This window comes from Enterobacter sp. T2 (genome assembly GCF_010692925.1).
In the GTDB taxonomy this organism is placed as follows: Bacteria; Pseudomonadota; Gammaproteobacteria; order Enterobacterales; family Enterobacteriaceae; genus Enterobacter; species Enterobacter kobei.
In genome coordinates, this window is sequence record NZ_CP048736.1 from 1,781,221 (window position 1) to 2,009,310 (window position 228,090).

General features: G+C 55.1%; 228 protein-coding genes, 2 tRNA genes, 1 other RNA gene and 1 other annotated feature (1 of these 232 only partly in view). Of the genes, 115 read left to right on the forward strand and 116 right to left on the reverse strand.

Annotated features, from left to right (window positions below):
* Positions 1–87: 87 nt before the first annotated feature.
* Positions 88–2,277 carry a ferric-rhodotorulic acid/ferric-coprogen receptor FhuE gene (gene fhuE / locus G0034_RS08440; protein WP_179120712.1) on the reverse strand — a complete coding sequence of 730 codons (2,190 nt, stop codon included), beginning with the start codon at positions 2,275–2,277 and terminating at the stop codon, positions 88–90.
* Positions 2,278–2,627: 350 nt separating this feature from the next.
* On the opposite strand from fhuE, the gene hinT reads away from it, so the two are divergent.
* The 8 genes from hinT to G0034_RS08480 all read left to right on the forward strand — a co-directional run bounded on the left by hinT (position 2,628) and on the right by G0034_RS08480 (position 8,715).
* Complete coding sequence (gene hinT / locus G0034_RS08445; RefSeq protein ID WP_008500786.1) at positions 2,628–2,987, forward strand: purine nucleoside phosphoramidase; 360 nt, start codon at positions 2,628–2,630, stop codon at positions 2,985–2,987.
* 1 nt (position 2,988) lies between these two features.
* Positions 2,989–3,363, forward strand: a complete 375-nt coding sequence (locus G0034_RS08450) for a YcfL family putative periplasmic lipoprotein (protein WP_023332707.1) — start codon at positions 2,989–2,991, stop codon at positions 3,361–3,363.
* Positions 3,364–3,373: 10 nt separating this feature from the next.
* A complete protein-coding gene (gene lpoB, locus G0034_RS08455) occupies positions 3,374–4,021 on the forward strand; it encodes a penicillin-binding protein activator LpoB (protein ID WP_014883395.1) in 648 nt (215 codons plus the stop codon).
* The gene (gene thiK, locus G0034_RS08460) at positions 4,002–4,826 is read left to right on the forward strand and encodes a thiamine kinase (protein ID WP_179120713.1); all 825 of its coding nucleotides are present in this window, start codon (positions 4,002–4,004) and stop codon (positions 4,824–4,826) included. Before lpoB ends, thiK begins: the two co-directional genes overlap by 20 nt.
* Before the next feature lie 11 nt (positions 4,827–4,837).
* On the forward strand, positions 4,838–5,863 hold the full coding sequence (gene nagZ / locus G0034_RS08465; protein ID WP_179121316.1) for a beta-N-acetylhexosaminidase: 1,026 nt from the start codon (positions 4,838–4,840) through the stop codon (positions 5,861–5,863).
* A 34-nt stretch (positions 5,864–5,897) separates the two neighbouring features.
* The gene (ycfP, locus tag G0034_RS08470; RefSeq protein WP_014883398.1) at positions 5,898–6,440 is read left to right on the forward strand and encodes an alpha/beta hydrolase YcfP; all 543 of its coding nucleotides are present in this window, start codon (positions 5,898–5,900) and stop codon (positions 6,438–6,440) included.
* A 237-nt stretch (positions 6,441–6,677) separates the two neighbouring features.
* The gene (locus tag G0034_RS08475) at positions 6,678–7,982 is read left to right on the forward strand and encodes an NAD(P)/FAD-dependent oxidoreductase (protein WP_014883399.1); all 1,305 of its coding nucleotides are present in this window, start codon (positions 6,678–6,680) and stop codon (positions 7,980–7,982) included.
* Between the two features lie 193 nt (positions 7,983–8,175).
* A complete protein-coding gene (locus tag G0034_RS08480) occupies positions 8,176–8,715 on the forward strand; it encodes a glycine zipper 2TM domain-containing protein (RefSeq protein WP_179120714.1) in 540 nt (179 codons plus the stop codon).
* A gap of 59 nt (positions 8,716–8,774) precedes the next feature.
* Here G0034_RS08480 and comR read toward each other — a convergent pair whose 3' ends face one another.
* Positions 8,775–9,410 (reverse strand): TetR family copper-responsive transcriptional repressor ComR, encoded by a 636-nt coding sequence (gene comR / locus G0034_RS08485; protein ID WP_014883400.1) that lies wholly within the window; start codon positions 9,408–9,410, stop codon positions 8,775–8,777.
* 244 nt (positions 9,411–9,654) lie between these two features.
* On the opposite strand from comR, the gene bhsA reads away from it, so the two are divergent.
* Positions 9,655–9,912: a multiple stress resistance protein BhsA gene (gene bhsA, locus G0034_RS08490; RefSeq protein ID WP_014883401.1), complete on the forward strand. Its 258-nt coding sequence runs from the start codon at positions 9,655–9,657 to the stop codon at positions 9,910–9,912.
* 75 nt (positions 9,913–9,987) lie between these two features.
* Here the strand turns inward: bhsA and ldtC are convergent, their stop codons facing one another.
* From ldtC to G0034_RS08505, 3 genes are all read right to left on the reverse strand, one after another.
* Complete coding sequence (gene ldtC, locus G0034_RS08495; protein WP_063434343.1) at positions 9,988–10,953, reverse strand: L,D-transpeptidase LdtC; 966 nt, start codon at positions 10,951–10,953, stop codon at positions 9,988–9,990.
* A 147-nt stretch (positions 10,954–11,100) separates the two neighbouring features.
* A complete protein-coding gene (gene mfd / locus G0034_RS08500; protein ID WP_032636982.1) occupies positions 11,101–14,547 on the reverse strand; it encodes a transcription-repair coupling factor in 3,447 nt (1,148 codons plus the stop codon).
* 149 nt (positions 14,548–14,696) lie between these two features.
* A complete protein-coding gene (locus tag G0034_RS08505; RefSeq protein ID WP_032636981.1) occupies positions 14,697–15,770 on the reverse strand; it encodes an acyltransferase family protein in 1,074 nt (357 codons plus the stop codon).
* Between the two features lie 258 nt (positions 15,771–16,028).
* Between G0034_RS08505 and lolC the strand changes: the two genes are divergently transcribed.
* The 5 genes from lolC to cobB are packed head-to-tail and all read left to right on the forward strand — an operon-like array spanning position 16,029 to position 20,968.
* Positions 16,029–17,228, forward strand: a complete 1,200-nt coding sequence (lolC, locus tag G0034_RS08510; RefSeq protein WP_014883405.1) for a lipoprotein-releasing ABC transporter permease subunit LolC — start codon at positions 16,029–16,031, stop codon at positions 17,226–17,228.
* On the forward strand, positions 17,221–17,922 hold the full coding sequence (gene lolD, locus G0034_RS08515; RefSeq protein ID WP_023332716.1) for a lipoprotein-releasing ABC transporter ATP-binding protein LolD: 702 nt from the start codon (positions 17,221–17,223) through the stop codon (positions 17,920–17,922). Before lolC ends, lolD begins: the two co-directional genes overlap by 8 nt.
* The gene (gene lolE / locus G0034_RS08520; RefSeq protein ID WP_014883407.1) at positions 17,922–19,166 is read left to right on the forward strand and encodes a lipoprotein-releasing ABC transporter permease subunit LolE; all 1,245 of its coding nucleotides are present in this window, start codon (positions 17,922–17,924) and stop codon (positions 19,164–19,166) included. The genes lolD and lolE overlap by 1 nt, the downstream gene beginning before the upstream one ends.
* 54 nt (positions 19,167–19,220) lie before the next feature.
* Positions 19,221–20,132, forward strand: coding sequence for an N-acetylglucosamine kinase (gene nagK, locus G0034_RS08525; protein WP_023332717.1), 912 nt, complete (start codon positions 19,221–19,223; stop codon positions 20,130–20,132).
* A gap of 14 nt (positions 20,133–20,146) precedes the next feature.
* Complete coding sequence (gene cobB, locus G0034_RS08530; RefSeq protein WP_014883409.1) at positions 20,147–20,968, forward strand: Sir2 family NAD+-dependent deacetylase; 822 nt, start codon at positions 20,147–20,149, stop codon at positions 20,966–20,968.
* Between the two features lie 45 nt (positions 20,969–21,013).
* Here cobB and G0034_RS08535 read toward each other — a convergent pair whose 3' ends face one another.
* Positions 21,014–22,945, reverse strand: a complete 1,932-nt coding sequence (locus tag G0034_RS08535; RefSeq protein ID WP_023332718.1) for a methyl-accepting chemotaxis protein — start codon at positions 22,943–22,945, stop codon at positions 21,014–21,016.
* Positions 22,946–23,182: 237 nt separating this feature from the next.
* Between G0034_RS08535 and G0034_RS08540 the strand changes: the two genes are divergently transcribed.
* Positions 23,183–24,412, forward strand: coding sequence for an EAL and HDOD domain-containing protein (locus tag G0034_RS08540; RefSeq protein ID WP_014883411.1), 1,230 nt, complete (start codon positions 23,183–23,185; stop codon positions 24,410–24,412).
* A 47-nt stretch (positions 24,413–24,459) separates the two neighbouring features.
* On the opposite strand, the gene potD is transcribed toward G0034_RS08540, so the two are convergent.
* The 4 genes from potD to potA are packed head-to-tail and all read right to left on the reverse strand — an operon-like array spanning position 24,460 to position 28,268.
* On the reverse strand, positions 24,460–25,494 hold the full coding sequence (gene potD, locus G0034_RS08545) for a spermidine/putrescine ABC transporter substrate-binding protein PotD (protein WP_059372002.1): 1,035 nt from the start codon (positions 25,492–25,494) through the stop codon (positions 24,460–24,462).
* Positions 25,491–26,282 (reverse strand): spermidine/putrescine ABC transporter permease PotC, encoded by a 792-nt coding sequence (potC, locus tag G0034_RS08550; protein ID WP_014883413.1) that lies wholly within the window; start codon positions 26,280–26,282, stop codon positions 25,491–25,493. Before potC ends, potD begins: the two co-directional genes overlap by 4 nt.
* Entirely contained in the window at positions 26,279–27,136 is an 858-nt protein-coding gene (gene potB, locus G0034_RS08555; protein WP_047027471.1) for a spermidine/putrescine ABC transporter permease PotB, read from the reverse strand. The genes potC and potB overlap by 4 nt, the downstream gene beginning before the upstream one ends.
* Positions 27,120–28,268, reverse strand: a complete 1,149-nt coding sequence (gene potA / locus G0034_RS08560; RefSeq protein WP_198923270.1) for a spermidine/putrescine ABC transporter ATP-binding protein PotA — start codon at positions 28,266–28,268, stop codon at positions 27,120–27,122. Before potA ends, potB begins: the two co-directional genes overlap by 17 nt.
* A gap of 237 nt (positions 28,269–28,505) precedes the next feature.
* On the opposite strand from potA, the gene pepT reads away from it, so the two are divergent.
* Positions 28,506–29,729: a peptidase T gene (pepT, locus tag G0034_RS08565; protein ID WP_014883416.1), complete on the forward strand. Its 1,224-nt coding sequence runs from the start codon at positions 28,506–28,508 to the stop codon at positions 29,727–29,729.
* Positions 29,730–29,825: 96 nt separating this feature from the next.
* Entirely contained in the window at positions 29,826–30,317 is a 492-nt protein-coding gene (locus G0034_RS08570; RefSeq protein WP_047344176.1) for an REP-associated tyrosine transposase, read from the forward strand.
* An 87-nt stretch (positions 30,318–30,404) separates the two neighbouring features.
* On the opposite strand, the gene G0034_RS08575 is transcribed toward G0034_RS08570, so the two are convergent.
* From G0034_RS08575 to rluE, 8 genes are all read right to left on the reverse strand, one after another.
* Positions 30,405–31,526, reverse strand: a complete 1,122-nt coding sequence (locus G0034_RS08575; protein ID WP_014883418.1) for a ribosomal protein uL16 3-hydroxylase — start codon at positions 31,524–31,526, stop codon at positions 30,405–30,407.
* Between the two features lie 91 nt (positions 31,527–31,617).
* On the reverse strand, positions 31,618–33,081 hold the full coding sequence (gene phoQ, locus G0034_RS08580; protein ID WP_014883419.1) for a two-component system sensor histidine kinase PhoQ: 1,464 nt from the start codon (positions 33,079–33,081) through the stop codon (positions 31,618–31,620).
* The gene (gene phoP / locus G0034_RS08585) at positions 33,082–33,753 is read right to left on the reverse strand and encodes a two-component system response regulator PhoP (RefSeq protein WP_014883420.1); all 672 of its coding nucleotides are present in this window, start codon (positions 33,751–33,753) and stop codon (positions 33,082–33,084) included.
* A 123-nt stretch (positions 33,754–33,876) separates the two neighbouring features.
* Positions 33,877–35,247 (reverse strand): adenylosuccinate lyase, encoded by a 1,371-nt coding sequence (gene purB / locus G0034_RS08590; RefSeq protein WP_014883421.1) that lies wholly within the window; start codon positions 35,245–35,247, stop codon positions 33,877–33,879.
* A 19-nt stretch (positions 35,248–35,266) separates the two neighbouring features.
* Entirely contained in the window at positions 35,267–35,896 is a 630-nt protein-coding gene (gene hflD, locus G0034_RS08595; protein ID WP_014883422.1) for a high frequency lysogenization protein HflD, read from the reverse strand.
* 26 nt (positions 35,897–35,922) lie between these two features.
* Positions 35,923–37,035: a tRNA 2-thiouridine(34) synthase MnmA gene (gene mnmA / locus G0034_RS08600; RefSeq protein ID WP_014883423.1), complete on the reverse strand. Its 1,113-nt coding sequence runs from the start codon at positions 37,033–37,035 to the stop codon at positions 35,923–35,925.
* A gap of 40 nt (positions 37,036–37,075) precedes the next feature.
* Complete coding sequence (locus G0034_RS08605; RefSeq protein WP_014883424.1) at positions 37,076–37,549, reverse strand: NUDIX hydrolase; 474 nt, start codon at positions 37,547–37,549, stop codon at positions 37,076–37,078.
* Positions 37,550–37,558: 9 nt separating this feature from the next.
* Positions 37,559–38,212, reverse strand: a complete 654-nt coding sequence (gene rluE, locus G0034_RS08610) for a 23S rRNA pseudouridine(2457) synthase RluE (RefSeq protein ID WP_087529560.1) — start codon at positions 38,210–38,212, stop codon at positions 37,559–37,561.
* Positions 38,213–38,329: 117 nt separating this feature from the next.
* On the opposite strand from rluE, the gene icd reads away from it, so the two are divergent.
* From icd to G0034_RS08625, 3 genes are all read left to right on the forward strand, one after another.
* Positions 38,330–39,580, forward strand: a complete 1,251-nt coding sequence (gene icd / locus G0034_RS08615; protein ID WP_014883426.1) for an NADP-dependent isocitrate dehydrogenase — start codon at positions 38,330–38,332, stop codon at positions 39,578–39,580.
* Between the two features lie 77 nt (positions 39,581–39,657).
* A complete protein-coding gene (locus G0034_RS08620) occupies positions 39,658–40,005 on the forward strand; it encodes a DUF1304 domain-containing protein (RefSeq protein ID WP_179120715.1) in 348 nt (115 codons plus the stop codon).
* Between the two features lie 69 nt (positions 40,006–40,074).
* Positions 40,075–40,320 carry a DUF2543 family protein gene (locus G0034_RS08625; RefSeq protein ID WP_014883428.1) on the forward strand — a complete coding sequence of 82 codons (246 nt, stop codon included), beginning with the start codon at positions 40,075–40,077 and terminating at the stop codon, positions 40,318–40,320.
* A gap of 1 nt (position 40,321) precedes the next feature.
* Here the strand turns inward: G0034_RS08625 and G0034_RS08630 are convergent, their stop codons facing one another.
* Positions 40,322–41,821, reverse strand: a complete 1,500-nt coding sequence (locus G0034_RS08630) for an EAL domain-containing protein (protein ID WP_179120716.1) — start codon at positions 41,819–41,821, stop codon at positions 40,322–40,324.
* 192 nt (positions 41,822–42,013) lie between these two features.
* Here G0034_RS08630 and G0034_RS08635 point away from each other — a divergent pair, with 192 nt between their 5' ends.
* Positions 42,014–43,498 (forward strand): sensor domain-containing diguanylate cyclase, encoded by a 1,485-nt coding sequence (locus G0034_RS08635; protein WP_230939108.1) that lies wholly within the window; start codon positions 42,014–42,016, stop codon positions 43,496–43,498.
* Positions 43,499–43,778: 280 nt separating this feature from the next.
* Positions 43,779–44,027 (forward strand): GlsB/YeaQ/YmgE family stress response membrane protein, encoded by a 249-nt coding sequence (locus tag G0034_RS08640; RefSeq protein WP_008500746.1) that lies wholly within the window; start codon positions 43,779–43,781, stop codon positions 44,025–44,027.
* A 127-nt stretch (positions 44,028–44,154) separates the two neighbouring features.
* Here G0034_RS08640 and G0034_RS08645 read toward each other — a convergent pair whose 3' ends face one another.
* Both G0034_RS08645 and G0034_RS08650 read right to left on the reverse strand, forming a co-directional pair.
* On the reverse strand, positions 44,155–44,253 hold the full coding sequence (locus G0034_RS08645; RefSeq protein WP_014883431.1) for a YoaK family small membrane protein: 99 nt from the start codon (positions 44,251–44,253) through the stop codon (positions 44,155–44,157).
* A gap of 43 nt (positions 44,254–44,296) precedes the next feature.
* Positions 44,297–45,316, reverse strand: coding sequence for a sensor domain-containing diguanylate cyclase (locus G0034_RS08650; protein ID WP_179121317.1), 1,020 nt, complete (start codon positions 45,314–45,316; stop codon positions 44,297–44,299).
* Positions 45,317–45,479: 163 nt separating this feature from the next.
* On the opposite strand from G0034_RS08650, the gene G0034_RS08655 reads away from it, so the two are divergent.
* Complete coding sequence (locus G0034_RS08655; protein ID WP_023332730.1) at positions 45,480–45,734, forward strand: putative hemolysin; 255 nt, start codon at positions 45,480–45,482, stop codon at positions 45,732–45,734.
* An 80-nt stretch (positions 45,735–45,814) separates the two neighbouring features.
* Positions 45,815–46,120, forward strand: a complete 306-nt coding sequence (locus tag G0034_RS08660) for a nuclear transport factor 2 family protein (protein ID WP_045269430.1) — start codon at positions 45,815–45,817, stop codon at positions 46,118–46,120.
* On the opposite strand, the gene G0034_RS08665 is transcribed toward G0034_RS08660, so the two are convergent.
* The gene (locus tag G0034_RS08665; protein ID WP_179120717.1) at positions 46,121–46,465 is read right to left on the reverse strand and encodes a DUF488 domain-containing protein; all 345 of its coding nucleotides are present in this window, start codon (positions 46,463–46,465) and stop codon (positions 46,121–46,123) included.
* A gap of 101 nt (positions 46,466–46,566) precedes the next feature.
* Here G0034_RS08665 and G0034_RS08670 point away from each other — a divergent pair, with 101 nt between their 5' ends.
* Complete coding sequence (locus G0034_RS08670; protein ID WP_179120718.1) at positions 46,567–47,274, forward strand: CTP synthase C-terminal region-related (seleno)protein; 708 nt, start codon at positions 46,567–46,569, stop codon at positions 47,272–47,274.
* A 32-nt stretch (positions 47,275–47,306) separates the two neighbouring features.
* Here G0034_RS08670 and G0034_RS08675 read toward each other — a convergent pair whose 3' ends face one another.
* Positions 47,307–48,494, reverse strand: a complete 1,188-nt coding sequence (locus G0034_RS08675; protein WP_179120719.1) for a CynX/NimT family MFS transporter — start codon at positions 48,492–48,494, stop codon at positions 47,307–47,309.
* A gap of 99 nt (positions 48,495–48,593) precedes the next feature.
* On the opposite strand from G0034_RS08675, the gene G0034_RS08680 reads away from it, so the two are divergent.
* Positions 48,594–49,385, forward strand: a complete 792-nt coding sequence (locus tag G0034_RS08680) for an AraC family transcriptional regulator (protein WP_023332735.1) — start codon at positions 48,594–48,596, stop codon at positions 49,383–49,385.
* On the opposite strand, the gene G0034_RS08685 is transcribed toward G0034_RS08680, so the two are convergent.
* Positions 49,369–49,815 (reverse strand): DUF441 domain-containing protein, encoded by a 447-nt coding sequence (locus G0034_RS08685; protein ID WP_023332736.1) that lies wholly within the window; start codon positions 49,813–49,815, stop codon positions 49,369–49,371. The two genes, G0034_RS08680 and G0034_RS08685, sit on opposite strands and share 17 nt — an antisense overlap.
* 144 nt (positions 49,816–49,959) lie before the next feature.
* Between G0034_RS08685 and yoaI the strand changes: the two genes are divergently transcribed.
* Positions 49,960–50,064 (forward strand): small membrane protein YoaI, encoded by a 105-nt coding sequence (yoaI, locus tag G0034_RS08690; protein ID WP_023332737.1) that lies wholly within the window; start codon positions 49,960–49,962, stop codon positions 50,062–50,064.
* Between the two features lie 16 nt (positions 50,065–50,080).
* Here the strand turns inward: yoaI and G0034_RS08695 are convergent, their stop codons facing one another.
* The 3 genes from G0034_RS08695 to yeaG all read right to left on the reverse strand — a co-directional run bounded on the left by G0034_RS08695 (position 50,081) and on the right by yeaG (position 53,973).
* Positions 50,081–50,581, reverse strand: a complete 501-nt coding sequence (locus tag G0034_RS08695; protein ID WP_023332738.1) for a YbaK/prolyl-tRNA synthetase associated domain-containing protein — start codon at positions 50,579–50,581, stop codon at positions 50,081–50,083.
* A 99-nt stretch (positions 50,582–50,680) separates the two neighbouring features.
* Entirely contained in the window at positions 50,681–51,964 is a 1,284-nt protein-coding gene (locus G0034_RS08700) for a YeaH/YhbH family protein (RefSeq protein WP_014883442.1), read from the reverse strand.
* A 74-nt stretch (positions 51,965–52,038) separates the two neighbouring features.
* A complete protein-coding gene (gene yeaG, locus G0034_RS08705) occupies positions 52,039–53,973 on the reverse strand; it encodes a protein kinase YeaG (protein WP_014883443.1) in 1,935 nt (644 codons plus the stop codon).
* A gap of 431 nt (positions 53,974–54,404) precedes the next feature.
* Here yeaG and G0034_RS08710 point away from each other — a divergent pair, with 431 nt between their 5' ends.
* Positions 54,405–55,151: a MipA/OmpV family protein gene (locus tag G0034_RS08710; RefSeq protein WP_121527755.1), complete on the forward strand. Its 747-nt coding sequence runs from the start codon at positions 54,405–54,407 to the stop codon at positions 55,149–55,151.
* Positions 55,152–55,229: 78 nt separating this feature from the next.
* Here the strand turns inward: G0034_RS08710 and G0034_RS08715 are convergent, their stop codons facing one another.
* Positions 55,230–56,114, reverse strand: coding sequence for a D-hexose-6-phosphate mutarotase (locus G0034_RS08715; protein WP_179120720.1), 885 nt, complete (start codon positions 56,112–56,114; stop codon positions 55,230–55,232).
* 75 nt (positions 56,115–56,189) lie between these two features.
* Positions 56,190–57,185 (reverse strand): glyceraldehyde-3-phosphate dehydrogenase, encoded by a 996-nt coding sequence (gapA, locus tag G0034_RS08720; protein WP_014831506.1) that lies wholly within the window; start codon positions 57,183–57,185, stop codon positions 56,190–56,192.
* 341 nt (positions 57,186–57,526) lie between these two features.
* Here gapA and msrB point away from each other — a divergent pair, with 341 nt between their 5' ends.
* Entirely contained in the window at positions 57,527–57,940 is a 414-nt protein-coding gene (msrB, locus tag G0034_RS08725; protein ID WP_023332742.1) for a peptide-methionine (R)-S-oxide reductase MsrB, read from the forward strand.
* A 41-nt stretch (positions 57,941–57,981) separates the two neighbouring features.
* On the forward strand, positions 57,982–58,260 hold the full coding sequence (locus G0034_RS08730; protein WP_045135041.1) for a YeaC family protein: 279 nt from the start codon (positions 57,982–57,984) through the stop codon (positions 58,258–58,260).
* A gap of 60 nt (positions 58,261–58,320) precedes the next feature.
* Here G0034_RS08730 and chiD read toward each other — a convergent pair whose 3' ends face one another.
* The 4 genes from chiD to sppA form a co-directional block, all read right to left on the reverse strand.
* Entirely contained in the window at positions 58,321–59,577 is a 1,257-nt protein-coding gene (gene chiD, locus G0034_RS08735) for a chitinase ChiD (protein ID WP_059371996.1), read from the reverse strand.
* Between the two features lie 202 nt (positions 59,578–59,779).
* Positions 59,780–60,421 (reverse strand): bifunctional nicotinamidase/pyrazinamidase, encoded by a 642-nt coding sequence (gene pncA / locus G0034_RS08740; RefSeq protein WP_014883449.1) that lies wholly within the window; start codon positions 60,419–60,421, stop codon positions 59,780–59,782.
* 9 nt (positions 60,422–60,430) lie between these two features.
* On the reverse strand, positions 60,431–61,447 hold the full coding sequence (ansA, locus tag G0034_RS08745) for an asparaginase (protein WP_179120721.1): 1,017 nt from the start codon (positions 61,445–61,447) through the stop codon (positions 60,431–60,433).
* Positions 61,448–61,510: 63 nt separating this feature from the next.
* The gene (gene sppA, locus G0034_RS08750) at positions 61,511–63,367 is read right to left on the reverse strand and encodes a signal peptide peptidase SppA (protein ID WP_023332746.1); all 1,857 of its coding nucleotides are present in this window, start codon (positions 63,365–63,367) and stop codon (positions 61,511–61,513) included.
* Between the two features lie 167 nt (positions 63,368–63,534).
* Here sppA and G0034_RS08755 point away from each other — a divergent pair, with 167 nt between their 5' ends.
* From G0034_RS08755 to G0034_RS08765, 3 genes are all read left to right on the forward strand, one after another.
* Entirely contained in the window at positions 63,535–64,086 is a 552-nt protein-coding gene (locus G0034_RS08755) for an NAD(P)H nitroreductase (RefSeq protein ID WP_014883452.1), read from the forward strand.
* Positions 64,087–64,202: 116 nt separating this feature from the next.
* On the forward strand, positions 64,203–65,246 hold the full coding sequence (gene selD / locus G0034_RS08760) for a selenide, water dikinase SelD (RefSeq protein WP_014883453.1): 1,044 nt from the start codon (positions 64,203–64,205) through the stop codon (positions 65,244–65,246).
* 4 nt (positions 65,247–65,250) lie between these two features.
* Entirely contained in the window at positions 65,251–67,164 is a 1,914-nt protein-coding gene (locus G0034_RS08765; RefSeq protein ID WP_014883454.1) for a DNA topoisomerase III, read from the forward strand.
* Positions 67,165–67,281: 117 nt separating this feature from the next.
* Here G0034_RS08765 and gdhA read toward each other — a convergent pair whose 3' ends face one another.
* Positions 67,282–68,625, reverse strand: coding sequence for an NADP-specific glutamate dehydrogenase (gdhA, locus tag G0034_RS08770; protein ID WP_014883455.1), 1,344 nt, complete (start codon positions 68,623–68,625; stop codon positions 67,282–67,284).
* 227 nt (positions 68,626–68,852) lie between these two features.
* Here gdhA and G0034_RS08775 point away from each other — a divergent pair, with 227 nt between their 5' ends.
* On the forward strand, positions 68,853–69,125 hold the full coding sequence (locus tag G0034_RS08775; RefSeq protein ID WP_014883456.1) for a YnjH family protein: 273 nt from the start codon (positions 68,853–68,855) through the stop codon (positions 69,123–69,125).
* On the opposite strand, the gene G0034_RS08780 is transcribed toward G0034_RS08775, so the two are convergent.
* A complete protein-coding gene (locus G0034_RS08780) occupies positions 69,085–69,501 on the reverse strand; it encodes a pyrimidine (deoxy)nucleoside triphosphate diphosphatase (RefSeq protein ID WP_179120722.1) in 417 nt (138 codons plus the stop codon). The two genes, G0034_RS08775 and G0034_RS08780, sit on opposite strands and share 41 nt — an antisense overlap.
* A 75-nt stretch (positions 69,502–69,576) precedes the next feature.
* On the opposite strand from G0034_RS08780, the gene G0034_RS08785 reads away from it, so the two are divergent.
* Both G0034_RS08785 and G0034_RS08790 read left to right on the forward strand, forming a co-directional pair.
* Positions 69,577–70,146 carry a carboxymuconolactone decarboxylase family protein gene (locus G0034_RS08785; protein WP_179120723.1) on the forward strand — a complete coding sequence of 190 codons (570 nt, stop codon included), beginning with the start codon at positions 69,577–69,579 and terminating at the stop codon, positions 70,144–70,146.
* Entirely contained in the window at positions 70,139–70,756 is a 618-nt protein-coding gene (locus tag G0034_RS08790; protein WP_014883459.1) for a CDP-alcohol phosphatidyltransferase family protein, read from the forward strand. Before G0034_RS08785 ends, G0034_RS08790 begins: the two co-directional genes overlap by 8 nt.
* Here G0034_RS08790 and G0034_RS08795 read toward each other — a convergent pair.
* The 6 genes from G0034_RS08795 to xthA all read right to left on the reverse strand — a co-directional run bounded on the left by G0034_RS08795 (position 70,753) and on the right by xthA (position 76,927).
* On the reverse strand, positions 70,753–72,060 hold the full coding sequence (locus tag G0034_RS08795) for a sulfurtransferase (RefSeq protein WP_179120724.1): 1,308 nt from the start codon (positions 72,058–72,060) through the stop codon (positions 70,753–70,755). The genes G0034_RS08790 and G0034_RS08795 overlap by 4 nt on opposite strands.
* A 72-nt stretch (positions 72,061–72,132) precedes the next feature.
* Complete coding sequence (locus G0034_RS08800) at positions 72,133–72,753, reverse strand: ATP-binding cassette domain-containing protein (protein WP_179120725.1); 621 nt, start codon at positions 72,751–72,753, stop codon at positions 72,133–72,135.
* Positions 72,753–74,282 carry an ABC transporter permease family protein gene (locus G0034_RS08805; RefSeq protein WP_179120726.1) on the reverse strand — a complete coding sequence of 510 codons (1,530 nt, stop codon included), beginning with the start codon at positions 74,280–74,282 and terminating at the stop codon, positions 72,753–72,755. Before G0034_RS08805 ends, G0034_RS08800 begins: the two co-directional genes overlap by 1 nt.
* Positions 74,255–75,415, reverse strand: coding sequence for an ABC transporter substrate-binding protein (locus G0034_RS08810; RefSeq protein WP_502706670.1), 1,161 nt, complete (start codon positions 75,413–75,415; stop codon positions 74,255–74,257). The genes G0034_RS08805 and G0034_RS08810 overlap by 28 nt, the downstream gene beginning before the upstream one ends.
* A 15-nt stretch (positions 75,416–75,430) precedes the next feature.
* On the reverse strand, positions 75,431–76,114 hold the full coding sequence (locus G0034_RS08815; RefSeq protein ID WP_032645241.1) for a TVP38/TMEM64 family protein: 684 nt from the start codon (positions 76,112–76,114) through the stop codon (positions 75,431–75,433).
* 6 nt (positions 76,115–76,120) lie between these two features.
* Entirely contained in the window at positions 76,121–76,927 is an 807-nt protein-coding gene (xthA, locus tag G0034_RS08820) for an exodeoxyribonuclease III (RefSeq protein ID WP_023337150.1), read from the reverse strand.
* A 433-nt stretch (positions 76,928–77,360) separates the two neighbouring features.
* Here xthA and astC point away from each other — a divergent pair, with 433 nt between their 5' ends.
* The 7 genes from astC (at position 77,361) to ves (ending at position 85,068) form a co-directional block, all read left to right on the forward strand.
* Positions 77,361–78,581 carry a succinylornithine/acetylornithine transaminase gene (astC, locus tag G0034_RS08825; protein ID WP_023332757.1) on the forward strand — a complete coding sequence of 407 codons (1,221 nt, stop codon included), beginning with the start codon at positions 77,361–77,363 and terminating at the stop codon, positions 78,579–78,581.
* A complete protein-coding gene (gene astA, locus G0034_RS08830; RefSeq protein WP_023332758.1) occupies positions 78,578–79,612 on the forward strand; it encodes an arginine N-succinyltransferase in 1,035 nt (344 codons plus the stop codon). The genes astC and astA overlap by 4 nt, the downstream gene beginning before the upstream one ends.
* Complete coding sequence (gene astD, locus G0034_RS08835) at positions 79,609–81,096, forward strand: succinylglutamate-semialdehyde dehydrogenase (protein WP_179120728.1); 1,488 nt, start codon at positions 79,609–79,611, stop codon at positions 81,094–81,096. Before astA ends, astD begins: the two co-directional genes overlap by 4 nt.
* Positions 81,083–82,408, forward strand: a complete 1,326-nt coding sequence (astB, locus tag G0034_RS08840) for an N-succinylarginine dihydrolase (protein ID WP_023332760.1) — start codon at positions 81,083–81,085, stop codon at positions 82,406–82,408. The genes astD and astB overlap by 14 nt, the downstream gene beginning before the upstream one ends.
* A gap of 10 nt (positions 82,409–82,418) precedes the next feature.
* Positions 82,419–83,384: a succinylglutamate desuccinylase gene (gene astE / locus G0034_RS08845; protein ID WP_179120729.1), complete on the forward strand. Its 966-nt coding sequence runs from the start codon at positions 82,419–82,421 to the stop codon at positions 83,382–83,384.
* A 337-nt stretch (positions 83,385–83,721) separates the two neighbouring features.
* Positions 83,722–84,213 carry an ATP-independent periplasmic protein-refolding chaperone Spy gene (gene spy / locus G0034_RS08850; protein WP_047027189.1) on the forward strand — a complete coding sequence of 164 codons (492 nt, stop codon included), beginning with the start codon at positions 83,722–83,724 and terminating at the stop codon, positions 84,211–84,213.
* Positions 84,214–84,510: 297 nt separating this feature from the next.
* Complete coding sequence (gene ves, locus G0034_RS08855) at positions 84,511–85,068, forward strand: environmental stress-induced protein Ves (RefSeq protein ID WP_014883471.1); 558 nt, start codon at positions 84,511–84,513, stop codon at positions 85,066–85,068.
* On the opposite strand, the gene cho is transcribed toward ves, so the two are convergent.
* Both cho and nadE read right to left on the reverse strand, forming a co-directional pair.
* Positions 85,046–85,924, reverse strand: coding sequence for an excinuclease Cho (gene cho / locus G0034_RS08860; RefSeq protein WP_179120730.1), 879 nt, complete (start codon positions 85,922–85,924; stop codon positions 85,046–85,048). The two genes, ves and cho, sit on opposite strands and share 23 nt — an antisense overlap.
* A gap of 179 nt (positions 85,925–86,103) precedes the next feature.
* A complete protein-coding gene (gene nadE, locus G0034_RS08865; protein ID WP_023332763.1) occupies positions 86,104–86,928 on the reverse strand; it encodes an NAD(+) synthase in 825 nt (274 codons plus the stop codon).
* A gap of 232 nt (positions 86,929–87,160) precedes the next feature.
* Here nadE and osmE point away from each other — a divergent pair, with 232 nt between their 5' ends.
* The 7 genes from osmE (at position 87,161) to chbG (ending at position 93,012) form a co-directional block, all read left to right on the forward strand.
* A complete protein-coding gene (gene osmE, locus G0034_RS08870) occupies positions 87,161–87,505 on the forward strand; it encodes an osmotically-inducible lipoprotein OsmE (protein WP_010430142.1) in 345 nt (114 codons plus the stop codon).
* A gap of 281 nt (positions 87,506–87,786) precedes the next feature.
* Complete coding sequence (gene chbB / locus G0034_RS08875) at positions 87,787–88,104, forward strand: PTS N,N'-diacetylchitobiose transporter subunit IIB (RefSeq protein WP_014883474.1); 318 nt, start codon at positions 87,787–87,789, stop codon at positions 88,102–88,104.
* Between the two features lie 79 nt (positions 88,105–88,183).
* Complete coding sequence (chbC, locus tag G0034_RS08880; RefSeq protein ID WP_014883475.1) at positions 88,184–89,542, forward strand: PTS N,N'-diacetylchitobiose transporter subunit IIC; 1,359 nt, start codon at positions 88,184–88,186, stop codon at positions 89,540–89,542.
* A 47-nt stretch (positions 89,543–89,589) separates the two neighbouring features.
* Positions 89,590–89,937 (forward strand): PTS N,N'-diacetylchitobiose transporter subunit IIA, encoded by a 348-nt coding sequence (gene chbA, locus G0034_RS08885; RefSeq protein ID WP_014883476.1) that lies wholly within the window; start codon positions 89,590–89,592, stop codon positions 89,935–89,937.
* Positions 89,938–89,942: 5 nt separating this feature from the next.
* A complete protein-coding gene (chbR, locus tag G0034_RS08890) occupies positions 89,943–90,785 on the forward strand; it encodes a transcriptional regulator ChbR (protein ID WP_071819744.1) in 843 nt (280 codons plus the stop codon).
* 110 nt (positions 90,786–90,895) lie between these two features.
* Positions 90,896–92,251 (forward strand): 6-phospho-beta-glucosidase, encoded by a 1,356-nt coding sequence (locus G0034_RS08895; protein WP_179120731.1) that lies wholly within the window; start codon positions 90,896–90,898, stop codon positions 92,249–92,251.
* Between the two features lie 11 nt (positions 92,252–92,262).
* Entirely contained in the window at positions 92,263–93,012 is a 750-nt protein-coding gene (chbG, locus tag G0034_RS08900; protein ID WP_023332766.1) for a chitin disaccharide deacetylase, read from the forward strand.
* A gap of 92 nt (positions 93,013–93,104) precedes the next feature.
* Here chbG and katE read toward each other — a convergent pair whose 3' ends face one another.
* Positions 93,105–95,354, reverse strand: coding sequence for a catalase HPII (katE, locus tag G0034_RS08905; RefSeq protein WP_179120732.1), 2,250 nt, complete (start codon positions 95,352–95,354; stop codon positions 93,105–93,107).
* Positions 95,355–95,521: 167 nt separating this feature from the next.
* Here katE and cedA point away from each other — a divergent pair, with 167 nt between their 5' ends.
* Entirely contained in the window at positions 95,522–95,797 is a 276-nt protein-coding gene (gene cedA, locus G0034_RS08910) for a cell division activator CedA (protein WP_226862265.1), read from the forward strand.
* 47 nt (positions 95,798–95,844) lie between these two features.
* Here cedA and G0034_RS08915 read toward each other — a convergent pair whose 3' ends face one another.
* The 3 genes from G0034_RS08915 to hxpB all read right to left on the reverse strand — a co-directional run bounded on the left by G0034_RS08915 (position 95,845) and on the right by hxpB (position 98,726).
* Complete coding sequence (locus G0034_RS08915) at positions 95,845–97,236, reverse strand: L-cystine transporter (protein WP_179120733.1); 1,392 nt, start codon at positions 97,234–97,236, stop codon at positions 95,845–95,847.
* Between the two features lie 127 nt (positions 97,237–97,363).
* A complete protein-coding gene (locus tag G0034_RS08920) occupies positions 97,364–97,954 on the reverse strand; it encodes a metal-dependent hydrolase (RefSeq protein WP_014883483.1) in 591 nt (196 codons plus the stop codon).
* Between the two features lie 100 nt (positions 97,955–98,054).
* A complete protein-coding gene (gene hxpB / locus G0034_RS08925; RefSeq protein ID WP_179120734.1) occupies positions 98,055–98,726 on the reverse strand; it encodes a hexitol phosphatase HxpB in 672 nt (223 codons plus the stop codon).
* Between the two features lie 148 nt (positions 98,727–98,874).
* On the opposite strand from hxpB, the gene G0034_RS08930 reads away from it, so the two are divergent.
* A complete protein-coding gene (locus G0034_RS08930; RefSeq protein WP_023332771.1) occupies positions 98,875–99,411 on the forward strand; it encodes a YniB family protein in 537 nt (178 codons plus the stop codon).
* A gap of 36 nt (positions 99,412–99,447) precedes the next feature.
* On the opposite strand, the gene G0034_RS08935 is transcribed toward G0034_RS08930, so the two are convergent.
* The 3 genes from G0034_RS08935 to pfkB form a co-directional block, all read right to left on the reverse strand.
* On the reverse strand, positions 99,448–100,308 hold the full coding sequence (locus G0034_RS08935) for a fructosamine kinase family protein (RefSeq protein ID WP_014883486.1): 861 nt from the start codon (positions 100,306–100,308) through the stop codon (positions 99,448–99,450).
* 105 nt (positions 100,309–100,413) lie between these two features.
* Positions 100,414–100,704: a type V toxin-antitoxin system endoribonuclease antitoxin GhoS gene (gene ghoS, locus G0034_RS08940; RefSeq protein ID WP_045135059.1), complete on the reverse strand. Its 291-nt coding sequence runs from the start codon at positions 100,702–100,704 to the stop codon at positions 100,414–100,416.
* A 103-nt stretch (positions 100,705–100,807) separates the two neighbouring features.
* Positions 100,808–101,740, reverse strand: a complete 933-nt coding sequence (gene pfkB / locus G0034_RS08945) for a 6-phosphofructokinase II (protein WP_045135060.1) — start codon at positions 101,738–101,740, stop codon at positions 100,808–100,810.
* A gap of 296 nt (positions 101,741–102,036) precedes the next feature.
* Between pfkB and G0034_RS08950 the strand changes: the two genes are divergently transcribed.
* Complete coding sequence (locus G0034_RS08950) at positions 102,037–102,795, forward strand: DUF481 domain-containing protein (RefSeq protein ID WP_014883489.1); 759 nt, start codon at positions 102,037–102,039, stop codon at positions 102,793–102,795.
* A 61-nt stretch (positions 102,796–102,856) separates the two neighbouring features.
* Here the strand turns inward: G0034_RS08950 and yniD are convergent, their stop codons facing one another.
* Positions 102,857–102,964 carry a small membrane protein YniD gene (yniD, locus tag G0034_RS08955; RefSeq protein WP_008500658.1) on the reverse strand — a complete coding sequence of 36 codons (108 nt, stop codon included), beginning with the start codon at positions 102,962–102,964 and terminating at the stop codon, positions 102,857–102,859.
* Positions 102,965–103,062: 98 nt separating this feature from the next.
* Positions 103,063–103,155: a stress response membrane protein YncL gene (gene yncL, locus G0034_RS08960; RefSeq protein ID WP_071819746.1), complete on the reverse strand. Its 93-nt coding sequence runs from the start codon at positions 103,153–103,155 to the stop codon at positions 103,063–103,065.
* Between the two features lie 321 nt (positions 103,156–103,476).
* On the opposite strand from yncL, the gene thrS reads away from it, so the two are divergent.
* The 14 genes from thrS (at position 103,477) to selO (ending at position 116,124) form a co-directional block, all read left to right on the forward strand.
* Positions 103,477–105,405 carry a threonine--tRNA ligase gene (gene thrS / locus G0034_RS08965; protein WP_014883490.1) on the forward strand — a complete coding sequence of 643 codons (1,929 nt, stop codon included), beginning with the start codon at positions 103,477–103,479 and terminating at the stop codon, positions 105,403–105,405.
* 3 nt (positions 105,406–105,408) lie between these two features.
* On the forward strand, positions 105,409–105,951 hold the full coding sequence (gene infC / locus G0034_RS08970) for a translation initiation factor IF-3 (protein WP_059287945.1): 543 nt from the start codon (positions 105,409–105,411) through the stop codon (positions 105,949–105,951).
* Between the two features lie 97 nt (positions 105,952–106,048).
* Positions 106,049–106,246 (forward strand): 50S ribosomal protein L35, encoded by a 198-nt coding sequence (gene rpmI, locus G0034_RS08975; RefSeq protein WP_001124225.1) that lies wholly within the window; start codon positions 106,049–106,051, stop codon positions 106,244–106,246.
* Positions 106,247–106,296: 50 nt separating this feature from the next.
* The gene (gene rplT / locus G0034_RS08980) at positions 106,297–106,653 is read left to right on the forward strand and encodes a 50S ribosomal protein L20 (RefSeq protein ID WP_000124850.1); all 357 of its coding nucleotides are present in this window, start codon (positions 106,297–106,299) and stop codon (positions 106,651–106,653) included.
* 117 nt (positions 106,654–106,770) lie between these two features.
* Positions 106,771–106,895 (forward strand) — a sequence feature (Phe leader region).
* The gene (gene pheM, locus G0034_RS08985) at positions 106,776–106,820 is read left to right on the forward strand and encodes a pheST operon leader peptide PheM (protein WP_001386830.1); all 45 of its coding nucleotides are present in this window, start codon (positions 106,776–106,778) and stop codon (positions 106,818–106,820) included. It overlaps the preceding feature by 45 nt.
* Before the next feature lie 62 nt (positions 106,896–106,957).
* Positions 106,958–107,941, forward strand: coding sequence for a phenylalanine--tRNA ligase subunit alpha (pheS, locus tag G0034_RS08990; protein WP_010426091.1), 984 nt, complete (start codon positions 106,958–106,960; stop codon positions 107,939–107,941).
* A 15-nt stretch (positions 107,942–107,956) separates the two neighbouring features.
* Complete coding sequence (gene pheT, locus G0034_RS08995; RefSeq protein WP_032636888.1) at positions 107,957–110,344, forward strand: phenylalanine--tRNA ligase subunit beta; 2,388 nt, start codon at positions 107,957–107,959, stop codon at positions 110,342–110,344.
* A 4-nt stretch (positions 110,345–110,348) separates the two neighbouring features.
* Complete coding sequence (ihfA, locus tag G0034_RS09000; protein ID WP_003857805.1) at positions 110,349–110,648, forward strand: integration host factor subunit alpha; 300 nt, start codon at positions 110,349–110,351, stop codon at positions 110,646–110,648.
* Positions 110,649–110,751: 103 nt separating this feature from the next.
* On the forward strand, positions 110,752–111,732 hold the full coding sequence (btuC, locus tag G0034_RS09005; protein WP_179120735.1) for a vitamin B12 ABC transporter permease BtuC: 981 nt from the start codon (positions 110,752–110,754) through the stop codon (positions 111,730–111,732).
* 33 nt (positions 111,733–111,765) lie between these two features.
* On the forward strand, positions 111,766–112,317 hold the full coding sequence (locus G0034_RS09010) for a glutathione peroxidase (RefSeq protein WP_014883493.1): 552 nt from the start codon (positions 111,766–111,768) through the stop codon (positions 112,315–112,317).
* Positions 112,317–113,072, forward strand: a complete 756-nt coding sequence (gene btuD / locus G0034_RS09015; RefSeq protein ID WP_023332773.1) for a vitamin B12 ABC transporter ATP-binding protein BtuD — start codon at positions 112,317–112,319, stop codon at positions 113,070–113,072. Before G0034_RS09010 ends, btuD begins: the two co-directional genes overlap by 1 nt.
* A gap of 74 nt (positions 113,073–113,146) precedes the next feature.
* Positions 113,147–113,611, forward strand: a complete 465-nt coding sequence (locus tag G0034_RS09020; protein WP_014883495.1) for a C40 family peptidase — start codon at positions 113,147–113,149, stop codon at positions 113,609–113,611.
* A gap of 292 nt (positions 113,612–113,903) precedes the next feature.
* Positions 113,904–114,614, forward strand: a complete 711-nt coding sequence (locus G0034_RS09025; protein WP_014883496.1) for an EAL domain-containing protein — start codon at positions 113,904–113,906, stop codon at positions 114,612–114,614.
* 67 nt (positions 114,615–114,681) lie between these two features.
* The gene (gene selO, locus G0034_RS09030) at positions 114,682–116,124 is read left to right on the forward strand and encodes a protein adenylyltransferase SelO (RefSeq protein WP_023338257.1); all 1,443 of its coding nucleotides are present in this window, start codon (positions 114,682–114,684) and stop codon (positions 116,122–116,124) included.
* A 44-nt stretch (positions 116,125–116,168) separates the two neighbouring features.
* On the opposite strand, the gene G0034_RS09035 is transcribed toward selO, so the two are convergent.
* From G0034_RS09035 to G0034_RS09055, 5 genes are read right to left on the reverse strand one after another with little or no spacing between them, the layout of a single operon-like run.
* Positions 116,169–116,939, reverse strand: a complete 771-nt coding sequence (locus G0034_RS09035; protein ID WP_045269453.1) for a 3-hydroxybutyrate dehydrogenase — start codon at positions 116,937–116,939, stop codon at positions 116,169–116,171.
* A 10-nt stretch (positions 116,940–116,949) separates the two neighbouring features.
* A complete protein-coding gene (locus G0034_RS09040) occupies positions 116,950–118,341 on the reverse strand; it encodes a GntP family permease (RefSeq protein ID WP_045135064.1) in 1,392 nt (463 codons plus the stop codon).
* Between the two features lie 44 nt (positions 118,342–118,385).
* Entirely contained in the window at positions 118,386–119,567 is a 1,182-nt protein-coding gene (locus tag G0034_RS09045) for an acetyl-CoA C-acetyltransferase (protein WP_179120736.1), read from the reverse strand.
* A 9-nt stretch (positions 119,568–119,576) separates the two neighbouring features.
* Positions 119,577–120,233: a 3-oxoacid CoA-transferase subunit B gene (locus G0034_RS09050; RefSeq protein ID WP_014883500.1), complete on the reverse strand. Its 657-nt coding sequence runs from the start codon at positions 120,231–120,233 to the stop codon at positions 119,577–119,579.
* Between the two features lie 2 nt (positions 120,234–120,235).
* Positions 120,236–120,943 (reverse strand): CoA transferase subunit A, encoded by a 708-nt coding sequence (locus tag G0034_RS09055; RefSeq protein WP_014883501.1) that lies wholly within the window; start codon positions 120,941–120,943, stop codon positions 120,236–120,238.
* Positions 120,944–121,083: 140 nt separating this feature from the next.
* Between G0034_RS09055 and G0034_RS09060 the strand changes: the two genes are divergently transcribed.
* Entirely contained in the window at positions 121,084–122,007 is a 924-nt protein-coding gene (locus tag G0034_RS09060) for a LysR family transcriptional regulator (protein WP_179120737.1), read from the forward strand.
* On the opposite strand, the gene G0034_RS09065 is transcribed toward G0034_RS09060, so the two are convergent.
* The 8 genes from G0034_RS09065 to ppsR form a co-directional block, all read right to left on the reverse strand.
* Positions 121,974–122,753 carry a heme ABC transporter ATP-binding protein gene (locus G0034_RS09065; protein WP_179120738.1) on the reverse strand — a complete coding sequence of 260 codons (780 nt, stop codon included), beginning with the start codon at positions 122,751–122,753 and terminating at the stop codon, positions 121,974–121,976. The genes G0034_RS09060 and G0034_RS09065 overlap by 34 nt on opposite strands.
* Positions 122,746–123,738: a FecCD family ABC transporter permease gene (locus tag G0034_RS09070; RefSeq protein ID WP_023332781.1), complete on the reverse strand. Its 993-nt coding sequence runs from the start codon at positions 123,736–123,738 to the stop codon at positions 122,746–122,748. The genes G0034_RS09065 and G0034_RS09070 overlap by 8 nt, the downstream gene beginning before the upstream one ends.
* Positions 123,738–124,559: a heme/hemin ABC transporter substrate-binding protein gene (locus G0034_RS09075; protein ID WP_032636867.1), complete on the reverse strand. Its 822-nt coding sequence runs from the start codon at positions 124,557–124,559 to the stop codon at positions 123,738–123,740. The genes G0034_RS09070 and G0034_RS09075 overlap by 1 nt, the downstream gene beginning before the upstream one ends.
* A complete protein-coding gene (locus G0034_RS09080; protein WP_023332783.1) occupies positions 124,556–125,584 on the reverse strand; it encodes a hemin-degrading factor in 1,029 nt (342 codons plus the stop codon). Before G0034_RS09080 ends, G0034_RS09075 begins: the two co-directional genes overlap by 4 nt.
* A gap of 35 nt (positions 125,585–125,619) precedes the next feature.
* On the reverse strand, positions 125,620–127,602 hold the full coding sequence (locus G0034_RS09085; RefSeq protein ID WP_047027208.1) for a TonB-dependent hemoglobin/transferrin/lactoferrin family receptor: 1,983 nt from the start codon (positions 127,600–127,602) through the stop codon (positions 125,620–125,622).
* A gap of 72 nt (positions 127,603–127,674) precedes the next feature.
* Complete coding sequence (hemP, locus tag G0034_RS09090) at positions 127,675–127,863, reverse strand: hemin uptake protein HemP (RefSeq protein WP_014883508.1); 189 nt, start codon at positions 127,861–127,863, stop codon at positions 127,675–127,677.
* Positions 127,864–128,071: 208 nt separating this feature from the next.
* Positions 128,072–129,118, reverse strand: coding sequence for a 3-deoxy-7-phosphoheptulonate synthase AroH (aroH, locus tag G0034_RS09095; RefSeq protein WP_179120739.1), 1,047 nt, complete (start codon positions 129,116–129,118; stop codon positions 128,072–128,074).
* Positions 129,119–129,270: 152 nt separating this feature from the next.
* Complete coding sequence (gene ppsR / locus G0034_RS09100) at positions 129,271–130,104, reverse strand: posphoenolpyruvate synthetase regulatory kinase/phosphorylase PpsR (protein ID WP_014883510.1); 834 nt, start codon at positions 130,102–130,104, stop codon at positions 129,271–129,273.
* A gap of 335 nt (positions 130,105–130,439) precedes the next feature.
* Here ppsR and ppsA point away from each other — a divergent pair, with 335 nt between their 5' ends.
* The 3 genes from ppsA (at position 130,440) to G0034_RS09115 (ending at position 136,831) form a co-directional block, all read left to right on the forward strand.
* Positions 130,440–132,818: a phosphoenolpyruvate synthase gene (ppsA, locus tag G0034_RS09105; RefSeq protein WP_014883511.1), complete on the forward strand. Its 2,379-nt coding sequence runs from the start codon at positions 130,440–130,442 to the stop codon at positions 132,816–132,818.
* Between the two features lie 233 nt (positions 132,819–133,051).
* Positions 133,052–134,452, forward strand: a complete 1,401-nt coding sequence (locus G0034_RS09110; protein WP_014883512.1) for an MFS transporter — start codon at positions 133,052–133,054, stop codon at positions 134,450–134,452.
* A 3-nt stretch (positions 134,453–134,455) separates the two neighbouring features.
* A complete protein-coding gene (locus tag G0034_RS09115) occupies positions 134,456–136,831 on the forward strand; it encodes a glycoside hydrolase family 3 N-terminal domain-containing protein (protein ID WP_179120740.1) in 2,376 nt (791 codons plus the stop codon).
* Between the two features lie 5 nt (positions 136,832–136,836).
* On the opposite strand, the gene rprA is transcribed toward G0034_RS09115, so the two are convergent.
* An RNA gene (rprA, locus tag G0034_RS09120) (antisense sRNA RprA) lies at positions 136,837–136,944 on the reverse strand.
* A 209-nt stretch (positions 136,945–137,153) separates the two neighbouring features.
* On the reverse strand, positions 137,154–138,269 hold the full coding sequence (ydiK, locus tag G0034_RS09125) for an AI-2E family transporter YdiK (protein ID WP_014883514.1): 1,116 nt from the start codon (positions 138,267–138,269) through the stop codon (positions 137,154–137,156).
* Positions 138,270–138,469: 200 nt separating this feature from the next.
* On the opposite strand from ydiK, the gene ydiJ reads away from it, so the two are divergent.
* The 3 genes from ydiJ to G0034_RS09140 all read left to right on the forward strand — a co-directional run bounded on the left by ydiJ (position 138,470) and on the right by G0034_RS09140 (position 142,213).
* The gene (ydiJ, locus tag G0034_RS09130; protein WP_179120741.1) at positions 138,470–141,526 is read left to right on the forward strand and encodes a D-2-hydroxyglutarate dehydrogenase YdiJ; all 3,057 of its coding nucleotides are present in this window, start codon (positions 138,470–138,472) and stop codon (positions 141,524–141,526) included.
* Complete coding sequence (menI, locus tag G0034_RS09135) at positions 141,523–141,933, forward strand: 1,4-dihydroxy-2-naphthoyl-CoA hydrolase (protein ID WP_014883516.1); 411 nt, start codon at positions 141,523–141,525, stop codon at positions 141,931–141,933. Before ydiJ ends, menI begins: the two co-directional genes overlap by 4 nt.
* Before the next feature lie 85 nt (positions 141,934–142,018).
* Positions 142,019–142,213 carry a YdiH family protein gene (locus G0034_RS09140; protein WP_003857766.1) on the forward strand — a complete coding sequence of 65 codons (195 nt, stop codon included), beginning with the start codon at positions 142,019–142,021 and terminating at the stop codon, positions 142,211–142,213.
* Between the two features lie 50 nt (positions 142,214–142,263).
* On the opposite strand, the gene G0034_RS09145 is transcribed toward G0034_RS09140, so the two are convergent.
* Positions 142,264–142,893 carry a helix-turn-helix domain-containing protein gene (locus G0034_RS09145; protein WP_179120742.1) on the reverse strand — a complete coding sequence of 210 codons (630 nt, stop codon included), beginning with the start codon at positions 142,891–142,893 and terminating at the stop codon, positions 142,264–142,266.
* A gap of 69 nt (positions 142,894–142,962) precedes the next feature.
* Positions 142,963–143,622, reverse strand: coding sequence for a helix-turn-helix domain-containing protein (locus tag G0034_RS09150; protein ID WP_179120743.1), 660 nt, complete (start codon positions 143,620–143,622; stop codon positions 142,963–142,965).
* Between the two features lie 418 nt (positions 143,623–144,040).
* Here G0034_RS09150 and G0034_RS09155 point away from each other — a divergent pair, with 418 nt between their 5' ends.
* From G0034_RS09155 to G0034_RS09180, 6 genes are all read left to right on the forward strand, one after another.
* Entirely contained in the window at positions 144,041–144,571 is a 531-nt protein-coding gene (locus G0034_RS09155) for a fimbrial protein (protein ID WP_032645360.1), read from the forward strand.
* 78 nt (positions 144,572–144,649) lie between these two features.
* Positions 144,650–145,327, forward strand: coding sequence for a fimbrial biogenesis chaperone (locus tag G0034_RS09160; RefSeq protein ID WP_047626051.1), 678 nt, complete (start codon positions 144,650–144,652; stop codon positions 145,325–145,327).
* Between the two features lie 45 nt (positions 145,328–145,372).
* Positions 145,373–147,901 (forward strand): fimbria/pilus outer membrane usher protein, encoded by a 2,529-nt coding sequence (locus G0034_RS09165; RefSeq protein WP_179121318.1) that lies wholly within the window; start codon positions 145,373–145,375, stop codon positions 147,899–147,901.
* Positions 147,902–147,912: 11 nt separating this feature from the next.
* A complete protein-coding gene (locus tag G0034_RS09170) occupies positions 147,913–148,860 on the forward strand; it encodes a fimbrial protein (RefSeq protein WP_023332795.1) in 948 nt (315 codons plus the stop codon).
* Between the two features lie 11 nt (positions 148,861–148,871).
* On the forward strand, positions 148,872–149,384 hold the full coding sequence (locus G0034_RS09175; RefSeq protein ID WP_023332796.1) for a fimbrial protein: 513 nt from the start codon (positions 148,872–148,874) through the stop codon (positions 149,382–149,384).
* A 1-nt stretch (position 149,385) separates the two neighbouring features.
* Positions 149,386–150,027 (forward strand): helix-turn-helix transcriptional regulator, encoded by a 642-nt coding sequence (locus G0034_RS09180; protein WP_069601958.1) that lies wholly within the window; start codon positions 149,386–149,388, stop codon positions 150,025–150,027.
* Positions 150,028–150,121: 94 nt separating this feature from the next.
* Here G0034_RS09180 and fdhF read toward each other — a convergent pair whose 3' ends face one another.
* The 4 genes from fdhF to ycgZ form a co-directional block, all read right to left on the reverse strand.
* The gene (gene fdhF / locus G0034_RS09185) at positions 150,122–152,272 is read right to left on the reverse strand and encodes a formate dehydrogenase subunit alpha (protein ID WP_179120744.1); all 2,151 of its coding nucleotides are present in this window, start codon (positions 152,270–152,272) and stop codon (positions 150,122–150,124) included.
* A gap of 181 nt (positions 152,273–152,453) precedes the next feature.
* Positions 152,454–152,732: a biofilm/acid-resistance regulator YmgB/AriR gene (locus G0034_RS09190; RefSeq protein ID WP_014883526.1), complete on the reverse strand. Its 279-nt coding sequence runs from the start codon at positions 152,730–152,732 to the stop codon at positions 152,454–152,456.
* 29 nt (positions 152,733–152,761) lie between these two features.
* Positions 152,762–153,082 carry a hypothetical protein gene (locus G0034_RS09195; protein ID WP_032628871.1) on the reverse strand — a complete coding sequence of 107 codons (321 nt, stop codon included), beginning with the start codon at positions 153,080–153,082 and terminating at the stop codon, positions 152,762–152,764.
* A 4-nt stretch (positions 153,083–153,086) separates the two neighbouring features.
* Positions 153,087–153,326: a regulatory protein YcgZ gene (gene ycgZ / locus G0034_RS09200; protein WP_008500634.1), complete on the reverse strand. Its 240-nt coding sequence runs from the start codon at positions 153,324–153,326 to the stop codon at positions 153,087–153,089.
* A 341-nt stretch (positions 153,327–153,667) separates the two neighbouring features.
* Between ycgZ and G0034_RS09205 the strand changes: the two genes are divergently transcribed.
* The 9 genes from G0034_RS09205 to ldtE all read left to right on the forward strand — a co-directional run bounded on the left by G0034_RS09205 (position 153,668) and on the right by ldtE (position 162,746).
* A complete protein-coding gene (locus G0034_RS09205) occupies positions 153,668–154,888 on the forward strand; it encodes a diguanylate phosphodiesterase (protein WP_014883528.1) in 1,221 nt (406 codons plus the stop codon).
* 188 nt (positions 154,889–155,076) lie between these two features.
* Positions 155,077–155,805, forward strand: a complete 729-nt coding sequence (locus tag G0034_RS09210; protein WP_014883529.1) for a MerR family transcriptional regulator — start codon at positions 155,077–155,079, stop codon at positions 155,803–155,805.
* Positions 155,806–156,119: 314 nt separating this feature from the next.
* The gene (gene sufA / locus G0034_RS09215) at positions 156,120–156,488 is read left to right on the forward strand and encodes a Fe-S cluster assembly scaffold SufA (RefSeq protein WP_008500631.1); all 369 of its coding nucleotides are present in this window, start codon (positions 156,120–156,122) and stop codon (positions 156,486–156,488) included.
* 8 nt (positions 156,489–156,496) lie between these two features.
* Positions 156,497–157,987, forward strand: coding sequence for a Fe-S cluster assembly protein SufB (sufB, locus tag G0034_RS09220; RefSeq protein ID WP_014883530.1), 1,491 nt, complete (start codon positions 156,497–156,499; stop codon positions 157,985–157,987).
* Between the two features lie 10 nt (positions 157,988–157,997).
* The gene (sufC, locus tag G0034_RS09225; protein ID WP_014883531.1) at positions 157,998–158,744 is read left to right on the forward strand and encodes a Fe-S cluster assembly ATPase SufC; all 747 of its coding nucleotides are present in this window, start codon (positions 157,998–158,000) and stop codon (positions 158,742–158,744) included.
* The gene (gene sufD / locus G0034_RS09230; RefSeq protein WP_014883532.1) at positions 158,719–159,987 is read left to right on the forward strand and encodes a Fe-S cluster assembly protein SufD; all 1,269 of its coding nucleotides are present in this window, start codon (positions 158,719–158,721) and stop codon (positions 159,985–159,987) included. Before sufC ends, sufD begins: the two co-directional genes overlap by 26 nt.
* The gene (gene sufS / locus G0034_RS09235; protein WP_014883533.1) at positions 159,984–161,204 is read left to right on the forward strand and encodes a cysteine desulfurase SufS; all 1,221 of its coding nucleotides are present in this window, start codon (positions 159,984–159,986) and stop codon (positions 161,202–161,204) included. The genes sufD and sufS overlap by 4 nt, the downstream gene beginning before the upstream one ends.
* Before the next feature lie 14 nt (positions 161,205–161,218).
* Positions 161,219–161,635, forward strand: a complete 417-nt coding sequence (gene sufE / locus G0034_RS09240; protein WP_050861843.1) for a cysteine desulfuration protein SufE — start codon at positions 161,219–161,221, stop codon at positions 161,633–161,635.
* Between the two features lie 97 nt (positions 161,636–161,732).
* Positions 161,733–162,746 carry a L,D-transpeptidase LdtE gene (gene ldtE / locus G0034_RS09245; RefSeq protein WP_063434455.1) on the forward strand — a complete coding sequence of 338 codons (1,014 nt, stop codon included), beginning with the start codon at positions 161,733–161,735 and terminating at the stop codon, positions 162,744–162,746.
* A gap of 62 nt (positions 162,747–162,808) precedes the next feature.
* Here the strand turns inward: ldtE and lpp are convergent, their stop codons facing one another.
* The 5 genes from lpp to G0034_RS09265 all read right to left on the reverse strand — a co-directional run bounded on the left by lpp (position 162,809) and on the right by G0034_RS09265 (position 167,671).
* Complete coding sequence (gene lpp / locus G0034_RS09250; RefSeq protein WP_001082307.1) at positions 162,809–163,045, reverse strand: murein lipoprotein Lpp; 237 nt, start codon at positions 163,043–163,045, stop codon at positions 162,809–162,811.
* A gap of 309 nt (positions 163,046–163,354) precedes the next feature.
* Entirely contained in the window at positions 163,355–164,767 is a 1,413-nt protein-coding gene (pykF, locus tag G0034_RS09255; protein ID WP_014883536.1) for a pyruvate kinase PykF, read from the reverse strand.
* A 7-nt stretch (positions 164,768–164,774) separates the two neighbouring features.
* The gene (gene ynhH / locus G0034_RS23605) at positions 164,775–164,969 is read right to left on the reverse strand and encodes a protein YnhH (RefSeq protein ID WP_418251742.1); all 195 of its coding nucleotides are present in this window, start codon (positions 164,967–164,969) and stop codon (positions 164,775–164,777) included.
* Positions 164,970–165,144: 175 nt separating this feature from the next.
* Positions 165,145–166,290: a trans-sulfuration enzyme family protein gene (locus G0034_RS09260; protein WP_179121319.1), complete on the reverse strand. Its 1,146-nt coding sequence runs from the start codon at positions 166,288–166,290 to the stop codon at positions 165,145–165,147.
* A 10-nt stretch (positions 166,291–166,300) separates the two neighbouring features.
* On the reverse strand, positions 166,301–167,671 hold the full coding sequence (locus tag G0034_RS09265) for a pyridoxal-phosphate dependent enzyme (protein WP_179120745.1): 1,371 nt from the start codon (positions 167,669–167,671) through the stop codon (positions 166,301–166,303).
* A gap of 400 nt (positions 167,672–168,071) precedes the next feature.
* On the opposite strand from G0034_RS09265, the gene G0034_RS09270 reads away from it, so the two are divergent.
* From G0034_RS09270 to G0034_RS09290, 6 genes are all read left to right on the forward strand, one after another.
* Complete coding sequence (locus tag G0034_RS09270; RefSeq protein WP_014883539.1) at positions 168,072–169,094, forward strand: methionine ABC transporter ATP-binding protein; 1,023 nt, start codon at positions 168,072–168,074, stop codon at positions 169,092–169,094.
* Positions 169,087–169,755 carry a methionine ABC transporter permease gene (locus G0034_RS09275; protein ID WP_045282011.1) on the forward strand — a complete coding sequence of 223 codons (669 nt, stop codon included), beginning with the start codon at positions 169,087–169,089 and terminating at the stop codon, positions 169,753–169,755. Before G0034_RS09270 ends, G0034_RS09275 begins: the two co-directional genes overlap by 8 nt.
* Positions 169,756–169,778: 23 nt before the next feature.
* Positions 169,779–170,591, forward strand: coding sequence for a MetQ/NlpA family ABC transporter substrate-binding protein (locus G0034_RS09280; RefSeq protein ID WP_179120746.1), 813 nt, complete (start codon positions 169,779–169,781; stop codon positions 170,589–170,591).
* Between the two features lie 110 nt (positions 170,592–170,701).
* A complete protein-coding gene (gene fumD, locus G0034_RS09285; protein ID WP_014883541.1) occupies positions 170,702–170,911 on the forward strand; it encodes a fumarate hydratase FumD in 210 nt (69 codons plus the stop codon).
* Positions 170,912–171,019: 108 nt separating this feature from the next.
* The gene (locus G0034_RS23310) at positions 171,020–171,187 is read left to right on the forward strand and encodes a hypothetical protein (RefSeq protein WP_014883542.1); all 168 of its coding nucleotides are present in this window, start codon (positions 171,020–171,022) and stop codon (positions 171,185–171,187) included.
* 145 nt (positions 171,188–171,332) lie between these two features.
* Positions 171,333–172,739 (forward strand): DUF1996 domain-containing protein, encoded by a 1,407-nt coding sequence (locus G0034_RS09290; protein ID WP_179121320.1) that lies wholly within the window; start codon positions 171,333–171,335, stop codon positions 172,737–172,739.
* 47 nt (positions 172,740–172,786) lie between these two features.
* Here the strand turns inward: G0034_RS09290 and G0034_RS09295 are convergent, their stop codons facing one another.
* Positions 172,787–172,927: a hypothetical protein gene (locus G0034_RS09295; RefSeq protein ID WP_063613973.1), complete on the reverse strand. Its 141-nt coding sequence runs from the start codon at positions 172,925–172,927 to the stop codon at positions 172,787–172,789.
* Between the two features lie 125 nt (positions 172,928–173,052).
* Between G0034_RS09295 and G0034_RS09300 the strand changes: the two genes are divergently transcribed.
* Both G0034_RS09300 and G0034_RS09305 read left to right on the forward strand, forming a co-directional pair.
* Positions 173,053–173,835, forward strand: a complete 783-nt coding sequence (locus G0034_RS09300; RefSeq protein WP_048996052.1) for an MBL fold metallo-hydrolase — start codon at positions 173,053–173,055, stop codon at positions 173,833–173,835.
* Positions 173,836–173,907: 72 nt separating this feature from the next.
* Entirely contained in the window at positions 173,908–174,543 is a 636-nt protein-coding gene (locus tag G0034_RS09305; protein WP_014883545.1) for a carbonic anhydrase, read from the forward strand.
* Positions 174,544–174,571: 28 nt separating this feature from the next.
* Here G0034_RS09305 and G0034_RS09310 read toward each other — a convergent pair whose 3' ends face one another.
* The 4 genes from G0034_RS09310 to mdtK form a co-directional block, all read right to left on the reverse strand.
* Positions 174,572–176,167, reverse strand: coding sequence for an FAD-NAD(P)-binding protein (locus G0034_RS09310; RefSeq protein ID WP_179120747.1), 1,596 nt, complete (start codon positions 176,165–176,167; stop codon positions 174,572–174,574).
* 118 nt (positions 176,168–176,285) lie between these two features.
* A tRNA-Val gene (locus tag G0034_RS09315) sits at positions 176,286–176,362 on the reverse strand.
* A 4-nt stretch (positions 176,363–176,366) separates the two neighbouring features.
* A tRNA-Val gene (locus tag G0034_RS09320) sits at positions 176,367–176,443 on the reverse strand.
* 153 nt (positions 176,444–176,596) lie between these two features.
* The gene (gene mdtK, locus G0034_RS09325) at positions 176,597–177,970 is read right to left on the reverse strand and encodes an MdtK family multidrug efflux MATE transporter (RefSeq protein WP_014883547.1); all 1,374 of its coding nucleotides are present in this window, start codon (positions 177,968–177,970) and stop codon (positions 176,597–176,599) included.
* Between the two features lie 224 nt (positions 177,971–178,194).
* On the opposite strand from mdtK, the gene G0034_RS09330 reads away from it, so the two are divergent.
* Positions 178,195–178,836, forward strand: coding sequence for a riboflavin synthase (locus tag G0034_RS09330; protein ID WP_014883548.1), 642 nt, complete (start codon positions 178,195–178,197; stop codon positions 178,834–178,836).
* A gap of 32 nt (positions 178,837–178,868) precedes the next feature.
* On the opposite strand, the gene cfa is transcribed toward G0034_RS09330, so the two are convergent.
* Both cfa and punC read right to left on the reverse strand, forming a co-directional pair.
* Complete coding sequence (cfa, locus tag G0034_RS09335; protein WP_014883549.1) at positions 178,869–180,017, reverse strand: cyclopropane fatty acyl phospholipid synthase; 1,149 nt, start codon at positions 180,015–180,017, stop codon at positions 178,869–178,871.
* Between the two features lie 298 nt (positions 180,018–180,315).
* Positions 180,316–181,515 (reverse strand): purine nucleoside transporter PunC, encoded by a 1,200-nt coding sequence (gene punC, locus G0034_RS09340; protein WP_032636819.1) that lies wholly within the window; start codon positions 181,513–181,515, stop codon positions 180,316–180,318.
* A 114-nt stretch (positions 181,516–181,629) separates the two neighbouring features.
* On the opposite strand from punC, the gene punR reads away from it, so the two are divergent.
* Positions 181,630–182,541: a DNA-binding transcriptional activator PunR gene (gene punR / locus G0034_RS09345; RefSeq protein WP_179120748.1), complete on the forward strand. Its 912-nt coding sequence runs from the start codon at positions 181,630–181,632 to the stop codon at positions 182,539–182,541.
* A gap of 17 nt (positions 182,542–182,558) precedes the next feature.
* Here the strand turns inward: punR and purR are convergent, their stop codons facing one another.
* A complete protein-coding gene (purR, locus tag G0034_RS09350) occupies positions 182,559–183,584 on the reverse strand; it encodes an HTH-type transcriptional repressor PurR (RefSeq protein WP_014883552.1) in 1,026 nt (341 codons plus the stop codon).
* Positions 183,585–183,881: 297 nt separating this feature from the next.
* Between purR and cydH the strand changes: the two genes are divergently transcribed.
* Together cydH and G0034_RS09360 are read left to right on the forward strand one after the other, a co-directional pair.
* Positions 183,882–183,971 (forward strand): cytochrome bd-I oxidase subunit CydH, encoded by a 90-nt coding sequence (gene cydH / locus G0034_RS09355; protein ID WP_179120749.1) that lies wholly within the window; start codon positions 183,882–183,884, stop codon positions 183,969–183,971.
* Between the two features lie 163 nt (positions 183,972–184,134).
* Complete coding sequence (locus G0034_RS09360; RefSeq protein ID WP_014883554.1) at positions 184,135–185,301, forward strand: MFS transporter; 1,167 nt, start codon at positions 184,135–184,137, stop codon at positions 185,299–185,301.
* A 39-nt stretch (positions 185,302–185,340) separates the two neighbouring features.
* Here G0034_RS09360 and sodB read toward each other — a convergent pair whose 3' ends face one another.
* Together sodB and G0034_RS09370 are read right to left on the reverse strand one after the other, a co-directional pair.
* Positions 185,341–185,922, reverse strand: coding sequence for a superoxide dismutase [Fe] (gene sodB / locus G0034_RS09365; protein WP_032636815.1), 582 nt, complete (start codon positions 185,920–185,922; stop codon positions 185,341–185,343).
* 122 nt (positions 185,923–186,044) lie between these two features.
* On the reverse strand, positions 186,045–186,818 hold the full coding sequence (locus G0034_RS09370) for a C40 family peptidase (protein ID WP_014883556.1): 774 nt from the start codon (positions 186,816–186,818) through the stop codon (positions 186,045–186,047).
* Positions 186,819–187,156: 338 nt separating this feature from the next.
* Between G0034_RS09370 and grxD the strand changes: the two genes are divergently transcribed.
* Positions 187,157–187,504 carry a monothiol glutaredoxin 4 gene (gene grxD, locus G0034_RS09375; protein ID WP_003832760.1) on the forward strand — a complete coding sequence of 116 codons (348 nt, stop codon included), beginning with the start codon at positions 187,157–187,159 and terminating at the stop codon, positions 187,502–187,504.
* Positions 187,505–187,548: 44 nt separating this feature from the next.
* Here the strand turns inward: grxD and rnt are convergent, their stop codons facing one another.
* From rnt to eptA, 5 genes are all read right to left on the reverse strand, one after another.
* Positions 187,549–188,199, reverse strand: coding sequence for a ribonuclease T (gene rnt, locus G0034_RS09380; RefSeq protein ID WP_023332811.1), 651 nt, complete (start codon positions 188,197–188,199; stop codon positions 187,549–187,551).
* Positions 188,200–188,294: 95 nt separating this feature from the next.
* The gene (gene gloA / locus G0034_RS09385; protein WP_179120750.1) at positions 188,295–188,702 is read right to left on the reverse strand and encodes a lactoylglutathione lyase; all 408 of its coding nucleotides are present in this window, start codon (positions 188,700–188,702) and stop codon (positions 188,295–188,297) included.
* A gap of 100 nt (positions 188,703–188,802) precedes the next feature.
* Entirely contained in the window at positions 188,803–189,900 is a 1,098-nt protein-coding gene (locus G0034_RS09390) for an alkene reductase (RefSeq protein WP_014883559.1), read from the reverse strand.
* Positions 189,901–189,953: 53 nt separating this feature from the next.
* Positions 189,954–190,553: a TetR/AcrR family transcriptional regulator gene (locus tag G0034_RS09395; RefSeq protein ID WP_014883560.1), complete on the reverse strand. Its 600-nt coding sequence runs from the start codon at positions 190,551–190,553 to the stop codon at positions 189,954–189,956.
* 41 nt (positions 190,554–190,594) lie between these two features.
* A complete protein-coding gene (eptA, locus tag G0034_RS09400; RefSeq protein WP_014883561.1) occupies positions 190,595–192,220 on the reverse strand; it encodes a phosphoethanolamine transferase EptA in 1,626 nt (541 codons plus the stop codon).
* A gap of 149 nt (positions 192,221–192,369) precedes the next feature.
* Between eptA and G0034_RS09405 the strand changes: the two genes are divergently transcribed.
* The 3 genes from G0034_RS09405 (at position 192,370) to sodC (ending at position 194,153) form a co-directional block, all read left to right on the forward strand.
* The gene (locus tag G0034_RS09405; protein ID WP_014883562.1) at positions 192,370–192,609 is read left to right on the forward strand and encodes a DUF1289 domain-containing protein; all 240 of its coding nucleotides are present in this window, start codon (positions 192,370–192,372) and stop codon (positions 192,607–192,609) included.
* Between the two features lie 48 nt (positions 192,610–192,657).
* Positions 192,658–193,554, forward strand: a complete 897-nt coding sequence (locus tag G0034_RS09410; RefSeq protein ID WP_014883563.1) for an aldo/keto reductase — start codon at positions 192,658–192,660, stop codon at positions 193,552–193,554.
* 80 nt (positions 193,555–193,634) lie between these two features.
* Positions 193,635–194,153 (forward strand): superoxide dismutase [Cu-Zn] SodC, encoded by a 519-nt coding sequence (sodC, locus tag G0034_RS09415; RefSeq protein WP_045282018.1) that lies wholly within the window; start codon positions 193,635–193,637, stop codon positions 194,151–194,153.
* On the opposite strand, the gene G0034_RS09420 is transcribed toward sodC, so the two are convergent.
* The 3 genes from G0034_RS09420 to G0034_RS09430 are packed head-to-tail and all read right to left on the reverse strand — an operon-like array spanning position 194,132 to position 197,264.
* Complete coding sequence (locus G0034_RS09420) at positions 194,132–196,165, reverse strand: FUSC family protein (protein ID WP_048996067.1); 2,034 nt, start codon at positions 196,163–196,165, stop codon at positions 194,132–194,134. The genes sodC and G0034_RS09420 overlap by 22 nt on opposite strands.
* Complete coding sequence (locus tag G0034_RS09425; RefSeq protein ID WP_014883566.1) at positions 196,165–197,025, reverse strand: efflux RND transporter periplasmic adaptor subunit; 861 nt, start codon at positions 197,023–197,025, stop codon at positions 196,165–196,167. Before G0034_RS09425 ends, G0034_RS09420 begins: the two co-directional genes overlap by 1 nt.
* A 2-nt stretch (positions 197,026–197,027) precedes the next feature.
* The gene (locus G0034_RS09430; RefSeq protein ID WP_014883567.1) at positions 197,028–197,264 is read right to left on the reverse strand and encodes a DUF1656 domain-containing protein; all 237 of its coding nucleotides are present in this window, start codon (positions 197,262–197,264) and stop codon (positions 197,028–197,030) included.
* Positions 197,265–197,450: 186 nt separating this feature from the next.
* Between G0034_RS09430 and slyA the strand changes: the two genes are divergently transcribed.
* A complete protein-coding gene (gene slyA / locus G0034_RS09435; RefSeq protein ID WP_032628878.1) occupies positions 197,451–197,891 on the forward strand; it encodes a transcriptional regulator SlyA in 441 nt (146 codons plus the stop codon).
* A 37-nt stretch (positions 197,892–197,928) separates the two neighbouring features.
* Here slyA and G0034_RS09440 read toward each other — a convergent pair whose 3' ends face one another.
* Positions 197,929–199,290: a sensor domain-containing diguanylate cyclase gene (locus G0034_RS09440; RefSeq protein ID WP_023332815.1), complete on the reverse strand. Its 1,362-nt coding sequence runs from the start codon at positions 199,288–199,290 to the stop codon at positions 197,929–197,931.
* 201 nt (positions 199,291–199,491) lie between these two features.
* Complete coding sequence (slyB, locus tag G0034_RS09445; protein WP_014883569.1) at positions 199,492–199,959, reverse strand: outer membrane lipoprotein SlyB; 468 nt, start codon at positions 199,957–199,959, stop codon at positions 199,492–199,494.
* A gap of 255 nt (positions 199,960–200,214) precedes the next feature.
* On the opposite strand from slyB, the gene anmK reads away from it, so the two are divergent.
* From anmK to pdxY, 5 genes are all read left to right on the forward strand, one after another.
* The gene (anmK, locus tag G0034_RS09450; RefSeq protein ID WP_014883570.1) at positions 200,215–201,339 is read left to right on the forward strand and encodes an anhydro-N-acetylmuramic acid kinase; all 1,125 of its coding nucleotides are present in this window, start codon (positions 200,215–200,217) and stop codon (positions 201,337–201,339) included.
* 93 nt (positions 201,340–201,432) lie between these two features.
* The gene (gene mliC, locus G0034_RS09455; protein ID WP_014883571.1) at positions 201,433–201,756 is read left to right on the forward strand and encodes a C-type lysozyme inhibitor; all 324 of its coding nucleotides are present in this window, start codon (positions 201,433–201,435) and stop codon (positions 201,754–201,756) included.
* A 57-nt stretch (positions 201,757–201,813) separates the two neighbouring features.
* A complete protein-coding gene (pdxH, locus tag G0034_RS09460; RefSeq protein ID WP_008500575.1) occupies positions 201,814–202,470 on the forward strand; it encodes a pyridoxamine 5'-phosphate oxidase in 657 nt (218 codons plus the stop codon).
* A 125-nt stretch (positions 202,471–202,595) separates the two neighbouring features.
* The gene (tyrS, locus tag G0034_RS09465; protein ID WP_014883572.1) at positions 202,596–203,870 is read left to right on the forward strand and encodes a tyrosine--tRNA ligase; all 1,275 of its coding nucleotides are present in this window, start codon (positions 202,596–202,598) and stop codon (positions 203,868–203,870) included.
* 66 nt (positions 203,871–203,936) lie between these two features.
* The gene (gene pdxY, locus G0034_RS09470; RefSeq protein ID WP_045134970.1) at positions 203,937–204,797 is read left to right on the forward strand and encodes a pyridoxal kinase PdxY; all 861 of its coding nucleotides are present in this window, start codon (positions 203,937–203,939) and stop codon (positions 204,795–204,797) included.
* Between the two features lie 77 nt (positions 204,798–204,874).
* Here the strand turns inward: pdxY and gstA are convergent, their stop codons facing one another.
* The 12 genes from gstA to blr form a co-directional block, all read right to left on the reverse strand.
* The gene (gstA, locus tag G0034_RS09475; protein WP_179120751.1) at positions 204,875–205,480 is read right to left on the reverse strand and encodes a glutathione transferase GstA; all 606 of its coding nucleotides are present in this window, start codon (positions 205,478–205,480) and stop codon (positions 204,875–204,877) included.
* Between the two features lie 96 nt (positions 205,481–205,576).
* Positions 205,577–207,094 carry a dipeptide/tripeptide permease DtpA gene (gene dtpA, locus G0034_RS09480; RefSeq protein WP_179120752.1) on the reverse strand — a complete coding sequence of 506 codons (1,518 nt, stop codon included), beginning with the start codon at positions 207,092–207,094 and terminating at the stop codon, positions 205,577–205,579.
* Positions 207,095–207,699: 605 nt separating this feature from the next.
* A complete protein-coding gene (nth, locus tag G0034_RS09485) occupies positions 207,700–208,335 on the reverse strand; it encodes an endonuclease III (RefSeq protein ID WP_023338272.1) in 636 nt (211 codons plus the stop codon).
* On the reverse strand, positions 208,332–209,018 hold the full coding sequence (locus tag G0034_RS09490; protein WP_023337188.1) for an electron transport complex subunit E: 687 nt from the start codon (positions 209,016–209,018) through the stop codon (positions 208,332–208,334). The genes nth and G0034_RS09490 overlap by 4 nt, the downstream gene beginning before the upstream one ends.
* Before the next feature lie 2 nt (positions 209,019–209,020).
* Complete coding sequence (rsxG, locus tag G0034_RS09495; protein WP_048996073.1) at positions 209,021–209,641, reverse strand: electron transport complex subunit RsxG; 621 nt, start codon at positions 209,639–209,641, stop codon at positions 209,021–209,023.
* Between the two features lie 10 nt (positions 209,642–209,651).
* The gene (gene rsxD, locus G0034_RS09500; protein WP_014883578.1) at positions 209,652–210,704 is read right to left on the reverse strand and encodes an electron transport complex subunit RsxD; all 1,053 of its coding nucleotides are present in this window, start codon (positions 210,702–210,704) and stop codon (positions 209,652–209,654) included.
* A complete protein-coding gene (gene rsxC, locus G0034_RS09505; protein WP_179120753.1) occupies positions 210,705–212,825 on the reverse strand; it encodes an electron transport complex subunit RsxC in 2,121 nt (706 codons plus the stop codon).
* Positions 212,818–213,396 carry an electron transport complex subunit RsxB gene (gene rsxB / locus G0034_RS09510; protein ID WP_023337191.1) on the reverse strand — a complete coding sequence of 193 codons (579 nt, stop codon included), beginning with the start codon at positions 213,394–213,396 and terminating at the stop codon, positions 212,818–212,820. Before rsxB ends, rsxC begins: the two co-directional genes overlap by 8 nt.
* Positions 213,396–213,977 carry an electron transport complex subunit RsxA gene (gene rsxA / locus G0034_RS09515; RefSeq protein WP_014883581.1) on the reverse strand — a complete coding sequence of 194 codons (582 nt, stop codon included), beginning with the start codon at positions 213,975–213,977 and terminating at the stop codon, positions 213,396–213,398. The genes rsxB and rsxA overlap by 1 nt, the downstream gene beginning before the upstream one ends.
* A 76-nt stretch (positions 213,978–214,053) precedes the next feature.
* Positions 214,054–214,494 (reverse strand): DUF2569 domain-containing protein, encoded by a 441-nt coding sequence (locus G0034_RS09520; protein ID WP_179120754.1) that lies wholly within the window; start codon positions 214,492–214,494, stop codon positions 214,054–214,056.
* 86 nt (positions 214,495–214,580) lie between these two features.
* Entirely contained in the window at positions 214,581–214,796 is a 216-nt protein-coding gene (gene ydgT, locus G0034_RS09525) for a transcription modulator YdgT (RefSeq protein ID WP_013096896.1), read from the reverse strand.
* A 231-nt stretch (positions 214,797–215,027) separates the two neighbouring features.
* Positions 215,028–215,153: a division septum protein Blr gene (blr, locus tag G0034_RS09530; RefSeq protein WP_168112406.1), complete on the reverse strand. Its 126-nt coding sequence runs from the start codon at positions 215,151–215,153 to the stop codon at positions 215,028–215,030.
* A 243-nt stretch (positions 215,154–215,396) separates the two neighbouring features.
* Here blr and G0034_RS09535 point away from each other — a divergent pair, with 243 nt between their 5' ends.
* Positions 215,397–216,437: an oxidoreductase gene (locus G0034_RS09535; protein WP_023337193.1), complete on the forward strand. Its 1,041-nt coding sequence runs from the start codon at positions 215,397–215,399 to the stop codon at positions 216,435–216,437.
* 52 nt (positions 216,438–216,489) lie between these two features.
* Here the strand turns inward: G0034_RS09535 and add are convergent, their stop codons facing one another.
* From add to malX, 3 genes are all read right to left on the reverse strand, one after another.
* Positions 216,490–217,491 (reverse strand): adenosine deaminase, encoded by a 1,002-nt coding sequence (gene add / locus G0034_RS09540; protein ID WP_023332825.1) that lies wholly within the window; start codon positions 217,489–217,491, stop codon positions 216,490–216,492.
* A gap of 96 nt (positions 217,492–217,587) precedes the next feature.
* Positions 217,588–218,760: a MalY/PatB family protein gene (locus G0034_RS09545; protein WP_179120755.1), complete on the reverse strand. Its 1,173-nt coding sequence runs from the start codon at positions 218,758–218,760 to the stop codon at positions 217,588–217,590.
* 48 nt (positions 218,761–218,808) lie between these two features.
* Positions 218,809–220,401, reverse strand: a complete 1,593-nt coding sequence (malX, locus tag G0034_RS09550) for a maltose/glucose-specific PTS transporter subunit IIBC (protein ID WP_023337196.1) — start codon at positions 220,399–220,401, stop codon at positions 218,809–218,811.
* A gap of 177 nt (positions 220,402–220,578) precedes the next feature.
* Between malX and G0034_RS09555 the strand changes: the two genes are divergently transcribed.
* Positions 220,579–221,607: a Mal regulon transcriptional regulator MalI gene (locus G0034_RS09555; protein WP_014883587.1), complete on the forward strand. Its 1,029-nt coding sequence runs from the start codon at positions 220,579–220,581 to the stop codon at positions 221,605–221,607.
* Positions 221,608–221,711: 104 nt separating this feature from the next.
* Here the strand turns inward: G0034_RS09555 and G0034_RS09560 are convergent, their stop codons facing one another.
* Together G0034_RS09560 and manA are read right to left on the reverse strand one after the other, a co-directional pair.
* Complete coding sequence (locus G0034_RS09560) at positions 221,712–223,244, reverse strand: YdgA family protein (protein WP_023337197.1); 1,533 nt, start codon at positions 223,242–223,244, stop codon at positions 221,712–221,714.
* A 99-nt stretch (positions 223,245–223,343) separates the two neighbouring features.
* The gene (gene manA, locus G0034_RS09565) at positions 223,344–224,519 is read right to left on the reverse strand and encodes a mannose-6-phosphate isomerase (protein WP_014883589.1); all 1,176 of its coding nucleotides are present in this window, start codon (positions 224,517–224,519) and stop codon (positions 223,344–223,346) included.
* Positions 224,520–224,718: 199 nt separating this feature from the next.
* Between manA and fumA the strand changes: the two genes are divergently transcribed.
* Together fumA and fumC are read left to right on the forward strand one after the other, a co-directional pair.
* Positions 224,719–226,365: a class I fumarate hydratase FumA gene (gene fumA, locus G0034_RS09570; RefSeq protein WP_045269491.1), complete on the forward strand. Its 1,647-nt coding sequence runs from the start codon at positions 224,719–224,721 to the stop codon at positions 226,363–226,365.
* Between the two features lie 183 nt (positions 226,366–226,548).
* The gene (fumC, locus tag G0034_RS09575) at positions 226,549–227,943 is read left to right on the forward strand and encodes a class II fumarate hydratase (RefSeq protein ID WP_045269492.1); all 1,395 of its coding nucleotides are present in this window, start codon (positions 226,549–226,551) and stop codon (positions 227,941–227,943) included.
* Here fumC and tus read toward each other — a convergent pair whose 3' ends face one another.
* On the reverse strand, positions 227,944–228,090 hold the 3' end of the coding sequence (gene tus, locus G0034_RS09580) for a DNA replication terminus site-binding protein (RefSeq protein WP_023330261.1). 783 nt of this gene lie beyond the right edge of the window; only the last 147 of its 930 coding nucleotides appear in the window; its start codon lies off the right edge, out of view; its stop codon occupies positions 227,944–227,946.

Below are 228,090 nucleotides of genomic sequence, written 5' to 3' on the forward strand. Positions count from 1 at the left end.
GGGAGACTAAGGCAGCCGAATGGCTGCCTTTTTTATTGCTGCGGTTTGTTGTGCCGGGTAAGGCGCAGCCGCCACCCGGCTAAACAATCAGAAGTCGTAGCTCGCGCTCACCGAGACGTTCAACGGTGCGCCATAAACCACATAAGAGCCGACGTAATCGTAATACTCTTTGTCAAACAGGTTGTTGACGTTAGCCTGGACGGTAAACTCTTTGGTGACCTGATAACGGCTGAACAGGTTAACCAGCCCGTAACTGCCTTGCTCTGCACGTGATTGTCCCGCCGGGCCGCCGTCTACATCCGTCCACACCTTATTCTGCCAGTTTACGCCACCGCCCACGGTCAGTTCTGGCAGCATTGGCAGTTGATAACGGGTAAACAGCTTCATGGTTGTGCGCGGCTGATCGGAGCTGACTGCGTTGCCGTTTTTATCTTCAGCAATGTAGCGGGTTGCGCCGAACGTTAGCTGCCAGTTATCCGTCAGCGCGCCGTTAAGCTCGAACTCAATCCCTTTACTCACCACACCGTCCAGCGATTCATAAATGGATTCACCGCTCGGCATGTAGGTATAAGTGTTGCTCGCCACGTTATCCTGTTCAATGCGGAAAATTGCCAGCGAGGTGGTCAGGCGGGTATTGAACCAGTCCGCTTTCACACCGGCTTCATAGCTTTTACCCGTGGTTGGGTCGAGGTAACGACCACTGGCATTACGCTTGTCCTGAGGCTGGAAGATTGAGGTATAGCTGACGTAAGTCGACCAGTCTTCATTAATGTCGTAGACCAGGCCCGCGTAAGGCGTGACGTCATCTTTGGTACTTTCCAGACGGGTGTCCGGAGAGCCCGCCGGGTTATAGCGAATGTTATAGTTGGTATAGCGCGCCCCGAGGATCAGGTGCAGCGGATCGGCCAGCGAGAAGCGGGCGGAAGTATAGGCCGATGACTGACGGATGTCGTCCTGGCTATAGAGCTTCCATGTCGTCCACTGAGGATCGGCAATATCCCCGTTCCAGTTTTTGAAATTACCCACGTCGACCATGCCGTATAACGCATCCGGCATCCTATTGTCATAATGGTTGCGCTGGCGGCTGAAGCTGCCGCCAAACATCATTTCGTGCTGACGGCCAAAGAGATCGAATCCGCCGCGCAGGAAGGCATCAACCGCATCCTGTTTGCGCTCGCCTTTGTTCCAGCCACCATAGCCCACCATGCCTGCACCGGTCGCTTGATCGGGATAGCCGGACATATACATCAGTTTGCTGTCGAAATTCGTATCAGCATGCATGCCGTTGATGTGGGCTTCCCAGCCGTTGTCAAAGCGCTGAGTCAGGTTGGCGAAAATGCGGGTGTTGTCTTTATCCGAATATGCCCACTTTGGCGCTACGGTCTGGCTACGATCGTAATGGGTTTTACTCCCGTCGCTGTTCCAGGTTGGCAATCCGCCCCAGGTCGGATCCTCGGTGTTGCTTTCCTGGTATTCATAGCCGACAGAAAGGGTCGTGCTGTCGGTCACATCCGCATCCACCACGCCGTAGAGGAATTTTTTACGGTAGTGGTAGTTATCAACAAAGCTGTCGTTATCCTGATAGCCCGTAATCAGGCGGCCGCGTATCTTGCCGGACTCCACCAGCGGCGCCTGCAGATCCAGCACGTAGCGCTGTTTATCCCAGCTGCCGTAGCTGGCACTGACATTACCTTTGAATTCATTGCTGTCTGCATGTTTGCGCACCATATTGACATAGGCCGCCGGGTTTCCCGTCCCGGACATCAGGCCGGTTGCGCCGCGTACCACTTCGATACGGTCATAAATCGCGGTATCGGCGGCAGTATCGCCGAAGTTCCACACTTCGCTGATGGAGGTCGGCAGGTCATCGTACGCATAGTTACTCACGAAGAATCCGCGTGAGTAAAATACGGTACGGTCGCTGTCCTGAACCTGCGCCGTCACGCCAGTGGTATTGGTTAACACCTGGCCGATAGACTGCAGGTTTTGATCCGCCATGCGCTGCTGGCTGATGACGCTGACGGACTGCGGAATATCGCGAGGCACGAGGAGCAGTTTGGTCCCGGTGGTGGTGGTCTTGACGCTGTAGTCCCGATCCTGCCCGTCGGACAAGGCAGGCGCGTTATCGAAACTGCCATCAACCACAACGGTATCTTCGTCTGTGGAGGCGGCAAAACTCACGGCTGGCATCAATGCCATAGCAATACAGGCTGCCAGCAACGAAGGCGTTGCGACAGGCTGACGTTGCCCATCCCTGGTATGATGATTGAAAGACATGATCAAACCCTTAAGAACGGTGAAGGTTGGTAGCATCAGTCCCGCGATCGCGGTCTGACGTCGTTTTCTATGTTAAAAATGCGCATGAAAATGCAAATGCGAAATATACGCATTGCCATTAATGCTGTAAACAGATGTGTCGAGCGGAACTGAAATAATGTTTCAGCCAGTGAATACGCCTGAGCGGTCACTCTTCATTCAGCTGATGAAGATTCAGGAAAGAATTCGGGGGAGAAGGTTGAAAGGACAGGAGAAACTCGCTCATACTCTTGGATTGTGTCACACAGTCTTCCCGAGAGTGTGTTATCAGCGGACGCACCACGCCAGATTTAACAAAAAAGGAAAAGGTCATGGCTGAAGAAACGATTTTCAGTAAAATTATCCGTCGCGAAATCCCCTCGGATATCGTCTATCAGGATGAACTGGTGACGGCTTTCCGGGACATTTCCCCCCAGGCACCGACACACGTCCTTATCATTCCCAATATTCTGATTCCGACCGTAAATGACGTAAAAACCGAGCACGAAGTGGCGTTAGGTCGTATGCTGACGGTGGCGGCGAAAATTGCCGAGCAGGAAGGCATAGCGGAAGACGGTTACCGTCTGATCATGAACTGTAATCGTCATGGCGGCCAGGAAGTTTATCATATTCACATGCATCTGCTGGGTGGACGTCCTCTGGGGCCGATGCTGGCACACAAAGGTCTTTGACATGTTTAAAGGGCGTATTGCAGCGCTGGTAATGACGATGATGATTGTGGGATGCAGCACGCGCCCGGCGATCCCCGTGAGCGATGAACAGACGCTGGTGATGGAGTCCTCCGTGCTGGCGGCGGGTATTACGGCGCAACAGCCCGCGTTAACCGTCAGTGAAATTAAGTCTTCAGCCTCCTCTGCGCTCTTTAACGAACGAAATGAACCCGTGACGGTCCACTACCGTTTTTTCTGGTATGACGTAAGAGGTCTTGAAATGCATCCGCTGGAGGCGCCGCGCAGCGTCACCCTTCCGGCGAGGTCGTCGGTAACGATCTATGACAGCGCCAGCTATTTGGGTGCACATAAGGTAAGACTTTATCTTTATCTGTAAGGGGGGAACTTTGATTAAAAATTTGAGCCGTTATGCGCTCGTGACCGCTTTCGCTCTGTTTCTGGCAGGGTGTGTGACCCGTACTGAACAGCCTGCACCTGTAGAAGAGGCTAAACCGGGTACTGAGCAGCCGACAACGCCAACGGAGCCACAGCCAACCGTGCCGTCTGTACCGTCTATTCCGTCCCAGCCCGGTCCAATTGAGCACCCGGACCAGACGTCACAGCCTACGCCGCGCGTGCGCCATTATGACTGGAACGGTGCAATGCAACCGATGGTCGGTAAAATGCTGCAGGCACAGGGCGTGACGGCAGGCGGCGTGCTGCTGGTCGACAGCGTTAACAACCGTACTAACGGTTCGCTGAACGCGGGCGAAGCGACGGAAACCCTGCGCAATGCCCTGGCGAACAACGGCAAGTTTACGCTGGTCTCTGCTCAGCAGCTCGCGGTGGCCAAACAGCAACTCGGCCTGTCGCCGCAGGATAGCCTCGGCACCCGCAGCAAGGCGATTGGGATTGCCCGCAACGTTGGCGCCCAGTATGTGCTGTACTCTAATGCGACCGGCAACGTGAATACCCCAGCCCTGCAGATGCAGCTGATGCTGGTTCAGACAGGCGAAATTATCTGGTCAGGTAAAGGTGCGGTTACGCAACAATGACAGCACGCGTGATGCGATCCTGACGCGCTATTTTCCGCAGTACCGCCTTATCGCGCCGCAGGCCCACTCCGGGCTTGGCGGCGCGAGTTGTATTCTGGAGCAGGGCGCGCACCGTCTGGTCTTACGACATAATCACGCTCCCTTCGCGCCCGCTTTCCATTTTCGTCGTCAGTTTCGTGCCCTCAGACGTCTTCCGTCGGATCTCGTGCCGGAACCCCGTTTTTTCCGACAGGGCTGGATGGCCGTCGACTATCTTGAGGGCGAGGTGAAAAGCGCGCTGCCGGACACCCCGGAGCTCGCGGCGATGCTGTATCATCTGCACCAGCAACAGCGTCTGGGGTGGCGAATCGCGTTACTTCCGCTGCTTGAGCACTATTGGCAGCAAGCCTCCCCGAAAAGACGTACCTCTGTCTGGCTTGCGCATCTCAAACGGCTGCGTAAAGCGGGCGAGCCGCAACCGATTCGGCTCTCACCGTTACATATGGATGTGCACGCCGGGAACATTGTGCATACGTCAGGAGGAGCCAGACTTATTGACTGGGAATATGCCGGAGACGGCGATGTGGCGCTGGAGCTGGCCGCGGTCTGGACGGAAAGTGACGCCGCGCGGCTGACGCTCATCAGAGAGTATGCCAGAGTAGCGCATATTGACGCCGACGCGCTGGCTCGTCAGGTGAGACGCTGGCGACCCTGGGTCATTATGCTGATGGCGGGCTGGTTTGAAATGCGCCTTCAGCAGTCCAGAGATAAACAATTTATTGCGCTGGCAGACGATGCCTGGCGTCAGTTACAAATGAAAGGATAAGAGAGGTGAGTGTGGGTCCAGTCATGTTGAATGTTGAAGGGTTTGAGCTGGATGCGGAGGAGCGTGAAATTCTGGCGCATCCGCTGGTGGGCGGCCTGATCCTGTTTACCCGCAACTATCACGATCCGGCGCAGTTGCGTGAACTGGTGCGTCAGATCCGCGCGGCATCGCGCAATCATCTGGTGGTGGCCGTCGATCAGGAAGGTGGACGCGTGCAGCGTTTTCGCGACGGTTTTACCCGTTTGCCGGCTGCCCAGTCTTTTGCCGCGCTGCTCGGTACGGAAGAGGGGGGCAAACTGGCGCAGGAAGCGGGCTGGCTGATGGCCTGCGAGATGATAGCCATGGATATCGATATCAGTTTTGCCCCGGTACTTGATGTGGGCCATATCAGCGCCGCTATTGGCGAGCGCTCATACCATGAAGATCCGCGTATTGCGCTGGCAATGGCGACCCGATTTATCGACGGGATGCACGATGCAGGTATGAAAACCACCGGCAAACACTTCCCGGGCCACGGGGCCGTGACGGCGGATTCCCATAAAGAGACCCCGCGCGATCCGCGCCCGGAAGCGGAAATTCGTGCCAAAGATATGTCAGTGTTCCGTTCACTTATCACCGATAACAAACTTGACGCTATCATGCCTGCCCACGTGATTTACAGCGACGTCGACCCGCGGCCGGCCAGTGGCTCTCCGCACTGGCTGAAAACCGTATTGCGCCAGGAGCTGGGTTTCAATGGCGTGATTTTCTCCGACGATTTGTCGATGGAAGGGGCGGCAGTTATGGGCAGCTATGCAGAACGCGGTCAGGCGTCGCTTGACGCAGGTTGCGATATGATCCTGGTCTGCAATAATCGTAAAGGGGCTGTTAGCGTGCTGGATAACCTGTCGCCGATCAATGCAGAGCGTGTTACACAATTGTATCATAAAGGTTCATTTAGCCGTCAGGAGCTGATGGATTCGGCGCGCTGGAAGACGGTCAACGCCCGGCTTGAAGACCTGAATGAGCGCTGGCAGGCGCACAAAGCCAGCCTGTAATCCCTCCCGGAAGGCGTAGCATGGTGAGAAGACAATGATCATCTATTTACACGGTTTTGACTCAAACAGTCCTGGTAATCATGAGAAGGTGTTGCAGCTGCAGTTTATCGATCCCGATGTCCGGTTGATCAGCTACAGCACGCGCCATCCGAAGCATGATATGCAGCATCTGCTCAAAGAAGTGGACAAGATGCTTCAGCTTAATATCGACGATCGCCCGCTGATTTGCGGCGTGGGCCTGGGTGGCTACTGGGCAGAGCGGATTGGTTTTCTGTGCGACATACGCCAGGTTGTATTTAATCCTAACCTTTTCCCGAATGAGAACATGGAAGGCAAAATTGACCGCCCGGAAGAGTACGTCGATATTGCCACCAAGTGCGTCAGTAATTTTCGCGATAAAAACCGCGACCGGTGTCTGGTGATCCTTTCGCGTAATGATGAGGCGCTCAACAGCCACCGGGCTGCGGAGCTTCTGCATCATTACTATGAGATTGTCTGGGATGAAGAACAGACCCATAAGTTCAAGAACATCTCCCCACATCTGCAGCGCATAAAAGCCTTTAAAACGCTGGGCTAAGCCACAGTCAGTCACCTCCGGAACCCGGTCGCTAATGCGTACCGGGTTTCTTTTTGTCCAGAATTGTCTACTTTTAAGCCATCAAAACTTGATGCATATCAATTTTGGTATGACCAATGCGCCTGACGTGGTATTCTCAATTCACCTGAATGGTTTCAGTGCTGTAACCTGTTGTTAATTAAGGGTTATTTTTATAACTTTTAATTAACAATTGGTTAATAATTTGAGGGGGTCACGTTGACTACGCCATTGAAAAAGATAGTGATTGTAGGCGGTGGTGCTGGCGGGCTGGAGCTGGCCACACAGTTGGGTAAGAAGCTGGGTCGCGGTAAAAAAGCCAAAATCACGCTGGTGGATCGTAACCACAGTCACCTGTGGAAACCGTTGCTGCACGAAGTGGCGACCGGATCGCTGGATGAGGGCGTGGATGCGCTGAGCTATCTGGCGCACGCACGCAATCACCATTTCCAGTTCCAGCTGGGTTCCGTGGTGGATATCAACCGTGAAAGCAAAACCATCACCCTGGCAGAGCTGCGTGATGAAAAAGGCGAGCTGCTGGTTCCTGAACGCAAACTGGCGTATGACACGCTGGTAATGGCGCTGGGCAGTACCTCTAACGATTTCAACACGCCGGGCGTGAAAGAGCACTGTATCTTCCTTGATAACCCGCACCAGGCACGTCGTTTCCATCAGGAGATGCTGAACCTGTTCCTGAAGTACACCAATAACATGGGTGCGAATGGCAAGGTTAACATTGCAATTGTCGGCGGCGGGGCAACGGGGGTAGAGCTCTCTGCTGAGCTGCACAATGCGGTGAAACAGCTGCACAGCTACGGCTATAAAGGGTTAACAAACGACGCGCTGAACGTCACGCTGGTCGAAGCCGGTGAACGCATCCTCCCGGCGCTGCCTCCGCGTATCTCCGGTGCGGCGCACAATGAACTCACCAAACTGGGTGTGCGGGTGCTGACACAGACGATGGTGACCAGCGCCGACGAAGGCGGTCTGCACACCAAAGACGGAGAGTACATCAAAGCGGATCTGATGGTCTGGGCGGCAGGTATCAAAGCGCCTGATTTTATGAAAGATATCGGTGGTCTGGAAACGAACCGCATTAACCAGCTGGTGACGGAGCCAACGCTGCAAACCACGCGCGACCCGGAAATCTTTGCGATTGGCGACTGTGCTTCCTGCGCGCGCCCTGAAGGTGGCTTCGTGCCGCCGCGTGCTCAGGCTGCGCACCAGATGGCAAGCCTGGTGCTGCATAACATTCTGGCGCAGTACAAAGGCAAACCGATGAAGGCGTATGTCTATAAAGACCACGGCTCTCTGGTATCGCTGTCCAACTTCTCTACCGTCGGTAGCCTGATGGGTAACCTGATGCGTGGCTCGATGATGGTAGAAGGGCGCATAGCACGCTTTGTCTATATTTCACTGTACCGTATGCACCAGATCGCACTGCACGGCTACTTCAAAACGGGTCTGATGATGCTGGTGGGCAGAATCAACCGCGTCATCCGTCCGCGTCTTAAACTCCACTAATCTTTCACTCCCTCCGGGCCCTCCGGAGGGAGTTTTTAGCATATCATGCTGCCCGTCATGGATTAGGTGCTTAAGAGTTCTCCTAAACATGATATATCCCTCTCCAGTGTCCACTTTTTGATCCTTTGTCTTATTGGCGAAGCCGTGGCTTCATTGCAAAATTGTTACCAATAGCAACAAAGGAGGAAGTCCCGTGAATAAATCTATGTTGGCGGGTATAGGGATTGGTGTCGCAGCGGCGTTAGGTGTGGCTGCTGTTGCCAGTCTCAACGTATTAGATCGCGGCCCGCAGTATGCGCAGGTGGTTTCTGCTACTCCCATTAAAGAAACCGTAAAAACCCCTCGTCAGGAGTGCCGTAACGTCTCCGTGACCCACCGTCGTCCGGTACAGGATGAAAACCGTATTGCCGGCTCTGTTCTGGGTGCAGTAGCGGGTGGGGTAATTGGACACCAGTTTGGCGGTGGCCGGGGTAAAGATGTCGCGACCGTCGTTGGTGCGCTGGGTGGCGGCTATGCCGGCAACCAGGTGCAGGGTGCGATGCAGGATAACTATACTTACACCACGACTCAGCAGCGTTGTAAAACCGTCTATGACAAGTCGGAAAAAATGCTGGGTTATGACGTCACCTACAAAATTGGCGATCAGCAGGGCAAAATCCGTATGGATAAAGACCCAGGAACGCAAATCCCACTGGATGGAAATGGCCAGCTGGTACTGAATAACAAAGTGTAAAAAAGATGTTCTCTGAACTTAGCTCCTCAAGCGCTCAGGCTGAGGAGCTTTTTTTTACCTCAAATTTTGAGGAGTTCAGGCCACAAGCGTAGTGTGGTTTCGGTTATATTCTGCAGTTTTTCCAGCGTCGCGCCTTCACGCGCGCTGATCGACATACCCTGCAAAATACAGCTCAGGTACTGCGCCAGCATCTGCGGCTGACAGTGCGCGGGAATTTCACCGCGCTGCTGGCGTTGAGCCAGAAATGCGCTGAGCGTCTCTTCCTGCATGGCATGACGCGATTTCACCGTATTGGCGATCTCTTTCGACGCTGCCGCCAGGGTGGCGGAGGTGTTAATCATAAAGCAGCCCGCGGGCGTATCTTTACTGGTGAAGCAGGTGGCAACGGCGGTGAAGTAATCCCGTAGCGCCTGTTCAACGCTTTTCTCTTCACAAAACAGCTGGGCTTCGTGTTTCGCTGCAAAGCGCGAAATGTATCTGTCCAGCACTGCCCTGAACAGCCCCTCTTTGTTGGTAAATTCAGCATAGAGCGTCGGTGCTTTGGCGCCGGTGGCTTCTACCAGATCGGAAAGCGAGGTCGCTTCATACCCATGTTGCCAGAAGAGAGTCATGGCCTTATCAAGCGCTGCATCCCTGTCAAACACTTTTGGTCGGCCACGGCTTTTCTTCGCACAACTCGTGACGTCGGTTGTCATTTGCCGTTGGTCCTCTGTTGATTTGTTGAATAACCATTATAAAAATAAACGCAACCCACCACCAGTGCAGAATGCTTAAAAATAAATTAATCATATATGTATGAAAATTAACGACTTTAAAAATTAATTAATGCTCGTTATAAAATTGTGTTGACGCGTGAGCTGGATCACATTTATGATTTACCTATCGATCGTTAACTAAATCGCTAACGACCTCCAAATTCATCTGCCAAAGGTAAACATCATGAAAAACGTAAAAACCCTCATCGCTGCAGCCGTACTGAGTTCACTTTCTTTCGCAAGCGTTGCTGCTGTACAAGTTCAGTCAACGCCAGCCGATCAGCATAAAGTCGGGACGATCTCTGCGTCTGCCGGGACTAACCTGGGTTCACTGGAAGATCAGCTGGCACAAAAAGCGGAAGCAATGGGTGCAAAATCCTACCGCATCACCTCTGTGACCGGTCCTAACACGCTGCACGGCACTGCTGTTATTTACAAATAAGCCGGGCATAAACACCCTCATTTATGCCACTGCAATAAAAAACGCCCTGCTAAGCAGGGCGTTTTACGTTCTGTTTTACATCGACTGCTGAACGATATCGTGATGCCGGGTGACATCGGTCGGCATGCCTGACCGGGCCTCCATCGCACGTTCCATCACCTGGCTCTCGGTATTCGCATTCGTTTTAAAGCTCACCATCGCAGCATTCAGGTTAATGGGTAACGTCTGCGGATCGTCGTCGATATTTTTTGAGAGCGGCTGGTGAATTTCGACCAGCCGTACGCCGCCCGGCTCCTCAGAGACTTTAATCGGCGTGTTGATAATATTCACTTTAGTCCCTGGCGTAACGACATTGAACAGCGTTTTGATATCGTCATCGCGCAGACGAATACAGCCGGAGCTGACGCGCATGCCGATGCCAAAGTCGGCATTCGTTCCGTGCAGCAGGTAAACCCCACCGTATGCCGCCAGGCGGATCGCGTGGTGCCCCATAGGGTTATCCGGGCCAGCCGGAACAACCGCGGGAAGATCGATGCCCTGGGCTTTATAACGGGCACGAATGTTGGCCGTTGGCGTCCAGGTTGGATTCGCCCGTTTATCCGAGACGGTCGTCACCATCGTCGGTGTCAGGGTGTCGCCGCCCAGTTGACCGATACCGATAGGGTAGACGGTCACTTCATTTTTACCCGGCGGATAATAATAAAGACGTAACTCAGCCAGGTTTATGACGATCCCCTCGCGCGGGGCATCCGGCAGGAGAGTTTGTAACGGGATCGTCAGTACGCTGCCCGCTCGCGGGACATACGGATCGACGCCGGGGTTCGCCTGCAGCAGAGCCAGAAAACCGACGTTATATTTTTTGGCAATCGCTTCCAGTGAACCGCCATTATTTTCAACCACATGAAAGCGGTTTTCCCCGACCAGCTTGCTGCCAGGCGGTGGAAGAGGCCAGGTGTTTGCGCGAGCGGGAAGCGCAACCGCGACGGCGGCAGCCAGCGCAAACAGGGTTATCCAGCGGGTAAAACGCGAAGAGGTCATCATCACCATAATCCATATAAATGATAAGGTTATTGTTTGATAAGGTGTTAATGATAATTATGGCGAAAGGGTGTGTCGGGAAGATCGGGTGAAGTGCAAAGAGTTTGTAAATTGTCCCCCCGTCAGCACTGGCTAAAGGGGGAGGGCAGATTACGCGACCGCGTTCTCTTCGAGCTGCCGCATAAAGTTACGCACCCAGTCCATACGGGTTTTGCGATCCGCCAGCTCCTGGGTAAATTTCAGACGGGTTGGCCCATCCAGGCGGAAATACTGCGGCTGTTTTTGCAGCAGGCCAATCAGCCACATCGGGTTGACGTGGTTCTTCTCGGCGAATTCAATGACGCCGCCTTTTTCATTACCTTCAAGTTTGCGGATCCCCAGCTTCTGCGCCTGCTGGCGCAGCCGCGCGATATCCAGCAGATTTCTCGCCGCATCGGGCAGCAGGCCAAAGCGGTCAATCAGTTCCACTTTGATCTCTTCCAGCTCATTTTCATTCTTCGCGCTGGCAATGCGTTTGTAGAATGACAGGCGGGTATTCACATCAGGAATGAAATCATCCGGCAGCAGGGACGGCATACGCAACTCGACCTCGGTCTGCTGGCTGGTGAGATCTTCCAGCGACGGCTCGCGTCCGGCCTTCAGGGCATCAACCGCGTTTTCCAGCAGCTCCATATATAGCGAGAAGCCGATGGTTTCCATGGAGCCGCTCTGATCCTCGCCCAGCAGTTCGCCGGCACCACGGATCTCAAGATCGTGCGTGGCCAGCGCAAAGCCTGCACCGAGGTCTTCCAGCGAGGCGATGGCTTCCAGACGCTTTTGCGCGTCGGTTGTCATCGCTTTCGGATGCGGGGTCAACAGCCAGGCGTAAGCCTGATGATGCGAACGGCCGACGCGACCGCGCAGCTGATGAAGCTGCGCCAGACCAAAGTGATCCGCACGCTCAATAATGATGGTATTCGCCGTCGGGATATCAATGCCGGTCTCAATGATGGTGGTACACACCAGTACGTTAAAGCGCTGGTGGTGGAAGTCGTTCATCACCCGCTCCAGCTCCCGCTCGCGCATCTGCCCGTGGCCGATGGCAATACGCGCTTCCGGTACCAGTTCGGCCAGCCTGTCCGCGGCTTTCTGGATATTTTCAACGTCGTTATAAAGATAATAAACCTGGCCCCCGCGCAGTACCTCACGCAGGATCGCCTCGCGTACCACCAGATTATCGTACTCGCGGACAAAGGTTTTCACCGCCAGACGACGCGCCGGTGGTGTGGCGATAATCGACAGATCGCGCATGCCGCTCATCGCCATGTTCAGCGTACGCGGAATTGGCGTTGCGGTCAGGGTCAGAATATCGACGTCGGCGCGCATCGCTTTGATGCGTTCTTTATGGCGCACCCCGAAGCGGTGCTCTTCATCGACGATCAGCAGCCCCAGATCTTTCCACTTCACGTCGCTTTGCAGCAGCTTGTGCGTACCTATCAGAATATCGATTTTGCCTTCGCTTGCCTGTTCGAGGATCTGCGTCTGCTCTTTGGCGCTGCGAAAACGTGACAGCATCTCAATGCGCACCGGCCAGTTGGCGAAACGGTCGCGGAAGTTGTCGAAGTGCTGCTGGGCGAGCAGGGTGGTCGGCACCAGCACCGCCACCTGCTTGTTGTTTTCAACCGCCAGGAAGGCGGCGCGCATCGCCACTTCGGTTTTGCCGAAGCCGACGTCGCCGCAGACTAAGCGGTCCATCGCCAGCGGCTGGCACATGTCGCTCAGTACGGCGTTGATGGCCTGTGCCTGGTCCGGCGTGGTTTCAAACGGGAAGCTGTCGCAGAACAGCTGGTACTGCTCTTTATCATGCTTAAAGGCGAAGCCCTCTTTGGCCGCGCGCTGGGCGTAGATATCCAGCAGCTCGGCCGCCACGTCGCGTACTTTCTCCGCCGCTTTCTGGCGCGCGCGAGCCCAGGCATCGCCGCCCAGTTTGTGCAGCGGGGCGTTATCCTCCGCGCCACCCGCGTATCGGCTGATCAGATGCAGGGACGACACCGGAACATACAGTTTGGCGTCGTTGGCGTAGGTCAGCATCAGATATTCACCTTTGATGCCGCCGGCTTCCAGCGTGGTCATTCCCTGATAGCGCCCAACGCCATGTTCCAGGTGAACAATGGGCTGGCCCGGATGCAGTTCGGCCAGGTTACGGATCAGCGTGTCCGGGTTAATGGTTCGACGGCTGTCCTGACGGCGCCGCGCGACGCGCTCACCCAGCAGATCGCTTTCGCAAATCAGCGCCAGGTTGTTGAGCGTATCAATAAACCCGTGTTCGGCGGCACCAATCATCAGATAACGGCCGTTTCCGGCCGCGTCGCTCAGGCGCTGAATGCGTTTCGGCGCAACTTTTATTCGCCCCAGCAGCTCGCCGAGTGCTTCGCGGCGGCCTTCACTCTCAACGGAGAACACCACCGGGCCGGTAAAGGACTCAAGGAACTTGCGCAGATTATCCAGCGGCGATTTCTGCTGCGCCTGTACGGCCAGGTCCGGCAGCGTCCGGAAGGCGAGGTTGGTGTTGGCGGCCTTATCGGCAAGCGAATCGGTTTTGAGCTGGATCCTCGGCCAGTGCTTCAGCTCCGCATTGAGTTCGTCGGTACGCAGCCACAGCGCTTCTGGCGGCAGCAGCGGACGCATCGGGTCAACGCCCCGGTTTTCGAAGCGGGCGCGGGTTTCGCTTTCGAAACGGCTGGCGCTGGCGTCGATATCGCCGGTGTTCACAATCAGCGTATTTGCCGGGAAGTAGCTGAACAGAGCAGGCAGCGGCTCGTTAAAGAACAACGGCTGCCAGTATTCGATCCCGGCCGGGAGCGTGCCTTTGCTGACCTGCTGATAGATGTGCTCGGCATCACGCTTCACGTCGAACTTATCGCGCCACTGGCTGCGGAACAGTTCGATGGCAGTTTTGTCCGTCGGGAATTCATGCGCGGGCAGTAAGTTAATGGACTCTACTTCCTCCAGCGTGCGCTGGGTGTCGGCGTCGAACACGCGCAGGCTGTCGATTTCATCATCGAAGAAATCGAGACGATACGGCTGGTCGCTGCCCATAGGATACAGGTCAAGCAGTGCGCCACGGGTTGCGTATTCCCCGTGCTCCATCACCTGATCGACATGGCGATAGCCGGCACCGTCAAGCTGCTCGCGGAGGGCATCACGGGACAGGCGCTGGCCTTTTTTCATCACCAGCGCATGACCATGCAGATAGCTGTGCGGACAGACGCGCTGCATAAGGGTATTTACCGGCACAATCAGCACACCGCGCTGCATGGTCGGCAACTGGTAGAGCGTCGACAGGCGCGAGGAGATGATCTCCTGATGCGGAGAGAAGCTGTCATACGGCAGCGTTTCCCAGTCGGCCAGGCTGAACACCAGGCTATCGGTGAACTGGCGGATTTCGTCGTGCAGGCGCAGGGCATTTTGCATATCCGGGGCAACAAGCACCACCGGGCCGGGGTGTCGCTCAGCAATTTCTGCCACCAGCGTGGCGCACGCCGCGCCCGTAAGTTCACCCAACTGGCGCTGGTCGCCCGCTTTGACAGGCAAGGAATAACGATAGTGTTCAGGCATGGCTATGTCAGAGTCTCTTATGGATATACCAACAGTATTGGGGCATATCACTGATACGCAATGTCTTTATTATCCTCGATCGTTTTACATAAGCAAATTGTAACCGCACGGGGTGACTTTCCGCCCCCAAAACGGGGGCGGAGAGGGCATTAGCGGGGGGACGGTGACAGGGAGAGCGTTGACGGAGGAGAGAAGAAAAGATCGCCAAACAGCGCGGTGGAGAGTTTGCGCACCCCGAGCCCGGCAAGGGTGCAGATAAGCAGGCTGGCAAACGGATAGACCAGAATTAAGCACAGCTCTGCCCAGACCGGCCAGTATGCGGCATTCATCTCGCCAATCAGGAACAGGCTGAAGGCCTCAATGAGGATGCGGTGGGTGGTATAGATCGCAATGGTGTTTGAGCCAATCACATTCAGCAGATTGTTGGGATGCACGGCGTAACGCTGCTCAATACTGTAGAAAAGTTTCATGATCAACACAATCGACAGCAGGGAAAGCAGGAGAGGAACGTTAGCAAACCACAGCACCACGGAGACGGCGGCGAACGCGCCTGTCGCCAGCCACGTGCGGCGCAGGTTAAAACTTTTCATCCACGCCATCAGCTCTGCGCCATACCACGCTCCGAGGCTGTAGTAGATCATGTTGCGAACAACGCTGTTCATTCCCCACCACGGCAACGGCAGGAAGTTGATCGCGACGCTCGCCAGTGCCAGCAGCCCGAGAACCGGTAGCTTCCAGCGGCTCAGCAGTTTACACAGCGTGAAGTAGACGACCAGAGCATACAGATACCACAGGCTGGTGCTGGCGGTGAGCATACCGCGTACAAATCCTGAGAGGGAATCGGCGTAGGCCGCGTTCGAGGAGGTGGCAAGCTCACGGTCGGGCGCCAGCCAGGCATTCAGGTGGGTCAATGCCTGCCATTGCAGAATCCCCCACAGGACCAGAACCCAGACAATGCTCCAGATCCGTTTGTCGAGACTGGTTCGCCAGTTCACCTCATCGATATAACGACGGATCAGATAGCCGGAGATAAAGAAGAATACCGGCATGCGGAATGGGGCGAGGTAGAGATTAAAATAGACCCAACATTTCGCGAGAAGGCCGGATAGCGGGTGTTGCAGCCCGCTCAGGTGCGGATAAAAGGTGATGACCGAATGATAGATAACCACCAGGCAGATACACAGCCCTTTTATCTGGTTAATCCATAATGCTTTTTGCTTCATTGTTCGCGACTACCTTAAATTGCCATAAACGAACGAGCAATTGTTGTGAAATGAAACCGGGATGTAACGGGTAACAGTCTGTATCAGGAGGTTTTTCGGAAAAGGTGGAGGTTGCGAGGCGACAATTCAGACAATAGCACGCTGATTTATCTGAATTTTTCAGAAAAATGATTACCAAAGCTTACGGTTTCAGTCATTTACGCTTAACGGATTCGCTTATATACTCGTGGGTCTGCTATCAGCAAACAGACGGATTTCATGTATCAACCTGTCGCACTCTTCATAGGCTTACGTTACATGCGTGGGCGCGCCGCGGACCGCTTCGGTCGCTTTGTCTCCTGGCTTTCGACTATTGGCATTACGCTCGGCGTGATGGCACTGGTGACGGTCCTTTCCGTCATGAATGGCTTCGAGCGCGAGCTGCAAAACAACATCCTGGGGCTGATGCCGCAGGCCGTTCTCTCCTCCACCAACGGTTCGCTGAACCCGCAACAGCTGCCGGAAAGTGCGGCGAAGTTACAGGGTGTCACGCGCGTTGCGCCGTTAACAACCGGCGACGTGGTGCTGCAAAGCGCCCGCAGCGTGGCGGTCGGCGTCATGCTGGGTATTGACCCTGCACAAAACGATCCGCTGACCCCGTACCTGGTTAACGTGAAGCAGACCGATCTGGCCGCCGGAAAATACAACGTTATTCTGGGTGAGCAGCTTGCCGGCCAGCTTGGCGTCAACCGTGGCGACCAGCTGCGTGTGATGGTGCCCTCTGCCAGTCAGTTTACGCCGATGGGGCGCCTGCCAAGCCAGCGCCTGTTTAACGTAATTGGTACCTTTGCCGCCAACAGCGAAGTCGATGGTTATCAGATGCTGGTTAACATTCAGGATGCTTCGCGCCTGATGCGTTACCCGGCAGGGAACATCACGGGCTGGCGCCTGTGGCTCGACGCGCCGCTGAAGGTTGATACCCTCAGCCAGCAAAAACTGCCGGACGGCACCAAATGGCAGGACTGGCGCGAACGTAAAGGCGAACTGTTCCAGGCCGTGCGTATGGAAAAAAACATGATGGGGCTGCTGTTGAGCCTGATCGTGGCCGTGGCCGCTTTTAACATCATCACTTCGCTGGGTCTGATGGTGATGGAAAAGCAGGGCGAGGTCGCCATCCTGCAAACCCAGGGGCTCACGCCGCGCCAGATCATGGCGGTCTTTATGGTGCAGGGTGCCAGCGCCGGGATTATCGGCGCGCTGCTGGGGGCAGGGCTCGGCGCATTGCTTGCCAGCCAGCTTAATAATTTAATGCCGATCATCGGCGCGCTGCTTGATGGCGCGGCGCTGCCGGTGGCTATCGAGCCGCTGCAGGTTATCGGTATTGCGCTGGCCGCGATGGCCATTGCGCTGCTTTCGACGCTTTATCCTTCCTGGCGCGCTGCCGCCACTCAACCCGCTGAGGCTTTACGTTATGAATAAGATCCTGTTGCAATGCGACAACCTGTCCAAACGCTATCAGGAAGGCGCTGTGCAGACCGACGTGCTGCACAATGTGAGCTTTAGCGTGGGCGAAGGCGAGATGATGGCGATTGTCGGCAGCTCCGGCTCGGGCAAAAGTACGCTGCTGCACCTGCTGGGCGGGCTGGATACCCCAACCAGCGGCGACGTGATTTTTTCCGGCCAGCCGATGAGCAAAATGTCCTCAGCGGCGAAGGCCGAGCTGCGTAATCGCGAGCTGGGCTTTATCTACCAGTTCCACCACCTGCTGCCGGATTTCACGGCGCTGGAAAACGTGGCGATGCCGTTGCTGATTGGCAAAAAGAAACCGGCAGAAATTAACGCCCGCGCCAGCGACATGCTGAACGCAGTAGGGCTGGGTCACCGTGGCAATCACCGTCCGTCGGAGCTTTCCGGCGGCGAACGTCAGCGCGTGGCCATTGCCCGTGCGTTGGTCAACAACCCGCGTCTGGTACTGGCGGATGAACCGACCGGTAACCTGGATGCGCGTAATGCGGACAGTATTTTCCAGCTTTTGGGTGAACTTAACGCCTCGCAGGGCACCGCGTTTCTGGTGGTCACCCACGATCTGCAGCTGGCAAAACGCATGGGGCGCCAGCTTGAAATGCGCGACGGTCATCTGAATGCAGAACTGACCCTGATGGGAGCGGAGTAATGGCTTCACCGTTATCGTTACTCATCGGGTTACGCTTTAGCCGCGGTCGCCGTCGCGGCGGCATGGTGTCGCTCATCTCCGTCATCTCGACCATCGGAATTGCGCTGGGCGTGGCGGTGTTGATTGTCGGCCTGAGCGCCATGAACGGCTTCGAGCGCGAACTGAATAACCGCATTCTGGCGGTGGTACCGCACGGGGAAATCGAGCCGGTTAACCAGCCCTGGACCCACTGGAGCGATGCGCTCAACAAAGTAGAGAAAGTCCCGGGCATCGCTGCTGCCGCGCCCTATATCAACTTTACCGGGCTGGTGGAGAGCGGGGTAAACCTGCGTGCCATCCAGGTGAAAGGGGTGAACCCCGCCCAGGAAGAACGCCTGAGCGCGTTGCCGAAATATGTGCAGAACGGCGCGTGGGCAAACTTTAAGGCCGGCGAGCAGCAGATCATCATGGGCAAAGGCGTTGCAGATGCCCTGAAGGTGAAGCAGGGCGACTGGGTGTCGATCATGATCCCGAACGCCAGCGCCGATCACAAATTGCAGCAGCCGAAACGCGTGCGCCTGCACGTCACCGGTATTCTTCAGCTGAGCGGTCAGCTTGACCATAGCTTTGCGATGGTGCCGATGGAAGATGCGCGGCAGTATCTCGACATGGGCGACAGTGTGACGGGCATTGCCATTAAGGTGAACGACGTCTTTAATGCCAACAAACTGGTACGCGACGCGGGCAGCGTGACCAATAACTATGTTTACATCAAAAGCTGGATCGGCACTTACGGGTATATGTACCGTGATATCCAGATGATCCGCGCGATTATGTATCTGGCGATGGTGCTGGTGATTGGCGTCGCGTGCTTTAATATCGTCTCGACGCTGGTGATGGCAGTCAAGGACAAGAGCGGTGACATTGCCGTGCTGAGAACGCTTGGGGCGAAAGACGGTCTTATTCGCGCCATCTTCGTCTGGTACGGTTTGCTGGCAGGATTGTTCGGCAGCCTGTGTGGCGTGGTGATTGGCGTGGTGGTTTCCCTGCAGTTGACGCCAATTATCAACGGCATTGAAAAGCTTATTGGTCACCAGTTCCTGTCGGGTGATATCTATTTTATTGACTTCCTGCCGTCTGAATTGCACTGGCTGGACGTTTTTTATGTGCTGGTTACAGCACTTTTACTGAGTCTGCTGGCAAGCTGGTATCCGGCGCGTCGCGCAAGCCGAATTGATCCGGCGAGGGTATTAAGTGGCCAGTAATTACGTCATGATCTAGCGGCTTTTGGGCCGCCAGGTCAAAAAGAGGAATGCACTATGTATTATGGATTTGATATTGGCGGCACTAAGATTGCGCTCGGCGTATTTGATAAAGACCTCAGGCTGCAGTGGGAAACGCGCGTTCCCACGCCGCGCGAGAGCTACGACGAATTTTTAACCGCCATTGCCGCGCTGGTGGCGCAAGCAGATGAACGCTTTGGCGTCAAAGGCAGCGTCGGCATTGGTATTCCGGGCATGCCCGAAACCGACGACGGCACGCTGTATGCCGCCAACGTACCTGCTGCCAGCGGCAAAGCGCTGCGCGCCGATCTCTCTGCCCGCCTTGAACGCGACGTGCGTTTAGATAACGATGCCAACTGTTTTGCGCTCTCTGAAGCCTGGGATGATGAATTCCGTCAGTATCCATTGGTCATGGGACTGATCCTCGGCACGGGCGTCGGCGGAGGGATAGTGATCAACGGTAAGCCCATCACCGGGCGTAGCTATATCACCGGTGAGTTCGGCCATATCCGCTTGCCGGTGGATGCCCTGGACGTTGTCGGGCGTGAGTTTCCGCTGACCCGCTGCGGCTGCGGCCAGCACGGCTGTATTGAGAACTACCTCTCCGGCCGCGGGTTTGCATGGCTTTACGAACACTTCTATCATCAGAAACTTGAGGCCCCTCAAATCATTACCTTGTGGGAGCAAGGGGATGCGCAGGCGCGAGAGCACGTTGAGCGCTATCTGGATCTGCTGGCGGTATGTCTGGGAAATATTCTCACTATCGTCGACCCGGATCTGCTGGTGATTGGGGGAGGGTTGTCAAACTTCACTGCGATTACGGAACAGTTGTCCGGGCGTTTGCCCCGACATTTATTGCCGGTTGCACGCGTGCCGCGTATTGAACGTGCGCGACACGGGGACGCAGGAGGCATGCGCGGAGCCGCATTCCTTCATCTCACCGATTAGTTTACGAGGTTTCTATGCTGTCGCGTCGCCAGGGTCGACTCAGCCGTTTTCGCAAAAACAAACGCCGCTTACGTGAGCGCTTGCGTCAGCGGATCTTTTTCAGAGACAGAATGATGCCAGAAGCGATGGATAAACCCAGAGTGGTGGTGCTGACCGGGGCGGGGATCTCCGCTGAGTCAGGAATTCGAACCTTCCGCGCGGCGGACGGACTGTGGGAAGAACACCGCGTGGAGGATGTCGCCACGCCGGAAGGTTTTGCCCGCGATCCGGATCTCGTGCAGGCGTTTTACAACGCCCGCCGTCGCCAGCTGCAGCAGCCTGAGATTGCGCCCAATCCGGCGCATCTGGCGCTGGCGAAGCTGGAAGAGGCGCTGGGGGATCGTTTCCTGCTGGTGACGCAGAATATCGACAACCTGCATGAGCGAGCCGGTAACAAAAACATCATCCACATGCACGGTGAGTTGCTCAAAGTTCGCTGTGCCTGGAGCGGCCAGGTGCTGGACTGGAAAGAGGACGTGCTGCCAGAAGACAAATGTCACTGCTGTCAGTTCCCCGCACGCCTGCGCCCGCACGTGGTGTGGTTCGGCGAGATGCCCCTGGGGATGGATGATATCTACAGCGCGCTGGCGATGGCGGACGTGTTTATCGCCATTGGTACATCCGGCCATGTTTACCCGGCGGCGGGGTTTGTTCACGAAGCGCGACTGCACGGCGCCCATACGGTTGAGCTCAATCTGGAGCCAAGCCAGGTGGGCAGCGAGTTTGAAGAGAAACACTACGGTCTGGCAAGCGCGGTCGTCCCGGAATTTGTCGACAAGCTGCTGAAAGGGCTGTAGCGGCAATGGTGTAAAAAGGCACCCGTCCTGCGGGTGCCTGACGATTTACGAATGAAAGAACGCCAGCGTCTTCTCCAGCGATTTAGCCTGCTCGTCCAGTGAGAGCGCCGCGGCTGAGATCTGCTGCACCAGAGAGGCGTTCTGCTGGGTTGTGCTGTCCATCTGATTCACGGCGGTGCTGACCTGGCTAATCCCCCGATTTTGCTCGTCCAGCGCCTGAACGATATCGTTGATCACCAGATGCACATGCGACACTGCCTCGATAACCTGTTTCATCATCACGCCGGTTTCATTGACCAGCTCAACGCCTTTGTTGACGCGGCCAGACGATTCGGCAATGAGCTGAGAAATCTCTTTTGCTGCGTTAGCGCTCCGCTGGGCCAGGTTACGGACTTCACCGGCCACCACCGCAAAACCGCGTCCCTGCTCACCCGCCCGTGCGGCTTCTACGGCAGCGTTTAGCGCCAGGATATTGGTCTGGAAGGCAATGCCATCGACAATGCTGTTGATCTCACCGATCTTACGCGCGCTGTCATCAATCTCGCCGATCACCGTGACAACGTCGTTCACCAGCGTTTCGCCATGTCCGGCGAGGCTGGCGGCGCGGTCGGTCAGCGTGGTCGCTTTGTGCGCATTGTCGGCATTATTCTTCACCGTGGCCGAAATCTCTTCCATGCTGGCCGCGGTTTCCACAATCGCTGCTGCCTGCTCCTCGGTTCGCGAGGCAAGGTCAAGGTTACCTGCCGAAATCTCGCTGGTGCCACCCCGCACGGAATGGCTGGCATCGCTGATGTTGTCGACGATGCGTTTGAGCTGCATCTGCATGGTGTGCAGGGCGTAAAAAATACTGCGAGTATCTCCCGCGCGCACCGGAATTGTATTGTTCAGCTCCCCGCGGGCGACGGCCAGGGCAATTCCGGCGGCGTCAGAAGGTTCGCCACCCACCGGTCGGTCAACTTTACGCGTAAAGATTTGCGCCATGACCAGGCTCACCACTACGATACTGAGCACCATAAGGACAATGGCTTTCAGCAAAAATGCACGCGCCTCGGCCATCACCTCACTGACCGGAGTGACGATGGCCAGCTTCCACGGCGTCTGGCTGTTACCAATTGCAATATCCTGCCAGATAATAAATGCCTCCTCCTTCAGCAGTGGATCGTTTTCCCGGATGACATCATGGCCCGTTATCTTTCCCGCGTAAGGTTTTCCGGTGGCCAGTTTGTCCGGGCTGAATACCACTTTATTTTCCGCTGAGAGGAGCAGGGCATAGCCAGTCCCGTTCCACGGCTTTATTGCCCCAGTCATGGCTTGCAGCGTGGCGAGTGAAAAGTCAGAGGTGACCGATCCCAGAAACTTACCGTCAGCCATAATGGGGGCGGCAATGGAGGTAAGCATGACGTCTACGCCATTGTAGGGGTAGATATAGGGTTCGATGATCACCTCTTTTTGCCGTTGCTTCGGCAGCAGGTAATAATCGCCGCTGCCGGGTGTTTCCAGGTCCGTCAGCAGGTGCAGTGCGGGTTTGCCAGAGGCATCGCGGTCGACATAGCGGGCATAGCGTCCGGCAGGATCCTCTCCGCTCTGTCCGGCAAAGGCGGCATCCTGATGGTCAAACGCGTTGGGCTCAAAAGCCATCGACATGGAGAGAAACTGCGGGTGGGCCGCAAGATAATGGATCAGCAGTTGGTTGAGACTTTGGCGATCGGAGATGCCCGCATCCCGCAGCGCCAGGGCACTGTTGCCCATATCCCTGGCGGCAGCCAGCGCGGAATCCATCTCCTTACTGACCTGCAAAGACTGCACCTCAGCAATCTGGCGGATATGTTTTTTGGCCAGACTGTCCTGCTGCGCCATCCACTGCCACATCATAAAACCAATCGTGGCGGTAAAGCCTACCGTCACGGTGAGAAAAATGGACAATAGCATTAACGTTTTGACGCTCATTTTTGATCTTCGGACCTTGGCGTTTTGCATTCTTATCTCCCGTAATCGTGTGCGTGTCGGTCAGGCACATATTACTTATCGGATATATCACTCTCTTTCTGTAGAGTACCGGGAGTATTTAATTTAAATTCTGAGAATATAAACCCTGTTAATTAGTGTGGATGCTTTTATTTTGTGCATTCAATCAAAATAGTGCTCGATAATGCTCGTTATCGTCGTGTAGAAAGAGGATGCTAATAAATATTAAGTGGTAGAGGAGGATGGGATATGTACGGATTTATCGCCAGACAACCCATTTTTAACCCGGAGATGAAGACGGTCGCCTATGAACTGCTCTTCAGAGAGGGAATGACAAACCGTTTTCCGGATGTCTCGGCGGAATATGCGACATCCAGAATGATATCAGATCAGTTTTTATGTGTACCCGCGCAACGGATCGCCGGGGAGCACACGTCGTTTATTAATTTTCCCTCCCGGATGGTCATCGACCGGAGCGGAGAAGCGCTCGATAAAGAGAGCGTGGTCATTGAGATACTGGAAGATGCGGTTCCGGGGGCTGAGCTGTTGCAGGCCGTTAGAGAGATGAATGCGCACGGCTACCACTTCGCGCTCGATGATTTCACCCTCGCTCCGGAATGGGATGCGTTTTTACCTTATATTTCGGTTCTGAAATTCGATATCAGAAATTATACCTTAGCGCAAATTAAACAGTATCTGGCATCGCGTAAGAACGAGACCGCACATATAAAATATCTCGCTGAAAAAATTGAGACTAAAGAGGAATTTATTCGATTCAGAGATGAAGGATTTTCTCTGTTTCAGGGTTATTTTTTCTGCCGTCCGGAGATGATTAAATATAAACGTTTATCGCAAAATCAGCTTGCGATTTTCCGCCTGCAAATGGAAATCGGACGTAATAAACCTGATTATCGCATTATCGAATCGCTGATAAAAAGTGATCTCACCCTCTCCTGGAAAATTATGCGCTACATGAAGCACACGGCATTTAAACATGTTGGTGCCTGTAATTTCAGCAAGTTAACCCTGAGTGAGGTACTCCGCTATCTTGGGGAGAATCAGCTGAGACGGTTCGTTGCCGTCGTGGTCCTGGCGAGTGCGGACAATGACACCGTCAGCGAGCTTTATCCGTTGAGCATGATGCGTGGGAAATTCTGCGAATTGATCGCAGAGGCGATAAACGAACCGACGCTGGCTGAAAATGCTTTTCTGTGCGGCCTGTTCTCGCTGCTGGATACTCTCCTTGAACTGCCGATGACCGAGTTGATGAAGCAGATTGCGGTGCCGCAGAGCGTGAGCAACGCACTGTGCCATCAGGAGGGGCAGCTAGCTGATATGATCGCACTCTGTCGTTACTACGAGCAGCAGCAGTGGGAGGAGGCGACAAGACTGAGTCACGCACTGGGGCTGTCGGATGATGATGTGGTCGAGGCGATGAGAAGGGCTACGATTTGGGCTGGCGAGAATGCGGCCAGTTAATGCTTCCTCACGCCGTTCGCACGGCGTGAGGAATAGCGCGATGCCGTTTATCGGCCCGCTTTAAGTTTCTGGTAATACTCTTCGTAGAGGCGGCTGGCGTCACCAACGTCGTTCTGCCATTCCCCTTTACTGATGGTGTCGGCCTCCGGATAGAGTGACTTATCGTTAGCCACTTCAGGCTTCAGCAGCTTGCGTGCCGCGAGGTTCGGTGTCGGGTAGCCAATCGTTTCGGCAACCTGCTTCGCCACGTCCGGGCGCAGCAGGAAGTTAATCAGCTTCAGCGCACCCTCCACGTTTTTGGCATTGGCAGGGATCGCGAGGCTATCCATCCAGAAGATCCCGCCTTCTTTTGGCCACACTACCTCCAGCGGCGTACCGGCCTGACGGGCAACATATGCGGAGCCGTTCCACACCATGCCCAGATTAACTTCGCCTTCCATATACGGGTTTGCCGGGTTATCAGAGTTAAATGCCGCCACGTTAGGCATCAACTTTTTCAGCTCGTTATAGGCCGCTTCAATCTCTTTTGGGTCCGTTGTATTGCCGGAGTAGCCGAGCTTACGCAGCGCTACCTGGAACACTTCGCGCGCGTCGTCGGTTAACAGCAGGCTGCCTTTGTATTCCGGTTTCCACAGATCGGCCCAGCTTGTAACGGTTTTCGGATCGATAGCCTCGCTGTTGACACCAATTGCGGTTGCGCCCCAGATGTAAGGAATGGAGTAGTCGTTATTCGGGTCAAACGGCTTATTGAGCATCTCCGGATCGAGATTGTTGAAGTGAGTGAGCTTCGTTTTATCGATCTTCTGAATCATGCCCTCTTTGCGCATTTTGTCGACAAAGTAGGTAGACGGCACCACCAGATCATATGCGCCGTCCTTGTAGGTTTTGAGCTTGGCATACATGGTTTCATTCGACTCGTAGGTCGAGTAGATGACCTTGATGCCCGTCTCTTTCGTAAACTGTTCCAGCAGGCCCGGTGGCACATACTCGGTCCAGTTATAGAAGTAGAGCGTTTTACCGTCATCAGCGTGCGCGGCACCCATGCCAAGTACCAGTGCCGCAGCGGCGAGCATTTTTTTCATTTCATTGTCCCCTGAGATTTTGTTTTATCACGAGCAATAATCTGGCTGGCAATCACCAGAACCAGCGAAAACACCAACAGAATGGTCGCCAGCGCGTTCACTTCAGGTGAGACGCCGACTTTGACCATCGAATAGATCTTCAGTGGCAGGATTTCGTAACTCGGCCCGGTCACGAACGAAGAAACAACCACGTCATCCATCGACAGCGTAAAGCTGAGTAGCCATCCTGCGGCTACCGCGGGCATCGCCAGCGGCAGAATGATTTTGCGCAGGATGGTCATCTCGCTGGCCCCCAGATCTTTCGCCGCCTCAAGCATACGCACGTCAAACCCTTTCAGACGTGCAAAGACGGTAACCACCACAAACGGAAGGCAGAAGGTGATGTGGGAAAACAGCAGCGACCAGAAGCCAAGCTGAATGCCCAGCAGCATAAACAGCACCAGCAGCGAAATCGCCATCACGATATCCGGCGACATCATTACCACAAACAGCATGCCGCTGACGAACGGCTTACCGCGAAAGCGATAGCGGTACAATGCCACCGCGGTGAGGGAACCGATCAGCGTGGCGAAGGTGGCGGAGAAAATCGCCATCGTCAGCGAGTGCTGAGCGGCCTGCAACAGACTGTCATTATTCATAAGCAGGCTGTACCAGTTGGTGGTAAAGCCCTGCCAGTTGATGCCGAAGCGTGAACTGTTAAACGAATTCACGATCAAAATGATAATCGGAATATAAAGGTAAGCGTAAATGGCGGTCATAAAACCGCCGCGAAGCAGTCGACCGATCATTCGAGTTCCACCTTCTTATTCAGCAACCGTGAGGCGCGCCAGTAGACCAGCAGCATCAGCCCCATTACCACCGTCAGCGTAATGCTGGTCGCGGATCCGAACGGCCAGTCGCGGATGTTCAGGAACTGGCTCTTGATCACGTTACCAATCAGCAGGTTTTTTGCCCCGCCCATGAGATCTGAAACGTAGAACAGCCCCATTGCCGGGAGCATCACCAGCAGACAACCGGCGATAATGCCGGGCATGGTCAGTGGAATGATAATGCGGATAAAGGTTTGCAGCTTGTTAGCACCCAGATCTTTTGCCGCTTCCAGCAGCGGTTTATCGAGCTTCTCGATGCTGGAGTAGAGCGGCATCACCATAAACGGCAGCAGAATATAGACAAGGCCAATAACCACCGCACCCGGAGTAAACATGATGCGTACAGGGGTATCAATCACCCCCAGCCACAGCAGAAACGCGTTGAGGTAGCCTTTGGTGCTCAGGAAGATTTTTAACCCGTAGATGCGAATCAGCGAGTTGGTCCAGAACGGCACAATCAACAGAAACAGCAACAGCGGGCGCACCTTTTGTGGCAGTCCGGCCAGGAACCATGCGAAAGGATACCCCAGTAGCAGGCAGGCGACGGTAGCAATCAGCGCCATATTCAGCGAGTGCAGAAGCACGTCAAAATAGAGCGGGTCGAGCAGGCGCGCGTAGTTATCCAGCGTAAAGACCAGCTTAACGAAGTGGGCATCGTCGCGGGTCAGAAAGCTGGTGGCGATGATCATCAGGTTGGGTAAAAAGACAAATAACACAAGCCAACCGACGATAGTGGTAATCACCACCTTCTGGAATTTACTTGTGTTCTTCATCAGCCAGTACAACCTCCCAGCTTTCTACCCAGTTGATAACCATTTTCTGGTCGAGAGAGTGGTCGAAGTCAGGATCGTCCTCGTTAAAGAATTCGCTGACCATTACCATTTTGCCATTTTCCAGTTCGACGACGGACTCCAGCGTCATCCCTTTGTAATTGCGCTCGCGGATATAGCCGATAAGCCCTTCGGCTTCGGTATTACCGTGAATTTCATCGACACGCAGATCTTCAGGACGCAGCAGGACGTTGAGTTTTTGTCCCTTCTCGACGGCGAAGTTCACGGTGATATTGCATTCACGTCCTTCCACGTTCGCGCGCACGCGCCGATCGTCCAGACGTTCAATCACCGTGGCATTAAAGATATTGATTTCGCCAATGAAGCTGGCGACAAACAGGTTTTTCGGCTCTTCGTAAATTTCACGCGGCGTGCCGTCCTGCTCTATTTTGCCATCGCGCATCACCACAATACGGTCTGACATGGTCAGCGCCTCTTCCTGGTCGTGGGTGACGAAGACGAAGGTGATGCCAAGCTTGCGCTGTAGCGCCTTCAGCTCGTTCTGCATCTGCTTGCGCAGTTTGTAGTCCAGCGCGGAAAGCGACTCATCTAAAAGAAGCAGGCGCGGTTTATTGACCACGGCGCGGGCAATGGCCACGCGCTGCTGCTGACCGCCGGAGAGCTGGTGGGGTTTTCGCTGAGCAAACTCGTCCAGCTGCACCATCCGCAGGGCTTCCGTGACGCGCGGGGGGATCTCGCTGGCCGGCGTTTTTTGCATCCGCAGGCCAAACGCCACGTTCTCAAACACGGTCATGTGAGGGAACAGGGCATAGCTCTGAAAGACGGTATTGACGTGGCGATCTTCGGCAGGAACCTGGGTTATGTCCTGGTTCTCAAGATGGATGTGGCCATTATCGACGCTTTCCAGCCCGGCGATAAGGCGCAGTACGGTTGTCTTGCCGCAGCCGGAGGGGCCAAGCAGCGTAAGAAACTCGCCGTCATTGATGGTCAGATTGAGGTCGGAAATGACCTCTTTGCCATCAAAACTTTTACGAATTCGTTCAAGTTGCACCAGCGGTGAACGAGAACGGGGTTGTGTATTCAATTTTTGCACTGTCCCATATAGACGCCTCAGGCAGCAGGCCGAAGCGGGGTTTGTGTGTAACCACCTTGGTGACTCGTAATGAGGGCGGACATTCTACGGCAAACCTCGGGAATCGCCAATCCTTGTCACTGATTCATAAGCTACATTTACTAACGCAGAACGATATAAACGGAAAATATTCTCGTTTGCGGGATAAAAGTGACCTGACGCAATATTTGCGTTTTGATGCTTATTGATAATGTTGTCACAAAAAGTGAGGGTGACTGCATGGATAAATTACTTGAGCGTTTTTTACAGTACGTTTCGCTGGATACCCAATCTAAACCGGGTGTCCGCCAGGTGCCAAGCACCGAAGGCCAGTGGAAGTTATTAAACCTGCTTAAAGAGCAGCTCGACGCCATGGGGCTGGTTAACGTCACGTTAAGCGAAAAGGGCACTGTGATGGGCACGCTGCCGGCGAATGTCCCGGGTGATATCCCGGCGATTGGCTTTATCTCCCATGTCGACACCTCTCCGGATTTTAGCGGTAAACATGTGAACCCGCAGATTGTTGAAAACTACCGCGGCGGTGATATTGCGCTGGGCATTGGCGACGAAGTGCTCTCTCCCGTGATGTTCCCGGTCCTGCACCAGTTGCTCGGTCAGACGCTCATCACCACCGACGGGAAAACGCTGCTGGGCGCGGATGATAAGGCGGGGATCGCGGAGATCATGACGGCGCTGGCGGTGCTGAAAGGCAAAAACATTCCGCACGGGGATATCCGGGTTGCTTTCACGCCGGACGAAGAGGTGGGGAAAGGCGCGAAACATTTCGATGTGGAGGCTTTTAACGCGCAGTGGGCCTACACCGTCGATGGCGGTGGCGTGGGCGAGCTGGAGTATGAAAACTTTAACGCCGCTTCGGTGACCATTAAAATTGTCGGGAACAACGTTCACCCCGGCTCAGCCAAAGGGGTGATGGTGAATGCGCTGTCGCTGGCGTCGCGTATTCATGCTGAAGTCCCCGCGCAAGAGAGCCCGGAGATGACAGACGGGTATGAAGGTTTCTATCACCTGACCAGCATTAAGGGCACCGTGGATAGCGCCCAGATGCACTACATCGTGCGCGATTTTGACCGTAAAGCCTTTGAAGCGCGCAAGCGTAAGATGATGGAGATCGCCAAAAAGGTAGGCAAAGGGCTGCATCCTGACTGCTACATTGAACTCATCATCGAAGACAGCTATTACAATATGCGTGAGAAGGTGATGGCGCATCCGCACATAATTGATATCGCCCGGCAGGCAATGCGCGACTGCGATATTGAACCGATCTTAAAACCGATTCGTGGCGGTACCGACGGTTCGCAGCTGTCATTTATGGGATTGCCGTGCCCGAACCTGTTTACCGGTGGCTACAACTACCACGGCAAGCATGAGTTTGTGACGCTGGAAGGAATGGAAAAAGCGGTGAAGGTGATTGTGCGCATAGCGGAGTTAACCGCGAAGCGGTGAGACATTGCCGGGTGGCGCTGCGCTTACCGGGCCTACGATCGAAATGTAGGCCGGGTAAGGCGAAGCCGCCACCCGGCATTCAGGCAAGGAGCCCCCATGTCAAACTATCGTCGCCACTATATTCCCGGCGGCACCTGGTTTTTCACCGTTAACCTTCAAAACCGCCAGAGCGATTTGCTTACCCGCCATATCGACAGCTTACGTGCTGCAACCTTAACGGTTAAACGTGCGAAACCCTTCACCATTAACGCCTGGGTTATTCTCCCTGAACATATGCACTGTATCTGGACCTTACCGGAAGGAGACAGTGACTTTTCGGCACGCTGGCGTGATATCAAAAAAACGTTCAGTCGTAACATCGACATGCGTCATATCTGGCAGCCGCGTTTCTGGGAGCACACCATTCGAAACGAAGAGGATTACCGGCGGCATTTGGATTACATCTACATCAATCCGATGAAGCATGGGTATGTCAGAAAGGTTATCGACTGGCCGTTTTCAACGTTTCATCGCGATATTCACGAGGGATTATATCCTGCCGATTGGGCAGGTGAGATCGAGGAGTTTGCGGCGGGGGAGCGGAAGTGACATTGCCCGGTGGCGCTGCGCTTACCGGGTCTACGATCGGAATGTAGGCCGGGTAAGGCGAAGCCGCCACCCGGCACATCTCAAGACTCAATCCTCAAAAAACCAATACCCGCTGTTAACCAGCGCGGCCAGCATGGCGAGGAATGAGGGATCTTCCAGCGCATCGCCAAAGGTTTCAGCAGTCAGAACCATATGGCTGGCAATCGCTTCCAGTGCAGGACGGTGCGGGGAATCCAGCTTCTCGCCATTGACGAAGACCTCTTCACCGATGCGCAGCACGCGCAACCCGCCCAGACGAACCAGCTTGTCGCCCTGCTGAAGGGCATCATAAATCTCGTCAGCCTGATAAGGCGGCTCCGGAGGCGCCACGTCCAGCTCGTGGCGGGACTGGCTAATAAACTCGCCAAACCACTGTCTGAAATGTTCCGGCTCGTTGATCAGATCCAGCATCATACCGCGCAGCTTGTCCAGCTCTGCTGGCAGAATATCTGCCGGATGTTCGCGCGCAGGCACATCCGGATCGCTGTAGCGATAGCTGCCCAGCTCGCGCTGCAGAACATAGTCGGCAAAGCCGCTGATCATCTCGCGACCGCTTGGTGCGCGGAACCCAACCGAGTAGTTGAGCGAGTTTTCCAGGGAGTAACCCTCATGCGGGAACCCAGGCGGAATGTAGAGAATATCGCCTGGCTCCAGCTCTTCATCAATAATCCCTTCAAACGGATCCACCTGAAGCAGGTCCGGATGCGGACAGTGCTGTTTCATCGGTACTTTCTCGCCCACGCGCCAGCGGCGGCGACCCGTACCCTGAATAATAAACACGTCGTACTGGTCCAGGTGCGGACCCACGCCGCCACCCGGAACGGAGAAGGAGATCATCAGATCGTCCATCCGCCAGTCGGGCAGGGCGCGGAACGGGCGCATTAGCGCGGCAGTGGGTTCGTGCCAGTGGTTGACGGCCTGCACCAGCAGGGACCAGTTGTTTTCTCCGAGATGATCATAGCTTTCGAAAGGACCGTGACTGACCTGCCATTTCCCGTCCTGGTGACTGACCAGGCGGCTGTCGACTTCGTTTTCCATGGCCAGACCGGCCAGTTCGTCAGGCGAGATAGGGTCGACAAAGTTGCTGAACCCACGTTTCAGAACCACCGGGCGTTTTTGCCAGTAACGTTCAATAAACTCGGGCCAGTTAAGCGTTAAGTGATAATCCATATTTTTTTATTCCGCAGGTTCTTACTGACACGGATTATAACGGAAGCTCAGCCCCCCGGCTGCGAGATCCTCGCATTTTTCATATAACGGGTTAACTATCGTTCGATGTGGGCTGCTGGCGACCAAAAATCACTTCCATTCTGGCGCCGCCCAGCAAACTTTCGCTGGTTTCAATTTTTCCATCGTACTGGTCGACAATTTCACGTGCGACGGCTAACCCCACCCCCTGACCGGGGCGCAGCGTATCGGCGCGCTGGCCGCGATCGAACACCACATCACGTTTATTGCGCGGGATCCCCGGGCCATCATCTTCAACGATAATATGTAACTCGTTATCCGTCTGACGCGCAGACACTTCCACAAACTCCAGGCAGTATTTACAGGCGTTATCCAGCAGGTTGCCCATGACTTCCATGAAGTCATTCTTTTCGCCGACAAAGCTTATCTCAGGCGAGATATCGAGGCTGATGTTCACCCCTTTACGCTGGTACACCTTGTTGAGGGCGGACGTAAGATTATCGAGCAGCGGTGCCACCGGGTGCAGCTCGCGGCTCAGAAGCGCGCTGCCGGAACGCATACTGGCGCGGTGCAGGTAATAGCCAATCTGCTGTGAGATTCGACTGATCTGCTCCAGCATCACCGGCTCGGCATCATCAACGCTCAGCTTTGAACTGCGCATTGAACGCAGGGTACTTTGCATCACGGCCAGCGGTGTTTTCAGGCTGTGAGTGAGGTCAGTCAGGGTTGTACGGTACTTATCATAGCGTTCGCGTTCACTTTTCAGCAGGCGGTTGAGATTACGTACCAGACTTGTCAGCTCACGGGTGGTTTCCGGATTGAGTTTTTCGCGATGGTGTTCCTCAAGCTCGCGCACCTCTCGCGCCAGGGATTCAATGGGGCGCAAGCTCCACCACGCCGCCACCCAAAGCAGCGGGATTACCAGCAGCAGGTTAGCGGCCAGAACATAAACGAACCAGCTCCAGACCCTGTAGGAGCGCTTGAGCTCGACAGGAATGGTGTCGATCACCACAATAGTCAACTGCGGCATGTTCATCGTCGCCGGGTAGATATTAATCGCCACGGAGTGCGTCATCTCCGTTTCGGCATCATCCTCGCGGATTTCATTGAGTTTCTGCTGCATAGAGCGATCTTCGCGAATCAGCGAGCTGGTGGTGTTAAGATCGGCTTCTATCTCATGAAAACCATTGGTTTTAAGCCACTCCGGACGAATGCTTTTAACCAGCCACGGGATATCTCTTTGCGCCCACAGCAACTTCCCTTTTTCGTTGTAAATCAGGGCTAAAGTAGGGCTCTGTTGATTCAGGTTCTCGGGCATTTCAACGCTGATACGGTTGTTTTCCCATTTCGCCAGAGTGTAAAACAGATTACTTTCGCCACGTAACAGTCGAAAAGTCGTTTTATCGAAGCTGACGCTGTAACCCACCAGGGCGACCATACCGTAGGAGAGCGACAGCACCAGCACCACTGCGGCCGTTGCCAGCAAAAAACGAACCCGCAGTGAGAGGGGCAGAATATGGCGCAAAATCTGTCTCATTTAGCGTAATTCAAACAGGTAGCCCTGGCCGCGGACGGTTGTGATCACATCCTGCGGGTACTGCGCCTGAATTTTCTTACGCAAACGCCCCATCAGCACATCAATAGTATGGCTCTCGCGCAGCTCCGCGTCCGGGTAGAGCTGGAGCATTAAGGAGTCTTTGCTCACAACCTTGCCACTGTTACGGATCAGCGTTTCCATGATGGTGTATTCGAAAGCGGTCAGCTTGATCACTTCATTGTTAATCGAGAGCTCGCGTCGGGAGAGATCCACCTGGAAAGGCGGAATGGAGATAACCTGTGAAGCCAGCCCGCTGTTGCGGCGTAATAGCGCCTGCATGCGCGCGGCCACTTCTTCAATATGGAACGGCTTGGTGACGTAATCATCCGCACCGGCGCTGAGCACTTCAACTTTGTCCTGCCAGCCCTCGCGGGCGGTCAGAACCAGCACCGGGAGAGAAACATCATGGCTGCGCCAGCGACGAATTAACGACAGACCGTCTTCATCAGGCAAGCCTAAATCGACAATGGCGATATCCGGCAGATGTTCATTGAGATAATAATCGGCTTCTTTTGCATCTTCAGCATCGTCCACCTGATGTCCCATCTCCTGAAGCTGAACCTTCAGGTGGTGGCGTAGCAATGCGTTATCCTCAACAACCAGTACGCGCATCATCTTTTCTCCCAGAATATGTAGTACGAATAGTTTAACGCTGATTATGTTGCCGTGGGGATAAACATTCAGTAAACCGGGGAAAAGCAACCCCCTTTCCGGGCGGAAAGGGGGGAAGGGGTGTTACTTCAGCTCGTCGACCATGGTAATGGCGCGGCCAATGTAGTTCGCCGGCGTCATGGCTTTCAGGCGCGTTTTCTCTTCTTCTGGCAGTGCCAGACCGTCAATAAACTGTTTCATGCCTTCAGCATCTACACGCTTGCCGCGAGTCAGCTCTTTCAGTTTTTCATACGGCTTTTCGATGCCGTAGCGACGCATCACGGTCTGAATCGGCTCCGCCAGCACTTCCCAGTTGTGATCCAGTTCGTCCAGCAGACGATCGCGGTTCACTTCCAGTTTGCTCACGCCTTTCAGGGTGGACTGGTACGCGATCAGCGCGTAGCCAATACCCACGCCCAGGTTACGCAGTACGGTGGAATCGGTCAGGTCACGCTGCCAGCGGGATACCGGCAGTTTGCTCGCCATATGCTGCAGCACGGCATTCGCCAGGCCCAGGTTGCCTTCGGAGTTTTCGAAGTCAATTGGGTTCACTTTATGCGGCATGGTGGAAGAACCAATTTCACCGGCGATGGTTTTCTGCTTGAAGTGGTTCAGCGCAATGTAGCCCCACACGTCACGATCGAAGTCGATCAGAATGGTGTTGAAGCGCGCGATGCAGTCAAACAGCTCAGCGATATAGTCGTGCGGTTCAATCTGCGTGGTATACGGGTTCCACTGAATACCCAGGGAGGTGACAAACTCTTCGCTGAACTGGTGCCAGTCCACTTCCGGGTAAGCGGCGATGTGGGCATTGTAGTTACCGACTGCACCGTTGATTTTGCCAAGAATTTCAACCTGTTCCAGTTGGCGGTACTGGCGCTCCATGCGGTACGCCACGTTCGCCATCTCTTTACCCATGGTGGAAGGGGTGGCTGGCTGGCCGTGAGTACGGGAAAGCAGCGGAATGTCGCGGTATTCCACGGAGAGCGCTTTCACCGCGTCGATGATCTTACGCCAGTAAGGCAGCACAACCTCTTTACGCGCGGTAGAGAGCATCAGCGCGTGAGACAGGTTGTTGATATCTTCAGAGGTACAGGCGAAGTGAATGAACTCTGACACCGCGTGCAGGGCAGGGACGCTTTCCACTTTCTCTTTCAGGAAGTACTCAACCGCTTTCACGTCGTGGTTGGTGGTGCGTTCAATGGTCTTAATGCGCGCGGCATCTTCTTCGCTAAACTCAGCAACGATTTTATCAAGGTAATCGTTTGCCTTTTCGTCAAAAGCAGGAACTTCCTTGATTGCTGCCTGGGCGGCCAGCTTCTGCAGCCAGCGTACTTCAACCTGAACACGGAACTTCAGCAAACCATATTCGCTGAAGATCCCGCGCAGCGCGCTGACTTTATCGCCGTAGCGTCCATCGACAGGGGATACGGCGGTCAGTGAGGATAATTCCATAATTCGCAACTCCGGGAGGTTAACAATGAGCAAGAATTTGTTTTGCCTGAGTGGTCAGGCGATTACGAGAAAACATTAACTGCAGACGGCCACCGCCAACCTGATGCCACAGCACGGCGGCGCGGATCCCTGCCAGCAGGGACGCACGTACTTTTGCCTGCACCTGCGGGCTTTGCAGCACGGCAGGGGATCCGGTGACCTGAATACGTGGGCCCAGCGGGCTGATGACATCAACGTAAATACCGGCCATCGCGCTCAGCAGCGTTTCGGATTGCAGATCAAAATGGTCGAGTTGACGCTGGAGCCCGCCGATACGATCGCCCAGGGTATTGAGCGCGCCTTTCGCCGCGCTCAACTTACGCTCAAGTACCATCAGGCTTAAGGTGTAGCGGGTCAGTTCTGCGTTTAACCCTTGACGACTACTGGCGTTAAGTACGCCAAGCAGGGTTTCAAGACCGAGACGAAGATTGGTTTCACTCCCACCAAATACACCCAGAGTTGAACCGGGGTTAAGGTCGATAACGCTGTTGAGTGAAACGTGCAGGGCATCGGCATCGCAATGACCCTGATGCGCCAGCTGTTGCACCAGACGGGCAGACTGGCAAATTCCTGCCAGCGCCAGGGTGATGTCGTAGTAGTTCTTCGCCACATGGTCTCCTTTATGTGTGCACTCTGTTAAACAGCGGGCAGCGGCAGGCGCTGTTCAATGATCCCGCCGCCCAGGCAGATTTCGCCGCTGTAGAAGACAGCAGACTGACCTGGGGTGACGGCGGCAACCGGCTCGTCAAAACGCACGTCAATGCGATCGTCATCGAGCGCGGTAACGGTGCAAGGAATATCGGTCTGACGGTAGCGCGTTTTCACCGTGCAGCGCAGCGTGCCTTTCAGCGGCTCGCGATCGACCCAGTGCAGCTGTTGCGCGATAAGGCCAACGGACATCAGACGCGGATGGTCGTGCCCCTGGGCGACAACCAGAATATTGTTTTCGACATCTTTGTCGACCACATACCACGGATCTTCGCTGCCATCTTTGGTTCCACCGATACCCAGACCTTTGCGCTGGCCTAAAGTATGGTACATCAGCCCCTGGTGCTGGCCGATCTCATCGCCATCAACGGTGACAATTTTACCCGGCTGTGCAGGCAGGTAGCGGCCAAGGAAATCACGGAATTTGCGCTCACCGATGAAGCAGATGCCGGTAGAGTCCTTTTTCTTTGCGGTGATCAGGTCCAGCTCTTCCGCGATTTTACGTACCTGCGGCTTTTCCAGCTCGCCAACCGGGAACAGGCTCTGGGCGATCTGTTCGTGGCTCAGGGTATAAAGGAAGTAGCTCTGATCTTTGTTGCCGTCCAGGCCGCGCAGCAGCTGGCTTTTGCCATTCACATCTGCACGACGCACGTAGTGGCCGGTCGCAATGTAGTCTGCGCCCAGATCTTCCGCAGCGAATTCCAGGAAGGCTTTAAATTTGATCTCTTTGTTGCACAGAATATCCGGGTTCGGGGTGCGCCCCGCTTTGTACTCTTCCAGGAACAGTTCAAAGACGTTATCCCAGTATTCTGCAGCAAAGTTAACGGTGTGCAGTTCAATGCCGAGCTTATCGCACACGGCCTGCGCATCGGCGAGATCCGCAGCGGCAGTGCAGTATTCCTCGCCATCATCTTCCTCCCAGTTCTTCATGAACAGGCCCTCCACCTTATAGCCCTGTTGCTGTAACAGGTAGGCGGAAACGGAGGAATCGACACCGCCGGACATGCCGACGATCACTTTTTTCTGGCTGTTATCTGACATGGAATACTCACGACATTGAACTTCAAGGCGGCGTATTCTATCACGCCCCCCCACCATTGGCACCCTCTGTAAACGGCCAGTTAAATGCGCCGATGACTTCCAGCGGTAAGCGGCCAGCAGACTGCCAGCAGCGAATGCTTTCCGCAACCAGCGGCGAGCGCAGGTTTGGCGCGTTAAGGATCTCCTCGGCAGTCACCCACAGGCAGCGGTCGATATCGTCATCCTGCGGCTCTGTGGCGCACATTTCGCTAAGCTCGACGGCAAACAAGAAGCGCAGGAACGGGGTGCTATCGGGCGCAATCCACTGATGCAGTCGGATAAAGTGCTGGGGTTCAGCGTGTATGCCGGTCTCTTCCCACAGCTCGCGTTTTGCTGCCTGCAGTAAGGTCTCATTGGCTTCAAGGTGCCCGGCTGGCTGGTTCCACAGCGCTTTACCGTTAATGCTCTCTTCGACTACAAGGAATTTACCCTGGGCGTGGACCACGCAGGCGACCGTAACATGAGGTTTAAACATAGTGACTCCTTAAGCGGTAACGTCTCGCCATTCACCGTTTGCCAGCGTTTCCAGGGTGTAGCTGCCCATGGCGTAGCGAATCAGACGCAGAGTAGGGAAGCCGACGTGAGCGGTCATGCGCCGAACCTGACGGTTGCGGCCTTCATAAAGGGTGATTTTAAGCCAGCTTGTCGGAATAGATTTACGTTCGCGGATGGGCGGATTGCGCGGCCATAGCCACTTCGGCTCATCCACGCGTTCAATACCTGCAGGCAGGGTTGGGCCATCGTTCAGCGTTACGCCACGGCGTAATTTCTCCAGCGTTTCTTCATCCGGTTCGCCTTCGACCTGCACGAAGTAAATTTTGCCCGTGCGTTTTCCCGGCTGTGTGAGCTTTGCCTGCAGAGCGCCGTCGTTGGTTAAAACTAAAAGTCCTTCGCTGTCCCGGTCCAGACGCCCGGCGGCGTAAACGCCCTGAACGGGAATGTAATCCTTCAGCGTGCTGCGTCCGGCCTCATCGGTGAACTGCGGCAAAACATCGTAGGGTTTATTGAACAAAATAACCCGCTTCGGCTGGGTTTCTTGCGGTCTTCTGGCGGCTTGTCGCGAGCTGAATCGCTCAACCCGGTGTTTTGTAAAAGAAGTTTTCTTCATGGTATTTTCAGGCGTTATCAATTGCCGCATTATAGCCTAATAACGAAGACCTTTCATGGCGCAGGACATTCAGGTACTATCGAAGGGCTCATTACAATTTATTAACATAAGATCAGTAACAACCAGAAGCGCTCGAAGGAGAGGTTAATGGAAAGCAAAGTAGTTGTTCCGGCGGAAGGTAAAAAGATCACCCTGCAAAACGGCAAGATTAACGTTCCTCACAATCCGATTATCCCGTTCATTGAAGGTGACGGTATCGGTGTAGACGTTACCCCGGCAATGCTGAAAGTGGTTGATGCCGCTGTTGAGAAAGCCTACAAAGGCGAGCGTAAAATTTCCTGGATGGAAATTTACACCGGTGAGAAATCGACTCAAGTTTATGGCCAGGACGTCTGGCTGCCAGCAGAAACGCTGGACCTGATCCGCGACTACCGCGTTGCTATCAAAGGCCCATTGACCACCCCAGTCGGCGGCGGTATCCGCTCCCTGAACGTGGCACTGCGTCAGGAGCTGGACCTGTACGTCTGTCTGCGTCCGGTGCGTTACTATCAGGGCACCCCAAGCCCGGTTAAGCACCCTGAACTGACCGATATGGTTATCTTCCGCGAAAACTCAGAAGACATCTACGCGGGCATCGAGTGGAAAGCAGACTCTGCAGACGCAGAAAAAGTGATTAAATTCCTGCGCGAAGAGATGGGCGTGAAGAAAATTCGCTTCCCTGAACATTGTGGTATCGGCATCAAGCCATGCTCCGAAGAAGGGACTAAACGTCTGGTGCGCGCAGCTATCGAATACGCGATCACCAACGACCGTGACTCTGTGACTCTGGTTCACAAAGGCAACATCATGAAGTTCACCGAAGGTGCCTTCAAAGACTGGGGTTACCAGTTGGCGAAAGAAGAGTTCGGCGGTGAGCTGATCGACGGTGGCCCGTGGCAGAAGATTAAGAACCCGAACACCGGCAAAGAGATCATCGTTAAAGATGTGATCGCCGATGCGTTCCTGCAGCAGATCCTGCTGCGTCCTGCTGAATACGACGTGATTGCCTGTATGAACCTGAACGGTGACTACATCTCTGACGCCCTGGCAGCACAGGTTGGCGGTATCGGAATCGCCCCTGGTGCAAACATCGGTGACGAGTGCGCTCTGTTCGAGGCGACCCACGGTACTGCTCCTAAATATGCAGGTCAGGACAAAGTGAACCCAGGCTCTATCATCCTGTCCGCAGAGATGATGCTGCGTCATATGGAATGGTTCGAAGCCGCAGACCTGATCGTTAAAGGTATGGAAGGCGCGATCAACGCCAAAACCGTAACTTACGATTTCGAACGTCTGATGGAAGGCGCTAAACTGCTGAAATGTTCAGAGTTTGGCGACGCGATCATCGCGAACATGTAATCCAGACTCTGGGTTAAACAAGAGCGGGGGCCTGAGGGTTCCCGTTTTTTTTGCCTCTGCCTGCAGGAAATTACACGATGCTAGCCACTGTTCTTATCGCTGTCGTTGCATTTATCCATCTTTACATCCTTGTGCTGGAAATGTTCCTGTGGGACACCAGAACCGGGCATAAGGCGTTTAATCTCAGCCCGGAATTTGCGCGTGAAACCCGCGTGCTAGCCGCGAATCAGGGGCTATACAACGGTTTTCTTGCGGCGGGTTTGCTCTGGAGCCTCTGGCTCGGTGAAGAGGGTGTTCATGTGGCCATCTTCTTCCTGGCCTGCGTGCTGATTGCCGGTCTCTTTGGCGCAATGACCGCCAGCCGGAAGATTCTGTATGTTCAGGCTTTACCTGCGCTTGCCGCCCTGCTTGCGCTGCTTATCTGAAGCAACGCGTTGGTCAACCGTGCGTCGTCCGATATACTTGTGGCTTCATCCTGAGAGGTTTAGACAGTTATGAATAACGACATCCCATTGAAGTATTATGACATCGTCGAAGAATACGCGACGGAAGCCGCAAAGCCTGTCAGTGAGTCAGAGCAGGACCCACTGGCGCATTATTTCCAGCTGCTGCTCACGCGGTTATCAAATAATGAGGAGATTGATGAGGAAGCTCAGCAAGAGATGGCGCGTGAAGCCGGGGTTCATGCTGAACGTATTGATGATATTGCTAACTTCCTTAATCAGTGGGGAAATGAATAGCCTACCGCGCCAGGCCCAGGAGCCGCTTCGCAAGCTCACGGCGGGAAACAGATTTTGAAAAATACCATCCCTGAACCAGAGCCTCAGGATATCGTTCAGCAATAAAGCGGAATTGTATTTCGTTCTCAACGCCTTCGAAAACCAGCGTTTTATTCAGTTTTGCGAGGGCGTCGCTAAAGATCACAAAAATGTTCTGCTTATAATGCTCACTGATGCCATCGACCAGCGACTTGTCGATTTTGATCTCATCATATTCAAGAAGCGAAAGCCTGGCCAGGTTGGAGTTTTGCACACCGAAGTCATCAATGGATATTCTGACACCAAGGGATTTTAACTTCTGACAGAAGCCCTCCAGAATATTCGCGGTGGAAACGGCTTTTTCAGAGAGCTCGACTTTTACCAGAGACAGCGGAATGTTGTTGGCTAAACATTCACGGCGCAAAATGCTGATAAATTGTCCATCTTCAATTTCCGTTCGACCAACATTGAGCGAAACGACCAGCTGATGCTTAAGCACCAGCGGTGCGATGTCCTTAAGGGATTTCTCAAGAATATGGGTATAATATTTTTTATACAAACCAATTTTCTGGATTAATGGAATAAACAATTCCGGCGAGACGTCACCGTGTTTTGCGTCGCGCCATCTCGATAAAACCTCCACGCCCACTATTTTGCTATCCTGAATGCGAATTATGGGCTGGTAGTGAACGCCAATAGTGTTGGTTAAGACGGCTTTAACCAACGTCCGTTCCAGTGAAAAGCGGTCTTCATTGAGTCGAAAGAAAAATAACGTTATCGCAATCCAGATAAAACATAAAATAGCCACGAGAAAGGCAAACACCGCGGGAGATAACGAGGCCAGTCCTGCATGGTGATGCTTAACAATGACGCACAAATCCCAGGAAGTGCTGCACTGTGTGAGGGTGAGGGTAAATAACGTGGAATGTACCCCATCCTGTTCTTTTACTTCATGGGTTGCTGAAAAAAATATTCTGGCAAAGTCTTTGGTGGTTGCGCTGAGGGAGTAATTGTTGGTAACCGGGGTGAATTTATCGTAAGCGTAGCGGGAGGAGAAGATAATAAGATTATTGTAGATGGCCGCATTGCCCGTGAAAAAATCTTTTCTGGAAAATTGCGCGAGCAGGAATCCCCTGGGTGTTTTATGGAGCTCTGCTGGCAGGGGGACAGGGTTAGCGAGTTTTCCCCAAAAAGCGGTACAGATTATTTTTCCCTGCTCTATAAAACCGATGTCTGCAAAATAGAGGCTGTCGAGCTTAATCTGTCTGTAGCGATCAAGGCTGGCTTTGTCGCATCCCTGAGTGGTCAGGCCTTTGAGTGTCTGCGCCACGCTCTGAGACAGGCCTTCTGAATACTGTAAAAGGGTCTGGGAAATCTCACGCAGTTTGCTTTTCTGCTGGCCCATGATAACCGCATTGACCGTATAAAGAGACAGAAAGACCAGAAACGCTGAAACGATAGTAACGGCAACGATCTTTTTCATTTTCCAGATACCTTGTCCGCTCCCTGATTTTTCAAATCTTATCACAGGCTGGGCTTGCTACAACCCCGATAATATGGGTAGTCAGCCTAATCCAGGTGGATGAACTATGCTTAAGTGCAATTCATTTTCCTCTTAACCTGAGCTTTGTTACAGTGACAAGAGTTGTCAGCCAGGGATGTCAGGCGTGATAAGGTGGAAAAGCTCGTGCATGTCAAAAATACTTTTTACACAACAACCATTACCGTCATCATTGTCTCGTTGATCATTTCATTGTCGCTTGCCGTGCAGATTGCAACGTCCCGACAGCAGTCAATCCAGCAGATCAATACCAGCGTTGCCAACCTGAGCCATACCCTGAATGTCTATACAGAAGGGATCATACGCCAAAGTGAAATGTTGATTACCACCGTTTCCGACACCCTTGAAATTTATGGCATGACCCCGCAACAGGCGATCAATATTCAGCGAATGATAAGCAATCAGGATAACCTTCTTACCCAGATTAATAATGTGGTTGTCTATGATGCGCAGGGGGATATCTTCACCGCCTTGCACGAAACTTTTGCAGGTCCCCGTAAAGGCGCGGACCGGTCATTCTTTGTCTATCACAAGGAAAATAAAAGCCAGCAGATATTTATTGGCGAGCCAGTGATAAGCAGAACCAATGGTAAATGGGTTATTACCATAAGCCGACGCCTTGAGACTCACACGGGGGCATTTAACGGCGTCGTGGTGGTGACGCTGGGTATCGAAAACTTTCTGACCCTTTATGGACAGATCAATATCGGACACGCGGGCGTTATTGGCTTAACGACACAAACAGGCGTTTTACTGATTCGCTACCCCTTTAAGAATACCTATATCGGTACGATTTTTTCAGATTCTCCTCTCTTCAGGAAATACCTAAAAGTACAAAATACAGGGATAGCCAGCTCCGTTTCCCGGTTTGATAAAATCGAACGCATTTATGCCTATGAGAAAAACAGCCGCTACGGACTGGTCACGACGGTGGCGGTCAGCGCGGATGAAGCCCTTTCACCCTGGCGCAAGCAGGCGATTCAGCTTGCCTTACTTATTTTCGTTTTTACCGCGATACTCATCGTGGCGTCTTATTTCCTGTATTCCGACTTATCCAGAAAAACACGGGATAACAAAGCGCTAAAGATTATTGCCTCGGAGGATGCCCTGACCGGGCTTTATAACCGACGTATTTTTGATGAAAAAATTCTCTCCGACATCGCGATGTGTGCGGCAGAGGACGCGCCGATTTCGCTCCTCCTCGTGGATGTGGACTACTTCAAAAAGTACAACGATAACTATGGTCACCCGGAAGGGGACAGGTGTCTGGCATTACTGGGAAACTGCCTCAGGGAAAGCCTCACTCGCGACAACCAGCTTGTGGCGCGATATGGCGGGGAGGAGTTTGCATTGATATTGCCTGAATCGGATATCCAGGAGGCGCTCCGCCTTGCACAGGCGATTATTCGCAATGTCTTCTCACTCCACATTGAACACGCGTTCAGTCCTTTCGGGCGGGTCACGGTGAGTGTAGGCATTTCCACTGCGCGTGCTGTCGACATCGCGGGCAGTCAGCAGAATATTATTATTGCCGCGGACCAGGCGCTCTATCAGGCAAAACGCGGAGGCCGTAACCGGCACGCTTTTGTTGGGGTATAACCCAAAAAAAAGCCCACGAAAGCGTGGGCAAGAAATACTGGAAGCAATGTGAGCAATGTCGTACTGAATACCTGAGTATTTCTCTCAACCATTCAGTGTTGAGAAAGATAATCTTTCTCAACAAAAGATGCAACCCCACATTTCCTGGGGAAGGGCATTTTGATGGCAAAATGCGCATCTGGTCAGTGTGAGGCTTATCACAAATTTCCTTTCTCAAATCCTGTGCTATCCTTTTTTGTGTCGTTGATTTAATGACAAAAACCATACAGAGAGGAAAGTTATGGGAATTTTATCCTGGATTATCTTTGGGCTTATTGCGGGTATTCTGGCGAAGTGGATCATGCCGGGCAAAGATGGCGGTGGGTTTATCGTCACCGTAATACTGGGTATTGTCGGCGCGGTAGTCGGCGGCTGGATCAGTACGCTGTTCGGCTTCGGGAAAGTAGATGGCTTTAACTTCGGCAGCTTTGCGGTTGCGGTGATCGGCGCGCTGGTTGTGCTGTTTATCTACAGAAAGATCAAAAGCTAAAACTGAAGCGTTAAAAAAGGCTGCCGGATGGCGGCCTTTTTACATCACGGGTTCACCACCAGCCAAGCTGCGTGCCAGCAAAGGCCACAATGGCGATGATTAACATAATGAGCGTGGTTTTTCTCATTTATGCCCCCGGTGCAGCGTAACCACCGACAAAAAACCATGCCAGAAACACGACCGCCGTTATAAAAATAACGACAGGGAAGAGGATCCCTATTCTCATATCATCACCTTTTTCTTTTTATAACGCCGTAGAGTGTACGGGGTTAATCCATCGCGAGAAAGCGTGTTTTGCTTTTTCCTTTCTTATCCTGATACATCGCCACATCAGCAGCACGTAATGCGCTGTCCGGATCGGTTACGTCTGGGTCCACTTCGATGACGCCGAGGCTGGCTCCCGGATAAATAAGGTTAATGTTACCCAGCCAGTATTCCCCTGCAATGCGGGCGTTGAAGCGCGCTTTAAGCTGATTCATGTGCTCCTCATTGTCGACATGACTCAGAGAGGCCACCAGAAATTCATCGCCGCCCAGCCGACCAATGATATCGTCCTGCTGTTTTTCTGCGGTCAAACGCTTGCCCACTTCAATCAGGAACTGGTCGCCTGCTTCATGCCCATACCGATCGTTAATCAATTTAAAATCGTCCAGGTCGATAAACGCAATGATGGCGTTACGTTTCAGGTGTCGAGCCAGGGAAAACAGAGTAGTCAGATCCTCAAAGATGGCGCGACGGTTGGGCAGGCCGGTAAGGGCATCGGTATAAGAGTGTGCGATGAGCGCCGCGTTGGCTTCCCGAAGCTGATTCACCAGAGATTCTTTCTGAATGTACTGACCAATCAACCCGGCGAATAATTTTAATATCTGTTCACCGCGCTCGCTGAGCGGCTTTTTAGCCGTGCTGGTGGCGCAAAGCGTACCGTAAAGCGAGCCATCGGCGAGATGAACCGGAATGCTCATGTAAGTGGTAATACCGAGAGCTTTCGCCGCTTCGCACTCCGGCCAGCGCTCGGGGACATCGTTACTGAAGATGGTGTCGCTATCCAGCGCGCGCTTACACAGCGTCTCATCCCAGGGCACACTCAGCCCCTCCGGGATCGTCATCTGCTTACTGTTTCGGGCATAAAGGATATGCTGCAGCCGCGCCTGGATATCCACCTTCGTCAGGTAAGTCGACTCCATATCGGTGACGATTTCCAGCATCTCCAGCAGCTGACGAACGAGACTTTCAAGGGATTGCTCAGTAACGAGGGTTTCTGAAACACGGGCAAGGATAATATCCGACATGACGTAGAAAGACTCCCAGGCAGAAGACGTCTGCATCTGCATGTTATGCTGAATTCTTAGGCTTCAGGCATAGTAAAACATGAATGCAGAAAATTTTATATATGGAGAAAGCGGCGCTGAGCCGTTACCCTTAGGCAAAGATGATGTCAAAAGGATCGATGCGATGAGATTTCTGCTTCTGGCGCTGACGCTTCCCCTGGCCGCCTGTACCGCAAAAACAACCCCACCCGATGCGCCCAAACCGCCTCAGGCCGTAGGTATGGCGAACCCGGCTTCCGTTTACTGTCTGGAAAAGGGCGGGGAACAGATCCCGATTCAAAGCCCGCAGGGTGTTCGTACCGAGTGCAAGCTGCCGGGTGGTGAAGTGATCGACGAATGGACGCTCTATCGTCGCGATCATCCGCAACCCACCAGGTGACAGAGGGGCAGGTGCTGCGATACACTTCTCTTTAGGATTATTCTTAGCCAGTATCTGGCTACTGTTACCGCGAGAGAAGTATGTTTCAGCTTAAACCGGGCAGCATGGCGATGATCATCGGTGCCCGCACGGCGTCTGGCCGTCGCAATATTGGTAAATCTGTTGAGTTGTTTGGTCTTTGCCAGCCTGGCCTGCGTTTTGTAAACCCGGTTAACGGCGTGATGACGCAATTACCCGCAAGTGCGGATCGCGCGCTTTGGCTGGTCACCGGAGACGTCTACGCCTTTGACAATCAGCACGGCTTTGCGTTTGTTCGCGCCGAACATCTGATGCCGCTCACCCCTGATCAAGCCCCGCAAATGCGGGATGAGCTGACAATCAGCTGATCACAAATGGCGTAGCCAGTCGGCTAAAACCAGGGCGTGATTCTGTTCCGTGTTTTTCGCGCCATAGAGGAGGGTGAGAGTCTGCTTGTGTGCCAGCGCCGCAAGACGCCTTCCCTCGTCCTTATGCTGCGCCAGTTCCTCCTGATAGGCTTTACTGAAAGTCGAAAAATCAATAGCTTCGCTATGATACTCCTGACGTAATGCGTTCGATGGCGTGAGTGTTTTACACCATTCGTCATGGGCGAGGTCCGTTTTTTTAACCCCGCGCGGCCAGAGTCTGTCCACCAGCACCCGATAGCCATCGTCCGGGCTTGCCTGCTCATAGACGCGTTTGCACTGAATCATAATTCCACCCTCCCAATTTAAGGTATTGTGATAATTGCAGAAGATCGGTAGTCTGAGGTTCCTTATGTTATCTGATAATACTCTGGCATAAGGAACCTTTCATGGAACACCTCCCGGTTAAAACGACGCTCCGCATTGCGCTGGTTGGCGATTACAATCCTGATGTTATTGCACACAAGGCGATCCCGCTGGCCATTGACGATGCTGCGGCCGTTCTTGACCTCACCGCCGATTACGACTGGCTTGCTACCCCGGAATTAACCAGTTCTGAGGATCTGGTGGGCTACGATGCCATCTGGCTGGTTCCTGCGAGCCCCTATAAAAACACAGAGGCCGCCTTTATCGCCGCACGCTACGCCCGTGAAAACAGTATTCCGTTCCTGGGGACCTGCGGTGGGTTCCAGCATGCGCTGATTGAGTATGCCCGTAACGTGCTGGGCTGGCACGATGCGGCACATGCTGAGACGGATACCGAAGGCACTATGGTGATTGCGCCGCTGACCTGCTCGCTGGTGGAAATATCCAATGCCATTGAACTGCGCAGCAATACGCTGATCGCCAAAGCCTACGGCAAACCCGAAATTGAAGAGGGATATCACTGCAACTATGGTGTGTCGCCGGAATTTGCTCAGGCGCTGGAGAGCGGTGATATGCGCGTGACGGGCTGGGACGAACAGGGGGAAATCCGTGCGGCGGAGCTGATAACCCACCCGTTCTTTGTGATCACCTTGTTCCAGCACGAGCGTGCTGCGCTGGAAGGACGTCCGGTGGTTCTCGTACAGGCAATGCTTCGCGCGGCGCGGGGCTAAAACAGGGCAGACCCGATGGTCTGCCTTCGTGTTTAGCGGGGCGCGATTTCCCGGTCGCGCCCGGCAAGTATCCCGCAGACGGCCATGACGATCGCGGCCAGCGCACAGGCGAGAAGGGGGATGCGCCAGTCTCCTACCGAATCGTGGATTTTACCCATCAACGGCGGTCCGCAGGCAGCGAGCAGATAGCCGATAGACTGTGCCATACCGGACAATGCTGCCGCCTGATGCGCAGAGCTCGCGCGCAGACCGATGAACGTCAGGCCGAGGATCATCGTTGCCCCGGAGCCAAAGCCAAACACCAGCGTCCACATCACCGCCATATCCGGCATAAACCACAATCCCGCTGCGCTTACCGCGCACATCAGCGCCACTGCACCGGCGATTGTCCGCTGATCTTTCAGCCGATGGAGGAGCAGCGGAACGGCAAGTCCCGGCACGGCTGTCGCCAGCTGTAAAAGACCATGCACCGAACCTGCCTGTGCCTCGCTGTAGCCGTGGCTAAGCAGTATCGCCGGCAGCCAGCCGATGATGACGTAATAGATAAGAGAGTTAATCCCCAGAAAGAGCGTCACCTGCCAGGCGAGAGCAGAACGCCAGATTGCGCGGTTATGTAACGCGCCTGCGCCTGTTACCGTCGCAACATGTTTCTGACGCCACTGCGGCAGCCAGAGCAGCAAGGCGAGCAGCGGAAACACCATAAGCATCAGCAGCGCGCCCTGCCAGCCCGCATGACCCTGGGCCAGCGGCACGATTAGCGCCGAGCCTAACGCGGCGGCTGCCCCCATCGTCAGGGAATAGGCACCGGTGAGTTTCGCCACCTGGCCCGGAAAGTCACGTTTAATTAAACCTGGTAACAGCACGTTCCCAAGCGCGATCCCGCAGCCAATCACTGCCGTGCCGATGAAAAGCAGGGCAGCGGAAGGCAGGGAGCGAATGGCTATCCCGGCGCAAATCAGCAACAGGGCGATAAACAGGCTACGCTCCATGCCAATACGTCGGGCCAGACCTGCGGCGAGCGGGGAGATCAGGGCAAAAGCCAACAGGGGCAGGGTGGTCAGCAGACCGGTTTGCGCCGTGCTTAAGCCATAATCAAGGCGAAGGGTATCCAGCAGCGGGGCTGCGCCGGTAAAGGTGACGCGAAGCGTGGTGGCGATCATCAGGATGCCTGCAATCAACAGCGCGCCGTGTTTTCCTGAGGTGCGAATAGCAGTAGTCATTATGTTCTCATACGTTCAAGCGAGCGCACACAATACCGATTTTCCCGGCGGTTGAAATCAGGCTAAAATGACAGTTTATCGCTAAAATCGGACAACATGATGATTGGACTGGGACTGGACGGCTACGATCCTGATAGCCAGCATGATGCGGCCGTCGCCTTTCGCATCCGTGTGGTGGCGGAGGAACAATATATTCCCCTGCATCATCACCGCAAGGGACAGCTGATTCTGGCGCTTGGCGGCGCGATTACCTGTGAAGTGGAAAATGCCATGTTGATGGTACCGCCCCAGTACGCGGTCTGGATCCCCGGGCAGATGCCGCACAGTAACAGGGCCACGCCGGGGGCGCAGCTCTGCTTTTTGTTCATTGAGCCCGGCGCCGCCAGTCTGCCCGACCGCTGTTGTACGCTGAAAATGTCCCCTCTGGTGCGGGAGCTCATTTTATCTCTGGCAGAAAAATCGCAGGCACAGCTTCAGCTTGCGGCCACATCCCGACTGGTCGATGTCCTGTTTGATGAACTGCCGCTCCAGCGTCAGGAGCATTTACAGTTACCCGTCTCGCCCCATCCAAAAATCCGGCTGATGAGCGAGAAGATGGCTGAAGAGCCCGCGGCCTGGCAGACGCTGGCACAATGGGCAAGCCACTTCGCCATGAGCGAACGCAACCTGGCGCGACTGGTGGTAAAAGAGACCGGTTTAAGCTTTCGTCGCTGGCGTCACCAGCTGCAGCTTATTGTGGCGTTACAGCATTTGATCGGCGGGAAATCGGTACAGCAGGTGGCGCAGTCACTGGGTTATGACTCGACCACCGCGTTTATTACCATGTTTAAGAAGGGGCTGGGTCAAACGCCAGCGCGTTACATGGCCAGCCTGACTACGACTTCCCGATAAACAGGGAGACCAGCCCGGCTGCAATCAGCGGGCCCACCGGCACGCCGCGAAAGAGCGCTACGCCCAGCACAGTGCCCACCAGCAGACCCGCAACCAGCGAAGGCTGGCTGCTCATCAGCGTAACGCCGCGCCCCCCGAGCCATGAGACAAAAACACCTACCGCGATAGCCACCAGCGATTTCCAGTTGACAAACGAGTGCAGCAGCGTTGAGGCGGGAAGCGTACCGCTGGCGATGGGCGCCATCACCCCGATGGTTAAAATGATTATCCCGATGGTGAGGCCTTGCTTTTCTATCCACGGGAAAAAGGTATTTAACGGCGTGACGCGCACGATAATCAGCACCAGAATCGAGATGGCGACGGTGGTGTTATGACTGATAAAACCCAGCGCGGCGAGTGCCAGGAGAATGAGCAGAGTAGGGTCAAACATAGGGAATCCTTGCCAAAATAATCGTCCTGCTTACTGTACGCGGAAAAAGGGCGGAGAACAGTTTTAAAAAGATTTTACCGCTGTCATAACCTTGTCATTTACGCGGTTTAAAACGAAGGCAGATATCGCAAAGGGGTCGCTATCATGAACGATCACATGTTTGTTGAAACGCTGATTATCTCCTCATCGTTTTTCGCCATTGCCGCGATTCTCGTCGCTTCCGTATTGTTGCTGGAGAGAAAAGGCTGACAGTCAGCCTTCACGGTTAGACTTTATGGAAAGTCACAAGCTCAGGACGGGCGATGCGCAGGTAATCCTGGGTATCCATGATCACGGATTTTTCCAGCAGGCCGGCGTTAAACGCGATTTCGTCGAAACGCTCGAACAGCAGCGGGTCGGCGACCAGCGTCAGATCGGGGTGGAAACTAAAAGGCGGAATAGCGCCGAATACGCAGGCGGTAAGGGTACTTACCTCGGCCGGGCTGGCGAGGGAGGCTTTAAGCCCGCCGAAATGGCTGGCAAGCCGGCTCAGGTCTGCCTGCAGATCGGCGGCCAGGATCGCCAGAACATGCTTTTTAACACCGTTTCCCTTCACTTTGCAGACCAGGGCTTTTGCGCCCTGACGCAGATCGGTCCCGCGTATTTCACTTACCGCTTCACATTTCCCGACCGCCTCGTGCTCCATAACCCGAAAACGTGCGCCTTGCCCGGTGAGTAAGGTTATCAGTTGCTGGTGGGTTCCTGTCCCCATAACGTCGTCAGTCATCGCGATTTTCCCGGTGATAATCCAGTATGCAGATGGCTACATTAGCACGAGAAGAACGGCGTCGAAAGAAAACAGCCAGCGCGTTCGCTGGCTGTGAGATTATGCGTTGCTGTTAGCAGACTGCTTGTGGAAGAGCTCCCTGAACACCGGATAAATATCATCCTGGTCACGGATATGTTGCATGGCAAAATTATCAAACATCGATTGCAGATGTTCATATTCCCGCCACAGGGTCTGATGCGCGCGACGGGTAATTTCGATATAGCTGTAGTAACGCACCACCGGCAGAATTTTCTTCGCCAGGATGTCGTGACACAGCGGTGAGTCGTCGGCCCAGTTATCACCATCGGACGCCTGCGCGGCATAGATATTCCATTGCGCCGGGTCGTAACGCTCTTTCACGACTTCATCCATCAGCTTCAGCGCGCTGGAGACGATGGTGCCGCCGGTCTCCTGCGAGTAGAAGAACTCATGCTCGTCGACCTCTTTAGCCTGCGTATGGTGGCGAATATAGACCACTTCCACATTCTTATAGGTTCTGCTCAGGAACAGGTAGAGCAGGATATAAAAACGCTTCGCCATATCCTTGGTGGCCTGGTCCATGGAGCCGGAGACGTCCATCAGACAGAACATCACTGCCTGGCTTGAGGGCTCTGGGCGTTTTTCATAATTCTTGTAACGCAGGTCGAAGGTGTCGATAAACGGAACGCGATCGATCTTCGCTCTTAGCTCGGCAATCTCTTTGCGCAGGCGCTCCTCTTCCAGCAGTTGCGCCGGCTCCGTGTTTTCCACGACCTTCAGGCTACTTTCAAGTTCGCGCAGTTCACGACGTTTGCCTGCCGTCATGGCCGTGCGCCGCGCCAGCGAATTCTGCAACGAACGCACGACGCTGATGTTGGCGGGGACGCCGTTGGCGGTATAGCCCGCGCGATGGGTTTTGTACTCGTTAAGCTGACGATGCTGATTCTTTTTCAGATTCGGCAGCGCCAGGTCCTCAAACAGCAGGTCGAGGTATTCATCTTTTGAAATCTGGAAAACGAACTCATCCTGACCTTCACCGTCCTGGCTGGCCTGTCCCTGACCGCTTCCTGAACCACCGCCGCCGCCCTGAGGACGCTCAATTCTGTCGTTCTGAACGAAGTGGTCATTACCTGGGTGTACGCGATGGCGCAGACCGCCTCGCCCCTGATGAAACATCGGTTCGCTGATGTCATCGGTGGGGATGGAAACAGACTCGCCGCTGTCGACGTCGGTCACCGAGCGTTTGTTGATGGCCTCGGAGATCGACTGTTTAATTTGCGCTTTGTAACGGCGCAAGAAGCGCTGGCGGTTCACCGTGCTCTTGTTTTTGCCGTTAAGACGCCGGTCAATAAACCAGGTCATATACCCCCCGTACTGCATTTGCCAACTTGCGTTTTTGTTGGCCCGGCAGGCGCTAGCGCTGCCGGGCACTTGTTTTAGGACGATTTACGCACGCGCAGATACCATTCGCAGAGCAGGCGAACCTGTTTGCGGGTGTAGCCTTTTTCCATCATACGGTCGACAAAATCGTCGTGTTTCTTCTGCTCATCGGTTGAGGTTTTGGTGTTGAACGAGATAACCGGCAGCAGCTCTTCGGTATTGGAGAACATTTTCTTCTCAATCACGGTGCGCAGTTTCTCGTAGCTGGTCCAGTTCGGATTGCGTCCGTTGTTATGCGCTCTGGCGCGCAGGACGAAGTTCACAATCTCATTACGGAAGTCTTTCGGGTTGCTGATCCCGGCAGGCTTCTCGATTTTTTCCAGTTCCGCGTTCAGGGATTCACGGTCAAACAGCTGGCCGGTATCCGGGTCGCGGTACTCCTGATCCTGGATCCAGAAGTCAGCGTAGGTGACATAACGGTCGAAAATATTCTGTCCGTACTCTGAATAGGATTCCAGGTAGGCTGTCTGGATCTCTTTGCCAATGAACTCGGCGTATTTCGGAATCAGGTAGCCTTTCAGGAACTCAAGATAGCGTTCAGCCTGCTCCTGCGGGAACTGCTCGCGTTCAATCTGCTGCTCCAGCACGTAGAACAAGTGAACCGGGTTGGCCGCCACTTCCGCATGGTCGAAGTTAAAGACGCGGGAGAGGATCTTAAACGCGAAACGGGTGGACAGGCCGTTCATCCCTTCATCGACCCCGGCGTAATCACGATACTCCTGATAGGATTTCGCTTTCGGGTCGGTGTCTTTCAGGCTTTCGCCATCATAGACGCGCATTTTTGAGTAGATGCTGGAGTTTTCCGGCTCTTTCAAACGCGAAAGGATAGAGAAGCGCGACAACGTTTCCAGCGTGCCTGGCGCGCAGGGAGCATGCACCAGCTCACTGTGGTTGAGCAGTTTCTCGTAAATCTTGATCTCTTCGGAGATCCGCAGGCAATAAGGCACCTTGACGATGTACACGCGGTCAAGGAAAGCCTCATTGTTTTTATTATTACGGAAGGTCACCCATTCGGATTCGTTCGAGTGGGCGAGGATTATCCCGTTAAACGGCAGGGCGGAGATACCTTCCGTCCCGTTATAGTTCCCTTCCTGGGTCGCCGTCAGCAGAGGATGCAGCACTTTGATTGGTGCTTTAAACATCTCCACGAATTCCATAATCCCCTGGTTGGCGCGGCACAGCGCACCGGAATAGCCGTAGGCATCCGGGTCATTTTGTGCGAAGTTTTCCAGCTTACGGATATCAACTTTACCCACCAGAGCCGAGATATCCTGGTTGTTCTCATCACCCGGTTCCGTTTTGGCAATGGCGATCTGCTCAAGGATAGACGGCCACACTTTCACCACGCGGAATTTGGTGATATCGCCCCCAAACTCATGCAGGCGTTTTGCCGCCCACGGCGACATGATGGTGCCGAGGTAGCGGCGCGGAATGCCAAACTCTTTATCCAGAATTTGCGCATCTTCCTGTGGATTAAACAGGCACAGCGGATGGTCGTTCACCGGGCTGCGTTCGCCATTAGCGCTCAACACATAAATCGGTACGCGCTGCATCAGCGACTTCAGGCGTTCAGCCAGCGAGGATTTACCGCCACCGACCGGGCCGAGTAAATAGAGGATCTGTTTCTTCTCTTCCAGACCCTGAGCGGCATGCTTCAGATAGGAGACAATCTGTTCAATGGCATCTTCCATGCCGTAGAACTCTTCGAACGCCGGATATCGGGCGACCACCCGATTCGAAAATAGACGGGAAAGCCGTGGCTCCAGGGCAGTATCAACCATGTTTGGCTCACCAATAGCCATCAATAGCCGTTCTGCCGCATTGGCATAGGCACTGCGATCTTGCCGACAAATGGTAAGAAACTCCTGCAGTGTGAACTCTTCGTCCTTGGCAGCTTCATAGCGCTGGCGATAGTGATCGAATATATTCATGGCATGCCGTCCTTTCGTTTTTTAGCACAGGATAAGAGCCGTTCGTATGAGTAGTGGAGGCTCCCGGAAGAGAATCTCTCGCACCTCACTGCCAGAGCAGCAACCTGTGTGCCAGGTCAGAGGCTAAGAACCGCAGGGCGTTCAGGAAAACTCTTCTTAAAATTAAGCGTAGATGGCATTTGCCAAACTTGCATGCTGAGAAAATCTAATTTCAATGACATATCAATAACTCATCCAAAAATTTCCACCTGGGTTCTAAGGCTTAAGCACGTTTTTCATTCAGTGGTCATATAAATGAAAGCGTGCTGTCATCTGAAAAGTGAAAAATAACGGGTTAATCAGACTGATTAGCAGGCAAAAAATTTTGGGTTGTACGGGAATGGCGGTTACACTTCTCCCGCTGATTATTTGACTACAGGAAAGAATGGATTGTGACCAAACTCAAACTTCTGGCATTGGGCATCCTTGCCGCGACCGCAGTTAGCACCGCTCAGGCGGAAAGTCAGTGGACGGTTGGCGCGGGTGTTGGCGTCATTAACAGCCCATACAAACAGTATGATCGTGACGTATATCCTGTTCCCGTTATCACCTATGAAGGCGAGAACGTCTGGTTCCGCGGTCTCGGCGGCGGCTACTATCTCTGGAACGACACGGCCGACAAGCTCTCTATCATGGCCTACTACGATCCAACGCACTTCAAGCCGGGAGACAGCGACAGCCACGCGCTTCGCCAGCTCGATAAGCGCAAAAGTAGCATGATGGCCGGGCTTTCATACGTGCATAACACCGAGTATGGCTTCCTGCGTACTGCTCTGGCAGGTGATACGCTGGACAACAGCAACGGCTTTATCTGGGATCTGGCATGGCTGTACCGCTATACCAACGGCGGGTTTACCCTGACGCCGGGTATCGGTGTGCTGTACAGCAGCGAGAACTACAACGACTACTACTATGGCGTCTCTAAAAATGAGTCCCGTCGTAGCGGTCTGAAGAGCTACAGTGCAGACGACGGCTGGGATCCGTACCTGGAGCTGACCGCAAGCTATAACTTCCTTGGCGACTGGAGCGTCTACGGCACCGGCCGTTATGAGCGTCTGAGCGATGAAGTGAAAGATAGCCCGATGGTCGATAAGTCCTGGGCAGGTATTTTCTCTGTTGGCGTGAGCTACAAGTTCTGATTGTGCGTTAATTTAGTGCAATCTTTGCATCAAAACGGGGCGCTTGCGCCCCGTTTGCTTTTTTGTGGTGCAGGGTGCTTAACGCTTCACAATGCGGATTGTCTGCCCTAAACGAGACGGTTTTTCTTCGCTCGCGTTTTGAGGTGCGGTCACGCAGGCTGTTTCTACACAAACGAATGTTTTGTAACCGTCATCAGGAATATCGGCCATGCTGACAGACAATGCCGGACCTGGGTTCCAGCCCACCACATTGCTGTGATGATGATGAACGACCTCAATGCCGCGGTTCAGGGCACCATCGTGGATCACGCTGCAGGCTTCCGGGTGGAGATAGACGCGGTCGGTACGATCGGGGAAAGCCTGAACGCCGTCGCTCAGCTTGCCCTCTTTCGCGTTATCAACTTTGTCGATAAAGGTATCGCCGAGGCCGCTCACCTTCATTGCGTTGATGTCACCCACGTTGAAGTAGGTGTGCAGGGCAGACGTGGTTTCGAACTCGCCGTGGGCTTCCAGCTCAATTTCGCAGGTTTTACCCAGCTTGAAACGGGCGTACAGGGTGAAATCATGCGGCCACAGGGCGCGGGTTTCATCATTCGCCTGCAGCTCAAAGGTCAGCACGGCACCGTTGTCATCTTCGTTGTGCGCTTTCAGCGTCCACTGCTGGTTACGGGCAAAACCGTGAGACGGCAAACCCTGCTGTGTGGACGGGCCGAACCATGGCCAGCAGATGGGGACGCCGCCACGGATAGCAGCCCCTTTTTTGAACGAGGTGGCGTCGCTCAGCCACAGTCCTTCCTCTTCGCCCTCAGGCTTCCAGGAGAGCAGGTGTGCGCCATTCAGCGCCACGGAGGCTTTCACGCGCGGGTGGTCAACGACAATAACATCAGCGCCGTCAATCTGGCGGCGGGAGAGCACAGGGGTAAGTTGTTCGACTACCGGAAGTGCAAATATTTTATTAATCATTAAGCAATCCTCTGTCTAAAAAACAATAAAAAAGGCGACCGAAGTCGCCTTTTTGGATCAAACACTCATCTCAACTTATTTGGAGATGTGAGCGATCAGGTCCAGTACTTTGTTAGAGTAGCCAGTTTCGTTGTCGTACCAGGAAACCAGTTTCACGAAGTTGTCGTTCAGTGCGATACCAGCTTTAGCATCGAACACGGAAGTGCACACTTCGCCGTTGAAATCAGTAGATACAACGTCGTCTTCGGTGTAACCCAGAACGCCTTTCATTGCGCCTTCGGAAGCAGCTTTGATTGCTTTCTTAATTTCTTCATAAGAAGCAGCTTTTTCCAGACGAACGGTCAGGTCAACAACGGATACGTTAGGCGTTGGAACGCGGAACGCCATACCAGTCAGTTTGCCATTCAGTTCTGGCAGTACTTTACCTACAGCTTTAGCAGCACCGGTAGAGGATGGGATGATGTTCTGAGCCGCGCCACGGCCGCCGCGCCAGTCTTTGTGAGACGGGCCGTCAACGGTTTTCTGAGTAGCGGTGGTAGCGTGAACGGTAGTCATCAGACCTTCGATGATGCCGAAGTTGTCGTTGATAACTTTAGCCAGCGGTGCCAGGCAGTTGGTGGTGCAGGATGCGTTGGAAACGATGTCCTGGCCAGCGTAAGTTTCGAAGTTTGCACCACGAACGAACATTGGGGTGTTGTCTTTAGAAGGACCAGTCAGGACAACTTTCTTCGCGCCTGCAGTGATGTGTTTACGTGCAGTTTCGTCGGTCAGGAAGATACCGGTAGCTTCAGCTACAACATCAACACCGATTTCGTTCCATTTCAGGTTAGCTGGGTCTTTCTCAGCAGTAACGCGGATGGTTTTGCCGTTAACAACCAGGTGGCCGTCTTTCACTTCAACGGTGCCGTCGAAACGACCGTGAGTTGAGTCGTACTTCAGCATGTACGCCATGTATTCAGCGTCCAGGAGATCGTTGATACCAACGATTTCGATGTCAGAACGTTTCTGAGCAGCACGGAAAACAATACGGCCGATACGGCCAAAACCGTTGATACCTACTTTGATAGTCATATATTCCACCAGCTATTTGTTAGTGAATAAAAGGTTGCCTGTAAAATTACAAAAACCTTACGCAGCGTCAAGCGGAATCGTGTCAATCATTGCGACAAATCAATCCTGTGACTAACGTTTGTGCGACTGACTCGCCTCACTTTCCCTTTGAGCTTGCAACCACATGGGGGCTGCGCCCGGAATTTTAAAGTCCTCGCAGGATAAAAATGTGAACATGATCACAATTGCCTGACCGCCTTTTCGCGACACATAAGTTTAGAACAAAAGTGCACGCAAGGGTGTTAATGTTTTGTTAGAATCCGGGTTAAAAGATGTCTGTTTCTACAGCGAGATGTAAGCATATGTCGAACCAACGTAACCCTGACGATTTGAAAAAAAACCTCACAGAAATGCAGTTTTACGTGACGCAGAACCACGGCACGGAACCGCCATTCACCGGGCGTTTACTGCACAACAAGCGAGACGGCGTCTATCACTGTCTGGTCTGTGATGCCCCGCTGTTTAACTCACAAACGAAATTCGATTCCGGCTGCGGCTGGCCGAGCTTTTACGAGCCGGTGAGCGATGAGGCCATCCGCTATCTGACTGACACCTCGCACGGCATGGTGCGCACGGAAATCCGTTGCGGGACCTGCGACGCACATCTGGGGCACGTCTTCCCGGATGGTCCACAGCCAACGGGGGAGCGTTTCTGCGTCAATTCGGCCTCCATGAGCTTCACGGATGATGAAAACGGCGACCAGATCAAGGGTTGAAAAAACGATTCAGCAAATTATTCCTTTGAAAAGGAGAGATCGTGAATATTGATGACATGATTAACGGGATGACCCAGGATGTTTATCAGCGTCTGGTCACCGCCGTTGAACTGGGAAAATGGCCGGATGGCGTGGCGCTTACGCCTGAGCAAAAAGAGAACAGTTTGCAGCTGGTGATGCTGTGGCAGGCGCGCAACAATACTGACGCGCAGCACATGACGATCGATACCAACGGCCAGATGGTGATGAAGAGCAAGCGAGAGCTGAAAGAAGATTTTGGCATCACGCCGAAGCCAATTGCGACGCTGAAAATGCAATAACCGTGCGGGCTGATGCCCTCATCCAACCCTCTCCCACGGGGAGAGGGCTTGAATGCGTCACTACTTTTGCGGGATCCCTAACGACTCTGCCAGCTGCTTCGCTAACTGGTTGTTATCGTCCGCGCCATACTCCCAGAACATCGCCCCGGCGAGACCTTTCTGTTTGATGTAGTCCGCTTTGATCGCCACGGAACGTGGGTTCTCATACGAAATCGCAAAGAGCGCCTTGCCGTCGGCTGCTTCCACGGAGAGCCACGGCACTTTCGCCTGGTCGTCCCAGTGCTCGGTAAAACGCTTCTGCGGATCGTTCAGCAGCTTTTTCACGATATCGTTGTACTTCACGTAGGTATCTTTGGTCAGGTCATAGCCGAGCGACCTGAACAAGCCGAGCTCCTGCGGTCCAAAGTAGGGCTGGGTGACCGGATTTTTTTGTGCGTCCGGCTTGCTCCAGTCGATACCCGGCTCAACGGCGCGTTTCGGTACGCGACCGTAAAACCCGATCCCGAGGTTCATCTGCTGTGGTTTCAGTCCCGCGGCCAGATAGTTATTTACCACAAAGTCCACGCTGTATTTATCGGCAGCAGCCACCGTCGGCCAGGCGCTGGAATCATAGAGGTTGGCGTTAAAATACTGGGTACCATACGCCATGTCGTAGGTCATCAGGTTGATGTAGTCGAGCAGGGGAGCGATGGCTTTGACATCCACCCAGCTTTTCGGACTTTCCGCATTGGCGCCTACCGCAATGGTCACCAGCTTTTTCTGCCCGAATGCGTCGCGCATCTCTTTCAGCAGCGCGGTGAAGTTGTCCCTGTCGGCTGGCGTGCTGGCAACCAGTCCCCACGCGCCGTTGACCGGGTACTCCCAGTCGAGATCAATCCCGTCCAGACCGTATTTGTCGACAACCTCCTGAGCGGATCGGATAAACACCGCACGACTCTCTTTGGTGGCCGCTGCGCCAGAGAAACCACGCGCACCCCAGCCGCCAACAGAGAGCAGCACTTTAAGGTGCGGGTTTTGTTTACGCAGAGTGGGGATTAAGGCCAGATCGGATGCCACTTTGGGCGAAAGCCAGATCTGATGCAGTTTCGTCGGATCTTTCAGCGCGGCGTTGGTTTCGTCTTTCTCGTCGTTGTAGACCAGACCAAACGAATAGTTCAGGTGGGTGATCTGGCGGACATCCAGTTTATTAATGTCGCCACCCGGTCCGGCGGTGACATCGCCACCCCCGTTGAAATAGCCGACGGACATCAGGGGCGCAGCGGAAGCCAGTGACGCGCAAAGCAAGGGTAATGCTGCCAACAAGGGCAAACGTTTCATATAATTTCTTCTTTGACTTAATAAAAATAACCACGCCACAGAAAAGGCGTGGCGAAAAAACAACCTGACGAGAATAGCATTGCCGCTTCGCTGAGGATGCGAGGGAGTTCACTTTATGGGGATTGGAGAAGAAATGCCGGGTGGCGCTGCGCTCCAGAGAAAGTAGGCCGGGTAAGGCGAAGCCGCCACCCGGCTTAAAAAACTACGCCTGCGTTTCCAGCCAGTCTGCCAGGGTATACAGCGTCGCGCCTTCGGCAGCCATCTCCATAAACGCCTGAGCACTGTCCTGAGGGTGAATGTTGACCCCGCGGCAGCCGTCGGTGATCACGCTGACGGTGTAGCCTGACTGGAGCGCGTCCAGTACGGTAAACTTCACGCAATAATCTGTCGCCAGCCCCAGCACAATCAGCTCCGTGATTTCATGGTGGCGTAACCACGCGTCCAGCGCGGTCTTCTGACGATGACCGTTATCAAAAAACGCGCTGTAGCTGTCTATTGTCGGGTTTTCACCCTTATGGAACACCGCGTCGATGGCTTTCTGATTCAGGAGCGGATGCAGCGCCGCGCCTTCCGTTTGCTGCACGCAATGATCCGGCCAGAAGGTTTGCGCCAGCCCGTCGAGTTCACCCTGAGTGAACGGTTCGACGTTGTGCTGGCTGGCAAAACTGCCGTGGTTAGCCGGGTGCCAGTCCTGGCTGGCGACCACCGCTTCACCGCGGGCTTTACACCAGTCAATCAGCGTATTCGCCACGTCAACGGTGCTGTCACCTTCGGCGACGGCCAGCGCGCCGCCTGCGCAGAAATCATTTTGCAAATCGACCAGTAGCAGGGCGCGTTGCGTCATGAGGCCTCCTTATTCGTCAGGGGTCAGTTCACCGCGCAGATTTTGCATCATGGCGTTGCGAATGGACTGAATGTCCAGATCCTGACTCAGTAAATAGTGAAGTTTAGTCAGCGTCGCCTCAACGGTCATATCGAAACCGCTGATGACACCCACATGTGCCAGCGCGTTGCCGGTGGCATAGCCACCCATATTCACTTTGCCGGACATACACTGGGTCAGGTTCACCACCACAATTCCGCGTTCGCTGGCTTCCTGAAGCTCTTTCAGAAACTCACCGTTCTGCGGGGCGTTGCCCACGCCGTAGGAGCGCAGGATCAGCGCTTTCACTGGCTGGCGCAGGAAGTTGCGGACCACGTCGGCGGAAATACCCGGGTAAATGGTGACCACGCCGATGGGCTGCGGGGTAATCGGATGCACAATCAGCTCGCCAGCGGTATTCGGTGCAGGCGGCGTGCCCAGACGACGGATATGAATCCCGGCTTCCAGCAGCGGTTGCAGGTTCGGTGAGGCGAAGGCGTCAAAACCATCGGCATGGGCTTTCGTCGTGCGGTTGCCGCGATACAGACGGTTGTTAAAGAACAGCGAGACTTCGTTAATCGGGTAATTTGCCGCCACGTACAGGGAGTTCAGCAGGTTGATCTGCCCGTCGGAGCGTAACTCCGCCAGCGGAATTTGCGACCCGGTGACGATAACCGGCTTGCTCAGGTTCTCCAGCATGAAGGAGAGCGCCGAGGCCGTGAACGCCATGGTGTCGGTACCGTGCAGGATCACGAAGCCGTCGTACTGGTCGTAATGCGCTTTAATGTCATCCGCGATGTGCTGCCAGTCTTCTGGCGTCATGTCGGAGGAGTCCATCAGCGGCTCGTATTCATGGATGGTAAAGTCAGGCATTTCCGGACGGTGGAACTCAGGCATCAACGCAAGCTGACGCTGAAGGTGGCCGGAGACAGGAATATAGCCATTTTCAGAGCGCTGCATACCGATGGTACCGCCAGTGTAGGCTACATAAATCGATTTCTTCTGCATGGTAGTGAGTTCTTGTTCTTCAAAAGAAAAAAATCCCCTCTTCGCGGGAAGAGGGGACGGTTTTTAACGGACGTTCGCGCAGGTCAGGCAAAACGCGTAACGACTTTGTGGATCGTTAAAGGCCGCGAGCTTATCGCTTTCCGTCTTCATCGCCTTCGCTGCAGTGGCAACCGGCGCAGGCAGGTAAGCCTGCAGCGCCTCCGGCAGCATGGCGCGAACGGAGACAGACATGCTGTCCATCACCATATCGAAGAATGACGGCTCATCCTGATAATACTCAATGTGCCATTGCTTGAGCTTCGCCAGGTCGGCCGCTTTCTTCACGGCGTCGTCAAAGTCACCCAGACTGTCCACCAGTCCGTTGTTCTTCGCGTCCTGACCGGTCCAGACGTGGCCCTGAGCAATCTGGTCAATCTGTTCTGGCGTCTTTTTACGCGAGTCAGCCACCAGCGTAATAAAGCGCTTATACCCGTTCTCAATGCTCAGCTGCATCATCTCCGACACTTCCGGCGGCAGGGATTTTGTTATCGACACATCTGCCAGCGGCGACGTAGAAACACCGTCGGTGTGCACGCCCAGATAATCCAGACTGTTTTCCACAGTGTTAATCACCCCGAAGATGCCGATAGAGCCGGTCAGCGTGCTTGGGTTAGCCACAATGTAGTTGGCTGGCGTGGAGATCCAGTACCCACCTGATGCCGCCATTCCGCCCATGGAGACGACGACCGGTTTGCCCGCAGCGCGGGCCGCGGCCAGCTCAGCGCGGATCACTTCGGAGGCGCTCACGCTGCCGCCCGGGCTGTTTACGCGCAGAACAATGGCTTTCACTTTCGGGTCAAGGCGCGCGTCACGGATTTGCGACGCGGTGGTGTCACCGCCGACATTACCCGGGGTTTCCTGACCGTCCATGATGGCGCCGTTGGCAAACACCACGGCTACGCTGTCACCGCTCTCGTCCGGTTTTTTCGCAGCGTAGTCATACATACTGATCGCGCTGTAGTTTTTGTCCTCTTTGCTCCAGCCAAACTGTTTGGTCAGGGCTTTTTCGATATCCGCACTGGTACCCAGCGCATCAACGAGTTTATTGTCGAGGGCATATTTCGCGGTATCGCCGTCAACCTTACGCAGACCCTCCAGCACGCCACGTGCGCCCGGGAAGACCTGCTCAGCGGTAATTTGACGGTTAGCGGCCACGGTGCCCAGATAGTTCTGCCACAGCTCGCCAATCCAGCGGCTGTCCGCTTCACGGGCAGCAGGGGACATATCGTCGCGAATAAACGGCTCCACGGCTGATTTATAGGTGCCGACGCGGAAGACGTGGGTCGTCACTTTCAGCTTGTCGAGCAGCGATTTGTAGTACAGGCCGTTGGTGGCAAAGCCGTGCAGATCGACCGTCCCCTGCGGAGAGAGCCAGATCTTGTTGGCGAAGCTTGCCAGATAATATTGCCCCTGGCTGTAGCTGTCGCCCACGGCGATCACTGGCTTACCGCTGTCGCGGAATTCACGCAGCGCTTTACCGATGTACTGCATTGAAGGCTGGTCGCCTCCGGCAAAATCTTTCAGATCCAGTACGATCCCGGTGATATTTCGGTCGTCTTTGGCCTGACGGATAGTATCGACAATATCGAACAGGGAGTTTTCCTGCAGGCGGTCGGACGTCGCGCCAAACAGCTGACGGCCAATGACCCCCAGACGGTTGCTGGTGGACGGTTTATCCACGATGACGCCGGTGATATCGAGTAACAGCGCCCCGCGAGTTGAATGCTGCGCCTGATTCGCATTGCTGATATGCATCCAGATGCCTGCGCAAACCAGAACCAGCAAGATGAAGAAGATGTTCATCACCAGGTTGCGGACGAAGTTGAGCAGTCGCCACGTCCATTTAAAGAAACCGGCAAAGATTCGCCAAAGGGTTCGCATGTATTCTCCCTAACCAGAAAATGACTGTTTCCGTCGCCACTGGACGGTAATGTTGGGTTATCGTAATGACCCAACCGCCACTTGTCAGCAGGAATCGCCTGCCAGGCTGTAACAAAATCTGCGGCCGTGTTAATTTTGTGAGTAAATTTCAATAAAGGAGTTAACCAATGGACGCACTTGAACTGCTTGTTAACCGCCGCAGCGCGTCACGTCTGGCCGAACCTGCCCCGGCGGGCGAGCAGCTGGAAAACATTCTGCGTGCCGGGATGCGTGCCCCCGATCACGGCACGCTGCAGCCGTGGCACTTCTTTGTGATTGAAGGTGAAGGCCGCGATCGTTTCAGCCAGCTGCTGGAGCAGGGCGCGGTTGCCGTCGGGCAGGATGAGAAAGGTATCGATAAAGCGCGCAATGCGCCGTTCCGTGCGCCGATGATCATCGCCGTCGTGGCGAAATGTCAGGCTGGCCACAAAGTCCCGGTCTGGGAGCAGGAAATGTCTGCTGGCTGCGCGGTAATGGCGATGCAAATGGCCGCTGTCGCACAGGGGTTTAACGGTATCTGGCGTACCGGTCCGCTGACCGAGAGCCCGGTAGTCCGTGACGGTTTTGGCTGCGGTGAGCACGATAAAATTGTCGGTTTCCTCTACCTCGGTACGCCGCAGCTTAAAGCCTCCAGCACCATCAGCGTGCCGGACACTTCGCCTTTCGTCAGCCGTTTCTGATAACCCACGCTAAACTGTCTGGATTCTGAGCATCTGCCGCAGAATTCAGACAGTCATACTTACCTCTTTATGGAATGAGCGCTACCATAGCGCGATTGAGATGACAGGAGACGTCCATGAGCGAGCAAACCATTCGTTTAACGCAGTACAGCCACGGAGCCGGTTGCGGTTGTAAAATTTCCCCGAAAGTGCTGGAGACCATTCTGCACAGTGAACAGGCGAAGTTTGTCGACCCGAACCTGCTTGTCGGCAATGAAACGCGTGACGATGCTGCAGTTTATGACTTAGGTAACGGCACCAGCATTATCAGCACCACTGACTTCTTTATGCCGATTGTCGATAACCCCTTCGATTTCGGGCGCATTGCGGCCACCAACGCCATCAGTGATATCTTCGCGATGGGCGGTAAGCCGATTATGGCCATCGCCATTCTGGGCTGGCCAATTAATACCCTCGCGCCGGAAATTGCCCGCGACGTCATTGATGGCGGCCGTTTCGCCTGTCAGCAGGCGGGAATTGCGCTGGCCGGTGGTCACTCGATTGACGCGCCTGAACCTATTTTTGGCCTGGCCGTCACGGGCGTGGTGCCGACCGAGCGCGTGAAGCGCAACAGCACCGCGCAGGCGGGCTGCAAGCTGTTCCTCACCAAGCCGCTCGGCATTGGCGTACTCACGACCGCCGAGAAAAAATCCCTGCTGAAGCCGGAACACAAAGGTCTGGCAACGGAAGTGATGTGCCAGATGAACCTTGCGGGCGCGGCATTCGCCAATATCGACGGCGTGAAGGCGATGACCGATGTGACCGGTTTTGGTCTGCTGGGACACCTCTCCGAAGTGTGTCAGGGCGCGGGCGTGCAGGCACAGGTGTGGTATCAGGACGTGCCGAAACTGCCGGGCGTGGAAGAGTACATTGCGCAGGGCGCGGTGCCGGGCGGTACTCAGCGCAACTTTGCCAGCTACGGTCACCTGATGGGCGAGATGCCTGAAGAGTGGCGCAACCTGCTGTGCGATCCACAAACTTCCGGCGGCCTGCTGCTGGCGGTCACACCGGAAGCCGAAGCTGACGTTCAGGCAACGGCTGCCGAGTTTGGCATTACCCTTACGGCGATCGGCGAGCTGGTGACCGCACGCGGTGGCCGACCGATGATTGAGATCCGTTAATTCGATGCGGTTGTTTATTGCCGAAAAGCCGAGCCTGGCGCGCGCCATCGCCGACGTGTTGCCGAAGCCGCACCGCAAGGGCGACGGCTTTATCGAATGCGGTAACGGGCAGGTGGTGACCTGGTGTATTGGTCACCTGCTTGAGCAGGCGCAGCCGGACGTCTACGACAGCCGCTACGCCCGCTGGAACCTCAACGATCTGCCCATCGTGCCGGAAAAATGGCGCCTGCAGCCCCGGCCTTCGGTGACCAAACAGCTGAACGTGATCAAGCGTTTCCTGCACGAAGCCTCTGAAGTGGTTCACGCAGGTGACCCGGACAGGGAAGGGCAACTGCTGGTAGATGAAGTGCTGGACTACCTCGAGCTGGCGCCGGAAAAACGCCAGCAGGTACAGCGCTGCCTGATAAACGACCTCAACCCGCAGGCGGTAGAGCGTGCGATCTCGCGTCTGCGTGCCAACAGCGAGTTTATCCCGCTGTGCGTCTCGGCGCTTGCGCGCGCGCGCGCTGACTGGCTGTACGGGATCAACATGACCCGCGCCTACACCATCCTCGGGCGTAATGCGGGCTATCAGGGGGTACTCTCCGTGGGCCGCGTGCAGACGCCGGTGCTGGGGCTGGTGGTGCGTCGTGATGAAGAGATTGAGAACTTCGTCGCCAAAGATTTCTTTGAAGTGAAAGCGCATATCGTTACGCCTAAGGACGAACGCTTTACCGCCGTCTGGCAGCCGAGCGATGCCTGTGAATCGTACCAGGATGAAGAGGGGCGCTTGCTGCACCGTCCGCTGGCGGAGCATGTGGTTAACCGTATTACCGGTCAGCCTGCCATCGTCACCAGCTATAACGATAAACGGGAATCAGAACCCGCACCGCTGCCATTTTCGCTCTCGGCCTTGCAGATTGAGGCGGCGAAGCGCTTTGGCCTCAGCGCGCAAAACGTGCTGGATATCTGCCAGAAGCTCTATGAAACCCACAAGCTGATCACCTATCCGCGTTCGGATAGCCGTTATCTGCCGGAAGAACATTTTGCCGGTCGCCACGCGGTACTGAACGCGATAAGCGTACACGCCGCCGATCTCCTGCCGCAGCCGGTGGTGAATCCGGACACCCATAACCGCTGCTGGGATGATAAAAAGGTGGACGCCCACCATGCAATTATCCCGACGGCACGCGCCAGCCACGTTAACCTGACGGATAACGAAGCGAAGGTCTATAACCTCATCGCCCGTCAGTATCTGATGCAGTTCTGCCCGGACGCGGTGTTCCGCAAATGCGTCATTGAGCTTGAGATTGCCAAAGGTAAGTTTATCGCCAAAGCGCGTTTCCTCGCGGAAGCGGGCTGGCGCACGCTGCTCGGCAACAAAGAGCGTGACGAGGAGAACGACGGTACGCCGCTGCCGGTAGTCGCCAAAGATGACGAGTTATTGTGCGAGAAAGGTGAAGTGGTTGAACGTCAGACCCAGCCGCCACGCCATTTCACCGATGCGACGCTGCTGTCGGCCATGACCGGGATCGCCCGATTTGTGCAGGATAAAGATCTGAAGAAAATCTTGCGCGCCACCGACGGTCTGGGTACGGAAGCGACGCGAGCGGGGATCATCGAACTGTTGTTCAAGCGCGGCTTCCTGGAGAAAAAAGGACGCTATATCCACTCCACGGAGCCGGGGCGGGCGCTCATCCACTCCCTTCCGGAGCTGGCCGCGAGGCCGGACATGACCGCGCACTGGGAATCCGTGCTAACGCAAATCAGTGAAAAGCAGTGCCGCTACCAGGACTTTATGCAGCCGCTGGTGGGGACGCTGTATCAGTTGATCGATCAGGCACGCAGTACGCCGGTGAAGCGGTTCAGAGGGATGGTTGCGCCGGGTAGCGGCGCGAAGAAGCCCTTTAAAAAGAAAAAGAGCGCGGCAGCTTCTTAAACCGTAGGCCGGGTAAGGCGTAGCCGCCACCCGGCGAAAAGCAGCTCTGCGGCCTGAAAAAAAGCCCGGTGGCGGCTACGCCTTACCGCGCCTACAGGGCGAGAACACAGTGAAAGCTTAAATCACACCCTGCCCAATCATCGCATCCGCCACCTTCACGAATCCGGCGATATTCGCTCCGCGCACGTAGTTCGTTTGCGACGCTTCACCGCCGTACTCCACGCAGGCGTGGTGAATATCTAGCATGATATGGTGCAAACGGGCATCCACTTTCTCCGCCTTCCAGCCAAGACGCGCGGCGTTTTGCGCCATCTCAAGGCCGGAGGTTGCCACGCCGCCCGCATTGGCGGCCTTGCCTGGGGCAAACAGCACGCCCGCTTCGAGGAACAGATCCGTCGCATCGATGGTGGTCGGCATATTCGCCCCTTCGGCCACCGCCTTCACGCCGTTGCCGATCAGCGTGCGCGCGGCGTCCACGTCCAGTTCGTTTTGCGTGGCGCACGGCAGGGCAATATCCACCGGAACACCCCACGGCTGCTTGCCTTCCAGATACGTCAACCCAAATTCCTGGGCATAGTCTGCGAGCCGCCCGTCGCGGCTGGCTTTAATTTCGCACAGGCGCGCCAGTTTTTCTGCCGTAAAGCCCGCTTCATCCACCACCGTGCCACGGGAGTCCGAGGCCGTCACCACGCGGGCGCCAAACTGCATCGCTTTTTCGATAGCGTATTGCGCCACGTTACCGGAGCCGGACACCGCCACGCGCATCCCTTCAAACCCTAACCCGTGACGCTTGAGCATCGCCTCGGTGAAGTAGACCAGACCATATCCGGTCGCCTCCGGGCGAATCAAACTCCCGCCAAACGACAATCCTTTGCCGGTAAAGACGCAGGCGCTGTTGTTGGAAAGCTTTTTCATCATCCCGGCCATAAAGCCCACTTCGCGGGCCCCCACGCCGATATCCCCCGCCGGTACGTCGGTGTCCGGACCAAGGTGGCGCCAGAGCTCGGTCATCAGCGCCTGACAGAAACGCATCACTTCACCTTCGCTTTTCCCCTTAGGATCGAAGTCACTCCCGCCTTTCCCGCCGCCCATCGGCAGGGTGGTGAGCGCGTTTTTAAACGTCTGCTCAAAGCCGAGGAATTTCAGGATCGACAGGTTCACGGAAGGGTGGAAACGCATGCCGCCCTTAAACGGGCCGATGGCGGAGTTAAATTGTACGCGCCAGGCGCGGTTGACCTGGACCTGATTGCGGTCATCCACCCAGGTCACGCGGAACTGGATCACCCGTTCTGGCTCAACCAGACGTTCCAGCAGCGACAGTTGACGATAACGCGGGTTTTCTTCAAGGAAAGGCCACAGGGTGGTCATCACTTCACGAACGGCCTGAGCGAACTCGCTCTGATGCGGGTCGCGCTGCTGAACATGGGCAAGAAAGCTTTCCAGAGAGCGTGTCTGATCCATAGATATAAGAACCCCTTATAGTCATTTATGTATATTGCTTATGCGATTTGTGTTGTTTTTTTGACTATACCACCCGTACTGCTTTGTGAAGCAAGCAGAAATGTAGGGTGAAAGGGAAATTAATGACCCGCGCTGCGTCATAACAAAAAGCGATGATGTGTGAAATTAAAGATTCTGCCCGATTAACCGTTATAGTCATTATCAGGACATAACAGGAAGACAAGTCTATGAATCGTTACGTGATGGCTGCATTTTCGTTGATGTTGACCGCTGGCGCGCAGGCTGACCGCATTCGCCCGGACGTGGAGGTGAATGTCCCGCCGGAGGTCTTTAGCTCCGGCGGCCAGCGTGCGCAACCCTGTAACCAGTGCTGTATCTATCAGGATCAAAATTATTCTGAAGGAGCAGTGGTAAAAGCGGACGGGGTTTTGCTGCAATGCCAGCGTGATGAACGCGCGATCAGCACGAACCCGCTGGTCTGGCGGCGCGTAAAAGAATAAACGCCTCCAGCAGCGGAATATCCGCCGGGGCCAGGTTGTAGCTCAACGCTTCTTCCGGCGTGCACCACGCCAGCGCGCTGTGGTAGTGTGCGGTTAACGCTCCGCTAAAGGCAGGAACATACCAGGCGTGCAGGTTGATTAACCGCTGCGACACTTCGCGCTGGTGGCTTGCCACATACTTCGCGGGCTGCGCCTCAATACCCAACTCTTCACGCAGCTCGCGGATTAGCGCCTGAGGCTGGGGTTCACCGGCCTCGACTTTTCCGCCAGCGAATTCCCACATTCCCGGTTGATCGGCGTGAGCAGGGCGCTGGGCCAGTAAAATTTTGTCGTCTTTTTCGATGATGGCCGCAACGACATCGACTGTTTTTAGCATGGTCGTCAATACTTGATAGCGAAAAACGACATATTATCGTGCCCTTTCAAAGAGTCCAGTCATCAGGAGAAACAGGTGAAAGAGTCGTCCACCTGGGTAGAACCCATCCCAACCCTTCCGGCGAGCGTAAAACCGATTGCCGCCATGCAGCGAAAACACTTTGGTGCAGTCCTGAATCCCACGCGCTGGTGGGGGCGCATGCCGCGTCTGTTCTGGCTGGTCGCATTGTTTGTCGGTTTTCTGGAGCGAAGAAACGCGCGCCTGACGCCGCAACTCCGCTCGCTGCTGATGACGCGGGTATCGCAGCTGTGCCACTGTGCTTTTTGCATTGATGCTAACAGCCTGCGTCTGGCCGAGCGCAGCGGGGCGCTGGATAAAGTCCAGGCCGTGAGCGACTGGCCAGACTCTGACCTGTTCAGTGAACAAGAGCGCGCGGCGCTGGCCTATGCTGAGGCGGTCACCGCCACGCCGCCCAGGGTGGATGAAGCAATCAAAACGGCGCTGAAACGCCACTTTACCGATGAGGTTATTACTGAAATGACGGCGCTCATCGCCTTTCAGAATCTCTCCGCCCGCTTTAACGCCGCGCTGGATATTCCGGCGCAGGGGCTGTGCGCCACGTTTAAAGAGAAGCCTGATGCTTGACCGTCACCTGCACCCACGGATAAAACCCGCGCTGAATCGTCTGGTCTCTGCGCTGGATAAGCCGGGCATTACGCCCGACGGACTTACCCTGGCGGGGTTTGCCATCGGCCTGCTGACGTTGCCATTTCTGGCCCTCGGCTGGTACCCGGCAGCACTGGTCGCCATCGTCCTGAACCGCCTGCTGGATGGTCTGGACGGTGCGCTGGCACGTCGGAGAGGGCTAACGGATGCGGGAGGGTTTCTGGATATCGCGCTCGATTTCCTGTTCTACGCGCTGGTGCCGTTTGGCTTTGCGCTGGCGGCACCTGAACAGAATACGCTGGCTGCCGCCTGGCTGCTGTTCGCATTTATTGGCACCGGGAGCAGCTTTCTGGCCTTTGCGGCACTGGCGGCGAAGCACAATATCGACAACCCCGGCTATGCGCACAAGTCGTTTTACTACATCGGCGGGTTAACGGAGGGGACGGAGACCATCGTGCTGTTCGTGCTGTGCTGCCTGTTTCCGGCGCATTTTGCCGTTTTCGCGTGGATATTTGGCGCGTTGTGCTGGCTGACCACCACAACGCGCATCTGGAGCGGTTATGTGACGCTAAAGTCACTCAAACCTTAACGCGTACTCTCGGGCCCGCGATCACCGCGGGAGACCGGGTTCTGCGGGTGACTGCTCCACTCATACCAGCCGCCGTCATAGACGGCGACGTTCTTCCAGCCCATCGCCCGAGCGTACATAAAGGTTTCAGCCGCTCGCCAGCCGGTGCCGCAGTAAAAGGCGACGTGCTGCTCCGGCAGGATATCCCACGTTTTCCACATGGCGGTGATGTCGTCGGCGCTGCGCATGGTGCCGTCCGGGTTGTGGAAATCTTCCATGTGGGTGGCATCGCTTCCCGCGTGGCCCCAGCGGGCGCCGGCAATGTCACCTTTTGGCTTGATGTAGCTGTAGCCGCTGGTTTCGCCGATAAATTCCGGCCACGAACGAATACTGACGAGAGAGGCATCCTGGCGGTGCAGCATACCGCGCGCCTGTTCCATATCCACCATCAGTTGCGGCTGACCGGGGATCTGTGCGCCAAAATCAGGGGCGGGTTTCACTTTCCCTGGCGTACCGCGTTCAACCGGCAGACCCGCATCTGACCACGCCTTCCAGCCGCCATCGAGTATGCGCACATCCTTCACGCCTGCATACAGCATAATCTGCGCCACGCGCGCGGCGGCGTAAACGTCACGACCATACAAAATGACGGTGGTATCGTGACGGATCCCGTGCTTTGCCAGCATCGCTTTCAGCTTGTCGTCGGAGACTTTATTCCACAGCGGCTCGCTTTCCACTTCGTTGGTGTCGATGTATCCCGCGCCGGGAATATGGTTTAGCAGATAAAACTTCGGCGCGCCCCAGGCCGCTTCTATGACTTTCCATTCACCCGCGGGCGCGGCTGTCACCGGTTTACCCTGCTGGAGCTGGTGGATCCACTGCGGATAGACCAGCTGTTCAAAGTGCGGCAGACGCTGCAGGCGGTCCGGGGTTTGCAGGGCATCGCTGAGCAGCGAGATAGCGTGATATCCGGCTTTCTCCAGGCGCGCTTTCACCGCCTGGTTGGCGCTATCGTCGCCGTACAGCGCGACAGGCGTCGCAGGCGAAAGCTGATGCTGTTTAGCCCAGCGCGCCAGCTGTTCATCGCTCATTGCGTCAAGCCAGCTGGCCGCAAGGTTGAGCGCTGCGGGTTCATGCCCGGAAGGACCGCTGAGGGTCTGCGGCCAGCCGTTGTAGAACGCGCTGGCGCGGGTGTCGACAGGCGTACCGTGCTGCGCCTGAAGCTGGGACAGCGTGAGTGAATTGGCCATTTCAGCCGCCTGAGAGGAAAACGAAGCGAGGCCGCAGAGCAGGGCCAGCGCGGTCAGTTGAGAAACACGTTTCATCGAATAACCTGACGTCAGTAAAAGAGGGGGCATTGTCGTCTCTCCCGAAACCAAAAACATTGCGTTAGCACATTATTGCCAGCGAGAAATCTCAATCACCTCGCCGGCGGGCGGAATATCGTCCTCATCATGGGTGACCAGCACCACCGGAATATTGCGCGCCCGGACGGTGTCAAACACCCAGGCCCGAAACGTCATGCGTAACGCTTTATCGAGGCGGCTGAAGGGCTCATCCAGCAGCAGTGCCTGCGGTTCAGCGAGCAGGGCGCGCAGCAGACTGACCCGGGCGCGCTCACCGCCGGAAAGGGTTGCCGGGTCGCTGGCGTAACGGTCACCAAGCCCGGCGGAATTCAGCGCCAGTTCGACGGCTTCCCGACGTGCGCGTCCGGCGATCCGCTCAGGCAACGCCAGCAGCAAATTTTGTCCGACGCTGAACGCATCAAACAGCAGCGCGTCCTGAAAGAGAATGCCCAGCCCGCGAGATTCAACGGGAAGACCGTCGCAGCGACGCTCATCGAGCCACAGCTCGCCCCGTGCCTGAAAATCATCTGATAATGCGCCGACCATCCAGGCAAAAAGGGTCGATTTTCCGCTGCCGGAGGGGCCCATCAGGGTGACGATCTCCCCGCGGGGAACGCAAAAATTGACCTCGCGGAAAAGCGGTTCGATGGTGAGATCCTTTACCTTCAACATTAACGTAATCCCTGACGATAGCGGCCCGCAAGGCGGGAGAAGAGTGAGGCCAGACCGAACACCGTGCCCGTGACCAGCAGTAAACCCAGCGCCCGGTTAGCGAGAACCGGGATGCTGCCCCCGCTGCTGAGCGCGACGGTCTCGGTGGTCAGCGTGGCGAAACGACCTGCGCCCAGCCACAGCGTCGGCATATATTGCGCCATGCTGACTGAAAAACCGGTGGCAAAGGCCAGCAGCGCAGGGCGCACCAGCAGAGGGCATTTCAGCAGGCAGAAGATTTTTGACCGCCGCCAGCCGAGCGTCCTGGCGGTAAGAATAAGCCGGGGATCGAGCCTTTGCCAGGCCGGTTGCAGCACCAGCAGCATCCAGGGGAGTACCCAGAGCAGATGGCTCCAGAGCACGGCGGCATAGTGCCCGTCGAGGCCCAGATGTAACGCAATGGCATATTGCCCCGTGACCAGCGGTAGCGCCGGGAGCGCGAGCGGTAACCACACCCACGGAGCGCCTCGCTGCGGCCCCCATTCCAGCCAGAGAAAAATGACGATCAGGGCGACAAGGCTCGAAAGCAGACCGAAAGAAAGGCTGGTACTCACCGGGCCAACATCGTCCCGTTGGGCCAGCATCAACAGCACCGCGGCGCAAAGTATCCCGCACGCGGGCAGAAAGCCGCTGAATACACGCTCTGGCAGGGCGAGATGAGACCTGTGGCGTGCGCCCGTCGGATGTGCAAACGTGCGACACCACACCTTCCACAGCCCGTAGCCCAGCGCAGCAAGCGCGGCCAGCAGCAGAAGGAGAAGCAGGCACAGCAGCGTCCCTTTTGCCTGCTGCTGTACGTCGCCCTGGCTCAGCCACTGCCAGGCCAGCACGGCCAGCGTCGGCGGGTTACCGGGCCCGAGAACGATCGCCACGTCCACGACGGACAGCGACCACGCCAGCACCGCCAGCATCACCGCGCCGAGTACCGGCGCGATCGCCGGAAGGAGCAGCCAGTTAAGCGTCTGAAAACGCCCGTAGCCGAAGGTCTGCAGGACAATCTTCTGCGGTGCGAGCCGTTTTTCCGGCAGCACGGCGTAAATCGCCCACAGCACAAACGCGCTCTCTTTGACCGCGAGCGTCAGACCCAGCCCGATACCGTAGCGGTCATACGGAGGTGAACAGACGGTGCAGACCTGATAAAACAGACCGCCTTCGGCAAACAGCAGCAACGCGCTGGAGGCGAAAGCCACATGGGGCACGGCCAGCAGCCACGGCAGGCGTGTACTGAGACGCCGCCAGCGTTTGCCGGGCCAGAAAAGGGCCACGAGAGAAAGGGCGATAAACAACGCCCCCAGCGTGGCGATAAGCGTTGAAACCAGGGTGGCGATGGCTGCCTGAGGCAATTGTGGGTCGATCAGCAGACGCTGCCAGTTAACGACAGAAAATGCCGGAGCAAGAAGCATGGCACCGGCGGGCAGGAGCGGCAGATAAATAATCGCCATCGCCAGCCAGACAAGCCAGCTTAACGGGTGCCGTAACGACGCAGCCATTCCTGCTCCAGCGCGTTAACCCAGGCGGACTGCGGCTCTGCCAGAACCTTCGGCAGCCCCTGCGGCGTATGAGCCAGCAGCTGTTTTGCTTCATCTTCGGGCAGCGTTTTCACATCCAGCACGCTCGGGTCACCCCAGATGGCCGGGTCGGCCTTGCGGATTTGCGCCTGCGGTGACAGCAGGAAGTTGGCAACGACTTTTGCGCCAGCGCTTGCGCTGGCATTGGCCGGAATCGCCACAAAATGGACGTTGCCGAGCATCCCGTTGCTAAAACCAAAGCTGTAGCTGTCGGCAGGCAGTTCGCCGCTCGCCACTTTCTGCTGCCCATGCGCCGGGTTAAAGGTCAGCGACAGATTCAGGCTCCCGCTGGCAAGCAGGGTATCCATCCGGGCGGGCGAGGGAGGGAAGTCTTTCCCTTCACGCCACAGCAGCGGGTGCAGTTTATCGAGATACGCCCAGAGCGGGGCGGTCACCTGGGCAAAGGTGTCATCGGGTGCTTTTTGCAACGCATCCGGATGAGCCGTGAGCGTCATCAGCAGCTGCTCAAGGAACGCGGTACCGGTAAAATCGGGCGGGCGGGGATAGCTGAGCTTGCCGGGGTTCTGCCTTGCGTAATCCAGCAACGCCTGCGGATCTTCTGGCGGCGTCGGCATGCTGGTTTTGCGGGCGATAAAGGTCAGCTGCGCGCCGCCCCACGGCGATTCCGCGCCGTCTGTGGGAATGGCGAAATCTTCGGTGACAGGTTTGCGGGTATCGACATAGCGCCAGTTGGGCAATCTCTGCGCCCACCCGGTTTGCAGGAGATTAGCCTCTTTTAGCGTGCGGAAGTTTTCGCCGTTGACCCACAGCAGGTCGACCGAGCCATTCGTTTTGCGCCCCGCGGCGGCTTCGGTCTGGATCCGTTTTACCGCATCGGCAGCGTCGGCCAGCGGGACGATTTTAAGGGTAATGGCGTAGTGCATTTGCATCTCGCCGCTCACCCACTCAAGGTAGCGGTTGACCGCCGGATCGCCTCCCCAGGCGTTAAACCAGACAGTCTGCCCGTTGGCTTGTTGCTGGATACTTTGCCAGCTGTCGGCGGCATACAGGGGGGCGGCCAGCAGCAGGCCTGTCAGAAACGTGCAAAAACGCACACGGCGCATAATGCCTCACTTTTTGAACGAAGAGGTGTAACGGGAATACAGCCAGCGGGTAGCCAGCGGCAATAACCCCAATAGTGTAAAGGCGAAGACCATACCCGGCGATACAATATCGTGCAGCGATGTCACTTTTCCCAGCTCGCGCCCGGCGTTGAGGAAGACAACCGTGGCGGGCAGCATGGCGACCTGGCTAACCCACCAGTAGCGCCTCACCGTGATGCGGGTCACCCCCATCAGCAAATTCACCACAAAAAACGGGAACAGCGGCATCAGGCGCAGGGCAAAAAGATAGGCCGTACCCTCGCGTGCCATACCGGTATTCACCGTATTCATCTGTCGGGCAAAGCGCTGCTGAACCCAGTCGCGAAGGAGATAACGGCTGGCAAGCATGGCCAGCGTAGCCCCGAGCGTAGAGGCAAACGAGACCAGCACGGTGCCTTCCCACAGGGAAAACAGTGTCCCGCCCAGCAGGGTCAGGATCGTCGCGCCGGGAAGCGACAGGGCGGAGACCGCTACGTAGAGTGCAAAAAAGATCATTGCGCTCTGCAGCGGCGCGCGGTCGACATGGGAAAGTAACGTCTGCTGGTGAGTTTTAATCCCTTCCAGAGAGAGCGTGCCCGGTGGCAACATGACAAACGTCAGAATAAATGCGCCCAGAAGGGCGCACAGGAAGAGTAGTTTTCGACTGTTCACGCGCGATCAGAGCTTGAATTTAGCCCACACCGGCGCATGGTCCGATGGCTTTTCCATGCTGCGAATATCGTAGTCGATCCCGGTTTCGATGCAGCGTTCAGCCAGCGGCGAGCTGGCCAGCAGCAGGTCGATACGCAGGCCACGGTTGTCGTCAAAGCCTTTTGAGCGGTAGTCAAACCACGAGAAGCGATCCTGGGTTTCAGGGTTCGCATGGCGGAAGGTATCCACCAGGCCCCAGCCCAGCAGGCGTTCCATCCACTCGCGCTCTTCCGGCAGGAAGGAACATTTGCCGGTACGTAGCCAGCGCTTGCGGTTCTCTTCGCCTATGCCGATATCCCGATCCGTCGGGCTGATATTCATGTCGCCCATGATCAGCACCGGATTCTCTTTTTTCAGTTCGGTTGTCAGGTAGTTCTGCAGATCCTGATAAAACTTCGCTTTGGCGGGGAATTTTGTCTCGTGGTCACGGCTTTCACCCTGTGGGAAATAGCCGTTAATGATCGTGATATTGCCAAGTGCAGAGGGCACTTCCGCCATGATGATACGGCGCTGCGCTTCTTCATTGTCCCCGGGGAAGCCGCGACGCACGGAAACCGGGGTTTCTTTGGTGAGCAGCGCGACGCCATAGTGACCTTTCTGACCGTGGTAGAAGACGTTGTAACCCAGTTTCGCGACTTCTTCGAGGGGGAACATGTCGTCGTGAACCTTGGTCTCCTGCAGGCCGATAACATCGGGCTGATGTTGCTCAACAATGGCTTCCAGTTGATGAGGACGGGCGCGCAGGCCGTTGATATTAAAAGAGACAAATTTCATAGTCGCTGCCAGTGCAAGGTGAATAGTGCATGGATGGTAGCAGAATTTGCATCAACTGTTACCGGGTTCGACCAATAACTGCGACAGATAATGCCGGTGGTGCAATATTTGCACCATCCTGACGCGTTTTGCCCCCGGACAGGGCGTAAATGGCGGGGAAATTTCGCGAGCGATCACAATTCCAGAATTATATTTGGCCTTTGCATACTATTTCTTATTTTCATGCGGCAAAGCGCCGCTTATCGTAAAAATATTCACTTTTTATGCAGTAACAGTGAATAACTCCATATCATAACTCATTGATATTCTGTTGCCTCAACCCGTTTATGCATTTTTATCGCTGGCTGGCACGAAGGCTGCAATCTACATTCACAGTGCAAACACTCAATTATTTAACATTCAAATAACCTTTTATTTACCGGATGAGGTCGCTATGTCTCTGTCAATTACGCGTGAAAATTTCGATGAATGGATGATGCCGGTATACGCGCCGGCGGCGTTTATTCCGGTTCGCGGGGAAGGCTCACGCCTGTGGGATCAGCAGGGGAAAGAGTACATCGACTTTGCCGGGGGGATTGCGGTGAATGCGCTGGGTCATGCGCATCCGGCGCTGCGTCAGGCGCTGAACGATCAGGCCGCGAAGTTCTGGCATACCGGTAACGGTTTTACCAACGAGCCTGCGCTGCGTCTGGCGAAAAAGCTCATTGACGCGACGTTTGCCGAAAAAGTCTTTTTCTGTAACTCCGGGGCGGAAGCCAACGAAGCGGCGCTGAAGCTGGCACGTAAATATGCCCACGACAAGTTCGGTACCCACAAGAGCGGGATTGTGGCATTTAAAAATGCCTTCCACGGACGCACGCTGTTTACCGTGAGCGCGGGCGGTCAGCCCTCTTATTCGCAGGATTTCGCACCGCTGCCGCCGGATATTCGCCACGGCATCTATAACGATCTGCAGTCTGCCAGCGAGCTGATTAACGACACCACCTGCGCGGTGATCGTCGAACCGATGCAGGGCGAGGGCGGCGTGCTTCCGGCGCAAAAAGCATTCCTTCAGGGGCTGCGCGAATTGTGCGATCGCCATAATGCGCTGCTGATTTTCGATGAAGTACAGACCGGCGTCGGCCGCACCGGCGAGCTGTATGCGTATATGCACTACGGCGTGACGCCGGATATTCTCTCAACCGCCAAAGCGCTGGGCGGCGGCTTCCCGATTGGGGCCACGTTGACGACCGATAAATTCGCCAGCGTGATGACCGTGGGCACCCATGGCACCACCTACGGCGGCAACCCGCTGGCGACCGCTGTGGCCGGACAGGTTCTCGACATCATTAACACCCCTGAGGTGCTGAAGGGCGTTAAACAGCGTCACGACTGGTTTGTTGAACGCCTGAACGCCATCAATGGCAAGACCGGACTGTTCAAGGAAATTCGCGGCCTGGGGCTGTTAATTGGCTGCGAGCTCACCCCTGAGTTTGCCGGAAAAGCTAAACTTATTTCACAGGAAGCGGCAAAAATGGGCGTGATGGTGCTGATTGCCGGTGCCAACGTGGTGCGTTTTGCTCCCGCGCTGATTGTCAGCGAGGAAGAGGTGCAAACCGGTCTGGATCGATTTGCACTGGCGTGTGAAAAAGTGAAGTCCGGGGTGTCATCATGATGGTCATCCGTCCCGTTGAGCGCGGCGATATCGCCGGGCTCATGCAGCTTGCCGGTAAGACGGGAGGCGGGCTGACCTCGCTTCCTGCCGATGAAAAAACGCTGTCGGCGCGCATTGAGCGCGCCCTGCAAACCTGGCAGGGGACGTTGCCAAAAAGCGAACAGGGCTACGTGTTCGTGCTGGAAGATACCGAGACGGGGACGGTGGCCGGGATCTGCGCCATTGAAGTGGCCGTCGGTCTTAACGACCCGTGGTATAACTACCGCGTTGGCACCATGGTTCACGCGTCGAAAGAGCTGAACGTCTATAACGCGCTGCCGACGCTGTTTCTCTGTAATGACCACACGGGTGCCAGCGAACTCTGTACGCTGTTCCTCGACCCGGCGTGGCGCAAAGAGGGCAACGGTTATCTGCTCTCCAAATCGCGCTTTATGTTTATGGCTGCCTTCCGCGATCGCTTTAACGAAAAGGTGGTCGCCGAGATGCGCGGCGTGATCGATGACACCGGCTACTCGCCGTTCTGGGAGAGCCTGGGCGAGCGCTTCTTCTCTATGGAGTTCAGCCGTGCAGACTATCTCTGCGGCACCGGCCAGAAAGCCTTTATTGCCGAGCTGATGCCGAAGCATCCTATCTATACCCATTTCCTTAGCCCGGAAGCGCAGGCGGTGATCGGCGAAGTGCATCCGCAAACCGCGCCAGCTCGCGCAGTGCTGGAGAAAGAGGGCTTCCGCTACCGTAACTATGTCGACATCTTTGACGGCGGACCGACGCTTGAGTGCGATATCGACCGCGTTCGCGCGATCCGTAAAAGCCGCCTGGTAGAGGTCTCTGAAGGTCAGCCCGCGCCAGGCGACTGGCCGGCATGTCTGGTGGCGAACGAAAATTACACCCACTTCCGCGCCATGCTGGTGCGGACTAACCCGAAATGTGAACGTCTGGTGCTGACGGCTGCAGAACTGGATGCCCTGAAATGTAACGCCGGCGATACGGTTCGTCTGGTGCGTCTCTGCCCTGAGGAGAAAACAGCATGACATTATGGATTAACGGTGACTGGGTAACGGGCGAAGGCGAGCTGCGCGTAAAGACCAATCCGGTAGGCAATGAGGTGCTCTGGAAGGGAAATGACGCCAGCGCCAGCCAGGTGGAACAAGCCTGTCATGCCGCGCGTCGTGCGTTTCCGGCGTGGGCCAAACAGCCTTTCGCCACGCGCCAGACCATTGTTGAAACGTTTGCCGGGCTGCTGGAGGCGAACAAAGCTGAGCTCACGCGCATTATTGCTTCCGAAACCAGTAAGCCACGCTGGGAAGCAGCAACGGAAGTGACGGCGATGATCAACAAAATCGCCATTTCGGTGAAGGCATACCATACCCGCACCGGCGAGCAACACACCGAGATGCCGGACGGCGCGGCGACGCTGCGCCATCGTCCGCACGGCGTGCTGGCGGTATTTGGTCCGTACAACTTCCCGGGACATCTGCCGAACGGCCACATTGTTCCCGCACTGCTGGCGGGCAATACCGTTATTTTCAAGCCGAGCGAGTTAACCCCCTTAACCGGCGAGGCGGTGGTGAAACTGTGGGAACAGGCCGGGTTGCCGCCGGGCGTGCTGAACCTGGTGCAGGGCGGTCGTGAAACCGGTCAGGCGCTCAGTGCGCTGAGCGATATTGACGGTCTGCTGTTCACCGGCAGCGCCGGAACGGGCTATCAGCTGCATCGCCAGCTGGCGGGACAGCCGGAAAAAATTCTGGCGCTGGAGATGGGGGGCAACAACCCGCTGATTGTTGAAGACCCCGATGATATTGACGCCGCGGTGCACCTGACGATCCAGTCCGCCTTTATCACCGCCGGACAGCGTTGCACCTGTGCCCGCCGCCTGCTGGTGAAACGAGGCGCACAAGGGGATGCCTTCCTGAAACGCCTGGTCGACGTCAGCGCACGTCTGGTCCCCGCCGCGTGGGATGCCGATCCGCAGCCGTTTATGGGTGGACTGATTTCCGAACAGGCCGCGCTGAATGTGCTTAACGCCTGGCAAAACCACGTTGCGCGCGGCGCGAAAAACCTGCTGGAACCCAGGCAGGTACAGCCGGGAACCTCGCTGCTGACGCCGGGTATTGTTGAGATGAGCGGCGCGAGCAACGTGCCGGATGAAGAGGTCTTTGGCCCGCTGCTGTGCGTCTGGCGTTACGACGATTTTGATGCGGCGATTGCGATGGCAAACAACACCCGCTATGGCCTGTCGAGCGGACTCATTTCGCCGCATCGCGAGAAGTTTGATCAACTGCTGCTGGAAGCGCGCGCCGGGATTGTAAACTGGAATAAACCGCTGACCGGTGCGGCGAGCACCGCGCCATTCGGCGGCGTGGGTGCGTCGGGTAACCATCGCGCCAGCGCGTGGTATGCCGCGGATTACTGTGCATGGCCGATGGCGAGCCTGGAAACCCCGGCGCTGACGCTGCCGGAGACGCTCAGTCCGGGGCTGGATTTTAGCGAAGGGGATCGTCATGAAAGCGCGTGAAGTCAACTTTGACGGGCTGGTGGGGCTGACCCACCACTATGCCGGTCTCTCCTTTGGTAATGAAGCCTCGACGAAGCATCAGTTTCAGGTCTCCAACCCGAAACTGGCGGCGAAGCAGGGCCTGCAGAAAATGAAAGCGCTGGCAGATGCCGGGTTTCCGCAGGCGGTGATCCCGCCGCAGGAACGGCCGAACGTGGCGGTGCTGCGCCAGCTCGGCTTTACCGGGAGTGATGAGCAGGTGGTCGAAAAAGCGGGCACGCAAACGCCGCATCTGCTCTCGGCGGCGAGCTCCGCCTCCTCTATGTGGGTGGCGAACGCGGCGACCGTCGCACCGTCAGCCGATACGCTGGATGGCAAAGTCCATCTGACGGTGGCTAACCTGAACAACAAATTCCACCGCGCCACCGAAGCGGAAACCACCGAGCGCGTGCTGCGCGCTATTTTCAACCATGACGCCCATTTTGAGGTGCATCAGGCTCTGCCGCAGGTGGCGATGTTCGGCGACGAAGGCGCGGCCAACCATAACCGTCTCGGAGGCGACTATGGCGAGCCTGGCGTACAGGTGTTTATCTACGGGCGCGAGGAGGGCGGTCATTCTGCCCCCGTTCGCTATCCTGCCCGCCAGACGCTGGCCGCCAGCCAGGCGGTTGCTCGCCTGAACCAGGTCAATCCTTCACAGGTGATTTTTGCCCAGCAGAACCCGCAGGTGATTGACCAGGGCGTGTTCCATAACGACGTGATTGCCGTTTCCAACCGTCAGGTGCTGTTCTGCCATGAGCAGGCGTTTGCGCATCAGGAGAAGCTGCTCGCGACACTGCGCGAACGCGTACCCGGCTTTATGCCCATTCAGGTGCCCACGCAGGCCGTCAGCGTGCAGGACGCGGTTGAAACGTATCTGTTCAACAGCCAGCTGCTGAGCCGCGATGACGGCAGCATGATGCTGGTGCTACCGCAGGAGTCACAGGATCATAAAGGCGTCTGGCAATACCTGACGCAACTGGTTAAGGCCGATAACCCCATTGACGAACTGCGCGTGTTTGATCTGCGTGAAAGCATGGCTAACGGCGGCGGTCCTGCCTGCCTGCGTCTGCGCGTGGTATTAACGCCGAATGAAATGCAGGCCGTTAACCCGGCAGTCATGATGAACGAAGCGCTGTTTACCACCCTTAATGACTGGGTGGATCGCTACTATCGCGACCGGTTAACGCAGGCGGATCTGATTGACCCGCAGCTTCTGCGTGAAGGGCGCGAGGCGCTGGACGCGTTGACATCAATCCTGCAACTGGGATCGGTTTATCCGTTCCAGCGCTAAAGGAGTGGGGATGGAAAATTTACTGGCGCTGACCCTGGCCGATGAAACGCCGGAACAGAAAGAGGGGGACGGCCCCTCATTCCGCTGGCGGTGGCTGGGGCGCGGGGTGCTTGAGTTGACGCCGACTACCGACAGCGAGCTGTCGCTGCTGCTCTCAACGGGCATTCACGGCAATGAAACGGCACCCGTTGAGATTGTCGATTTGCTACTGCGTGCGTTATATAGCGGAGATATCACCCTTACGTGTCGCGTACTGGTGGTGCTGGGCAATCCGCCTGCGCTGGCGCAAAATAAACGCTACCTGGTGAGTGACATTAACCGCATGTTTGGCGGTCGCTGGTCGCAGTTTCCGCAAAGTGAAGAAACGGCAAGGGCCGCGTGGCTTGAGAATGTCGTGACCGCGTTTTTCTCCACGGCGGGGCCAGTGCGCTGGCATCTTGATCTCCATACCGCGATCCGCGCGTCTTACCATGTGCGCTTTGGCGTGTTACCGCAGCGGAATCAGCCCTGGGATGAAGCTTTTCTGCGCTGGCTGGGGGACGCCGGGCTGGAGGCGCTGGTCTTTCATCAGTCGCCGGGCGGAACGTTTACCCATTTTACCTGCGAACATTTTGCTGCCCTGGCCTGTACGCTGGAACTGGGAAAAGCGCTTCCTTTCGGTGAGAACGATCTGACGCGTTTTGCTCCCACGCATCTCGCGCTGCGGGCTCTGCTCGGGGGCGAGGCTCCCGACCATGAGCATCCGCCCGTTGAACGGTATCGCGTCGTACAGCAGATCACCCGCCGCAGCGATGCTTTCCAGCTTCATATGGCCGCGCACACCCTGAACTTCACGCCGTTTCGCAAAGGAGCGCTACTGGCGGAAGATGGGGAAGAACGTTACGAAGTGCAGAAAACAACGGAATATGTGTTGTTCCCTAACCCTACCGTCGCGTTTGGCCTGCGAGCGGGTCTGATGCTGGAAAAAATATCATGAACCTTTCCCCTCTCATCATCCGGGAGGGGAAAGTAAAAACGTTTCTTAACGTTTAAAGCGCTGGTCCTTGTTTTGCGGAATATTCCTGGTGAATTGCTTTATTATTCATCTTCACTTCGCTATACTTTTTCGAAATTGCTTTAAATTCATCGTTTTGAATATTTTTTGTTGCAACTCTCCACGCTTTATCCTTATTTCCTCCACATTTGGCGAAAAATTGTTTTTTACACTTTCATTGTTTTACTGTTGCTCTGACTAATTGACGATAAACCCCGTAAAGTTAATCTCGTCAACACGGCACAGCGCCGAAGAATAACTGAAAGAAAGGAAATAAATTATGCGTAAGTTTACTGCACTGTTTGTTGCTTCTACCCTGGCTCTGGGCGCTACCAGCATGGCGTTCGCCGCAGATACCGCAACCACGACTGGCGCACCGGCCGAAGGCAAAATGATGATGCATCATAAAGGCCCGGGTATGCACAACGAGATGATGATGTTTAAGGGGCTCAACCTGACGGATGCGCAGAAGCAGCAGATCCGCGACATCATGAAAAGCCAGCGCGACCAGATGAAGCGTCCTCCGCTGGAAGAGCGCCGCGCAATGCATGACATCATTGCCAGCGACACCTTCGATAAGGCGAAAGCCGAAGCGCAGATCGACAAAATGGCCGAGCAGCATAAAGCCCGCATGCTGGCCCACATGGAAACCCAGAACAAGATCTACAACATTCTGACCCCGGAACAGAAAAAACAGTTTAATGCCAATTTTGAGAAGCGTCTGACAGAACGTCCGGCGATGGAAGGTAAAATGCCAGCACCGACCGAATAATCGGTTCAACATCTTAAGACCGCCGGGATCCTGTCCACAAAAGCGCAACCGCTGTGGACAGGACCGGCGGTTTTTCTTTCCTGCCCTCTTGTCTGCCGCTGCCAGCGCGGTATTCTCCTGTAGTCGCTTCAGAGAATGTTTGTAGAGTCATGGCGTTAGCAATTTTATTGACGTTCCGCTAAGGCCTGCCCGCTTTGCTGCCGATACTGTGTCTGTGAATACCTAACGATAACAAACAAGACTGCAAGGGTAGCGATATCCTTGCCCTGGCACGGGTTGTGCCATTCAGGAGTGGTGATGGAGTTCTTTGATATCCGTAAAATGCCGGTCAGCCTCTGGCGTAATGGTGCTGGCGAAACGCGAGAAATTTGTTGTATCCCTCCCGCAACGCGCGATTTTTGCTGGCGAGCCAGTATTGCGACGATCGCCAGCAACGGCGAATTCTCCGCTTTTCCCGGAGTTGACCGGGTCATTACCTTGCTGGAGGGCGGGGAGGTGACGCTGGATGCCGGACAGGCGTTCCGCCATACTCTTAAACCGCATCAACCTTACCATTTTGCCGGCGATTTGCCGGTAAAGGCATTGCTTTCCGATGGCAGGATGGCGATGGACTTCAACATTATGACCCGGCGTGACTGCTGCAAGGCGAAAGTGCGCGTTGCCGATCGTACCTTTACTACGTTTGGCTCGCGTGGCGGCGTGGTGTTTGTGCTAAGCGGGGCGTGGCAGCTGGGTGATAAACTGCTGACGGCCGATCAGGGCGCCAGCTGGGAGGAGGGGACCCATACTCTGCGTTTGCTGGAGTCTCAGGGTACCCTGCTGTTCAGTGAAATTAACTGGCTGCCGGGTCACTGAGCATAATGACCTCAAACTTGCCGGTTAAAACGGGCTTGCAGAGGATTTTATAACCATCCTGATCGAACCCGGCGGGGGTGCGTAAAAGGGTTGCCGCGTCGCTTAAATCATCGACAGCCCCCAGCCAGAGCCAGTTATTGACGATGTGATACTGCGTCATCGTTTCACCCACTTCTTTTAGCGCCACGGCGCCCTCCCACGGCCAGCAGTTGATGCTGATGGCCGCAAGACCGCTCAGGAGGCGGGCGTGATGCGCCTCAACGCTCTCTTTGCCGCAGCAGGCGCCTGCGCAGCGCTTCAGCGCGGAGCGAAAACAGGCGCGGCCACGCGTGGTGCCTTCTAAACCTAAAAGGCTGTAGCAAAGCTGTAGCTCGTCGGCCAGTGTTTGCAGAGCCTGAAGGGCCGCGCGTTTGTTGGCAAATAATCCAAAAAGGTTTGGCGCATGAGAAAAATCGACGTCGCGGGCGTAAACCACCTGCGGCTTACCGTCGCTGATCAGCAGGGAACAAAGCTGACGGTTGCGGCGCAGGCGCTTATTAAAGAGCGGTTGTTGCTCTTTTATCAGCCGGGCCTCCAGCAGCAGCGCACCCATTTCTCCCGCTGTCTGAAACCAGGTGATGCGCCGCGACTGGCGCAGCATGGCGGCCTCATCTGGGGTACGCAGGTGGGATAACACCCGGCTGCGAATATTGACGCTTTTGCCGATATAAAGCGGCAAGGTGTCGCTTTCACCGTGAAAAATGTACACGCCAGGCTGTTTTGGCAGCGCCTCAAGCCAGGGGCGAAGGTGCTCGGGATATTCGTAGATAGCCGCCGCTTCAAACTCAAGACGCGGGGCGAATTGACGCCTGCTCACATATTACTCCGTATACTGTTCAGGTATACAGTGTAGCAGGTGCGCTGTGGTTAAAAAAGAGCCGGGTGGCGGCTACGCCTTACCCGGCCACATCGTGCGGTCTGTTGCCCTCACCCCAACCCTCTCCCACGGGAGAGGGGGCAAACACTAAAAACGGCAACGGGGTTGCCGTTTTGCGTTTATTTCCAGAAGTCGTCAAACACCGTAATCGGCGTGTGGCGCTTGTGTTCGGTTTTCAGATACCAACTTTCAATGATCTTCGCGGTACCTTCATCCAGCTGTTTGCCTTCCAGATAATCATCAATATTGTCATAGGTGACGCCAAGGGCCGCTTCATCCGGCAGGGAAGGGCGATCGTCTTCCAGATCCGCCGTCGGTGCCTTTTTATACAAGTGCTCAGGACAGCCCAGCGCGGCAAGCAGCTGTTTACCCTGACGCTTGTTCAGACGGAAAATCGGGTTAATGTCGGTGCCGCCATCGCCATATTTGGTGAAGAAACCGGTGATGGCTTCTGCCGCATGGTCGGTGCCGACAACCACGCCTTTGGTCATTCCGGCGATGCTGTACTGGGCTTTCATACGCTCGCGAGCTTTCTCGTTGCCGCGAACAAAATCGCTCAGCTCAATGCCCGCTTCGCGCAGTGCCTGCTCGCTTGCCAGCACCGCCCCTTTAATATTGACGGTGAGTACGCGATCGGGCTGGATGAACGCGATGGCATCCTGGCAATCCTGTTCATCGGCCTGCACGCCATAGGGAAGACGCACGGCGATAAACTGCAATTTCTCATCGCCCGTTTCTTCGCGAAGCTCTGAAATCGCCATCTGACAGAGTTTACCGGTCAGGGTGGAGTCCTGCCCGCCGCTGATGCCCAGCACCAGGGATTTCAGGAAAGCGTTCTTTCTTAAGTACGATTTTAAAAAATCCACGCTACGGCGGATCTCTTCATGTGCATCTACCGCGGGCTTCGCGCCCAGTGCCTGAATAATCTCGTGTTGCAGAGCCATCACGCCCTCCATATGCAGAACATAAACAGAATGTGTTAACTGTTAAAACTAACCCTTTGGACGAGAAACGACAAGGATCACAGTTTCGAGTGCGCTAATTTGCGCCGATTTAGCAGGTTATCGTTGTTTTATTAGAATTTTCCGAAATTCGTCTGGCGTAATTCACAAAGTTGAACAATAGTACTTTTTATTCCATGCTTAGATAACACGCTGATAAACAAGAGGACGGAATATGAACAAGAACGTAGCAGGAATTCTTAGCGCAGCGGCAGTACTGACGATGCTGGCAGGGTGTACGGCTTACGATCGCACCAAGGATCAGTTTACACAGCCCGTGGTTAAAGACGTTAAAAAAGGGATGACCCGTTCGCAGGTCGCTGCGATCGCCGGTAAACCTTCTTCTGAAGTGACAATGATTCATGCGAAAGGGACCTGCCAGACCTATATCCTGGGTCAACGTGATGGTAAGGCAGAGACCTACTTTGTCGCCCTGGATGACACTGGTCATGTTATTAACTCCGGTTATCAGACCTGTGCTGAATACGACACCGATCCCCAGGCTCCAAAGGCTCAGTAACCCAGCTTGTCTGAAGATGTTAACGAACCGGCCCATGGGCCGGTTTTTTTGTGTATACGTAAATCTTATTTCTTTGCGCGAATTATTTGCCCGAAATGTGAAGGTAGTCAACAAGCCAGGTCAATGAGAGACAATTTCAACCTGTTCAGAATTATCCCCTGTCTGTACCATTGCGTATACTCACTCCAACGACAAACAACAGTATGCAAACTACCTGTCTGCCGGGACAGCAAGTCGAGTGATAGCGCGATGGCAGGTAGACCTACAAGAGGGAAATTACGATGGAAAAGAAACATATCTACCTGTTCTGCTCAGCGGGCATGTCAACCTCACTGCTGGTGTCAAAGATGCGTGCGCAGGCTGAAAAGTATGAAGTCCCTGTGGTGATTGAAGCGTTTCCAGAAACGCTGGCGGGCGAGAAAGGCCAGAAAGCCGATGTTGTTTTACTGGGGCCGCAAATCGCCTATATGTTGCCCGAAATACAACGACTGCTACCCAACAAACCGGTCGAAGTGATCGACTCGGGGCTGTATGGCAAGATTGATGGTTTAGGTGTTCTGAAAGCTGCTGTGGCAGCCATTAAAAAAGCTGCTAATTAATTTTTATTTTTCCCGTCAAAGAGTTATTTCACACACAATACGCCGTAACACGAGTTACGGCATTTAAGGGTATTTACCTATGAGTAAAGTCATCGCTTCACTTGAAAAGGTACTCCTTCCTTTTGCTGTTAAAATAGGAAAGCAGCCTCACGTTAATGCCATTAAAAACGGCTTTATTAAATTAATGCCGTTGACGCTGGCCGGGGCCATGTTCGTTTTAATTAACAACGTTTTTCTGAGCTTTGGTGAAGGTTCCTTCTTTTATTCATTAGGCATTCGGTTAGACGCTTCCACAATTGAAACCCTTAATGGTTTTAAAGCCATCGGCGGCAACGTATATAACGGTACGTTAGGTATTATGTCGCTGATGGCGCCTTTCTTTATTGGCATGGCACTGGCAGAAGAGCGAAAAGTGGATCCGCTGGCTGCCGGGTTATTATCCGTTGCTGCATTTATGACCGTCACGCCTTACAGCGTAGGGGAGGCGTATGCCGTCGGCGCCAACTGGTTGGGTGGGGCGAACATCATCTCCGGTATTGTTATCGGTCTGGTGGTGGCGGAAATGTTCACCTTTATTATTCGTCGCAACTGGGTTATCCGCTTGCCGGATAGCGTACCGACGTCCGTTTCTCGTTCATTTTCCGCGTTGATTCCGGGCTTTATTATTCTCTCCATTATGGGGATTATTGCCTGGGCGCTCTCTCACTGGGGTACGAACTTCCACCAGATCATCATGGATTCTATCTCCACGCCGCTGGCGTCGATGGGTGGTGTGGTCGGTTGGGCGTATGTGATTTTCACCTCTCTGCTGTGGTTCTTCGGCGTACATGGCTCACTGGCACTGGCTGCGCTGGATAGCGGAATTATGACCCCGTGGGCACTGGAAAACGTGGCACTTTACCAGCAGTACGGCTCCGTTGACGCGGCGCTGGCAGCAGGTAAAACCTTCCATGTGTGGGCGAAGCCGATGCTTGACTCCTATATCTTCCTGGGTGGTACCGGGGCGACCTTGGGTCTGATCATCGCGGTCTTTATTGTCTCTCGTCGTGCTGACTATCGTCAGGTAGCCAAACTGGCGCTGCCATCAGGTATCTTCCAGATTAACGAACCGATTCTGTTTGGCCTGCCAATCATCATGAACCCGGTCATGTTCATTCCGTTCATCCTGGTTCAACCACTGCTGGCAGCCATCACCCTGACGGCTTACTACATGGGCATTATTCCGCCGGTGACCAACATTGCACCGTGGACCATGCCAGCGGGGCTGGGCGCGTTCTTCAATACCAACGGTAGCGTCGCGGCCTTCCTGCTGGCGATATTCAACCTCGGGATTGCGACCCTGCTCTACATGCCATTCGTGGCGATTGCGAACAAAGCTGCCACCATCATTGATGAAGAAGAGAGCGAAGAGGACATTGCCCTCTCACTGAAATTCTAAGATTGACCGACGCGGGGAAACCCGCGTCAGCCACAAGGAGCTTAAACATGTTAGATTTGGATAGTATCGTCGCAGACGACGCCGCAGAGAACGATCTTGAAGAAGTGGTGATGGGGCTTATCATCAACTCCGGGCAGGCCCGCAGCCTGGCGTATGCCGCACTGAAGCAGGCCAAGCAGGGTGATTTTGCCGCCGCGAAAACCATGATGGAACAGTCCCGTACCGCGCTGAACGAAGCGCACCTGGTGCAGACAAAGCTTATTGAAAGCGATCAGGGTGAAGGGAAGATGAAGGTCAGCCTGGTGCTGGTACACGCGCAGGATCACCTGATGACCTCCATGCTGGCGCGCGAGCTGGTGGCGGAGTTGATTGAGCTTCACGAGAAAATGCACTAAGTCGGATGTTGCAACAGGAGGTCAGCACGATGGAAATTAAAACCGCACTTGAACAGCAGCTGTTTAATGGCAAAAATTTTCACGTGGTTATCTACAACAAGACGGAGAGCGCCAGTGGTCTGCACCAGCATGACTACTACGAGTTCACGATTGTTCTGACCGGCCGCTACTACCAGGAGATCAACGGTAAGCGCGTCCTGCTTGAGCGAGGGGATTTTGTCTTCCTGCCGATGGGGTCCTATCACCAGAGCTTTTACGAGTTCGGTGCAACCCGCATTCTGAATGTCGGCGTCAGCAGGCGCTTCTTTGAAAAGCACTATCTGCCGCTGGTACCGTTCTGTTTTGTGGCGTCTCAGGTTTATCGCGTGAAAAACGAGTTCATGACCTGGATTGAAACGGTTATTGCCTCGCTTAACTTCCGTGAAAATGAATTTGACGAGTTTATTGAAACGGTGACTTTCTATGTGATGAACCGGCTGCGTCATCATCGTGAAGAGCAGCAGGTGACGGATGATATTCCACAGTGGCTGCGCAGCACTGTTGAACTGATGCACGATAAAGCCCAGTTCAGTGACAATGCGCTGGAGAATATGGTTTCCCTGTCGGGAAAATCCCAGGAATATCTGACCCGCGCGACGCAGCGGTATTATCGTAAAACACCCGTGCAAATTATTAATGACATTCGCATTAACTTTGCCAAAAAACAGCTGGAAATTACTAACTACTCGGTCACCGATATTGCTTACGAATCGGGATACAGTAGCCCCAGCCTGTTTATTAAAACGTTTAAGAAATTAACGTCATTCACCCCGAACAGTTACCGCAAAAGTTTGACGGTAATGAACTAACTTTCGGCGGTTTTATCCGCCACGAATATTGCTTTAATGGCTTGCCCAAATAGCGGGAAGAGTACGCTATACCTTGCAGGCGATTAACCTGATACGCAAAGGGAGATATTATGCAAAAGAAATTAAAAGTCGTAACCATTGGTGGCGGCAGCAGCTATACCCCGGAATTACTTGAAGGTTTTCTGAAACGTTATCATGAATTACCGGTCAGCGAATTATGGCTGGTGGACGTGGAGGAAGGTCAGGAGAAGCTGAATATTATTTTCGACCTGTGCCAGCGCATGGTTGAGAAAGCGGGCGTACCTCTGACCGTGCATAAAACGCTGGATCGTCGACTGGCGCTGGAAGATGCAGATTTCGTAACCACCCAGCTGCGCGTTGGCCAGTTGAAAGCGCGTGAACTGGACGAGCGTATTCCGTTGAGCCACGGTTATCTCGGTCAGGAAACTAACGGTGCCGGTGGCCTGTTCAAAGGCCTGCGTACCATTCCGGTTATTTTCGACATCGTTAAAGACGTGGAGGAAATCTGTCCAGACGCGTGGGTGATTAACTTCACTAACCCGGCAGGGATGGTGACCGAAGCAGTTTATCGTCATACCGGTTTCAAGCGCTTTATTGGCGTCTGTAATATTCCAGTCGGCATGAAAATGTTTATCCGTGACGTGCTGGAACTGAACGATAATGACGATCTCTCTATCGATCTGATCGGTTTGAACCATATGGTGTTCATTAAAGATGTCATCGTGAACGGAACATCGCGTTTTGCTGAACTGCTGGACGGGGTCGCCTCGGGTCGTCTGACCGCTGCGTCTGTGAAAAACATCTTTGACCTGCCGTTCAGCGAAGGGCTGATCCGCTCGTTGAATCTGCTGCCGTGCTCCTACCTGCTTTATTACTTCAAGCAGAAAGAGATGCTGGCCATCGAAATGGGCGAGTATTACAAGGGGGGCGCGCGGGCGCAAATCGTTCAGAAAGTTGAGAAGCAGCTGTTCGACTTGTATAAAGATCCGAACCTGAACGTCAAGCCGAAAGAGCTTGAGCAGCGCGGCGGGGCCTATTATTCCGATGCGGCGTGTGAAGTGATCAACGCCATCTACAACGACAAGCAAGCGGAGCACTATGTTAACGTGCCGCACCACGGCCACATCGACAATATCCCGGCTGACTGGGCCGTTGAGATGACCTGCATTCTGGGACGCGATGGCGCTAAACCGCATCCGCGCATTACTCATTTTGATGACAAAGTTATGGGTCTGATCCACACCATTAAAGGCTTTGAAGTGGCGGCAAGTCAGGCGGCGCTGAGCGGCGAGCTGAATGACGTGCTTCTGGCACTGAACCTCAGCCCGCTGGTGCATTCCGACCGCGATGCGGAGCAGCTTGCAGCAGAGATGATCCTGGCGCATGAAAAATGGTTGCCGAACTTCGCCGCCACGATCGAGAAGCTGAAGTTCAAACACCACTGAGAGGACGCACAATGGAAAACCTGCTGATCGTTAATGCTGATGATTTTGGCCTCTCGAAAGGTCAGAACTACGGCATTATTGAAGCCTGTCGCCGGGGGGTTGTGACATCCACTACGGCACTGGTTAATGGTGAAGCGGTTGAACATGCGGCGCAGCTAAGCCGCGACGTGCCTGAGCTGGGCGTCGGGATGCATTTTGTGCTGACGCTCGGTATGCCGCTTACGCCAATGCCGGGCCTGACCCGTGACGGACAGTTAGGTAAATGGATTTGGGAACAGGCGGAGCAGGACGCTCTGCCGCTGGAAGAGATTGCCCGCGAGCTGGACTGTCAGTTCAACCGCTTTGCTGATCTGTTTGGTGATCTGCCAACACACATCGACAGCCATCACCACGTGCATATGATCCCGGCAATTTTCCCGATCGTTGCGGCGTTTGCTCAACGCAAAGGCGTAGCGATGCGCGTGGATCGTGAGGTGCAAGGGTTGCCGGACAGTGCGGTGACAACCACCGCAGGGTTCAGCAGCGCGTTTTACGGCGAGGCGATCGACGAAGCGCTGTTCCTGAAGGTGCTGGATGATTCTGCAGCCCGGGGAGAAAAGTCACTGGAGGTCATGGCGCACCCCGCATTTGTCGATAATATCGTGCGCAAGAGCGCGTACTGCTGGCCGCGCCTGGCGGAGCTGGATGTGCTGACGTCGCCGTCGCTGAAATACGCGATTGCCGAACGTGGGTATCGGTTGGGGACATTCCGGGATCTGTGAGAAGTGCCGGGGGGCGGCTTCGCCTTACCCGGCCTACGAACGACCTGCAAACTGTTGTAGGCCGGGTAAGCGCAAGCGCCACCCGGCTTTTTTTACGCCGGGATCTGGTCAATCTTGCTGCTGCGTGACCAGACGCGGTGCGCGGCGAGCAGGTCAAACAGCTTCGTCATAAAGGCGTCGTCCACGTTATCGCCCTCGACAATGCCGTCCTCACCTTGCTCGGCAACCTTCAGTTGCGCTTTAAACTGACGCGCATCGCCGGACAACGCGATCGGTTTCAGGTGCTTATAAGCTTCCAGCAGGTAATAGACGGCGTCACCGTTGTTCAACAGGCTGGCAATATCCCCGCACGGCACAATCACCGCATCGACGGTCAGCGAGGGTGCCCCGGCAAAGGTCGCAGCCACCGGCAGCACGGAACCGTCATCAGCCGTCACTTCACCCATTCGGGAATAAAGCAGTTTGGCGTGTACGCCCTGGGTTTTCAGCGCCTGCATAATGCCCAGTACGTCACTGGCCCGGGTTTTATCGTTCAGCAGGATGGCGACCACGCGGCCTTTAATTGAGCCACCTGGCACCGCATACAGACTCAGCGACGGATCTTTCTTCACGCCGTTGACCTCTTTTGGCGGAGCAAGGTTGCGCTGCTCGTCGGTGAGGGTAATACCCAGGTTATCCGCCACGCTCTGGGCGAGCTGAATATCAATGTGCGCAAGCTGATCGACCACGCGCTCGCGGATGTAGGTGCGCACCACCTTACTTAACTCGAAGCTAAAGCCGCCGATGATGTGCTGCTGCTCAATCGGCGTCTGGCTGTTCCAGAACAGGCGAGGATGGGCGTAATACTCGCCGAAGGAAGGGCTGCGCTCGCGAATTTTGTTGCCATCGATACGCTCCTGGTACGACTCAAAACCTCCGCGTTTCGGGCCTGGCGGTGTTTCGCGCGGCCAGTTATCGTTGATCGAGTTAGGCTCGTAGTTAGCCGGATTGGTATCAATATCCTGACGATGCATCCCGTCGCGCTGGAAATTGTGGTACGGGCAGGTCGGACGGTTAATTGGAATTTCGTGGAAGTTCGGCCCGCCAAGGCGGCTGATCTGCGTATCGGTGTACGAGAACAAACGTCCCTGTAAGAGCGGATCGTTGGTGAAATCCAGTCCCGGCACGATATGCCCCGGGTGGAACGCGGCCTGCTCGTTCTCGGCAAAGAAATTATCCGGGTTACGGTTGAGCACCATTTTCCCCACCAGTTGAACCGGCACCAGCTCCTCGGGGATCAGTTTGGTCGGGTCAAGAAGGTCGAAATCAAACTTAAATTCGTCCTCTTCCGGAATGAGCTGCAGGCCCAGTTCATATTCAGGGAAATCGCCGGCTTCAATGGACTCCCACAGCTCACGACGATGGAAGTCTGGATCGCGCCCGGTCAGCTTCTGCGCCTCATCCCACACCAGCGAGGCTTTGCCCGCCACCGGCTTCCAGTGGAACCGGACGAACGTGGCTTTTCCTTCCGCGTTAATCATACGGAAGGTGTGAATACCAAACCCCTCCATCGTGCGATAGCTGCGCGGAATACCCCGGTCAGACATCGCCCACATCACGTTGTGTAACGTTTCAGGTTGCAGAGAGATATAGTCCCAGAAGGTGTCGTGCGCACTTTGTCCCTGCGGTATGGCCCAGTGGGGCTCCGGTTTTACCGCATGGACAAAGTCAGGAAATTTATGCGCATCCTGAATGAAAAACACCGGGGTGTTATTGCCCACCAGATCAAAAATACCCTCTTCGGTATAAAACTTGGTGGCGAAACCGCGAATATCACGCACCGTGTCTGCCGAACCCGCGCCCCCCTGGACGGTGGAGAATCGGACAAACACCGGGGTAATTTTATCCGGGTCGGAGAGGAAATCTGCTTTGGTGATCGCTTTCAGGCTCTTGTACGGCTGGAAGTAGCCATGCGCAGCCGAGCCGCGCGCGTGAACGATACGTTCCGGAATTCGCTCGTGGTCGAAATGGGTAATTTTTTCCCGCAGGATAAAGTCCTCCAGCAGGGTGGGGCCGCGCGAGCCGGCGCGAAGAGAGTTTTGATCGTCAGCAATGCGCACGCCCTGATTGGTCGTGAGTGCAAAACCTTCACCACCTTTACGGTGTGGCTCAAGCGATTTCAGCTTCTCGTTCCCGGTGTCCGGCGATTTCATGCTTCCCGGTGCGGTAGGCTGTTCGCCAGGGGCGGAAGGGCCTGGCGAGGGGCGGTGAGAGCCGTCAGCAGGGGCGAGAGAGTCCATACCCGGTTGAGATTCTTCAGTGCCATGAATCGGTGATTGATGTGTATTATCTTTGTTCGACATTGCACGCTTCTCCTTTATCCATTGCTAAAAACCCTATTAAGGATAGAACAATGTCGTGAGATAGCTCGCGAACTAAGAGTTTTCACATGCCGCCATTAACGAAAGGAGCCCTCTCAGCCATTCGGAGCGCGACGGAAGGGAGCAGAATCGGCTATCATAGAATTTTCCTGCTTCAAGAATTTGCTTTAGTGAACCCGTCGCTTATGAAACCTCTTCGTCAACAAAACCGCCAGGTTATTAGCTATGTGCCCCGCGTGGAACCCGCGCCGCCTGACCATGCCCTGAAAGTGGAGGGTTTTCGTGATGTCTGGCAGCTTCGTGGTAAATATGTGGCGTTTGTCCTGATGGGGGAGCATTTCCGTCGATCGCCGACGTTTTCCGTGCCGGAGTCTGCCCAGCGATGGGCGGTGCAAATCCGCCAGGATGAAGAGGTTGAAGAATAACAGCCATAAAAAAACCGCCATCAGGCGGTTTTTTTATTTCCCGGCAATTACCGGTGCGCCAGTTCGGCGTCGTCTTCACTTTCCAGAATGGCTCTGTCGGTCTGCTTCAGCCACTGGCTGGTCAGCGTACCGGCGGTCATGGAGCCGCTCACGTTCAGCGCGGTACGACCCATGTCGATCAGCGGTTCAACGGAGATCAGCAGCGCGACCAGCGTTACTGGCAGACCCAGTGCAGGCAGCACAATCAGCGCAGCGAAGGTCGCGCCGCCACCAACACCGGCAACACCGGCGGAACTGATGGTCACAATGCCGACCAGCGTGGCGATCCAGACCGGATCCAGCGGGTTGATACCCACGGTCGGGGCAACCATCACCGCCAGCATCGCCGGGTAGAGACCCGCACAGCCGTTCTGACCGATGGTGGCACCAAAGGACGCAGAGAAGCTGGCGATAGATTCTGGCACGCCCAGGCGACGGGTCTGCGCTTCAACGTTCAGAGGAATAGACGCGGCGCTGGAGCGGCTGGTGAAGGCAAAGGTCAGTACCGGCCAGACTTTGCGGAAGTATTTCAGTGGGCTGACGCCGTTCACGCCCAGCAGGATACCGTGCACCACGAACATGATGCCCAGGCCCAGATAAGAGGCGACGACAAAACTGCCCAGCTTAATGATGTCCTGCAGGTTAGAGCCCGCTACCACTTTAGTCATCAGCGCCAGCACGCCGTATGGCGTCAGCTGCATGACCAGACGCACCAGCTTCATCACCCAGCTTTGCAGGGTATCAATCGCCGTCAGCACACGCTCGCCTTTCGGCGCATCGTCTTTCAGCAGCTTCAGTGCGGCCACACCGAGGAATGCCGCGAAGATCACCACGCTGATGATGGACGTTGGGCTGGCGCCGGTCAGGTCAGCAAACGGGTTCTTCGGAATGAAGGAGAGCACCATCTGCGGAACCGTCAGATCGGCCACTTTACCCACGTAGTTGGTTTGAATCGCGGTCAGGCGTGCCGTTTCAGCCGTGCCCTGCACCAGACCTTCGGCCGTCAGGCCAAACAGGTTGGTTACCAGCACACCCACCAGCGCGGCAATCAGCGTGGTAAACAGCAGGGTACCAATGGTCAGAAAACTGATTTTACCCAGTTGAGTGGCGTTATGCAGGCGGGCAACGGCACTCAGAATAGAGGCGAACACCAGCGGCATCACGATCATCTGCAGCAGCTGGACATAGCCGTTGCCGACAATGTTGAACCACTGAATAGAGTCTTTCAGAACTGGATTATCGGAGCCATAAATCGCCTGCAACGCCAGACCAAATACGACACCCATGGCCAGACCAACCAGCACTTTTTTCGCCAGGCTCCACTGTTTGTGGCGCGTCTGCGCGAGAAGCAATAGCAATACAACGAACACAACAACGTTCGCGATGAGTGGAAAATTCATCCCCGTTCTCCTGATTTATTATGGGATCGGTTTTTCCCGATCCTGTTGGCGGAAGGTTAGCAGAAGTGTGATGTCGCGCTTATATCCAAATGGAATGGTTTATGACAAACGGAATGATTTTGTTGGTTTACTGTTCAATCTGGTGATGAATAAAGCGATTGAACTGAAATTGCAGCGAATTGATCATCTGCGAAGACCAGCGCACTGCACTGTTTTCGGGCAATGTCTGTGGCATCCAGACGGCGTAAGCGAAGAGCGCCATGCACAATACGCGCTCAAGCTGGTTCCCTTTCTGTGGCGCAAGGATGGGAAAACGAAAGCGCCAGCGACACGGCCAGAGAAGTGGAACGCCAGCGGGCGTCAGCATATCGGCAAGAATATGGCTTAAGTAGCCGAGCACCATCCCCTGAATGGCATCAGCAGGGACGATCCAGCTTTCGGGCACTTTTAAATAAAAAAGGGTAAGCAGACCAAAAACGGCCAGCAGGCTGTGCGTAAACCCCCGGTGGCCGAACGCGCGAGCGATGGGTTTCGAGACCCACTTCAGGCGTTGCCCAAGAAATGATTTGGGATGATCAATATCGGGCAGCAGACAGGTCAATACGGCGGAAGGGACAATATGCCACCAGTCCCCCTGTGCGAGCACGGGAGTGAGTTCAGCGTTTTTGGCAAATACTGCGCACGCTATGGAAAAAAGGAGGTGGCCTTCCGCCGTCATGATAAAACCCACGAAACTGTCAATTCATACAGTATAGGGTTTTTATACAGTAGGCGGAAGAGGTGACGGTGTAACTGTTTGTCACAAATGGAGCATGTTGTTAGCCGCCCTTAAGGTGATGCGCCGTGAGTTCTGTCAGCGAATTAAGCTTCACATCGGCAAGGGCAAAACGGGGATCGTGGCGGCCTTCCTCTGCCGGAACCACAATGGAGCGCATACGTGCGGCTTTGGACGCGATCATGCCGTTAACGGAATCTTCCAGCGCGACACAGGTAAGCGGATCAAGACCCAGCTTAGCGGCACAGTCCATATAGACCTGCGGGTGCGGTTTGCTGTAGGGCAATTTTTCAGCTGACGCCAGGGCGTCAAAACTGTCGCGCAGCTCAAACATAATGAGCACTTTTTCCAGCATATGCATCGGTGAAGCGGAGGCCAGGCCCACCTTCAGCCCCTGAGCCTTACACAACGCGACCGCTTCACGCACGCCAGGCAATAGCGGCTTGTTCTCCTCCACCAGCGCGATGGCGCGGCTGATAATGCGCGCGGTGACTTCGTCGCGATCTGGGCCACTCCACGGCTGGTGGGCGTACCAGAGGTCTACGACCATATCAATGCGCAGGCCCAGCGTGTCGGGAAGTTCATTACGGCGGCTGATATCAACGCCCAGGCTGGCCATCACGTCCAGCTCGGCGCGATCCCACAACGGCTCGGAATCAATCAGTAATCCATCCATGTCAAAAATAGCGGCAAGTATCTGGCGCGGTGTCGACATCACAACGTCTCCTTATCCAGGGTGTTCGACAGACGATAAGTGCTAAGCACACTTAGCAATTTAGCATATTGCTTTCAAAGATCGGGCGAAAATGCTGTCCAGCAGGTAGACTTAGCCACAAATAACGCGTCTTTATGAAGAGGAACTGATGACGTATCAACAAGCTGGACGCATTGCTGTCTTAAAACGTATTGCTGGCTGGGTGATTTTTATTCCCGCCGTCATCTCTACGCTGATTTCTGTGCTCAAATTTATGTACGATCACAGCGAAAAACAGCCAGGCATTAATGCCGTCATGCTTGATTTTGCGCATGTCATGATTGAGATGATGCGGTTCAACACCCCGTTCCTGAATGTTTTCTGGTTCAACTCGCCAACGCCGGATTTTCACCAGCAGCTTAATATTGGGTTCTGGGTCATCTATGCGTTGATTTTTATTGCCATGGCGTTACAGGCATCCGGCGCGCGAATGAGTCGCCAGACCCGTTTTCTGCGCGAAGGCGTTGAGGATCAGTTAATTCTGGAACAGGCGAAAGGCCCCGAAGGAATGAGCCGGGAGCAGATTGAATCCCGCATTGTGGTACCGCGTCACACCATTTTCCTGCAAATTTTCCCGCTCTATATTCTCCCCATTATCATCATTGTGGCGGGATACTTCTTCTTCTCACTGCTGGGTTTTCTCTGACAGATGAGGGTGGCGGCACGGCCACCCGATTTGTCCCTATGCCGCAAGTACGCGTTCAAGCGCACGCTGGGCGTTGACCAGATGCTGCCCGCCAAAAAGGATAGCGCGGTTCATCAGCGTATAAAGCTGATACACCGGTTGGCGCTCGAGAAAATCGGACGGCAGAGGGGAGACTGACTGATAGCCATCATATATTTGCGGGGGCTGCTCTGGATGCAGGGGCAGCATGGCCAGATCGCACTCTCTGTCACCCCAGTAGCAGGCCGGGTCGAAGATATAGGGGCCGTTGGGACCCAGCGCGCAGTTGTCGGACCATAAATCGCCGTGCAGCAGAGATGCCTGCGGCTGATGGGAGGCCAGGCGCTGTTGTACATGCTCAACGATGGCATCAATATTGCCAAATTCCAGCCCTTTTTCGGCGGCCAGTTCAAGCTGCCATCCGATGCGCTGTTCGGCAAAAAACGTCGACCACCGACGCTGCCAGGCGTTGGGCTGTGGGGTAGTGGAAAGGTCGTTGTCAAAATCGAGCCCAAACTGGGGCTGGTCGCTCCACTGGTGCAGGCGCGCGAGCTGTTGCCCGAGAATGAAGGCGTTATGGGCATCCAGCGGGCGGGGAGGGAGATAGTCCATGACCAGGAAACTGTAGTCCCGGTCGCTGCCCAGAGCCAGCACCTGCGGTACTGTCACCGTTTTACTGCGAGACAACAGTTCCAGCTGGTCGGCTTCAGCGGTGAATATCGGGAGCAGTTCTCGCTCATCACACTTCACGAAAAGATCGCGTCCTGCGTAGCGTAAATGCCACGCGGCGTGGATCTCTCCGCCTGGCAGTTCGTTACGCAGTTCAATTTCACCTTCACCCAGTTGCTCACTTAAAAGATGACTGATAGCCTGCCACATGTTGACTCTCCCATGTTGTCTGCCAGATCATAAAGTTAGCGCATAATTGCGGTAAAAAAATACGAACTAACGCACACCTGAGCGGTTTAAATTCATGCAGCGCACTTATTGTTCTTTTTTATGCCAGCTTTCCCACGTTTCCACGGTGATGTCGGCGGGCTTGTCGGTCACACTTTCCACCAGGCTGGCGGCCAGGGCGTGAACGTCTTCTTCACTCAGGGCCGCGATCAAACCAAATGTCAGCGTGCCTAAATCATGAATATGGCCGTCATCGTCCGTCAGCGTGAGCAGAAAATTCGCGCGAGTAAAGGCGTTATTGAGCTCGTTCAGCTCGGTCAGCGACGCTTCACGAAGATTGATGGTTGCGACATAGCGGGTGATCTCACCACTGCTCATAATTCACCTCGTTGTTATTCTGAAAGTTTTTTTAGCATAGTCGATATGCCATATTTGGCGACTTTAAGGTAAATTCCCCTTCGATTGGGAAGGGGAATAGAGGTCAGTCTTTTGAAAGGTAATCGACGATTTTCTGCGTATCGGCAAGCGAACACAGCCGCGTCCCCTGATTAATGGTGGCGGCACTCCCCGCCGCGACGCCATAACGCGTCATTTCCAGAAGAGAAGCACCCTGCGCCAGTTTTAGCGCCATCGCGCCGACCATGCTGTCACCCGCACCCACGGTACTCTGGCTTTTCATGGGCGGCGGCACAACCTGCACAAAGCCCGTCTTGTCGACAGCCAGCGCCCCCTGAGGACCGAGAGAGACGACCACGCGGTGCGCTTTGCCGCTGCGAACCAGTTCTTCTGCGGCGGTGCGCACGTCATCAGGCTGGTTAAGTTCGCGATTCACAAGCGCGCTAAGCTCTTTCTGGTTAGGTTTAACGAGTTCAAGCTGCCCGGGGACTAACGCCGCCTGCAGGGCTTCACCTGAGCTGTCGACGATGCAGCGGATACCACGCTGAAGCACTGCCTTAACCAGCGCCGTCAGCTTTTCCGTTTTGACGCCTGGCGGCAGACTACCGCTGATAACCAGCAGTGAGCCGCTTTCAATGGTCAGTACCTTCTCTTCCAGTTGACGAAACTCATCATCGCTCAGTCTGGCGCCCGGCATCACGAAACGATACTGTTCCCCGCTGGATTCGACGTGGACATGCAGATTCTGCCGGGTCCAGTCCTGGGCCGCTACGGTGTCTACGGCAACCTGTTCATCCGCCAGCAAAGAGACAAGATGTTCCCCCGTGGCACCCCCGGCAGGGAATATGGCGGTGGCTTTACCGCCAAGATGGGTAATGGCGCGCGCCACGTTAATGCCGCCGCCGCCCGGCTCAAACACAGGGGCGCTACAGCGTAGTTTACCTTCAGGGTAAATGTGCGGGGTGATAGTCGCGGAGTCGAGGGAAGGGGAGAGTGTCAGCGTATAAATAGAAGCCATCATAACCTCCTTTTAGTATGGGTTCTTTTAAGCCTGGCACCGATCGACAGGAAGGCAATGTAAATAACAGTATGATTTTAAAAATGAATGCTGAAACAAGCGTGATAAAAGATATATAAAATAAAACGCGCTTTGGGATCGTTCTTATTCAAAAAATGAAATAAGAAAATATTGCTATGTTATTTGCGCCTTTTTATAATTTGTTACCTTTCTCTGGACGCCTTGTCATTGATCCTCAAGAAAGTTTCCGAGACCGTGGTGGTCTCTTTTTTTGTTGTACGGACTCCTTAAATAAAATGAAGCTTTTGAAGACAGTACCCGCAGCACTGATGCTGGCGGGTGGCGTATTTGCATCACTGAATGCAACCGCCGATGACACCGTTTTTACTGTCATGGACGATCCCTCCACTGCCAAAAAACCCTTCGAAGGTAATCTGAATGCCGGGTATCTCGCGCAATCAGGTAACACAAAAAGCTCTTCTCTGACGGCGGACAGCACCCTGACCTGGTACGGTAATACCACAGCATGGTCGCTGTGGGGGAATGCCAGCAACACGTCCGCTAACGATGAACGCTCTTCCGAGAAATATGCGGCAGGTGGACGTAGCCGTTACAACATGACCGACTATGACTACATATTCGGTCAGGCAAGCTGGTTAACCGACCGTTATAATGGCTATCGCCAGCGTGATGTATTCACGACGGGTTATGGTCGTCAGTTCCTGAATGGGCCTGTACACAGCTTCCGTTTTGAATTCGGTCCTGGGGTTCGCTACGACGAGTACACCAACGGCGAAGATGAAACCCAGCCGCTGGGTTATGCGTCAGGTACCTACGCATGGCAGATGACCGATAACACCAAATTCACTCAGGGTGTGTCTGTGTTTGGTGCCGAGGATACAACGCTGAACTCTGAAAGTGCCCTGAACGTGGCTATCAATGAACACTTCGGTTTGAAAGTGGCCTACAACGTGACCTGGAACTCTTCACCACCAGCAAGCGCGCCTGAACATACCGATCGCAGAACCACCGTTTCACTGGGTTATAGAATGTAATCATGGCGGGCCGAAAATATCGGCCCGTTTCTCATCTCTGCCAGACGTCCCTTCTGATTCTCTAACCCCAAATCATTGCCGCCCAACGAAGTAGCAGCATTGCGCCGCAGATGGCAATCAGCACCAGCACCATTTTCCAGTGTTTTACGGCAAATCGTTTTGTTGGCATAACCTAATCCTTGTCCGTTGATACGCATAGTCTATCAAACGGGGCCGAAATATGCCCCTTCCTGGGAGCAATCGTGTTATGCCGGTATGGGGTTCAGCTCAGAACCAGTGGAATCGATCGGCGAGAATCAACAATAAACCGGTTGCTGACAGGATATTTAATATCACTACCGTTCTACTGGATACGTTCATGGTAAGCACCTGTGGATGTTAAAGGCCTGTTCAAAGTTAGCTCAGCATCGGCGAAATGCGAGTGCCAGAGAGACGCAATCTGCAAATATCTGCAACATGCCAGTCCTTCATTGTGGCAGCAGAGGGTGCAATCCCCTTGCTGTTAGTGTTAACATTAAGTCCCTTGCCGTAAACCCGCATTTATCTGAATTCGGCAGGTGCAGGATAACGAACCAATTTGACGATTGTTGGTCAGATGTTTCGTAATCTACTGTTTAATCACGATTATTTTCTTTGTATATGCTCTTATGTGTGGGGCATCACTGCAAATAAGGATATAAAATGCCTGTAATTACTCTTCCTGATGGCAGCCAACGCCATTTCGACCGCGCTGTTAGCCCAATGGATGTTGCCCTGGATATCGGTCCTGGCCTCGCGAAAGCGACCATCGCCGGCCGTGTGAACGGTGAGCTGGTTGATGCGTCCGATCTGATTGAAAACGATGCGACGCTTGCAATCATCACCGCGAAAGACGAAGAAGGTCTGGAGATCATTCGTCACTCCTGTGCGCACCTGTTAGGTCATGCTATTAAGCAGCTGTGGCCAAACACCAAAATGGCGATTGGTCCGGTTATCGACAACGGCTTCTACTATGACGTTGACCTTGACCATACCCTGACCCAGGAAGATATCGACGCGCTCGAAAAACGTATGCACGAGCTCGCCGAAACGAACTATGACGTCATCAAGAAGAAAGTCAGCTGGCACGAAGCGCGTGAAACCTTCGTCAAGCGTGGCGAGAGCTATAAAGTCTCTATTCTTGACGAGAACATCTCTCATGATGACAAGCCAGGCTTGTACCATCACGAAGAATACATCGACATGTGCCGTGGACCGCACGTGCCGAATATGCGTTTCTGTCATCACTTTAAACTGATGAAGATCGCAGGCGCCTACTGGCGTGGCGACAGCAACAACAAAATGTTGCAGCGTATTTATGGTACCGCATGGGCCGATAAAAAAGCCCTGAACGCCTATCTGCAGCGCCTGGAAGAAGCGGCGAAGCGTGACCACCGTAAAATCGGTAAACAGCTTGACCTGTATCACATGCAGGAAGAAGCGCCGGGTATGGTATTCTGGCATAACGACGGCTGGACCATCTTCCGTGAACTGGAAACGTTCGTACGCTCCAAGCTGAAAGAGTACCAGTACCAGGAAGTAAAAGGCCCGTTCATGATGGACCGTGTGCTGTGGGAAAAAACCGGCCACTGGGACAACTACAAAGATGCGATGTTCACCACCTCGTCCGAGAACCGTGAATACTGCATTAAGCCAATGAACTGCCCGGGCCACGTTCAGATCTTCAACCAGGGTCTGAAATCCTACCGTGACCTGCCGCTGCGTATGGCGGAGTTCGGTAGCTGCCACCGTAACGAGCCATCAGGTGCGCTTCACGGTCTGATGCGTGTTCGTGGCTTTACTCAGGATGATGCGCATATCTTCTGTACTGAAGATCAGGTTCGTGATGAAGTTAACGCCTGTATTCGTATGGTCTACGATATGTACAGCACCTTTGGCTTCGAGAAGATCGTGGTCAAACTCTCAACGCGTCCGGAAAAACGTATCGGTAGCGATGAGACATGGGATCGCGCAGAAGCGGATCTCGCCGTGGCGCTGGAAGAGAACGGTATTCCGTTCGAATACCAGCTGGGCGAGGGCGCATTCTACGGTCCGAAAATTGAATTTACCCTGTATGACTGTCTCGACAGAGCTTGGCAGTGCGGTACTGTACAGCTGGACTTCTCCCTGCCGCAGCGTTTAAGCGCCTCTTATGTTGGCGAAGACAACGAACGTCAGGTACCGGTTATGATTCACCGTGCAATCCTCGGTTCACTGGAGCGCTTCATCGGCATCCTGACCGAAGAGTTCGCGGGCTTCTTCCCAACCTGGCTTGCGCCAGTGCAGGTAGTGGTGATGAACATTACCGATTCTCAGGCAGATTACGTTAAAGAATTGACGCAGAAACTACAAAATGCGGGCATTCGCGTAAAAGCAGACTTGAGAAATGAGAAGATTGGCTTTAAAATCCGCGAGCACACTTTACGTCGTGTCCCGTATATGTTGGTCTGTGGTGATAAAGAGGTGGAAGCAGGCAAAGTTGCCGTTCGCACCCGCCGTGGTAAAGACCTGGGCAGCCTGGACGTAAGTGAAGTGATTGAGAAGCTGCAACAAGAGATTCGCAGCCGCAGTCTTCAACAACTGGAGGAATAAGGTATTAAAGGCGGAAAACGAGTTCAAACGGCACGTCCGAATCGTATCAATGGCGAGATTCGCGCCCAGGAAGTTCGCTTAACAGGTCTGGAAGGCGAGCAGCTGGGGATTGTGAGTCTGAGAGAAGCAATCGAAAAGGCTGAAGAAGCTGGAGTAGATTTAGTTGAAATCAGCCCTAACGCCGAACCGCCAGTTTGTCGTATCATGGACTACGGCAAGTTCCTTTATGAAAAGAGTAAGTCTTCTAAGGAACAGAAGAAGAAGCAAAAAGTTATCCAGGTTAAGGAAATCAAATTCCGTCCTGGTACCGACGATGGCGATTATCAGGTAAAACTCCGCAGCCTGATTCGCTTTCTGGAAGATGGCGATAAGGCCAAGATCACACTGCGTTTCCGCGGTCGTGAAATGGCCCACCAACAGATCGGTATGGAAGTGCTTAACCGCGTCCGTGAAGATCTGAGTGAACTGGCAGTAGTCGAATCCTTCCCTACGAAGATCGAAGGCCGCCAGATGATCATGGTGCTCGCTCCTAAGAAGAAACAGTAAGGCCTTCAAGCAGCAAAATCTGTGGAGCCTTCGGGTTTCATAGGTTTTGTTCGCCTATGTTTCGTTTATTTAACAATGCGAAGTGGAAGTTATTAAAATGCCAAAAATTAAGACCGTACGCGGTGCTGCTAAGCGCTTCAAAAAAACCGGTAAAGGTGGTTTTAAGCACAAGCACGCTAACCTGCGTCACATTCTGACTAAGAAAGCTACCAAGCGTAAACGTCACCTGCGTCCAAAAGCCATGGTTTCTAAAGGCGATCTGGGCCTGGTAATCGCGTGCCTGCCGTACGCATAAGTCGTTAACGTTTAACTTTTTTAACTTAGAATAGATACAGGAGAGCACACATGGCTCGCGTAAAACGTGGTGTAATTGCACGTGCACGTCACAAGAAAATTTTGAAACAAGCTAAAGGCTACTACGGTGCGCGTTCACGCGTATACCGCGTTGCCTTCCAGGCTGTTATCAAAGCAGGTCAGTACGCTTACCGTGACCGTCGTCAGCGTAAGCGTCAGTTCCGTCAACTGTGGATTGCGCGTATCAACGCAGCAGCACGTCAGAACGGTATTTCTTACAGCAAATTCATCAACGGCCTGAAAAAAGCCTCTGTTGAAATCGACCGTAAGATCCTGGCTGACATCGCAGTATTCGACAAAGTAGCGTTCACCGCTCTGGTCGAAAAAGCGAAAGCAGCACTGGCATAAGCCAGTTGAGAGAGGGGGCTTTGCCTCCTCTTTTCATTTAACACCATCAGAAGATTGACATTTATCCGTGCAGGCTTTTCAATAAGTTCTCAACGGTTTTTACCCAACAAGGTAACGCAAGCATGAATGCTGCTATTTTCCGCTTCTTCTTTTACTTTAGCACCTGACTCCAGGAGGCTAGCGCGTGAAAGATGAAACGAAAAACAGCGCCAGATAAGCCTCCCGATGGAGGCTTTTTTTGTATCTGAATTTGAGAGAATAACTCCACCAAATCGGTGTCTGCACCGACATAATGAGGAAAATCATGTCACATCTCGCAGAGCTGGTTGCCAGTGCAACAGCCGCCATTAATCAGGCCTCAGATGTTGCCGCGTTAGACAATGTCCGCGTCGAATATCTTGGGAAGAAAGGGCACCTGACCCTTCAAATGACAACCCTGCGTGAACTGCCGCCAGAAGAACGCCCGGCAGCGGGTGCGGTGATTAACGAAGCTAAAGAGCAGGTGCAGCAGGCACTGAACGCGCGTAAAGCCGAACTGGAAAGCGCGGTGCTGAATGCGCGCCTGGCCGCAGAGACGATCGACGTTTCTCTGCCGGGTCGCCGTATCGAAAACGGGGGGCTGCATCCGGTTACCCGTACCATCGATCGCATTGAAAGTTTCTTCGGTGAGCTCGGCTTTACCGTGGCGACTGGCCCGGAAATTGAAGATGATTATCACAACTTCGATGCCCTGAATATTCCTGGCCATCATCCGGCTCGCGCTGACCACGACACTTTCTGGTTTGACGCCACGCGTCTGCTGCGTACCCAGACCTCTGGCGTACAGATCCGTACCATGAAGGATCAGGAACCGCCAATCCGCATCATCGCGCCGGGTCGCGTCTATCGTAACGATTACGATCAGACCCATACCCCAATGTTCCACCAGATGGAAGGTCTGATTGTTGATAAAAACATCAGCTTCACCAACCTGAAGGGCACGCTGCACGATTTCCTGAACAACTTCTTTGAGGAAGACCTGCAGGTTCGTTTCCGTCCATCCTACTTCCCGTTCACTGAACCGTCTGCGGAAGTTGACGTGATGGGCAAAAACGGCAAATGGCTGGAAGTGCTGGGTTGCGGCATGGTGCATCCAAATGTACTGCGCAACGTCGGTATCGATCCGGAAGTGTACTCCGGCTTTGCCTTCGGTATGGGCATGGAGCGTCTGACCATGCTGCGTTACGGTGTGACCGATTTACGTGCATTCTTCGAAAACGATCTGCGTTTCCTCAAACAGTTTAAATAAGGGCAGGACAGAACAATGAAATTCAGTGAACTGTGGTTACGCGAATGGGTCAATACCACGCTGGACAGCGACGCGCTGTCTGACCAGATCACCATGGCGGGCCTGGAAGTTGACGGCGTTGAGCCGGTTTCCGGTGCCTTCACCGGCGTCGTGGTCGGTGAAGTGGTCGAGTGCGGCCAGCATCCGAACGCCGACAAACTGCGCGTGACAAAAGTGAATGTCGGCGGCGACCGCCTGCTGGACATCGTTTGCGGTGCGCCAAACTGCCGTCAGGGCCTGAAAGTCGCCGTGGCAACCGTGGGTGCGGTACTGCCGGGTGATTTCAAAATTAAAGCGGCTAAACTGCGCGGTGAGCCGTCTGAAGGCATGCTGTGCTCCTTTTCCGAGCTGGGTATTTCCGACGATCACAACGGCATCATTGAGCTGCCGCTGGATGCGCCAATTGGCACCGATATCCGCGAATACCTGAAGCTTGATGACAACACCATCGAGATCAGCGTTACGCCAAACCGCGCTGATTGCTTAGGTATCATCGGCGTGGCGCGCGACGTGGCCGTGCTGAACCAGACCGAACTGAACGCGCCGGAGATCGTACCGGTAGAAGCGACCATCAGTGACGTACTGCCTATTCAGGTTGACGCCGCGGATGCTTGCCCACGCTACCTCGGCCGCGTGGTAAAAGGCATCAACGTGAAAGCGCCAACACCACTGTGGATGAAAGAGAAGCTGCGCCGCTGCGGCATTCGCTCTATCGACGCGGTGGTTGACGTCACCAACTACGTTCTGCTGGAACTGGGTCAGCCAATGCATGCGTTCGATAAAGATCGTATCGAAGGCGGTATTGTTGTCCGTATGGCAAAAGAGGGCGAAACCCTGGTTCTGCTTGACGGCACCGAAGCGAAGCTGAACGCGGATACGCTGGTGATTGCTGACCACAGCAAAGCGCTGGCGATGGGCGGTATCTTCGGTGGCGAACACTCTGGGGTAAATGACGAAACGCAAAACGTCCTGCTGGAATGCGCCTTCTTCAGCCCGCTCTCTATCACCGGTCGCGCACGCCGTCATGGCCTGCACACCGATGCGTCTCACCGCTACGAGCGTGGCGTTGACCCTGCGCTGCAGTACAAAGCGATGGAGCGAGCGACTCGCCTGCTGATCGACATCTGCGGCGGTGAAGCCGGTCCGGTTATCGATGTCACTCACGAAGCGACGCTGCCGAAACGCGCAACCATTACCCTGCGCCGTAGCAAGCTCGATCGCCTGATTGGTCATCATGTTGCCGATGCCCAGGTGACCGACATTCTGACGCGTCTGGGCTGTGAAGTGACCGAAGGTCAGGACGAGTGGAAAGCCGTTGCGCCATCCTGGCGTTTTGACATGGACATCGAAGAAGATCTGGTGGAAGAAGTGGCCCGTGTATACGGCTACAACAACATCCCGGACGAGCCCGTTCAGGCCGGTCTGGTGATGGGTACCCATCGTGAAGCCGACCTGTCCCTGAAGCGTGTGAAAACCATGCTTAACGACAAAGGCTACCAGGAAGTGATCACCTACAGCTTTGTTGATCCTAAGCTGCAGCAACTGATCCACCCTGGCGAGGAGGCGTTGATCCTGCCAAGCCCAATCTCCAGCGAAATGTCCGCAATGCGTCTGTCCCTGTGGACCGGGCTGCTGGGCACTATCGTTTACAACCAGAATCGCCAGCAAAACCGCGTGCGAATTTTCGAAAGCGGTTTGCGCTTTGTACCGGATAATCAGGCAAATTTAGGCATCCGTCAGGATCTCATGCTGGCTGGTGCTATCAGTGGCAACCGTTATGAAGAGCACTGGGACCTGGCAAAAGGCACGGTTGATTTCTACGATATGAAAGGCGATCTGGAAGCCATTCTGGATCTGACCGGTAAATTATCTGAAATTGAATTCCGTGCAGAAGCGATTCCAGCCCTGCATCCGGGCCAGAGTGCGGCGATCTATTTAGACGGCAAACGCATTGGTTTCATTGGTGTTGTTCATCCTGAGCTGGAGCGTAAGCTGGACCTGAACGGCCGTACCATCGTGTTTGAGCTGGAGTGGAGCCCGGTTGCAGACCGCGTCATTCCTCAGGCGCAGGACGTCTCCCGCTTCCCGGCGAACCGCCGTGATATCGCGGTTGTGGTCGCGGAAAACGTTCCCGCAGCAGATATTTTGGCCGAATGTAAGAAAGTTGGCGTAAATCAGGTAGTTGGCGTAAACTTATTTGACGTGTACCGCGGCAAGGGCGTAGCAGAAGGTTTCAAGAGCCTCGCTATCAGCCTTATCCTTCAGGATACCAGCCGTACACTCGAAGAAGAGGAGATTGCCGCTACCGTCGCCAAATGTGTAGAGGCATTAAAAGAGCGATTCCAGGCATCATTGAGGGATTGAACCTATGGCGCTTACAAAAGCTGAAATGTCAGAATATCTGTTTGATAAGCTTGGGCTTAGCAAACGGGATGCCAAAGAGCTGGTAGAGCTGTTTTTCGAAGAGATCCGTCGTGCTCTGGAAAATGGTGAGCAGGTAAAACTCTCCGGTTTTGGCAATTTTGATTTGCGAGACAAAAACCAACGTCCGGGCCGTAACCCGAAGACGGGGGAAGATATTCCCATTACAGCCCGCCGCGTGGTGACCTTCAGACCCGGCCAGAAGTTAAAAAGCCGTGTCGAAAACGCAACGCCCAAAGCAGAGTAATATGAACTAACCAAAAAGGCCGCCTACGCGGCCTTTTTTCTTTGCGCTCTCTGGCAAACCGACCGTAAAATCAAAGACATCACACGCTAATAAAACCACGCTCATGCTTGATTATGCTCATCGCCAACACCGTTCCGACCGACGTCGCCTGCTATTGCTGGCGCTGTTGCTGATTGTCGCCGCGGGTATCAGCCTCTGCGCGGGCGACAGCTGGATTGGGCCCGAACGCTGGCTGGGGCCTGACGGGCAACTCTTCGTCTGGCAAATTCGTCTGCCTCGCACCGTGGCGGTGATGCTGGTCGGTGCTGCACTGGCGCTGTCAGGTACCGTTATGCAGGCGCTGTTTGAAAACCCGCTGGCGGAACCCGGGCTGCTCGGGGTGTCGAACGGTGCAGGCGTCGGGCTGATTGCGGCGGTAATGCTGGGCGGAGGAGAACTCTCCGGATGGAGTATTAGCCTCAGCGCCATTTTCGGCGCATTACTGATCACCATCATCCTGCTTCGCTTTGCCAGACGGCACTTGTCGACCAGCCGTCTGCTGCTTGCCGGGGTTGCGCTGGGGATCATCTGCAGCGCGCTAATGACCTGGGCGGTTTACTTCTCGACCTCCTTTGACTTGCGTCAGCTGATGTACTGGATGATGGGCGGCTTTGGTGGCGTTGACTGGCATCAGGGCTGGCTGATGGCGCTTATGGTGCCTGGGATTGTATGGGCAGCCCTGCAGGCGCAGCCGCTGAATATGCTCGCGCTGGGGGAGATCTCAGCCCGTCAGCTCGGCATGCCGATGGCGTTCTGGCGTAACGTGCTGGTCATTGCCATCGGTTGGCTGGTGGGCGTGAGCGTGGCGCTGGCGGGAGCGATTGGTTTTATCGGGCTGGTTATCCCGCATATGCTGCGTCTGTGTGGCTTCACGGACCATCGAACCTTGCTTCCGGCTTCGGCCGTGGCCGGAGCCGTCACGCTGCTGGTGGCTGATATCATCGCTCGTCTTGCCCTGACAGCCGCGGAGTTACCGATTGGTGTGGTAACCGCCACGCTGGGCGCGCCAGTCTTTATCTGGCTACTATTAAAATCCGGACGTTAAAAAACGACCCGTAAGACAACCTGAGGGAATGCTATGCAGACTGATATCCTGAATACCGAAGTGACGACCATTGATGGCGAGAAAACCACGCTGGAAAGCTACAAAGGCAACGTGTTGCTTATCGTCAACGTGGCGTCCAAATGCGGCCTGACGCCACAGTACGAACAGCTGGAGAACATTCAGAAAGCCTGGGAGAAAGACGGTTTCACCGTGCTGGGCTTCCCGTGCAACCAGTTCCTGGGCCAGGAGCCGGGCAGCGAAGAAGAGATCAAAACCTTCTGCAGCACCACCTATGGCGTAACGTTCCCGATGTTCAGCAAAATTGATGTTAACGGCGAAGATCGCCATCCGCTGTACGCGAAGCTGATTGCTGCCGCGCCGAAGGCCGTTGCGCCTGAGGGCAGTGGTTTTTACGAGCGTATGGCCAGCAAAGGCCGCGCGCCGCTCTATCCGGACGATATTCTGTGGAACTTCGAAAAATTCCTGATCGGTCGCGACGGCCAGGTCGTTCAGCGCTTCTCGCCGGATATGACGCCTGAGGATCCGATTGTCATGGAATCGATCAAGCTGGCGCTGGCAAAATAATGTCACTGCTGATGCAGCTCACGGACGTCGCCGAGAAGGGGCGTCTGGAGCCGATGACCGGCGCTATCAATGCGGGGGAAATCCTGCATCTGGTTGGGCCAAACGGCGCGGGAAAAAGCACGCTGCTGGCGCGGATGGCAGGGCTGACCACCGGGCCCGGGCAGATCACACTGCTGGAACATCCTCTTGCTGACTGGTCTCCCGGCTCGCTGGCCCACCGGCGCAGCTATCTGGTGCAGCAGCAGGTGCCGCCGTTTGCGATGCCGGTCTGGCATTATCTGATGCTGCATTTGCACGACAAACAGAATACGGCACTGCTTACGGAGGTGGCGGCGGCGTTAGGACTGGAAGATAAACTGCCCCGCCATGCCAGCCAGCTTTCCGGCGGTGAATGGCAGCGAGTGCGTCTGGCGGCGGTCATTCTGCAGATCCACCCCGCAGGCAACCCTCACGGGCGGATGTTGCTCCTGGACGAACCCATGAGTGGTCTGGATGTCGCCCAGCAGGCGGCGCTGGATTCGCTGTTAAGCGCGTTGAGCCGGAAAGGTATTGCCGTGGTGATGAGCAGCCACGACCTTAACCATACGTTGCGCCATGCCCATCGGGTGTGGCTACTGTCGCGCGGCAGGATGATTGCCAGCGGCGCGCGGGACCAGGTTCTTACGCCGCCACATCTGGCACGTGCCTATAACATGTCGTTCCGCAGGCTGGATATCGAGGGACATAAGATGCTGATTTCTACGGGGCAGGAGTAACCGTTTCTTGCCTGTTAACACACTTGCGCGCTAAATTACCGAAAGAACAATAAAAGCAGAGGATTCGTCTGAAAATGCGATTCTGGTTTATCCTGGTGGCGGCACTCTTTCTTGCGGGATGCAGCAGCCATCGTGCACCGCCGCCTAATCCGCGGCTTTCAGATTCTATCACCGTCATTGCCAGTCTGAACGACCAGCTGAGCAACTGGCGCGGGACGCCTTATCGCTACGGCGGTATGAGTCGCGGCGGAGTGGACTGCTCTGGTTTTGTGCTGATGACGTTTCGTGACAAGTTTGATTTACAGCTTCCGCGCGAAACGCGTAAGCAGGCTGAAATTGGGACTGAAATTGATAAAGACGATCTGCTGCCGGGAGACCTGGTCTTTTTCAAAACCGGTTCGGGAGAAAGTGGCCTGCATGTCGGCATTTATGACACGGACAACCAGTTTATTCATGCCTCAACAAGCCGGGGTGTGATGCGCTCTTCTCTGGATAATGTTTACTGGCGTAAAAATTTCTGGCAGGCACGACGTATTTAATCTGCCCGAACACGTCTCACTGCCGGCAGGGTAACTATTAAATCATGCCGGTTTTTCTTGAATAAGCTGATTAAAGTTAAATTTACCTAAAATTAGCGTCATCCTTATGTGTCTGTTTTATCTAAAACTGGCTATTACTCTGTAACCAGGATAAGATTATTTTAGATTCAGGGATAAATCTGAAAATTAATACGGAACTAATGAAATTAAACTTATTAAAATCAAGACAGTGGAATTGTGTCGGCAATTGCTCCAGGATGTCCTCTCTCATCTTTAATGCGGGGCGAGTGCAATGATGATTACGCTAGATAATGCATACCAGTCTGAACTGATGCTTTTGCCTGCACGTAATAGTGCTGGCGAGCTTAAAGGTTTAGAAGTTCTGGTTAACTTTACTGGCGTCGGCACCGATGTGAGGATCCCCACTGAGCTCGTTATCCCCCGGCTTTCAGCGGCAGAAGAGTTAGCGCTGTTTAACGAAAAACTGCAATTGCTTGATACCTGTAAACTGTTTTTTATTCAGCATCAGTTAATTGCATGGATAAATATTACCCCGGCTATTGTTGAATTTTTATTAAGTAATGGGAATGCTGTTTCAATTCTTGAGCGGTATCCTTTTCTTGAGTTTACTGTTAATGAGAATTATCCAGGTTTAAATAACGGAAAGGATGATCTGCAACTGGCGAGAATGGCGATCCATTTCCCCCTGGTCCTCGCAAACTTTGGTGCAGGCGCGGCATCGCTCAAAGCTGTCTATGATGGATTATTTAAACGGGTCATTCTCGATAAAGGTTTCATCCAGCAGCGGGCTTCAGAGCTCTCTTTCGAACCTTTTATGCGCGCTATCCTCTGGCAAATAACGCCGCACTGCCAGTCGGTGATCGTCTCAGGTATTGACGACCACGGTCTGCTGCAACGCGTCTTGTCCTTCAATTTTGGCGCCATGCAGGGCACGCTGTGGCCCGCTGTCCCGGCGGAGCACGTCACGACGCTGGTTCAGTAGCGATAACCCTGTCTTTCGCCCGTGTTTAAGTTCGGGCAAACCCTCTACACTAAAAGCAGGAGGACTTATGACCCTGTCTTTTACTGCTCACTGGCATGACGAGTTGCCTGGCTTTTACACCGCACTCAAACCCACACCGTTACACAATTCACGTCTTATCTGGCACAACGACCGGCTGGCCGATGAACTGGCCGTTCCGCCTGAGATGTTTAAGCCTTCCGGGGGCGCGGGCGTCTGGGGAGGCGAAACGCTTCTGCCCGGTATGCAACCCCTTGCCCAGGTCTATAGCGGACACCAGTTTGGCGTCTGGGCGGGACAGCTGGGCGACGGCAGGGGGATCCTGCTGGGCGAACAACAGCTTTCCAACGGAGAGACGGTTGACTGGCATCTGAAAGGCGCAGGTCTTACCCCTTATTCTCGGATGGGTGATGGCCGCGCAGTATTACGTTCAACAATACGTGAATGCCTGGCATCTGAAGCCATGCATGCTCTGGGGATCCCCACCACGCGCGCGCTGTCGATTGTCACCAGCGACACGCCGGTTATGCGCGAAACGGTAGAAAAAGGGGCGATGCTGATGCGTATCGCACAAAGCCATCTGCGCTTTGGCCATTTTGAGCACTTTTACTATCGTCGTGAGACGGACAAGGTTCGTCAGCTCGCGGACTACGCTATTCGCCGCCATTGGGCGCATTTGCAGGATGAGGCTGATAAATACGTTCTCTGGTTCCGGGACGTGGTCGCCCGTACCGCCAGGATGATTGCTCGCTGGCAAACGGTGGGCTTTGCGCATGGGGTAATGAACACTGACAACATGTCGCTCCTCGGGCTGACCTTTGATTATGGGCCGTTTGGTTTTCTGGATGATTATCAGCCGGGGTATATCTGCAACCACTCTGACTATCAGGGACGTTACAGTTTTGACAACCAGCCAGCGGTTGGGCTATGGAACCTGCAGCGGTTTGCGCAAACATTGTCGCCGTTTATGGATGTCGATGCCCTGAATGATGCACTCGACAGCTATCAGGACGTTTTGCTGCGGGAATATGGCACGCTGATGCGCAACAAGCTGGGGCTGATGACCCAGGAGAAAGGGGATAACGAGATCCTGAACGATCTGTTTGCACTGATGGCGCGTGAGGGGAGTGATTATACCCGCACTTTCCGGATGCTGGGCCAGACGGAGCAGCACAGTGCTGCCTCGCCGCTGCGCGACGAGTTTATTGACAGGCAGGCCTTTGACGACTGGTTTGCACGTTACCGCTCCCGCTTGCAGCAGGAACAGGTCGATGACGCCGCCCGTCAGACGCAGATGAACGCGACGAATCCCGCGATGGTGTTGCGCAACTGGCTGGCGCAGCGGGCGATTGAACAGGCAGAGCAGGGAGAGTATGACGAGTTGCACCGTCTGCACCTGGCGTTGCGCACGCCGTTTGCCGACCGGGATGATGACTATATCAGCCGCCCGCCAGACTGGGGCAAACGGCTGGAAGTGAGTTGCTCAAGCTAAACATTTCTGGCCGGGTAAGGCGAAGCCGCTACCCGGCCAGAAACTCACTGTGCCACCCAGCCGCCATCCATATTCCACGCGGCGCCGCGAACGTTAACGGCGCTGTCGCTGCATAAAAACAGCGCCAGTTCGCCCAACTGCTCCGGGGTGACAAATTCACCTGAAGGCTGCTTTTCCCCGAGAAGCTGGTCCCGCGCCAGTTCCGGCGGGACGCCATCCGCGATGCGCTTATCGATTTGCTGTTGTACCAGCGGGGTCAGCACCCACCCCGGGCAGAGGGCATTGGCGGTCACGCCGGTGCGTGCGGTTTCCAGCGCCAGGGATTTGGTAAAGCCCACCACGCCATGCTTGGCGGCAACGTAGGCGGACTTCTCTTTCGACGCAACCAGCCCGTGAACGGAGGCGATATTAATGATGCGTCCCCAGTTTTGTTCACGCATGGCGGGCAACGCCAGCCGGCTGGTGTGAAACACCGCAGAAAGGTTAATGGCGATAATGTCGTTCCATTTCTCCACCGGGAAGGTCTCCACCGGAGCCACATGCTGTATCCCGGCATTGTTAACAAGAATATCCACGCCGCCAAACTGCGATTCGGCGTAGCGCATCATGGCTTCAATCTGCAACACGTCACGCAGGTCGGCATCGTGGTAGCCCGGCTTTTTGCCCAGTTGTGCAATTTCTTCTCGCGCTGATCCGCTGTCACCGAAACCGTTGAGAATCAACTGCGCCCCTGATTTCGCCAGCACGCGAGCGATCCCCAGGCCAATGCCGCTTGTCGAGCCGGTCACCAGGGCGATTTTACCGTTCAGATTCATTTCTCTCTCCTTACACAATGCCGGTCAGATAGAACACGGCAATGACAAAAAGCACTGCCAGGCTTTTAATGATAGTGATAGCGAAAATGCCGCCGTACGCCTGACGATGGCTCAGGCCGGTGATGGCCAGCAAGGTAATCACCGCCCCGTTATGGGGAAGCGTATCCATCCCGCCGCTTGCCATTGACGCCACGCGGTGCAACACCTCAAGCGGGATATTGGCCGCGTGGGCGGCAGCAACAAAGGTGTCCGCCATGGCCGCAAGGGCAATACTCATTCCGCCGGACGCTGAGCCGGTGATCCCGGCGAGAACGGTCACGCTGATGGCTTCGTTCAGCAACGGGTTCGGGATGGCAGACAGCGCTTTAGATAACACCAGAAAACCGGGCAGGGCGGCGATAACCGCGCCGAAACCGTATTCGGACGCGGTATTCATCGCCGCGAGGATAGCGCCGCTCACCGCCGTTCGGCTGCCTTCTGCCAGACGTCCCCGGATATTGCGAAAACCAAAAATCAACACCAGCACAATACCGGAGAGCAGCGCCGCCTCCACGGCCCAGATGGCGGTGATCTTGCTCACCTCGGTCACAATCGGTTTCGCCAGTCCTGGCAGGGTAAGCTCATGACTCGTACCGTACCAGCCGGGGATCCAGCGGGTAAACAGCAGGTTCAGTATGCCCACGACCAGCAGCGGGGAGAGAGCAATCAGCGGATGCGGGAGATGAATATTGTCCGGCGTTTCAGGTTCGTTTTTCAGGTCCGTGCCATAACCTTCATTGTTATTGATCGCCTTACGCCGCTGCCGCTCCAGCCAGAGCAGGCCAAAGAAGATAATAAACAGAGAGCCGATAAGACCCAGCCACGGGGCCGCCCAGGCGTTAGTGCCAAAGAAGCTGGTGGGAATAATGTTCTGGATTTGCGGTGTGCCGGGCAGGGCGTCCATGGTAAACGAGAACGCCCCCAGCGCCACGGTAGCGGGGATTAACCGTTTAGGGATGCCGCTCTGGCGGAACAGTTCGGCGGCAAACGGGTACACCGCAAATGCTACCACGAACAGCGACACGCCGCCGTAGGTTAACAGCGCACACACCAGGACTATCACGGGGATAGCGTGCCGACGACCGAGGATCTGGATCGCGGCGGCAACGATGGATCGTGAAAAACCGGAAAGCTCAATCAGCTTGCCAAACACCGCCCCCAGCAGGAACACCGGGAAATAGAGCTTAACGAAGCCGACCATCTTTTCCATAAACAGGCCAGTAAACGTCGGGCCGACGGCACCCGGATCGGTCAGCAGCACGGCACCAAGCGCCGCAATCGGCGCAAACAAAATCACGCTGTATCCGCGGTAGGCCGCCAGCATCAGTAATCCCAGCGCCGCCAGGGCTATTAACACACTCATTACGACTCCTCACTTTAATTATTATTCGGGTACCAACGAGAGGTTTAACGCTCAACGGTCAGGGCAATGCCTTGTCCGCCGCCAACGCACAGGGTGGCAAGTCCCTTTGTTACTCCCCGGCGCTGCATTTCATGGAGCAGGGTCACCAGGATGCGACAGCCGGATGCGCCAATCGGATGGCCCAGGGCGATGGCGCCACCGTTAACGTTGACGTTCTGTTCATCCCAGCCAAGCTCTTTGCCCACCGCCAGTGCCTGTGCGGCAAAGGCTTCGTTGGCTTCAATGAGATCGACGTCGTCGAGCGTCCAGCCCGCCCGCGCCAGCGCCGTCCGGCAGGCGCTGACCGGGCCGATGCCCATCATCGACGGATCAACGCCCGTCACGGCGTAACTCACAATGTGGCCAAGGACAGGTAACCCGCTTTCCCGCGCCTTTTCCTCGCTCATCAGCAGTACCGCGGCGGCCCCATCGTTAAGGGTGGAGGCGTTCCCCGCCGTGACCGTGCCCTCGTCATGCAAAAATGCGGGGCGAAGCTGTGCAAGCTGCCCGGCGGTGGTTTCCGGGCGTGGCTGTTCATCATGGCGGACAATCTGTGGCGCACGTTTGCCCTGTTTCACCGTCACTGGCGCTATTTCGGCGTCAAACCGACCAGTCTCAATGGCGGACGCTGCCTTTTGCTGTGACCCGAAGGCGAAGGCATCCTGTTGCTCGCGGGAAATGCCGTACTCACGGGCGACGTTTTCCGCAGTGATGCCCATGTGGTAATCGTTGAAGGCGTCCCACAGGCCGTCGGTGATCATGCTGTCCTGCAGGCCCGTATGCCCAAAACGCAGCCCTGAACGTGCGCCATCCAGCAGATACGGGGCGTTACTCATGCTCTCCTGGCCGCCAGCGATAACCACGTCTGCGTCACCGCAGCGGATTGCCTGGACGGCGAGCTGTACCGCTTTCAACCCCGCGCCGCACACCAGATTGACCGTTGTCGCCGGGGTGCTGACGGGTAATCCGGCAGTGATGGCCGTCTGGCGGGCGGGGTTTTGCCCGCACCCGGCCGTCAGCACCTGACCGAAAACCAGTTCGTCTATTTGCTCTGGGTGAAGACCGCTGCTCTCCAGCAGACGCTGTACCGTGACGGCACCCAGCTCAATGGCTGAAAGGGGCGAGAGCGATCCGCGAAAACTGCCAATGGGGGTTCGCGTTGCCCCGACAATCATGACCTTTTTCATGTTGAGTCCTCAGTTGAAGCGCATCTCGCGAACGTCGTCCGCCACAATGATTTTTCCGGCCGTTTTACGGACAATCTCGTCGATACCGACACCCGGGGCGTACTCCCGCAGGATGAACGCGCCGTCCGCTATCTCCAGCAACGCGAGATCGGTCAGGACCCGACGGATGCAGCCCACACCGGTGAGCGGCAGCGTGCAGCGCGGCAGCAGTTTGGAGTCACCGTTTTTTGCAGCGTGGGTCATCACCACAATGATGTTCTGCGCCCCGGCAACGAGATCCATCGCGCCACCCATCCCTTTCACCATCTTTCCGGGGATCATCCACGAGGCAATGTTGCCCTCGACATCGACTTCAAATGCGCCCAGCACGGTCAGATCCACATGGCCGCCGCGGATCATGGCAAACGACTGGGCCGAGTCGAAAATGGCCGCGCCGGTCCGCGCAGTGACCGTCTGTTTACCGGCGTTGATCATGTCGGCATCAAGGCTCTGCTCATCGGGAAAAGCCCCCATTCCGAGCAGACCGTTTTCCGACTGCAGCATCACGTCCATTTCCGGGGGAATATAATTCGCCACCAGCGTAGGGATGCCGATCCCCAGGTTGACGTAATACCCGTCGCGCAGTTCGCGGGCGACGCGCATCGCCATCTGTTCTCGGGTTAACATCGTCAGACTCCTTGCGCGCGCAGCGTGCGCTGTTCAATGCGTTTTTCAAACTGGCCGACAATCAGCCTGTCGACGTAAATTCCCGGCGTATGAATAGCCGACGGAGGCAGTTCACCCGGCGGAACAATCTCTTCCACCTCCACAACCGTGATTCGGCCCGCCGTTGCCATCAGTGGATTAAAATTTTGCGCGGTATGGCGATAGATAACGTTGCCGTACCAGTCCGCTTTCCAGCCCTTAACCAGCGCGAAATCACCGGTAATGGCCTCTTCAAGAATGTAATTTTTACCGCCAAACTGGCGCACATCTTTGCCCGCTGCCACGGGGGTGCCATAACCGGTAGCCGTATAAAACGCCGGAATACCGGCCCCGCCCGCGCGGACCTTTTCTGCCAGCGTCCCCTGCGGAGTAAGTTCGATTGCCAGTTCCCCGCTCAGTACCTGCTGCTCAAACAGCGCGTTCTCGCCGACGTAAGACGCCACCACTTTGCGAACCTGGCGCGTTTCGAGCAGTATCCCCAGACCGAAACCATCCACGCCGCAGTTGTTTGACACGACCGTCAGATCTTTCACCTGACGGCGTCGAACCTCTGCAATCAGGTTCTCAGGAATACCGCACAGCCCGAAGCCGCCCGCCAGCAAGGTCATGCCGTCCGTCAGCCCATCCAGCGCCTGCGCATAGCTGCTGACGCGCTTATCCAGTCCTGCCATAGTCATCCCTCCCGTTAACCGTGCCGGTATCATTAGGGGTGGCGACTCATTTGTTAATTTTGAATTTGTGACCCACTCATTTGGATTTCTTATTAATTTCCTGTTAACTAAATTTTTTCAATTAGTTAACAGGATGAAAAATGAGAATGAGTGTCAAACAGTTACGCGCGTTTTTAGCGGTAGCTCACACTCTCAATTTCGCGCACGCCAGCGAACGCTTAAATCTTTCCCAGCCAGCGCTGAGCCTGACGATTAAAAGCCTGGAAGATGCGCTCGGTGGGCCGCTGTTGCAGCGGAGCACGCGCAAGGTTGCCCTCACGCAGGAGGGAGAAACATTTCTGCCGATGGCGCGGCAGCTGCTGGCCGACTGGGATAACGTGGAAGAGGCAATGCACCAGTGCTTTACGCTCCAGCGCGGCAAAATCTCGGTCGCGGCGATGCCGTCGTTTGCCGCCAACGTTTTACCGGAAGTGCTGAAAGCGTTTCGCGATCGCCATGCCGGGGTCAACGTCACCGTGCATGATGTCATCAACGAGCAGGTGATTGAGATGGTGCGGGAAGGGCGGGTTGAGATGGGGATTGCCTTTGAGCCGGCACCCACGCATAACCTGCTGTTTACGCCGCTGGGGCTGGACAGGTTTGTCGCCATTGTGCCGAAAGATTCCGCGCTTGCGGGAAAAAAGCGCCTGGCATGGGAGGAGTTGCTGACGCTGGATTTCATCACCCTGCAGCGCCCTTCGGCGGTACGTCTGATGATGGAGGAGGAGCTGGCGCGGAGCGGCAGAAAGCTGGACGTGGCGCTGGAGAGTCATCAACTGGTGACGGTAGGGCGCATGGTCGCCAGCGGGCTGGGTGGCAGCGCCGTGCCGGCGCTCTGCGAGGCGCAGATGGCTTCCCTGGGCGCGGTCTGTATTCCGCTGGATAACCCGCCCATTGAAAAGTGCATCGGGGTGATCCATCCCGGGCACACGCAGCTCTCTAAAGCGGCGCATGTCCTGCTGGAAACGCTGAAGGATTTTTATCACCCCGCTCAGGGAGCGAGGAACACCTGCGGCACGGCATGAGCCGGATGGCTGCCGACCAGCACCTGCGCGCCATACCAGCGCGCCAGCGTCCCGGCCTGCAAAACGTCCTCCGGTGTCCCCCGGGAGACCAGCCTCCCGTTATGCAGCAGCAGGATACAATCCGCCCACAGTGCCGCCAGATTAAGATCGTGCAGAACCACGCAGACGTGGAGATGCCCCCGACGGGTCAGGGTTTTCATCAGGCGCAGCAGATGTTGCTGGTGGAAGAGATCCAGTGCGGAGGTCGGTTCATCAAGAAACAGCCAGCCGCGTGGGGCGCTGTCGCACCAGAGTTGGGCCAGTGCCCGAGCGAGCTGGATCCGTTGCTGCTCGCCTCCGGAGAGTGCCGAATAGCGTCTGCCCGCCAGGGGTAAACAGCCTGTGATCGCCATGACCTCCTCAACCACTGACGCCTCAGGGGAGCGCGTCCAGGGGGCGCGTCCCATACCGACCACGGTTTCCACCGGCCAGTCGAATCCGGGCTGCGTATTTTGACGCATCACTGCCCGGTAGCGGGCGAGGGTCTCCGTTGGCCAGTCCGCAAGCGGCGTGCCTGCCAGATTGCACCGCCCGCTTGCGGGTGTGAGATAGCCGGTCAGCAGCCGTAATAATGTCGATTTCCCGGCACCGTTAGGGCCAATCAACGCGACCAGCTCACCCTGAGATAAGGTCAGTGATACATCGTCGATCAGCGTCCGTTGCCCGGCGTGAAAGACCAGGTTTTCCGCACAATAGCGTTCAGCCATGCGCACCTCCACGACGAAAGATAAGCCACAGGAACCACGGCGCACCGAGAAGGCTGGTCAACAACCCGACGGGCATTTCCGCCGGGGTGACCAGAGTGCGCGCCAGCGTATCGGCAGCCAGCAGCAGTAACGCTCCGGCCAGCACCGAGCCGGGGATCGCGGCCCGGTGGTCGGCCCCCAGCCACATACGCATCAGGTGTGGGACCACAAGGCCAACAAAGCCAATCACGCCGCTGATGGCCACCGCCGCAGCGACCAGCAGGGCGCTGCACAGCAGCAGGATCCGCTGTACCCGGGCAACATCCACCCCGAGATAGTGCGCCTCTTCATCACCCAGCTGCAGCAAATTGAGTGGGCCAGCCAGCCGCCAGATAATCAGAACCGCAGGCACCATCAGCGAGGTCACCGCAAGCAGGGTGGACCACTGCGCCTGCCCGAGGCTGCCCATTCCCCAGAGCGAAAGCTGGCGAAGTTGCGCATCGTTGCTAAGCCAGGAAAGGAGACCGACGGCCGCGCCGCACAGGGCGTTGATGGCGATCCCCACCAGCAGTAAACGGGACAGGGAACCGTGACGCTGCTGGCTGAGCAGGAAGATCACAACGGTTGCAGCCAGCGCGCCGAGGAATGCCGCAACCATCGGGGCGTAAAGCATCATCAGGGCCGGCAACGTGACAGGAATAACCACCCACAGCGCGACCGCCAGCGCCGCGCCGCTGCTGATCCCAAGCAAACCCGGGTCTGCCAGCGGGTTGCGGAACAGTCCCTGCATCACGCACCCGGCCAGTGCCAGCGCGCCGCCAATCACCAGCGCCAGCAGCACGCGGGGCAGGCGAATGGTCAGCCAGATCTGACGCATCGCCTCATCGCTGCCGTTCCACAGCAGGCTGACCGGCAGAGGCAATGCCCCAAAGCCTGTTGCCGTAAGGGTCATGATGCTCAGAATTGCGGCCAGCATCCACAGCGACAGTGCGATCCGCCGGGACATCAGGGCAGTTGCTCCGCTTTAGCACGCAACTGCCGGATGGCTTCCGGCGTGCGCACGCTGAAACCCAGCAGCGCCATGTCATCAATCGCCAGCAGCTGTTTGTGCCGTCCCGCCGGGGTTTGCGCCAGTCCGGGCAGTTTCCACAGATTCGCCTCGCCACCCAGCGCGTTCACGCCGTCCTGCGAAATCACCACCAGGTCGGGCTGGCTGGCAATAATCCCTTCCTGCGACAGCGGCTGATACCGCGTGAAACCCTGCATCGCGTTCTGCAACCCGGCGGCACGGATGGCGGCATCGGCGCCGGTTTGCTGTCCGGCGGCCATGGCGGTCATTCCCCCGTGGTTGAGGATAAACAGCACCCGTTTGTTGAGCGGTTCTGCGGGCAGAGCCGCCACCGCCTGACGTAGCGAGCGGCGCAGGCTCTCTCCCTGCGCTTCACGGTGGGTGGCCTCGGCAATAATGCGGATCTTTTCGTCAATGACGCTCAGATCGTTGCGGCCAGGAACGGTAATCACCCTGACGTGACTGCGTTCAACCTGCTTTAGCGCCAGAGACGGCTGCGCCTGGTCGCTGGCCAGCACCAGCGTGGGACGCATGGACAAAATCCCTTCGGCGTTAAGCTGGCGCAAATAGCCCACATCGGGGAGCGCGTTCGCTGCCTGCGGCCACTGGCTGGTACTGTCGCGTGCGACCAGCGAAGAGTCCGCGCCAAGCGCATAAACAATCTCCGTGACGTCGCCGCCAAGGGTGACAATTTTCTCCTGCGCGGCGGCAAACGCCACCAGCGGCAGGGCGCTCAGGAGGGCAAACCACGTCTTCATGCGGCCAGCCCTTTTGGCGTCAGGGCATCAATCTGGCTACGCCACTGGCTCTGCTCCGGCTCGCCTTCCGTACGCTGACCATAGAGTTGGGCAATTTGCGTGCCGTCTGCGGCAAACAGTTCCAGGCTGGTGACGTGACCGTCTGCAGTCGGTTTGCGCGTGACCCAGCTCTCCGCAATCGTCTCCTCCAGCAGATGCAGGGTAAAGGTGGGGTTAAAGATGTTCAGCCAGCCTTTCATCGGCACGACTTTCTCCACCGCGCCGGTGAAGATCTGCACGCAGCCGCGGTTACCCACGAAGATCATGATTTCGTTGCCGTGCTGGCGCGCGGTTTCCAGCAGCAGTGCCAGCGCATTGTTTTCAACCTGGCAGGCGAGGTCGTCGCCCACCAGGCGAAATGCCTGCTGGCGGCTGAGGTTGTGGCGTTTCAGCAGGCCGAAGAACTGGTGCACGTCAGTCATCGCACGCCACGCTTTGTCCACGAGGGCGGCATCTGCATTTTCGGCATACAGCGGGGTCTCGGCAACCTTCAGCTCAAGCGGCGGGTTATCGGCAAAGATAAAGCGGGTCAACACGTCAGCCCAGGCGGCGAGGTCGGTGTTGTCCGTGGTATAAACTTTCAGTACGGCATCACCCTGATGATCGAAAAACTGAATGCTCTGCCGCTCGCCGCGTGCGGTGGTTTCGCTGAGGTGAAACGCACTTGCCCACTGGTTGAGGAACAGGCGCAGATCCAGTCCGCGCGGGTTCAACACCAGCCCGGCGTGGCCGTTCAGGTGCTGCTGGGTGAAGCTGCCTGCCTGCTCGTGAACGGCATAGTCGTTGCGGCAGATGCATTTTGTTTCCCCTACGGCTTCAAGCGCGCCTAATATCTCGCGAATTTCACCGCGCAGTCGCCAGGCATCATGGCCCACGCGCGCAAAAGTCAGTTCTGCTTCACTGAGGTTCATTAACCCTGCAATATCTCGCGCATATTTACCCGGGTTTTCTTCTTTTAGCGCCAGCCAGCGCGTGTAGTGATCCATTGTCTTTTCCTTCTGAATAGTTGCCCCGCGGGGAATTACCACTGATAACTCACAAAAATCTTGCCGTTACGACCGTCCTGCGGAATACCCTGAGGAGACCAGTACTCCTTGTCGAAGGCGTTACCCAGCACCAGCGTGGTGGTGATGCCCTTGAGCTGCTCCTGGCCCTTATAGCTGACGTAGATGTCGTTGACCGCATAGCCCGGCTGTTTGCTGTAACTGCTGCTGACATGGGTTGAACGATCGACAAAGGTGCCGATCCAGCCCACGGAGAAGCCGCTTTGCGCCACCGGAATATCCAGCCTGCTGGTGACGGTGTCCGGGTTGATGCTGGAGATGTACTCGCCGGTATCGGTATCTTTTCCGCGCGTGCGGTTATAGGCCAGATCGAGGTTAAACAGGTCAGCCGAGTATTTTGCCATCACGTCCCAGCCCCAGATTTTGGCGTTCGGAACGTTGTACGACATGGTGGTCGCCGCGGCAAAATTGACGGTGGTGGAGATGTAATCTTTGGCTTTGGTATCGAAATAGCTGGCCTTGAACTCCAGCCCGTCGTTGGCGAGCATCAGGTCGTCAAAGCGCAGGCCAAAACCAAACTCCTGCGTTTCGTTGGTTTCCGGGCGCAGGTTCGGGTTAGGCACCCAGTAGTTAGTGTAGAAACTGCCGATGGAGAAGTGTTTGGCGTCGTTATACATCTCGCCCATGGTCGGGGCGCGGAAGGCCTGAGCGTAAGAGCCAAACAGCATCAGCCAGTCGGTAGGGCTGACGGTTAACCCGGCTCGGGAGGACCACTTGTCGGCATCCACGTCGTCGTAGCCCTCGCTGCTACCCCGATAGTTGTCATAGCGCGTGCCGCCCAGCAGGGTAACGGGCAGATCGCGCAGGGTGATTTCATCCTGCAGCCAGCCGGAGCTAAAGTCGATTTTCGCCTCCGGGAAGCCGGTAGTGGTGCCACCCGGACGTTGTTCCTGACGATAATATTCCCCGCCGTAGGTCAAAAGGTGAGAGGCAAAGGTGTCGCCGAACAGGCGGGTACGGTTTTCTACTTTGCCGCCTTTGGTGGTCTGCTTGCGGAACTCACCGGTGCTGTCGATGTTCTGGGCATTTATGCGCGCCTCTGACCAGTAAACTTTTGCATCGGCGTTCAGCCAGTCGTTCCCTTCCGGCGCCAGACGGTAACCCAGCTGTGCATCACGCTGGATGGTGGAGCGGTCGGTGATGGGGTTGCTGCTGGTGGCATCGGGAGTTTGCGGGTTTTTCGGCTCCTGCGCGGCGTTGTTGTAGTAGCGCAGGGAGCCGCTTAACGTCTGAGCCGGGTCGATTTTCCAGCTGCCTTTCGCCAGCATGTTATTAATGGATTCGTCGTTTGGGGCACGCTTGCCGTCGCTCTGGCGGATATCGCCGCGGTCACGGCTGGACCATGACACCAGACCGTCAAGCGTATCGGTGCGGCCATAGGCGCTGGCCCCCATCCCGAGGCTATGATCGCCTGTCGCACCGGTACCAAACACGCGGTAACCGCTGTTTTTGCCCGGTTCCAGGAGATCTCTGGCGTCAACGGTGTCATAGGAAATCACGCCACCCAGCGCACCGCTGCCGTAGAGCAGCGCCGACGGACCGCGCACAACTTCGATACGTTTTATCAGCGCCGGGTCGAGGAACGTGCTGTTGAGGTGTCCGGTGTCGGTACCCTGACGCACGCCGTCAACCAGCACCAGCACGCCGCGTCGGTCATAACCGCGCAGATTAACGTCCTGACCGTTGGTGCGGCCGGTGCCGTCCAGCGTCAGGCCTGGCACGTTACGCAGCAGGTCGGCGGCAGAGCTGGCGGTCTGTTTTTCCGGGGCAGCGGCGTCAATCACGCTCACCATCATCGGGGCTTCGAAGGCGCTACGGGCGTTGCCGGTCGCGGTGACGGTTATTTCATCTGCGGCAGCAAACGCGACGCCCGGCAGGGTACTGACAATCGCCAGCGCCAGAAGTGACGGGCGTAAACATGCGGTATGCAGGTGTGGCATAGCAACTCTCCATAAAGAATCGAAAGCGCTGGCTGCCTGGGGGTCACCTGGGTGGCTGGCGAATGTTTTGGTTTATTTTGTGAGGATCAATTTTCCGGCATTCGTCTGGCGCAGCAGGTAGTGCTGGCCGTCATGCTCGATAATCACCCGGCCCTCATCACCCAGCAGGCTTTTGCTGTCGATGCGACGATCGGTGGAGGCAGGGGCGGGCGCTGTGTGTTTGTTTGCTGGCGTTGCCGCGCGGTTATCCGTAGGTGACATAATGTTTATAAATAACAATCAATGTAACAATGATAATCATTATCAATAAACTACAATTTCACGGCAAGCGTTTTTGTGAAAATAATGTGACGGGATCAAATTTTGGGGGAAGGTGCGGTCTGATGCCCTCACCCCGACCCTCTCCCATGGGGAGAGGGAGAAGGGCACGAACCGTAGGCCGGGTAAGCGCAGCGCCACCCGGCGGGGGTCAGAAGCGCGTATCTATCGCAGACGCCAGCTTTTCCAGCAGCAGTTCGCTGTCTTCCCAGCTCAGGCACGGATCGGTGATTGACTGGCCGTACACCATCTGCTGTCCGGCAACGATTTTCTGCGTGCCTTCCTTGATAAAGCTTTCGGCCATAATACCCGCGATGGCGGTTGAACCGCTGCGGATCTGCTGGCAAATTTCATCGCAAACGTCCAGCTGGCGGCGGTGCTGCTTCTGGCAGTTACCGTGGCTAAAGTCCACCACCAGATGTTCCGGCAGATCGAATTCGGCCAGTGTTTTGCAGGCGGCGGCGATATCGTCGGCATGGTAATTGGGTTTCTTCCCGCCACGCATAATGATGTGCCCGTAAGGGTTACCGCTGGTCTGGTAGATAGTCATATGACCACTTTTATCCGGCGACAGGAACATGTGGCTGGCACGCGAGGCGCGGATCGCGTCAACAGCGATACGGGTGTTGCCATCGGTCCCGTTTTTAAAGCCGACCGGACAGGAGAGGGCGGAGGCCATCTCGCGGTGGATCTGGCTTTCAGTGGTGCGTGCGCCGATCGCGCCCCAGCTGATCAAATCGGCAATAAATTGCCCGGTCACCATATCGAGAAATTCAGTCGCCGTTGGGACGCCCAGCTCGTTGACCTGGAGCAGCAGCTTGCGTGCCAGTTCGATACCGTGATTCACACGATAGCTGCCGTTGAGATCGGGATCGGAAATCAGCCCTTTCCAGCCCACCACGGTACGCGGTTTTTCAAAGTAGGTGCGCATCACAATTTCAAGGCGATGCTGATACTTATCCCGCAGTCCCTGAAGGCGTTTGGCATAATCCAGTGCTGCATCCAGATCGTGGATAGAGCAAGGGCCAATCACGACCAGAAGACGCTTGTCTTCACCATTCAGGATTTTTTCAATACGTCGGCGGGAGGCCGTAACATGTTCCGCAACCGTGGCGGAAACGGGATGCCGCTGAGCCAGTTCAGCCGGTGTGACCAGGCTGTCAATGCGCGCCGTGCGGAGTTCGTCGGTTTTATTCATGATTTGTCTCAGAAAATTTTTGCTTCATCGGCAGACTACCGGGAAGTGATGGGCATCACATTAAACCAATCCCTGCTGATTTCAAGTTCGGGGCGATACCGCCCCGTTGTTGCAGAGGATGATACCCGAATCTGAGTTAATGTACTAGCATATTAGTACATGCGACGATTAAGTCCCATGATGTCGAGAATTTTGGTGGCGATCTCTTCTACCGAATAGTTAGTGCTGTTCAGCCACGGGATCTGGTTTTTGCGGTACAGCGCTTCCACTTCGGAGACCTCCATGCGGCACTGGCGCATGGAGGCGTAGCGGCTGTTCTCGCGGCGTTCTTCGCGGATCGCGGCCAGACGCTCCGGGTTAATCGTTAGTCCGAACAGCTTATGCTGCAGCGGCTTGAGCGCAGCGGGCAGCACCAGGTTATCCATGTCGTCGGCAATAAAGGGGTAGTTGGCGGCGCGAATGCCGAACTGCATCGCCAGATAGAGGCTGGTCGGCGTTTTACCGCAACGCGACACGCCAAGTAAAATCACCTGTGCCTGGTCGAGATTGCGCAGAGAAATACCATCGTCATGCGCCAGGGTGTAGTCGATGGCGGCAATACGCGCATCGTATTTGGTCAGGTTGCCGGGGTTCAGCCCATGGGTACGGTGGGCGATAGGCGTCGGGTCAAGCTTCAGCTCGCTCTGGAGCGGGGCCACCAGCGCCTGGACGATATCCTGGCAGAAGCCCTCGCTTTGCAAAATGATGTGGCGAATTTCGGGGATAACGATGGAGTAGAACACCAGCGGACGGACACCGGTCTGCTGGTAGATGGCGTCGATCTGGTCCTTCACCGCTTTGGCGCGGCTCTCATTTTCCACGAACGGCAGCGTGATGCTGTTAATCGATACGGGGAACTGCGACATGACCGCGTGGCCCAGCACCTCGGCGGTGATCGCCGTACCATCAGAAATATAAAAAACATGACGATCGACAGCATTATCCATTTTACCCACCCTGAATATCATACGTAATTGTCTGAAAGCATAAATTAAAAAAGTAATTTCCACAGCAAAGAACTTATCCTAATTATGAATGAAACACTGTTTTTGATTTTCCTGAAAAGTGGATTTCATTTTTCAAATAGCGACTTAATTTTTGTGGTTAACGGCTGAATATAGAGGAATCATCGGGTTAATCGCTGGTGGGAAACTATCCGAAAAGTTGAAAATTTAAATTGCTTACACGATTCACCGTTTTTTTAGCGCAAATAAATATGCCAGTATAAATACGTAGTCAGGTGTTACTTACTCCGATCAAATATCACAAAAGGATTGTTTCGATGTCCAACAATGGCTCGTCACCGCTGGTGCTTTGGTATAACCAACTCGGCATGAATGATGTAGACAGAGTTGGGGGCAAAAATGCCTCCCTGGGTGAAATGATTACAAATCTGTCCGGTATGGGTGTTTCCGTACCAAACGGGTTTGCCACAACCGCCGATGCGTTTAACCTGTTTTTAGACCAGAGCGGTGTAAACCAGCGCATTTACGACCTGCTGGATAAAACGGATATTGATGATGTGACCGAGCTTGCTAAAGCCGGGGCGCAGATCCGCCAGTGGATCATCGACACACCTTTCCAGCCGGAACTGGAAAAAGCCATTCACGATGCTTACAACCAGCTCTCCGCTGACGATGCGCAGGCCTCCTTTGCCGTGCGTTCTTCCGCAACCGCAGAAGACATGCCGGACGCGTCGTTCGCCGGGCAGCAGGAAACCTTCCTGAACGTTCAGGGCTATGATGCGGTGCTGGTGGCCGTGAAGCACGTATTTGCTTCCCTGTTCAACGACCGCGCCATCTCCTATCGCGTGCACCAGGGCTACGACCATCGCGGCGTCGCGCTCTCCGCTGGCGTCCAGCGCATGGTGCGTTCAGACGTAGGCTCATCCGGCGTGATGTTCTCCATCGATACCGAATCGGGCTTCGACCAGGTGGTGTTCATCACCTCTGCATGGGGTCTGGGTGAGATGGTGGTGCAGGGCGCGGTGAACCCTGACGAATTTTATGTACACAAGCCGACGCTGGCCGCGGGTCGCCCGGCGGTGGTGCGCCGCACCATGGGCTCGAAAAAAATCCGCATGATCTATGCCCCAACCCAGGAGCATGGCAAGCAGGTTAAGATTGAAGATGTGCCGCAGGAGCAGCGCGACCGCTTCTCCCTGACCGACGCCGAAGTGCAGGAACTGGCGAAGCAGGCGGTGCAGATTGAAAAACACTACGGCCGTCCGATGGATATCGAATGGGCGAAAGACGGGAACACCGGCAAGCTGTTTATCGTCCAGGCGCGTCCGGAGACCGTCCGTTCTCGCGGTCAGGTGATGGAGCGTTATACGCTGCACGCCCAGGGCAAAATTGTGGCGGAAGGTCGCGCGATTGGTCACCGCATCGGTGCCGGTCCGGTGAAAGTGATCCACGACATCAGCGAGATGAACCGTATTGAGCCAGGCGACGTACTGGTGACCGACATGACCGACCCGGACTGGGAACCGATCATGAAGAAAGCGGCGGCCATCGTCACCAACCGCGGCGGTCGTACCTGCCATGCGGCGATCATTGCCCGCGAACTGGGTATTCCTGCGGTTGTCGGCTGCGGTGACGCAACCGAACGCATGAAGGACGGACAGAACGTAACCGTCTCCTGTGCCGAAGGCGATACGGGCTACGTGTATGCCGATATCCTCGACTTCAGCGTGAAGAGCTCCAGCGTGGATACCATGCCGGATCTGCCGCTGAAAATTATGATGAACGTCGGTAACCCGGACCGTGCGTTTGACTTCGCCTGCCTGCCGAACGAAGGCGTTGGCCTGGCGCGTCTGGAATTTATCATCAACCGCATGATCGGCGTGCACCCGCGTGCGCTGCTGGAGTTTGACGACCAGGACGCGAAACTGCAGAACGAAATCCGCGAGATGATGAAAGGCTACGACTCGCCGAAAGAGTTCTACGTTGGCCGTCTGACCGAAGGGATCGCCACGCTGGGCGCGGCGTTCTACCCGAAACGTGTGATCGTGCGTCTGTCTGACTTTAAGTCAAACGAATACGCCAACCTGGTCGGCGGTGAGCGCTACGAGCCGGAAGAAGAGAACCCAATGCTGGGCTTCCGCGGCGCCGGACGCTACGTGTCCGACAGCTTCCGCGACTGCTTCGCGCTGGAGTGTGAAGCGGTGAAACGCGTGCGCAACGACATGGGGCTGACCAACGTCGAAATCATGATCCCGTTCGTGCGTACGGTGGATCAGGCGAAAGCGGTAGTGGACGAGCTGGCGCGTCAGGGGCTCAAGCGCGGTGAAAACGGACTGAAGATCATCATGATGTGTGAGATCCCGTCCAACGCCCTGCTGGCCGAGCAGTTCCTCGAGCACTTTGACGGCTTCTCTATCGGCTCGAACGACATGACGCAGCTGACGCTGGGTCTGGACCGTGACTCCGGCGTGGTCTCTGAGCTGTTCGATGAGCGTAACGAGGCGGTGAAAGCGCTGCTCTCCATGTCCATCCGTGCGGCGAAGAAACAGGGTAAATACGTCGGGATTTGTGGTCAGGGTCCTTCTGACCATGAAGACTTTGCCGCCTGGCTGATGGAGGAGGGGATTGATAGCCTGTCCCTGAACCCGGACACCGTGGTGCAAACCTGGCTGAGCCTGGCGGAACTGAACAAGTAACGCCAGCATGACCCGAAAAGGCGAGGATATTATTCCTCGCCTTTTTTATTTCATTTCATATTTGCTCCCCATCACAAATAAAGTAAAAAACCAAATATCATAATTTGTCTGTTAATTTAGACAATTGTTAGCGCGCAAAGCGTTGCTAATACTTGAGCCTTACTGCGCATTTCTCTTCAGAAGATGCGCAACTGGTTGAAATACGTTTTAACCTGATAAAAAGGCAAATAACAATGACACTTTCCTCTGTATTGCGTACCAAAGATAAAATAGGTTATGGCTTAGGTGATATGGCCAGCGCGCTGGTCTGGCAAACGGCAACGTTATTTCTTGCTTACTTCTATACGGATGTTTTTGGTTTACCCGCGGCCATTATGGGGACCATGTTTTTAGTGGTGCGCGTGGTTGATGCGTTTGTAGACCCGTGCATTGGCGCACTGGTTGACCGCACCCAGACGCGTCATGGTCGTTTCCGTCCATGGCTGCTGTGGTTTGCCATTCCTTTTGGCGTGAGCTGCCTTATCACCTTCTATGTACCGGACGTCGGGCCGACGGCTAAAATCGTTTATGCCTGCCTGACCTACGCTATCCTGAGCCTGATTTACTCCGCGATTAACGTGCCTTACTGCGCCATGCCGGGCGCACTCACGCTGGACCCGCGCGAGCGTCACTCCCTGCAGTCATGGCGCTTTGGTCTGTCATTTATTGGCGGGTTGATTGTGACGGTTATCGCCTTGCCGCTGGTCTCACTGCTGGGCCAGGGCAACGTGCAGAAAGGCTATTTCTATGCCATGAGCCTGATGGGGCTGCTGGGCATTGTGCTGTTCTTCTGCTGCTTCCTGATGACCCGCGAGCGGTATTCTCCGCGCAATGATACCTCCGGCTCCATGCTCACCGATTTAAAACTGCTGGGCCGCAACAGCCAGTGGCGTATTGTGTTCCTGTTTAATATTTTGCTGCTGACCGCGGTGGTAACGCGCGGCTCCGCCACGATGTATTACGTGAACTATGTGCTGTTGCGCCCGGATCTGGTATTTGCCTTTATTGTTTCCGGAATGGTGGCCTCCTTAAGCGGCGCATTATTATCTGAACGGCTGCTGGGTAAATTTGACCGCGTTCGTGCTTACCAGTGGACGATTATTTCCTTCGTCATTTTCGGCGCGCTGATTTTCTTCCTGCCGCCTTCGCAGGTCTGGCTGATCTTCGGCCTTAACATTGTCTTTAGCTTTATTCAAAACCTCACCACGCCGCTCCAGTGGACCATGTTCTCCGATGTGGTCGACTACGAAGAGCATCGCAGCGGCCGTCGCCTGGACGGGCTGGTCTTCTCAACCGCGCTGTTTGCCATCAAATTTGGCCTGGCGCTCGGCGGGGCGGTGGTGGGCTGGGTACTGGGCATGGTGGATTATGCGCCGGGCCAGGCAGCCCAGACGCCGCACGTGCTGTCGACCATTAACGCGCTTTTCACCCTTATCCCATGCGCGCTCTTCCTCTGCATGGTGGCGCTACTTTCCATCTACAAGCTTAACAGCCGGCTGGTGGATTCCATCGCCCGTGAGCTGGCCAGCAAGCGTGAGGTCAGACCCGAAGCGGGGCAGCTCAGCCCGGCAACCCCTTCCGCACTACAGGAGTAAAACATGACAGCTATCTATAAGGACGCGGGACGTCCCGTGCACGAGCGCGTCGCCGATTTACTGGCGCGTATGACCCCGGAAGAGAAGTTCGCCCAGATGCATGCCTACTGGCTGATCCTCGACGAAAACGGTAACCACCGCGAGCGAAGCGATCTGAGCGACGAATTCGCCGGTGTGAGCGAGCAGGCGTCGCTCGGGGAACGGCTAAAACTGGGCGTCGGGCAGATCACCCGCCCGCTGGGCACCCATATTGTTGACGCAAAAACCGGCGTGCGCGCGGCGAACCGCCTGCAACGTATGATGATGGAAGAGACCCGTCTCGGCATTCCTGCGCTGTTCCACGAGGAGTGTCTGGTAGGACTGCTATGCAAAGACGCAACGCTGTTCCCGTCCTCGCTGAATTACGGTTCCACCTGGAACCCTGAACTTGTGCAGCGTGCAGCAGAGCAGATTGGCAAAGAGGCGCGCTCTGTGGGCTGCCAGCAGGGGCTGGCCCCGGTACTGGACGTTTCCCGCGACGTGCGCTGGGGCCGCACCGAAGAGACCTTCGGGGAAGATCCGTGGCTGGTGGGGGTGATGGCGACGGCATACGTCAAAGGGTTGCAGAGCGATAAGCGCGATCTGCTGGCGACGCTTAAGCATTACGTGGGTCACTCGTTCAGCGAAGGGGCGCGCAACCATGCTCCGGTCCACCTGGGCTTTAGCGAGCTGAACGACACCTTCCTGCTGCCGTTTGAAATGGCGGTCAAGCTGGCCAATGCCGGTTCGGTGATGCCCGCCTATCATGACATTGATAATCAGCCGGGACACAGTGACAGCTTCCTGTTGACCACCGTGTTGCGTGAGCAGTGGGGTTTCGACGGCATCATTGTCGCGGATTATGGCGGCGTCAGCCTGCTGCATCAGCACCATGGCATTTCCCACGATGCGGCGGAATCGGCCGCACTGGCATTTAACGCCGGGCTTGATGTTGAACTGCCGAAAGATGACTGCGCACGACACCTCGCAGAGGCCGTTGAGCGTGGGCTGATTTCCATGGACAAAGTCGATGAAATCGTGGGGCGCGTGCTGACCGAAAAATTCCGGCTGGGGCTGTTTGAACACCCGTATGCCGACGAAAACGGGATCGATCTGCAAAACGAGGCAACCCGCCAGGTCGCGCGGGACGTGGCGACGCAATCTGTCACGCTTCTGGAAAACAACGGCATTTTGCCCCTCGGTGGAAAACCGCGCGTGGCGCTGGTGGGCCCGACCGCAGACGATCCGCTGGCCCTGCTCAGCGGCTACAGTTTCCCGGTTCACCTGATTATCAGCGATATGGTGGAGGAGACTTCGCAGGTGACGACTCCGCGCGCGGCGCTGGAACATTACCTGGGCACAGCGAACGTGCGCTACGCCAAAGGGTGTCACATTATCGAAAAACGCATGGCGGGTGCACCTGTCTTCCCTGGCGACAGCGGCGGTAAACCGATGCAGCAGTCACCGGTTTCGCAGAGTACCGCCTTGATCCCCGAGGCGGTAAACGCTGCGCAGCAGAGTGATGTGGTGGTGGCCTGCGTCGGCGACCTCGCAGGGCTGTTCCAGAGCGGCACGGTAGGGGAAGGCTCCGATACCGACTCGCTAAACCTGCCCGGCGTGCAGCAACAGCTACTGGACGCGCTGGTGGCAACCGGAAAACCGGTCATCGTTGTCATGACCGGCGGGCGTCCCTACAACCTGCAGGGGCTGGAGGATAAGGTCGCGGCGTTGATGATGGCATGGGCGCCAGGGCAGGAAGGTGGCTGGGCGATTGCGGACGTGCTAACCGGTCGCGCCGAGCCGCAGGGGCGCCTGGTGGTGAGCGTGCCGAAAAGCGCCGGCGCGATGCCGTATTACTACAATCACAAGCTGAAAAGCGGCGGGACGCCGTTCGCGTTCCACTTCGGTGCACGTTATCCGTTTGGTTTCGGTCTCGGCTGGACGCAGTTTAGCTGGGGAGCCGCGAAGGTAGAGGCATCGAGCGTGCCAGTCGACGGCGAGGTGGTCATCAGTCTGGATGTCACCAATAACGGCGAACGCAGCGGCAGCGAAGTGGTGCAGGTTTACGTCAGGGATAAGGTCGCCACGCAGGTACGACCGCTCCATGAGCTGAAGGCCTTCCAGCGCGTCACGCTCTCGCCGGGGGAGACCGCCACGCTGAACTTTACGCTGCCGGTGGAGATGTTTAACTTCACCCGTCGTGATGGCAAGCGCATTGTTGAGCCGGGTGAGTTTGAACTGCAGATTGGCGCATCGTCGGCGGACATCCGTGAGATCGTGTCGGTCAACGTCACCGGGGAGACGCGGGTTGTACCTGCTGAATGGCGGATGATCAGTACCTGTGAAGTGGCACGCGCGTAGTCAGGATAAAAAAAAGCCCATCGTGGGAGATGGGCAAAGACTACACACAGCAATTCGTTGTTTCACTCAGGGGATTTCCATGCTTATAAATCAAGGTGTTGATCTATAACCGTGAGCTAATAGTAGGCATGTGCGCTTTTAGCGTCGATCAGATTCGTCTCAATAGTTAAAGAGAAGTAAAGATTTCTTGAGGTTTATAGCAGACTTACTGTTGAAAGGGCGGGTCTGACCAGTGTACAACGAATAAATACTTTAGCAGTGTTTAAGTATTATGGGGAAGAATGTAGGCCGGGTAAGCGTTAGCGCCACCCGGCAACAAAACTTAATGCGTGTTCTTCTCTTCCAGCTCTTCCAGTTCGCCCAGAATCACGTCCGGGTCAGTTTCCGGCGGTGGAATTTCATGCACCCAGGCGGAGAACAGACGCCAGGTCACGGCGAGCAGTACCGGGCCAATAAACAGGCCAATCATTCCGAAGGCAATCAACCCACCGATCACCCCGGAGAGGATCAGAATCAGCGGCAGGTCTGCGCCCATGCGGATGAGGATGGGGCGAATCACGTTATCCATGGTGCCGACCACGCAGCTCCACACCAGCAGAACCGTTCCCCACGTGGTGTCACCTGTCCAGTAAAGCCAGATAATGCTGGGAACCAGCACCAGTAAGGGGCCCAGTTGCGCAAGACAGGTCATCAGCATGACAACGGTAAAGACGGTCGCGTACGGGACACCGGAAATCGCCAGGCCGATACCGCCCAGCACCGCCTGTACCAGGGCCGTTACCACCACGCCAAGCGCCACGGCGCGCACGGCCTGTGCCGCCAGCAGCACGGCGGCATCGCCGCGTTTGCCCGCCAGTCGGGTGGCAAAGTGACGAACGCCTAACGCCACCTGCTCGCCGCGCCAGTAGAGCAGGGCGCTGAACAGCAGCATCAGAGTACAGTGCATCATAAAGCGACCAATATGGGCCGCCTGACCCACAAACCAGGTGGTGGTGGTGCCAATATACGGACGCACTTTCGCCATCAGCGCGCTGCCGCCCATCTCCAGCAGGCTGTGCCAGCCGCTATAGAGTTTGGCACCCACAACAGGGATGCTGTTCAGCCAGGCGAGATCCGGCAGCGTCAAATCGCCACTGGTAACGGCACGAATCACCGGACCACTGGAGTCCACCAGGCTATTAACCAGCAAGGCAATCGGAATAATAAACAGCAGGAACAACAGTAGCGTCATCACCAGTACGGCGAGACCGCGACGGCCGAACAGCAGTTTCTGCAAACGCAGCAGCAAAGGCCAGGTAGCCACCACAACGGTTCCGGCCCAGGCGAAGCCGAGAATAAAGGGTTGAACGATCCACAAGCAGGCAATAATCATGAGGGCCAGGAACAGCACCGACAGCAAAATTTGCGCAACATCCCTGGGCTGGCGAACATTGACCATAAATAAAACTTTCCTTAAAAGAACGCCAGTATGGCTGGCGGGAACGGAAAACCGCGTCTCTCTAATCATTAATGATCTCAGCGGTTTTTGACAGGCGGATTTTGCCCGTAATTCTACGAAGCACATAAGAAAAAAATGTGATAAAACTTTCCAGACACAACGCAAACGATTTCACATTACTCTAATTAGGGTCGACAGTAATGATCCCACAGATTTCTCAGGCACCTGGCGTCGTTCAACTGGTGCTTAATTTTTTGCAGGCACTGGAGCAACAGGGTTTTACAGGTGATACCGCCACGAACTATGCCGACAGGCTGACGATGGCCACCGATAACAGTATCTACCAGCTTCTTCCCGATGCCGTCGTTTTCCCTCGTTCAACCGCCGACGTGGCGCTGATTGCCCGGCTGGCCACGCAAGAGCGGTTCGCCTCTCTGGTCTTTACGCCGCGTGGCGGCGGCACCGGGACCAATGGTCAGGCGCTGAACCAGGGCATTATTATTGACATGTCGCGCTATATGAACCGCATCATTGAGATCAATCCTGAAGAGGGATGGGTGCGCGTTGAAGCGGGCGTCATCAAAGATCAGCTAAATCAGTATCTCAAGCCTTACGGTTACTTCTTCGCGCCGGAACTCTCCACCAGTAACCGTGCGACCCTTGGGGGCATGATCAATACCGATGCGTCCGGTCAGGGGTCGCTGGTCTACGGAAAAACCTCCGATCACGTGCTGGGCGTGCGTGCGGTTCTGCTGGGTGGCGATATTCTTGATACCCAGCCGATGCCGGTCGAACTGGCGGAAACGCTGGGTAAAGACAACACCACCATCGGGCGTGTTTATCGCACGGTGCTGGAGCGCTGTCGTGACAACCGCCAGCTGATCCTCGATAAATTCCCCAAACTGAACCGCTTCTTAACGGGCTACGACTTGCGTCACGTCTTTAACGACGATCTGACGCAGTTCGATTTAACCCGGGTGTTGACCGGCTCTGAAGGCACGCTGGCGTTTATCACCGAGGCGCGGCTGGATATCACCCGTTTACCGAAGGTGCGTCGTCTGGTGAACGTCAAATATGACTCCTTCGACTCCGCGCTGCGTAATGCACCGTTTATGGTTGAGGCGCAGGCGCTGTCGGTAGAAACCGTCGACTCTACAGTGCTGAATCTGGCGCGGGAGGACATTGTCTGGCACTCCGTGCGGGAGCTGATTACCGACGTGCCGGATAAAGAGATGCTGGGTCTCAATATCGTGGAGTTTGCTGGCGATGACGCGGAACTGATTGAGAGCCAGGTGACGACGCTCTGCCAGCGTCTGGATGATCTTATTGCGCAGGGTGAAGGCGGCGTGATTGGCTGGCAGCTCTGTAACGATCTGGCCGGTATTGAGCGTATCTATGCGATGCGCAAAAAAGCCGTGGGCCTGCTCGGTAATGCAAAAGGCGCAGCGAAGCCGATTCCGTTTGCCGAAGACACCTGCGTGCCGCCTGAGCATCTGGCGGATTATATCGTTGAGTTTCGCGCGTTGCTGGACAGCCACGGCCTGAGCTACGGCATGTTCGGCCACGTCGATGCCGGGGTGCTGCACGTGCGCCCGGCGCTGGACATGTGCGACCCGCAGCAGGAGATCCTGATGAAGCAGATCTCTGACGATGTGGTGGCCTTGACCGCCAAATATGGCGGTCTGCTGTGGGGGGAGCACGGGAAAGGGTTCCGCGCGGAATACAGCCCGGCCTTCTTCGGCGAACAGCTCTATGCGGAATTACGCAAGGTCAAAGCGGCCTTCGACCCGCATAACCGCCTCAATCCCGGAAAGATCTGCCCGCCTGAAGGCGTGGATGCGCCAATGCTGCAGGTGGATGCCGTAAAACGCGGGACTTACGACAGGCAGATCCCAATTGCGGTACGAGCCTCCTGGCGCGGCGCGTTGGAGTGTAACGGCAATGGCCTGTGCTTTAACTTCGATGTGAAAAGCCCGATGTGCCCGTCGATGAAAATCACCAGCAACCGTATCCATTCTCCAAAAGGGCGGGCGACCCTGGTGCGCGAATGGCTGCGCCTGCTGGCCGATCGCGGCGTTGATCCGCTCAGGCTGGAGCAGCAGATACCGGAAAAACGGGCCAGCCTGCGCTCGCTGATTGAGCGCACCCGCAATAGCTGGCATGCCAGTAAGGGCGAGTATGATTTCTCCCATGAGGTGAAAGAGGCGATGTCCGGCTGTCTGGCCTGTAAAGCCTGTTCGACGCAATGCCCGATTAAGATCGATGTGCCGGAGTTCCGCTCGCGCTTCCTGAAGCTCTACCACACGCGCTATCTGCGCCCGGTGAGAGACCATCTGGTGGCAACCGTGGAAAGTTACGCACCGCTGATGGCGCGCGCGCCTAAGACCTTTAACTTCTTTATCAACCAGCCGCTGGTGCGCAAGCTCTCCGAAAAGCATATCGGTATGGTCGATCTGCCGCTGCTGTCGGTGCCGTCTCTGCAGCGCCAGCTTGTCGGGCATCGCTCGGCAAACATGACCCTGGAACAGCTTGAGGCGCTCACCCTTGAGCAAAAAGCGAATGTCGTGCTGGTGGTGCAGGATCCGTTCACCAGCTACTACGACGCCCAGGTGGTCGCGGACTTCATCCGCCTGACCGAAAAACTGGGGTATCAGCCCGTGGTTCTGCCGTTCTCGCCCAACGGCAAGGCGCAGCACATTAAAGGCTTCCTGACGCGTTTTGCGAAGACCGCGCGGAAAACCGCTGACTTCTTAAACCGTGTGGCGCAACTGGGTATACCCATGGTCGGCGTCGATCCGGCGCTGGTGCTTTGCTATCGCGATGAATATAAACAGACGCTGGGTGATAAGCGCGGAGAATTCCACGTCATGCTGGTGCATGAGTGGCTGCCGTCAGCCCTGGAAGCGCGCGCGATTCAGGATGTCAGCGGTGAACCATGGTATCTGTTCGGCCACTGCACGGAAGTGACGGCGCTGCCCGGCGCTCCGGCGCAGTGGGCATCCATTTTTGCCCGGTTCGGGGCGAAGCTGGAGAGCGTTAACGTGGGCTGCTGTGGGATGGCCGGTACGTACGGTCATGAAGTGAAAAACCACGCCAACTCGCTCGGCATCTATGAGCTGTCCTGGCACCAGGCCATGCAGCGTTTGCCGCGAAACCGCTGTCTGGCGACGGGCTACTCCTGCCGCAGCCAGGTGAAACGGGTAGAAGGTAACGGCGTACGCCACCCATTACAGGCTTTACTGGAGATAATTGGATGATCTGGAAACGTGCCGTCACGCTGCAGGCGCTGAATGCCATGGGCGAGGGGAATATGGTTGGGCTGCTGGATATCCAGTTTACCCGCATTGGCGACGATGATATTGAGGCCACAATGCCTGTCGATCATCGGACTCATCAGCCGTTTGGTTTATTGCACGGCGGTGCGTCCGTCGTGCTGGCCGAAACGCTGGGCTCGGTTGCAGGGTATCTCTGCACCGAAGGTGAGCAGAAGGTCGTCGGGCTTGAGGTGAATGCCAACCACATTCGCTCAGTGCGCAGCGGACGCGTACGGGGTATTTGCCGCGCGCTCCATGCCGGCAGCCGTCACCAGGTGTGGCAGATTGATATCCTCGATGAGCAGGATCGCCTCTGCTGCTCGTCGCGTCTGACGACGGCGGTCGTGTAAAGTTTTCAGATGAATTGCCTTTGGTCAAAAACTAGCCAGCAGGTTGTGATATACTGGCCAGGATTTGTACATAAGCGAGGACATCATGGATACTGAAATAACCCCAACACAGCTGGCAATTGAATATTTACGTCGCGATAAGAGCAACCTGTCTCCGGCGCAGTACCTGAAAAAGCTGAAACAGCTTGAGCTGGAATTTACAGATTTGCTGGCGCTCTCTTCAAATGAACTGAAAGAAGAGATCTACTTTGCCTGGCGGTTGGGCGTTCACGTCCATTGAGTGAGTGTTGTTGAAAAGGCCGCAATTGCGGCCTTTTTTGTGCCTGACATTCAGTATCTGGCAGGAAGTTTGTTGATTTTAAGCAGACGGCCTTCTTCCATTTCGATAAACCCGCCGGTTTTTAAATCGGCCAGAATGCGCATGACCCCGCTTCGGGAGAGCTGGGTTTTCTCCCTGATATACCTTTCCGCCGTCACGCTGCCGCGATAGCTATCATCTTCCTCCATCAGCTTTATGAGCTGCTGGCGAATCATCTCATACGCCGTCGGTGCCCCCTGAGGCATCACGTTGTTATAAAGACGGCTATAAACAAACATGAGCTGTTTTGAAAGCAGCCCCCACAAGGCCTTTTCTTTGATGATGTCATTAACCCGCTCGGCGGTGAGCGTGCCTATGAGGCAAGGGCTTACGGTCTTGAGGTAGTCATTAAAATAAATGTCGGTCAGATTCGCGAGGCCGAAGAGGGCGGGGCTGCGGGCCGTGGAGAGCATCATATCGTCGCTTCTTCTGTAGATAGCGACCGTTCCCTCAAGAATTAAATAGCACATTCCCTGACCATCGATCTGAAGGTCAAGTCGCTCGCCGCGAGCGGTTTGTCGTGTCGTACAGTCAGGCAGTAAGTGAGAAATAAGCTCTTGCGCGTAGGGTGAGCCACGTTGAGACGTTTCTGGAAGGGACATGGTCGCTGCTAACCTTTAAATAAACCTGGCTAAGTATAGCGTCTATCGTCTCTGGCGGCACGGCGGCGGTCAATATTTTCGTGGCAGATGATGAATGTCGAGCAACACGCCACGCTCCATGGTGATGTACTTCCCGGTGCGCAGTTCCGAGAGGATACGCATAATTCCGCTGCGCGAAAGATAGGTCCGGCTTTTGATGTAGGCTGCCGCCGTCGTATTTAACCGGATTGCGTCGGGTTCCTGCATCAGTTCTACAAGCTGGAAGCGGATAATATCGTAGGCCGACATTTGCGATATTTGCGCGCAGTGTTCGTAGACCCGCGAGGCGGTATAAATAAGCAGCTTAGAAAAGTGCTCCCATAAATTATGTTGCGACACAATTTGATTGAAGCTCTCCAGCGGCACGCGGGCGATCTCTGCGGTCTCCAGCGCCCGGACATACAGGTGCTCAGAGGAAAACTGACTGCTGACACCGAGAATAAAAGGAGTAGATTCAGAGTTTAAAACAATGCCGTCGCCGCGCCGATGAAGCGCCACGCTCCCCTGGAGAAGCAGAAAGCATTGCCGAATATCATCTTTATAATAATGTACCGTTTCGCCACGGCCGATGATCATTCTGTTGGCCACAGGCAAAACATGTTTAATCAGCGTGTCTATATCGGCGAACGGTTTTAAATCCAGAACTGAGGACTGGTGATTATTCAGTTGGGTGGTTAAACGCGTATTCATAAGATACCTCACAGCGACGCTTTGTATGATCAATTTTTGATCTGCGAAGGGAATTATCTTAAAAATGAAGAACTCAGGGAATATTCCCCGCAGGTCTAAAAGTAGACCGGGGGATCTCAGGAGTCTAACGTTCTGAATCACAGGAGAAAGTGTGTCGGGTCTACAATTAGACTCGCTCACTATTCGATAATTTTCTGCTGTGATAAATGTTGTTTTTTCGTTAAATCACAGTCTACAGCTAGACCATCAAAAAGTTGTTTTCAGGAAAATGATTATATAAATTTTATCCAGTCAGTCAGAAAGACCTTATGCCATCGATTGGGAAATAAAAGAATGTTAACTGGTTCTTTTATCGGCTTTCTGCTACGTGAATTTCAATAATAAATAAAGTTATCCAGTAAACAGGAACATGATGATTATGAAAAAGAATATTATTTTAGCAATGGTAGCGGCAGGTTCCGCCTTAATGATGGGCAATGCCTTTGCGGCTGCGGGCACCGTAAACTTTAATGGCAACATCCTGGATTCAGCCTGCGATGTTGCGGTGGCCTCTCAAAACCAGGTGGTGGTATTAGGTGATTATTATAAAACAGAATTTCCAACCACCGGTTCAAGAACGGCGGCAACGAAATTCAATATTATTCTGAAGAATTGTCCGGTAACCGTGACCAGTGCCAAAGTCCGTTTTGACGGCACGCCCGATATGACCAATACGGATCTGCTGGCGATTGATACGTCCGTCGCCGGTGCCGCAACCGGGGTTGCCATCAATTTGATGACTGCTGATAAAGCTGACCTGCCGCTGCATAGCAGCAATAGCTACAACTATTCGTTAAGCAGCAGTGCTGACAATACGTTGGATTTCTATGCGCAGTATATTTCAACGGCAGCAGCGGTAACATCCGGTCCTGCAAACTCCGTCGCTAACTTCTCTGTTGTTTATAACTAATTACTCAGCAGCAAAAAGTCCGCTCCGCAAGGTGTTGTGTGGGGGCAGTCATTGCCCCCTTGTATCAAGAGGTTCAAAATGAATGTTATTAGCAAAGCCCTGCTGAGCGCGGCTGTTATTATGGCGTCGCTGTCACAGGCTTCTGCCGGGGTTATTATTGGCGGTACCCGCGTTATTTTTGATGGTGGAAAAAAAGAAGCCTCCATCAGCATCAATAATGCGGATGAAGCCCCTTACTTAATCCAGTCCTGGATTGAGATGCCAGAAGGTAATGCTAATAAAGCGCCTTTTATCATCACCCCACCGCTCTACAGGCTTAACGGTGGTCAGCAGAATATTGAACGTATTTTGCTCACCGGCTCGTTGCCGCAAGATAAGGAAAGTCTGTTCTGGCTGAACATTAAAGCGATACCGTCAGCCACGAAACAGGTTAATTCATTGCAGATTGCCGTGAAGACACGCATCAAGCTTATTTATCGTCCGGAAAAGCTGAAGGCGTCAACGCCGGAGGATCAGGTAAATAAATTAACCTGGTCCCGCAGCGGAAATAAAATCCAGGTCTCTAATCCTACACCCTATGTCATTAACTTTAATGACATAAACGTCGGGGGTAAAAAACTGGAGGAGGCCTCCTGGGTGGCGCCGGGCGCAGTGGCTGCATTTAGCTTACCGCCCGGTATTTCTGGCAATCAGATCCAGTTCAGCGTGATTAACGATTATGGCAGCCCGGGAATAAGACATCAGGCCAGTTTTTAATAGTTGAAAAACGGGCGCTCTCATTAGTGGGTCAGGTTTATGATGATGGCAACGAAAAATATAAAAATGCAACCCGCGCGTCTGGCTGTTTATATCACCTTCGCGCTGACGCATGCTGTATCTGTGGCGCATGCCCGGGAAACCTTTAACGCCGAGCTGGTGGAGCTGGATAATCCCGGGATGGCAAAAGCCGATTTATCTGCGTTTGAATCCGGTTCGCAGGCACCAGGGAAATACCATGTTGATATCATTCTTGACGACCAGCTTATTGAGACGGGCGATATTGATTTTATTGCAGGCAACGATGAGAAGGGAAATGACAGCCTGTTGCCTTGCCTGAGTATTGCACAGCTAAAAAGCTGGGGCGTCAAAACCGCACTGTTCCCCGGCCTGACGAGCGAAACGACATCCTGTGTCAACCTGCAGGCAATCCCGCATGCCAGTTCCGATTTTCAGTTCAGCGCGCAGCGGCTGGTCATCAGTATTCCTCAGGCCGCGATCGATCTGCCTGCACGAGGGTATGTTTCGCCGGAACAATGGGATGAAGGGATCACCGCCGCGATGCTCAACTACAGCCTGAGCGGGGCGAACAGCCGGGCAAAACAGGCCGGCAATAAGAATAGTAACAGTCAATACGCCAACTTACGCCCGGGCATTAACGTTGGGCCGTGGCGGCTGCGCAACTACACCACCTGGTCGCGGGATGAGGCGGGCCAGGACACGTGGGATACCGTCTACACCTACGCACAGCGGGCCATTATCCCGCTCAACGCACAGCTCACCCTGGGGGATAGCGCCGCGCCCGCAGACGTGTTCGACAGTATGCCGTTTCGCGGCGGGCAACTGGCTTCCGACGACGACATGCTGCCGGATTCGCTGAAAGGTTATGCACCCGTGGTTCGCGGTATCGCGCGGACCAATGCCCAGGTGGTGGTGCGGCAAAATGGCTATCAGATTTATCAGACCTATGTTGCGCCTGGTGCATTTGAAATTACGGATATGTACCCCACGGGCGGCGCGGGCGATCTGGATGTCACCATTAAGGAAGCTGACGGCAGTGAGCAACATTTCACTCTACCGTATGCCTCGTTGCCGGTATTACAGCGCGAGGGGCGCCTGAAATATGCGGTGACCGGGGGCCAGTACCGCTCTTATAACCATAACGTTGAGAAGACGCCGTTTGGGCAAATCACCGGGATCTATGGTCTTTCGCGGGGCGTCACGCTCTACGGTGGGTTGCAGGCGTCGAGCAAATACCAGTCTGTCGCAGCCGGGCTCGGGAAAAACATGGGCGATTTGGGTGCGATTTCTGCGGACGTGACCCAGGCCTGGTCCACCCCGCAGGACGGCAAAAAATCCAACGGGCAATCCTGGCGCGCGCGTTACAGCAAGAACTTTGTGGGGACCGGAACCCAGTTTTCGATTGCAGGCTACCGCTACTCGACCCGCGGTTACTACGGCATGCAGGAGATCCTCGATTCCTGGGGTGACAGCACTGCGCTTCAGGACCGGCGTCGCAACCGGGCCGAACTGACGATGAGCCAGACGTTAGGCAACAATCTGGGTTCGCTGACCCTGAGCGCGGCCCGTGAAGACTACTGGAATTCGGGTAAAACGATGGCGTCATACAGCCTGGGTTACAACAACTACTGGCACAACATCAGTTACGGACTGACCTGGACTTACAGTAAAAACGGCAGTGCGGGTTCTTATGATGGTAATAAACGATACGACAGCGATCGGCTCGTGGCTTTCAACGTCAGTATTCCCCTTGAGAAATTTTTGCCGCAAACCTGGGCTAACTATGGCGTGAGCGCCAGTCAGCATAACGGCACCACACACAACATCGGTCTCAACGGGGTGGCGCTGGAAAACCATGCGCTGAACTGGAACGTGCAGCAGGGGTACGGGTCGGATGGCGTGGGCTACACGGGCAACCTGAATGGTGATTATAAAGGAACCTACGCTGAACTGACGGCGGGCTACAGCTATGACAAAAACAGCGAGCGCCTTAACTATGGCCTGCAGGGAGGCGTTCTCGCTCACCGGGAAGGGATCACCTTCTCACAGCCTCTCGGTGAGACCAATGTGCTGGTTAGCGCCCCGGGTGCGCACGATGTTGATATCCGTAATCAGGCGGGGGTCAAAACGGATTACCGGGGCTATACGGTGGTCAGTAACCTCTCCGTTTACCGTAAGAATGAGATCGCCCTTGCTCCGGAAAGTATGCCGTATGATGTTGAGCTGGAGATTAATACCCGCACAGTGACCCCGACGCGTGGCGCGATCGTGGTGGCTGATTATCAAGCGAAGGTGGGGCGCCGGGTGTTGTTTAACTTAACGCATAACGGCCATTTTGTTCCCTTCGGTGCAATGGCGAGCCTGAACGGTGTCGATAACAGCAGCGTTATTGTTGGCGATAAAGGACAGGTCTATCTCACCGGTCTGGATGCGCGGGGAACGGTCGTTGTGACCTGGGGTACGGAAAGCGACCAGCAATGCCGCGCACCGTTCGTCCTCCCTCCGCCATCATCGGCAGGCGGAATTACCGAACTCAACGTCAATTGTCTTTAGGGTTTTTTAAAATGCGCTTAATTACGATGATATGTCTGCTGTGTATCGCAGCAGGCTGGAGCAGTGCCCATGCAGGCACCTGCACGACGATTACGCCCCAGGAATCTACGTTGTCCATCGGCACCATTACGGTGCAGCGCGATGTGGCCGTTGGTACCGTTTTATTTTCGCGTAATGCGTCAATCACCAGCGCCTATTTAACGGGATGCACGAGTCCGGTAATGCTGGGATTTAGCATGCGATATCTGAATGCAACCCAGAGCGCTTTCGGAAATCACGTCTATGACACAAACGTGAGTGGAATTGGTATTCGTTTTTCATCTGGGGGATATTTTGAAAATCCGACCAATACCTTTTCCTATACCGCGCAGGCCAGCTATGTCGAATGGTGGGGCGGTAAAATAGAACTTATCGTGACCGGACCGGTCGCGTCAGGTTCACTCACGCCGGGAGTACTGGGCGTGGTGATGCTGCAGGGGAGCGATGGCATTTACCGTGATGCTCTGACGACCACGCTGCTGGGGGGAACGGTTAACGTGCTGGCCTGCAGCATCACCACCCCGCAGCTGACGTTCCCTATCGGCGATATTTCTGCGGCGACGTTTGGCTCGACGGTGGGCACCACACCGGCGGGCGCCCGGAATACGCAAAATCTTGGACTTAACTGCGATCCTGGCGCCAACGTGAATGTTTCTATCAGCGGTATTCAGAACCCGGACGTTGCGACGACGAGCGTGCTGGCACTTACAGGGCAAGGGAATACCGGCACGGCGAAAGGGGTTGGCGTTCAGTTGCTCTATAACGGCACGCCGCTGGCGTTAAATACGCGCCTGCCATTAACCGTTGCCGCGGGCGGTCAGCAGACATTTCCGTTAACGGCGCGTTATTACCAGACAAAAACGACGGTTGAGCCCGGCACGGCCAATGCCTCTGCGACCTTAAATTTGACGTATCAGTGATGGATAAAGCGATGAATATTTTGCGCACGGCCGCGCTCGCCGCCACAGTAATAAGCAGCAATATCTTTGCGGCGGACAGCGTTAATGTCAGCGTTACCGGCAATATTATTGCCGCTCCGTGTATATTCAATGGAGGGAATGCCAGTCTGAATATTAATCTTGGCAATATACAGGCATCAAATATGGCTACGCCGGGATCTTCATCCGATCCTGTGCCCTTTAACCTGTTATTTACCCAGTGCCCGACGGGGACGCGCAGCGTGACGGTCTCCTTTACCGGCACTCCCGATCCGGATGCGGGAGCGGATTATTACATGAACAGCGGTTCAGCCACGCACGTTGCGATTGCGATGAGTGAGGCCGCGACAGGCGTGCTGAAAGGAACGGGTGCAAGCCTCACTCAACCTGTTTCAGCAGACAGAACGGCAACGATAGCCATGCTGGCATCGGTCAGATCCTTCACCGGCGGTGCGACGCCGGGGAGCATCAGTGCCGTCGTGGTCATGACGATGCAGTACAACTGATATGCTGAATATTGTGATTAAAGAGACCGACGCATTTTTCAGAGCGGGATTGCAGTGTTTTCTTGAGGATTTCTTCTTTCATAATTTCAAACATCTGCTTCACTTTGACGGCGAACTTTCTCATGAAAATGTCAGTGCCGCCGATATTATTTTTCTCTCTTTATGTCAGGGGGAAACCCTGACCTGTTATCCCGAATTACAGGCGCGGAAAAAAGGAATTGTGGTTGGGCTGGTGGATGATGAACACCGTTTCTCGACATATCCGTCCTGTTTTCAGGATATGATTTTTATCTCGCGCCGCGCGTCGCTGGACAGGATCACCGAGGCGCTGTTTATCGCATGGTACCGCACACAGCTCTCAAGTTTTCACTGGAGGAAGAGAAGCTGCAGCGAATGCCAGCATAAAATATTATCGCCACAGCAAATTCGCGTTATGGTAAGTTTTTACAAAGGATTATCGGTAGGGCAGATCGCGAATAAGCTTAAAACAAGTGATAAAACTATTTTTACCCATAAATATTTGCTGATGCAAAAATTCAACCTGCGCAGTGATTTTGAACTGGTGGCCTTGATTCACAGGATGGTGGAGAAGAATACTCCTGGAAACCGGTTGCGAGACTATCTGACTCACCATCATGGTTAACCAGTATTCCCAATAACATACCAGGGGCGCAATAGTGTCATTCATTATCGCGCCCCTGTTTCTGCGAATTACAAAACTGTTAAGCCTCTTTTCCTTACACGTTCACGGCATTGATCAACCGCGTTTTCATCGTCTGGTAAGACGACGCCGCAAAATCCTCCGCCCAGCGCTGGTCCTCAATGGCTTCCAGCGTTACCGCGCAGTACTTGGTTTCCGGCGTTTTAGAGACAGGGTCCAGGTTGTCCTGCGTTAACTCGTTGCAGGCGCCAATCCACCACTGGTAGGTCATATAGACCGCACCGGCGTTGATACGCTCACTGATGCTGGCGCGGGTGATGACCTTGCCCCTGCGTGAACGAACCCACACCAGCTGGCCGTCACGGATGCCCAGCTTATCCGCATCGGCTGGATGCATCTGTACCCGGCCAGGTTCGTCGGCCAGGCTTTGCAGCGCGGCGCAGTTCCCGGTCATTGATCGGCAGGAATAATGTCCCACTTCACGCACCGTGCAGAGCACAAGAGGGTAGTCATCATCAGGGGTTTCTGCCGGTGCGCGCCACGGTGCAGCAAAGAGCTGCCCCTTGCCGGTTGGGGTGTCGAACTGATTGTCTTTGTACAGGTATGGCGTTCCCGGATGATCCAGCGTCGGGCACGGCCACTGCACGTGGCCCATTTCGCCCATTTTTTCATAGGTCACGCCATAGAAAAGAGGGCACAACGCGCGCATCTCGTCCCAGATCTGCTGGTTATCGTCGTAGTGCATCGGATAGCCCATTTCGGTGGCGAGCAGGCTGATGATCTCCCAGTCACGCTTAACGTTGCCGCTGGCCTGAATGGCCTGGCCAAAACGCTGGAACCCCCTGTCGGCACAGGTAAAGACGCCGCCGTGTTCCCCCCAGGAGGTGGCAGGGAGCAGCACGTCAGCCACTTCCGCCGTTTTGGTCATAAAGATGTCCTGAACCACGACAAAATCGAGAGCGTCAAAACCGCTGCGGACCAGGCCGAGATCGGCTTCCGTCTGGAGCGGATCTTCCCCCATGATGTAATAGGCTTTGACCTTGCCTTCCAGCGCCAGGTGAGGCACTTCGGTAATGCGCGTCCCGACGCGATCGTCCATCTTGTTGACGTCAATTCCCCAGGCATCGGCGAACTTCTGTCTGACGGCGGGATCGGTCACATCCTGATAGCCGGGGAACATATTCGGCAGCACGCCCATGTCACAGGCACCCTGAACATTGTTTTGTCCACGCACGGGACCGACGCCGACGGCAGGACGGCCGAGATTGCCGGTCAGCAACGCCAGGCTGGAAAGTCCTTTAACCACATCCACAGCCTGACCAAACTGGGTCACGCCCATTCCCCACATCACGGTGGCGGAAGGGGCCGCCGCGAACGTACGCATTGCCTGACGAACGTCACTGGCGGAAATGCCGGTGAGGTGTTCAACCCGCTCTGGCGCATACTCTTTGACCGTCTGCCGATAGGCTTCAAGCCCTTCAGTAAAGCGTGCGACGTAGTTTTTGTCGTACAGCTCCTCTTCCAGCAGCACATAGCCAAAAGCGTTGACCAGCGCCATGTTACTGCCGTTTTTCAACTGCAGATGCTGGTCGGCAATGCGTGCCGTTTCGATGCGGCGCGGATCGCAGACGATGATTTTTGCACCGTTTTCCCGGGCTTTCAGCACGCGACGGGCGACGATAGGGTGGGAGTCTGCGCAGTTGTAGCCAAATACCAGCAGACATTTTGAGTTTTCAATATCGTTGATTGAATTACTCATTGCGCCGTTGCCAAGTGTCTCCTGTAAACCGGCCACGGAAGGGCCGTGACAAACGCGCGCGCAGCAGTCTACGTTGTTCGTGTTCAACACCGCACGGGCAAATTTTTGCATCACGTAGTTGGTTTCATTACCGGTGCCGCGTGATGAACCGGTGGTCATGATCGCGCGCGGACCGAATTGCGCTTTGATACTGCTGAGCTTGTGGGCGGTGTAGCGGATAGCCTCTTCCCAGGTCACGGGGGTGAATGCCTCTCCCTTACGATAACGGATCATCGGTTGGGTCAGGCGGGGAGTGAGCAGACGGGTGTCGTTGAGGAAGTCCCAGCCGTAAAATCCTTTCAGGCACAAGGTCCCCTGGTTTGTGACCCCCTCTGCCGCTTCGGCGCGGAGGATACGGTTATTTTCAACAACAAGGTTTAATTTGCAGCCTGCACCACAGTAAGGGCAGACGCTGGCGATTTTATTCATCAATAACAGACCTGTTAAGAAATGAAGCAAAATGACTGGTAAGCCCAGTCCCGTAAAAGGGATTAAGCAGAAACCATGCCATATTTAAAGTGCTTGTTTTACAGGGTGTTATGAGGGCGGGGACGTGTCATCGTCAAATGTTCGTCAGTTTTGACGATGACACGAGAGCAGCGGCTGGGAATTAAAGGTCGTCCATGGTGTAACCCACGACGATTTCAAGCGTCTTACGAATAACATCCGCCTGAACAACATCATGGGTGGCTTCCAGCGTCTGGATGAGCCACAGAATGATGGCTTTATTTGACAGATGGCCTTCGGAAGCCAGAACACAGCGTACTGCAGTAGAAAAAACAGCGGACTCTTCAGCAAAACGATCGCCTGCGTGACGGAAATACTCCGACAGCGCGCTTTCTAAAAAAGCAGAATGGTATTCGGGTTGAAGCTGAATATTTTGTCTCATTTGTTCTCACCGTAGCTGTTAAATTGCAGTCAATGTATTTTTTTGGGATCGGACGGTTTTCCATTTCCAAATAACGGCACTACATTGTCTCGGTTATCATTGAGAGGTCCCTCTCTTGTTATTCGTCCTTGCGCGGTTCTGCGACGTTTTAATGGGAAGCTGTTTGAGCCGATTTCGGCAATCACCTTCGCCAGTGTCTCCCGCCGCCGGGGATCCTTTTCATGTACTTTCATATCCCGCAGACGCTGTACAAGAGCCTCAGTGGTGATCGGGCCGTGCTCTTTCAACAGTGAAAGAACGGCTTCCCCAATCAACTGGTCAGTCAGCTTATCTGCGTCACTGCTATTCATAACCTTACCGTTCGAAGAGCAGACCAAGCAGCATGTGATAGTGCTCTTCCTCTTCAGGGCCATCGGCTTTTTCGAGGCGGCTTAACAGCTTGGTACAGAGCGATTTGCGATTAAGGTTTCGCCCGTCGCTCAGGATTTCAACCACAACTTGTCCCAGCGTTTCCTGTTGAGTGGGAAGCGCGGCTTTTTCGAAGTACTGTGCGATCGCTGCTGCGGAATCTGCGACGTAACCTTTCTGCTGCATGTTTCGCTCCTGTAAAATTTTGTAATCAGTAACGTTACATTTAAGGTATACACAATTTCCAAATCTGTACATAAAAAATGTACAGATTTTTAATAAAATCAGGATATATTTTATAAATTCTTTATTTTTCAATTTGTTGTGTGTTGTTCATGAAACGGTAATGTTACAGAATATATTGTACAAATTGACGAGCCACTGTTAAGTTGTACAGCGCCCCATAAATGCACCATTAACGGCCGTAAATGATTGAGATGTAAATTATTTGTCAGGCAATTAATGTGCTATAAAAAGAAGTCTCCCCACATGTTTTTGTGGTCAAACCTTAACCCCCCAGGACTCGCATGCTTACAACCATCATTTACCGCAGTCACATCTGCGAGGACGTGCCAGTGAAAGCGCTGGAAAATATGGTCGCTGCTGCAAATAGTAAAAACCGGCAATCCAGCGTCACGGGGATCTTGCTGTTCAACGGCACACATTTTTTTCAATTGCTTGAAGGGCCTGCGGAAAACGTAACGTCCATCTACGAACAGATCTGCTCTGATACGCGCCACCATAATGTGGTCGAGCTGATGCGCGATCACGGGCCTTCACGGCGTTTCGGTAAAGCGGGTATGGAACTCTTTGATTTGCGCCAGTACGACAGGGAAGAGGTGCTCCAGCAGGTGCTTGATAAAGGCACAACCCGCTACCAGTTGACCTACAACGACCGTGCGCTGCAGTTTTTCCGCACCTTTGTCGAGGCCACAGAGAAAGCCAACTATTTTGAGCTGCCGCCTGCGGATTCCTGGGATTTCGTCCCGGAAGAAACGCGCTTATCTGCGCAGCCTGAAGTCGTGGCAAAAGGGGCGGACTGTAGCTTTGCGTTTCAGCCTATCGTCGATCCTTTCATGCAGCAGGTTGTCTCCTGGGAAGCGCTTCTGCGCACTCCATCCGGTGACTCACCGGGAGCGTATTTCGCCAATCGCACGCGTGAAGAAGTGCATGCTTCTGATTTGCAAAGCAAACAGGTGGCTCTCTCCATGGCCAGCGCGCTGGGGTTACAGGATCAGACTTTATCCATCAACCTGCTGCCTATGACGCTGGTCAACGTGCCCAATGCCGTGGACTTTCTGCTCACCGCTATTGATGCAAATGGCTTTGTGCCGGAGCAAATTGTGGTGGAGTTTACCGAAAGTGAAGCCATTTCCCGTTTCGATGAGTTTACGCATTCGGTCAGACAGCTAAAAAGTGCGGGTATCAGCGTAACCATCGATCACTTCGGTGCCGGTTTTGCCGGGTTGCAGCTCCTGGCGCAATTCCAGCCGGACAGAATTAAGATTAATCGCGATCTGGTCGCGAACGTGCATAAAAGTGGCCCACGGCAGGCCATTATTCAGGCGATAATCAAATGCTGTGCCTCACTGGAAATACAGTTTTGCGCGGTGGGCGTGGAGAAGGCGGAAGAGTGGATGTGGCTGGAGTCTGCGGGCATTTCTCAGTTCCAGGGGCATCTTTTTGCCAGCCCCCGACACGGCGGTATCCCGGCTATCGCATGGCCAGAGAAAAAATACGATTTCTGACGAAGCTGTACAAAAACCTGTAGACTTGACTGTACGGCAGGCAAGATTTGTACAACAATGTATTAACAGCTGGATGGCCTTGCAGGCCATTCACCCGTGCAAAATGAGGTCTGAATTCTACAAATGGGTTGTACAATCTGATAAGGTTGGTGTAGTTAGGTATGGAAGTTCTGAGCGTGAGGGAGTTAATGGCCTATTACAGTATCGGCGAAGTGGCCGAACGATGCGGTATCAACCCCGTTACGCTGCGTGCCTGGCAGCGCCGTTATGGATTGTTGAAGCCGCAGCGCAGCGAAGGGGGTCATCGTCAGTTTGACGACGAAGATATCCTGCGTATCGAAGAGATCAAGCGCCTGATGAAAAGCGGCGTTTCGGTCGGAAAAGTAAAATCCTTGCTGGAAAATAAGGAAGTGATGACTCAGGGTAACTGGGCTTCTTTCCAGGAAGAGATGATGACCGTTCTGCGTTACGCCAGCCCGGCAAAGCTGCGCGCCAAAATCGGTGAATTCCGCCGCGATCACGCGATGGATGCGCTGATCGATAACATCATTTCACCCGTCCGTCAGCGAATGAATCAGGATCAAAACACCGTACGCCATATGGCGAGTCTGTTTGACGGTGTCCTGATTGAATTTGCGATTGCAAGCCTCGCGGAATCGCGCAAGAAAGCGGGTAAAGACGCACTGCTGATTGGCTGGGAGTGCGATGACCGTACACATCTTTGGCTTGAAGCCGCGCGTTTAGCCCAGAAAGGCTGGCATATTGACGTGCTGGCGGAACCCATTGATTCGCCGCGTCCTGAACTGTTCCCCGGGCAAAAAATCTTCGTCTGGACGGGAACATCGCCAACGCCCCGTCAACAGGAACAGCTCGATCACTGGCGTGAGCAGGGATTTAGCGTTTCATTTCACCACTGATTATCTGAGGCCTTGCGGCCTTTTTTTTGTTTTTTCTCCTTTCCAGAGCAAAAGCTATCTTAAAAATAGGCATTTCCGATGCATATTTTACGTCCCCGTTTTGCGCTTTCTCGCTGATTAAATAAGCCATTATTTTTCAAAGTATTGAACAATTACATCCATCCCGCCCGCATCTTCAGACAGGGTCTATGCTTAATAAAAGTAGACAAAAAGGGCGGTTTAGCCGAATGCCCCTGCTGACAGAGGGTTGAAGTGATAATCGTTATCACTAACATGGTGTTATGCCCTGATGGCTAATCAGATGAGGTGGACCTATGGAACTGCATTCAGAAACCTTCAATCCTGCCGATTTTGCCTGGCGTGGTTTGACGCTCACGCCTGCGGCGGCAGCGCATATCCACGAGCTGGTGGCGAAAAAGCCCGAGATCCTCGGCGTACGTTTAGGCGTTAAGCAGACCGGCTGCGCGGGCTTTGGCTACGTGCTGGATACTGTGACCGAACCCGAAAAAGATGATCTGGTCTTTGAAACCGACGGTGCAAAGCTGTACGTCGCGCTGCAGGCCATGCCGTTTATCGACGGCACGGAAGTGGATTATGTACGGGAAGGTTTAAACCAGTTATTCAAATTTCATAACCCGAAAGCCCAGAACGAATGCGGCTGCGGCGAAAGCTTTGGGGTATAGGCGGTACTATGTCTCGTAATACTGAAGCAACGAGTGATGTAAATACCTGGAGCGGCGGGCACCTTAATTATAAAGAAGGGTTCTTCACGCAGCTGCAGACCGATGAGCTGGCGAAAGGCATCAACGAAGATGTCGTGCGCGCCATCTCGGCCAAACGCAACGAACCCGAGTGGATGCTGGAGTTCCGCCTGAGCGCTTACCGTGCCTGGCTGGAGATGGAAGAACCGCACTGGCTGAAAGCCCATTATGACAAGCTGAATTATCAGGATTACAGCTACTACTCTGCGCCATCCTGCGGTAGCTGCGATGATACGTGCGCTTCGCAGCCCGGTGCAGTACAGCAGACCGGTGCGGAGAACAGCTTCCTCAGTAAAGAGGTGGAAGAGGCGTTCAATCAGCTCGGCGTCCCCGTGCGCGAGGGGAAAGAGGTCGCCGTAGACGCTATTTTTGACTCCGTTTCGGTGGCGACTACCTATCGTGAAAAGCTGGCGGAGCAGGGGATTATTTTCTGCTCCTTTGGCGAAGCGATTCATGACCATCCTGAGCTGGTGAAAAAGTACATCGGCACCGTGGTACCGAGTAACGATAATTTCTTCGCCGCGCTCAACGCGGCGGTGGCGTCGGACGGGACCTTTATCTACGTGCCGAAAGGCGTGCGCTGTCCGATGGAGCTCTCCACCTATTTCCGCATTAACGCCGAAAAAACCGGACAGTTCGAACGCACTATTCTGGTGGCGGATGAAGGCAGCTACGTCAGCTATATCGAAGGGTGCTCCGCCCCGGTACGCGACAGCTATCAGCTGCACGCGGCGGTCGTTGAAGTCATTATTCACAAAGACGCTGAGGTCAAATACTCAACGGTGCAGAACTGGTTCCCCGGCGACGGCAATACCGGTGGGATCCTGAACTTCGTCACCAAGCGTGCGCTGTGTGAAGGTGAAAACAGCAAAATGTCGTGGACGCAGTCGGAAACCGGCTCAGCCATTACCTGGAAGTACCCGAGCTGTATTCTGCGCGGGGATAACTCCATCGGTGAGTTTTATTCTGTGGCGCTGACCAGCGGACATCAGCAGGCCGATACCGGCACCAAGATGATCCACATCGGTAAAAACACCAAATCAACCATCATCTCGAAAGGGATCTCCGCCGGGCACAGCCAGAACAGCTATCGCGGGCTGGTGAAAATCATGCCAACGGCGACCAACGCCCGTAACTTCACCCAGTGTGACTCGATGCTTATCGGGGCCGACTGCGGAGCGCATACCTTCCCGTACGTCGAGTGCCGTAATAATTCAGCACAGCTGGAGCATGAGGCGACGACGTCGCGTATTGGGGAAGATCAGCTCTTCTACTGCCTGCAGCGCGGGATCAGTGAAGAAGATGCCATTTCGATGATTGTGAACGGCTTCTGTAAGGACGTGTTCTCTGAACTGCCGCTGGAATTCGCCGTTGAAGCACAAAAACTCCTCGCCATCAGTCTTGAACACAGCGTCGGTTAAGGGAAAGCACATGTTACGTATTAAAGATTTACAGGTTAGCGTGGAAGATAAAGCGATCCTGCGTGGCCTCAATTTTGACGTCAAGCCGGGTGAAGTTCACGCCATCATGGGGCCTAACGGCTCCGGGAAAAGTACGCTTTCAGCGACGCTGGCGGGACGTGAAGATTACGAAGTGACGCACGGCTCGGTCGAATTTAACGGTAAAGATCTGCTGGAGATGTCGCCGGAAGATCGCGCGGGTGAAGGTATCTTCATGGCCTTCCAGTATCCGGTCGAAATTCCGGGCGTCAGCAACCAGTTCTTCCTTCAGACGGCGCTGAATGCGGTGCGCAAGTACCGCGGACTGGAAGCCCTGGATCGCTTCGACTTCCAGGATCTGATGGAAGAGAAGATCAAACTGCTGAAAATGCCGGAAGACCTGCTGACCCGTTCGGTCAACGTTGGTTTTTCCGGTGGCGAGAAAAAGCGTAACGATATTCTGCAGATGGCGGTGCTGGAGCCACAGCTGTGCATTCTGGATGAGACCGACTCCGGTCTGGATATCGACGCCCTGAAGATTGTCGCTGACGGGGTGAACTCCCTGCGTGACGGCAAGCGTTCGTTCATTATCGTCACTCACTACCAGCGTATTCTCGACTACATCAAGCCGGATTACGTCCACGTGCTTTACCAGGGACGCATTGTGAAATCCGGTGATTTCACGCTGGTTAAACAACTGGAGGAGCAGGGTTATGGCTGGCTTACCGAACAGCAGTAATGCACTCCAGCAGTGGCACCGGCTGTTCGAGGCGCAGGGGAATCGCTCTGAGCTGGCGCAGCAGCACCTGCAGCAGATGCTGCGCCTCGGCCTGCCGACGCGTAAACATGAAAACTGGAAATATACCCCGCTAGATGGCCTGCTGAGCGGCGAGTTTGTGGCGCGTCCGGCGGCGATCGGTCCGGAGCGACGAGATGCCCTGGCGTTGACCGTGGATGCGGTACGGCTGGTCTTTGTCGACGGCGTTTATCACCCTGAACTGAGCGATGACACCCGGGAGAGCGGTTACGGGATTGTGATTAACGACGAACGCCAGAGTCTGGGCGCCCCGGTTCAGCCGGAGGTTTTCCTGCATTTGACCGAGAGCCTCGCCCGCAGCGTGACGCATATCCAGGTTAAGCGTAACCAGCGTCCGGCCAGGCCGTTGCTTCTGATGCATATCACCCAGGGCGTAGAGGGCGATGAAATCAACACCGCCCACTATCGCCACCATCTTGAACTGGCCGAAGGGGCCGACGCGACGGTGATTGAGCATTACGTGAGTCTTAATGACACCCGCCACTTTACCGGGTCGCGTCTGACGATGAACGTTGCCGCCAATGCGCAGCTCCACCACATTAAGCTGGCGTTTGAGAACCCCCAGAGCCACCACTTCGCGCATAACGATATCCTGCTGGGACCGGATGCCGCGGCGTACAGCCATAGCTTCCTGCTCGGCGGTGCGGTGCTGCGCCATAACACCAGTACCCAGCTTAACGGTGAAAATACCACGCTGCGTATCAACAGCCTGGCGATGCCGGTCAAATCAGAAGTGTGCGATACGCGCACGTGGCTTGAGCACAACAAAGGTTACTGCAACAGCCGCCAGCTGCACAAAACCATCGTCAGCGATAAAGGACGCGCGGTATTTAATGGTCTGATTAACGTCGCGCAACACGCCATCAAGACTGACGGGCAGATGACCAACAACAATCTCCTGCTGGGACGCCTGGCGGAGGTCGACACGAAGCCGCAGCTGGAGATTTACGCCGACGACGTAAAATGCAGCCACGGCGCCACGGTCGGGCGGATCGACGACGAACAGATGTTCTACCTGCGTTCCCGCGGTATCGACCAGCAGGCGGCGCAGAAAATGATTATCTATGCCTTTGCGGCGGAGCTTACGGAAGCGCTGCATGATGGCGTACTGAAGCAGCAGGTGTTGGCCCGTATTGGTCAGCGTCTGCCCGGAGGCGAAGCATGAGTTTTCCCGTAGAGAAAGTACGGGCAGATTTCCCGGTTCTGACCCGTGAAGTGAACGGTCTGCCGCTGGCTTATCTCGACAGCGCGGCCAGCGCGCAGAAACCGAATCAGGTGGTGGATGCGGAAGCCGAGTTCTACCGCCACGGTTATGCAGCGGTACATCGGGGTATTCATACCCTGAGCGCGGAAGCCACCCAGCGCATGGAGAACGTGCGCACGCAGGTGGCTGCCTTCCTCAATGCGCGCTCGCCGGAAGAGCTGGTGTTTGTGCGCGGCACCACCGAGGGGATTAACCTCGTCGCCAACAGTTGGGGTAACGCTCAGGTGCATGCCGGGGATAACATCATCATTACCCAGATGGAGCACCACGCCAATATCGTACCGTGGCAAATGCTGTGTGAGCGCGTTGGCGCGCAATTACGCGTCATCCCGTTGAACCTGGACGGAACGTTACAGCTTGAGCAGCTTGACGCCTTGCTGGACGATAAAACGCGGCTGGTGGCTGTCACCCAGGTCTCTAACGTTCTGGGTACTGAAAACCCGGTTGCGGAGATTGTCGATAAGGCCCATCAGGCCGGGGCGAAAGTGCTGATTGACGGTGCACAGGCGGTAATGCACCACGCGGTGGATGTCCAGGCGCTGGACTGCGACTTCTACGTGTTCTCAGGACACAAGCTTTATGGCCCAACCGGTATCGGCGTGCTGTATGTGAAAGAGGACATCCTGCAGGCGATGCCGCCGTGGGAGGGGGGCGGGTCAATGATCGCTACCGTTAGCCTCTCGGAAGGGACCACCTACGCCCGTGCGCCGTGGCGTTTTGAGGCGGGCACGCCCAACACCGGCGGGATCATCGGGCTGGGGGCGGCGGTGTCTTACGTTTCCGGAATTGGCCTTGATGCCATTCAGGAGTACGAACAGCTGCTGATGCATTACGCGCTGCAGGAGCTGGCCAGCGTGCCGGACCTGACCTTGTACGGGCCGGCTGACCGACAGGGTGTGATTGCCTTTAATCTGGGACAACACCACGCCTATGACGTGGGCAGCTTCCTTGATAATTACGGCGTGGCCGTGCGCACCGGGCACCACTGCGCCATGCCGCTCATGGCCTTTTACCAGGTTCCGGCAATGTGCCGCGCATCGCTGGTGATGTATAACACAATGGAAGAGGTCGACAGGCTGGTGGCGGGACTAAAACGCATTCACCAGTTGCTGGGCTGACAAAGAGGCGAACGATGGCAGAACTGCCGGATAAAGAGAAATTGCTGCGCAACTTTGGGCGTTGCGCAAACTGGGAAGAGAAATACCTCTACATCATTGAGCTGGGGCAGCGTCTGCCGCCGCTTAGTAAAGAGGCGCATACCCCCGAGAACAGTATTCAGGGCTGTCAAAGCCAGGTGTGGATTGTGATGGCGCAGTCTGACGATGGCACGATAACCCTGCAGGGTGACAGCGATGCGGCAATAGTAAAAGGGCTGATTGCGGTGGTCTTTATTCTTTATCACCAGATGTCAGCGCAGGATATTGTCGCCTTCGATGTCCGCCCGTGGTTTGAAAAAATGGCCCTCACCCAACACCTCACCCCGTCTCGTTCCCAGGGACTGGAAGCGATGATTCGCGCCATTCGCGCCAAAGCGGCAATCCTTAGCTAGACTTACAGAACAGCATTCATTCTGTTTCGCGAGGTGGTTCCCGCCTCGCTGGTTTTTCAGCTTTCTGGCATTCTGCCAGTGAATAAGGAATCTCAGCATGAAGCGCGCGTCTCTCATAACTCTATTACTCCTCAGTTCGCTCGGTACACTTAATTCGGCCCGCGCGATGGACTATCCGTTGCCGCCCGCAGGCAGTCGCCTGATTGGGCAAAATCAAACCTACACCATACAGGAAGGGGATAATAAGCTGCAGACCATCGCCCGCCGGTTTAATACCGCGGCACAGGTGATCCTCGAAACGAACAATACGATTGCGCCGGTAAACCCTGCACCGGGAACCGTTATCACAATCCCGTCGCAGATGCTGCTACCCGACACGCCGCGCGAGGGTATTGTTGTGAACCTCGCTGAGCTGCGGCTTTACTATTTCCCGCCGGGAGAGAACATTGTCCAGGTTTTCCCCCTTGGCATCGGGCAACTGGGGCTGGAAACACCGGTGAGCACGACCCGCGTCAGTCAAAAAATCCCGAACCCAACCTGGACGCCGACGGCCGGTATCAGAGCCCGTTCGCTGGCGCAGGGAATTAAACTGCCTCCTGTGGTTCCCGCAGGGCCAAATAACCCGCTGGGACGCTATGCCCTGCGTTTGGGTATTGGTAATGGGGAATATCTTATCCACGGAACCAGTGCGCCAGACAGCGTTGGCTTGCGCGTCAGTTCCGGCTGTATGCGAATGAACGCCCCGGATATTAAAGCCCTGTTCGAACAGGTACGGGTTGGCACCCGGGTACAAATCATCAATGAGCCAGTGAAATTCGCGGTCGAGCCGGATGGTAAACGCTATATTGAGGTCCATCGTCCGCTGGCACAGGTGGAAGGTGAAAACCCACAGATTTCGCCCATTACGCACTCCGCCGACTTTGCGACCTTTGTTTCACAGTCCGGAAGCGATAAGGCGCTGATCGATAAAGCCCTGGCGCGCCGTGCGGGGATCCCGGTTGTGGTTTCTGCGGGAAGCGGCCCGTCGGCCAGTAACAGCGTATTGTCAGTGCAGAACAGTCGTGTGTCCGCGGCGGTAGCGGAAGAGGCAGGGGAGAAGATGACGCAGTAGAGCCGTATGACGCAGGCAAAAAAAATGGCGCACAATGTGCGCCATTTTATTAACAGGTACTATTACTTACGGTATTTAGTAGCCTGGTTGTCCAGACGCTGGTTAGCGCGAGCTGCGTCGTCTTTAGCAGCCTGAACGTCGGAACGCATTGCGTTCACGTCGTTGCTCAGCTGGTCAACTTTAGCGTTCAGAGTCTGAACGTCAGAAGACAGCTGATCGATTTTAGCGTTGCTGGAGCAACCAGCCAGCAGAGTAGAACCCAGGATTACCGCGCCCAGTACCAGTTTAGTACGATTCATTATTAATACCCTCTAGATTGAGTTAATCTCCATGTAGCGTTACAAGTATTACACAAAGTTTTTTGGGTTGAGAATATTTTTTTGATGGGAATACGCCTATTTTTGATCGTTCGCTCAAAGAAGCATCGAATCGGCCCTTTTTGAGTAAAAAGCTATGTAAAAAAAGGCATTTTTCATCGGATTCATCTTAGATAATTCGCAATTAAATAGAAAAACCCGATTTGCTTTTTGAATGAGTTTGGCTAATGACTGGAATAAAAAAAGCGCCCATTGGGCGCTTTTTATCAAAATTAATTCGTTCGTGAATTATTACAGCACGTGAACGGATGCAGTATTGGTCGTTCCGCTTGGTACCAGCGCACCAGAAACCATAACCACAACGTCGCCTTTCTGTGCCAGACCGCTTTCCAGAGCCATGGCTTTACCCTGAATGTAGAAATCGTCAGTAGAGGCAATCTCTTTAACCAGGTGTGCAACGACGCCTTTGCTCAGCACCAGCTGACGCGCGGTGGTTTCGTTGGTGGTCAGGGCCAGGATAGTGGCATCCGGGAAGTATTTACGCACTGCACGCGCAGATTTACCGCCCTGGGTCGCAACCACAATCAGTGGCGCTTCCAGTTTCTCAGCAGTTTCTACCGCACCGCGGCAAACGGCTTCGGTGATGCGCAGCTTGCGGCTGTCGTTATTGAAGTCCAGACGGCTGGTCATCACGCGGTCAGTACGTTCACAGATGGTCGCCATAATGCCAACCGCTTCCAGAGGATATTTCCCTTTTGCGGATTCGCCGGACAGCATAACAGCATCGGTACCGTCGAGGATGGCGTTAGCCACGTCGCCTGCTTCAGCGCGGGTTGGGCGTGGGTTTTTGATCATAGAGTCCAGCATCTGCGTAGCGGTAATAACCACTTTACGCGCGCGAACACATTTTTCGATCATCATCTTCTGCGCGAAGATCACTTCTTCAACCGGGATTTCAACGCCCAGGTCGCCACGTGCAACCATGATGCCGTCAGACGCTTCGAGGATTTCGTCGAAGTTGTTCAGGCCTTCCTGGTTTTCGATTTTGGAGATGATCTGGATCTTCTCGCCGCCGTGCGCTTTCAGGTGCTCGCGAATTTCGACCACGTCAGAACGCTTACGGATGAAGGACGCTGCAACGAAGTCAACGCCTTGTTCGCAGCCGAAGATCAGGTCTTGCTTGTCTTTTTCAGCCAGTGCTGGCAGCGCGATAGAAACGCCCGGCAGGTTAACGCCTTTGTTTTCGCCCAGGTCGCCGTTGTTCAGCACTTTACAGATAACCTTGTTACCTTCAATCGCGGTCACTTCCATACCGATCAGACCATCGTCGACCAGGACGGTGTTACCGACGGACAGATCGCTGGTGAAGCCTTCATAGGTGACCGCAACGATTTCGCTGTTCCCCACAACGGATTTGTCCGTGGTGAAGGTGAACGTCTGGCCTGCTTTCAGAGAGACGTCGTTGCCGCCTTCCAGTTTGATGGTACGGATTTCCGGACCTTTGGTGTCGAGCAGGATAGCCGCTTTTTTACCGGTTTTGCTCATCACGTTGCGCAAGTTCTGGATACGCTGACCGTGTTCTGCATAGTCACCGTGAGAGAAGTTCAGACGCATCACGTTCATGCCGGCGTCCAGCATTTTGCTCAGCATCTCTTCGGATTCGGTTTTCGGGCCGATAGTACAAACAATTTTCGTCTTTTTCATGACAGTCTTAGTCTTTAAGTTGGGAAGGATATGGAAATCTCGCTCCGGGGGCGCACCGCCGCAGAGTCAAACCTGTGTTGCAAAAGAGTATATGACACGCACTAAGGATAGGAGACATCAAATGAGCGTGCAGAAGAAAGTGTGCCTGAGTGACAGCCCAACGAAGGAGAGGAGAAGTTGTACGTTGTTTTTTGTATTCCAAGCGCTGAAACCATTCACCAGGGATTTGGCGCGCATTATACGCTGATTTTAAGATAAAAGGAAAATGGAAACGGTGTTTCAGAAATAATCAATGTCGTTTTACATAATATTGTTATCAACGCGTTAAGCCATGATGACAACTTATCGCGGCAGGTGATTGACCTGCCGCATTTTGCTTATTTTTGCAGCGCCTGACTGAGGTCGGCGATGAGGTCTTTAGGATCTTCAATCCCCACCGACAGGCGAATCAGCTGTGGCACAATACCGTTTGCCAGCCGTTGCGCCAGCGGAATCGAGGCGTGCGTCATGCTGTAAGGCTGGCTCACCAGACTCTCTACGCCGCCCAGGCTTTCCGCAAGGGTGAACAACGTCAGGTTGCGAATCACCTCTGTGGCGCGTTGCGCATCACCTTTCACCACGACAGAAATCATCCCGCCGGGCAGCGCCATCTGCGTGCGGGCAAGCTGATATTGCGGGTGCGACTCCAGTCCGGGATAAAAGACCCGTTCAACCAGCGGATGCTGTTCCAGCCATTGCGCAATCGCCAGCGCGTTGCTGCTGTGTCTCTCTATGCGCAGCGAAAGGGTACGAATACCGCGCAGGGTCAGGAAGCTGCTAAACGGGTCCAGTACGCCGCCAACCGCGTTCTGCAGGTAGCCAAGCCTGTCCGCCAGCGCCGGATTATCACCCACCACCGCCAGCCCGGCCACCACGTCAGAGTGGCCGTTAAGGTATTTGGTTGCTGAGTGCACCACGATGTCGAAACCCGACGCCAGCGGACGGTGAATGACCGGCGATGCGAAGGTGTTATCCGCCACGCTGATAACGTTATGACGACGGGCGATGTCAGCGATAGCCGCTAAATCCGCCAGCTTCAGCAGCGGGTTGGTGGGGGTTTCAACCCAGATCATGCGGGTGTCCGGGCGAATAGCCGCCTCAAGCCCGGCTAGATCGTCCGGCTTAACCCAGCTGACCTGCACACCGGTGCTGCGTTTGCGGACATTTTCAATCAGGCGATATGTGCCGCCGTAGACGTCATCAATGGCGACGATATGGCTGTCTTTCTCCAGCAGTTCAAGCACGGTGGAGATGGCGGCGAGACCGGATGCAAAGGCGTAGCCGCGCGTTCCGCCTTCCAGTTCGGCGATGGCGGTTTCGAGCGCATGGCGCGTCGGATTGCCGCTGCGGGAATACTCATAGCCGGTATGCTCCCCGGGAGAGGGTTGCGCAAACGTCGAGGTGGCGTAAATCGGCGGCATAACGGCGCCATGCTGATCATTGAACGCGCCGCTGTGGACGCTCAGGGTTGCCAGGTTTTTCATCATCTGTTCCTTATGGCTGAAGACGGTTGCGCCACGCGGTCAGCACGTCGCTGCGCGTAATCAAACCGAGAAAACGGTCGTTGTCATTAATGACGGCCACCAGACCGCGGTCGAAGATGGCGTGCAGGGCGCTTTCCGGGGCGCGTTTATCGAGAAATTCCACCTGACGCGTCATGGCCTCTGTCACGGGAAGGGCGAAGCGGTCAGCTTCACCGCCGATATGCCGCAACAGATCCCACTCGTCGATAATGCCGACGACCTGACCGTTTTCCAGTACCGGCAGCTGGGAGATGTCGTACAGGCGCATGCGTGCCAGAACGGTGGAGAGCGTGTCATCCGGGGCGGCGGTGACGGTAGCGCCTTCATCGTGGCGCAGGGCAATGTAGTCAGAGAGATCGCCTGCCTGAGGGCGCGTGATGAGCCCCTGCTGGCGCATCCAGTCGTCGTTGAACATCTTCGAGAGATATTTATTGCCGCTGTCGCAGGCGAAGGTCACCACGCGTTTCGGCGTGGTTTGCGCATGGCAATATTTCAGCGCCGCCGCCAGCAGGGTGCCGCTGGAGGAGCCCGCCAGAATGCCTTCCGTTTTCAGCAGTTCACGCGCGGTGGCAAACGCTTCGCGGTCGGTAATGCGCCACGCGCGGTTCACGCCTTCAATGCGGGCCAGCGGTGGAATAAAGTCTTCGCCAATGCCCTCAACCAGCCAGGCGCCCGCATCGTGGTAGCGACCGGTCTCGACCTGATCGGCGAGCACAGAACCTACCGGGTCGGCCAGCACAAACTCCGTATGTGGCGAATGCTCTGAAAACCACGCCTGCAGGCCGCCCAGCGTCCCGCCTGAGCCGACGCCGACCACGATGGCGTCAATTCTGCCGTCAAGCTGCTCATACAGTTCCGGTGCCGTGGTAGTGCGATGTGCCAGCGGGTTAGCGTCGTTATTGAACTGGTCGATATAAAACGCGCCCGGCAGTTCATCGGCCAGGCGCTGGGCGTAATCCTGGTAATAGGCCGGATGCCCCTTATTGACGTCGGAACGGGTCAGTATCACCTGGGCACCCAGCGCGCGCAGGTGGAAAATCTTCTCGCGGCTCATTTTGTCCGGCACCACCAGGATAAGCGTATAGCCTTTCTGGGCGGCGATCAGCGCCAGCCCGAGGCCGGTATTCCCCGCCGTTGCTTCAATAATCGTGCCACCCGGCCGTAGCTGGCCGGTACGCTCCGCGTCGTTAATCATCGATAACGCCACGCGATCTTTAATGGAGCCGCCGGGGTTTTGGTTCTCCAGCTTCAGAAACAGCGAGCAGGGACCGGTATCAAGCTTGTGCAACTGGATCAGCGGTGTCCGGCCAATCAGTTCGGTGACGGAGTGGTAGATCGTCATGATGTTTTCCTTTCTGGGTGTCATGACGGGATGATAGGGCGGAGAAATTTTCGCAATAAAGAACACTTCACTGCTTTTTATAACAGACGGGAATATCAGTGCTGTTTTTGGATGTCAGGACAGCAAGACGTAAAGTTGTCTGGAAGTGAGGATGGCTATCTCGGCATAAAATGCTGCAATAATGACCGTTTTTTTCGCATATCAGTCAAGCGTTATGCGTCTGGCAGATAATCATTGCTGAAATCAATCTAAATACTTCCCGCCGTGTAGAGTCGTTGTTTATTACTGAAAGTTATAACACATGCTTTTTTGTTCATTTAAAAACTGATAACGCCTGTTTACTATCGTTTGGACATCCATACTTCTAAACCGCCATTGGCGGATCGGATAATGAATTAGAATGATTGTACTCAGAAATATTTCGAAGGTTTTTGACAACGGTAAGGCGGCGCTCACAGCCGTTGATAACGTCAATTTGACGATTGAGCAGGGACAGGTTTACGGCATTATCGGCTACAGCGGCGCCGGGAAAAGCACGCTGATTCGTCTGCTGAATGGTCTGGAGAAACCCAGCGCTGGCAGCGTCACGATTAACGGGCAGGACATCTCCGCCGCAAAAGGTGAAGCCCTGCGTCAGGCACGCCTGAAAATCAGTATGGTGTTCCAGCACTTCAACCTGCTGTGGTCGCGCACGGTAAGTGAGAATATCGCGTTCTCCATGCAGATCGCCGGTGTGCCAAAAGCCAGAATCAAGGCTCGCGTGGCGGAACTGGTGGCGCTGGTGGGGCTGAAAGGGCGTGAGAATGCCTACCCGTCACAGCTAAGCGGCGGACAAAAACAGCGCGTGGGGATTGCGCGCGCGCTGGCTAATAACCCGGACGTTTTGCTGTGTGATGAAGCCACGTCCGCACTCGACCCGCAGACCACCGATCAGATCCTCGATCTGCTGCTGGATATCAACCGTCGTTTCAAGCTGACCATCGTGCTGATCACCCACGAAATGCATGTGGTGCGCAAGATCTGCGACCGCGTGGCGGTGATGGAAAACGGTAAGGTGGTGGAAGAGGGGGATGTGCTGAGTGTATTCACCCATCCGCAGCAGCCGATTACGCAGCAGTTTGTCCGCCAGGTAAGTCAGTACGCCGAGGAAGAAACCTTCAATACCGAACTGGCAAACGATCTGGAAGGCACGGTCATCCGTCTGACCTTTACCGGCCACAGCACGCACAAGCCGGTCGTGGGTGAGCTGACCCTGCGCTACGGTCTGCCGTTTAATATCCTGCACGGGAAAATGACGCAAACCGCCCACGGTGTTTTCGGCCAGCTCTGGGTCCACGTCGTGGCATCTGATGAACAACTGAACAATATCCTCGCCGACCTGAAGCACAGCGATATTGAAGGCGAGGTCATTAAACATGGCTGAGAATCTCTTCCCGCACCTCAAATGGGATCAGCTCTGGTCGGCGACGCAGGAGACGCTGTACATGACCGCGCTTTCCGGGGTGGCGACCTTTGTGCTGGGGATCGTGCTGGGCCTGGCGCTGTTCTTAACCGCGCGCGGCGGGCTGTTTCAAAACCGCACGGTCTACAGCGTGATTTCGATTGTGGTGAACGTGTTTCGCTCAATACCGTTCATCATTCTGATCGTCCTGTTGATCCCGTTCACCAAGACCATCGTCGGTACCATTCTTGGTGCCAACGCGGCGCTGCCGGCCCTGATTGTGGGGGCCGCGCCGTTCTACGCACGCCTGGTGGAGATTGCCCTGCGCGAAGTGGACAAAGGGGTAATCGAAGCAACGCGCTCAATGGGCGCACGACTGAGCACGCTCGTGTTTCGGGTTTTACTGCCGGAATCATCACCTGCACTGGTATCAGGGATAACGGTAACGCTGATTGCGCTGGTGAGTTACAGCGCCATGGCGGGGGTGATTGGCGCCGGCGGTTTGGGAAATCTGGCTTATCTGGAAGGATTCCAGCGCAACCATGGTGACGTCACGCTGGTGGCAACGGTGACCATTCTGATCATCGTTTTCATTATCCAGTTCTGCGGCGACGCTATGACTTCTCTGTTAGATAAACGCTAATAAATACACACAGGAACCACATCATGAAAAAAACACTGACACTGATCGCCGCAGCCACCCTGAGCGCCCTGAGCTTCGCCTCCTGGGCGGATACGCTGACTGTGGGCGCATCCAACACCCCGCACGCCGAAATTCTGGAGCTGGCAAAGCCGATTCTGGCGAAGCAGGGGATTGACCTGGAGATTAAACCGTTCCAGGACTACATTCTGCCCAACACCGCGCTGGCGGGTCATGACATTGACGCCAACTATTTCCAGCATATTCCTTACCTGAACAGCGTGCTGAAAGATCACGCGGGCGATAAGGATTACGATTTTGTCAGTGCGGGTGCTATCCACATTGAGCCAATCGGTATCTACTCCAAAAAGTACAAGTCGCTGAAGGACCTGCCGGAAGGCGGTAAGATCATTATGCGTGATGCCGTTTCCGAAGAAGGCCGTATTCTCTCCATCTTTGAAAAAGAGGGCGTGATCAAGCTGAAGCCTGGCATCGACAAAGTGACGGCGCGTATCAGCGACATCGTTGAGAACCCGAAGAAGCTGCAGTTCACGCCTAACGTCGAAGCCTCTCTGCTGCCGCAGATGTACAACAACGATGAAGGCGCTGCGGTCGTGATTAACGCCAACTATGCGATTGACGCCGGTCTGGACCCGGTGCACGACCCGATTGCGGTAGAGAGCGGTGAAAATAACCCGTACGCCAACATCATTACCGTGCATCGCGGTGACGAGAAGAAGAAGGACATCGTCGCACTGGTGAACGTGCTGCACTCCAAAGAGATTCAGGACTGGATCCGCACCAAATACAAAGGTGCTGTGATTCCGGTTAATAACTAATTAGCTGATTTTACAGATGAAGCCCGGCGAGATCCTCGCCGGGCTTCTTTTTTGTATCCGGCAGGAGAATCATTTAAGCTCAACGTTTAAAAGGCAACGGAGTGATGACGATGGGTAACGTGACCAAAGATGAAGCGCTGTACCAGGAGATGTGCCGGGTGGTCGGTAAGGTAGTACTTGAGATGCGTGATTTAGGGCAGGAGCCGAAGCATATTGTCATTGCGGGTGTGCTGCGCACGGCGCTGGCGAACCAGCGCATCAAGCGCAGCGAATTGACAACCGAAGCGATGGAGACGGTGGTTAAAGCGCTCGCCGGGTGATGCACCCGCGTTTCTCAGATCCCGCATATCATCAGTCGTTATTGTTATTTCCCCTCCATTGTTAATGGGTGTTTTACTGAACGCAGGTGAAGCAAGAGGGGCAAGACGATGAAAAAATGGATCAGCACGTTACGGCGGTTTTTTGCCACCCGACCTGTGAATGCGGAGAACAGCGCGCAACGTGTTCTTGAGTCAATACTGCCTGCTGCCAGCCTGTACGGCGTGGACGTTGCTAACATAGACCCGGAGTGGTTCCATGATAAAACGTCACGCTGAACTGCGCCGCACGCGCGAAATGTACTGGAATGAGCTGTGCGTTACGTGTGTAAAGCCACAATGAGGAGAAAAGTACGCGGTGAATCATTCGGTTAATTAACCCGTTGTTTGTTACCTATAGGTCCTTTCATTAATGGAGATAATGATGAAACGGACCACGTTAACCGCGGCTCTTTCAGCCCCTGCGCTACTTCTCGCCATGCATGCGGCACACGCTGCGCCACAGGCACATGTCGTCTGCGGCTACTCCCATACCCTTGGCGATGATGCCATTATGATGTTTGGCAGGCCCAACGAGGCCATGCTGCATGACTTCTTCGGCAACACGCACACCGATGCCAGCTCGACCAGGGAAACCCTGCGCAAGCTGGAAGAAACCACCTGCGATAATAAAGCGGATAGCTCGGCATACTGGGCACCTTCGCTGCGGCTGCCTGATGGCACTATCGTAAAACCCGCGTATCAAAAAACCTATTATCAGGCCTCGAATGTGGAAACCTGGCCGCTGCAGCCTTTCCCGGCGGGGCTGTCACTGCTGGCGGGGGATCACCATGGATTTGCGCCTAACCCACATATCACGTTCTTATGTGCTAACGGCAAAGGTTACACGACAAAAACAGGCGAAGTGTGCGGGCTACGCAAGGCGGGAGACGCCGTGCAGTTTAATATCGGTATTCAGTTTCCCAACTGCTGGGATGGCGTGAATCTCAAGCCCGCTCACGGCGTTGCCAATGCGACGTACGATACGAAAGGGCAATGCCCGACCGCGTTTCCGGTGAAAATTCCGACCGTGAACATGAACATCGCTTATGTACTTCCGACAATTTCATCCCTTGATACCAGCAAAGTACAGCTTTCTCTTGACCCCATTATGCATGGTGACGAACGCGAAGAACGCTGGGGAAGTCTCTACACTGCGCATGCTGATTTCATGAATGGCTGGACGGAAGAGGGGGCGCGCTTTATGACCGAACTGTGTATGAATCGCGGGCTGGACTGCGGCACGACCGTGCCATATGCCTATTCAAAAGCGCAGGCAAACGTCTGGCTAAGCAGCCTTGAGCCGGGGCTCTCCCAGCCTCAGCCGCAGGCTTTGCTGGTGCAGGATAACTGGCAGAACGGAGGCCGAACGCAAAACAGTGAAACCCTCTCACTGGTGAAGTTTACGATCCCGACGCTGCCAGCGGGACAGGATCCTTCTCTGTTTAAATATCGCGTTCGCATATACGGCGGTAAGGTAGAAACTGACGGCGCCGATCAGATCTTCTTCTATCCGGCCAGCAACGACTGGGATCCTGCAACGGTGAACTGGGCTGACCGCCCGGCCTGCAGCTATCGATCCGATGCTGTGCTGTATCTCAACCACTCGCGCGAGTACAGAATGGTGGATGTCGACAAAGCCGTGCGCAAGGCGCTGGCGGAAGGGAAAACCGAAATCTCGTGGTATATCGGCGGCGACCGCCAGGGAAACCATTACCAGTTTGAACCGGCTTCGTCGGAGCAAAGCCTTGTACTGATGCTGACGGGGTTTAAAAAGACGCCTGAACTGTAGCTCTCCGTTGAGTGCCAAAAAAAGCACCGGTCAGCCGGTGCTTTTTATCAGATCTTGCAGGCATCACCGCAGTCGTCGTCGGCGACAATCGCCTGGGCTTTTTTGTCCGCGTCATCCAGACGTTCCGCGTTGCGTTCTTCCGCTTCATCCAGTCCGGTAAAAACCAGGTTATCGAGATCAATTTCCATGTTGCACCTGCTATGTTCAGTTATTGATACGAGCACAGTATAGGGCAAAAAAAGCCAGCAATGTACCACGCAGCACATAAGGATAATCCCTGCCATACTCAGTGCTTTATCACTGAGGAGCGCTCATGATTACACTCTGTAAAACCTGCGGTACCTCCTACGATGCACAGCCGGAAAGATGCCCGATTTGCGAGGATGAACGTCAGTATGTCCCGGCCAGCGGCCAGGCGTGGATCGAGTATGAGACGGTAACGGCCACGCACGCGAATAAATGGCAGCAGCTGGAGCCGCAGTTGTACAGCATCAAAACGGTACCGTCTTTTGCGATTAACCAGCGCGCGTTGCTGCTGCGTACCCCACACGGCAATATTTTGTGGGACTGCATCGCCAACCTTGACCCGGCCACCCACGCTATCATCACCGCGCTCGGCGGCCTCCGCGCCATTGCGATTTCCCATCCGCACTATTACACCACCATGCAGGAGTGGGCCGCGGCGTTTGATGCGCCGGTCTATCTGCACGCCAGCGATCGCGAGTGGGTGATGCGCGCCAGTCCGGCGATTAATTACTGGGAGGGCGATGCGCTGGAGATCGTGCCATCGGTTACTTTGCTGCGTCTCGGCGGCCATTTCGCAGGCGGCACGGTGCTGCACTGGCAGGAAGGCGAGGGCGTTTTGCTGGCGGGGGATATTCTGCAGGTCACCCCCGGGAAGGATGCGGTGTCGTTTATGTGGAGCTACCCGAATATGCTTCCGTTGCCTGCCCGCAAGGTTGAGGAGGTCACCCGGCGCCTGGTGGGCAAATCTTTCGCCCGTCTTTACGGCGCGTTCGAAGGGCAGAACATTCCGGCGAATGCCGACGCTATCGTTCAGCGGTCGGGCCAGAAATATATTGCTTGTCTGAAGTGAAGCGCGATGGGTAAACTTTACTAGTGTGATCGCGATCATACCTAAACTAAAACAGATAAAAGAGAAATTGCTATGCAACATATCATTGAAGGTTTTCTCAGCTTTCAAAAAGAGATTTTCCCGCAACGTAAAGAGCTCTTTCGCAGTTTAGCGTCCAGCCAGAATCCCAAAGCGCTGTTCATCTCATGCTCCGACAGCCGTCTGGTCCCGGAACTGGTTACTCAGCAAGAGCCGGGACAACTCTTTGTCATTCGTAATGCTGGTAATATTGTGCCGCCGTTCGGGCCTGAGCCTGGCGGTGTCTCCGCCACTATCGAATACGCGGTTGTGGCGCTGGGCGTGACGGATATCGTCATCTGCGGCCACTCCAACTGTGGCGCGATGAAGGCGATTGCCGATAACGCGAACCTGGAGCCGATGCCTGCTGTTTCACACTGGCTGCGCTATTCCGATGCGGCCAAAGCCGTGGTTGAGAAGAAAACCTGGGATAAGCCGCTCGATAAAGTGAATGCGATGGTGCAGGAGAACGTGTTTGCGCAACTGAGCAACATTAAGACTCACCCGTCCGTCGCGGTGGGGCTGCGTAACAATTCCCTTCGCCTGCACGGCTGGGTCTATGACATTGAAAGCGGCGAAATTCGTGCCCTGGATAAAGCGACGAAAACCTTTGTCTCGCTGTCTGAAAACCCGGACGTCTTCTTCGAGTAATATCGCGTTGCAGGGCAAGGAAGCCCTGTCAGTTCTCTACGTACGGTAATCGACGCCGTAAACCTGTGGACGGTTTTTCAGCCGCCCTGGCCATCGCCTCTGCAATCTCTGCACACTCCGCCAGCCCCTGAACAAAGGGATGATCGTGCATCAGCCACGGTATCGCGCCAAACGCGATGCGCCCGCGAACCGTTTCAGGCGCATTTAGCGTGTAATCTTCACCGACATCGGGTATCTCGTCGCCGGTCGTTTCCAGCGCTCTGCGCAGTGAGGGGAAAGGCAGATCTTTGGTTTTGAGCGGCTTTTGCCCGCGTGCATCGATGAAAACGTCAAAGCGGTAAACGGTCTCTTTTGTGGACACCACCGTGCGGTCGCTGCCAACATCCAGCGTATAGTCGTCGCCCAGGGCCGCCACGCTGATGATGCCAGCCTCGCGAAGCGCAAGCAGTCTGCGGATAGACTGCGGAGGGATAGCCGCATAGTTGTCGATAAACACGCGGGCCAGCCCGTTTTTGAAGCGCTCTCTGTCCTGATCGCTAAGATGGGGAACAATCTCCTGAACGACCTCATGCAGCCGAAGGACGGTATAGCGCCAGGCGACGGTGCGCCGTTCGCGTTTGTTCCGTTCAACTTCATTGAGGTTCTCTTCCGCCCAGCTAAACGGGCCGTGCTGTTGACGATCCTCAAACCAGGCGTCACGCAGGCTGTCGGCGTTGTGGCGTTGCAGAGAAATTTTCTCGCACCATGCCGGGTCGGCACGTTGAAGCTCTTTCACCATCAGGGCAAAAATGCGGTCAAGCAGGCCATCCGATCCTTTGGCTATCTCGCCTTCAACCACGGATGCGGTTAAAACGGACAGCGGTTCGTAAGGGATAGGGCAGTAAAAATCGGCTTCCGGCAGAATGCCTGTCCGCGACATCAGCGTAATGTTTAACGCTTCACTGCCTTCGTCCAGGATGAATTTACCGTCACGGAACTCACCGTGCTGCATCACCACCGCCATCGCCGCATCCAGACCGCTTAACGATGTTCCCATAATGCCAACGCGGCAAGGGGGAATGCGGGCGTCCATCAGACCGGACCACGGGCTTGGGAAGAATGTGCGCGTGGCTTCGTCCTCGTCTGGCCAGACGTGACCGGTGGCGATAACCGCAAGGTCAAAGCGTTCAGGAAAGATGTTGCCATTGACGGAAAGCGTGACGCCGGTTGAGGAGGGGATGACGTCGGTAACGGCGGCGGATTCATGGATGTTAACCTCGAACCCCTGCTTTTTAGCTTCTTTGACGATGGTTCGCAAGCTGTCGCGAAAATATTCACCCAGCAGGATCCGGGGCAGGAACTGCCGATCGTGGAGCGTGGTTTTATCTACCTTAAAACGCGCCAGGTGCGCTTCGCTCTGTCCCTTCAGCCAGTCGAGGTAGGTCATAAAAATGGGCGGGATTTCAATGCTCGCAATGTTCGCCAGCATCAGGCGAGAATTATCGTCGTCGTTATAAGGCATGCCCACGCCAGCGTCATCGGCCTGTTCAAAGACGGAAACTGAGAGCGGGGTGCTGTTTTTAAGCAGATGATAAAAGGTGTAAATCCCTGTGGGGCCGGAGCCGATAATGGCGATACTCTTCATCAACGCGCTTCCTGTATTTTTTCCATAAGAAAAGCGTAGCAGGAGAATAATGATGAAAATAAGGGATTAAGAAAAATCAGGGTATCTGAGGAGAATTTGCACCATTTCAGGACTGAAATGGTGCGTCCGAGTGGACTCGAACCACCGACCCCCACCATGTCAAGGTGGTGCTCTAACCAACTGAGCTACGGACGCAGAATGGTGCGTTCAATTGGACTCGAACCAACGACCCCCACCATGTCAAGGTGGTGCTCTAACCAACTGAGCTATGAACGCAACGTGTTGTCGGTGACAACGGGGACGAATATTAGCGGCACAGCATCAAGGTGGCAAGAGGGAAAATGCATTTTTCTCTCTGATTTCACGCGATTGCTTCATTACCGCGCAAAGTGAAGAGAAAGTAGCCGCCAGCAGGCGGCTACTGCGTATTTAACGCGCAGCGCGTTGCAAAATTACGGTTGATGGCTGGCGCTGCAGGAAGCGCATGCGCATCATCATCATGATCGCGGCTGACGTCAGACCAATGATAAAGCCCATCCAGAACCCGGCGGGTCCCATGCGGTCAACCACCAGATCGGTCAGGGCCAGGATGTAGCCGCACGGCAGTCCCAGTACCCAGTAGGCGATGAAGGTGATAAAGAAGATGGAGCGCGTATCTTTGTATCCGCGAAGCACGCCGCTGCCAATCACCTGGATAGAGTCTGAAATCTGGTACACTGCGGCGAGCAGCATCAGGTGCGAGGCCAGTGCCACCACTTCCGGGTTGTCGTTATAGAGCAGGGCAATTTGCTCGCGTAATGCAACGGTAAAGAGCGCCGTACAGACCGCCATGCAGACACCGACGCCCAGCCCGGTCCGTGCGGCCGTTTGCGCATCCAGCGTCGAGCCCTGACCCAGGCGGAAGCCGACGCGAATCGTCACCGCCGCCGCCAGCGACATCGGCAGAACGAACATCAGGGAGCTGAAGTTGAGCGCAATCTGGTGCCCGGCCACGTTAACGATCCCCAGTGGGGAGACCAGCAGGGCGACGACGGCAAAGAGCGTCACTTCAAAAAACAGGGCCAGCGCAATCGGCAAGCCTAACTGCATCAGGCGCGTCATGATGCTCCAGTCCGGCGTACTGAATCTTTTCTCATTACGAATATCGCGCATAGAGCGGGCGTGTTTCACAAAGGTAAGCATACAGAAGAACATCACCCAGTAGACCGCCGCGGTTGCCACGCCGCAGCCGACGCCGCCCAGCTCTGGCATCCCGAAATGACCGTAAATAAAGATATAGTTCACCGGAATATTCACCAGCAGGCCGATAAAGCCCATCACCATCCCGGGCTTGGTTTTCGCCAGGCCTTCGCACTGGTTACGCGCCACCTGGAAGAAGAGGTAGCCCGGTGCCCCCCAGAGCAGGGCACGCAGATAGCCCACGGCTTTGTCAGCCAGTGCAGGGTCAATGTTATCCATCGCGCGAATGATATGACCGGCGTTCCAGAGCACGACCATAATCAGCACGGAGACAAATCCGGCCAGCCAGAACCCCTGGCGGACCTGATGGGCAATGCGTTCGCGACGTCCCGAACCATTAAGTTGAGCAATAACCGGCGTCAGCGCGAGCAGCAGACCATGGCCGAACAGGATGGCCGGAAGCCAGATTGATGTACCGATGGCGACGGCCGCCATATCAGTGGCGCTATAGCCACCTGCCATGACGGTATCCACAAATCCCATTGCGGTCTGGGCCACTTGCGCGATGATCACTGGTATCGCCAGTGCCAATAACTGCCGCGCTTCATTCATGTACTTCTGCACGTGAACACCTTTATTTTGTAGTTATAAGAGAGACTAAAAAAGCCGCCGTAACGGGCAGCAAGAAGAAAATGCGGGGGGTGCCAGCTATTGTAGCGGGCTTTAGCTATTTATCTAGTGAAAAAATCGCCAGAAAATGCGCTCCGCTGGCAACCTCTTTTTCCAACTGTTATTGTGGTGGGATTAAACGGTGTAACCACCGTCCGGAGAAAACAGGAGTTGTAAGCATGTTTACTGGTATTGTGCAGGGCACTGCCAAAGTGGTGTCCATTGATGAAAAACCTAATTTTCGTACGCATGTTGTAGAGCTGCCGGAATATATGCTTGATGGCATCGAAACCGGCGCCTCGATTGCCCATAACGGCTGCTGTCTGACCGTCACCGAAATTAATGGCAACAAGATCAGCTTTGATTTAATGAAAGAGACCCTGCGTATTACTAATCTGGGCGAGCTGGCTGTAGGTGATACCGTCAACGTTGAGCGTGCGGCGAAGTTCAGTGATGAGATTGGCGGCCATCTGATGTCGGGGCACATCATGACCACGGCTGAAGTGGCGAAAATCGTGACCTCGGAAAATAACCGTCAAATCTGGTTCAAAATGCAGGATCCGTCATTAATGAAATACATCCTCTATAAAGGATTTATTGGCATTGATGGGATTAGCCTGACGGTTGGAGAAGTGACGGCAACGCGTTTTTGCGTGCATTTAATTCCTGAAACGCTGCAACGCACCACGCTGGGTTCGAAAAAACTCGGGCATCGCGTGAATATCGAAATCGATCCGCAAACCCAGGCGGTAGTGGATACGGTTGAGCGCGTGCTGGCGGCAAAAGAAGCGGCAATAATAACGAGCACAGAAGACGAATAAAAAATAACCCCGGGTAACCGGGGTTATTTTTTTTAGCGGGCGACCCGCAAGCCGTGCTCAATCCCTCGGCTGAAAACAACCTGCCAGAGCTGAATATCCCGCGCGCGAAACGCCCCCGCGCAGGCATTCAGATAATAGCTAAACATCCGCTTGAATCGTTCAGAGTAGTTGTCCGCAATCTCCGGCCAGGCTTCCTGAAAACGTGCATGCCATGCCATCAATGTGGTGTCGTAATCCGCGCCAAAGTTATGCCAGTCTTCCATCACGAAATGGGACTCGCTGGCGTTGGCAATCTGGCGCACGGACGGTAAACAGCCATTCGGGAAGATGTATTTGTTGATCCACGGGTCGACGTTGTTGTCGGTGCGCTTAGACCCGATGGTGTGCAGCAGGAAAATGCCGTCTGGTTTCAAATTGCGATCCACGACGTCAAAATAGGTGTCGTAGTTTTTCGGGCCAACATGTTCGAACATACCCACGGAGACAATACGATCAAACTGTTCGTTCAGGTCACGGTAATCCTGCAGCCGGATGTCAACATCAAGACCCTGGCAGCGTTCTCGCGCCAGCTTTTGCTGTTCTGCTGAAATCGTGACGCCGACGACGCTGACGCCATAGTGCTTCGCCATAAAATACGCCAGCCCACCCCAGCCGCAGCCGATATCCAGCACACGCATTCCGGGCTCAAGCTGCAGTTTCTCGCTAATCAGACGCAGCTTGGCCTGTTGCGCCTCTTCAAGCGTCGATGCCTCTTTCCAGTAGGCGCAGGAATATTGCATGAAGGGGTCCAGCATACGGCTGAACAGGTCGTTGCCAAGGTCGTAGTGCTCTTTGCCGACGATCCAGGCGCGTTTTTTACTTTGCAGGTTAAACAGGCGGGCTGAGGCGACGCGCAGGGTGTCTTTCAGATGGCGAGGGAGTTGATTTTCCAGACCAGCACGCAAAACGCGGGTGAAAAATATATCCAGCCGTTCGCATTCCCACCAGCCATCCATATAACTTTCTCCCAGGCCTAACGATCCCTCTCGTAACACGCGTTTAAAAAAGTCGGGATGTTTAACCTGAGGATCGGATGGCGATGATCCATTAATCGTGATGCCTGCTCGACCTAACAGTTCACTGACGATCCGGGACCAGTTATCGTCCGGAACGCTGACTTCTTCTATACACGATGAACTCATAGCTTCTCCATCACCCTACTGTGATCAGAACCTTCAAACAGCGTAGACGCTTTTTTTGGTTTGTGAGAAATCTCACGGTATATACCGCGAGGCTAGTATCCGACGTAGAACAGAGGAAGGGAGATAACCCTTGCCGAAATGCCTTCCATGGTAAAACGGGAGCACTCCGGCTCCCGTTAACACTTAATATTTATCGTATTTAATCGAACCAAATTTAGTATAGGCCGCAAAATTTGGTGATTCAATAGAAAATTGTTAGCAACCTAATCACCGAAAAGTTACATAATTTTTGCAGTAATTACGCATGTGACGTTTCTGCCTGCGCGCGGTTATCCTGCGCACGCTGCGCGGCTGCCTGCATACGATAGCCCATGCCGGCCAGCGCAACGGTAACCAGCATCACGCTGGTGGTGGTCAGGAGCGGTGTGGCAATCAGCGCCGAGACCACCAGACTGGCCAGGAAGCACAGCCCTAGTTGCAGCGTATTCTGAAGTGCGGCCGCACGGCCTGTCGCCTGCGGGAAGGGACGAAGCGCCTGCGCCACAACGATAGGGTATATCGCGCCGTTCGCGATGGCCATTACGCAGAATGGAATCAAAATTTCAGCCAGACCGACGCCGGGAATAAAGCCGACGGCCCAGGTCCCGATAACGCTCAACGCATACAGCACCAGCAACCACGGCAGCATCTGCTGGCCTTCCCATTTTTGCAGCGCCGCGCGACAGCCGTACCCGCCAACCAGGAACGCGATGGTCTGCGGAACATAGCTCAGACCGATGGCCGCCGGGCTATAACCCATATCGTGCAGAATAAAGGGTGAACCGGTCAGCCATGCGAAGAAGCTCGCCGAGCAGGCAGCATAAATCAGCACATTACCGCGATACGCTTTGGCGCTCAGCAGGGAGGCAAAGGTAATTGGGCTGGCGTCGGCATGCGCCTCTTTTTTATGCGCGGGCTTGAGGGCGAACGCCGGCAGCATCAGGATCAGCGTGATGGCAAACAGCGTGGCAAAGATGGCCTGCCAGTCGAAATGTGCGAGGATCCAGCTACCCAGCAGCGGGGCGAGGGCAGGGGAAAGCCCCACCAGCGGCATAATGGTCGCGAAAATTCGGTTTGTACGGTTCGCCGGGTAGTAGTCGGTGACCAGCGCCTGCCAGGTGACGGCTGCGGCGCAGACGCCCACTGCCTGAATAAAACGCAGTACCAGCAGCCAGGTGGCGTCGCGAACCCATAGCATCCCCAGACAGCCCACGGCAAAAATGGCAAGACCGAGCAACAATACCGGCTTGCGGCCAAAGCGATCCGAGAGCGGTCCCCACAGCAGCTGCGCGAAGGCAAAACCGGCGAGGAACAAACTCAGGCTGGCGCTGATCGCGGCGGCAGGGGTTTGCAGATCTTCCTGCATGGCGGCGAAAGCCGGCAGGTACATATCGGTGGCTAAAAAGCCCAGCACGCTTAAGCCGCCGAGCCAGACTAAAAAACCTTTCCTGGGTTGCATTATTTTCTTCTCCTGAGGAGGCAGGTGTACATTGGCGCAGAGTGTAGGGAGTGCAAAGCGGCTTGTGAAACGCTAATATTTGGCGGGTGCATTCAAATTTTTTGCAGGCAGAAAATGTGGTCAGATTATTCTCTTGAAGTGGTCGATGCTGTCGCGCGTAACGGCAGCTTTAGCGGTGCAGCGCAGGAGTTGCACCGCGTCCCGTCGGCAATCAGCTATACGGTGCGTCAGCTAGAAGAGTGGCTGGCCGTTCCGCTGTTTGAACGGCGACATCGTGATGTGGAATTAACGCCTGCCGGGGCGTGGTTTTTGAAAGAAGGGCGTTCTGTTATCAAAAAAATGCAGATCACCCGCGAACAGTGTCAGCAGATCGCTAACGGCTGGCGGGGGCATCTTTCCATCGCGGTCGATAATATCGTGAAGCCGGAGCGCACCCGGCAAATGATCGTCGATTTCTATCGTCATTTTTCTGACGTTGAGTTGCGTGTTTCGCAGGAAGTGTTCAACGGCGTGTGGGACGCGCTGTCGGACGGCAGGGTAGAAATGGCGATTGGGGCGACGCAGGCGATTCCGGTTGGGGGACGCTACGCCTTTCGCGATATGGGGATGCTGAGCTGGAAATGCGTAGTGGCACGCGATCATCCCCTGGCGGCCATGGAGGGGCCGTTAAGCGACGATACCCTGCGTAACTGGCCGTCGCTGGTGCTGGAGGACACCTCCCGCTCGCTGCCCAAGCGTATCACCTGGCTGCTGGATAACCAGCGTCGCGTGGTCGCCCCGGACTGGGACTCGTCGGCGACCTGCCTCAGTGCAGGGCTGTGCGTCGCGATGGTGCCCGTTCATTTTGCGCGCCCGCGAATCGACACCGGCGAGTGGGTTGAACTGACGCTGGAGAATCCGTTCCCGGATGCGGCTTGCTGCCTGACCTGGCAACAAAATGATGTTTCACCTGCTATGGCCTGGCTGCTGGATTATCTGGGGGACAGCGAAACGCTTAACCGGGAATGGTTACGGGAGCCAGTGTGACTGGCTCCGTAAAGCGATTAACGACGGTAGTCGCGGAACGGACCATCCGCAACGGAACGGCGTTCGATGAGGCGCGGGTGGACTTCAATGGACTGCGACTCTTCACGTTTGTTGACGATCCTGTCGAGCAGCATGTTGAAGGCCGTTTCACCCAGCGAATCTTTCGGCTGGTGAATGGTGGTCAGCGCAGGGGTAAAGAAGCGCGCGTTGCGCACGTTGTCATAGCCGATCACGGAAATGTCCTGCGGGACGCGCAGACCCAGCTCATCGGCCGCACAGAGCGCGCCCATCGCCATGATGTCGCCCCCGCAGAAAACGGCGGTAGGACGATGTTGCTGGGAGACAATCTGCTGCATCGCGCGGTAGCCTGATTCCGGCTCAAAGTCACCCTGTACGATCCAGTTTTCTGGCACGGTGATCAGTGCTTCTTCCATCGCTTTCATAAAGCCAGCCAGACGACCTGCGCCGGTGTTACGCTCAAGCGGACCCGGGATCACGCCAATCTCACGATGACCGCGTTCGATCAAATAACGGCCCGCCATATAGCCGCCTTCAAAGGCGTTGTCGATAACGGAATCCGTGAAATCCGCACGGGCTTCACCCCAGTCCATCACCACCATCGGGATATGCCGATACTCTTCAAGCATCGACAGTACGGATTCCGGGTACTCGGAACACATCACCAGCAGACCATCCACGCGCTTCTGCGCCATCATGGAGAGATAGGCTCGCTGTTTTTCAATGCTGTTCCACGCGTTGCCCAAAATCAGGGTATAGCCTTTCTGGAAGCAGTTTTTCTCTACCGCTTCAATGATCTCAGCAAAATAGGCCGCTTCGCTGCTGGTCGCCAGCAGACCAATCGATTTGGTGTGATTCACCTTGAGGCTGCGCGCAACCGCACTTGGCGAGTAGTGCAGCTCTTTGATCGCTGCCCAGACGGCGTTGCGCGTCTCTTCCGCCACAAAGCGGGTTTTGTTAATTACATGTGATACGGTTGTAGTGGAAACGTTTGCGCGTTTTGCTACGTCTTTAATTGTTGCCATTAAATGTCACTCCAGACCATATCCTAAACTCCTGAAATACTTGAAGGTAAACGTTTGCCTTCTCTCACCCTTATCACGCAATTTTAGATTGCGGTACGCCAGGAAAACGACACGGGACGTCAGGAGGGGGTCAATGGCCGGTACGCTAATAAATTTAGCGTGGAATTTTGTCCTATCTTGATGAAAAGGGGAAGAGGTAAAGTGGTTATCAGCTTAAATCCGGGAAGATTTTTGACGTAAACTGTGCAAAAATGAGCAAGCTCACTTTTCGTGGGGGGATTAAAAGGAGAAAAATTGATGAATTCCGATCTGAAGTTTTCGCTGTTCACCACCATCGTTGTGCTGGCGCTGATTGTGGCGGCTGGCCTGACGGCTGCGCTGCACTGATTTACGCGGAGGGAGAATCTTCTCCCTCCCGGTTTACCGGATTGTTACTTCTCAGGCAAAAATCTTTTGCCATTTTGTTAACTTCTCATTTTTTGTGATTGATGTCATGCTTTCCGCTTCTTTGTTCTGTGTCACGACATGACACGGCATCCGGAGTTGACGCATGAAAATCAATTTTCCCCTGCTGGCCCTGGCGATTGGCGCTTTTGGGATTGGCACCACCGAATTCTCCCCGATGGGGTTACTGCCTGTTATCGCCCGGGGCGTGGATGTCTCGATCCCTGCGGCCGGGATGTTAATCAGCGCTTATGCCATCGGCGTGATGGTGGGGGCGCCGCTGATGACGCTACTGCTTTCACACCGCGCGCGCCGTAATGCGCTGATTTTCCTGATGGCGATTTTCACCCTGGGCAACGTGCTCTCTGCCATTTCACCTGACTACACCACCCTGATGCTGTCGCGCATTTTGACCAGCCTGAACCATGGCGCGTTCTTTGGGCTGGGCTCGGTCGTGGCCGCAAGCGTGGTGCCGAAACATAAGCAGGCAAGCGCCGTGGCGACCATGTTTATGGGGCTGACGATTGCCAACATTGGCGGCGTACCGGCTGCGACCTGGCTGGGTGAAGCGATCGGCTGGCGTATGTCATTCCTGGCAACCGCCGGGCTGGGCGTGGTGGCGATGGTGGCCTTGTTCTTCTCCCTGCCGAAAGGCAGCGCGGGTGAACGTCCGGACGTGCGCAAAGAGCTGTCGGTACTGGTGCGCCCGCAGGTGCTTTCTGCACTGCTGACCACCGTGCTGGGGGCCGGGGCGATGTTTACGCTCTATACCTACATTTCACCGGTGCTGCACGATATCACCCATGCAACCCCAATCTTTATTACCGCGATGCTGGTATTGATTGGCGTAGGGTTCTCAATGGGTAACTACCTTGGCGGGAAATTTGCCGACCGTTCAGTGACCGGAACGTTGAAAGGCTTTTTAACCTTGCTGATTGCCATCATGATCGCGATTCCGTGGCTGGCGCGTAACGAGTTTGGCGCGGCCATCGCGATGGTTGTCTGGGGCGCGGCCACCTTCGCCGTGGTGCCGCCGCTGCAGATGCGCGTGATGCGTGTCGCCCACGAGGCGCCGGGACTCTCTTCTTCGGTGAATATCGGTGCGTTTAACCTGGGGAACGCCCTGGGTGCTGCGGCTGGCGGCGCCGTCATTTCTGGCGGTCTGGGATACAGCTTTGTGCCGGTGATGGGGGCGATTATTGCCGCGCTCGGTCTGCTGCTGGTGATGATGTCCGGCCGGAAACAGCCAGAAGCCGTTTGCACGGCGGAATAATAAAAATAACGCAGAAGGGGGACCCCTTCTGCGTCTCTCTTACGCGGCGAAGTTCTTCGCGACGAAGTCCCAGTTGACCAGTGCCCAGAAGTGCTCCAGGTAGTTCGGGCGCGCGTTACGGTAATCAATGTAGTAAGCGTGCTCCCACACGTCCACGGTCATCAGCGGCGTAGCGCTGGTGGTCAGCGGGGTGCCTGCATTAGAGGTGGACACGATTGCCAGTTTGCCATCCGCTTCTTTTACCAGCCACGTCCAGCCAGAGCCGAAGTTCTTGATGGCGGCATCCGTAAACTTCGCTTTGAAATCGGCGAAGCTGCCAAAGGCGGCGTTAATCGCGGAAGCCAGTTCACCGGCAGGTTCACCACCGGCATTGGGTGCCAGGCAGTGCCAGTAGAAGGTGTGGTTCCACACCTGAGCCGCGTTGTTAAATACGCCACCCTCTGAGCTGCGGACGATCTCTTCCAGCGTTTTGCCTTCGAAATCGGTGCCTTTGATCAGATTGTTCAGGTTGGTGACATACGTCTGGTGATGTTTGCCGTAATGGTATTCCAGGGTTTCCGCAGAAATGTGCGGTGCCAGGGCGTCTTTTGCATACGGTAGTGCAGGTAATTCGAACGACATTGCTTCTCTCCTTATTGTATTTAGCGTTGCCAATAACCACACAGACAACAAGGACAGGATAGCAAATTGAAAGGGTATGCAAAAGAGGAACTTACCCTGCCACGGATGCGGCAGGGCAGGGGTTAGCGAATAGTTTTCGGCGTCATCACGCGACGTGCGCCGACGTAGTGACGTACCCAGTAGTCTTCACTCAGGGAGGTGATCTGAATATCCTGGCCGCTGCGCGGTGACTGGATAAATTTCCCGTTGCCGACATAGACACCCACATGGTCAGCCGTGCCGCGGCCTTGCGTGCGGAAGAAGACCAGATCGCCGTTTTCCAGCTCACCACGGCTCACCGGAGAGGCGTCGCGCAGGTGGTACATCTCATTAGCGGTACGCGGAATGCGGAACTTAACCAGATCTTTATAGGCGTAATAGACCAGGCCGCTACAGTCGAAGCCGGTTCGTGGCGAACTGCCACCCCAGCGATAAGGTTTGCCAATTTGCCCCATCAGTTTATTCATCGCGGTTTTTTGCGCTTTCTGTACACGGACTTTATGTACTTCCGCGATTTTCGTGACTTTGGTGCATTTCGCTTTGTGGCCTTTACGCGTAATGCATTTTTCAGTGACGAGGTTAGCAGCGGTCAGCGAAGTTTTACTTTTGGTGGTGTGGGCAGTGCGGGAAGATTTTGTTTTGGTCTTGCTGGAAGCGGTTTGTGTCGTCTTGGTGGTCGTCTTTTTCTTTTCGTTCTTTGTGGTGGTTTTTTTCTTACGTTCTGTGGCTTTTACCAGATGGCTTTTTTGTACAGCAGAATGCCGCGCCTGCTGAGAGGCGTTTGCCACTGGCGTGAGAGTGAGTGATGTAAACAGTAAAGCACAGAGCGTGATCGAGATTTTTGTTATCCGCGCCACTGGGCAGTCCCCTGATAAATGCAGGTCATCAATAATACCCGCGAGTGATTTACAAAGCCCGTCGATTCTAATCCATAAAAACCCGAGAAGTTAATAGCATTTTTCAATCTAAAAACCTGTTTCGTTAGCAAGTGCAAAAAAATTCATCGTTCTGTCGCACAATTGTTCACTCCCTAAGCAAAACCCTGACTGCCGCAGGGTTAAACACCATTTGCAATGCAACTTTTGTAGAGTCGCGGTAAAATGTATAAACGTGACGAAAATGTTATTTTCCGATGCCAGCCTGACCCGCTACAATGTCAGACTATTGCCGTAACAGAAGTTAAAGGAAGCAAGACATGAGCACCACTATTGAAAAAATCCAGCGCCAGATCGCTGAAAACCCGATTCTGCTGTATATGAAAGGTTCTCCGAAGCTGCCAAGCTGCGGCTTCTCCGCGCAAGCGGTTCAGGCGCTCTCAGCCTGTGGTGAGCGTTTTGCTTACGTTGATATCCTGCAGAACCCGGACATCCGTGCTGAGCTGCCAAAATACGCTAACTGGCCAACCTTCCCGCAGCTGTGGGTAGACGGTGAGCTGGTAGGCGGCTGCGATATCCTGATTGAAATGTATCAGCGCGGTGAACTGCAGCAGCTGATCAAAGAGACCGCGGCGAAGTACAAAACCGAAGAGCCGGACGCAGAGTAAGTTTGCTGCGCAAATAAAAAAGCGACCTGTTAAGGTCGCTTTTTTTATTCTTCGCTGTCACCTGTCGGCAGCGGCCAGCCGCCCAGTCGCTTCCAGCGGTTGACGATCTCACAGAACAGCTCTGCGGTGCGCTCCGTGTCATACAGAGCCGAGTGCGCCTGCGTGCCGTCAAATTCAATACCCGCCGTAATACAGGCTTTTGATAACACCGTTTGCCCCAGCGCCAGACCGCTCAGTGCTGCCGTGTCGAAGGTCACAAACGGGTGGAAAGGGTTGCGTTTGAGCGAGGCGCGCTCCGCTGCGGCCATGGTAAAGGTGTGATCGAAGGTGGCGTTATGCGCCACCATGATGGCGCGGCTGCAGTTACTCTCTTTCATGCCTTTACGCACCATTTTAAAAATGGCGTGCAGCGCATCATATTCGCTTACCGCACCGCGCAGTGGGTTATGCGGATCGATACCGTTAAAGGCCAGCGCTTCCGGCTGTAAGTTTGCCCCTTCGAAAGGTTCAACGTGGAAATGCAGCGTGGTGTCTGGTGTAAGCCAGCCCTGTTCATCCATCTTCAGCGTGATGGCGGCAATTTCGAGCAGCGCATCGGTTTTAGCGTTAAATCCGGCTGTTTCTACATCAATGACAACGGGATAAAAACCACGAAAACGGTCGCACAGACCGCTAAATTGAGCGTTATCGGACATCAGGGTCTCTTACAAGGGGAAAAAGCAGAGCGCATTATGGCAAATTTTGCGGGGTGATGCAGTAAAACTACGGGCGCATATTGCGCCCTGAGGGATCAGTTGCCCAGACCACGACCGGCATCTTTGGCTTCAATCAGCTCGATTTTGTAACCGTCCGGATCTTCCACAAATGCAATCACAGTGGTGCCGCCTTTAACCGGACCCGCTTCACGGGTGACGTTACCGCCGTTGCTGCGGATGCGTTCGCACGCTTCGGCTGCGTTGTCCACTTCCAGCGCGATATGGCCGTAGGCGTTGCCCAGGTCATAGCTGTCCACGCCCCAGTTATAGGTCAGCTCAATCACCGCTTCATCCGTTTCCGGGCCGTAACCCACGAACGCCAGCGAGTATTTGTATTGCGGGTTTTCGCTGGTGCGCAGCAGTTTCATGCCCAGTACGTTAGTGTAGAAATCAATAGAACGTTGCAGATCGCCAACGCGCAGCATGGTGTGAAGTAGGCGCATAATTTCCTCATTAACCAATGGATTTGAATATTTTTTTGAACAGAAACGATGTTTTAGTATAGCGGCGAAGTGTCGCCGCTATCAATGAACAATGGTGAGATTAGAGAGAAGGGTAGTCGGTGTAACCTTCAGCGCCGCCGCCGTAGAAGCTTTCAGGACGCTGCGGGTTCAGAGCGGCTTTCTGTTGCAGGCGGGCGACCAGGTCCGGGTTGGCGATATAGTCGCGGCCAAACGCAACGGCATCGATCAGCCCTTTGCCGATCAGGTCTTCCGCTTTCTCAGGCGTATAGGCACCCGCACCGATGATCACCCCGTGGAAGCGCTCACGCACTTTCTGACGGAAGGCTTCCGTATAAGGTTTACCGCCGGCCCAGTCTGGCTCAGACATGTGCAGATAGGCGATACCGCGTTTTGCCAGCTCTTCAATCAGATAGAGCGCATCCGCTTCTTCGTTCGGGCCGTTGTCGACGTTCTGGAAAGAACCGATCGGGGAGACGCGAATGCCGATACGATCCGGGCTCCACTCCTGGCATACGGCATCAACCACTTCCAGCACCAGACGGGCGCGGTTCTCGACGCTGCCGCCATACTGGTCGGTACGCTGGTTAGATGACGGTGACAGGAACTGGTGCAGCAGGTAACCGTGCGCGGAGTGCAGCTCAATCAAATCAAAACCTGCTTCACGGGCGTTGGCCACGGCCTGACGGAAATCGTTCACGATACCCGGGATCTCATCCAGCTCCAGGGCGCGCGGCGTTGAGGTATCGACGCGGATCGCGTTACCGTTTTCATCACGCAGTGAGGTGCGGGTGTTAGCATTCAGGGCAGAGGCTGAAACCGGTGCCTGGCCGCCAGGCTGAATGCTGCTGTGGGAGATACGCCCGGTGTGCCACAGCTGGACGGCAATGCGTCCCTCTTCAGCATGCACGCCCGCGGTAATTTTCTGCCATGCGGCGATCTGTTCTGGGCTGTGCAGCCCCGGCGCACCCGCATAACCTTTAGCCTGAGCAGAAATCTGCGTAGCTTCGGTGATGATCAGGCCGGAACTGGCGCGCTGACGATAGTATTCACCCATCAGTGGGGTGGGGATGTCACCCGGCTCAATGCTGCGCAGACGGGTAAGCGGAGCCATGAACACGCGGTTTGGCGCGGTAACGGCACCCACTTTTAAGGGGGTAAATAATTTTTCAGCTGACATAAAGACTCCTGAGTAGACCAGTCGACTAGTAATAAGATAAATAAAAACGCCTGTTAAATGCCAGGCGCAGTAATTGTGTTTTTCACATGTGCCAGCGCGCTTTCCAGCGGCACGGCACTGCGCGAAATCTTGGCCTGCAGGTTAGCGCCTAACCATAGCGCGTATAACACCTGCGCCTGAGTCAGAGGCTCACCCGAAAAGGCCAGCGTTTTTTCATTGCGGCCTTTTTCCAGCGCCTGGGCCAGCAGGGCGATAACACCGCTGGCACCTTTATCCATCGCCGTGCGCATATCTTCGGAGAGATCGCACACTTCGGCAGACAGTTTTACCGTCAGGCATCCGCTGATAATGCCCTGCTGACAGAACTGATTCAGCGTTTCCTGATAGTAGTTAAGAACACGATCCCGATAGTTACCTTCACCCGTGGCGAAGTGGGTCGCGAGACGCTGATGGTAGCCCGCATAGTGCCGCTCCAGCATCGCCACGCCAAACGCCTCTTTGGACCGGAAGTAGTGATAAAACGACCCCTTCGGTACCTCAGCAGTTTTTAATAGCTCGCTTAACCCCATGCCGGTGAAACCGCGATGCATGCAAAGCCGCTCGCCAGTCGCCAGTAGATGTTCGCGGGTATCGTGTTCAGTATTTCTGCTCATGGCCTCACTCTAATAGACCGTTCGGTCTAATGCAAGCCTGTTTACTGCCGACAACCATTCAGAATATCCAGCTGCTGTTGATAAACCTTTGATTTAATGTCCATCATACCCAGCACCGTTGAGAATAAATTGTCCTGCGAAACCGCATTTTTTGCCGCATAGTCGCGTAAGCACTGCGCGTTGATGCCAAAGTTTTTTGCATAATCCGGCGATAGCCAGAACATAAACGGGATGTGCGTTTGTTGCTCGGGTGCCAGCATGTATGGCGTACCGTGCAGGTAAATACCGCTTTCACCCAGCGATTCACCGTGGTCTGACAAATAAATCAGGGCGGTGTTCATGTTCGCTTGACGGGCTTTCAGTGCGTCAATGGTTTTGCTGACCATGCTGTCGGTATACAGGATGGTGTTGTCATAGGTGTTCATCAGCGCCTGATGATCGCAATCCTGAATTTCGTTCGTGTCGCAGGTTGGGGTGAATTTACGGAAATTGTCCGGGTAACGGCGATAGTACGCCGGACCGTGGCTGCCCATCAGGTGGATAACCAGCACCGTATCTTGCTTCACGCCATCCAGCACGTTGTCCAGACGGTAGAAGTTCACATCGTCAATACAGGATTTGTCTTTACAGAACTGATCCAGATTCCACTGCGTCATGTCGGTATGAGGCACGCGATCGCAGGCGCCTTTACAGCCGCCGTCGTTATCGCGCCACAGCAGGTTGACGCCCGCGTGCCTGAGCACGTCAAGCAGCCCTTCCTGATGCCGAGCCAGGTCGGCATCGTATTTGCTGCGCGTCATGCCGGAGAACATGCAGGGAACGGAAACCGCGGTTTCGGTGCCACATGAAGAGGCCTGCGGGAAGTTAATCACGTCCTGCTTTTTCAGCTCGGGGTTGGTTTCGCGCCCGTAACCGTTCAGGGAGTAGTTTGCCGCGCGAGAGGCTTCGCCGACGACAAGCACCAGAACGGTTTTCTTTTGCTGACCCGCAATCAGCGAGCCTTTATGCGCATCTTCGCCAATGCGCACCAGCGTTTGATCGCCGGCAAACCAGCGCATTTTGCTGTACTTCACCACGGCGCTGACATAGTTCGCCGGGGTAACCATTTTGACGATGCTTTTGTTATTGCGGAACAGCGACGCGTAATCTTTATAAAACAGTGCGGCAATCAGGATGATCACCAGCAGAGCGCCCAGCATCGCGGCTACGCGCGTCAGCAGCGCGTACCACCATTTTCCGGTACGAATTCGGGTGAGAGCCAGCACCACGGAGGGCACGAGGCCAGCAACAACAATCCACAGAATCATCTGCGGGGTCACCAGGGCGGTGGCTTCCTGAGAGTTGGTTTCGAACACGTTGACGATCATGTTCTGATCGATGACCGCGCCGTAGGTATACATAAAATAGGTTGCCGCAGCGCAACCGACAGTTAAAACGATCAGCAGCGGCTTACGGATGTACGGGATATTGAGCAGGCTAAAAACAATTACCCAGCCACAAAACAGCACCACCGGCACGGACGCGGCAAAGAGAATGTCGTGCAGATGCGCAGGGGCAATAATGGCCCAGCTGCGCTGGATAAACAGCCCGTTCAGCAGGGTAAAAAAGAGTGCACAGCCCAGAGTAAATTTAATATCGTTACATTGTAACTTTTTGATTAACTGCATCGATCGAAAAACCTGTTCTTATGATGATGGGCTGAGTATAGAGAGGGAAGATTAGTGAAACCTTAATGCCACAAAACTGTGGTAAAGCCCTTGCACCTGACGCGTTTAGCGTCTTCACTGTAGATGAGAGTGGTCATGCGGAGGTCAGTGTGGCAGAGCAACTGGAGTTTTTCCCCATCCAGAGCCCGTGCCGGGGTATTTGTCAGGTAGATGAACGCGGATATTGCCGCGGGTGCATGCGCACCCGTGACGAGCGCTTTAACTGGCAAAACTTCAGCGACACGCAAAAACAGGAGGTGCTCCGGCTGTGCCGGCAGCGACTTCTGCGCAAAATCCGCGCAAACAAAGCCGCTGAGACCGAAGAACCTCAGCAACCTTCACTGTTTTAACACGGTAATTGCGTATACTCATGACATCACGTCCTTGAGGAAAATGTTATGGTTCAGCGAATTACCCTTGCCCCCCAGGGGCCAGAATTCTCCCGTTTTGTGATGGGCTACTGGCGCCTGATGGACTGGAATATGTCCCCCCTCCAGCTGGCGAGCTTTATTGAAGAGCATATCGATTTAGGGGTCACGACCGTCGATCATGCGGATATTTACGGTGGCTACCTGTGTGAAGCCGCATTTGGCGAGGCGCTCAAGCTTGTTCCGGCACTCCGCGACCGCATGGAGATCGTCACGAAGTGTGGGATTGCCACCACCGCAAAACCTGAGCACGCCCTCGGCCATTACATCACCGACAGCGCGCATATCATCAAGAGCGCTGAGCAGTCGCTGGTCAATCTGGCGACGGATCGCATCGACCTGCTGCTGATTCACCGCCCAGACCCGCTGATGGACGCCGATGAGGTGGCGGAAGCCTTCCTGCATCTGCATCAGAGTGGGAAAGTGCGTCACTTCGGCGTCTCAAACTTTACCCCGGCACAGTTTGCACTGCTTCAGTCTCGGCTGCCGTTTACCCTGGCCACTAACCAGGTGGAAATTTCCCCTGTCCATCAGCCGCTGCTGCTGGACGGTACGCTCGACCAGCTGCAACAGCTGCGTATTCGCCCGATGGCCTGGTCCTGCCTGGGAGGCGGACGCCTGTTTAATGATGAGGCGTTCCAGCCGCTGCGCAATGAACTGGAAACCATCGCCCGTGAGCTGAACGCGGAGAGCATTGAACAGGTGGTGTATGCGTGGATCCTGCGTCTGCCGTCAAAACCGCTGCCGATTATTGGCTCCGGAAAAATCGAACGCGTTCGTTCCGCACTGGCCGCGGAAGAGCTGGAGATGACACGTCAGCAGTGGTTCCGCATCCGCAAAGCCGCGCTGGGTTACGACGTGCCTTAAACCGCCATAATCTGACTTTCCGGTGAAATCTTTGCCTCTGGTATACACTTAAGGGGCAAAAAATAACCCGCGGAGGTCATATGAAGCGTTTTGCTCTGGCATTGGTCACGCTGGTTGTTTGCGCAGGAGCGCAGGCAGCCAGCGACGAAGTGGAAATGAATCTCGTCACCTCTCAGGGTGTGGGTCAGTCTATCGGGACGGTGAAAATCACTGAGACCGACAAGGGGCTGGAATTCGCGCCCAATCTCAAAGCACTCCCGCCCGGCGAACACGGCTTTCATGTTCATGCCAAAGGAAGCTGCCAGCCTGCCATGAAAGAGGGTAAACCGTCCGCGGCGGAAGCCGCCGGGGGGCATCTCGATCCGCAACATTCAGGCAAACATGAAGGGCCAGACGGTATGGGGCACCTTGGCGATCTGCCGGTGCTGGTGGTGAACAATGACGGTAAAGCCACCGATCCGGTCATGGCCCCGCGCCTGAAAAAACTGGATGAAGTAAAAGGCAAAGCGCTGATGATCCATGTGGGCGGCGATAACATGTCCGATCAGCCTAAACCGCTTGGCGGCGGCGGGGCACGTTATGCCTGCGGCGTGATCTGATCTCCAATGGTGCCCGGTGGGGGAGCCTGTTCCAGCTGCGACAGCGAGCAGTGCAGGCGCCAGATGATTGAGGCTAAATCACGGGCTGCGGGAAGATGGTGATGCGCGAGGGTATCGCAGATCCGTTGCAGTTCAGCCAGCGTGACCTCCAGAGGCCGCTGCTGGACACCGCGTTCACTCATCACGTCGCGTAGCAGGGAAATGCAAACATCGCGCACCTGCGACAGCGGGTCGGACCGCGTTTCCCATGCGCGAAGTTGCCAGACCACATGCGAACAGTTCAACAGCACCACGCCCCAGCGCAGCAGCCAGCGGCGGGAAAGCGCGTCATGGCTGTTATTGAGCTGGCTGACATGGTGATACACCAGCGATTCATACTCGCTTTCACGCAGATGCGGTTTGCGGCTGAGCTGGTCGACAAACCCTCTGCGTAATTCCCTGATATGTCGTCGGCTCTTACGTGCATCAGAGCCGGGACGCAATACCGCAAATGCGAGCCATGCCAGCCCCACGCCCAGGATCTTTGCCAGGTTATCATTGAGAAAATCGGCGTAATCATACACCGGCGGATTCATCACGGAGATAAACGAGCCCATAAAGACAATCAGCTGGCCCCACAGGCCCGCCAGTTTCGGCATTTGCAGCTTGAGGAGTTGCATCGTCGTTAACAGCGGAAACAGGAACAGCAGGAACTGCCAGAGATCGCTTATCTGCACCATCAGGCCAAACTTCACGGCGAAACTGAACAATGACAGGAGTACCAGCGTGCGCAGCAGTAGCGTAAGAGAGTTAAACGGCGAGGCCGCGACGGAGTAAAGCACGCAGCTGATGGCGGCAAGCGTCAGGGCCGCGGCACCGGATTCCCACTGCGTGGTGATGCTCCACGCCCCAACCAGCGTCAGCGCACAAAAAGTGCGAAAACCACTCCACAGTGCTTCCAGATAATCGGTATGCCGGGCGAGAGCCGGGCTGCCGGGAACATTAAATTCCGTTACCGGCGTGGCATTCTCGACGGCGTTAATCCAGCGGCTACTGCGCAGATATAACCGGCAAAAGTAATTCAGGCGCTGCCAGAATGCGCGATGGCGATAATCATACTCATCCGTCGGGGCGAGCGGGGCGATGATCTTCGCGACGGTGTAAATATCCGCGTCAGGACGCGCAAGCGTTGCGAGCAGCGTCTCAATGACGGCGCGGGTATTTTCAGGGGGCGTTGGCCAGTTGAGCAGCATCCGGCGCAGGCTGGAGATGGCGCTGGTCATACGCAGCTGCTGGTGCAGCAAATAGTTGAGCAGCGTGTTCTGACGACGAAAACGGTAATGACTCCAGAAAGCCTGTATGCGCAACAGGTTCATGGTCAGGATCTGCCCGATAACCTTTTCATGCGCGAGACGGATGTCATCACTTGTATCCGGTTGCCACAGCAGGCTTGCATGTTCCAGCAACCGGGTATGCATGGTCTTCAGCGCGGTAATCAGCGTCGTACCGTCGGAGGTGCTGGGCAGGATCATCATCATAAACCCGCCGCTGAGGATCCCGACAATCACCTCACAGACGCGCGCCTGTGCAATATCCCACAGTTCGGTGGTATCGAGCACATTGACGACCGGGAAGGCAATGATGGCCGCGGTATAGCCCGCTAACTGGAAAGCGTAGGCCACGTTATTGGTGAAATGGGCGCAGGCCCAGGTACAACATCCCAGCCACGCCGCCATGCTCAGCAGGAATAGCCACGGATCGTTCAGCGTATGCCCCGCGATAATTAACGCCGCGGTGGCGCCTAACAGACTCCCCGCGATGCGGCCAAGGCTTTTGCTGATCACTCCGCCAACGGTAGGGAAACTCACCACCGCGGCTGAGGTCATCGCCCAGTAGGGTTGGTCAAGATTCAGGTAATAGGCGACCGTCAGCGCCAGACACATGGCGATGCCATTACGCAGCGCGTAGCGCCACTGAGGACGCGTCGCTTTCATCCACGGCGTGTTTTGCCAGGAGAGCGCCTGCAGCTTCATTAACGGCTCCCGATGGAGACGGTGCAGGTGGTGCCGGATACCAGCGTGATGCCCTCGGGTAAACGGTCAAACTCCACACGCACAGGCACACGTTGAGCCAGGCGCACCCAGGGGACGTTCGGCTTTATGTCCGGTACGAGGCCGGAATCCGTTTCAACGCTTTGATCGTAAATGGCGCGACCGATGCTGGAGACGTGACCCTGTAACGTTTGCGAACCGCTGTAAAGGGTAATGGCCGCAGGTGAACCCTCGCGAATGTGGCGAAGCTTGGTCTCTTCAAAATAGCCCACCACGTAGAAGGAGTGGCTGTCGACAAGGGCAAAAACAGGCTGGCCGGTGGTGGCGTAGTTACCCACCCGGGCAGAGAGGTTAGTCACCCATCCATCTACAGGTGCAGTAATGACGGTTTGGGTCAGTTCCCATTGTGCCTGCTTAAGCGTCGCCTGGGCTACGTTGACGCTTGCCTGCATGGCCTTGACGTTAAGGTTGGCGGTATCCAAATCTTCCGCTGAGATGTAGTTTTGCGATAAGTGACGGCGGCGATTGGCTTCGTTATTGGCCTTCGCCAGGTCTGACTGGGCTTTCGCCAGCTGCGCCTGGGCATTCAGAACGGCAATATGGTAGGGGGTATCGTCGATACGGAACAGTTCCTCTCCCTTTTTAACATACTGGTTATCCTTCACCAGGAGCGTGGTAATACTTCCCGACACCTGCGGGGTGATGCTGACCTGCTCGGCGCGAACTTTGCCGTCACGCGTCCAGGGGGACTGCATATAAAAATTCCAGAGCCACCAGCCGGCGATCAGCGCGAGGACCAGGACAAACAGGGTGGAAAAGTACTTCAGCGTTTTCAGAGGCATATTCACCACACGGTCAAAACAGCAAGGCCCAGACTGACACAGAGGGCGAACAGGGAGAGATCCATCAACATGGGATGCCAGATTTCGCCGGAATACATCCAGTCGCGAAGCAGGCGGTGCGCAACGAGCCAGAGGATAAAGCCCACCAGCACGGCTTTAAACAGGGGAGGAAAGTAGACTGACGCACCGAAGATCAGGTCCTGGAGGGGTAAACCCTCTGAGCGATGAAAAAAGGTCACAAGCAGAGATCCTTTGCAGTGAACAGAATGCCGCGTTGGCTTGTCTGAGTATAAAGAAGCATCAGAATTCAGTGTAAGTCATACTTTTGAGTTAGATGAATGCAGTATTGCATTTGTTTTGCCAATACAAATGCTGCACACTATTCTAAAATCAGTATAATAACTTAGCAAGCTAATTATAAGGAGATGAAATTGGAATCGCCATTAGGTTCTGATCTGGCAAGGTTGGTACGCGTCTGGCGTGCTCTGATTGACCATCGCCTGAAACCTCTGGAATTGACACAGACGCATTGGGTCACGCTGCACAACATTCATCAGTTGCCGCCTGACCAGTCGCAAATTCAACTGGCAAAAGCGATAGGTATTGAGCAACCGTCGCTGGTGCGTACGCTTGATCAACTGGAAGAGAAGGGGCTGATCTCCCGGCAAACATGCGCCAGCGATCGTCGCGCCAAGCGGATTAAACTCACTGAGAAAGCAGCGCCCATTATTACCGAAATGGAAGCTGTGATTACCAAAACGCGCGGTGAAATCCTTTCAGGCGTTTCACCGGCGGAGCTGGAAATGCTCATCAGCCTCATTTCTCGCCTTGAGCAGAACATCCACGAGCTGCAGTCTCGCGACTGACCAGACAACAAGGCCTTGCATCTGCAAGGCCTTTTTCCTACCTAAAGACAACGACGCGGTTTCGGCCAGTCTCTTTCGCTTCATACATCGCTTTATCGGCGCTTTCCACGCACTCCTCTGCGGTCACGGACGATGATGTTGCCGTAAACACACCCATGCTGATGGTAATGGGCTCCGGTAGCTGACCTTCGCTGGTGGTTTTATCAAAGCTGCTCAGCTTCAGCCGTATGCGTTCCGCCACCTGGCATGCTGCGTCTGAAGGGGTATTTGCCAGCATCAGGACAAACTCTTCACCACCGATACGCGCCGCGATGTCCTGCGGGCGCACGGAATCCACCAGCAGATTGGCGACAAACTGTAAGACTTTGTCCCCCTGCAGGTGACCATAGTTGTCGTTGATGCGCTTGAAGCGATCGAGATCGCTGACGATAACCGAAACAGGGCGGCTGGATTTTGCGACAGCCAGCGCCTGATTTAACGATTCATAAAAATAGCTGCGGTTATACAGGCGCGTAAGCGGATCGCGAATCGAATTCTGATACGACTGTTGATACTTTGAATGCGATTCACGGTACAAGCTGAAGACATCGCAGAGCAGAACAAAAATAATCAGCAGCGTGGCGACGGTTTCAAATAACCGTGCGCGATACCACGATATGTCTTCGGCATGCCCACCCAATAACAGCATCAAGAGCGTGACGATATAGCAGACACAAAGAAAATTACCGGTCACCCAGAACAGATTACGTACGCGCGTCATAAACATCAGCGTTGCTAATGTCACCACCCAGAGGACAATTAAAGAAATATTAATGCTGTGGCTCCAGAGAACCATAAACTGCCGCGTTTCATTATCAACCAGATCGAGGGATAAAAAATCAAAATGGCTGGAATACATCCACGCCACCATCACGCCACCGGCAGTAAAAAGAAATGTCGTGCTGACGATAGCGATATGCGTCAGCCGCGAAAGGGGCTGATTACGCAGGGGAAACAGCAGGGCCGAAGCGATGAACAGGACCGCCATGATGAGATGGCGGAACATATAGTAGATCATCGCATCGTTATAGTTCACGACGTTGAACTGGTAGAGATCCAGCCAGGCGGGAAAACTGGACAGCGTTCCAACCATCAGCAATGCCGAACCGGCAAAGGCAAAAGCGATGGCAACCAGATACAGACGCCTCTTATCACACCAGTATTTCATTGCCATAAAACAGGCAATAAACAGGTGAAATACCAGTAAAAAAATGGTGAGCGTGGGGAACAACAGCGGCGAAAAGGAAGGTACCCATTCAACCAGTTTTGAAAATAAACCCTGTAATATTCCGATGACAATAACACAACCGAAACAGAACGAGAGATAACGACCTTTTACGGTAAGACGATTCGCAAGCATATAAATTTTTTTAAATAATTAAAGATGAATGAACAGGAGGTAATAGCGAAGAGTCTAATCAATTGAAACAATAATTACTTTGCGCAGAAACAATATACGGTTCGGTAAATAATGGGAGGGGTGAATATATTTTGTAAATATATTCATGAAAATGATATATATTGTAAAGGGATGTGGCCTGATAGCCACATCCCGTTTTAATTAACGTGGGGAAACGGTCACCTGGCTTCCGTTGCTTGCCAGCACGACACGCTGACCAGCAGAGAAACGGGTATTCCCCTGTTTCTGAACAACCATAATGGTGCTGCCGTCGTCTTTACGAATTTCCAGCTCAACACCCTGCGTTTTGTTCATTGCACCCTGAACGCCCTGGCCTGCAACACCACCCGCCACAGCGCCCGCAGCGGTCGCCAGAGAACGGCCTGTACCGCCGCCAACGGTATTCCCGAGGAAACCACCCAGAACAGCACCGCCGATTGCGCCCATAACGTTGTTGTCATCGCCACCCTGAATTTGTACAGGACGGGCGTTAACAACGGTACCGTAAGTCACGCTCTGAACCTGTTTTGCTTCAGAAGCGCTGTAAACGTCGCCAGACAGTGAGCTGTCATTCACACAGCCAGCCAGGGTTAAACCAATCAGCGAAACGCCCAGTACACGTACAATCATTTGAATCTCCTGTTCACCAAAAACGCCCAATTGGAGGCATCCGTTATGGCTAAATTATATGGCATAAGGGGCCATAGTTCATATCTTTGCACTAACAATAAGAAAATTGTACTTGAATTTGACTTAACGAGACATAAACAGGTTCTGCTCATGTCACCCGCATGACATTGTTAAAAAATATTATCGCTGGATGGCAAAGCCGTGCTGTTTATGGTTGAGTGGATAACCTTAGCCCACGCAACGTAAGGAAAGCGCATGAAATCGGGTCGCTACATTGGTGTGATGTCGGGCACCAGTCTGGATGGGGTAGATGTCGTTCTGGCCGCCATTGATGAACGTATGGTCGCTCAGCAGGCGAGCCTGACCTGGCCCATTCCCATTTCACTGAAAGAGGATATTCTGAGTATCTGTCAGGGGCAGCAATTGACGCTCTCTCAGCTAGGGCAACTTGACGTCCGCCTGGGAGCACTGTTTGCTGATGCGGTACAGGCGTTAATGCAAAAAGAAAATCTTCGACCGCAGGATGTGGTTGCCATCGGATGCCATGGACAGACCGTCTGGCATGAGCCGGTTGGTGATGCGCCGCATACGATGCAAATCGGTGATAACAACCAGATTGTGGCGAAGACGGGCGTCACGGTCGTCGGCGATTTCCGTCGTCGCGATATTGCGCTTGGCGGCCAGGGGGCACCGCTGGTGCCCGCTTTCCATCAGGCGCTGCTGGCACACCCTTCAGAACGCCGGATGGTGCTGAATATCGGCGGAATTGCCAACCTGTCAATGCTCATTCCCGGGCAGCCTGTCCGCGGCTACGATACCGGTCCAGGTAATATGTTAATGGATGCCTGGATCTGGCGGCAGTGCGGGCAACCCTATGATAAAAACGCCGAGTGGGCGAGCGAGGGTAAAGTGATTCTCCCGCTGTTGCAGTCGATGCTCAGCGATCCCTACTTTGCTTTACCGGCGCCGAAAAGCACGGGGCGTGAATACTTCAACGTTGGCTGGCTTGAACGTCAGCTGGCGCCATTCCCGGCACTGGCTCCGCAAGATGTCCAGACGACGCTTGCCGAATTAACGGCGGTGTCGATCTCTGAGCAGGTACTTCTCAGCGGCGGATGCGAACGCCTGCTGGTGTGCGGCGGTGGAAGCCGAAATCCGCTTGTGATGGCGCGTCTGGCCGCGTTACTGCCGGGGACGGAAGTGACGACGACAGACGAGGCGGGTATCAGTGGGGATGATATGGAAGCGCTGGCTTTCGCCTGGCTTGCCTGGCGCACCATCGCCGGGCTTCCGGGTAATTTACCGTCGGTGACCGGCGCGCGCGAGGCCAGCGTCCTCGGGGCGATTTACCCGGCAAATCCTCGTCATAATCAGAGTTAACTGAAATTCAGCGCGGCGTCTCGTCGTTAGAATGGAATGAAACAGGAGGGCAGCCATGCCCTCCAGGACCAGGAAAGTCTTCGGAATACGCCCATGAAAAAAATTCTTCTTATTGTCGCGCCTTTATTGCTGTCAGGATGCAGCGTCTACAACCAGTTCCTTGAGCGTATGCAGACCGATACGCTGGAGTATCGCTGCGATGAAAAACCGCTGACCGTGAAGCTGAATAATCCACGTCAGGAAGCCAGTTTTGTTTATGACAATAAACTGCTGACCCTCAAGCAGGGCATGTCGGCCTCCGGGGCACGTTATTCCGACGGTATCTACGTCTTCTGGTCGAAAGGGGATAGCGCCACGGTCTACAAACGCGACCGCATCGTGCTGAACAATTGCCAGCTTGAAAATCCGAAGCGTTGAGATTTTTACAGGGGCGGCGCACAATAGCGCCACCCAATCTCAACGTCAGCTAACGCCATGTCAGATAACGACGAACTGCAGCAAATTGCGCATCTGCGCCGTGAATACACCAAAGGCGGCCTGCGTCGCCAGGATCTTCCCGCTGAACCCCTCGTGCTTTTTGAACGCTGGCTGAAACAGGCCTGTGAAGCGAAACTGGCCGACCCAACGGCCATGGTTGTCGCAACGGTAGATGAAAACGGTCAACCGTATCAGCGCATCGTCCTGCTCAAGCATTATGATGAGAAAGGGCTGGTGTTTTATACCAACCTCGGCAGCCGCAAAGCGCACCATTTAGAAAACAATCCGCGCATCAGCCTGCTGTTCCCCTGGCACATGCTGGAACGTCAGGTCATGGTCACCGGCAAAGCGGAACGTCTCTCGACCCTTGAAGTGGTGAAATATTTCCACAGCCGTCCGCGTGACAGCCAGATTGGTGCCTGGGTTTCAAAACAGTCCAGCCGAATCTCTGCCCGCGGTGTCCTGGAGAGCAAGTTCCTGGAACTGAAACAGAAGTTCCAGCAGGGGGAAATCCCACTGCCAAGCTTCTGGGGCGGCTTCCGTATCCCGATTGAGCAGATTGAGTTCTGGCAGGGCGGTGAACATCGCCTGCACGACCGCTTTTTATACCAGCGCGAGAATGGCGGCTGGAAAATCGACAGACTGGCACCGTAATCCCCGAAATTTGTTGATTTAAGCGCTAGCGCACACCGCGCTTGCGCTTTATTCTATGGTCCTTTCGCATCAGGCGAAAAGTCGTGTACCGGCAAAGGTGCAGTCGTTTATACATGGAGAATTTGATGGCAAGCAGTAACTTGATTAAACAATTGCAAGAGCGGGGCCTCGTGGCCCAGGTGACGGACGAGGAAGCGTTAGCAGAGCGACTGGCGCAAGGCCCGATCGCGCTCTATTGCGGCTTCGATCCCACCGCTGACAGCTTGCATTTGGGGCATCTTGTTCCATTGTTATGCCTGAAACGCTTCCAGATGGCGGGCCATAAGCCTGTTGCTCTGGTGGGTGGTGCAACCGGTCTGATTGGTGACCCAAGCTTTAAAGCCGCTGAGCGTAAACTGAATACCGAAGATACCGTGCAGGAGTGGGTGGATAAGATCCGCAAACAGGTTGCACCGTTCCTTGACTTCAACTGCGGCGATAACGCTGCCATTGCTGCCAACAACTATGACTGGTTTGGCAGCATGAACGTGCTGACCTTCCTGCGTGATATTGGCAAGCACTTCTCTGTTAACCAGATGATTAACAAAGAAGCGGTGAAGCAGCGCCTGAACCGTGACGATCAGGGTATCTCCTTTACCGAGTTCTCCTATAACCTGCTGCAGGGCTATGACTTTGCTTGCCTGAACAAACTGCATGGCGTTTCCCTACAGATTGGTGGTTCTGACCAGTGGGGTAACATCACGTCCGGTATCGATCTGACCCGTCGCCTGCACCAGAACCAGGTCTTCGGCCTGACGGTTCCACTGATCACCAAAGCAGATGGCACCAAATTCGGTAAAACGGAAGGCGGCGCGGTGTGGCTGGATCCGAAGAAAACCAGTCCGTACAAATTCTACCAGTTCTGGATCAACACGGCGGACGCCGATGTTTACCGCTTCCTGAAGTTCTTCACCTTCATGGATATTGCAGACATCAATGCGCTGGAAGAAGAAGACAAAAACAGCGGTAAAGCACCGCGTGCACAGTATGTGCTGGCCGATGAAGTGACCAAACTGGTTCACGGTGAAGAAGGTCTGGCGGCGGCGAAACGCATTACGGCAAGCCTGTTCAACGGTACGCTGAGCGATCTGAGCGAAGCGGACTTCGAACAGCTGGCGCAGGACGGCGTGCCGATGGTTGAGATGGAAAAAGGGGCTGACCTGATGCAGGCGCTGGTGGACTCCGAGCTGCAGCCGTCTCGCGGACAGGCGCGTAAAACCATCGCGTCTAACGCGATCACCATCAACGGTGAGAAACAGGCTGACCCGGAATACACCTTCGTTGACGGCGACCGTCTGTATGGACGCTACACGCTGCTGCGCCGCGGTAAGAAAAATTACTGCCTTGTTTGCTGGAAATAATTAACAGTCTCCAGGGGCGTGGGAAACCACGCCCTTTTTGTTTTTTCAGGGTTTGGTAAGAAAAAGATGAAGAACATCCTCGCCATTCAGTCCCACGTTGTTTTTGGCCATGCGGGCAACAGTGCAGCGGAATTCCCGATGCGCCGCCTCGGTGCTAACGTCTGGCCCCTCAACACCGTGCAGTTTTCCAACCACACGCAATATGGTAAATGGGCCGGCTGCGTGATGCCGCCCTCGCACCTCACCGAGGTGGTTCAGGGCATTGCGGATATTGACCAGCTCAAACGCTGTGACGCCGTTCTGAGCGGTTATCTGGGCTCAGCCGAGCAGGGGGAGCACATCCTTGGCATTGTGCGTCAGGTGAAAGCAGCGAACCCGGCGGCAAAATACTTCTGCGACCCCGTCATGGGACACCCGGAGAAAGGCTGTATCGTAGCGCCCGGTGTTGCAGAGTTTCACGTTCGCCATGCGCTGCCTGCCAGCGATATCATTGCGCCAAACCTTATTGAGCTGGAGATCCTCTGCGAGCACCCGGTTAACAGCGTAGAAGAGGCGGTAAGCGCGTCTCGCGAGCTAATAGCCCAGGGGCCAGAGATTGTACTGGTAAAACATCTCGCCCGCGCCGGGCTGAGCCAGTCGCGTTTTGAGATGCTGCTGGTGACGAAAGATGACGCCTGGCATATTAGCCGTCCGCTGGTGGATTTTAGCCTGCGTCAGCCAGTGGGAGTGGGGGATGTGACCAGCGGTCTGCTGCTGGTGAAACTGCTGCAGGGTGCAACGGTCAGAGACGCGCTTGAGCATGTGACTGCGGCGGTGTACGAAATCATGATTGCGACGAAAGAGATGCAGGAATATGAACTTCAGGTAGTCGCGGCACAGGATCGTATTGCGAAGCCGGAGCACTATTTCAGCGCCACCCGGCTTTAAACGATGCCGGGTGGCGCTGCGCTTACCCGGCCTACAAAACCCGTAGGCCCGTGCAAGCGAAGCACCGCCGGGCGATATTAGCTAAGACCTTCCGCTTTCAGGGCCGCAGCCACAGCAGGGCGCTCCGCCATACGGGTCATATACGATGTAATATGGTCTAACCCTTCCATATTGAGCTTAACCGCCCGCGCCCAGCGCAGCACGGTAAACAGATAGGCATCGGCAATCGTGAAACGGGAACCACAAATCCACTGATCGTCTTTCAGCGACGCGTTTACATACTGCAGCTTTTTCTCAAGAAGCGCGCGCAGGGTCGGTTTGTACTCTTCCGGCGTATCCGGGCGGAACAGGGGAGTAAAGCCTTTATGTAACTCGGTAGCGATATAGTTTAACCACTCCAGGGTCCTATAACGTGCAATGCTGCCGGTGGGGGCAAGAAGCTGGCGATCCGGTACGTTGTCCGCCAGGAATTGCATGATGGCAACGCCTTCTGTCAGCAGAGTTCCGTCATCCAGCAACAGCGCTGGAACTTGTCCCTTCGGGTTAATGGCAAGGAAATCATCGCCATTCTCCAAACGCTTTTTCATCAGATCAACGCCATCGAGCGTGAAATCTTTGCCGCTCTCGCGCAGGGTGATATGGGAAGCAAGAGAGCACGCGCCCGGTTTGTAGAACAGTTTCATCGGTAACTCCTTTTTGCTGAGGTTTCAGCTATGTTAGTGCGCGAACAGGCAAAAAAAAAGCCGCTAATGCATTAGCGGCTTCTCAACAGTCGTTTCTCAATAATCTTGCGCAGTCGCGGTTTCGCTTGCCTTGGCCGTCTTGTCGTCGTCCTGAGTCATACGATTCAGTTTCGGCGCGGTCAGCAGCATCAGAACTGCAATCACCGCTGTCGCGATACCAATCTGCATGAACACGGTGCCGTAGACATTCAGGGAGACCAGTGGGTCAGTGACGTTTTCCGGCACGGCCATCAGGTTCGCAATCTTACCTGCGATAATTGCTGCACCGGCAGTGGTCAGGAACCAGCTACCCATAATGAAGCCCATCAGACGCTGTGGAACCAGCTGTGCCACCATCGCCAGGCCCAGACCGGAGATCATCAGTTCGCCGATAGACTGCAGCGCATAGCTCAGAATCAGCCAGTTTACGGAGACGATACCGGCGTCGGTCGCAAATTTCGTACCCAGCGGCAGCACCAGGAACGCACCGGAGCACAGCACCATACCAATCGCAAACTTGTGCGGCATTGGCAGACGGTCGCCCATCTTGTTATAGATAGCTGCCAGAATCGGGCTGCCAATCATAATCCAGAACGGGTTCAGTGCCTGATACTGCTCCGGCTCAAACGCGATACCCAGGATAGAGTGCTCAACGTTACGAATGGCGAAGAAGTTCAGAGAGGTTGGCATCTGGCTGTACAGTACGAAGAAGATAATCGCTTCCAGCATCAGAATGAAGGCCACAATCATCTTACGGCGCGCAGCACCCTGCATCGCGAACGCTTCTTTCGCGAAGATGACCACGATACCCAGCGCAACCACGCCCAGCACCGCACGTGCGATACCCTGGTTGTGCAGCAGCCAGGTGGCGATTGCCGCCAGAATCACAACGCCCACGATGGTCGCCAGCAGTTTACCCATATGGACGGGTTCGAAATCGGGTTTTGAACCGTAGTCTTTGACCCAGTTGCGGCAGAACAAGAAGTTCACTACGGTGATCAGCATACCCACGAAGCTCAGCGCAAACGCCACGCTCCAGCCGAATTTAGCGGCCAGCCATGGTGTTGCCAGCATGGAGAAGAATGAACCGATGTTGATGGACATGTAGTACATGGTGAATGCACCGTCCAGACGTGGGTCATCTTTGCTGTAACAGGTAGAGAGCAGGGAAGACGGGTTCGCTTTAAACAATCCGTTACCGACAGCAATGGTCGCCATACCCATATACACCACTGCGGCGTCATGGCCAGACCATGCGACCAGCCCATAGCCAATCGCCAGAACAATGGCGCCCAGCATGATGACACGTTTGGTGCCGAGAACTTTATCACCCAGCCAGCCGCCGATAGCAACCAGGCCGTATACGAGGGCACTGAAGGAGGAGAACAGCGTGATGGAATCGGCTTCGGACATACCCAGCTGTTTTACCAGGTAAACCGCCATGATCCCTTGCAGGCCGTAGTAACCAAAACGCTCCCATAACTCGATAGAGAAGATGAGATAAAACGCTTTCGGTTGTTTAAAAGCGTTAAGACTCACGCTTTCATCTGTTGGTTTATTGTTTGCAGTCGACACATATACCTCTTTTTTTACATCCCATATTAACGGGGGTGTTCATAGCGTGATGGCCGTAGTCCATCCGCCTTATAGTTATATTGGGAGGAGAAACGGCGGGTAATGTTCACTATCCTGACCCGTCTGGCAATACGTTTGTAATAATCTGTTACATTTATCTGGGGTGGTATAATCGTCGGTTCATGCAAATGTTATTCAGCGTTAAATTTCATACGGTGAGTAAAGGTAGTTTTTTCAACTGGTATTCCCCCTCCCCGATCGGCTTTTGGCGATATGTTCTGCTATTTGCCGTTTGTGGCAGTGATATAGCCCATATTCTGAAAAATCGCTGGTCTTATCTTCCGGTTCTGATCGGTTATATCTTGTCTGGCAAAGGCTTTGGGATGATTTTGACAACAAAAAATCAACATGAAGTTATCAGAGTGATCGCGATCACAGATGTATAGAAATTTTTGGCTATGAAAAAAGTATTAACCTGTTTGAGCGTTAACGTGCCGAACAAGTGATAAGTCAGCAGGGGCAAGAGGCGGATGATTTATGGTCAGGAGAGGGACGTTTGGAAGGCCTTCTCCTGATGTGGGATTGCGATTGTTCAGACCAGCAATTCAGGGATACACTTTTTCTTTGAATTCGCAGAGGTCTTCAATAATGCAGGAGCCGCAACGAGGTTTACGGGCGATGCAGGTATAACGGCCGTGCAAAATCAGCCAGTGATGGCAGTCAACCTTGAATTCGGCGGGCACCACTTTTAACAGCTTCTCTTCAACCTGCTCAACGTTTTTACCGGGGGCGAAGTTGGTGCGGTTAGAAACTCGGAAGATATGCGTATCCACGGCGATCGTCGGCCAGCCGAACGCCGTATTAAGCACCACGTTCGCGGTTTTGCGTCCTACACCCGGCAACGCTTCCAGCGCTGCGCGGTCTTCCGGCACCTCACCGCCGTGCTGTTCCAGCAAGATCCGGCAGGTTTTAATCACATTCTCTGCTTTGCTGTTAAACAATCCGATGGTTTTGATATAAGACTTCACGCCTTCCACGCCGAGCTCCAGCATCGCTTTTGGCGTGTTAGCGACCGGATAGAGCAGGGCGGTCGCTTTATTGACGCTCACATCGGTAGCCTGTGCAGAGAGCAACACGGCGATCAGCAGCTCAAACGGGGAGGTAAAATTCAGCTCCGTCGTCGGATGCGGGTTCTCGTCCCGCAGACGGGTCAGGATCGCAATGCGCTTTTCTTTATTCATGAGGCCTTCTCGGGGATCCCTTCCTGGACGCTACGCTCTGCAGCGCGTCGCTTACGTTTTTCATCAATCAGGTATTTTACTGCCAGCATCATGCCAAGGCCAATAAACGCGCCAGGTGGCAGCATCGCCAGCAGGAATGGCGTATCGGTATGGAACACCTCGATACGTAGCGATTTGGCCCAGCCGCCCAGCAGCGCGTCGGCACCGTCAAACAGCGTCCCGTTGCCGAGGATCTCGCGCAGTGAGCCGAGCACGAACATCGCACCGGTCGCACCCATACCAATCGAAAAACCATCCAGCGCCGACATGGCCGGACTGTTTTTCACGGCGAAGGCTTCCGCACGCCCGACCACAATACAGTTGGTCACGATCAGAGGGATAAAAATTCCGAGCGACTGATACAGACCGAAGGCGTAGGCGTTAATCAGCATCTGGACGATACTGACCACCGACGCAATGATCATAACGTAAATCGGAATACGGATTTCCGACGGGGTCCAGCGGCGCAGGGCGGAGATGGAGAGGTTGGTCAGAGTCAGTACCAGCGTTGTTGCCAGACCGAGACCGAGCGCATTAGTGGCCGTTGACGTCACGGCCAGCAGTGGGCACATCCCCAGCAGCTGAACCAGCGCGGAGTTGTTCTTCCACAGTCCCTGGACAATAACCTCTTTAACCTGGCTCATGATCACTCTCCACAGGCCGCAAGATTGTTGATTTGCGCGGGCAGCGTTTCAGCATACAGCCCGGCCCGTTTTACGGCGTTCACCACCGCGCGCGGCGTGATGGTCGCGCCCGTGAACTGGTCAAACTCGCCGCCGTCTTTTTTCACCGCAAACGCGGTGTCACCTTCGCCATGAATCACTTTACCAGCGAAAGCTAAAATCCAGTTGCTCAGACGGGTTTCAATTTTATCGCCCAGGCCCGGCGTTTCATGATGTTGCGTCACGCGGGTGCCCAGTATGGTGCCGGAGAAATCGCTGCCGACGAGCAGCTGAATGGCGCCGGAATAGCCGTCGGGCGCCGTCGCCTCCATTACCGCGCCGACCGGTTTATCCCCTTTGCGGGCGATAAACAGGCGGTGTGGGCCTTTTCCAAGCTGCGGCGCGTCTACCACGAAGCAGCTCTTTTGCAGGTCATTATCGTAAAAATCCGACGGGATCACCTGATCGAACAGCGCTTTTTGCTGCTTCACCGCCTGTTCATCAATGGTCGATTTGGTCAGCTCATTCACCAGCGCCGTCATTCCGGTGAGTACGGCGGCGAAAACGGCCAGCGTGACGCCATGTTTTTGCATTGTTTTCAGCATCGCGACACCCTTAACGATGGCCGTACACGCGCGGGCGCGTGTAATAGTCGATGAGTGGAACGGTGATGTTGGCGAGCAGGACGGCAAACGCCACCCCGTCCGGATAACCGCCAAAGCTACGGATGAGCCAGACCAGCAGTCCTGCCAGCGCACCGAAGATCAAGCGACCACGGTTAGTCGTAGACGCCGTCACCGGATCGGTCAGGATAAAGAACGCGCCAAGCATCGTTGCACCGGAGAGCAAATGTATCTGCGGGCTGGCCAGCGACTCAGGGGAGAAGACCCAGCCAAGGGTGGCACAAACCGCCAGCGTCACGAGGAAGCTGACCGGAATATGCCAGCGGATGGCCTTCTGCTGCAGCAGGAACAGGCCACCCAGCAGATACGCCAGGTTAACCCACTGCCAGCCTGCACCCGCAAGCATACCGCTGTAGATGGCGGATTTCATGATTTGCTCGACGCTGTGCCCGGCATGCAGGGACGTTTTGAACGTATCGAGCGGCGTCGCCTGGCTGATGCCGTCCACGCCCATACGCAGCGCGTTCATATCCGCGCCGAGCGCCGTATGGCCGGTAAAGATCACGTGCAGGGCATCCATAAAGCCTGGCACCGTGGCGGCAATGTCATGCGGTGGCAGCCAGCTGGTCATTTGTACCGGGAAGGAGATCAGCAGCACCACATAGCCGATCATCGCCGGGTTAAACGGGTTATGGCCGAGCCCGCCATACAGCTGTTTGGCAATAATCACGGCAAAAACGGTACCGAGGACGACCATCCACCACGGGGCAAACGGCGGAATACTGATGGCCAGCAGCAGGCCGGTCAGCAGCGCGGAGTTGTCGGCAAGAATGCGGGAGACCGTCATCTTGCGAAGCTTCAGCACCAGCGCCTCTGCCGCTACGGCGCTGATACAGCCCAGGGCTATCTGGAACAGGGTTCCCCAGCCGAAAAACCAGCACTGAACGGCAATACCCGGCAGCGCGGCCAGGCAAACCAGCATCATAATACGCGATGTCTGACGCTGATTATGGGTGTAAGGGGAACTTGCGATTCTGAAAACCATTTAATCCTCGTTAACGGCTTGCTGTGCGGCTTTCTTCGCCTGAACGCGCGCAATTGCGGCAGCGACGGCGGCCTTGCGCGGGTCATCGTTAGCGGCCTGCGGCTGCTCTTCCTGCTGCGCTGCTTTACGCGCTTTGGCGCGGGCTATCGCCGCTTCAACGGCAGCTTTACGCGGGTCAACCGGTGCTTCTGGTTCTGCTGCAGGTGCCTGCTGCGCTGCTTTACGCGCTTTGGCGCGGGCAATCGCGGCTTCAACAGCGGCTTTACGCGGATCAACCGGTGCTTCTGGTTCTGCCGCGGGGGCCTGCTGTTCCGCTTTACGCGCTTTGGCGCGGGCAATCGCGGCTTCAACAGCGGCTTTACGCGGATCAACCGGTGCTTCTGGTTCTGCCGCGGGGGCCTGCTGTTCCGCTTTACGGGCTTTGGCACGGGCAATCGCCGCCTCGACAGCGGCTTTGCGTGGATCGACCTCCCCATCCGGTTGCGCTGTTTGCGCTTTTTCTGCCTGACGTGCGCGAGCCGCAGCCTTGCGTGCTTCACGCGCGGCGATGGCTTCACTGTTGTCAGGCTTCTCACCTGCAGGGATCACCACCGTCTGGGCAGCATTGGCTTTTTTCTCGCGAACGCGTGCCAGGGCGGCGTTAATTGCATCCTGATCTTTTTCGCCAGGCTGGACGGCGGCCTGCTTATGACGCTCCTGACGGGCCGCTTTTTCACGTTCCAGCCGCGCCTGACGTGCTTCAAAGCGCGCTTTGGCTTCTGCTGCACGTTTTTCTTCCATGGAGATGGCATAAATTTCGGCCTTCTCCTGGCGGAAGTATTGCACCAGCGGAATATTGCTTGGGCAGACCCAGGCGCAGGCGCCGCATTCGATGCAGTCGGCCAGGTTATGTGCTTTGGCTTTATCGTGTAGCTGGCCTTTGCTGTACCAGTAAAGCTGCTGCGGGAGCAGATCCGCCGGACAGGCATCGGCACAGGCGCTACAGCGGATGCAGCCTTTCTCTTCCTGCACTTCGCCCATCTCGGTGGAAGAGGGAGCAAGCAGGCAGTTCGTGATTTTGACTACCGGGACATCCAGCCATGGCAGGGTAAAGCCCATCAGAGGGCCACCCATGATCACCATCTGATCGGTACCCGGGCAGAATTCAGCCTGCTCCAGCAAATGACGCACCGGCGTACCGAGGCGCGCCCAGACGTTACCCGGACGGGAGACCGATTCGCCAGTCAGCGTCACGACTCGTTCGGTTAACGGCTCGCCGTCAATTACCGCACGTTTCACGGCATAAGCTGTGCCGACGTTTTGCATCAGCACGCCGATATCCGAAGAACGTCCGCCATGCGGCACTTGCTTCCCGGTGAGGATTTGCGTCAGCTGTTTTGCGCCGCCAGACGGGTACTTGGTTGGAATAACGCGCAGGGCGATATCATGGCTACCCGCCAGCACGGCGCGCAGCATGGAGATAGCCTGCGGTTTATTGTCTTCGATGCCAATCAGCACTTCTCGCGGCTGCAAAATATGCGCGAGGATACGGATGCCTTCCACTACCTGAGCGGCGCAATCCTGCATCAGACGATCGTCGGCGGTGATATACGGCTCGCACTCTGCGGCATTGATAATCAGCGTCTGGATTTTATCGCTACCGCCGCGCAGCTTGACGCCGGTAGGGAAGCCCGCGCCGCCCAGCCCGGCAACGCCGAACTGGTGAATGCGCTCGATAAGCGCTTCGCGGCTCTGGCTGCGGTAGTCGCTCCAGCCGTCACGTTCGATCCAGCGATCTTCGCCGTCGGCTTCAATGATCACGCTCAGCTCTGAAAGTGCCGACGGATGCGCCACCGTATGAGGGGCAATCGCGATCACTTTACCGGACGTTGGGGCGTGTACAGGCAGCATACGTCCGCGACCAAAGGTCAGCGGCTGACCGCGAAGGACGGTATCACCTTCTTTTACGCACAGCTCACCTTCCGCGCCGATATGCTGCTTGAGCGGCATGACGTAACGCGTCGCCAGCGGAATCTGGCGCAGCGGCGTGCCGTTAGACTGGGTTTTCATCTCCGGCGGATGAATACCGCCGTCAAAGTCCCAGATCTTCTCTTTTCTGAAAGCAGAAAATAACTTAAGCATGTTGTTCCACAGGAATGTTGCGAACCGGAATGGTTTGAAGATCCCACTTCCAGCTTTCGGTAGTCGCTTCAACCGGGCGCAGCGTAATACATTGCGTCGGGCAGGGGGCTACGCAGAGGTTACAGCCGGTGCACAGATCCGCCACGACGGTGTGCATGGCGCGGGTGGCACCAACAATGGCGTCAACCGGGCAGGCCTGAATACATTTAGTGCAGCCGATGCAATTTGCCTCGTCGATCACGGCGAGGGCGCGGACCGGCTCCTGCACATCCGCATCGCCATCAACGGGCTGTGGGTCAACGTTAAGCAGGGCCGCAATTTTCAGCATCACCGCTTCGCCGCCGGGCGCACAGCGGTTAATTTTCTCACCCTGAATGCCCACCGCTTCAGCGTAAGGGCGACAGCCAGGGTAGCCGCATTGCCCACACTGGCTTTGCGGCAGAAGCTCATCAATTTTTTCTACAACGGGATCGTCCTCTACCGCGAAACGGCGGGAGGCGTAACCGAGGATAAGGCCAAACGCTAACCCCAGGACGCTAATAGAGGCGATGGCAATCCAGATAGCATTCATTACAACTTCACCAGACCACTGAAGCCCATAAAGGCCAGAGACATTAAACCCGCGGTGACCAGCGCAATCGCGTTACCGCGGAAAGGCGCAGGGATATCCGCAGCGGCCAGACGTTCGCGAATCGAGGCGAACAGGACCATTACGAACGAGAAACCGACGGCGGCGGAAAAACCGTACAGCGCCGACTGCATAAAGTTATGGCCAAGGTTGATGTTCAACAGCGCCACGCCGAGTACCGCGCAGTTGGTGGTGATCAGCGGCAGGAAGATACCGAGGAGGCGATAGAGCGCCGGACTGGTTTTACGCACCACCATTTCGGTAAATTGCACAACAACGGCAATGACCAGAATAAATGCCAGCGTACGGAGGTAGATTAACCCCAGCGGAATGAGGATCCAGGTATCAATCAACCACGCGCAAATCGATGCCATCGTCATGACGAAGGTGGTTGCCAGCCCCATGCCCATCGCCGTTTCCAGTTTTTTGGAAACGCCCATAAACGGGCACAGGCCAAGGAACTTCACCAGAACGAAGTTGTTAACCAGCACAGTGCCGACAAAGAGCAGTAAGTAATCGGTCATTATTTAGCCTGAAATAAAAAAGCCGCCTATTATCGGACAAACCGGGTCAGGCGACAACAGGTTATCTGTAAGGTTATTACGGGTTCACAAAGGTGTTTTTTACCCGCGTCGACCGCTTGAAATAGGGCACCAGCAGCGCCGCGGCCAGTAACGGGAAAAGTAGCTGGCGGACCGCAAGCGCGTCAGACACCGGCGAGAACGCAAACGCCTTGACTGCCAGCAGGACTGAGATTAACAGCCAGATAATATAGTGCTTAGGCACCCCTTTGCGGCGTTTGAAGAAGGCGATGGTCAGCCACAGGGTGTAGTACCACATGCCGATCGCGAAAACGAAGGACACAAACCACATCGCAATATTAAGCACACTTTGCGACATCAGGGTCTGAATAGCGTGAGGGGTGATCAGTGCGGTGGTATAAAGCAGCAGCGCAAGCGATGCGCTTAACAAGGCAACCAGCAGCCATGCCAGTGGGGCGATTAACCAGCCTCCAATGCGTTCTCTAGGCGTTGCGGTCATGAACTCTCCCATAATCTGCGCGAAATGTTGTACAGCCAGTTTGCAGGGCGGAGAGTATATAACATTTCGCGCGGATGGCTACTTTCTTATAAAACGTAACGCCAGACAGACTTAGGCACTTCACCGACGTTGAACAAACGACCGCCGGAGACCAGCTCCGCACGGCGATGATCGGCGGCGCGATACATATTGATGATGTCCTGATTATCCGACAGGGTGTAGTTCAGGTGGTCAAACAGTTTTTCCAGGCTCTCAAGCGAATTGATCTTGCGAAATTTTAATAAATAGTCCTGAACTGTCATATTAATAAGTTTCCATATAAAAGTGAGTAATACCCGTTAAGGTAATTCGTTCGAATAATAAACGGATTAATAAAGACGTAAACAGCCCACTCAGGTAACGCGACGAAATTAGGAGTTTTCTTTGCTGAAATTCAGGCATCAGACGATGCCTGGAAGAGAAGGTTAACCGTGTTCACCTGGGCTGGCAATACGTAACTGACATAATATGTCACTCGTTATTGCAGTAACCGGTTACTTAGGTTGGGCGACTGTGACAGGCTCCGGCGGCTGGTAGTTATCGATGTGGCTGGCAACGCCGAGCAAAATGACCGATACCCCAAGAACAATCCATCCCGCTAATTCAATGATTCGATTAATAATTGATGTCATGACTCGTAATTGTACTTTATCCATAAATACAGGGCGCAAATGTTACAGCGAGGCCTCACCAACGGCAAGCGCTTTGGGAACGGTTCCCTTAAACAAAATCAGAAGGTTAATACTATGTAACGAAAACAACCGCCACAACCTGCTATTTTAAGTCATACGGCACATTATTAATCTGCGCTTATGCCAGGCTTGCCAGTGTGAAATAAGAACGTCATAAAAGAGGACGGCACTATGAGTGATAATATCCGCGTCGGTCTGATAGGTTATGGGTACGCGAGCAAAACGTTTCATGCACCTCTGATAGCCGGAACGCCCGGAATGATGCTGGCAGCAGTATCCAGTAGCGATGCTACCAAAGTCCATGCCGACTGGCCTTCCGTGCCGGTTGTCTCTGAGCCAAAACATCTCTTCAACGATCCGAATATTGATTTAATTGTCATCCCTACACCTAACGACACGCATTTCCCCCTGGCAAAAGCCGCGCTGGAAGCAGGAAAGCACGTCATTGTTGATAAACCTTTCACGGTGACGTTGTCACAGGCGCGTGAACTGGACGCGCTGGCAAAAGGCCTGGGCAGACTGCTTTCCGTTTTTCATAACCGCCGTTGGGACAGCGACTTCCTCACGGTAAAAACGCTACTCAGCGAAGGTACGTTAGGTGAGATCCTCTTTTTTGAATCGCACTTTGACCGTTTTCGCCCGCAGGTAAGAAACCGCTGGCGGGAGCAGGCCGGTCCGGGGAGCGGCATCTGGTACGATTTAGCCCCTCATCTTTTGGACCAGGCTGTCAACCTGTTTGGTCTGCCGGTGAGCATGACGGTCGATCTGGCCCAGCTCAGACCCGGGGCGCAGACGACCGATTACTTCCACGCGGTGTTAAGTTATCCGCAGCGCCGCATCGTGCTGCATGGAACGATGGTCGCGGCCGCGGAATCTGCCCGTTATATCATTCACGGCACGCGGGGAAGCTATGTGAAGTTTGGCCTCGATCCACAGGAAGACCGTCTTAAAAACGGTGAGCGTTTGCCGCAGGAAGACTGGGGCTATGATATGCGCGACGGCGTGGTCACGCGGGTTGAAGGTGAGGAACTGGTTGAGGAAACGTTGCTGACGATGCCGGGCAACTATCCGGCCTATTATGCGGCTATTCGCGATGCGTTGAACGGAACAGGAGAAAATCCGGTTCCGGCCAGCCAGGCGATTCAGATTATGGAGCTGATTGAGCTGGGTATCGAATCTGCCAAACATCGCGCCACGCTCTGTCTGGCATAGGGTTCAGATACTGTAGGCCGGGTAAGGCGCAGCCGCCACCCGGCAAAAAGGCTTACGCGGTTGCCACTTTATTCCGCAGAGCCTGCTTCTCTTCCGGCGTCAGGAACGCAATTTCCAGACCGTTGATCTGCGCCTGACGGATCTGCTCGCGGCTCAGACCCGCCTGCGGTGCGGCGTTATTGTATTCGTGGATGATATCCACGCCCTGTACCGCCGGATCGTCAGTGTTCAGCGAGGCCAGCACGCCGTGTTCCAGGAAGGTTTTCAGCGGGTGCTGCGCGAGCGTTGCCACGGTGCTGGTCTGAATATTGGACGTCAGGCACGATTCAATCCCGATACGCTGTTCTGCGAGGAAATCCATCAGGGCGCGGTCTTCTACCGCCTTCACGCCGTGACCGATACGCTCGGCGCCGAGCTCACGAATGGCCTGCCAGATACTTTCCGGGCCTGCCGCTTCGCCCGCATGAACGGTAATGTGCCAGCCGGCATCGCGTGCGCGGTTGAAGTGAGAGAGGAACAGGCTGCCCGGGAAGCCCAGTTCATCACCGGCGAGATCGACGGCAGTGATGGCATCGCGATGGGCCAGCAGCGCCTCCAGCTCCTGCAGGCAGGCCGCTTCGCCAAACGTACGGCTCATAATACCAATCAGACGGGCCTGGACATCGTAGGTTTCGCAGCCCTGGCGGACGCCTTCAATCACGGCTTCCACCACGCCTGCAACGGGCAGGTTGTGGGTCATCGCCATATAGCCCGGCGAGAAGCGCAGCTCAACGTAGTGTAGGCCGTTACGAGCCGCATCTTCAATGTTCTCAAACGCCACGCGGCGGCAGGCATCCAGCGAGGCCAGCATCTTCACGCCCCAGTCGAGTTTGCTCAGGAAGCTGACGAGGTCAGGTTCATTAGAGGTGACCTGTACGTGCGGGATCAATGACTCCAGCGTTTGAGCGGGAAGCGTTAAATTGTACTGGCGGCCAAGATCGAGGATGGTTTGGGCACGAATGTTACCGTCAAGGTGACGATGAATATCAGTTAAAGGCAGGCGTGTATCAATCATGGTCGCACTCTTTTCTGGTTAAAGTGCGCCATATTATAAAAACAAAACGGGGTAAAAAGCTATTTGCGCAAGGGAATATTCCGTTGCGCAAACTGATTACAGGAGCGTGTTAATCCCGGCAATGAGGCGTTTCACCCCTTGTTCCAGCTTGCTGCGCGGACAGCCTGCGTTCAGACGCACGAAACCGTTACCCTCGTTTCCGTAGGTATATCCCGGCATGATGGCCACTTTTTGATGCTCAATCAGTACTTTTTGTAGCGCGCGGTCATCAATATTTAGCGGGCGCAGATCAACCCAGGCCAGATAGGTGGCCTCCGGCGGCTGCCAGTTCAGTTTCGGAAAAGCACTGTTTAATTCCTGCGCGATATACAGCAGATTTTCTTCGAGATAGTGCCTTAGGGCATCCAGCCACGGCGCTCCCTGCTGGTAGGCGGCGATATGCGCCGTCAGTGCCAGCACGGAAGGGGAAGAGAGTCCGTCCCGGCCTTTTAAGGCACTGAGATAGCCGTTACGGCTCTCTTCTTCACCTATCAGGCCGTAAGCGCCCGTCAGCGCCGGGATATTAAAGCTTTTCGAGCCGGAGGTTAGCAGCGCCCATTTGCCGCGCGCCACCTCATTCCACGGCGTGTGACGATGCGCACCCCACACCATGTCCATATGAATTTCATCGCTGATAACAGCAACGTTATGGCGCTCGCACAACTCTGCCATGTGGGTCAATTCTTCGCGGGTCCAGACCTTACCGGTTGGGTTTTGCGGGCTGCACAGGAGCAGGATTCTATTTTCCGGTTTCGCCAGTGCCGCTTCCAGAGCAGCCATATTGCCCAGCCAGCCAGAAGCATGCTTTTCCATCTCAACCGGCACCACATGACGCCCATTGCCTTCAATGGCTTTGTAAAACGCATCGTATGCCGGGGTGTGCACCACCACGCCGTCGCCAGGAGCGGACCAGAGACGAATCAGCTCGGACACCATGTAGATGACGGAAGGGCCATACACGATGGTTTCGGTATCAATGTGGCTGTTAAAGCGCTGGTGGAACCAGTGCGCGACGGCGGCGAGAAATTCATCGTTTTTCCAGCGGCTGTAGCCAAACACGCCGTGGTTGATGCGCTGATGCAGCGCATCAGTAATGCAGGGGGCGGTGGCGAAATCCATATCCGAGATGGTGAAGGGCAGCAGGTCGGGCGCGCCAAAACGGTCGGCGACGTAGTCCCACTGTGTACACCAGGTGCCGTGACGATCCACGACGGTAGAGAAATCAAACATCACGTGAGTCCTTAAAGTAAAACCCCCTCAGAGCGAGGGGGCGGGGCATCAGGCTTCTACTGTTCGCATCAGGGTTGCCAGCTCATCTTTCACCGACTGTACCTGCGGGCCGATAACCACCTGCAAATTGTGCTGATTTAACTGTACCACGCCGATCGCCCGGTTGGCTTTCAGGGCGTTGGTATCCACTTTTGACATATCCGCCACCGACAAACGCAGGCGGGTAATGCAGTTATCCAGCGAGGTAATGTTATCCGCACCGCCCAGCGCCGCCAGAATGGCAGGGGTGTTATAGCCGGATTTGCCCACGGTTCCTGCAACCGCCTGTTCGACGCTGGTGGCTGTTTCAACATCACGGCCTGGCGTTTTCAGGTTGAAGCGGGTAATGGCGAAGCGGAAGATGCCGTAGTACACCGCAAACCAGATGGCCGCCACGACCGGTACCAGATACCACTTGGTGGAAAGACCATGCAGGATACCGAACACCACGAAGTCAATCACGTTGCCGTCGGTATTACCGATGGTGACGCCCAGCACCGCCATGACGGTAAAGCCCAGACCGGTCAGCACGGCGTGGATGAGATACAGCACCGGCGCAACAAACAGGAACAGGAATTCGATAGGCTCAGTGGTCCCGCCGACGACGCAGGCGATCACGCCGGAGATCAGCAGCCCTTTAATTTTATGGCGGTTTTCCGGACGCGCGCAGTGGTACATCGCCAGTGCCGCACCCGGCAGGCCGCCAAGGAAGGCTGGCATTTTACCCTGAGACAGGAAGCGGGTGGCGCTTTCAGAGAAGCCATGAGTGGTCGGGCAGCTCAGCTGCGCCTGGAAGATGGTCAGCGCGCCGCTCACATCGTGACCGCACACCTCCATGGTTCCGCCCGCTTCGGTGAATCGAATCAGGGCGACCAGGATATGCTGCAGGCCAAACGGCAGCAGCAGACGCTCACCGGTACCGAAGATCATCGGACCAAAATCGCCCGCGCCGTTAATGATGCGGCCAATACCGTTGATGCCCATCGCAAAGACTGGCCAGATCAGCGGAATGATCAAACCAAACAGACCCATCACCACCAGGGTAATAATTGGTACAAAGCGGGTACCGCCGAAGAAGGCCAGGGCATCCGGCAGGCGGATATTGTGGAAGCGTTCGTGCAGCATCCAGATAATCACCCCGGCGATCACCGCGCCGAGGATCCCGGTATCAATCGACTGGATACCAATCACGCTCTGAATGTTATTGGCTTTCAGCACGGCAGCGTCGGTGGTCGGCAGAATGCCTTTCGCGGTCAGCCAGAAGTTAACCGCCAGGTTCATCACTGCGTAACCCACAAAACCGGCAAACGCCGCCACACCTTTGTTCTCGCGCGCCAGGCCCAGCGGGATAGCGATACAGAACATCACAGGCAGGAAGCTAAATGCGAAGGAGCCGACTTTACTCATCCAGATGAAAATCGCCTGCAGTATGGGGGTACCGAGGAACGGGATTAGGGTAATGACGTCTTTACTGCTCAGTGAGCTGCCGATCCCGAGCATGATCCCACAGAACGAGAGGAGTGCCACGGGCAGCATAAAGGTTTTACCCAGTTGCTGGAAAAACTCCCACAGCGATATTTTTTGTGCTGCTTTCGCCGTCATAAAACGACTCCTTTATTGTTAAAATCAGTTTATCTGCTTCAATGCTGCGAGAAGATAAAACGTTTTATCAAAGTTTAGTGCGCGCTAAATCACATTCTCAGGCTTTAACTGGTAGTATAAAGATAACGTATTGATAAAACGTTTTACCGATCTCATTTCAGGGAGTCACGCCGACACATGGCTGTAGCGAAAAAAATCACCATCAACGATGTCGCGCTGGCGGCGGGGGTCTCCGTCAGTACCGTTTCTCTGGTGCTGAGCGGAAAAGGGCGCATCTCGCCTGCCACCGGGCAGCGAGTTAACGAGGCGGTTGAACAATTAGGCTTTGTGCGTAACCGCCAGGCGTCGGCGCTGCGCGGTGGACAAAGCGGGGTGATTGGCCTGATTGTCCGGGATCTGACGTCTCCGTTTTATGCAGAATTGACCGCCGGGTTAACCGAAGCGCTTGAAGCGCAGGGGCGGATGGTCTTTCTGCTGCACGGCGGACGCGAAGCCGATCAGCTCCTTTCCCGGCTGGATATGCTGCTCAACCAGGGCGTGGACGGGGTGATCGTCGCCGGGGCGTCGGGCGTGGGTAGCGAACTGTGCGAGCGTGCCGCCGAAAAAGGCGTGCCGCTGGTCTTTGCTTCGCGCGCCAGCTACCTGGACGAAGCGGATACGCTGCGCCCGGATAACATGCAGGCCGCGCAAATGTTGACCGAGCATCTTATTCGTCGCGGTCATCAGCGCATTGCCTGGCTGGGGGGTAAAAGTTCGTCCCTGACCCGCGCCGAACGGGTCGGCGGCTACTGCGCGACGTTGATCAAATACGGTCTGCCGTTCCACAGTGAATGGGTTGTTGAATGTGAATCCAGCCAGAAGAAAGCGGCTGAAGCGATAAATGCGCTGTTGCGAAGCAACCCGACGATCAGCGCCGTGATTTGCTACAACGATGTGATTGCTATGGGGGCCTGGTTTGGCCTGATCCGCGCCGGGCGGCAGAGCGGTGAGGGCGGGGTGGAAACCTTCTTTGGCCACCAGGTCTCGCTGGGGGCGTTCGCCGACGTCGGTGAAAACGCGCTGGATGACCTGCCGATCGTCTGGGCCACCACCCCCGCGCGGGAGATGGGTTATACGCTGGCGGACAGAATCATGCAGCGCATCGAGAATACGGATGTCCAGGCCGGGCACCAGATTGTGGCGGCGCGCCTGGTCACCGTGAAATAGACGCCTCTGCACATCGCCCGGCGGCAACGGCCCCCGATCGTAGGCCGGGTAAGCGTCAGCGCCACCCGGCAATAAAAAACCCCTCATGCGAGGGGTTTTGACGTTTACTGCTGCGGTGCCGCCGGTTCGGCTGGCGCTGCGGGTTCAGCCGGTTCCGGCATCCCCAGCGTCGGCATACCAAACATGCCGACGAAGTCTTCCAGCGGCATTTTGTCGCCGTTGAGCGTAACCTGACCATTGGTGTACTGCAGGCTGGTGGAGATGGTATTGTTTTCCACCTTCGTGATGCGGAACATCTGGCCCATCGCCGCCAGGCCTTTCACCTGCTGGTTCGCCAGTTTACCGGCGTCTTCGTCGCCGTAGCCTTCCAGCTTCGCAATCTGGGTCATAAACTCGGTTGCCATATCCATCGGGATAGTCAGCTTGCTGTCGAGGGACTTCACGCTGCGATCCACTTCCTGCGCCAGCGTCTGCGGTTCACCCGTTGCGGTTGCCGGATCTTTCAGGAACAGAGACAGGTTGAAGTTGGTTTCGCCTTTGCTGTTTTTCCAGCTCAGCGGTGCAACGGTTACCACCGGCTCGCCTTTCAGCAGGATCGGCAGGTTGTCGAACAGCACCGCCATCGCCTGCTGCTGATACGCTTCCGGGTTCTGTTGCAGAGCGGTATTGGTCAGCAACGCCTGGCTCTCTTTGCTGTATTTCTGGCTAAATTCATGCCACGCCTGGCCGTCGATATTGCCGATCTTCAGCGAGAGTTTGCCGGTGCCCAGATCCTGGTTCTGGACCTTCAGGCTTTTCAGCGTGTAGTCCAGCTGAGTGTTGATGCTTTTACCGTCTTTGGAAACGTCGGATTTGCCGTTGACGTCCATGCCTTCCAGCACGGCCATCTCTTTACCTTCAATCGCGATAGCAATCTTATCAACGGAGAGCGTCTGATCGCCGATACGCTCTTTAAAATCGGTCATACGGCTGTTGCCGTCGGCCTTCAGCTTATTGAAGGTGAGCTGAACTTTTTGGTTGTATTCGTTTACGGCGTTGACCAGGCCGCTTTCCGCTTCACCCGTCAGGGAGAAGACATTGCCATCCCGATCCGCGTCGACTTTGAAATTGCCGCCGCTGAAGGCGACTTTCTCATTCTCTTTCTCATAGTTCAGCGCTTTTAGGGCAATATCGGAACTGGTATCACCGGAGTAGCTGATGCGGGTGTTAATGTCGAAAGGGGATTCATTCTTTGCCAGGTCAAACAACGGTTTAGTGACGTCGTTATTCACCAGCACGGTGTGAACTGATGCCATGGACGGTATCAGATTAAACGATTTCAACTGTGCCAGCGGGAGCGGACCGTGGCTGACCACTTCATCCAGCACCACGCTCTGGCCTGGCTTCAGCCAGCCGTTTTCATTACCGGCCACTGGCTTCACCACCAGCTGCATATGGCTGGTGAACACGCCGCGCTGATAGTTCTGATAGCTCAGTTCCAGACCTGCTTCCGGCGCGCTGCGCTTAATCTCTCCATTAGCCTGTGCCACCATCTCAGCCAGACGGCCTTCCAGCTGTTTCCCGGTAAACCAGGAGGCACCCGTCCAGACCACGCCTAACGCTACAATCACTCCAACCGCTACGACCGATTTTTTCATTGCGACTATCCCTAAAATGAAACCAGGCGGTAAAAACCGCCCGGAGATATTAAGCCTGCAACTAGCTTAGCAAGAGTTGTTAAAAAATTCAGTAAGTGCTTAAAGCTTATTGAAAACGCGCGCCAGGCGACCGGTGCCGCTTACGCTAACCGGAGACTCATTCGCTGCAACGAACGCTGACTCACCGGGCTTAAGTACCAGACGCTGTTCACCTTTGTGCAGCGTGGCTTCGCCTTCGACACAGAACAGGATTGCTGCACTCTCCTGCGCAATGGTGGTTTCGGTCGGGCTCAGGTCGTGCAGGGAGAAGGCAAAATCGTCCACCGGGATCGGGAAGTCCAGCTCTGCACCTGTTTTGACAGGCTGGGTGAGCAGCTCACCTGCCGGTTTTGCCACAAACTTCACGTTGGCAACCAGCTCAGGAATATCGATATATTTCGGCGTCAGGCCCGCGCGCAGCACGTTATCGGAGTTGGCCATCACCTCCAGCGCCACGCCCTGCAGGTAGGCGTGCGGGGTTTCCGCGAACAGGAACATCGCTTCGCCCGGGTTCAGTTTCACCACGTTCAGCAGCAGGGGAGAGAACAGGCCGCTGTCGTCCGGGTAGAACGCGGAAATCAGACGGATGGTTTCCCACGGTTCACCGTGCTGGCTGTCCAGCGTCGCTTTGAGAACCGCCAGCGCGTGAGATTTCTCTTCACCCTGCATATTCAGCAGGCTGGCAAACAGCTGGCTCAGCGCGTCGGCATTCGGGTTTTCAAGGAAGTGGGCGATAGCCTTGTTAGCACCCGCGACCGGTTGCAGCAGGGAAACGATCTCGGAAAATTCGCGGAATGCGTTCATCGCCAGGAACGGGGTCAGCGCAAAGACCAGTTCCGGCTTGTGATTCGGATCTTTGTAGTTACGCTCGGCAGCATCTAACGGGATACCCGCCGCGTTCTCTTTCGCAAAGCCGATTTCAGAGGCTTTTTTGTTCGGGTGAACCTGGATGGAGAGCGGCTGGTCGGCACACAGGACTTTAAACAGGAACGGCAGTTCACCGAAGCGCTGAGCAACGTTGTCGCCCAACAGCGCGGATTTATCGGCATCGATCACGTCACGCAGGCTGCGTACCTGGCCGCTGGCGTCTGCAATTTTTGAGCTGCTCTTCGGGTGTGCCCCCATCCACAGCTCTGCCATCGGCAGGTTGTTGGGGTTAGCGATACCGTAGAGATCCGTTAACGCAGTTTTACTTCCCCAGGCGTAGTTTTGCACTGAGTTAATGAGTTTTTGCATTATCAAGCCCTGATTCAATTGTGGAATTAACTCCGGGTATTAAAGCAATAAACCACATGGAAGTAACCTGTGGATGTAAAAAGTCGTACTAGTCTCAGTTTTTGTTAAAAAATTGTGTAGGATAAGCTGACTCGCTTTTAAGCCGGGCAGCGGAACATCTGCCCTGAATAAACAGACCGAAGCAGTAAGTGAGAGAACAATGTCGAATAAACCCTTCCATTATCAGGATCCTTTCCCCCTCAGTAAGGATCAGACCGAGTATTACCTGTTAACCCGCGATCACGTCTCCGTTTCTGAGTTTGAAGGACAAGAGATCCTTAAGGTGGATCCGCAGGCGCTGACGCTGCTGGCGCAGCACGCTTTCCACGACGCCTCGTTTATGCTCCGTCCTGCGCATCAGCAGCAGGTAGCCGATATTCTGAGCGACCCGGAAGCCAGCGAGAACGATAAATACGTTGCCCTGCAGTTCCTGCGTAACTCCGATATCGCGGCGAAAGGCATTCTGCCAACCTGTCAGGACACCGGCACGGCGATTATCGTTGGTAAAAAAGGCCAGCGCGTCTGGACCGGCGGTGGTGATGAAGCGGCGCTGGCCCACGGTGTTTACAACACGTATACCGAAGATAACTTGCGCTACTCGCAAAACGCGGCGCTGGATATGTACAAAGAGGTCAACACCGGCACCAACCTGCCCGCACAGATAGATCTCTACAGCGTCGACGGTGATGAGTACAAATTTCTCTGCATCGCCAAAGGCGGCGGTTCGGCCAACAAAACCTATCTCTACCAGGAAACCAAAGCGCTGCTCACCCCGGGCAAGCTGAAGAACTACCTGGTCGAGAAAATGCGTACTCTCGGTACGGCTGCATGCCCGCCGTACCACATCGCGTTTGTGATTGGCGGTACCTCGGCTGAGAGCACGCTGAAAACCGTCAAACTGGCCTCAACCAAATACTATGACGGTCTGCCAACGGAAGGTAATGAACACGGCCAGGCATTCCGCGACGTGCAGCTTGAGCAGGAGCTACTGGAAGAAGCGCGTAACCTGGGGCTCGGCGCACAGTTTGGCGGTAAATACTTTGCTCACGACGTGCGCGTGATCCGTCTGCCGCGTCACGGTGCATCCTGCCCGGTCGGCATGGGCGTTTCCTGCTCTGCGGATCGCAACATCAAGGCGAAGATCAACCGCGAAGGCATCTGGATCGAAAAACTGGAAAACAACCCAGGCAAATACATCCCGGAAGAACTGCGTAAAGCGGGTGAGGGGGAAGCGGTTCGCGTTGACCTCAACCGTCCGATGAAAGAGATCCTGGCCCAGCTTTCTCAGTACCCGGTGTCGACTCGCCTCTCTCTGAACGGCACGATTATCGTCGGCCGTGACATTGCGCACGCGAAGCTGAAAGAGCGGCTGGATAACGGTGAAGGGTTGCCGCAGTACATTAAAGATCACCCGATCTACTACGCAGGACCGGCCAAAACACCTGAAGGCTATGCTTCCGGCTCGTTAGGTCCTACCACGGCGGGCCGTATGGACTCCTACGTTGACCAGATGCAGGCCAACGGCGGCAGCATGATCATGCTGGCAAAAGGCAACCGTAGCCAGCAGGTAACGGACGCATGCCATAAGCATGGCGGTTTTTACCTGGGCAGCATCGGCGGCCCGGCGGCGGTCCTTGCGCAGGGCAGCATCAAGAGCCTGGAATGCGTGGAATACCCGGAACTGGGTATGGAAGCCATCTGGAAAATTGAAGTGGAAGATTTCCCGGCGTTTATCCTGGTGGATGACAAAGGTAACGACTTCTTCAAGCAAATCCAGTCGTCCCAGTGTTCAGCGTGTGTGAAGTAGTCTGAAGAAAATGCCGGGTGGCGCTGACGCTTACCCGGCCTACATTCTCGTAGGTCGGGTAAGGCGTAGCCGCCACCCGACACCAAAAAGAGCGCACAAAGCGCCATATCGTTTCTCAGAAGTCATCAATACTTATCTCTTAAGCATGTGAGCAATCCCGACAGTGTTATCAAGGAGAAAGTAATGACAACGGTACGCCATGAGAAAGACTCTATGGGCGCAATCGAGGTTCCGGCTGACAAGCTATGGGGCGCGCAAACCCAGCGTTCGCTGGAGCACTTCCGTATTTCGACCGAAAAAATGCCCGTCTCGCTGATTCAGGCGCTGGCACTCACCAAACGTGCAGCGGCAAAAGTAAACCAGGATTTAGGCCTGCTGGGCGCAGATAAAGCCACCGCCATCATTAATGCCGCCGACGAAGTGCTGGCTGGTAAACATCCCGACGAATTTCCCCTCGCCATCTGGCAAACCGGTTCCGGTACCCAAAGCAACATGAACATGAACGAAGTGCTGGCGAACCGGGCAAGTGAACTGCTGGGCGGCGTGCGCGGCATGGAGCGTAAGATCCACCCGAACGATGACGTTAACAAAAGCCAGAGTTCCAACGACGTCTTCCCGACGGCGATGCACGTAGCGGCGGTGATCGCGATCCGCGAGCAGCTTATTCCGCAGCTCAACGTGCTCAAAACCACGCTCAACGAGAAAGCGCAGGCCTTCCGCGACATCGTTAAAATTGGCCGTACTCACCTGCAGGACGCTACGCCACTGACGCTCGGTCAGGAGATTTCCGGCTGGGTGGCGATGCTGGAACATAACCTGAAGCATATCGAGAACAGTTTGCCCCATCTGGCGGAGCTGGCGCTCGGTGGCACGGCGGTCGGTACCGGGTTAAATACGCATCCTGAGTACGCGGTGCGTGTGGCGAAGGAGCTTGCAGCCATTACCGGCCAGCCATTCGTCACGGCGCCCAATAAATTCGAAGCGCTGGCGACCTGCGATGCGCTGGTTCACGCCCACGGCGCGCTGAAAGGTCTGGCGGCTTCGCTGATGAAAATTGCCAACGACGTCCGCTGGCTGGCCTCAGGGCCGCGCTGCGGTATCGGTGAAATCAGCATTCCGGAAAACGAGCCGGGCAGTTCTATCATGCCGGGTAAAGTCAACCCGACCCAGTGCGAAGCCATGACCATGCTCTGCTGCCAGGTGATGGGCAACGACGTGGCCGTTAACCTGGGCGGCGCGTCCGGCAACTTCGAGCTGAACGTCTATCGTCCGATGGTGATTCATAACGTGCTGCAATCTGTTCGTCTGCTGGCCGACGGGATGGAGAGCTTTAACGAGCATTGTGCGGTGGGCATAGAGCCAAACCGCGAGCGCATCAGCCAGCTGTTGAATGAGTCTCTGATGCTGGTCACCGCACTCAATACCCATATCGGCTACGACAAGGCCGCCGAGATCGCCAAAAAGGCGCATAAAGAGGGGCTAACGCTGAAAGCTGCCGCTCTGGCGCTGGGTTATCTAACGGAGGCGGAATTTGACGCCTGGGTTCGCCCGGAAGCGATGGTCGGCAGTCTGAAATAATCATCCCGCCACATACAGGTGCAGCCGCGGAATAATCAGCTGTAGCGGCTGCGCCTGAGGCCGATAACGGTGCTGAACATTTTCAGCGTCGTAATTCAGCAGCTCACCAATATCCGGCACGATGGCGCCCTGATCGGCATCATAAAG

Excerpts from the sequence above, each read along its gene's own strand:
- fhuE (WP_179120712.1), bottom strand. The coding sequence starts at position 2,277 with ATGTCTTTCAATCATCATACCAGGGATGGGCAACGTCAGCCTGTCGCA.
- hinT (WP_008500786.1), top strand. The coding sequence starts at position 2,628 with ATGGCTGAAGAAACGATTTTCAGTAAAATTATCCGTCGCGAAATCCCC.
- G0034_RS08450 (WP_023332707.1), top strand. The coding sequence starts at position 2,989 with ATGTTTAAAGGGCGTATTGCAGCGCTGGTAATGACGATGATGATTGTG.
- ycfP (WP_014883398.1), top strand. The coding sequence starts at position 5,898 with ATGATCATCTATTTACACGGTTTTGACTCAAACAGTCCTGGTAATCAT.
- comR (WP_014883400.1), bottom strand. The coding sequence starts at position 9,410 with ATGACAACCGACGTCACGAGTTGTGCGAAGAAAAGCCGTGGCCGACCA.
- bhsA (WP_014883401.1), top strand. The coding sequence starts at position 9,655 with ATGAAAAACGTAAAAACCCTCATCGCTGCAGCCGTACTGAGTTCACTT.
- ldtC (WP_063434343.1), bottom strand. The coding sequence starts at position 10,953 with ATGATGACCTCTTCGCGTTTTACCCGCTGGATAACCCTGTTTGCGCTG.
- mfd (WP_032636982.1), bottom strand. The coding sequence starts at position 14,547 with ATGCCTGAACACTATCGTTATTCCTTGCCTGTCAAAGCGGGCGACCAG.
- G0034_RS08505 (WP_032636981.1), bottom strand. The coding sequence starts at position 15,770 with ATGAAGCAAAAAGCATTATGGATTAACCAGATAAAAGGGCTGTGTATC.
- lolC (WP_014883405.1), top strand. The coding sequence starts at position 16,029 with ATGTATCAACCTGTCGCACTCTTCATAGGCTTACGTTACATGCGTGGG.
- lolD (WP_023332716.1), top strand. The coding sequence starts at position 17,221 with ATGAATAAGATCCTGTTGCAATGCGACAACCTGTCCAAACGCTATCAG.
- lolE (WP_014883407.1), top strand. The coding sequence starts at position 17,922 with ATGGCTTCACCGTTATCGTTACTCATCGGGTTACGCTTTAGCCGCGGT.
- nagK (WP_023332717.1), top strand. The coding sequence starts at position 19,221 with ATGTATTATGGATTTGATATTGGCGGCACTAAGATTGCGCTCGGCGTA.
- cobB (WP_014883409.1), top strand. The coding sequence starts at position 20,147 with ATGCTGTCGCGTCGCCAGGGTCGACTCAGCCGTTTTCGCAAAAACAAA.
- G0034_RS08535 (WP_023332718.1), bottom strand. The coding sequence starts at position 22,945 with ATGCAAAACGCCAAGGTCCGAAGATCAAAAATGAGCGTCAAAACGTTA.
- G0034_RS08540 (WP_014883411.1), top strand. The coding sequence starts at position 23,183 with ATGTACGGATTTATCGCCAGACAACCCATTTTTAACCCGGAGATGAAG.
- potD (WP_059372002.1), bottom strand. The coding sequence starts at position 25,494 with ATGAAAAAAATGCTCGCCGCTGCGGCACTGGTACTTGGCATGGGTGCC.
- potC (WP_014883413.1), bottom strand. The coding sequence starts at position 26,282 with ATGATCGGTCGACTGCTTCGCGGCGGTTTTATGACCGCCATTTACGCT.
- potB (WP_047027471.1), bottom strand. The coding sequence starts at position 27,136 with ATGAAGAACACAAGTAAATTCCAGAAGGTGGTGATTACCACTATCGTC.
- pepT (WP_014883416.1), top strand. The coding sequence starts at position 28,506 with ATGGATAAATTACTTGAGCGTTTTTTACAGTACGTTTCGCTGGATACC.
- G0034_RS08570 (WP_047344176.1), top strand. The coding sequence starts at position 29,826 with ATGTCAAACTATCGTCGCCACTATATTCCCGGCGGCACCTGGTTTTTC.
- G0034_RS08575 (WP_014883418.1), bottom strand. The coding sequence starts at position 31,526 with ATGGATTATCACTTAACGCTTAACTGGCCCGAGTTTATTGAACGTTAC.
- phoQ (WP_014883419.1), bottom strand. The coding sequence starts at position 33,081 with ATGAGACAGATTTTGCGCCATATTCTGCCCCTCTCACTGCGGGTTCGT.
- phoP (WP_014883420.1), bottom strand. The coding sequence starts at position 33,753 with ATGCGCGTACTGGTTGTTGAGGATAACGCATTGCTACGCCACCACCTG.
- purB (WP_014883421.1), bottom strand. The coding sequence starts at position 35,247 with ATGGAATTATCCTCACTGACCGCCGTATCCCCTGTCGATGGACGCTAC.
- mnmA (WP_014883423.1), bottom strand. The coding sequence starts at position 37,035 with ATGTCAGATAACAGCCAGAAAAAAGTGATCGTCGGCATGTCCGGCGGT.
- G0034_RS08605 (WP_014883424.1), bottom strand. The coding sequence starts at position 37,549 with ATGTTTAAACCTCATGTTACGGTCGCCTGCGTGGTCCACGCCCAGGGT.
- rluE (WP_087529560.1), bottom strand. The coding sequence starts at position 38,212 with ATGCGGCAATTGATAACGCCTGAAAATACCATGAAGAAAACTTCTTTT.
- icd (WP_014883426.1), top strand. The coding sequence starts at position 38,330 with ATGGAAAGCAAAGTAGTTGTTCCGGCGGAAGGTAAAAAGATCACCCTG.
- G0034_RS08620 (WP_179120715.1), top strand. The coding sequence starts at position 39,658 with ATGCTAGCCACTGTTCTTATCGCTGTCGTTGCATTTATCCATCTTTAC.
- G0034_RS08625 (WP_014883428.1), top strand. The coding sequence starts at position 40,075 with ATGAATAACGACATCCCATTGAAGTATTATGACATCGTCGAAGAATAC.
- G0034_RS08630 (WP_179120716.1), bottom strand. The coding sequence starts at position 41,821 with ATGAAAAAGATCGTTGCCGTTACTATCGTTTCAGCGTTTCTGGTCTTT.
- G0034_RS08640 (WP_008500746.1), top strand. The coding sequence starts at position 43,779 with ATGGGAATTTTATCCTGGATTATCTTTGGGCTTATTGCGGGTATTCTG.
- G0034_RS08645 (WP_014883431.1), bottom strand. The coding sequence starts at position 44,253 with ATGAGAATAGGGATCCTCTTCCCTGTCGTTATTTTTATAACGGCGGTC.
- G0034_RS08650 (WP_179121317.1), bottom strand. The coding sequence starts at position 45,316 with ATGTCGGATATTATCCTTGCCCGTGTTTCAGAAACCCTCGTTACTGAG.
- G0034_RS08655 (WP_023332730.1), top strand. The coding sequence starts at position 45,480 with ATGAGATTTCTGCTTCTGGCGCTGACGCTTCCCCTGGCCGCCTGTACC.
- G0034_RS08660 (WP_045269430.1), top strand. The coding sequence starts at position 45,815 with ATGTTTCAGCTTAAACCGGGCAGCATGGCGATGATCATCGGTGCCCGC.
- G0034_RS08665 (WP_179120717.1), bottom strand. The coding sequence starts at position 46,465 with ATGATTCAGTGCAAACGCGTCTATGAGCAGGCAAGCCCGGACGATGGC.
- G0034_RS08670 (WP_179120718.1), top strand. The coding sequence starts at position 46,567 with ATGGAACACCTCCCGGTTAAAACGACGCTCCGCATTGCGCTGGTTGGC.
- G0034_RS08675 (WP_179120719.1), bottom strand. The coding sequence starts at position 48,494 with ATGACTACTGCTATTCGCACCTCAGGAAAACACGGCGCGCTGTTGATT.
- G0034_RS08680 (WP_023332735.1), top strand. The coding sequence starts at position 48,594 with ATGATTGGACTGGGACTGGACGGCTACGATCCTGATAGCCAGCATGAT.
- G0034_RS08685 (WP_023332736.1), bottom strand. The coding sequence starts at position 49,815 with ATGTTTGACCCTACTCTGCTCATTCTCCTGGCACTCGCCGCGCTGGGT.
- yoaI (WP_023332737.1), top strand. The coding sequence starts at position 49,960 with ATGAACGATCACATGTTTGTTGAAACGCTGATTATCTCCTCATCGTTT.
- G0034_RS08695 (WP_023332738.1), bottom strand. The coding sequence starts at position 50,581 with ATGACTGACGACGTTATGGGGACAGGAACCCACCAGCAACTGATAACC.
- G0034_RS08700 (WP_014883442.1), bottom strand. The coding sequence starts at position 51,964 with ATGACCTGGTTTATTGACCGGCGTCTTAACGGCAAAAACAAGAGCACG.
- yeaG (WP_014883443.1), bottom strand. The coding sequence starts at position 53,973 with ATGAATATATTCGATCACTATCGCCAGCGCTATGAAGCTGCCAAGGAC.
- G0034_RS08715 (WP_179120720.1), bottom strand. The coding sequence starts at position 56,114 with ATGATTAATAAAATATTTGCACTTCCGGTAGTCGAACAACTTACCCCT.
- gapA (WP_014831506.1), bottom strand. The coding sequence starts at position 57,185 with ATGACTATCAAAGTAGGTATCAACGGTTTTGGCCGTATCGGCCGTATT.
- msrB (WP_023332742.1), top strand. The coding sequence starts at position 57,527 with ATGTCGAACCAACGTAACCCTGACGATTTGAAAAAAAACCTCACAGAA.
- chiD (WP_059371996.1), bottom strand. The coding sequence starts at position 59,577 with ATGAAACGTTTGCCCTTGTTGGCAGCATTACCCTTGCTTTGCGCGTCA.
- pncA (WP_014883449.1), bottom strand. The coding sequence starts at position 60,421 with ATGACGCAACGCGCCCTGCTACTGGTCGATTTGCAAAATGATTTCTGC.
- ansA (WP_179120721.1), bottom strand. The coding sequence starts at position 61,447 with ATGCAGAAGAAATCGATTTATGTAGCCTACACTGGCGGTACCATCGGT.
- sppA (WP_023332746.1), bottom strand. The coding sequence starts at position 63,367 with ATGCGAACCCTTTGGCGAATCTTTGCCGGTTTCTTTAAATGGACGTGG.
- G0034_RS08755 (WP_014883452.1), top strand. The coding sequence starts at position 63,535 with ATGGACGCACTTGAACTGCTTGTTAACCGCCGCAGCGCGTCACGTCTG.
- selD (WP_014883453.1), top strand. The coding sequence starts at position 64,203 with ATGAGCGAGCAAACCATTCGTTTAACGCAGTACAGCCACGGAGCCGGT.
- G0034_RS08765 (WP_014883454.1), top strand. The coding sequence starts at position 65,251 with ATGCGGTTGTTTATTGCCGAAAAGCCGAGCCTGGCGCGCGCCATCGCC.
- gdhA (WP_014883455.1), bottom strand. The coding sequence starts at position 68,625 with ATGGATCAGACACGCTCTCTGGAAAGCTTTCTTGCCCATGTTCAGCAG.
- G0034_RS08775 (WP_014883456.1), top strand. The coding sequence starts at position 68,853 with ATGAATCGTTACGTGATGGCTGCATTTTCGTTGATGTTGACCGCTGGC.
- G0034_RS08780 (WP_179120722.1), bottom strand. The coding sequence starts at position 69,501 with ATGCTAAAAACAGTCGATGTCGTTGCGGCCATCATCGAAAAAGACGAC.
- G0034_RS08790 (WP_014883459.1), top strand. The coding sequence starts at position 70,139 with ATGCTTGACCGTCACCTGCACCCACGGATAAAACCCGCGCTGAATCGT.
- G0034_RS08795 (WP_179120724.1), bottom strand. The coding sequence starts at position 72,060 with ATGAAACGTGTTTCTCAACTGACCGCGCTGGCCCTGCTCTGCGGCCTC.
- G0034_RS08800 (WP_179120725.1), bottom strand. The coding sequence starts at position 72,753 with ATGTTGAAGGTAAAGGATCTCACCATCGAACCGCTTTTCCGCGAGGTC.
- G0034_RS08805 (WP_179120726.1), bottom strand. The coding sequence starts at position 74,282 with ATGGCTGCGTCGTTACGGCACCCGTTAAGCTGGCTTGTCTGGCTGGCG.
- xthA (WP_023337150.1), bottom strand. The coding sequence starts at position 76,927 with ATGAAATTTGTCTCTTTTAATATCAACGGCCTGCGCGCCCGTCCTCAT.
- astC (WP_023332757.1), top strand. The coding sequence starts at position 77,361 with ATGTCTCTGTCAATTACGCGTGAAAATTTCGATGAATGGATGATGCCG.
- astA (WP_023332758.1), top strand. The coding sequence starts at position 78,578 with ATGATGGTCATCCGTCCCGTTGAGCGCGGCGATATCGCCGGGCTCATG.
- astD (WP_179120728.1), top strand. The coding sequence starts at position 79,609 with ATGACATTATGGATTAACGGTGACTGGGTAACGGGCGAAGGCGAGCTG.
- astB (WP_023332760.1), top strand. The coding sequence starts at position 81,083 with ATGAAAGCGCGTGAAGTCAACTTTGACGGGCTGGTGGGGCTGACCCAC.
- astE (WP_179120729.1), top strand. The coding sequence starts at position 82,419 with ATGGAAAATTTACTGGCGCTGACCCTGGCCGATGAAACGCCGGAACAG.
- spy (WP_047027189.1), top strand. The coding sequence starts at position 83,722 with ATGCGTAAGTTTACTGCACTGTTTGTTGCTTCTACCCTGGCTCTGGGC.
- ves (WP_014883471.1), top strand. The coding sequence starts at position 84,511 with ATGGAGTTCTTTGATATCCGTAAAATGCCGGTCAGCCTCTGGCGTAAT.
- nadE (WP_023332763.1), bottom strand. The coding sequence starts at position 86,928 with ATGGCTCTGCAACACGAGATTATTCAGGCACTGGGCGCGAAGCCCGCG.
- osmE (WP_010430142.1), top strand. The coding sequence starts at position 87,161 with ATGAACAAGAACGTAGCAGGAATTCTTAGCGCAGCGGCAGTACTGACG.
- chbB (WP_014883474.1), top strand. The coding sequence starts at position 87,787 with ATGGAAAAGAAACATATCTACCTGTTCTGCTCAGCGGGCATGTCAACC.
- chbC (WP_014883475.1), top strand. The coding sequence starts at position 88,184 with ATGAGTAAAGTCATCGCTTCACTTGAAAAGGTACTCCTTCCTTTTGCT.
- chbA (WP_014883476.1), top strand. The coding sequence starts at position 89,590 with ATGTTAGATTTGGATAGTATCGTCGCAGACGACGCCGCAGAGAACGAT.
- chbR (WP_071819744.1), top strand. The coding sequence starts at position 89,943 with ATGTTGCAACAGGAGGTCAGCACGATGGAAATTAAAACCGCACTTGAA.
- G0034_RS08895 (WP_179120731.1), top strand. The coding sequence starts at position 90,896 with ATGCAAAAGAAATTAAAAGTCGTAACCATTGGTGGCGGCAGCAGCTAT.
- chbG (WP_023332766.1), top strand. The coding sequence starts at position 92,263 with ATGGAAAACCTGCTGATCGTTAATGCTGATGATTTTGGCCTCTCGAAA.
- katE (WP_179120732.1), bottom strand. The coding sequence starts at position 95,354 with ATGTCGAACAAAGATAATACACATCAATCACCGATTCATGGCACTGAA.
- G0034_RS08915 (WP_179120733.1), bottom strand. The coding sequence starts at position 97,236 with ATGAATTTTCCACTCATCGCGAACGTTGTTGTGTTCGTTGTATTGCTA.
- G0034_RS08920 (WP_014883483.1), bottom strand. The coding sequence starts at position 97,954 with ATGACGGCGGAAGGCCACCTCCTTTTTTCCATAGCGTGCGCAGTATTT.
- hxpB (WP_179120734.1), bottom strand. The coding sequence starts at position 98,726 with ATGTCGACACCGCGCCAGATACTTGCCGCTATTTTTGACATGGATGGA.
- G0034_RS08930 (WP_023332771.1), top strand. The coding sequence starts at position 98,875 with ATGACGTATCAACAAGCTGGACGCATTGCTGTCTTAAAACGTATTGCT.
- G0034_RS08935 (WP_014883486.1), bottom strand. The coding sequence starts at position 100,308 with ATGTGGCAGGCTATCAGTCATCTTTTAAGTGAGCAACTGGGTGAAGGT.
- ghoS (WP_045135059.1), bottom strand. The coding sequence starts at position 100,704 with ATGAGCAGTGGTGAGATCACCCGCTATGTCGCAACCATCAATCTTCGT.
- pfkB (WP_045135060.1), bottom strand. The coding sequence starts at position 101,740 with ATGGCTTCTATTTATACGCTGACACTCTCCCCTTCCCTCGACTCCGCG.
- G0034_RS08950 (WP_014883489.1), top strand. The coding sequence starts at position 102,037 with ATGAAGCTTTTGAAGACAGTACCCGCAGCACTGATGCTGGCGGGTGGC.
- yniD (WP_008500658.1), bottom strand. The coding sequence starts at position 102,964 with ATGCCAACAAAACGATTTGCCGTAAAACACTGGAAAATGGTGCTGGTG.
- yncL (WP_071819746.1), bottom strand. The coding sequence starts at position 103,155 with ATGAACGTATCCAGTAGAACGGTAGTGATATTAAATATCCTGTCAGCA.
- thrS (WP_014883490.1), top strand. The coding sequence starts at position 103,477 with ATGCCTGTAATTACTCTTCCTGATGGCAGCCAACGCCATTTCGACCGC.
- rpmI (WP_001124225.1), top strand. The coding sequence starts at position 106,049 with ATGCCAAAAATTAAGACCGTACGCGGTGCTGCTAAGCGCTTCAAAAAA.
- rplT (WP_000124850.1), top strand. The coding sequence starts at position 106,297 with ATGGCTCGCGTAAAACGTGGTGTAATTGCACGTGCACGTCACAAGAAA.
- pheS (WP_010426091.1), top strand. The coding sequence starts at position 106,958 with ATGTCACATCTCGCAGAGCTGGTTGCCAGTGCAACAGCCGCCATTAAT.
- pheT (WP_032636888.1), top strand. The coding sequence starts at position 107,957 with ATGAAATTCAGTGAACTGTGGTTACGCGAATGGGTCAATACCACGCTG.
- ihfA (WP_003857805.1), top strand. The coding sequence starts at position 110,349 with ATGGCGCTTACAAAAGCTGAAATGTCAGAATATCTGTTTGATAAGCTT.
- btuC (WP_179120735.1), top strand. The coding sequence starts at position 110,752 with ATGCTTGATTATGCTCATCGCCAACACCGTTCCGACCGACGTCGCCTG.
- G0034_RS09010 (WP_014883493.1), top strand. The coding sequence starts at position 111,766 with ATGCAGACTGATATCCTGAATACCGAAGTGACGACCATTGATGGCGAG.
- btuD (WP_023332773.1), top strand. The coding sequence starts at position 112,317 with ATGTCACTGCTGATGCAGCTCACGGACGTCGCCGAGAAGGGGCGTCTG.
- G0034_RS09020 (WP_014883495.1), top strand. The coding sequence starts at position 113,147 with ATGCGATTCTGGTTTATCCTGGTGGCGGCACTCTTTCTTGCGGGATGC.
- G0034_RS09025 (WP_014883496.1), top strand. The coding sequence starts at position 113,904 with ATGATGATTACGCTAGATAATGCATACCAGTCTGAACTGATGCTTTTG.
- selO (WP_023338257.1), top strand. The coding sequence starts at position 114,682 with ATGACCCTGTCTTTTACTGCTCACTGGCATGACGAGTTGCCTGGCTTT.
- G0034_RS09035 (WP_045269453.1), bottom strand. The coding sequence starts at position 116,939 with ATGAATCTGAACGGTAAAATCGCCCTGGTGACCGGCTCGACAAGCGGC.
- G0034_RS09040 (WP_045135064.1), bottom strand. The coding sequence starts at position 118,341 with ATGAGTGTGTTAATAGCCCTGGCGGCGCTGGGATTACTGATGCTGGCG.
- G0034_RS09045 (WP_179120736.1), bottom strand. The coding sequence starts at position 119,567 with ATGAAAAAGGTCATGATTGTCGGGGCAACGCGAACCCCCATTGGCAGT.
- G0034_RS09050 (WP_014883500.1), bottom strand. The coding sequence starts at position 120,233 with ATGTTAACCCGAGAACAGATGGCGATGCGCGTCGCCCGCGAACTGCGC.
- G0034_RS09055 (WP_014883501.1), bottom strand. The coding sequence starts at position 120,943 with ATGGCAGGACTGGATAAGCGCGTCAGCAGCTATGCGCAGGCGCTGGAT.
- G0034_RS09060 (WP_179120737.1), top strand. The coding sequence starts at position 121,084 with ATGAGAATGAGTGTCAAACAGTTACGCGCGTTTTTAGCGGTAGCTCAC.
- G0034_RS09065 (WP_179120738.1), bottom strand. The coding sequence starts at position 122,753 with ATGGCTGAACGCTATTGTGCGGAAAACCTGGTCTTTCACGCCGGGCAA.
- G0034_RS09070 (WP_023332781.1), bottom strand. The coding sequence starts at position 123,738 with ATGTCCCGGCGGATCGCACTGTCGCTGTGGATGCTGGCCGCAATTCTG.
- G0034_RS09075 (WP_032636867.1), bottom strand. The coding sequence starts at position 124,559 with ATGAAGACGTGGTTTGCCCTCCTGAGCGCCCTGCCGCTGGTGGCGTTT.
- G0034_RS09080 (WP_023332783.1), bottom strand. The coding sequence starts at position 125,584 with ATGGATCACTACACGCGCTGGCTGGCGCTAAAAGAAGAAAACCCGGGT.
- G0034_RS09085 (WP_047027208.1), bottom strand. The coding sequence starts at position 127,602 with ATGCCACACCTGCATACCGCATGTTTACGCCCGTCACTTCTGGCGCTG.
- hemP (WP_014883508.1), bottom strand. The coding sequence starts at position 127,863 with ATGTCACCTACGGATAACCGCGCGGCAACGCCAGCAAACAAACACACA.
- aroH (WP_179120739.1), bottom strand. The coding sequence starts at position 129,118 with ATGAATAAAACCGACGAACTCCGCACGGCGCGCATTGACAGCCTGGTC.
- ppsR (WP_014883510.1), bottom strand. The coding sequence starts at position 130,104 with ATGGATAATGCTGTCGATCGTCATGTTTTTTATATTTCTGATGGTACG.
- ppsA (WP_014883511.1), top strand. The coding sequence starts at position 130,440 with ATGTCCAACAATGGCTCGTCACCGCTGGTGCTTTGGTATAACCAACTC.
- G0034_RS09110 (WP_014883512.1), top strand. The coding sequence starts at position 133,052 with ATGACACTTTCCTCTGTATTGCGTACCAAAGATAAAATAGGTTATGGC.
- G0034_RS09115 (WP_179120740.1), top strand. The coding sequence starts at position 134,456 with ATGACAGCTATCTATAAGGACGCGGGACGTCCCGTGCACGAGCGCGTC.
- ydiK (WP_014883514.1), bottom strand. The coding sequence starts at position 138,269 with ATGGTCAATGTTCGCCAGCCCAGGGATGTTGCGCAAATTTTGCTGTCG.
- ydiJ (WP_179120741.1), top strand. The coding sequence starts at position 138,470 with ATGATCCCACAGATTTCTCAGGCACCTGGCGTCGTTCAACTGGTGCTT.
- menI (WP_014883516.1), top strand. The coding sequence starts at position 141,523 with ATGATCTGGAAACGTGCCGTCACGCTGCAGGCGCTGAATGCCATGGGC.
- G0034_RS09140 (WP_003857766.1), top strand. The coding sequence starts at position 142,019 with ATGGATACTGAAATAACCCCAACACAGCTGGCAATTGAATATTTACGT.
- G0034_RS09145 (WP_179120742.1), bottom strand. The coding sequence starts at position 142,893 with ATGTCCCTTCCAGAAACGTCTCAACGTGGCTCACCCTACGCGCAAGAG.
- G0034_RS09150 (WP_179120743.1), bottom strand. The coding sequence starts at position 143,622 with ATGAATACGCGTTTAACCACCCAACTGAATAATCACCAGTCCTCAGTT.
- G0034_RS09155 (WP_032645360.1), top strand. The coding sequence starts at position 144,041 with ATGAAAAAGAATATTATTTTAGCAATGGTAGCGGCAGGTTCCGCCTTA.
- G0034_RS09160 (WP_047626051.1), top strand. The coding sequence starts at position 144,650 with ATGAATGTTATTAGCAAAGCCCTGCTGAGCGCGGCTGTTATTATGGCG.
- G0034_RS09165 (WP_179121318.1), top strand. The coding sequence starts at position 145,373 with ATGGCAACGAAAAATATAAAAATGCAACCCGCGCGTCTGGCTGTTTAT.
- G0034_RS09170 (WP_023332795.1), top strand. The coding sequence starts at position 147,913 with ATGCGCTTAATTACGATGATATGTCTGCTGTGTATCGCAGCAGGCTGG.
- G0034_RS09175 (WP_023332796.1), top strand. The coding sequence starts at position 148,872 with ATGAATATTTTGCGCACGGCCGCGCTCGCCGCCACAGTAATAAGCAGC.
- G0034_RS09180 (WP_069601958.1), top strand. The coding sequence starts at position 149,386 with ATGCTGAATATTGTGATTAAAGAGACCGACGCATTTTTCAGAGCGGGA.
- fdhF (WP_179120744.1), bottom strand. The coding sequence starts at position 152,272 with ATGAATAAAATCGCCAGCGTCTGCCCTTACTGTGGTGCAGGCTGCAAA.
- G0034_RS09190 (WP_014883526.1), bottom strand. The coding sequence starts at position 152,732 with ATGAGACAAAATATTCAGCTTCAACCCGAATACCATTCTGCTTTTTTA.
- G0034_RS09195 (WP_032628871.1), bottom strand. The coding sequence starts at position 153,082 with ATGAATAGCAGTGACGCAGATAAGCTGACTGACCAGTTGATTGGGGAA.
- ycgZ (WP_008500634.1), bottom strand. The coding sequence starts at position 153,326 with ATGCAGCAGAAAGGTTACGTCGCAGATTCCGCAGCAGCGATCGCACAG.
- G0034_RS09205 (WP_014883528.1), top strand. The coding sequence starts at position 153,668 with ATGCTTACAACCATCATTTACCGCAGTCACATCTGCGAGGACGTGCCA.
- G0034_RS09210 (WP_014883529.1), top strand. The coding sequence starts at position 155,077 with ATGGCCTATTACAGTATCGGCGAAGTGGCCGAACGATGCGGTATCAAC.
- sufA (WP_008500631.1), top strand. The coding sequence starts at position 156,120 with ATGGAACTGCATTCAGAAACCTTCAATCCTGCCGATTTTGCCTGGCGT.
- sufB (WP_014883530.1), top strand. The coding sequence starts at position 156,497 with ATGTCTCGTAATACTGAAGCAACGAGTGATGTAAATACCTGGAGCGGC.
- sufC (WP_014883531.1), top strand. The coding sequence starts at position 157,998 with ATGTTACGTATTAAAGATTTACAGGTTAGCGTGGAAGATAAAGCGATC.
- sufD (WP_014883532.1), top strand. The coding sequence starts at position 158,719 with ATGGCTGGCTTACCGAACAGCAGTAATGCACTCCAGCAGTGGCACCGG.
- sufS (WP_014883533.1), top strand. The coding sequence starts at position 159,984 with ATGAGTTTTCCCGTAGAGAAAGTACGGGCAGATTTCCCGGTTCTGACC.
- sufE (WP_050861843.1), top strand. The coding sequence starts at position 161,219 with ATGGCAGAACTGCCGGATAAAGAGAAATTGCTGCGCAACTTTGGGCGT.
- ldtE (WP_063434455.1), top strand. The coding sequence starts at position 161,733 with ATGAAGCGCGCGTCTCTCATAACTCTATTACTCCTCAGTTCGCTCGGT.
- lpp (WP_001082307.1), bottom strand. The coding sequence starts at position 163,045 with ATGAATCGTACTAAACTGGTACTGGGCGCGGTAATCCTGGGTTCTACT.
- pykF (WP_014883536.1), bottom strand. The coding sequence starts at position 164,767 with ATGAAAAAGACGAAAATTGTTTGTACTATCGGCCCGAAAACCGAATCC.
- G0034_RS09260 (WP_179121319.1), bottom strand. The coding sequence starts at position 166,290 with ATGAAAAACCTGGCAACCCTGAGCGTCCACAGCGGCGCGTTCAATGAT.
- G0034_RS09265 (WP_179120745.1), bottom strand. The coding sequence starts at position 167,671 with ATGACGATCTACCACTCCGTCACCGAACTGATTGGCCGGACACCGCTG.
- G0034_RS09270 (WP_014883539.1), top strand. The coding sequence starts at position 168,072 with ATGATTGTACTCAGAAATATTTCGAAGGTTTTTGACAACGGTAAGGCG.
- G0034_RS09275 (WP_045282011.1), top strand. The coding sequence starts at position 169,087 with ATGGCTGAGAATCTCTTCCCGCACCTCAAATGGGATCAGCTCTGGTCG.
- G0034_RS09280 (WP_179120746.1), top strand. The coding sequence starts at position 169,779 with ATGAAAAAAACACTGACACTGATCGCCGCAGCCACCCTGAGCGCCCTG.
- fumD (WP_014883541.1), top strand. The coding sequence starts at position 170,702 with ATGGGTAACGTGACCAAAGATGAAGCGCTGTACCAGGAGATGTGCCGG.
- G0034_RS23310 (WP_014883542.1), top strand. The coding sequence starts at position 171,020 with ATGAAAAAATGGATCAGCACGTTACGGCGGTTTTTTGCCACCCGACCT.
- G0034_RS09290 (WP_179121320.1), top strand. The coding sequence starts at position 171,333 with ATGAAACGGACCACGTTAACCGCGGCTCTTTCAGCCCCTGCGCTACTT.
- G0034_RS09295 (WP_063613973.1), bottom strand. The coding sequence starts at position 172,927 with ATGGAAATTGATCTCGATAACCTGGTTTTTACCGGACTGGATGAAGCG.
- G0034_RS09300 (WP_048996052.1), top strand. The coding sequence starts at position 173,053 with ATGATTACACTCTGTAAAACCTGCGGTACCTCCTACGATGCACAGCCG.
- G0034_RS09305 (WP_014883545.1), top strand. The coding sequence starts at position 173,908 with ATGCAACATATCATTGAAGGTTTTCTCAGCTTTCAAAAAGAGATTTTC.
- G0034_RS09310 (WP_179120747.1), bottom strand. The coding sequence starts at position 176,167 with ATGAAGAGTATCGCCATTATCGGCTCCGGCCCCACAGGGATTTACACC.
- G0034_RS09330 (WP_014883548.1), top strand. The coding sequence starts at position 178,195 with ATGTTTACTGGTATTGTGCAGGGCACTGCCAAAGTGGTGTCCATTGAT.
- cfa (WP_014883549.1), bottom strand. The coding sequence starts at position 180,017 with ATGAGTTCATCGTGTATAGAAGAAGTCAGCGTTCCGGACGATAACTGG.
- punC (WP_032636819.1), bottom strand. The coding sequence starts at position 181,515 with ATGCAACCCAGGAAAGGTTTTTTAGTCTGGCTCGGCGGCTTAAGCGTG.
- punR (WP_179120748.1), top strand. The coding sequence starts at position 181,630 with ATGTGGTCAGATTATTCTCTTGAAGTGGTCGATGCTGTCGCGCGTAAC.
- purR (WP_014883552.1), bottom strand. The coding sequence starts at position 183,584 with ATGGCAACAATTAAAGACGTAGCAAAACGCGCAAACGTTTCCACTACA.
- cydH (WP_179120749.1), top strand. The coding sequence starts at position 183,882 with ATGAATTCCGATCTGAAGTTTTCGCTGTTCACCACCATCGTTGTGCTG.
- G0034_RS09360 (WP_014883554.1), top strand. The coding sequence starts at position 184,135 with ATGAAAATCAATTTTCCCCTGCTGGCCCTGGCGATTGGCGCTTTTGGG.
- sodB (WP_032636815.1), bottom strand. The coding sequence starts at position 185,922 with ATGTCGTTCGAATTACCTGCACTACCGTATGCAAAAGACGCCCTGGCA.
- grxD (WP_003832760.1), top strand. The coding sequence starts at position 187,157 with ATGAGCACCACTATTGAAAAAATCCAGCGCCAGATCGCTGAAAACCCG.
- rnt (WP_023332811.1), bottom strand. The coding sequence starts at position 188,199 with ATGTCCGATAACGCTCAATTTAGCGGTCTGTGCGACCGTTTTCGTGGT.
- gloA (WP_179120750.1), bottom strand. The coding sequence starts at position 188,702 with ATGCGCCTACTTCACACCATGCTGCGCGTTGGCGATCTGCAACGTTCT.
- G0034_RS09390 (WP_014883559.1), bottom strand. The coding sequence starts at position 189,900 with ATGTCAGCTGAAAAATTATTTACCCCCTTAAAAGTGGGTGCCGTTACC.
- G0034_RS09395 (WP_014883560.1), bottom strand. The coding sequence starts at position 190,553 with ATGAGCAGAAATACTGAACACGATACCCGCGAACATCTACTGGCGACT.
- eptA (WP_014883561.1), bottom strand. The coding sequence starts at position 192,220 with ATGCAGTTAATCAAAAAGTTACAATGTAACGATATTAAATTTACTCTG.
- G0034_RS09410 (WP_014883563.1), top strand. The coding sequence starts at position 192,658 with ATGGTTCAGCGAATTACCCTTGCCCCCCAGGGGCCAGAATTCTCCCGT.
- sodC (WP_045282018.1), top strand. The coding sequence starts at position 193,635 with ATGAAGCGTTTTGCTCTGGCATTGGTCACGCTGGTTGTTTGCGCAGGA.
- G0034_RS09420 (WP_048996067.1), bottom strand. The coding sequence starts at position 196,165 with ATGAAGCTGCAGGCGCTCTCCTGGCAAAACACGCCGTGGATGAAAGCG.
- G0034_RS09425 (WP_014883566.1), bottom strand. The coding sequence starts at position 197,025 with ATGCCTCTGAAAACGCTGAAGTACTTTTCCACCCTGTTTGTCCTGGTC.
- slyA (WP_032628878.1), top strand. The coding sequence starts at position 197,451 with ATGAAATTGGAATCGCCATTAGGTTCTGATCTGGCAAGGTTGGTACGC.
- G0034_RS09440 (WP_023332815.1), bottom strand. The coding sequence starts at position 199,290 with ATGCTTGCGAATCGTCTTACCGTAAAAGGTCGTTATCTCTCGTTCTGT.
- slyB (WP_014883569.1), bottom strand. The coding sequence starts at position 199,959 with ATGATTGTACGTGTACTGGGCGTTTCGCTGATTGGTTTAACCCTGGCT.
- anmK (WP_014883570.1), top strand. The coding sequence starts at position 200,215 with ATGAAATCGGGTCGCTACATTGGTGTGATGTCGGGCACCAGTCTGGAT.
- mliC (WP_014883571.1), top strand. The coding sequence starts at position 201,433 with ATGAAAAAAATTCTTCTTATTGTCGCGCCTTTATTGCTGTCAGGATGC.
- pdxH (WP_008500575.1), top strand. The coding sequence starts at position 201,814 with ATGTCAGATAACGACGAACTGCAGCAAATTGCGCATCTGCGCCGTGAA.
- tyrS (WP_014883572.1), top strand. The coding sequence starts at position 202,596 with ATGGCAAGCAGTAACTTGATTAAACAATTGCAAGAGCGGGGCCTCGTG.
- pdxY (WP_045134970.1), top strand. The coding sequence starts at position 203,937 with ATGAAGAACATCCTCGCCATTCAGTCCCACGTTGTTTTTGGCCATGCG.
- gstA (WP_179120751.1), bottom strand. The coding sequence starts at position 205,480 with ATGAAACTGTTCTACAAACCGGGCGCGTGCTCTCTTGCTTCCCATATC.
- nth (WP_023338272.1), bottom strand. The coding sequence starts at position 208,335 with ATGAATAAAGAAAAGCGCATTGCGATCCTGACCCGTCTGCGGGACGAG.
- G0034_RS09490 (WP_023337188.1), bottom strand. The coding sequence starts at position 209,018 with ATGAGCCAGGTTAAAGAGGTTATTGTCCAGGGACTGTGGAAGAACAAC.
- rsxG (WP_048996073.1), bottom strand. The coding sequence starts at position 209,641 with ATGCTGAAAACAATGCAAAAACATGGCGTCACGCTGGCCGTTTTCGCC.
- rsxD (WP_014883578.1), bottom strand. The coding sequence starts at position 210,704 with ATGGTTTTCAGAATCGCAAGTTCCCCTTACACCCATAATCAGCGTCAG.
- rsxC (WP_179120753.1), bottom strand. The coding sequence starts at position 212,825 with ATGCTTAAGTTATTTTCTGCTTTCAGAAAAGAGAAGATCTGGGACTTT.
- rsxB (WP_023337191.1), bottom strand. The coding sequence starts at position 213,396 with ATGAATGCTATCTGGATTGCCATCGCCTCTATTAGCGTCCTGGGGTTA.
- rsxA (WP_014883581.1), bottom strand. The coding sequence starts at position 213,977 with ATGACCGATTACTTACTGCTCTTTGTCGGCACTGTGCTGGTTAACAAC.
- G0034_RS09520 (WP_179120754.1), bottom strand. The coding sequence starts at position 214,494 with ATGACCGCAACGCCTAGAGAACGCATTGGAGGCTGGTTAATCGCCCCA.
- ydgT (WP_013096896.1), bottom strand. The coding sequence starts at position 214,796 with ATGACAGTTCAGGACTATTTATTAAAATTTCGCAAGATCAATTCGCTT.
- G0034_RS09535 (WP_023337193.1), top strand. The coding sequence starts at position 215,397 with ATGAGTGATAATATCCGCGTCGGTCTGATAGGTTATGGGTACGCGAGC.
- add (WP_023332825.1), bottom strand. The coding sequence starts at position 217,491 with ATGATTGATACACGCCTGCCTTTAACTGATATTCATCGTCACCTTGAC.
- G0034_RS09545 (WP_179120755.1), bottom strand. The coding sequence starts at position 218,760 with ATGTTTGATTTCTCTACCGTCGTGGATCGTCACGGCACCTGGTGTACA.
- malX (WP_023337196.1), bottom strand. The coding sequence starts at position 220,401 with ATGACGGCGAAAGCAGCACAAAAAATATCGCTGTGGGAGTTTTTCCAG.
- G0034_RS09555 (WP_014883587.1), top strand. The coding sequence starts at position 220,579 with ATGGCTGTAGCGAAAAAAATCACCATCAACGATGTCGCGCTGGCGGCG.
- G0034_RS09560 (WP_023337197.1), bottom strand. The coding sequence starts at position 223,244 with ATGAAAAAATCGGTCGTAGCGGTTGGAGTGATTGTAGCGTTAGGCGTG.
- manA (WP_014883589.1), bottom strand. The coding sequence starts at position 224,519 with ATGCAAAAACTCATTAACTCAGTGCAAAACTACGCCTGGGGAAGTAAA.
- fumA (WP_045269491.1), top strand. The coding sequence starts at position 224,719 with ATGTCGAATAAACCCTTCCATTATCAGGATCCTTTCCCCCTCAGTAAG.
- fumC (WP_045269492.1), top strand. The coding sequence starts at position 226,549 with ATGACAACGGTACGCCATGAGAAAGACTCTATGGGCGCAATCGAGGTT.